The organism is Luteibacter sp. dw_328, from assembly GCF_018449605.1.
Taxonomy (GTDB): domain Bacteria; phylum Pseudomonadota; class Gammaproteobacteria; order Xanthomonadales; family Rhodanobacteraceae; genus Luteibacter.
Genome location: NZ_JAAVUW010000004.1, coordinates 1 through 230,686, shown reverse-complemented (window position 1 = coordinate 230,686; position 230,686 = coordinate 1). Strand labels below are relative to the sequence as shown.

At 64.5% G+C, this 230,686-nt stretch carries 204 protein-coding genes, 1 tRNA gene, 2 pseudogenes and 1 riboswitch; of the genes and pseudogenes, 81 read left to right on the top strand and 126 right to left on the bottom strand.

Annotated features, from left to right (window positions below; all coding sequences use genetic code 11):
- Position 1: 1 nt before the first annotated feature.
- Positions 2-1,015, top strand: coding sequence for a YeiH family protein (locus tag HB634_RS11365; RefSeq protein ID WP_345777487.1), 1,014 nt, complete (start codon positions 2-4; stop codon positions 1,013-1,015).
- A gap of 800 nt (positions 1,016-1,815) precedes the next feature.
- On the opposite strand, the gene HB634_RS11360 is transcribed toward HB634_RS11365, so the two are convergent.
- On the bottom strand, positions 1,816-3,219 hold the full coding sequence (locus HB634_RS11360; protein WP_213948651.1) for an aminotransferase class III-fold pyridoxal phosphate-dependent enzyme: 1,404 nt from the start codon (positions 3,217-3,219) through the stop codon (positions 1,816-1,818).
- Positions 3,216-3,929 carry an MtnX-like HAD-IB family phosphatase gene (locus HB634_RS11355; protein WP_213948825.1) on the bottom strand — a complete coding sequence of 238 codons (714 nt, stop codon included), beginning with the start codon at positions 3,927-3,929 and terminating at the stop codon, positions 3,216-3,218. Before HB634_RS11355 ends, HB634_RS11360 begins: the two co-directional genes overlap by 4 nt.
- Before the next feature lie 135 nt (positions 3,930-4,064).
- On the opposite strand from HB634_RS11355, the gene HB634_RS11350 reads away from it, so the two are divergent.
- The gene (locus tag HB634_RS11350) at positions 4,065-4,829 is read left to right on the top strand and encodes a MipA/OmpV family protein (protein WP_063573391.1); all 765 of its coding nucleotides are present in this window, start codon (positions 4,065-4,067) and stop codon (positions 4,827-4,829) included.
- 9 nt (positions 4,830-4,838) lie between these two features.
- On the opposite strand, the gene HB634_RS11345 is transcribed toward HB634_RS11350, so the two are convergent.
- The 11 genes from HB634_RS11345 to HB634_RS11295 all read right to left on the bottom strand — a co-directional run bounded on the left by HB634_RS11345 (position 4,839) and on the right by HB634_RS11295 (position 13,641).
- Entirely contained in the window at positions 4,839-5,618 is a 780-nt protein-coding gene (locus tag HB634_RS11345) for a type II CAAX endopeptidase family protein (protein ID WP_063573392.1), read from the bottom strand.
- Between the two features lie 89 nt (positions 5,619-5,707).
- Entirely contained in the window at positions 5,708-6,022 is a 315-nt protein-coding gene (locus HB634_RS11340) for a non-heme iron oxygenase ferredoxin subunit (RefSeq protein WP_063573393.1), read from the bottom strand.
- Positions 6,019-6,552, bottom strand: coding sequence for a GNAT family N-acetyltransferase (locus HB634_RS11335; protein ID WP_213948650.1), 534 nt, complete (start codon positions 6,550-6,552; stop codon positions 6,019-6,021). The genes HB634_RS11340 and HB634_RS11335 overlap by 4 nt, the downstream gene beginning before the upstream one ends.
- A 137-nt stretch (positions 6,553-6,689) precedes the next feature.
- Positions 6,690-7,937, bottom strand: coding sequence for a cysteine desulfurase (locus tag HB634_RS11330; RefSeq protein ID WP_213948649.1), 1,248 nt, complete (start codon positions 7,935-7,937; stop codon positions 6,690-6,692).
- Positions 7,938-7,970: 33 nt separating this feature from the next.
- The gene (gene sufD, locus HB634_RS11325; protein WP_213948648.1) at positions 7,971-9,314 is read right to left on the bottom strand and encodes a Fe-S cluster assembly protein SufD; all 1,344 of its coding nucleotides are present in this window, start codon (positions 9,312-9,314) and stop codon (positions 7,971-7,973) included.
- Positions 9,311-10,096 carry a Fe-S cluster assembly ATPase SufC gene (gene sufC / locus HB634_RS11320; RefSeq protein WP_213948824.1) on the bottom strand — a complete coding sequence of 262 codons (786 nt, stop codon included), beginning with the start codon at positions 10,094-10,096 and terminating at the stop codon, positions 9,311-9,313. Before sufC ends, sufD begins: the two co-directional genes overlap by 4 nt.
- 17 nt (positions 10,097-10,113) lie before the next feature.
- Complete coding sequence (locus tag HB634_RS11315) at positions 10,114-10,521, bottom strand: ACT domain-containing protein (protein ID WP_063573851.1); 408 nt, start codon at positions 10,519-10,521, stop codon at positions 10,114-10,116.
- Between the two features lie 2 nt (positions 10,522-10,523).
- Positions 10,524-11,984 carry a Fe-S cluster assembly protein SufB gene (sufB, locus tag HB634_RS11310; protein WP_213948823.1) on the bottom strand — a complete coding sequence of 487 codons (1,461 nt, stop codon included), beginning with the start codon at positions 11,982-11,984 and terminating at the stop codon, positions 10,524-10,526.
- A 14-nt stretch (positions 11,985-11,998) separates the two neighbouring features.
- Positions 11,999-12,451, bottom strand: a complete 453-nt coding sequence (locus HB634_RS11305; protein WP_046965989.1) for an SUF system Fe-S cluster assembly regulator — start codon at positions 12,449-12,451, stop codon at positions 11,999-12,001.
- A gap of 187 nt (positions 12,452-12,638) precedes the next feature.
- A complete protein-coding gene (locus HB634_RS11300; RefSeq protein WP_213948647.1) occupies positions 12,639-12,848 on the bottom strand; it encodes a hypothetical protein in 210 nt (69 codons plus the stop codon).
- Between the two features lie 10 nt (positions 12,849-12,858).
- On the bottom strand, positions 12,859-13,641 hold the full coding sequence (locus HB634_RS11295) for a VacJ family lipoprotein (RefSeq protein WP_213948646.1): 783 nt from the start codon (positions 13,639-13,641) through the stop codon (positions 12,859-12,861).
- A 168-nt stretch (positions 13,642-13,809) separates the two neighbouring features.
- Between HB634_RS11295 and HB634_RS11290 the strand changes: the two genes are divergently transcribed.
- The 4 genes from HB634_RS11290 to HB634_RS11275 all read left to right on the top strand — a co-directional run bounded on the left by HB634_RS11290 (position 13,810) and on the right by HB634_RS11275 (position 17,794).
- A complete protein-coding gene (locus HB634_RS11290; protein ID WP_213948645.1) occupies positions 13,810-14,523 on the top strand; it encodes a response regulator in 714 nt (237 codons plus the stop codon).
- 98 nt (positions 14,524-14,621) lie between these two features.
- Positions 14,622-15,881, top strand: a complete 1,260-nt coding sequence (locus tag HB634_RS11285) for a HAMP domain-containing sensor histidine kinase (protein WP_213948644.1) — start codon at positions 14,622-14,624, stop codon at positions 15,879-15,881.
- A 253-nt stretch (positions 15,882-16,134) separates the two neighbouring features.
- On the top strand, positions 16,135-16,473 hold the full coding sequence (locus HB634_RS11280; protein ID WP_046965993.1) for a P-II family nitrogen regulator: 339 nt from the start codon (positions 16,135-16,137) through the stop codon (positions 16,471-16,473).
- On the top strand, positions 16,463-17,794 hold the full coding sequence (locus tag HB634_RS11275; protein WP_213948643.1) for an ammonium transporter: 1,332 nt from the start codon (positions 16,463-16,465) through the stop codon (positions 17,792-17,794). The genes HB634_RS11280 and HB634_RS11275 overlap by 11 nt, the downstream gene beginning before the upstream one ends.
- A gap of 155 nt (positions 17,795-17,949) precedes the next feature.
- On the opposite strand, the gene HB634_RS11270 is transcribed toward HB634_RS11275, so the two are convergent.
- From HB634_RS11270 to HB634_RS11250, 5 genes are all read right to left on the bottom strand, one after another.
- Entirely contained in the window at positions 17,950-18,162 is a 213-nt protein-coding gene (locus HB634_RS11270) for a hypothetical protein (RefSeq protein ID WP_063572993.1), read from the bottom strand.
- Positions 18,163-18,330: 168 nt separating this feature from the next.
- A complete protein-coding gene (locus HB634_RS11265; RefSeq protein ID WP_063572992.1) occupies positions 18,331-19,608 on the bottom strand; it encodes a nucleotide sugar dehydrogenase in 1,278 nt (425 codons plus the stop codon).
- Between the two features lie 78 nt (positions 19,609-19,686).
- Positions 19,687-20,178 carry a RidA family protein gene (locus HB634_RS11260; protein ID WP_063572991.1) on the bottom strand — a complete coding sequence of 164 codons (492 nt, stop codon included), beginning with the start codon at positions 20,176-20,178 and terminating at the stop codon, positions 19,687-19,689.
- Between the two features lies 1 nt (position 20,179).
- Positions 20,180-20,572, bottom strand: coding sequence for a cytochrome c (locus HB634_RS11255; protein ID WP_231873980.1), 393 nt, complete (start codon positions 20,570-20,572; stop codon positions 20,180-20,182).
- A gap of 14 nt (positions 20,573-20,586) precedes the next feature.
- Entirely contained in the window at positions 20,587-22,188 is a 1,602-nt protein-coding gene (locus HB634_RS11250; RefSeq protein ID WP_213948642.1) for a flavin monoamine oxidase family protein, read from the bottom strand.
- 151 nt (positions 22,189-22,339) lie between these two features.
- On the opposite strand from HB634_RS11250, the gene HB634_RS11245 reads away from it, so the two are divergent.
- Positions 22,340-23,353 (top strand): phosphotransferase, encoded by a 1,014-nt coding sequence (locus HB634_RS11245; RefSeq protein ID WP_213948641.1) that lies wholly within the window; start codon positions 22,340-22,342, stop codon positions 23,351-23,353.
- On the top strand, positions 23,350-24,036 hold the full coding sequence (murU, locus tag HB634_RS11240) for an N-acetylmuramate alpha-1-phosphate uridylyltransferase MurU (protein ID WP_063573360.1): 687 nt from the start codon (positions 23,350-23,352) through the stop codon (positions 24,034-24,036). The genes HB634_RS11245 and murU overlap by 4 nt, the downstream gene beginning before the upstream one ends.
- A 25-nt stretch (positions 24,037-24,061) precedes the next feature.
- On the opposite strand, the gene HB634_RS11235 is transcribed toward murU, so the two are convergent.
- The 5 genes and pseudogenes from HB634_RS11235 to HB634_RS11215 all read right to left on the bottom strand — a co-directional run bounded on the left by HB634_RS11235 (position 24,062) and on the right by HB634_RS11215 (position 29,034).
- Entirely contained in the window at positions 24,062-24,289 is a 228-nt protein-coding gene (locus HB634_RS11235) for a hypothetical protein (protein WP_046966000.1), read from the bottom strand.
- Positions 24,290-24,371: 82 nt separating this feature from the next.
- Positions 24,372-25,678, bottom strand: a pseudogene (locus tag HB634_RS11230) (sorbosone dehydrogenase family protein); the annotation flags it as partial.
- A gap of 73 nt (positions 25,679-25,751) precedes the next feature.
- A complete protein-coding gene (motB, locus tag HB634_RS11225) occupies positions 25,752-26,777 on the bottom strand; it encodes a flagellar motor protein MotB (protein ID WP_063573710.1) in 1,026 nt (341 codons plus the stop codon).
- A gap of 7 nt (positions 26,778-26,784) precedes the next feature.
- Positions 26,785-27,639, bottom strand: a complete 855-nt coding sequence (gene motA, locus HB634_RS11220; RefSeq protein ID WP_063573709.1) for a flagellar motor stator protein MotA — start codon at positions 27,637-27,639, stop codon at positions 26,785-26,787.
- A gap of 81 nt (positions 27,640-27,720) precedes the next feature.
- Positions 27,721-29,034, bottom strand: coding sequence for an ATP-binding protein (locus HB634_RS11215; RefSeq protein ID WP_255548505.1), 1,314 nt, complete (start codon positions 29,032-29,034; stop codon positions 27,721-27,723).
- Between the two features lie 134 nt (positions 29,035-29,168).
- Between HB634_RS11215 and HB634_RS11210 the strand changes: the two genes are divergently transcribed.
- Positions 29,169-29,534, top strand: a complete 366-nt coding sequence (locus tag HB634_RS11210) for a response regulator (RefSeq protein WP_213948639.1) — start codon at positions 29,169-29,171, stop codon at positions 29,532-29,534.
- Positions 29,535-29,540: 6 nt separating this feature from the next.
- On the opposite strand, the gene HB634_RS11205 is transcribed toward HB634_RS11210, so the two are convergent.
- Positions 29,541-29,894, bottom strand: a complete 354-nt coding sequence (locus tag HB634_RS11205; protein ID WP_213948638.1) for a hypothetical protein — start codon at positions 29,892-29,894, stop codon at positions 29,541-29,543.
- 199 nt (positions 29,895-30,093) lie between these two features.
- On the opposite strand from HB634_RS11205, the gene HB634_RS11200 reads away from it, so the two are divergent.
- A complete protein-coding gene (locus tag HB634_RS11200; RefSeq protein WP_063570445.1) occupies positions 30,094-30,333 on the top strand; it encodes a hypothetical protein in 240 nt (79 codons plus the stop codon).
- 110 nt (positions 30,334-30,443) lie between these two features.
- Here the strand turns inward: HB634_RS11200 and secF are convergent, their stop codons facing one another.
- The 4 genes from secF to tgt all read right to left on the bottom strand — a co-directional run bounded on the left by secF (position 30,444) and on the right by tgt (position 34,968).
- Entirely contained in the window at positions 30,444-31,406 is a 963-nt protein-coding gene (secF, locus tag HB634_RS11195) for a protein translocase subunit SecF (RefSeq protein WP_063570444.1), read from the bottom strand.
- A gap of 10 nt (positions 31,407-31,416) precedes the next feature.
- A complete protein-coding gene (gene secD, locus HB634_RS11190; protein ID WP_063570443.1) occupies positions 31,417-33,291 on the bottom strand; it encodes a protein translocase subunit SecD in 1,875 nt (624 codons plus the stop codon).
- A gap of 61 nt (positions 33,292-33,352) precedes the next feature.
- A complete protein-coding gene (gene yajC / locus HB634_RS11185; protein WP_063570442.1) occupies positions 33,353-33,700 on the bottom strand; it encodes a preprotein translocase subunit YajC in 348 nt (115 codons plus the stop codon).
- Between the two features lie 137 nt (positions 33,701-33,837).
- Positions 33,838-34,968, bottom strand: a complete 1,131-nt coding sequence (gene tgt / locus HB634_RS11180) for a tRNA guanosine(34) transglycosylase Tgt (protein ID WP_063570441.1) — start codon at positions 34,966-34,968, stop codon at positions 33,838-33,840.
- A gap of 159 nt (positions 34,969-35,127) precedes the next feature.
- On the opposite strand from tgt, the gene HB634_RS11175 reads away from it, so the two are divergent.
- From HB634_RS11175 to HB634_RS11165, 3 genes are all read left to right on the top strand, one after another.
- On the top strand, positions 35,128-45,465 hold the full coding sequence (locus tag HB634_RS11175) for a neuraminidase-like domain-containing protein (RefSeq protein ID WP_213948637.1): 10,338 nt from the start codon (positions 35,128-35,130) through the stop codon (positions 45,463-45,465).
- 115 nt (positions 45,466-45,580) lie between these two features.
- The gene (locus HB634_RS11170) at positions 45,581-46,762 is read left to right on the top strand and encodes a flagellar hook-length control protein FliK (protein WP_063574152.1); all 1,182 of its coding nucleotides are present in this window, start codon (positions 45,581-45,583) and stop codon (positions 46,760-46,762) included.
- Complete coding sequence (locus HB634_RS11165; RefSeq protein WP_213948636.1) at positions 46,759-47,022, top strand: flagellar biosynthesis protein; 264 nt, start codon at positions 46,759-46,761, stop codon at positions 47,020-47,022. The genes HB634_RS11170 and HB634_RS11165 overlap by 4 nt, the downstream gene beginning before the upstream one ends.
- Before the next feature lie 141 nt (positions 47,023-47,163).
- On the opposite strand, the gene murD is transcribed toward HB634_RS11165, so the two are convergent.
- From murD to HB634_RS11150, 3 genes are read right to left on the bottom strand one after another with little or no spacing between them, the layout of a single operon-like run.
- A complete protein-coding gene (murD, locus tag HB634_RS11160) occupies positions 47,164-48,516 on the bottom strand; it encodes a UDP-N-acetylmuramoyl-L-alanine--D-glutamate ligase (RefSeq protein ID WP_213948635.1) in 1,353 nt (450 codons plus the stop codon).
- On the bottom strand, positions 48,503-49,867 hold the full coding sequence (gene murL, locus HB634_RS11155) for a UDP-N-acetyl-alpha-D-muramoyl-L-alanyl-L-glutamate epimerase (protein WP_345777486.1): 1,365 nt from the start codon (positions 49,865-49,867) through the stop codon (positions 48,503-48,505). Before murL ends, murD begins: the two co-directional genes overlap by 14 nt.
- Positions 49,864-52,476: a bifunctional aspartate kinase/diaminopimelate decarboxylase gene (locus tag HB634_RS11150; protein WP_345777485.1), complete on the bottom strand. Its 2,613-nt coding sequence runs from the start codon at positions 52,474-52,476 to the stop codon at positions 49,864-49,866. The genes murL and HB634_RS11150 overlap by 4 nt, the downstream gene beginning before the upstream one ends.
- Positions 52,477-52,665: 189 nt before the next feature.
- Here HB634_RS11150 and HB634_RS11145 point away from each other — a divergent pair, with 189 nt between their 5' ends.
- The 5 genes from HB634_RS11145 to phaZ all read left to right on the top strand — a co-directional run bounded on the left by HB634_RS11145 (position 52,666) and on the right by phaZ (position 59,004).
- Positions 52,666-53,979, top strand: a complete 1,314-nt coding sequence (locus HB634_RS11145; protein ID WP_213948634.1) for an amino acid permease — start codon at positions 52,666-52,668, stop codon at positions 53,977-53,979.
- Positions 53,980-54,026: 47 nt separating this feature from the next.
- A complete protein-coding gene (locus HB634_RS11140) occupies positions 54,027-54,572 on the top strand; it encodes a (2Fe-2S)-binding protein (protein WP_213948633.1) in 546 nt (181 codons plus the stop codon).
- A complete protein-coding gene (locus HB634_RS11135) occupies positions 54,569-56,845 on the top strand; it encodes a molybdopterin cofactor-binding domain-containing protein (protein ID WP_213948632.1) in 2,277 nt (758 codons plus the stop codon). The genes HB634_RS11140 and HB634_RS11135 overlap by 4 nt, the downstream gene beginning before the upstream one ends.
- Before the next feature lie 30 nt (positions 56,846-56,875).
- Positions 56,876-57,640: a class I SAM-dependent methyltransferase gene (locus tag HB634_RS11130; RefSeq protein WP_063573338.1), complete on the top strand. Its 765-nt coding sequence runs from the start codon at positions 56,876-56,878 to the stop codon at positions 57,638-57,640.
- Between the two features lie 80 nt (positions 57,641-57,720).
- Positions 57,721-59,004 (top strand): polyhydroxyalkanoate depolymerase, encoded by a 1,284-nt coding sequence (gene phaZ / locus HB634_RS11125; protein ID WP_063573337.1) that lies wholly within the window; start codon positions 57,721-57,723, stop codon positions 59,002-59,004.
- Positions 59,005-59,157: 153 nt separating this feature from the next.
- On the opposite strand, the gene HB634_RS11120 is transcribed toward phaZ, so the two are convergent.
- Together HB634_RS11120 and HB634_RS11115 are read right to left on the bottom strand one after the other, a co-directional pair.
- Entirely contained in the window at positions 59,158-60,261 is a 1,104-nt protein-coding gene (locus tag HB634_RS11120) for an SLC13 family permease (RefSeq protein WP_213948631.1), read from the bottom strand.
- Positions 60,262-60,359: 98 nt separating this feature from the next.
- Entirely contained in the window at positions 60,360-61,130 is a 771-nt protein-coding gene (locus HB634_RS11115; protein WP_063574331.1) for a DUF2807 domain-containing protein, read from the bottom strand.
- A gap of 170 nt (positions 61,131-61,300) precedes the next feature.
- Between HB634_RS11115 and HB634_RS11110 the strand changes: the two genes are divergently transcribed.
- Entirely contained in the window at positions 61,301-61,861 is a 561-nt protein-coding gene (locus tag HB634_RS11110; protein ID WP_213948630.1) for a hypothetical protein, read from the top strand.
- A gap of 176 nt (positions 61,862-62,037) precedes the next feature.
- On the opposite strand, the gene mazG is transcribed toward HB634_RS11110, so the two are convergent.
- From mazG to gspN, 5 genes are read right to left on the bottom strand one after another with little or no spacing between them, the layout of a single operon-like run.
- Positions 62,038-62,829 carry a nucleoside triphosphate pyrophosphohydrolase gene (gene mazG / locus HB634_RS11105; RefSeq protein ID WP_213948629.1) on the bottom strand — a complete coding sequence of 264 codons (792 nt, stop codon included), beginning with the start codon at positions 62,827-62,829 and terminating at the stop codon, positions 62,038-62,040.
- Positions 62,826-63,647, bottom strand: coding sequence for a 3'(2'),5'-bisphosphate nucleotidase CysQ (cysQ, locus tag HB634_RS11100; protein WP_213948628.1), 822 nt, complete (start codon positions 63,645-63,647; stop codon positions 62,826-62,828). The genes mazG and cysQ overlap by 4 nt, the downstream gene beginning before the upstream one ends.
- Positions 63,644-64,201: an ADP compounds hydrolase NudE gene (gene nudE, locus HB634_RS11095; RefSeq protein ID WP_213948627.1), complete on the bottom strand. Its 558-nt coding sequence runs from the start codon at positions 64,199-64,201 to the stop codon at positions 63,644-63,646. The genes cysQ and nudE overlap by 4 nt, the downstream gene beginning before the upstream one ends.
- Positions 64,198-64,986, bottom strand: coding sequence for an inositol monophosphatase family protein (locus HB634_RS11090; RefSeq protein ID WP_213948626.1), 789 nt, complete (start codon positions 64,984-64,986; stop codon positions 64,198-64,200). The genes nudE and HB634_RS11090 overlap by 4 nt, the downstream gene beginning before the upstream one ends.
- Complete coding sequence (gene gspN, locus HB634_RS11085) at positions 64,983-65,759, bottom strand: type II secretion system protein N (RefSeq protein WP_213948625.1); 777 nt, start codon at positions 65,757-65,759, stop codon at positions 64,983-64,985. Before gspN ends, HB634_RS11090 begins: the two co-directional genes overlap by 4 nt.
- 56 nt (positions 65,760-65,815) lie before the next feature.
- Between gspN and HB634_RS11080 the strand changes: the two genes are divergently transcribed.
- Positions 65,816-67,159: an adenosylmethionine--8-amino-7-oxononanoate transaminase gene (locus HB634_RS11080; protein WP_213948624.1), complete on the top strand. Its 1,344-nt coding sequence runs from the start codon at positions 65,816-65,818 to the stop codon at positions 67,157-67,159.
- On the opposite strand, the gene HB634_RS11075 is transcribed toward HB634_RS11080, so the two are convergent.
- Entirely contained in the window at positions 67,156-67,782 is a 627-nt protein-coding gene (locus tag HB634_RS11075) for a DsbA family protein (protein WP_213948623.1), read from the bottom strand. The two genes, HB634_RS11080 and HB634_RS11075, sit on opposite strands and share 4 nt — an antisense overlap.
- A gap of 82 nt (positions 67,783-67,864) precedes the next feature.
- Here HB634_RS11075 and HB634_RS11070 point away from each other — a divergent pair, with 82 nt between their 5' ends.
- Positions 67,865-68,599 carry a 16S rRNA (uracil(1498)-N(3))-methyltransferase gene (locus HB634_RS11070; protein ID WP_213948622.1) on the top strand — a complete coding sequence of 245 codons (735 nt, stop codon included), beginning with the start codon at positions 67,865-67,867 and terminating at the stop codon, positions 68,597-68,599.
- A 102-nt stretch (positions 68,600-68,701) separates the two neighbouring features.
- On the opposite strand, the gene HB634_RS11065 is transcribed toward HB634_RS11070, so the two are convergent.
- The 13 genes from HB634_RS11065 to HB634_RS11005 form a co-directional block, all read right to left on the bottom strand.
- A complete protein-coding gene (locus HB634_RS11065; RefSeq protein WP_213948621.1) occupies positions 68,702-69,679 on the bottom strand; it encodes an aldo/keto reductase in 978 nt (325 codons plus the stop codon).
- Between the two features lie 9 nt (positions 69,680-69,688).
- Positions 69,689-70,249: a phosphatidylglycerophosphatase A gene (locus HB634_RS11060; protein WP_063573525.1), complete on the bottom strand. Its 561-nt coding sequence runs from the start codon at positions 70,247-70,249 to the stop codon at positions 69,689-69,691.
- Positions 70,246-71,199, bottom strand: a complete 954-nt coding sequence (thiL, locus tag HB634_RS11055; RefSeq protein ID WP_213948620.1) for a thiamine-phosphate kinase — start codon at positions 71,197-71,199, stop codon at positions 70,246-70,248. Before thiL ends, HB634_RS11060 begins: the two co-directional genes overlap by 4 nt.
- 35 nt (positions 71,200-71,234) lie before the next feature.
- Complete coding sequence (nusB, locus tag HB634_RS11050; RefSeq protein WP_063573523.1) at positions 71,235-71,684, bottom strand: transcription antitermination factor NusB; 450 nt, start codon at positions 71,682-71,684, stop codon at positions 71,235-71,237.
- Entirely contained in the window at positions 71,681-72,148 is a 468-nt protein-coding gene (gene ribE / locus HB634_RS11045; RefSeq protein ID WP_213948619.1) for a 6,7-dimethyl-8-ribityllumazine synthase, read from the bottom strand. Before ribE ends, nusB begins: the two co-directional genes overlap by 4 nt.
- A gap of 41 nt (positions 72,149-72,189) precedes the next feature.
- Positions 72,190-73,122, bottom strand: coding sequence for a muramoyltetrapeptide carboxypeptidase (ldcA, locus tag HB634_RS11040; protein ID WP_213948618.1), 933 nt, complete (start codon positions 73,120-73,122; stop codon positions 72,190-72,192).
- Positions 73,122-74,213, bottom strand: a complete 1,092-nt coding sequence (gene ribB / locus HB634_RS11035; RefSeq protein WP_213948617.1) for a 3,4-dihydroxy-2-butanone-4-phosphate synthase — start codon at positions 74,211-74,213, stop codon at positions 73,122-73,124. The genes ldcA and ribB overlap by 1 nt, the downstream gene beginning before the upstream one ends.
- Before the next feature lie 12 nt (positions 74,214-74,225).
- On the bottom strand, positions 74,226-74,867 hold the full coding sequence (locus HB634_RS11030) for a riboflavin synthase (protein ID WP_063571238.1): 642 nt from the start codon (positions 74,865-74,867) through the stop codon (positions 74,226-74,228).
- 125 nt (positions 74,868-74,992) lie between these two features.
- Positions 74,993-75,143, bottom strand: a riboswitch (FMN riboswitch).
- 239 nt (positions 75,144-75,382) lie between these two features.
- Positions 75,383-76,357, bottom strand: a complete 975-nt coding sequence (locus HB634_RS11025; RefSeq protein WP_213948616.1) for a Gfo/Idh/MocA family oxidoreductase — start codon at positions 76,355-76,357, stop codon at positions 75,383-75,385.
- Between the two features lie 2 nt (positions 76,358-76,359).
- A complete protein-coding gene (gene ribD / locus HB634_RS11020) occupies positions 76,360-77,424 on the bottom strand; it encodes a bifunctional diaminohydroxyphosphoribosylaminopyrimidine deaminase/5-amino-6-(5-phosphoribosylamino)uracil reductase RibD (RefSeq protein ID WP_213948820.1) in 1,065 nt (354 codons plus the stop codon).
- 41 nt (positions 77,425-77,465) lie between these two features.
- A complete protein-coding gene (nrdR, locus tag HB634_RS11015; RefSeq protein ID WP_063571237.1) occupies positions 77,466-77,981 on the bottom strand; it encodes a transcriptional regulator NrdR in 516 nt (171 codons plus the stop codon).
- A gap of 3 nt (positions 77,982-77,984) precedes the next feature.
- The gene (gene glyA / locus HB634_RS11010; protein WP_063571236.1) at positions 77,985-79,241 is read right to left on the bottom strand and encodes a serine hydroxymethyltransferase; all 1,257 of its coding nucleotides are present in this window, start codon (positions 79,239-79,241) and stop codon (positions 77,985-77,987) included.
- 79 nt (positions 79,242-79,320) lie between these two features.
- Complete coding sequence (locus HB634_RS11005; RefSeq protein WP_213948615.1) at positions 79,321-79,935, bottom strand: DUF817 family protein; 615 nt, start codon at positions 79,933-79,935, stop codon at positions 79,321-79,323.
- A 217-nt stretch (positions 79,936-80,152) separates the two neighbouring features.
- Between HB634_RS11005 and HB634_RS11000 the strand changes: the two genes are divergently transcribed.
- Both HB634_RS11000 and HB634_RS10995 read left to right on the top strand, forming a co-directional pair.
- Positions 80,153-81,187: a reprolysin-like metallopeptidase gene (locus tag HB634_RS11000; RefSeq protein WP_213948614.1), complete on the top strand. Its 1,035-nt coding sequence runs from the start codon at positions 80,153-80,155 to the stop codon at positions 81,185-81,187.
- Positions 81,188-81,308: 121 nt separating this feature from the next.
- Positions 81,309-82,625 carry a hypothetical protein gene (locus tag HB634_RS10995; protein ID WP_213948613.1) on the top strand — a complete coding sequence of 439 codons (1,317 nt, stop codon included), beginning with the start codon at positions 81,309-81,311 and terminating at the stop codon, positions 82,623-82,625.
- A 52-nt stretch (positions 82,626-82,677) separates the two neighbouring features.
- Here HB634_RS10995 and HB634_RS10990 read toward each other — a convergent pair whose 3' ends face one another.
- Positions 82,678-83,724, bottom strand: a complete 1,047-nt coding sequence (locus tag HB634_RS10990; RefSeq protein ID WP_213948612.1) for a reprolysin-like metallopeptidase — start codon at positions 83,722-83,724, stop codon at positions 82,678-82,680.
- Positions 83,725-83,960: 236 nt separating this feature from the next.
- Between HB634_RS10990 and ettA the strand changes: the two genes are divergently transcribed.
- The 3 genes from ettA (at position 83,961) to HB634_RS10975 (ending at position 87,082) form a co-directional block, all read left to right on the top strand.
- The gene (gene ettA / locus HB634_RS10985; protein ID WP_213948611.1) at positions 83,961-85,619 is read left to right on the top strand and encodes an energy-dependent translational throttle protein EttA; all 1,659 of its coding nucleotides are present in this window, start codon (positions 83,961-83,963) and stop codon (positions 85,617-85,619) included.
- Positions 85,620-85,762: 143 nt separating this feature from the next.
- Complete coding sequence (pyrF, locus tag HB634_RS10980) at positions 85,763-86,575, top strand: orotidine-5'-phosphate decarboxylase (protein WP_213948610.1); 813 nt, start codon at positions 85,763-85,765, stop codon at positions 86,573-86,575.
- Between the two features lie 123 nt (positions 86,576-86,698).
- On the top strand, positions 86,699-87,082 hold the full coding sequence (locus tag HB634_RS10975; RefSeq protein ID WP_046969476.1) for a hypothetical protein: 384 nt from the start codon (positions 86,699-86,701) through the stop codon (positions 87,080-87,082).
- Positions 87,083-87,125: 43 nt separating this feature from the next.
- Here the strand turns inward: HB634_RS10975 and def are convergent, their stop codons facing one another.
- Positions 87,126-87,662, bottom strand: coding sequence for a peptide deformylase (gene def / locus HB634_RS10970; RefSeq protein ID WP_213948609.1), 537 nt, complete (start codon positions 87,660-87,662; stop codon positions 87,126-87,128).
- 148 nt (positions 87,663-87,810) lie between these two features.
- Between def and HB634_RS10965 the strand changes: the two genes are divergently transcribed.
- Together HB634_RS10965 and HB634_RS10960 are read left to right on the top strand one after the other, a co-directional pair.
- Positions 87,811-89,886 carry a carbon starvation CstA family protein gene (locus HB634_RS10965; RefSeq protein ID WP_213948608.1) on the top strand — a complete coding sequence of 692 codons (2,076 nt, stop codon included), beginning with the start codon at positions 87,811-87,813 and terminating at the stop codon, positions 89,884-89,886.
- Between the two features lie 10 nt (positions 89,887-89,896).
- The gene (locus HB634_RS10960; RefSeq protein ID WP_213948607.1) at positions 89,897-90,106 is read left to right on the top strand and encodes a YbdD/YjiX family protein; all 210 of its coding nucleotides are present in this window, start codon (positions 89,897-89,899) and stop codon (positions 90,104-90,106) included.
- 642 nt (positions 90,107-90,748) lie between these two features.
- Here the strand turns inward: HB634_RS10960 and HB634_RS10955 are convergent.
- Positions 90,749-91,459, bottom strand: a complete 711-nt coding sequence (locus HB634_RS10955; protein ID WP_213948606.1) for a FadR/GntR family transcriptional regulator — start codon at positions 91,457-91,459, stop codon at positions 90,749-90,751.
- A 154-nt stretch (positions 91,460-91,613) separates the two neighbouring features.
- On the opposite strand from HB634_RS10955, the gene HB634_RS10950 reads away from it, so the two are divergent.
- Complete coding sequence (locus HB634_RS10950; RefSeq protein WP_255548503.1) at positions 91,614-92,735, top strand: aldose epimerase family protein; 1,122 nt, start codon at positions 91,614-91,616, stop codon at positions 92,733-92,735.
- A gap of 10 nt (positions 92,736-92,745) precedes the next feature.
- On the opposite strand, the gene HB634_RS10945 is transcribed toward HB634_RS10950, so the two are convergent.
- From HB634_RS10945 to xerD, 5 genes are all read right to left on the bottom strand, one after another.
- Positions 92,746-93,651, bottom strand: a complete 906-nt coding sequence (locus HB634_RS10945) for an EamA family transporter (protein WP_213948604.1) — start codon at positions 93,649-93,651, stop codon at positions 92,746-92,748.
- Positions 93,648-94,508 (bottom strand): glycosyltransferase, encoded by an 861-nt coding sequence (locus HB634_RS10940; RefSeq protein WP_063572364.1) that lies wholly within the window; start codon positions 94,506-94,508, stop codon positions 93,648-93,650. The genes HB634_RS10945 and HB634_RS10940 overlap by 4 nt, the downstream gene beginning before the upstream one ends.
- A 16-nt stretch (positions 94,509-94,524) precedes the next feature.
- The gene (gene purL / locus HB634_RS10935) at positions 94,525-98,388 is read right to left on the bottom strand and encodes a phosphoribosylformylglycinamidine synthase (RefSeq protein WP_213948603.1); all 3,864 of its coding nucleotides are present in this window, start codon (positions 98,386-98,388) and stop codon (positions 94,525-94,527) included.
- A 154-nt stretch (positions 98,389-98,542) separates the two neighbouring features.
- Entirely contained in the window at positions 98,543-99,292 is a 750-nt protein-coding gene (locus HB634_RS10930) for a DsbC family protein (protein WP_213948602.1), read from the bottom strand.
- 90 nt (positions 99,293-99,382) lie between these two features.
- On the bottom strand, positions 99,383-100,291 hold the full coding sequence (gene xerD / locus HB634_RS10925; protein ID WP_213948601.1) for a site-specific tyrosine recombinase XerD: 909 nt from the start codon (positions 100,289-100,291) through the stop codon (positions 99,383-99,385).
- Positions 100,292-100,403: 112 nt separating this feature from the next.
- Between xerD and HB634_RS10920 the strand changes: the two genes are divergently transcribed.
- Positions 100,404-100,892: an RDD family protein gene (locus HB634_RS10920; RefSeq protein WP_213948600.1), complete on the top strand. Its 489-nt coding sequence runs from the start codon at positions 100,404-100,406 to the stop codon at positions 100,890-100,892.
- Here the strand turns inward: HB634_RS10920 and HB634_RS10915 are convergent.
- Complete coding sequence (locus HB634_RS10915) at positions 100,885-102,891, bottom strand: hypothetical protein (RefSeq protein ID WP_213948599.1); 2,007 nt, start codon at positions 102,889-102,891, stop codon at positions 100,885-100,887. The two genes, HB634_RS10920 and HB634_RS10915, sit on opposite strands and share 8 nt — an antisense overlap.
- A 59-nt stretch (positions 102,892-102,950) precedes the next feature.
- Entirely contained in the window at positions 102,951-103,982 is a 1,032-nt protein-coding gene (locus HB634_RS10910) for a hypothetical protein (protein WP_213948598.1), read from the bottom strand.
- A 204-nt stretch (positions 103,983-104,186) separates the two neighbouring features.
- Here HB634_RS10910 and fusA point away from each other — a divergent pair, with 204 nt between their 5' ends.
- Positions 104,187-106,226, top strand: a complete 2,040-nt coding sequence (gene fusA, locus HB634_RS10905) for an elongation factor G (RefSeq protein ID WP_213948597.1) — start codon at positions 104,187-104,189, stop codon at positions 106,224-106,226.
- A 97-nt stretch (positions 106,227-106,323) separates the two neighbouring features.
- On the opposite strand, the gene HB634_RS10900 is transcribed toward fusA, so the two are convergent.
- A complete protein-coding gene (locus tag HB634_RS10900) occupies positions 106,324-106,803 on the bottom strand; it encodes an SET domain-containing protein-lysine N-methyltransferase (RefSeq protein ID WP_213948596.1) in 480 nt (159 codons plus the stop codon).
- Between the two features lie 147 nt (positions 106,804-106,950).
- On the opposite strand from HB634_RS10900, the gene HB634_RS10895 reads away from it, so the two are divergent.
- From HB634_RS10895 to HB634_RS10885, 3 genes are all read left to right on the top strand, one after another.
- The gene (locus HB634_RS10895) at positions 106,951-107,451 is read left to right on the top strand and encodes a hypothetical protein (RefSeq protein ID WP_213948595.1); all 501 of its coding nucleotides are present in this window, start codon (positions 106,951-106,953) and stop codon (positions 107,449-107,451) included.
- A 42-nt stretch (positions 107,452-107,493) separates the two neighbouring features.
- Positions 107,494-109,269: an acyl-CoA dehydrogenase C-terminal domain-containing protein gene (locus HB634_RS10890; protein ID WP_063573116.1), complete on the top strand. Its 1,776-nt coding sequence runs from the start codon at positions 107,494-107,496 to the stop codon at positions 109,267-109,269.
- Positions 109,270-109,457: 188 nt separating this feature from the next.
- Positions 109,458-109,934: a GNAT family N-acetyltransferase gene (locus HB634_RS10885; RefSeq protein WP_213948594.1), complete on the top strand. Its 477-nt coding sequence runs from the start codon at positions 109,458-109,460 to the stop codon at positions 109,932-109,934.
- Positions 109,935-110,226: 292 nt separating this feature from the next.
- On the opposite strand, the gene HB634_RS10880 is transcribed toward HB634_RS10885, so the two are convergent.
- Positions 110,227-110,433, bottom strand: coding sequence for a hypothetical protein (locus tag HB634_RS10880; RefSeq protein ID WP_157503896.1), 207 nt, complete (start codon positions 110,431-110,433; stop codon positions 110,227-110,229).
- Positions 110,434-110,746: 313 nt separating this feature from the next.
- The gene (locus tag HB634_RS10875; protein WP_063571102.1) at positions 110,747-111,502 is read right to left on the bottom strand and encodes a SapC family protein; all 756 of its coding nucleotides are present in this window, start codon (positions 111,500-111,502) and stop codon (positions 110,747-110,749) included.
- 268 nt (positions 111,503-111,770) lie between these two features.
- Between HB634_RS10875 and HB634_RS10870 the strand changes: the two genes are divergently transcribed.
- Both HB634_RS10870 and dxs read left to right on the top strand, forming a co-directional pair.
- Positions 111,771-112,373, top strand: a complete 603-nt coding sequence (locus tag HB634_RS10870) for an HNH endonuclease (RefSeq protein ID WP_157503897.1) — start codon at positions 111,771-111,773, stop codon at positions 112,371-112,373.
- Between the two features lie 75 nt (positions 112,374-112,448).
- On the top strand, positions 112,449-114,344 hold the full coding sequence (gene dxs, locus HB634_RS10865) for a 1-deoxy-D-xylulose-5-phosphate synthase (RefSeq protein WP_063571100.1): 1,896 nt from the start codon (positions 112,449-112,451) through the stop codon (positions 114,342-114,344).
- A gap of 15 nt (positions 114,345-114,359) precedes the next feature.
- Here the strand turns inward: dxs and prmC are convergent, their stop codons facing one another.
- Positions 114,360-115,181 carry a peptide chain release factor N(5)-glutamine methyltransferase gene (gene prmC / locus HB634_RS10860; RefSeq protein WP_063571099.1) on the bottom strand — a complete coding sequence of 274 codons (822 nt, stop codon included), beginning with the start codon at positions 115,179-115,181 and terminating at the stop codon, positions 114,360-114,362.
- A gap of 49 nt (positions 115,182-115,230) precedes the next feature.
- Between prmC and HB634_RS10855 the strand changes: the two genes are divergently transcribed.
- The gene (locus HB634_RS10855; protein WP_063571098.1) at positions 115,231-116,094 is read left to right on the top strand and encodes an alpha/beta hydrolase; all 864 of its coding nucleotides are present in this window, start codon (positions 115,231-115,233) and stop codon (positions 116,092-116,094) included.
- A gap of 50 nt (positions 116,095-116,144) precedes the next feature.
- The gene (locus HB634_RS10850) at positions 116,145-117,002 is read left to right on the top strand and encodes an alpha/beta hydrolase (RefSeq protein WP_063571097.1); all 858 of its coding nucleotides are present in this window, start codon (positions 116,145-116,147) and stop codon (positions 117,000-117,002) included.
- A 97-nt stretch (positions 117,003-117,099) separates the two neighbouring features.
- Here the strand turns inward: HB634_RS10850 and HB634_RS10845 are convergent, their stop codons facing one another.
- Positions 117,100-118,002 (bottom strand): phytanoyl-CoA dioxygenase family protein, encoded by a 903-nt coding sequence (locus tag HB634_RS10845; RefSeq protein WP_213948593.1) that lies wholly within the window; start codon positions 118,000-118,002, stop codon positions 117,100-117,102.
- 144 nt (positions 118,003-118,146) lie between these two features.
- Between HB634_RS10845 and HB634_RS10840 the strand changes: the two genes are divergently transcribed.
- Positions 118,147-119,265 (top strand): Gfo/Idh/MocA family oxidoreductase, encoded by a 1,119-nt coding sequence (locus HB634_RS10840; RefSeq protein WP_063571096.1) that lies wholly within the window; start codon positions 118,147-118,149, stop codon positions 119,263-119,265.
- A gap of 9 nt (positions 119,266-119,274) precedes the next feature.
- Here the strand turns inward: HB634_RS10840 and HB634_RS10835 are convergent, their stop codons facing one another.
- Positions 119,275-120,237: a LacI family DNA-binding transcriptional regulator gene (locus HB634_RS10835; RefSeq protein ID WP_213948592.1), complete on the bottom strand. Its 963-nt coding sequence runs from the start codon at positions 120,235-120,237 to the stop codon at positions 119,275-119,277.
- Positions 120,238-120,495: 258 nt separating this feature from the next.
- Between HB634_RS10835 and HB634_RS10830 the strand changes: the two genes are divergently transcribed.
- Positions 120,496-120,846: a hypothetical protein gene (locus HB634_RS10830; protein ID WP_213948591.1), complete on the top strand. Its 351-nt coding sequence runs from the start codon at positions 120,496-120,498 to the stop codon at positions 120,844-120,846.
- A 56-nt stretch (positions 120,847-120,902) separates the two neighbouring features.
- On the opposite strand, the gene HB634_RS10825 is transcribed toward HB634_RS10830, so the two are convergent.
- Positions 120,903-121,139 (bottom strand): hypothetical protein, encoded by a 237-nt coding sequence (locus HB634_RS10825; protein WP_157503894.1) that lies wholly within the window; start codon positions 121,137-121,139, stop codon positions 120,903-120,905.
- Entirely contained in the window at positions 121,136-121,555 is a 420-nt protein-coding gene (locus HB634_RS10820; protein WP_213948590.1) for a hypothetical protein, read from the bottom strand. Before HB634_RS10820 ends, HB634_RS10825 begins: the two co-directional genes overlap by 4 nt.
- A 248-nt stretch (positions 121,556-121,803) precedes the next feature.
- On the opposite strand from HB634_RS10820, the gene HB634_RS10815 reads away from it, so the two are divergent.
- A complete protein-coding gene (locus HB634_RS10815) occupies positions 121,804-122,235 on the top strand; it encodes a DUF4879 domain-containing protein (RefSeq protein ID WP_082878942.1) in 432 nt (143 codons plus the stop codon).
- 58 nt (positions 122,236-122,293) lie between these two features.
- On the opposite strand, the gene HB634_RS10810 is transcribed toward HB634_RS10815, so the two are convergent.
- From HB634_RS10810 to HB634_RS10795, 4 genes are all read right to left on the bottom strand, one after another.
- Positions 122,294-124,981, bottom strand: a complete 2,688-nt coding sequence (locus tag HB634_RS10810; RefSeq protein WP_213948589.1) for a M1 family metallopeptidase — start codon at positions 124,979-124,981, stop codon at positions 122,294-122,296.
- Between the two features lie 117 nt (positions 124,982-125,098).
- A complete protein-coding gene (locus HB634_RS10805; protein WP_063573277.1) occupies positions 125,099-125,458 on the bottom strand; it encodes a DUF1428 domain-containing protein in 360 nt (119 codons plus the stop codon).
- A 174-nt stretch (positions 125,459-125,632) separates the two neighbouring features.
- Positions 125,633-126,175, bottom strand: a complete 543-nt coding sequence (locus tag HB634_RS10800; RefSeq protein ID WP_063573276.1) for a carboxymuconolactone decarboxylase family protein — start codon at positions 126,173-126,175, stop codon at positions 125,633-125,635.
- Positions 126,176-126,383: 208 nt separating this feature from the next.
- Positions 126,384-126,932, bottom strand: a complete 549-nt coding sequence (locus tag HB634_RS10795; RefSeq protein WP_063573275.1) for a peroxiredoxin — start codon at positions 126,930-126,932, stop codon at positions 126,384-126,386.
- 154 nt (positions 126,933-127,086) lie between these two features.
- Here HB634_RS10795 and oxyR point away from each other — a divergent pair, with 154 nt between their 5' ends.
- Positions 127,087-128,046 carry a DNA-binding transcriptional regulator OxyR gene (oxyR, locus tag HB634_RS10790; protein ID WP_213948588.1) on the top strand — a complete coding sequence of 320 codons (960 nt, stop codon included), beginning with the start codon at positions 127,087-127,089 and terminating at the stop codon, positions 128,044-128,046.
- Between the two features lie 14 nt (positions 128,047-128,060).
- Positions 128,061-128,657 (top strand): hypothetical protein, encoded by a 597-nt coding sequence (locus HB634_RS10785; protein WP_213948587.1) that lies wholly within the window; start codon positions 128,061-128,063, stop codon positions 128,655-128,657.
- 15 nt (positions 128,658-128,672) lie between these two features.
- Here the strand turns inward: HB634_RS10785 and HB634_RS10780 are convergent, their stop codons facing one another.
- The gene (locus HB634_RS10780) at positions 128,673-129,206 is read right to left on the bottom strand and encodes an adenine phosphoribosyltransferase (protein ID WP_213948586.1); all 534 of its coding nucleotides are present in this window, start codon (positions 129,204-129,206) and stop codon (positions 128,673-128,675) included.
- Positions 129,207-129,235: 29 nt separating this feature from the next.
- Entirely contained in the window at positions 129,236-129,508 is a 273-nt protein-coding gene (locus HB634_RS10775; RefSeq protein WP_213948585.1) for a DUF2007 domain-containing protein, read from the bottom strand.
- Between the two features lie 95 nt (positions 129,509-129,603).
- Here HB634_RS10775 and HB634_RS10770 point away from each other — a divergent pair, with 95 nt between their 5' ends.
- The 12 genes from HB634_RS10770 (at position 129,604) to HB634_RS10715 (ending at position 141,521) form a co-directional block, all read left to right on the top strand.
- Positions 129,604-131,331: a glutamine--tRNA ligase/YqeY domain fusion protein gene (locus HB634_RS10770; RefSeq protein WP_213948584.1), complete on the top strand. Its 1,728-nt coding sequence runs from the start codon at positions 129,604-129,606 to the stop codon at positions 131,329-131,331.
- On the top strand, positions 131,331-131,888 hold the full coding sequence (locus HB634_RS10765; RefSeq protein WP_213948583.1) for a nucleoside deaminase: 558 nt from the start codon (positions 131,331-131,333) through the stop codon (positions 131,886-131,888). Before HB634_RS10770 ends, HB634_RS10765 begins: the two co-directional genes overlap by 1 nt.
- A 16-nt stretch (positions 131,889-131,904) precedes the next feature.
- Positions 131,905-132,615 (top strand): VTT domain-containing protein, encoded by a 711-nt coding sequence (locus tag HB634_RS10760; protein WP_063573191.1) that lies wholly within the window; start codon positions 131,905-131,907, stop codon positions 132,613-132,615.
- 70 nt (positions 132,616-132,685) lie between these two features.
- Positions 132,686-134,593: a hybrid sensor histidine kinase/response regulator gene (locus tag HB634_RS10755; protein ID WP_213948582.1), complete on the top strand. Its 1,908-nt coding sequence runs from the start codon at positions 132,686-132,688 to the stop codon at positions 134,591-134,593.
- Positions 134,594-134,680: 87 nt separating this feature from the next.
- Positions 134,681-135,445 (top strand): response regulator transcription factor, encoded by a 765-nt coding sequence (locus HB634_RS10750; protein ID WP_063571775.1) that lies wholly within the window; start codon positions 134,681-134,683, stop codon positions 135,443-135,445.
- A gap of 30 nt (positions 135,446-135,475) precedes the next feature.
- Positions 135,476-136,513 (top strand): phosphate/phosphite/phosphonate ABC transporter substrate-binding protein, encoded by a 1,038-nt coding sequence (gene phnD, locus HB634_RS10745; protein ID WP_213948581.1) that lies wholly within the window; start codon positions 135,476-135,478, stop codon positions 136,511-136,513.
- Positions 136,514-136,606: 93 nt separating this feature from the next.
- A complete protein-coding gene (locus tag HB634_RS10740) occupies positions 136,607-137,995 on the top strand; it encodes a HAMP domain-containing sensor histidine kinase (RefSeq protein WP_063571776.1) in 1,389 nt (462 codons plus the stop codon).
- A gap of 77 nt (positions 137,996-138,072) precedes the next feature.
- The gene (locus tag HB634_RS10735; RefSeq protein ID WP_213948580.1) at positions 138,073-139,017 is read left to right on the top strand and encodes a VTT domain-containing protein; all 945 of its coding nucleotides are present in this window, start codon (positions 138,073-138,075) and stop codon (positions 139,015-139,017) included.
- Between the two features lie 66 nt (positions 139,018-139,083).
- Positions 139,084-139,159: transfer RNA gene (locus HB634_RS10730), tRNA-Lys, on the top strand.
- 367 nt (positions 139,160-139,526) lie between these two features.
- Entirely contained in the window at positions 139,527-140,456 is a 930-nt protein-coding gene (locus HB634_RS10725) for a hypothetical protein (protein ID WP_063571778.1), read from the top strand.
- A 128-nt stretch (positions 140,457-140,584) separates the two neighbouring features.
- Positions 140,585-140,953, top strand: coding sequence for a hypothetical protein (locus HB634_RS10720; RefSeq protein ID WP_213948579.1), 369 nt, complete (start codon positions 140,585-140,587; stop codon positions 140,951-140,953).
- Positions 140,954-141,008: 55 nt separating this feature from the next.
- Positions 141,009-141,521: a hypothetical protein gene (locus HB634_RS10715; RefSeq protein ID WP_213948578.1), complete on the top strand. Its 513-nt coding sequence runs from the start codon at positions 141,009-141,011 to the stop codon at positions 141,519-141,521.
- Positions 141,522-141,525: 4 nt separating this feature from the next.
- Here the strand turns inward: HB634_RS10715 and queC are convergent, their stop codons facing one another.
- The 17 genes from queC to HB634_RS10630 all read right to left on the bottom strand — a co-directional run bounded on the left by queC (position 141,526) and on the right by HB634_RS10630 (position 156,248).
- The gene (queC, locus tag HB634_RS10710; RefSeq protein ID WP_063571781.1) at positions 141,526-142,209 is read right to left on the bottom strand and encodes a 7-cyano-7-deazaguanine synthase QueC; all 684 of its coding nucleotides are present in this window, start codon (positions 142,207-142,209) and stop codon (positions 141,526-141,528) included.
- Positions 142,210-142,227: 18 nt separating this feature from the next.
- Positions 142,228-142,920 (bottom strand): 7-carboxy-7-deazaguanine synthase QueE, encoded by a 693-nt coding sequence (gene queE, locus HB634_RS10705; protein WP_213948577.1) that lies wholly within the window; start codon positions 142,918-142,920, stop codon positions 142,228-142,230.
- A 4-nt stretch (positions 142,921-142,924) separates the two neighbouring features.
- Complete coding sequence (gene ybgF, locus HB634_RS10700; RefSeq protein ID WP_213948576.1) at positions 142,925-143,767, bottom strand: tol-pal system protein YbgF; 843 nt, start codon at positions 143,765-143,767, stop codon at positions 142,925-142,927.
- A gap of 3 nt (positions 143,768-143,770) precedes the next feature.
- On the bottom strand, positions 143,771-144,280 hold the full coding sequence (gene pal, locus HB634_RS10695) for a peptidoglycan-associated lipoprotein Pal (RefSeq protein WP_063571213.1): 510 nt from the start codon (positions 144,278-144,280) through the stop codon (positions 143,771-143,773).
- Positions 144,281-144,527: 247 nt separating this feature from the next.
- The gene (gene tolB, locus HB634_RS10690) at positions 144,528-145,856 is read right to left on the bottom strand and encodes a Tol-Pal system beta propeller repeat protein TolB (protein WP_213948575.1); all 1,329 of its coding nucleotides are present in this window, start codon (positions 145,854-145,856) and stop codon (positions 144,528-144,530) included.
- 112 nt (positions 145,857-145,968) lie between these two features.
- Positions 145,969-146,910, bottom strand: coding sequence for a cell envelope integrity protein TolA (locus tag HB634_RS10685; RefSeq protein WP_213948574.1), 942 nt, complete (start codon positions 146,908-146,910; stop codon positions 145,969-145,971).
- Positions 146,897-147,346, bottom strand: coding sequence for a protein TolR (tolR, locus tag HB634_RS10680; protein ID WP_213948573.1), 450 nt, complete (start codon positions 147,344-147,346; stop codon positions 146,897-146,899). The genes HB634_RS10685 and tolR overlap by 14 nt, the downstream gene beginning before the upstream one ends.
- 9 nt (positions 147,347-147,355) lie before the next feature.
- Positions 147,356-148,039 (bottom strand): protein TolQ, encoded by a 684-nt coding sequence (tolQ, locus tag HB634_RS10675; RefSeq protein WP_213948572.1) that lies wholly within the window; start codon positions 148,037-148,039, stop codon positions 147,356-147,358.
- Between the two features lie 32 nt (positions 148,040-148,071).
- Positions 148,072-148,476, bottom strand: a complete 405-nt coding sequence (gene ybgC, locus HB634_RS10670; protein WP_213948571.1) for a tol-pal system-associated acyl-CoA thioesterase — start codon at positions 148,474-148,476, stop codon at positions 148,072-148,074.
- Positions 148,473-149,513, bottom strand: coding sequence for a Holliday junction branch migration DNA helicase RuvB (gene ruvB / locus HB634_RS10665; RefSeq protein ID WP_063571207.1), 1,041 nt, complete (start codon positions 149,511-149,513; stop codon positions 148,473-148,475). The genes ybgC and ruvB overlap by 4 nt, the downstream gene beginning before the upstream one ends.
- A gap of 36 nt (positions 149,514-149,549) precedes the next feature.
- Positions 149,550-151,451: a potassium transporter Kup gene (locus HB634_RS10660; RefSeq protein WP_213948570.1), complete on the bottom strand. Its 1,902-nt coding sequence runs from the start codon at positions 151,449-151,451 to the stop codon at positions 149,550-149,552.
- Between the two features lie 3 nt (positions 151,452-151,454).
- Positions 151,455-152,051, bottom strand: coding sequence for a Holliday junction branch migration protein RuvA (gene ruvA, locus HB634_RS10655; RefSeq protein WP_213948569.1), 597 nt, complete (start codon positions 152,049-152,051; stop codon positions 151,455-151,457).
- Positions 152,048-152,569, bottom strand: coding sequence for a crossover junction endodeoxyribonuclease RuvC (ruvC, locus tag HB634_RS10650; protein ID WP_063571204.1), 522 nt, complete (start codon positions 152,567-152,569; stop codon positions 152,048-152,050). The genes ruvA and ruvC overlap by 4 nt, the downstream gene beginning before the upstream one ends.
- Before the next feature lie 21 nt (positions 152,570-152,590).
- Positions 152,591-153,340: a YebC/PmpR family DNA-binding transcriptional regulator gene (locus HB634_RS10645; RefSeq protein WP_213948568.1), complete on the bottom strand. Its 750-nt coding sequence runs from the start codon at positions 153,338-153,340 to the stop codon at positions 152,591-152,593.
- A gap of 55 nt (positions 153,341-153,395) precedes the next feature.
- Positions 153,396-154,034, bottom strand: a complete 639-nt coding sequence (locus HB634_RS10640; RefSeq protein WP_213948567.1) for an alpha/beta hydrolase — start codon at positions 154,032-154,034, stop codon at positions 153,396-153,398.
- A gap of 16 nt (positions 154,035-154,050) precedes the next feature.
- Positions 154,051-155,817, bottom strand: a complete 1,767-nt coding sequence (gene aspS, locus HB634_RS10635; protein ID WP_063572715.1) for an aspartate--tRNA ligase — start codon at positions 155,815-155,817, stop codon at positions 154,051-154,053.
- 92 nt (positions 155,818-155,909) lie between these two features.
- Complete coding sequence (locus HB634_RS10630; protein WP_213948566.1) at positions 155,910-156,248, bottom strand: zinc ribbon domain-containing protein; 339 nt, start codon at positions 156,246-156,248, stop codon at positions 155,910-155,912.
- A gap of 343 nt (positions 156,249-156,591) precedes the next feature.
- Here HB634_RS10630 and HB634_RS10625 point away from each other — a divergent pair, with 343 nt between their 5' ends.
- A complete protein-coding gene (locus HB634_RS10625) occupies positions 156,592-159,018 on the top strand; it encodes a TonB-dependent receptor (RefSeq protein WP_213948819.1) in 2,427 nt (808 codons plus the stop codon).
- A 113-nt stretch (positions 159,019-159,131) separates the two neighbouring features.
- On the opposite strand, the gene clpB is transcribed toward HB634_RS10625, so the two are convergent.
- A complete protein-coding gene (gene clpB / locus HB634_RS10620) occupies positions 159,132-161,714 on the bottom strand; it encodes an ATP-dependent chaperone ClpB (protein WP_213948565.1) in 2,583 nt (860 codons plus the stop codon).
- A gap of 180 nt (positions 161,715-161,894) precedes the next feature.
- Here clpB and otsB point away from each other — a divergent pair, with 180 nt between their 5' ends.
- Positions 161,895-162,680, top strand: a complete 786-nt coding sequence (gene otsB / locus HB634_RS10615) for a trehalose-phosphatase (protein ID WP_213948564.1) — start codon at positions 161,895-161,897, stop codon at positions 162,678-162,680.
- Complete coding sequence (gene otsA / locus HB634_RS10610) at positions 162,677-164,092, top strand: alpha,alpha-trehalose-phosphate synthase (UDP-forming) (protein WP_063574085.1); 1,416 nt, start codon at positions 162,677-162,679, stop codon at positions 164,090-164,092. Before otsB ends, otsA begins: the two co-directional genes overlap by 4 nt.
- Here otsA and pgeF read toward each other — a convergent pair.
- Together pgeF and rluD are read right to left on the bottom strand one after the other, a co-directional pair.
- Positions 164,089-164,826 carry a peptidoglycan editing factor PgeF gene (gene pgeF, locus HB634_RS10605; RefSeq protein ID WP_213948563.1) on the bottom strand — a complete coding sequence of 246 codons (738 nt, stop codon included), beginning with the start codon at positions 164,824-164,826 and terminating at the stop codon, positions 164,089-164,091. The genes otsA and pgeF overlap by 4 nt on opposite strands.
- Positions 164,827-164,829: 3 nt before the next feature.
- Positions 164,830-165,804: a 23S rRNA pseudouridine(1911/1915/1917) synthase RluD gene (gene rluD, locus HB634_RS10600; RefSeq protein WP_213948562.1), complete on the bottom strand. Its 975-nt coding sequence runs from the start codon at positions 165,802-165,804 to the stop codon at positions 164,830-164,832.
- Between the two features lie 69 nt (positions 165,805-165,873).
- Between rluD and HB634_RS10595 the strand changes: the two genes are divergently transcribed.
- Positions 165,874-166,701, top strand: coding sequence for an outer membrane protein assembly factor BamD (locus tag HB634_RS10595; RefSeq protein ID WP_213948561.1), 828 nt, complete (start codon positions 165,874-165,876; stop codon positions 166,699-166,701).
- Positions 166,702-167,511: 810 nt separating this feature from the next.
- On the opposite strand, the gene HB634_RS10590 is transcribed toward HB634_RS10595, so the two are convergent.
- A complete protein-coding gene (locus HB634_RS10590) occupies positions 167,512-169,128 on the bottom strand; it encodes an NAD+ synthase (RefSeq protein WP_213948560.1) in 1,617 nt (538 codons plus the stop codon).
- A 71-nt stretch (positions 169,129-169,199) separates the two neighbouring features.
- Positions 169,200-169,910 (bottom strand): M15 family metallopeptidase, encoded by a 711-nt coding sequence (locus HB634_RS10585; protein ID WP_213948559.1) that lies wholly within the window; start codon positions 169,908-169,910, stop codon positions 169,200-169,202.
- 117 nt (positions 169,911-170,027) lie between these two features.
- Here HB634_RS10585 and HB634_RS10580 point away from each other — a divergent pair, with 117 nt between their 5' ends.
- The 4 genes from HB634_RS10580 to HB634_RS10565 are packed head-to-tail and all read left to right on the top strand — an operon-like array spanning position 170,028 to position 174,501.
- Positions 170,028-171,176, top strand: coding sequence for a DUF819 family protein (locus tag HB634_RS10580; RefSeq protein WP_213948558.1), 1,149 nt, complete (start codon positions 170,028-170,030; stop codon positions 171,174-171,176).
- A 14-nt stretch (positions 171,177-171,190) separates the two neighbouring features.
- The gene (locus tag HB634_RS10575; protein WP_345777484.1) at positions 171,191-172,579 is read left to right on the top strand and encodes an SH3 domain-containing protein; all 1,389 of its coding nucleotides are present in this window, start codon (positions 171,191-171,193) and stop codon (positions 172,577-172,579) included.
- 24 nt (positions 172,580-172,603) lie between these two features.
- The gene (locus HB634_RS10570) at positions 172,604-173,695 is read left to right on the top strand and encodes a dipeptide epimerase (RefSeq protein WP_213948557.1); all 1,092 of its coding nucleotides are present in this window, start codon (positions 172,604-172,606) and stop codon (positions 173,693-173,695) included.
- A 44-nt stretch (positions 173,696-173,739) separates the two neighbouring features.
- Positions 173,740-174,501, top strand: a complete 762-nt coding sequence (locus HB634_RS10565) for a L,D-transpeptidase family protein (protein WP_213948556.1) — start codon at positions 173,740-173,742, stop codon at positions 174,499-174,501.
- Positions 174,502-174,595: 94 nt separating this feature from the next.
- Here HB634_RS10565 and HB634_RS10560 read toward each other — a convergent pair whose 3' ends face one another.
- The 3 genes from HB634_RS10560 to sucC all read right to left on the bottom strand — a co-directional run bounded on the left by HB634_RS10560 (position 174,596) and on the right by sucC (position 178,043).
- Positions 174,596-175,765, bottom strand: a complete 1,170-nt coding sequence (locus tag HB634_RS10560; RefSeq protein WP_213948555.1) for a M35 family metallo-endopeptidase — start codon at positions 175,763-175,765, stop codon at positions 174,596-174,598.
- A gap of 231 nt (positions 175,766-175,996) precedes the next feature.
- A complete protein-coding gene (gene sucD / locus HB634_RS10555) occupies positions 175,997-176,869 on the bottom strand; it encodes a succinate--CoA ligase subunit alpha (protein ID WP_036137555.1) in 873 nt (290 codons plus the stop codon).
- A gap of 13 nt (positions 176,870-176,882) precedes the next feature.
- The gene (gene sucC, locus HB634_RS10550; RefSeq protein WP_063572903.1) at positions 176,883-178,043 is read right to left on the bottom strand and encodes an ADP-forming succinate--CoA ligase subunit beta; all 1,161 of its coding nucleotides are present in this window, start codon (positions 178,041-178,043) and stop codon (positions 176,883-176,885) included.
- A gap of 278 nt (positions 178,044-178,321) precedes the next feature.
- Here sucC and HB634_RS10545 point away from each other — a divergent pair.
- Positions 178,322-179,948: pseudogene (locus tag HB634_RS10545) on the top strand (ATP-binding protein).
- A gap of 67 nt (positions 179,949-180,015) precedes the next feature.
- Positions 180,016-181,422 (top strand): sigma-54 dependent transcriptional regulator, encoded by a 1,407-nt coding sequence (locus tag HB634_RS10540; RefSeq protein WP_063571822.1) that lies wholly within the window; start codon positions 180,016-180,018, stop codon positions 181,420-181,422.
- 49 nt (positions 181,423-181,471) lie between these two features.
- On the opposite strand, the gene HB634_RS10535 is transcribed toward HB634_RS10540, so the two are convergent.
- The 6 genes from HB634_RS10535 to HB634_RS10510 all read right to left on the bottom strand — a co-directional run bounded on the left by HB634_RS10535 (position 181,472) and on the right by HB634_RS10510 (position 189,542).
- Positions 181,472-181,873, bottom strand: coding sequence for a hypothetical protein (locus tag HB634_RS10535; protein WP_063571823.1), 402 nt, complete (start codon positions 181,871-181,873; stop codon positions 181,472-181,474).
- Between the two features lie 114 nt (positions 181,874-181,987).
- Positions 181,988-183,073: a M23 family metallopeptidase gene (locus tag HB634_RS23060; RefSeq protein WP_213948554.1), complete on the bottom strand. Its 1,086-nt coding sequence runs from the start codon at positions 183,071-183,073 to the stop codon at positions 181,988-181,990.
- Between the two features lie 62 nt (positions 183,074-183,135).
- Complete coding sequence (locus HB634_RS10525) at positions 183,136-184,692, bottom strand: response regulator (protein ID WP_063571825.1); 1,557 nt, start codon at positions 184,690-184,692, stop codon at positions 183,136-183,138.
- A gap of 30 nt (positions 184,693-184,722) precedes the next feature.
- Positions 184,723-185,169 (bottom strand): response regulator, encoded by a 447-nt coding sequence (locus tag HB634_RS10520; RefSeq protein WP_063571826.1) that lies wholly within the window; start codon positions 185,167-185,169, stop codon positions 184,723-184,725.
- Positions 185,166-186,962: an ATP-binding protein gene (locus HB634_RS10515; protein WP_063571827.1), complete on the bottom strand. Its 1,797-nt coding sequence runs from the start codon at positions 186,960-186,962 to the stop codon at positions 185,166-185,168. The genes HB634_RS10520 and HB634_RS10515 overlap by 4 nt, the downstream gene beginning before the upstream one ends.
- 228 nt (positions 186,963-187,190) lie before the next feature.
- On the bottom strand, positions 187,191-189,542 hold the full coding sequence (locus tag HB634_RS10510) for a GH92 family glycosyl hydrolase (protein ID WP_213948553.1): 2,352 nt from the start codon (positions 189,540-189,542) through the stop codon (positions 187,191-187,193).
- A 169-nt stretch (positions 189,543-189,711) separates the two neighbouring features.
- On the opposite strand from HB634_RS10510, the gene HB634_RS10505 reads away from it, so the two are divergent.
- From HB634_RS10505 to HB634_RS10490, 4 genes are all read left to right on the top strand, one after another.
- Positions 189,712-190,761, top strand: a complete 1,050-nt coding sequence (locus tag HB634_RS10505; protein WP_063571036.1) for a LacI family DNA-binding transcriptional regulator — start codon at positions 189,712-189,714, stop codon at positions 190,759-190,761.
- Between the two features lie 20 nt (positions 190,762-190,781).
- Complete coding sequence (gene fucP, locus HB634_RS10500) at positions 190,782-192,101, top strand: L-fucose:H+ symporter permease (protein WP_213948552.1); 1,320 nt, start codon at positions 190,782-190,784, stop codon at positions 192,099-192,101.
- 71 nt (positions 192,102-192,172) lie between these two features.
- Positions 192,173-193,153, top strand: coding sequence for a carbohydrate kinase (locus HB634_RS10495; RefSeq protein WP_063571034.1), 981 nt, complete (start codon positions 192,173-192,175; stop codon positions 193,151-193,153).
- Positions 193,150-194,370: an AGE family epimerase/isomerase gene (locus HB634_RS10490; RefSeq protein ID WP_213948551.1), complete on the top strand. Its 1,221-nt coding sequence runs from the start codon at positions 193,150-193,152 to the stop codon at positions 194,368-194,370. Before HB634_RS10495 ends, HB634_RS10490 begins: the two co-directional genes overlap by 4 nt.
- Before the next feature lie 51 nt (positions 194,371-194,421).
- On the opposite strand, the gene ligD is transcribed toward HB634_RS10490, so the two are convergent.
- Positions 194,422-195,294, bottom strand: coding sequence for a non-homologous end-joining DNA ligase (gene ligD / locus HB634_RS10485; protein WP_213948550.1), 873 nt, complete (start codon positions 195,292-195,294; stop codon positions 194,422-194,424).
- A gap of 4 nt (positions 195,295-195,298) precedes the next feature.
- Complete coding sequence (locus tag HB634_RS10480) at positions 195,299-196,282, bottom strand: Ku protein (RefSeq protein ID WP_213948549.1); 984 nt, start codon at positions 196,280-196,282, stop codon at positions 195,299-195,301.
- Positions 196,283-196,462: 180 nt separating this feature from the next.
- Here HB634_RS10480 and HB634_RS10475 point away from each other — a divergent pair, with 180 nt between their 5' ends.
- Positions 196,463-198,664, top strand: a complete 2,202-nt coding sequence (locus HB634_RS10475) for a hypothetical protein (protein ID WP_213948548.1) — start codon at positions 196,463-196,465, stop codon at positions 198,662-198,664.
- A 1-nt stretch (position 198,665) separates the two neighbouring features.
- Here HB634_RS10475 and HB634_RS10470 read toward each other — a convergent pair whose 3' ends face one another.
- Positions 198,666-200,573 carry a CocE/NonD family hydrolase gene (locus HB634_RS10470; RefSeq protein ID WP_213948547.1) on the bottom strand — a complete coding sequence of 636 codons (1,908 nt, stop codon included), beginning with the start codon at positions 200,571-200,573 and terminating at the stop codon, positions 198,666-198,668.
- 148 nt (positions 200,574-200,721) lie between these two features.
- A complete protein-coding gene (locus tag HB634_RS10465) occupies positions 200,722-200,961 on the bottom strand; it encodes a hypothetical protein (protein ID WP_082878965.1) in 240 nt (79 codons plus the stop codon).
- A 314-nt stretch (positions 200,962-201,275) separates the two neighbouring features.
- Here HB634_RS10465 and HB634_RS10460 point away from each other — a divergent pair, with 314 nt between their 5' ends.
- A complete protein-coding gene (locus HB634_RS10460; protein ID WP_213948546.1) occupies positions 201,276-204,191 on the top strand; it encodes an autotransporter outer membrane beta-barrel domain-containing protein in 2,916 nt (971 codons plus the stop codon).
- A gap of 73 nt (positions 204,192-204,264) precedes the next feature.
- Here the strand turns inward: HB634_RS10460 and HB634_RS10455 are convergent, their stop codons facing one another.
- The 6 genes from HB634_RS10455 to HB634_RS10430 all read right to left on the bottom strand — a co-directional run bounded on the left by HB634_RS10455 (position 204,265) and on the right by HB634_RS10430 (position 208,138).
- Positions 204,265-204,423, bottom strand: a complete 159-nt coding sequence (locus HB634_RS10455; protein WP_157503918.1) for a hypothetical protein — start codon at positions 204,421-204,423, stop codon at positions 204,265-204,267.
- Between the two features lie 78 nt (positions 204,424-204,501).
- Positions 204,502-204,705, bottom strand: coding sequence for an antitoxin Xre/MbcA/ParS toxin-binding domain-containing protein (locus tag HB634_RS10450; RefSeq protein WP_213948545.1), 204 nt, complete (start codon positions 204,703-204,705; stop codon positions 204,502-204,504).
- Positions 204,705-205,085, bottom strand: coding sequence for a hypothetical protein (locus HB634_RS10445; protein WP_213948544.1), 381 nt, complete (start codon positions 205,083-205,085; stop codon positions 204,705-204,707). Before HB634_RS10445 ends, HB634_RS10450 begins: the two co-directional genes overlap by 1 nt.
- A 785-nt stretch (positions 205,086-205,870) precedes the next feature.
- The gene (locus HB634_RS10440; protein WP_063571246.1) at positions 205,871-206,350 is read right to left on the bottom strand and encodes a hypothetical protein; all 480 of its coding nucleotides are present in this window, start codon (positions 206,348-206,350) and stop codon (positions 205,871-205,873) included.
- 274 nt (positions 206,351-206,624) lie between these two features.
- Positions 206,625-207,089, bottom strand: coding sequence for a hypothetical protein (locus HB634_RS10435; RefSeq protein ID WP_063571245.1), 465 nt, complete (start codon positions 207,087-207,089; stop codon positions 206,625-206,627).
- 170 nt (positions 207,090-207,259) lie between these two features.
- Complete coding sequence (locus HB634_RS10430) at positions 207,260-208,138, bottom strand: EamA family transporter (protein WP_213948543.1); 879 nt, start codon at positions 208,136-208,138, stop codon at positions 207,260-207,262.
- 128 nt (positions 208,139-208,266) lie between these two features.
- Between HB634_RS10430 and HB634_RS10425 the strand changes: the two genes are divergently transcribed.
- A complete protein-coding gene (locus HB634_RS10425; RefSeq protein ID WP_213948542.1) occupies positions 208,267-209,400 on the top strand; it encodes an aminotransferase class I/II-fold pyridoxal phosphate-dependent enzyme in 1,134 nt (377 codons plus the stop codon).
- A gap of 29 nt (positions 209,401-209,429) precedes the next feature.
- On the opposite strand, the gene HB634_RS10420 is transcribed toward HB634_RS10425, so the two are convergent.
- On the bottom strand, positions 209,430-211,145 hold the full coding sequence (locus HB634_RS10420; RefSeq protein WP_213948541.1) for a M1 family metallopeptidase: 1,716 nt from the start codon (positions 211,143-211,145) through the stop codon (positions 209,430-209,432).
- A gap of 205 nt (positions 211,146-211,350) precedes the next feature.
- Here HB634_RS10420 and HB634_RS10415 point away from each other — a divergent pair, with 205 nt between their 5' ends.
- Entirely contained in the window at positions 211,351-212,475 is a 1,125-nt protein-coding gene (locus HB634_RS10415; RefSeq protein WP_213948540.1) for a redoxin domain-containing protein, read from the top strand.
- 490 nt (positions 212,476-212,965) lie between these two features.
- Here HB634_RS10415 and ssb read toward each other — a convergent pair whose 3' ends face one another.
- The 5 genes from ssb to HB634_RS10390 form a co-directional block, all read right to left on the bottom strand.
- Entirely contained in the window at positions 212,966-213,571 is a 606-nt protein-coding gene (gene ssb / locus HB634_RS10410; RefSeq protein ID WP_213948539.1) for a single-stranded DNA-binding protein, read from the bottom strand.
- A 182-nt stretch (positions 213,572-213,753) separates the two neighbouring features.
- The gene (locus HB634_RS10405; RefSeq protein WP_213948538.1) at positions 213,754-214,275 is read right to left on the bottom strand and encodes a fimbrial protein; all 522 of its coding nucleotides are present in this window, start codon (positions 214,273-214,275) and stop codon (positions 213,754-213,756) included.
- On the bottom strand, positions 214,272-216,752 hold the full coding sequence (locus HB634_RS10400) for a fimbria/pilus outer membrane usher protein (protein WP_213948537.1): 2,481 nt from the start codon (positions 216,750-216,752) through the stop codon (positions 214,272-214,274). Before HB634_RS10400 ends, HB634_RS10405 begins: the two co-directional genes overlap by 4 nt.
- Entirely contained in the window at positions 216,745-217,482 is a 738-nt protein-coding gene (locus HB634_RS10395) for a fimbria/pilus periplasmic chaperone (protein ID WP_213948536.1), read from the bottom strand. Before HB634_RS10395 ends, HB634_RS10400 begins: the two co-directional genes overlap by 8 nt.
- Before the next feature lie 20 nt (positions 217,483-217,502).
- Complete coding sequence (locus tag HB634_RS10390; RefSeq protein ID WP_063573009.1) at positions 217,503-218,054, bottom strand: fimbrial protein; 552 nt, start codon at positions 218,052-218,054, stop codon at positions 217,503-217,505.
- A 323-nt stretch (positions 218,055-218,377) separates the two neighbouring features.
- Between HB634_RS10390 and HB634_RS10385 the strand changes: the two genes are divergently transcribed.
- Entirely contained in the window at positions 218,378-219,376 is a 999-nt protein-coding gene (locus HB634_RS10385; RefSeq protein WP_063573008.1) for a polyprenyl synthetase family protein, read from the top strand.
- A gap of 13 nt (positions 219,377-219,389) precedes the next feature.
- On the opposite strand, the gene HB634_RS10380 is transcribed toward HB634_RS10385, so the two are convergent.
- From HB634_RS10380 to ubiH, 3 genes are all read right to left on the bottom strand, one after another.
- Entirely contained in the window at positions 219,390-220,184 is a 795-nt protein-coding gene (locus HB634_RS10380; RefSeq protein ID WP_213948535.1) for a dienelactone hydrolase family protein, read from the bottom strand.
- A gap of 74 nt (positions 220,185-220,258) precedes the next feature.
- On the bottom strand, positions 220,259-221,470 hold the full coding sequence (locus HB634_RS10375) for an FAD-dependent oxidoreductase (protein WP_213948534.1): 1,212 nt from the start codon (positions 221,468-221,470) through the stop codon (positions 220,259-220,261).
- Positions 221,467-222,675, bottom strand: a complete 1,209-nt coding sequence (gene ubiH, locus HB634_RS10370; RefSeq protein WP_213948533.1) for a 2-octaprenyl-6-methoxyphenyl hydroxylase — start codon at positions 222,673-222,675, stop codon at positions 221,467-221,469. The genes HB634_RS10375 and ubiH overlap by 4 nt, the downstream gene beginning before the upstream one ends.
- 35 nt (positions 222,676-222,710) lie before the next feature.
- Between ubiH and HB634_RS10365 the strand changes: the two genes are divergently transcribed.
- The 7 genes from HB634_RS10365 (at position 222,711) to HB634_RS10335 (ending at position 230,465) form a co-directional block, all read left to right on the top strand.
- On the top strand, positions 222,711-223,271 hold the full coding sequence (locus HB634_RS10365; protein WP_213948532.1) for a cob(I)yrinic acid a,c-diamide adenosyltransferase: 561 nt from the start codon (positions 222,711-222,713) through the stop codon (positions 223,269-223,271).
- Between the two features lie 144 nt (positions 223,272-223,415).
- Entirely contained in the window at positions 223,416-225,935 is a 2,520-nt protein-coding gene (gene lptD, locus HB634_RS10360) for an LPS assembly protein LptD (protein WP_345777483.1), read from the top strand.
- A gap of 30 nt (positions 225,936-225,965) precedes the next feature.
- A complete protein-coding gene (locus tag HB634_RS10355; protein ID WP_213948530.1) occupies positions 225,966-227,342 on the top strand; it encodes a peptidylprolyl isomerase in 1,377 nt (458 codons plus the stop codon).
- 6 nt (positions 227,343-227,348) lie between these two features.
- Entirely contained in the window at positions 227,349-228,344 is a 996-nt protein-coding gene (gene pdxA, locus HB634_RS10350) for a 4-hydroxythreonine-4-phosphate dehydrogenase PdxA (RefSeq protein WP_063572684.1), read from the top strand.
- On the top strand, positions 228,341-229,120 hold the full coding sequence (gene rsmA / locus HB634_RS10345; RefSeq protein ID WP_213948529.1) for a 16S rRNA (adenine(1518)-N(6)/adenine(1519)-N(6))-dimethyltransferase RsmA: 780 nt from the start codon (positions 228,341-228,343) through the stop codon (positions 229,118-229,120). The genes pdxA and rsmA overlap by 4 nt, the downstream gene beginning before the upstream one ends.
- Before the next feature lie 53 nt (positions 229,121-229,173).
- Positions 229,174-229,557: a Co2+/Mg2+ efflux protein ApaG gene (gene apaG, locus HB634_RS10340; RefSeq protein ID WP_063574175.1), complete on the top strand. Its 384-nt coding sequence runs from the start codon at positions 229,174-229,176 to the stop codon at positions 229,555-229,557.
- A 56-nt stretch (positions 229,558-229,613) separates the two neighbouring features.
- Positions 229,614-230,465, top strand: coding sequence for a symmetrical bis(5'-nucleosyl)-tetraphosphatase (locus HB634_RS10335; protein ID WP_063574174.1), 852 nt, complete (start codon positions 229,614-229,616; stop codon positions 230,463-230,465).
- The last annotated feature ends 221 nt before the right edge of the window (positions 230,466-230,686 follow it).

The window sequence follows — 230,686 nt, the reverse complement described above, 5'->3', positions numbered from 1 at the left end:
CGTGTCCGCTGTCGCCCTGCCTCCCCAATCCTCACCCCGGCTGCCCGGCATCCTGCTCGCCTTATCGGTGGCAGCCGTGGCCTTCGGTCTCGGCCGGCTCATGCCCCTCATCGGCGGTGCCGTCTGCGGCATCGTGCTGGGCATCCTGGTGCGCCATTTCGCGCCACCGGAAGAACGCTTCCAGCCGGGCATTCGCTTCGCCTCGAAACAGGTGCTGCAGTGGTCCATCATCGCCCTCGGCTTCGGACTCAGCCTGACCCAGGTGGCCCACACAGGCATGGAGTCGCTCTCGGTGACCCTGGCCACGGTGGCTGCCGCCGGCCTGGCCGCGTGGATCCTGGGCCGCGTGCTCGGCGTGCACGACAAGCTGAAGCTGCTGATCGGCGTGGGTACTGCCATCTGCGGCGGCTCGGCTATCGCCGCGATCGTCCCGATCATCAAGCCTGACGAGCACGACACCGCGTTCGCCATCTCGACGATCTTCCTGTTCAATCTCGTCGCGGTGCTGCTCTTCCCGGCCCTTGGCCACTGGATGGGCCTTTCCGACCTCGGCTTCGGTCTCTGGGCGGGCACGGCGATCAACGACACCTCATCGGTGGTCGCGGCCGGTTACAGCTACAGCCACGCCGCCGGGGACTTCGCGACGATCGTGAAGCTGACGCGCGCCACGCTGATCATTCCTATCAGCCTCGGCATCGCCCTCATCGTCGCCTGGCGCGAGAAGCGCAGCGGGGCGACCGACTTCAGCCTGGCGAAGATCTTTCCCTGGTTCATCCTCTGGTTTCTCGTGGCCTCAGGCATCCGCACCGCCGGCCTCGTTCCTGACGTTGCCCTGCCGGTCATCCACTTCATTGCGGAGTGTCTGATCATCGTTGCGCTGACGGCCATTGGCCTGTCGGCCGACTTGAGGCGGATGGCCTCGACGGGACCGCGGCCGATTCTGCTCGGGCTAGGCGTGTGGGCCGCGGTGGCGGTGACGAGTCTGCTTGTGCAGCATATGATCGGGCGCTGGTAGAACGCCGCTTCGCGCCTTCGCCGAAGGCGTCGCCTCTCTCGCTGCTATCAACTCGCGCCGCTGCGGGCGTGGACGTGACGTCGCAGAGCCTTCGGTGCCCACCCTCGCTGCTCAGACACGTCCTCCGCGTTTCGTACCGGAAAGGCCGCTGCGCGGCCGTGTACTTATTTGGCCTACGGCCGCTCCACTTGTGCGGAACTCGCCTCGAGGGTGGGCACCGAAGACTCTTCCCATCCCTGAGGTTCGTGTGGGTCGAGCCGACGAAGCAACGCAGCCTCAGGTGGCCGGCTCGTCGCCATCGCGGAACGGTCAACCGCGTCGCGCCGGTCGCGGTCGTCCTCGCGAGACAGCGCGGTGGCGACGAAGGCGCTCACCGAGCCGGAAATGACATGGCAGCACGACCGCCGTAACGGTCCGCTTGGGCGGCCACACCCACGCCAACGGCTCTCCGTCCAGCTGACCGTATTGTCGTGAGAGACCTTGGTGTCCACCCTCGAGGCGAGTTCCGCACAAGTGGAGCGGCCGTAGGCCAATCAGGTACATGGGCCGCGTGAGCGGCTTTCCTTTTCGAACGCGGAGGACGTGTCTGAGCCGCGAGGGTGGGCACCAAGGTCTCCCCGCGAGACGCCCAAGTGTAGAGAGCGATGGCGCAGCCGAGCCCGCGAGGCGCGAGGTACGAAAGAATGTCCGGCCTGAAAGCCGAGCACCCGGGCCCCGGTAATCCGCGATGAACCGAAAAAAGCCCGGCCGTGCATCCGGACCGGGCAAAGTCACTTATGCCATCGCTAGGCTGTCGGGGATCAGCCCCGCTTGGCCAGCGTCAACAGCTGGTCGAGCAACGCGATGGCCAGGTCGATTTCGTCGTGAGAGATGTCGAGCGACGGGGCGAACGTAATCACGTTCTTGTACCAGCCGCCCACATCGAGCACGAGACCGATCTTCTTGCCGTTGTGGGTGAGACCGCCGGCAAGACCGATGTCGACCATGCGATCGAGCAGCGCCTTGTTCGGTGTAAAGCCGTCGTCCGTGCAGATCTCGGCGCGCAGCGCGAGGCCGAGGCCGTCCACGTCACCGATTTCCTTGTGGCGCTTCTGCAGGTCGCGCAGGCCGTCGAGGAAGTGCTTGCCCTTCTCGGCGACGCGCGTGCCGTAGTCGAGCTCGTAGCCCATCTTGATCACTTCCAGGCCCAGCGCGGTACCGAGCGGGTTGGAATTGAACGTGGAGTGGGTGGAGCCCGGCGGGAAGATCTCCGGATTGATCAGCTCTTCGCGTGCCCAGATACCCGATAGCGGATTGAGACCGTTGGTCAGCGCCTTGCCGAACACCAGCACGTCGGGGCTCACACCGAAATGCTCGATCGACCACAGCTTGCCGGTGCGCCAGAAACCCATCTGGATTTCGTCGACCACCATGAGGATGCCGTACTTGTCGAGCACCTTCTTCAAGTCGATGAAGAAGTTCTTCGGCGGGATCACGTAGCCGCCGGTGCCCTGGATCGGCTCGACGTAGAACGCGGCGTATTCGGCCTCACCGACCTTGGGATCCCACACGCCGTTGTATTCGGTTTCGAACAGGCGCGCGAACTGGGCGACGCAGGCGTCGGAATACTCTTCCGGCGTCATGCCCTTCGGGCGACGGAACGGATACGGGAACGGAATGAACTGCGCGCGCTCACCGAAGTGGCCGAAGCGACGGCGGTAGCGGTAGCTCGACGTGATGGACGAAGCGCCGAGCGTACGACCGTGGTAGCCGCCTTCGAAGGCGAACATCAGGCTCTTGCCGCCGCGCGCGTTGCGCACGATCTTCAGCGAATCTTCCACCGCCTGCGCGCCACCGACATTGAAGTGGCAACGGCCGTCGAGACCGAACTTCTGCTTGGCGTCGACTGCGATGGTCTTGGCGAGCTCGATCTTGCCCTGGTGCAGGTACTGGCTGGCAACCTGCGGCAGCAGGTCGATCTGCGCCTTCAGGGTGTCGTTGAGGCGCTTGTTGCCGTAGCCGAAGTTCACGGCGGAGTACCACATCTGCAGGTCGAGGAAGGGGATGTTCTCGCTGTCGTAGATGTAGCTGCCTTCGGCGTGACGGAAGATCTTCGGCGGATCGACGTAGTGAACGGTGTCGCCGAAGGAACAATACTTCGCCTCGTCGGCGAGCAGGGTCGCGTCGTCGATGACGACCTGGGGGGTCTTGGAGAGGATGGTCATGCGGAGATTTCCTGGACGTTCGTCGCGGTATTGGGCATTACGGTCTGCGGCAGCAGGGTGCCGTCGATCAGGGCGGGAAGCAGTTCGATGGCTTCGTCGAAGCTGGCAATCGGCACGTAGGGGATGCCGGCGGCACGGCAGTGCTCGATGAGGCGGTTCTTGGCGAAAACGAAGTCCACGCGATCGGCGGCGCAGAAGTCGGACGCGCCGTCGCCGATCAGCAGCGTCTTGCCACCGCGTGCCTTGGCCACTTCGGCGCGGGCGCACTTGCAGGTGCCGCTGCGGCAACCGGCCACGCTGTACGGCGAGGTGAGGTTCCACGCGCGCGCATCGGTCTGGTTGAGGTGATTGGCCACGGTCGGCAGGCTGTCGATGCCATGGTGGGCAAGGATGGCGTGGATCGCGTGATCGAGACCGTCGCTGACGATCTCCATGGGGATGCCGTACTCGATCGTCGCCTTCACGAAACCGGCGAAACCGTGATCGATGTGAAGGCTGGCGAGATGACGGTCCAACTCGGCGCGGCTCATGTCGAGCAGGGCGACCTGACCGGCCATGCAAACCGCCGAACCGATGACGCCGGCGCGCCAGTCGCGCTCCAGGATTTCCCATCCCGGACGGCCGAAACGGTCCAGTAATGAGTCGATGACGTCCTCGACGGCAATCGTGCCGTCAAAGTCGCAGAGGATGTTCCAGTCAGGTGAGCTCAGCACAACGTAAGCAGCCGGTTTTCAGGATGCTGCGCAGGCTACGTGGACTGCCTTTCCGATCCCTTTCCCGTGATGAAAGCGTGACATAAGGCGCCTGTGGCATGCTTCTCATTATCCCCATCCCGGCTCTTGCGCATGCGTCGTTCGAGTTTTGCCGCCCTGTCCCTGTTGATAGCCTGCACGATCGCCCATGCCGCAGACGATGACGCGCCCACCTATGCCTTTGGTGCTGGCGTGCAACGCCTTCCCGCGTGGCAGGGTGCGAAGGATCGCCGCAACCAGGGCATTCCCTATGTCGACATCGAAATCCCCGGCGTGGGCGAGCTTTCCACCTCCGATGGCCTCAAGCTCGATCTTATCCACGGCGAGCACTGGCATGGCGGCATTTACGGCAGTTGGCTCTGGGGACGCACGCGCGACGACCTGGGCCAGCTCGGCGGCAAGGTCCCCTCGCTGTCGCCGCGCTTCCAGGGAGGTGGTTACCTCGAATACGCCTTCACGAAGAAGTTCAGCGTCGGTAGCCACATCGCCCACGACACTGATGGCGCTGGCGCATACGCGGCGATCTACGCCGACTACCAACTGCCGGACGTCTGGTACATCCAGCATTCGCTCGAGTTGCAGGTGCAAGGCATGAACGGACCGGCCATGCGCCGCTTCTTCGGCGTGACGCCGAGCGAGGCCGACGACCTCGGTACGCGTGCATGGCAGCCTGGCGCCGGCGGGCAGTCGGCGGATATCGAGTACGACGCCTTCATTCCCACGTCGCAGCAGACCGGCTTCGCGCTGGCCGTGAGCTACGGCAAGCTATTTGGCGATGCCGCCTCCAGTCCGCTCGTCAGTCGCTTCGGTTCGACCCGTCAGGTGACCGAGACCCTGGCATTCGTTTATCACTTCTGAGCCGTCCCTTCAGGCCAGGTCGGCGTCGAGCCCGTCGCGTTCGAGCTGCGTAGGGATAGCGAACAGCACGCCCATGATGACCAGGTGCGCCGCGGCGGAAAGAAAGGGCGCCCACGTTGTCGACACGACATCATGCGGCAGGATGTCCCCCATCAGTACGTTGGCCAGGTTCCAGCCCCAGTGCAGGCCAACAGCCAGCCACAGCGAGCCGGTGCGCACCACCGATGTCGCATACGCGAGACCGAAGCAGAACAGCGTCGCCCACTCCGAGGGCCCCTGCCTCAGCCGGTAGAGGTGGTCGAGGACATAGAGCACGCTGGAGGCGAGGACGAACATCCACGGCTGCCAGCGGATCCGCGCGGCGCGATACAGAAACCCTCGCGTGAGGATGTCCTCGGCCACGGAAGGCACGAGCGTCACCACCAGGACCCACGGAATGGACGACAGAAACGACACTGCCGCGGCGGGCGTCGACTCGGGCGCCCGCGCTGCATAAACGTTCAAGGCCATGCCCACACAGACGGCGACGTACTTCATCAGCAAGGCAAGCGCGAGTCCGCCCACCAGCAAGAGCGGCGCGGCGCGCCGCCACTCGAGTGCGTAAGCCTCGTAGCCGCGGAAACCGAGCCAGCGACCGAGCGGCCATGCACTCAAGAGCATCAGCAGCAGGAAGGTGGCCTGGACGGACACGCTGCCGAACAGGCGAGCACCGATACCTTCGGCGGCCTGATAGAGAACGAACAGGAGCGCGAACGCGAGCGCGGCGCGCCGACGGTCGTTCGAAAGCATGGATTCCCCGGTACAAGTGTCGCTGCGGGCAAGCTTAGGGCGTGAACGCGTTGCGCGCCATAGCCTGAGGGCGAGATCTGCCGCTCAATTCAGCGGTCGTCGCGGGTCCAGATGGCGCCCTCGCGCTCTTCCACCGGGAAGACCGTGACCGGCTCATAGGCGGGCGGACAGGTGACCTCGCCCGTACGCAGGTCGAAGCGCGCGCCATGACGCACGCATTCCACCTCGAAGCCGTCGACCGGGCCACCGGCCAGCTCGCCGCCGTCGTGCGTGCAGACGTCCTCGATGGCATAAAGCGCGCCGTCGATGTTGTAGACGGCGATAGCGGTGTCGCCGTCCCAGACCACCCTGAACTCGCCCGGCAGGAGCTCGCCGCGCGTTCCCACACGAATCCAGCCGCTCATGCGTCCAGGTCCTTCACCAGGTATTCGAAGCGAAGGTCGTCCCGCTGCGGCAGGCCGAAGCGCTCATCGCCGTACGGAAAAGCCTTGGTCCTGCCCGTACGGACATAACCGCGGCGCTCGTACCAGGCGATCAGTTCCTCACGGATGTCGATCACCGTCATCTCGATTCGCTCGCTGCCCCATTCCCTGCGGGCGATACGTTCGACTTCCTCGATGACCAGGCGGCCGATCCCCGCGCCCTGCAGCGGCGGATGGACGGAGAACATGCCGAAGTAGCAGATCGAGCCCTGGCGCTCGATGTAACAGGATGCACCGACGACGCCGTCTTGCTCGAACAGGACGAAGCGACCGTTCTCGCTGGTCAGCAGCTCTTCGATCTCGGTGACATCGGTGCGCCGGCCATGGAGGAAATCGGCCTCGGTGGTCCACCCGGCCCGGCTGGCGTCGCCGCGATAAGCAGACTCGACCAGGACCGTGATGAGCGGGGCATCGGCAAGGGTGGCGCTACGGAAGGTGTGAGTCGGGGTCATGGGCGGGCGGGGCTATGTCTGTAGGAGCCGATTCATCGGCGAACGGGTGCTTGCGATCATGCTGCAAATGCCGCTCCGCAGGAATCGCCGATGAATCGGCTCCTACAAAATGCCGGCAGACAGGGCTTGCCGTTGTCTTAAAGTAACAGCTTGCGCACCTTGCCGATCGCCTCGATGAAACCGTCTACCTCGGCCTTCGTGTTGTAGAAGGCAAGCGACGCACGCAGCGTGGCGGGCACCCCGAAGAAATGCATCAAGGGATGTGCGCAATGGTGGCCCGAGCGCACGGCCACACCCTGGAGGTCCAGCAGCGTCGCCATGTCGTTGGCGTGGGCACCCTCCAGCAGGAACGAGACGACCGGTTCCTTTTCTTTCGCGCGGCCGAAGATCCGCACGCCCGGAAGGCTCTCAATGGCCGTCGTGGCGTATGCCAGGAGCTCCTGTTCGTACGCATTCAGGCGATCGAACCCGATAGCCTCGATGTAGGCGATAGCAGCCGACATACCGGCGAAACCCGCAATGTTCGGCGTGCCCGCCTCGAAACGATGCGGCGGATCGGCAAACACCGTCCCTTCGAAGCGTACCTCGCGGATCATCTCGCCACCGCCGAAGAACGGCGGCATCGACATCAGGTGCTCGCGCTTTGCCCAGAGCGCGCCGGTACCGGTAGGTGCCAGCATCTTATGCCCGGTGATCGCGTAGAAATCGCAGCCAAGGGCCTGGACGTCGATGCGACGATGCGGGGCGGCCTGCGAGCCGTCGACCAGCAGCGGAATGCCGCGCTTGCGGCACTCTCGTGCGATCTCGCGGATAGGATTGACCGTGCCCAGCACGTTGGACACGTGCCCGACGCAAGCGAGCTTCACCTCGGGCGTCAGCATCTCGAAGAATTTCTCGAGAATCAGCTCGCCGTTCGCATCGATCGGCGCCGCCTTGACAGTTGCGCCGGTGCGCTCGGCCACGAGCTGCCAGGGCACGATGTTCGCGTGATGCTCCATCACCGTGGTGAGGATCGCGTCGCCGGACTTCAGGCGTGGGAGCGCGTAACTATAGGCGACCAAGTTGATCGCCTGCGTGGTGCCCGAAGTGAGGATGACTTCGTCACGCGAGGACGCATTGACGAAACGCGCCAGCGCATCGCGCGCGCCCTCGTACGAGGCAGTCGCTTCTTCGCCCAGCGTATGCACGGCACGCGCGACGTTGGCGTTGTGCTGACGGTAGTGACGGTCCACCGCTTCGATCACCGACACGGGCTTCTGACTGGTGTTGGCGTTGTCGAAGTAGATCAGCGGCTTGCCGTGGACCGTACGCGACAGCAACGGGAAATCGGCGCGGATGCGCTCCACATCGAGCGGCAACACCGCTGGCTCGGGCTTGGCGTTCATGGCTTGGCTCCGGTGTTCGGTGTCGGGTCTGATTTATTGGGCGGACGTAACGAGCGCGTCGGACGGCCCCGTCGGCAGGTGTGCGACCAGCAGGTCGCCCAGGTGCTCGCGCAAGGCCTCGTTCGGAAGCGATTCGAGGGCGGCACGGCAGAACGCCAGCGTGAGCAGGCTGCGTGCCTGCGCCAGCGGGATACCGCGCGACCGCAGATAGAACAGCGAACGTTCGTCGAGCTGGCCGATGGTCGCACCGTGCGCGGCCTTGACCTCGTCGGCGTAGATCTCGAGTTCCGGCTTGGTGTCGATCTCGGCCTGGGCTGAAAGCAACAGGTTCTTGTTGCTCAGCGAGGCGTCGCTACCGTCGGCACCTTCCGCGACGACGATGGCGCCACGGAACACACCTCGCGAACGGCCGTCGGCGATGCCGCGCCAGAGCGCGTCCGATGTCGTGTCGCGAGCGTTGTGACGCACCTCGAGCTGTGTATCGACATGCTGGCGGCCGCTCAGCGCGAAGACGCCACGCGAATCGAAACGCGCGCCATCCCCGACCAGTTCGGTCGTGAGTTCGTGGCGGACCAGGGCCCCACCCAGCTCCAGCGCATGCACGGTCGCGGCAGCCTTCGCCTCGACCCGCACATGGTTGCGACGGATCAGGGTGGTCGAGGCCGAGGCATCCTGCAGGATGACCAGCCCGAGCGTAGCGCCCTCGCGCACGACGATGTCGGCGACGACGGTACCCAGCTGGATGGCATCACCCAACGAGACGAAGTGCTCGACCACATCAACGCGAGAACCCTGCCCCACGTCGACCAGCACGCGAACGTGCCACGCGGTATCGGCCTGCGAGCCACTCGACACGTGCACGACATTCACCGGCCTGGCAACGTCGGTACCGTTCGCTATCTGCAGCACCACACCGTCGGTCGCCAACGCCGCATTCAGGTGCGCGAAGGCATCGGCGGCGCCGCGGCGGTAACGGTTTGCCAGCGCAAAGCGCAGCGGTTCCGGCTGCGCTTCCAGCGCTACGCCCAGCGGCGCCAGCGACACGCCTTCACCACCTTCGAGTGAAGACAGGTCGGCGCGGAACACCCCGTCGACGAAGACGATGCGCGAGCCGTCAACGCCCGGCAAGGCGTACGACGCGGGATCCACGGCGAGGCTGTTCGCCACGCCCGTGTCGGCGAGCGAGAAGGCACGCTGCGACAACGCACGGAGCGGTGTGTATTTCCAGGACTCGTTACGGGTTTCGGGCAGGCCGGTTTCGGCGAGCGACTCCAGGTTTTCGCGACGCGCGGCATCGAGCCAGGCGATGCCGCTGGGCGGCACGGCCGTGGCGGCATCCAGCGCCGCCCGCACGAACGGGGACGGCGCCTGGCTCATGCCGGTGCTCCGGCGAGGTCGGCCTTGCGCAGTTCCGGATGGGTATCCGCCAGCCACGCGTAGCCCTGCTCTTCGAGCTTCAAGGCGAGACTCTTGTCGCCGCTCTCGACGATACGACCGCCGGCAAGCACGTGCACGAAGTCCGGCTCGATATAGTCGAGCAGGCGCTGGTAATGGGTGACGATGAGGAAGGAACGGTCCGGCGAGCGCAAGGCATTCACGCCCTCGGCAACCTGCTTCAACGCGTCGATGTCGAGGCCGGAATCGGTCTCGTCGAGGATCGCCAGCTTCGGCTCGAGGACGGCCATCTGGAAAATCTCGTTGCGCTTCTTCTCACCACCGGAGAAACCTTCGTTCACCGCGCGGTGCAGAAGGTCGTCGGAGATCTGCATCACCTTGAGCTTCTCGCGAACCAGCTTGAGGAACCGCATGGAGTCCAGCTCCTCCTCACCACGGAACTTCCGCTGCGCGTTGAGCGCGGCACGCAGGAAGTACGTGTTGTTCACGCCCGGGATTTCCACCGGGTACTGGAAGGCGAGGAACATGCCTACCGCGGCGCGTTCTTCCGGCTCCAGTGCCAGCAGGTCGCGGCCGTCGAAGTTCACCGAACCTTCGGTGACCTCGTAGCCGTCGCGCCCGGAAAGGACATTGGCCAGCGTGGATTTACCCGCGCCGTTCGGCCCCATGATCGCGTGCACTTCACCGGGTTTCACGGTGAGCGAGAGGCCTTTGAGGATCTCCTTGCCTTCGACACGGGCGTGGAGGTTGTCGATCGTAAGCATGTGCATGGTGCTGTCCGTCATGGCGTGAGGTGCGACAGCGCGTCGAGCGCGTCATCGCGGCGTTCCCAGGGCACGAAGAGATGATCGTGCAGGAACGCGGATACGGGATTGCAGGGAATGCCGCGCCTGGCCAGCGCGGCGGATACGGCGGCCATCATGCCGACCGCGGTGAGACTCGACTGCACACGCAGGGTGATACGCGCCCAGAGCATGCGCTCGTTGCCGAGATTGTCTTCATCCACGTCGACGATGAGCGTGGTGCCCTCCGCCTCGCGGAACATCATCAGGGCGTCGGCCACGCGCTCACGCGCCTTCTCATGGGAGGCATGCAGGAAGCGCTTCGGCACGGGATCCAGTTCGGGGTCCAGCGCGGCCAGGAGCGCGCGCAGATCCGTCAGGCCCGGTGCGGAGCCGGCGATGCCCATGCTCAGCCCACCGCGCCTTCGAGTGAGACTTCGAGCAGCTTCTTGGCTTCCACAGCGAACTCCATCGGCAGCTCGCGGAATACCTGCTTGCAGAAACCGTCGACGATCATGGAGACCGCGTCTTCTTCGCCGATACCGCGCGAGAGGCAGTAGAACAGCTGATCGTCGGAGATCTTCGAGGTGGTGGCCTCGTGCTCGACGATGGCGCTGGGATTCTTCACTTCCATGTACGGGAAGGTGTGCGCACCGCATTTCTTGCCGATAAGCAGGGAGTCGCACTGCGTGTAGTTGCGCGCGCCATCGGCACCCTTCTCGATCTTCACCAGGCCGCGATAGCTGTTCGAGCTGCGACCGGCGCTGATGCCCTTGGCGACGATCTTCGACTTGGTGCCTTTGCCGATGTGAATCATCTTGGTGCCGGTGTCGGCCTGCTGGCGGTGATGCGTCAGTGCCACCGAGTAGAACTCACCCACCGAACGATCGCCGCGCAGGACGCAGCTGGGGTACTTCCAGGTGATCGCCGAACCGGTCTCGACCTGGGTCCACGAGATCTTCGAGTCCGCGCCGCGGCAATCGCCGCGCTTGGTCACGAAGTTATAGATGCCACCGACGCCGTTCTCATCGCCCGGGTACCAGTTCTGCACCGTCGAGTATTTGATTTGCGCGCGTTCCAGCGCGATGAGCTCGACGACGGCTGCGTGCAACTGGTTCTCGTCGCGCATGGGCGCCGTGCAGCCTTCGAGATACGACACATAGGCGTCGTCCTCGACGACGATCAGCGTGCGCTCGAACTGCCCGGTGTTGATCGCGTTGATACGGAAGTAAGTCGACAATTCCATGGGGCAACGCACGCCCTTCGGAATGAAGACGAAGCTGCCGTCGGAGAACACCGCCGAGTTGAGCGCCGCGAAATAGTTGTCGCCGGTGGGGACGACACTGCCGAGATACTGGCGCACGAGATCGCCATGTTCGCGGATCGCTTCGGACATCGAGCAGAAGATCACGCCGGCTTCGGCGAGTTCCTTCCGGAACGTCGTGCCGACCGAGACGGAATCGAATACCGCATCGACGGCCACGCCGGCCAGCCGCGCACGCTCGTGCAGCGGCACGCCGAGCTTTTCGTAGGTTTCGAGCAGCTTCGGGTCGACCTCAGCCAGCGACTTGGGGCCGGCCTTCGGCGCCGAGTAATAGCTGACGGACTGGTAGTCGATCGGCGCGATATCCAGCTTGGCCCAATCCGGTTCCGGCATGGTCAGCCAGTGCCGGTAAGCAGCCAGGCGCCATTCGAGCATCCACTCCGGCTCACCCTTGATCGCGGAGAGCTGGCGGACGATGTCCTCGCTCAGGCCGGGCGGAAGGCTGTCGGATTCGATATCGGTGACGAAACCGGCTTCGTAACGGCGGTTGAGCGCCTCTACGACTTCGGCGTTGTCGCGCACCGGGGCTGCCACGTCGCGTGTCATGTTTTCACTCTCGTTCATGCATTCGCCTGCGCGACCTGGGTCGCGTCCTTCGCCGGCGCCGTGGGGCGCCCGGCCAGCATCTGGGCCAGGGTCATGGCGCGCAGCACGCCGCCGATAGCCCCGGAAACCGAGCGCCAGCTGTCGCTGACGCCACATTGGGACTGACGATCGCATTGGCCCTGGGCCACGCTGCATTCCGTCATTCCGATGGGTCCTTCCATCGCCTCGACGATGTCGGCGAGGCTGATCGCCTCGGCCGGACGCGCGAGGCGGTAGCCGCCGTTGACCCCACGAAACGATTCCACCAACCCCGCATGGCCGAGCAGCTTGAGCAGCTTCGACACCGTCGGAAGCTCCAGGCGCGCCTCATCGGCGATCTGGGCAGTGCTCAGAACGTCGGCAGGGTGCGCGGCGATGCAGGTCATCACCACGGTCGCGTAATCGGTCAATCGGCTGACACGGAGCATCGGGGAAGGGGCACAGTCAATACCGGACCAAAATGGTACTGTTTTCGGAGCTTCCCCGCAAGGCGCCGGGATATTCCCCGCTCCTGTAGGAGCCGATTCATCGGCGATCGGGTGCTCGCGGCAGCCCGGCCCGCTGCCGCGGGATCGCCGATGAATCGGCTCCTACCGGGCAGAGGGTCGGTGTGGGTCAGGATCCGCGCTCGTGGGCCCGGATGGCGTCGATCATGGCGATAAGACGCGAGGTCTCCCCCGCCTCCACCACGTCCTCCGCCGTCCGAAAGCCCAACTCGGCAATCGGATCCTCCACATACCAGGCCCGGCGCCGAGCCCGGTTCGGCTCCACGTGGCGCGCCGCCGCCATCACCCGGGCGGTGTCACTCAACAGGCGAACGGACATGGCGGCGGTCTCAGGGGTTGACCGGCAGGCCAGTGGCCGCGCGGCCGTCACTCCTGGGCACCGTGGAGTGGACCGAGCCCTCGCGACCGTCTTCGACCAGCGCGATGCGGCGTGCGGCCGCGGCATCGCGCAACGCGGCGTAGTAATCGGGCGACTGCTCCAGCTTGTCGGTGAACGGCAAGGCGCGGGACCGCCCATCGACAATGCCGACCGCCGTGCCCGCGAGCTGGATATCTCCCACGGTGTCAGAGTTGTCGCCGAGCCCGTTCAGTCCCAGCGTCAGGATGCGCCCGAACGTGTCGCGCACGTTCGATGAGCCGAATACCGGCAGCTCGACGGTATGTCCGGGCCCCATGCCCCAGACCCCGAAGGTCTGGCCCAGGTCGTCGCTGTGGTGAGGCATGCCCCAGTGATTGGCGACATCGAAGATCCCGACCACGCCAACCGTGCTGTTCACGATGAAACGGCCAGCGGTATTGAGCGAACGCAGGAAATTGGCCTGGAGGACGTCATTGGCGAAGACCACCGGCTCCTGCAGGTTCTGCGCGAAGTTGCGCACGCCATTGCGCACCGGCTGACCCAGATGGGAGTAACCCCGCGCGACGGGCCGCAGGATCGCGTGGTCCACACCCTCGTTGAAGGCAAACACCTTGCGGTTGATGGGCTCGTCCCGCGCGGCAGGGGTGCCGCTGTCACCCGGCTCGCCTTTCTTGACGCCATGGGAGCAGGCGGACAGCGCCAGCATCGCGATAATCGCCGTGAATTTCGGGGTCGAACACTGGGTGACGGTCATCTTGCTCTCTCGGTTGGGCGGGCTTCGCCTGAGAGTGACGGCCGTTTACGTATAGTGTTTTTCCACCTGGCGTCTGGCCGGACATAGTGTTTCCAGCTGGAAATAAATGACAAAGCGGTGCCCCGACCCGATATAAATAGCGCCACGCACAACGGAATCGGCCCACGCATGCAACGCCTTCTCATCGTGGACGACGACGAGGAAATCCGCTCGCTACTGCAGCGGTTCTTCCATCGGAACGGCTTCGAGACCGACATGGCGGCCTCGGGCAAGGAAATGGATGCCCGGCTCGCGAAGGCGTCCTACGACCTCGTCCTGCTCGACGTGATGCTGCCCGATGAAGACGGCTTCAGTCTTTGCAAGCGCATTCGGGCGGCCGGTCGCATGGCGATCATCATGGTGACCGGCGTCGTCGAGGCGACCGACCGCATCGTCGGTCTGGAGCTCGGCGCGGATGACTACGTGACCAAACCCTTCGATGCGCGCGAACTGCTCGCTCGCGTGCGCGCCGTGCTTCGTCGCAGCGATGGATCGCCAGTGCAGCCAGCACTTGTCAGTCACTCCCCCAAGTTATGCTTCAGCGGCTGGCGGCTCGACATCGTACGGCGAGAGTTGCGCTCTTCCGACTTCACGCTCACACCGCTCTCGGGTGGCGAGTTCGAGCTACTGGTGGCGTTCGCGCAGCACCCGCAGCGCGTGCTTACACGTGAGCAGCTCATCGATATGTCACGTGGCCCGGCTCATGAAGCGTTCGATCGCAGCATCGACGTGCAGGTAAGTCGGTTGCGCCGTAAGATCGAGGAAGACCCCAGCGACCCGGAGATCATCCGCACGGTTCGCAATGTCGGTTACCTGTTCGCTTCCGCCGTGGAACGACAGTGATTCGCCCGCGTCCCTGGGCATCGGACACCATCAGCCGATGGTTCGCCGTCAATATGATCGTTACGATAGCCATTGCGGCAGCGACGAACGCCGCCTTCATGGCCTTCGCCGGCGTATGGGCCAAGCCCGGCCTCGATGAGGTCGGAATCATCGACCAGGCCGTCGCCGTTACCCGCATCCTGGATGAAGCGCCGCCTGCGTGGCGCCCACGACTCGCCGCATCCGCAAAGAACGATGCCTACGCGCCGAGCTGGGTGCCGAACGACGGTGCGCTTCCTTTTCCCATCGCTACATCCACCTACCATAGCGGCAGCGAAAAGGTCCGGACGCTGCTTCAGCAGCCTGGTACGCGAGTGCTTGCCTACGAACCGGGCGACCTGGATCTCCAGGGGCATCCTGAGAAAAACTACGGGCTCGCGATCAGCCTGTCCGATGGATCCTGGGCAATGTTCGTGGCGCCAGAGCGCAGTTGGGGACTAGGTAGGGGCAAGCGCGCGCTCATTACCGGGGGCGTTCTTATTGCGTGCAGCCTGTGCGTCGCCGCCCTGGCCAGCCGGCGGCTTGCTCGCCCCATGGAACGCTTCGCCAGGCAGGCGCAGCGCTTCGGGACCGACGTCAATGCACCACCGGTGGAAGCCACCGGCCCGCTCGAGATCCGTCTCGCCGGCCAGGCATTCAACGAGATGCAGGCCCGGGTTCAGCGCTACGTCGCCGACCGTACCCACATGCTCGCCGCGATCTCGCACGACTTGCGCGCACCGCTCACACGCATGCGCCTGCGCGGCGAGTTCATCGAAGATGAGGAACAGCAGCGGAAGCTGTTCCGCGATGTGGACGAGATGCAGGCGATGGTGAACGCGTCGTTGAATTTTTTTCGCGACGACAGCGAACAGGAAGCTGCCACACGCTTCAACCTGTCGGAGTTGGTCGATACCGTGCTGGATGACTTCCGGGACGCAGGTGACGATGTCGCTTTCCAAACTGGCGAGGCCATTGCTTATGTCGGCCGCCCACTGACGCTGCGCCGTGCGATCGCCAACCTGGTCGACAATGCCATCAAGTACGGCGTGCGTGCTTCCGTCCGCCTCTCGGCAGGCACCGAGTGGGTCGAGATCGTCGTCGATGACGACGGCAGCGGTATACCGACACATCTGCACGAAGATGTCTTTCGGCCGTTCTATCGGGTGGAGACTTCACGCAACCGGCAGACGGGCGGCGTCGGCCTGGGTCTCGCTGCGGCGCGCTCTGCGGTGCGCGGCCACGGCGGCGATATTTTGCTCGAGAGCAGCGTGTCCGGCGGGCTGCGAGTCCGAGTGCGTCTACCAATGGAAAACGGTACGGCAATCAGCCTCCTGTAGGCGCCAATTCATCGGCGATTCCGCGGCAGCGGGCAGGTCGATGCCAGCACCCATTCGCCGATGAATCGGCCCCTGCAGGGTGTGCGATCGCACCGTTATGGGGCTTTTATATCCCGTTTATGGTGCATACCATTCATCTGATGTCCGTCCCTCGGGCGCCATGTCGCACCGCACAAGGGCTGCCGCATCTTGCAACGCTCTGGCACGCATCCTGCTCTTTCCCCTCTAGCCAACCAAAGGGGAACCGCGGCACATGAAGTGGATCAACGCCATCATCAAGCCGTTCACGCTGGACGACGTCCGTGAAGCCCTCGCCGAGGCCGGGGTACAGGGCATGACCGTGACCGAGGTCAAGGGCTTCGGCCGCCAGCACGGGCATACCGAGCTTTATCGTGGCGCCGAGTACGTCGTCGACTTCCTGCCCAAGCTCAAGATCGAGATCGCCGTCACCGACGAGCAACTCGAACGGGCGGTCGAGGCGATCATGAACGCGGCGAAGACCGGGAAGATCGGCGATGGCAAGATCTTCGTCATCGACCTGGAGCAAGCGATCCGGATCCGCACGCAGGAGGTCGACGCCGATGCGCTCTAAGCTCGTACGCACACTCGCCACAGCATCTGCCGCCGCACTGATTCCCTGTAGCGCCTTCGCCCAGGCAGCCACGCCAGCAAAGCTCGATTCCGGCGATACCGCCTGGATGCTCACCGCGACGATGCTCGTCCTGCTGATGACCATCCCGGGACTGGCCCTGTTCTACGGCGGCATGGTCCGCGCGAAGAACCTGCTCTCGGTTCTCATGCAGTGTTTTGCGATTACCGCCCTGGTCACCATCCTCTGGGTGGTCTACGGCTACTCCCTGGCCTTCGACAACACCGGCATGACCGCCGGCACGACCAATCTGCACTCCTTCATCGGCGGCCTCGGCCACGGCATGCTCGCGGGCCTCACGCCCGGCAGCCTCTACCAGACCGTTCCCGAAGCCGTGTTCGTGATGTTCCAGATGACCTTCGCGATCATCACGCCTGCACTGATCGTCGGCGCGATTGCCGAGCGCATGAAGTTCTCGGCACTGCTCGTCTTCACCGCATTGTGGTTCACCCTGGTCTACCTGCCGATCGCGCACATGGTCTGGGGCGGTCCCGGCTCCTTCCTCGGCGACCTCGGCGTGCTCGACTTCGCCGGCGGTACCGTGGTGCACATCAATGCCGGTATCGCGGGTCTGGTCGGTTGCCTCGTCATCGGAAAGCGCCGTGGCTATCCGAACACCGCGATGCCGCCGCACAACCTCGGCTACACGCTGGTCGGCGCCAGCATGCTGTGGCTCGGCTGGTTCGGCTTTAACGCCGGCTCCGCCGTGGCCGCGAACGGCAGTGCCAGCATGGCCATGCTGGTGACGCAGATCGCTACCGCTGCCGCCGCCATCGGCTGGACCGCGATCGAATGGATCACTCATCGTCGGGCCAGCGTGCTCGGCATCGCGTCGGGAGCCGTGGCCGGACTCGTCGCGATCACGCCAGCGGCCGGCACGTGCGGACCGGGTGGCGCACTTGTGCTCGGCTTCGTCGCAGGCTTCGTCTGTTTCTTCAGCGCGACGAGCCTCAAGCGCAAGTTCGGTTACGACGACTCGCTCGATGTCTTCGGCGTGCATGCCATCGCCGGCATCATCGGCGCCCTGCTTACCGGTCCGCTCGCTGCACCCGTGCTCGGCGGCTTCGGCACGGTCACGGATCTCGGCCTGCAGCTTTGGATCCAGTTCAAGGGCGTGTCGTTCACCGTCGTCTACAGCGCCGTGCTCAGCTACGCCATCTTCAAGGGCATCAAGGTCACGATGGGCCTGCGTGTCGACGAAGAGCAGGAGCAGATCGGTCTGGACCTGGCGTTGCACGAGGAGCGTGGTTACAACCTCTCCTGACCGAGCTCATCTCGTGTAGGAGCCGATTCATCGGCGATCGCGCGGCAGCGGGCAAGGTTGTCGCAAGCACCCTTTCGCCGATGAATCGGCTCCCACAGAAAGTGCGTAAAAAAAAGCCGGCTATATGCCGGCTCTTTTTTCATCCGCTCAGCAGATCAGCGATTCACCCAATGGCACTGGCGGGTGGTGTGATAGTGACCGTGATGGTCGGACACGCGCGCGTTGTGGCAGACCTGGTGACGATGGTGCACCGGCGGATGATGGTCGTCGGCGTTGGCGGCCAGCGGTGCCATGAACGCCGCGCCCATCACGAGTAGTGCGAGAACTCGCGAGCGGTTCTGGGTGTTGCTTCCGGCTTTGATAGTCATGCTGGTCTCCTCTGTGGGGAGCACAACGTCGCTGTTCCTGAGAGGTGAGTCAATACTTACGGAAACGGCGCCATGGCGGCATTCAGAAAGGTGCATGAAAGGCGAAGAAGCGCAAGTTTTTACGGTCCTCCGCGAGCAACCTTCGCCGATGAATCGGCTCCCACATTTTTATAATCGGCCGTCCACGCTGTCCTGGGGGAGGACGGATTTTACGTCGTAGACGACGGCGCCCTTCCTGCCGAACCCGCGAATCTTCTGCGGGCCGAAGGCGCGGAATTCATCGTGCGCCACGGCGACGATCACGGCGTCGTACACGCCCTCTTCGATCGCGTCGATCGTGCGTACGCCGTACTCCCGCGAGCACTCTTCGTTGTCCACCCAAGGGTCGTACACATCGACATTCGCCATCGACTTCTTCAGGTCGCGGACAATATCGATCACGCGCGTGTTGCGTAGGTCCGGGCAGTTTTCCTTGAAGGCGAAACCGAGGACGAGTACGCGCGCATCGACGATGTGCAGGCGACGCTCACTCATCAGGCGAATGACACGGTCCGCCACGTAGGTGCCCATGCGGCTGTTGATGCGACGTGCGGCGAGGATCAGCTCCGGGTGGTAGCCGGTGACTTCCGCCTTGTGCGTGAGGTAGTACGGGTCGACGCCGATGCAATGTCCACCGACCAGGCCGGGCCGGAATGGCAGGAAGTTCCACTTCGTGCCGGCCGCCTCGAGCACTTCGCCGGTGTCGATCCCCAACCGGTTGAAGATCAGGGCGAGCTCGTTGACCAGGGCGATGTTGACGTCTCGCTGCACGTTCTCGATGACCTTTGCCGATTCGGCAATGCGGATCGACGATGTCTTGTGCGTGCCTGCACGGATGATCGTGCGATACAGCGCGTCCACGCGATCGGCCGCTTCGGGGGTGGAACCCGAGGTGAGCTTGCGGATGTCCACGACACGACGCGCATGGTCGCCCGGATTGATGCGCTCGGGACTGTAGCCGCAGTGAAAATCCACGTTGAAGACCAGGCCGGAGCCGGCCTCCAGGAGGGGCACGCAGATCTCTTCGGTCGTGCCCGGATAGACCGTGGATTCGAAAATCACCAGGTCGCCATGGCGAATGACCCCACCGAGCATCCGGCAGGCCTTCTCCAGCGGCTCGAGATCCGGCCGCTGTGCCTCGTCGATCGGCGTGGGCACGGTGACGATGTAGACGTTGCGATCGGCAAGATCGGCGATGTCGCCGCTATAGCGCAACCGGGCGGCGGCCGAGAGCGCGTCGCCGGTGACCTCCATCGTATGGTCGTGCCCGGCGCGGAGCTGCTCGAGCCGGGCCGGGTCGATATCGAAGCCAAGCGTATCGAAGTGCCGGCCGAATTCGACCGCGAGCGGCAGTCCGACGTAACCGAGACCGATGATGCCGATCCGTGGATCAGGGGTAAGAGCCATGGGGCGCCCGGGCGTCCAAAAGAAACGAAGCGTACACGCCGGAGCGGTGGCTTAATACCACCGCCCAGGCAGAAGGCCTCACGGGCGGACGGCGGTCACCTCGATCTCGACCAGGAAGTTGGGGCTCGCGAGCCCCGCCACCTGCATCGCAGAGCGAGACGGCAGGTTCGGCTGGGCCGGGGTGCCAAAGAATTGCGTGTAGCCCGCCATGAAGCCGCCGAAGTCCATCTTGCCGCCCTTAGCCGGGTCCCCCACCAGGAAAACCTGCATCTTCACGACATCGCCCAGGGACAGCCCCATGCCCTTGAGCTGCTTGTCGATCGAAGTCAGGACGCCGATGGTCTGGGTGCGGGTGTCGCCATAGGCTTGCGGCGTGTCCTTAGGCGCGGTGGTGTCCGCGACGGGCGGCACGGCGCCACTGAGGAAGACCAGGGTCTTGCCCGCCGGGACTTCCACCGCGGCCGAGATCGGGAAGGTGCTGTTCGGGATCTTGTGGCGAACCACGTCGGCGGCGAAGGCAGGTGCCACGGCCATGAGCAGCAACGGTACGAGGATGACTCTCTTCAACATGTCACATGCCCTCCGAGGGCGGCTTGGCAGGGTGAAACGGTGTGACGTCTTCGGGCTTGAGGGTGTCGGTATAGGCATTGCCGAAGTGCGTGCGGACGTAGTTCACGACGCCGGCGATCTGCGCGTCGGACAAGCCGTTGCCGAACGACGGCATGGCCCCGCGCCCGTTGATCACCATCACGACGGGATAGGCGGCGGAGGCGAGCTTCGGATTATTCGCAAGCGCCGGGTAGTGACCGGCACCGACCGCCCCCTTGCCGTCGGGCATGTGGCAACCCTGGCAGATGTGTGTGAACAGCTGTTCGCCCGTCGCATGCGGAATGTCCTTGTCGGCGATGAAGGCGGGGTCGCTGTTCTGTGCGTGCACCGCGCTCGCGACGAGCCACGCGGACATTATGATCGCGCGCCTCATGAGCGACCTCCCGCGCCGGCGCGCGCATGCAAGGCATCGATCGCCGAAAGCGACGAGAGGATCGCACCCTCCTGCCAGGCCGGCAGGTAGGACGCGTGCTCACCCGCCAGCACGATGCGTCCATCCATCGAACAGATATCCGCATAGTGCTTCGCACGACTCGCGTCGTTCCATCCACCGAAGCAGCCCAGCGTGAACGGCGAACGATGCCAGGCGACGGCCATGCCGTTCTCGAACGACTTCGTGTATTGGGGGTGGATCATCGCTCCCTGCTCGACGCCCTTGCGCACGCGCTCGGCCGGTGTGAGTGACGTGAACTCGAACGCCTCCGTCGAGAACGTGTAGGAACCCAGCAACACGCCCTTCTTCGTGCCGAACCCGTGACTTGGGTACGAAATCATGCCGATCGGAAGGTCGGTGCTGGTGATGCCACCGTAGATGGCCTCGTCCTCCTCCCAGAAGCGACGATCGAACTGCAGGCCGACCTTCGACGACGCCCAATAGGGAACGGCCGAGATCGCCTCGGCCTTGGCCGCCGATACCTGGATCGGGATCTGACTGAGGATGGACAAGGGAATCGTGCACACGCACCAGTCCGCCTTTGCCTGGCGTGGCTGGCCCGCGGACCTCGCGTCCTCATAGGTCACGGTGACGCCGTGCTCGTCCTGGGCGATCGCGGTGACCTTGGCGTTGTAGGTCACGACATGGCCGATGCGTTCGACGAACGCTTTCGAGATCGCATCCATGCCGCCGATCGGCTGCATCAGCGTGGTCTGGTATTCCTGCTGTTCGTTGGTGCCTAGCGAAGCCCATAGTTTCGCGTGCAATACATCGGACAGGCCATTCGGCCGGGAGAACTCGGGTTTACCGTCGGGACCGCCGCCGGCATGTTTGGCAAAGCCGCGGCGCTCGCTGCTGTCGCGGCCTTCGACATAGCGAAACTGCTTGTCGAGGCCACCCAGTTCTCGCAATGCTTCGAGCAGGACTTCGCGATCCTCCTTGCTCACCAGGTCGTCGAGCCGACCCTTGTCACTCGCCTTTGCAAGCAGCTCCGCAACACCGCCGTTGAGATCGGCTTGCACTTCGCGCAGCCGTTGCGGCTTACCGCCGTACGCGCTGACACTATGCAGGTAGGCATTGTGATTGACCTGCACGAAGGGCTCGAGCGGAATGCCGAACTGGCGGCAGTAATCGAGCACGCCGTGATGGTGGTAAGGAATACGCCATGGCCCTGGGTTGAAGTACAGGCCCTTGTCGAACGCGCACACCTGCTTGTGTCCACCCAGCTCGGTGTACTCATCGCCACCGCGGAGTGTCCAGTTGCGACCACCTGCGCGAGCGTTGTACTCGAGCACCTGGACCTTGTAGCCCGCCTTGCCCAGCTCGTAGGCAGCGACCAGGCCAGCCAGACCGGCACCGAGGATGAGAACCGTGCCGCGCCCCGTGCCCTGCAAAGGACCCGACCGACGGTACGGCGATTCCGCGGCAAAGCCAAGGTTGTTCATCGCCTGGTACATCAAGGCGCCACCGCCTGCGACGCCGATCATGCGCAGTAAATCGCGACGCGTCATGGACGCGGACTTACAGTCGTCTTCCATCCACCCACCCCCGATAGCGGCCCCGTGCAACCAAGATAACCACACGTTGCATTGCACAACAACCGCCCCATCACTACGCACCAAACGGGTGCTATGACAGGCTCACGCAAACGTTCTAAGCTCGCGGATAGCCCCGTTTCGCAGAGCCCGCATGACCACCCTCGAAGACCGCTCAGCCGCCCGCCTCGCGTGGGCGCGCCACGTCACCGGCCAGCACGAACTCCTGCTGGAAAGTGCCTCGGCCGATGCCAGCTTCCGTAGCTACTGGCGCGGCTATGTCGATGGCCAGCCGGTGATCGTCATGGACTCGCCGCCGGACAAGGAAGATCCTGCGCCCTGGGTCGCCATCGGCAAGCGACTGGCGGATGCCGGCCTGCACGTACCGACGGTGATGGTCGCGGACCTGCAGCAAGGGTTCCTGCTCATCGAAGATCTCGGCACGCGTACGTACCTCCCGGAACTGGACGATCACACGGTCGACGCCTTGTACGGCGATGCACTCGACGCCCTGCTCCGCATGCAGATGCACGTAAGCACCGAAGGGCTACCCGCCTTCGATCACGCCTGGCAGACCATGGAAATGGAAATCATGCCGGCATGGTTGCTGGAGAGGCATCTTGGCGTGACGCTGGAATGTGGCGAGTGGGACATCGTCGAGAACGCGTTCACCGCCATCATGCACGCCATCGCCGAGCAGCCACGCGCCTTCATGCATCGCGACTTCCACAGTCGCAACCTGCTGGTGACCACGGAGCGCTCGCCCGGCGTGATCGACTTCCAGGGCGCCATGTCGGGACCGCTCACCTACGACCTCGCCTCGCTGCTTCGCGACGCGTATATCGTCTGGGACAACGAGCGGGTGGAAGGCTGGGTGGAGGCCTACCGCCTGCGCCTGCTCGATGCCCACCTGCTCGAGGAGAAGGTGGATGCCGATCGTTTCCGCCGCTGGTTCGATCTCACCGGCCTGCAGCGCCATATCAAGATCCTGGGGTTGTTCTGCCGGCTGTGCTATCGCGATGGCAAGCCCGGTTACCTCGACGACCTGCCCCGCGTCTTGCGCTACGTGCTGGATACCGCCCGCCGGCATGCCGACGTCGCGCCGTTGGCGGACCTGATCGAAACGAAGATCGGCCAGCGCGACATCCGCGTCCCGGTGAAGGCATGAGGCATGCGCTGATCCTCGCCGCCGGACTCGGCGAGCGCATGCGTCCGCTCACCACGCATACGCCAAAACCGCTTCTCGAGGTGCTTGGCAAGCCACTGATCGTGCATCACATCGAAAAGCTCGCTGCCGCCGACGTGCGTTACATCGTCATCAACACCTCGCACCTCGCGGACCAGTTCCCCAGCGTGCTGGGCGACGGCTCGCGGTGGGGCGTGCGACTCCGGTATTCCTACGAGGGCCCGACCCCGCTGGAAACCGGCGGCGGCATGCACAACGCCCTGCCCCTGCTTGGCCCGGAGCCCTTCATCGTCGTGAGCGCCGATATCTGGAGCGACATCGACTACACCGCGCTACCCCGTGAGCCCGAGGGCGTCGCTCACCTGGTCATGGTCGAGAATCCCGATTTCCACCCGGGCGGCGACTTCGCGCTGAAGGATGGACGGCTATACGAGGGAGACGGGCCGACCGGCGCGGAGCGCCTGACTTTCGGCAACGTTGGCGTTTACCGGCGCGAGATCGTCGAGGACGAAGTCGCGGGGCGCTTCAAGCTGCTGCCGATGTACCAGCGCGCCATCGCGGCGGGCCGGCTTTCCGGTGAAAAGTACAGCGATTTCTGGCGCAACGTCGGGACACCAGCGCAGCTCGACGAACTGCGAGAAAACCTGGACTCCCGACGCGCGTGATCAGACGTGCTTAATCAGATCAGGCTTACTGGATCGTTTCGGTGCTCAGTGCACGCAGGCGCTCATGACCCATGGCGAACGCTTCGTTGAATGCACTGGTGATATCGTCGAAATCGTTGGTACCGGTGTTGGTTTCGATCTCTTCGCCGACGTGATCCAGGATCCGGTAACTCGACCGGTAAACCTGTCCACCGCCGTCGTCGTGATACTTAACCGCCTTGGCCACCACTCTGAACTTACTGTGATTTTCCATTGCGCTTTTCCTTCCCCTGTACCCCGATACTGACCGGGGAAGGTGACGGTTGCAAGTGACCCGCATTTCGGGATGAAACGGGCGGCGCGACACGCCAGATGGCGTTGCCGACGTCGTCCGCGACCAGTAGTGCGCCACGCCCGTCGATGGCTACGCCAACCGGGCGGCCATAGGCTTCTCCCTCGGCGCCGAGGAAGCCGGAGAGGACGTCTTCGGGCATGCCAGATGGACGTCCATCCGTGATGGAACGAAGACGACCTTGTAGCCACTGAAGGGGCGCCGGTTCCATGAACCATGCTGCCCGATAAAGGCGCCGTTGACGTAGTGCGACGGCAATACACCCCCACCGGCGTAGAAGGCCAGGCCCAGCGACGCGGTATGCGCCCCGAGCGCGTAATCGGGAACGATGGCCTTGCCGACCATGTCGGGCCGCGGAGGAACGACCCGCGAATCGACGTGGTTGCCGTACCAGCTATACGGCCAGCCGTAGAACCCCCCTTCCTTCACCGCCGTCATGTAGTCGGGAACGAGGTCGCTGCCCAGTTCATCGCGTTCATTGACAGCGACCCAGAGCGCCTTGCTTTGCGGCTGCCAGCCCATGCCGTTCGGGTTACGCAGTCCCGAGGCGAAGACGCGCGAGGCGCCGGTGGCCGGATCGATTTCGAGGATGCCGGCGCGGCGGTCTTCAGCCGGCATGCCGTTCTCGGCGGCGTTGCTGTTCGATCCGACCGTCACATAGAGCGTCTTGCCGTCCGGGCTCGCAATGACGTTCTTTGTCCAATGGTGATTGATCTGACCCGCAGGGAGATCGGCGATCCTGACGCCCGGCCCCGTGATCGCGGTGGCGCCTTCGCTGTAGTGAAAGCGCAAGAGGGCGTCGCTGTCCGCCACGTAGAAATCGTTGCCAACGAGGACCATGCCGAAGGGCGAGTGCAGGCCGGTAAGGAAGACCGTGCGCGTTTCGGCGACGCCATCGCCGTCGGTGTCGCGCAGCAGCGTGATCCGGTTCGCGCTCGGTGTCACCGACCCGGCACGCTTCATCGCCTTGCCCTGGACCCAACCACGGATGCCCTTGCTGTCGTCCGGCTTGGGCGGCGCATTGGTTTCGGCGACCAGTACGTCACCGTTGGGCAGCACGTAGATCCACCGTGGATGATCCAGGCCACGGGCGAATGCCGTCACGGCAAGCCCACTGGCGGGCGTCGGCGTCGTTCCTGCCGGCCATCCCTTCGCATCGGCAATATGCAGCGTGGGAATCAGTCGCTTGTCCGGCGTTGGCAAGGTCGGTTTCGGACCCATGCCCGCTTCGCCCGGCAGCCTTGCACTCTCTGTACACGCGCCGAGCGCGGTGGTCAGGGCGGCCAAGGTCATCAGGCAGGCACAACGCATCGGAAGGTCCCTCGTCGGTCAAGTGACGAGTGGACGCCTCACCCCGGTTGCTGCACGTGAAGGTCCGTGCCGGTCAGCCGCCTGGCGTGCCTTCCGCGGCCACCGGCATGGCGCTGCCGACCGCCGATGCCGAGGTGCCGGCCGGTGCGTCAGGCGCGCCGCCGCTCACATGCTCGGCTTCCGCCGAATGCAGCGTCGGCACGGCCGGGAGCGTTTTTGCCTCGTCCGCGACTTCCGTCGACAAGGCGGCCCTCGCCGCCTCGTTCGTCATCACCACGATGCTGATGCGGCGATTGATCGCCGAGGACGGATCGGTCTTGTCGAACGGCACCGACGCCGCCAGGCCCACCACGCGGGCGACCTTGTCCGGCTGCATGCCACCCTCGGTGAGCGTACGGCGCGCGGCATTCGCGCGGTCAGCGGAGAGCTCCCAGTTACCGTAGGCGCTGTCTGCGCGAATGTACGGCGCGTTATCCGTATGGCCAGAGATGCTGATCTTGTTCGGCACCTGGTTCACGAAGCCCGCCAGCTCGTGAAGGATCTGCACGGTGTAGGGCTTGAGGGCGCCGCTGCCGGTGTCGAACATCGGACGGTTCTGCTTGTCGACGATCTGGATGCGCAGGCCTTCCGACGTGATGTCGATCAGCAACTGGTCCTTGTACGGCGCCATGGCCTGGCTCTTGGCGATCGCCTCGGTCAGGTCTTTCATCAGCTGCTCGAGACGACGCTTCTCCTTTTCCTTGGCCAGCTTGTCGATGTCCGACCCACTCGGCTTGGCGAAGGCCTGGTTGTCGCCCGGCCCCTTGGGCAGGTCCATTGCACCACCGAGCTTGATCATGCTGGTGCTGGCACCGCCCGGCCCCATCTTGCCCGAGGGCGCCATGGTCGACTGGCCCTGGGTCATGCTCGGGTTCTTGAAGTATTCGGAGATCGCCGCGCGCTGCTGCTTGGTGCCGGCGCCGACCAGCCACATGACCAGGAAGAACGCCATCATGGCCGTGACGAAGTCGGCGTAGGCCACCTTCCAAACGCCGCCGTGGTGCGCGTGAGCACCCCGTTTCTTCTTGCGGACGATGATGACTTGCTTCAGGTCACTCATCGGGGACTTACCGCGCGCTCTTCAGATGCGCTTCGAGGTCCTGGAAACTCGGCCGCGTGGTGGTCTGCAGCGATTTGCGGGCGAATTCGACCGAGACCATCGGGTTGTATCCGCGCAGGTTGGCCAGCAGACCCACCTTCACGCACTCGAAGGCACGGCCATCCGTACTCACACGCGCCTCCATCGCCGCCGACAGCGGACCGACGAAGCCGTAGGAAAGAAGGATGCCGAGGAACGTGCCCACCAGCGCGCCAGCGATGTGCTCGCCGATCACCGCGGCATCGCCATCGATGGATTTCATCGTGATGACGATGCCCAGCACCGCCGCGACGATACCAAAGCCCGGCAGCGCGTCCGCCATCTTCTGCACGGCCAGGGCCGGTGCCATCGCCTCGTGGTGATGCGTTTCCAGCTCGACATCGAGCAGCTGTTCGAGCTCGTGGGGATCCATGCTGCCGCCAACGATGAGGCGCAGACAGTCCGTGACGAAGTCGATGAGGTGGTGCTCCGCGATCAGGCGCGGGTAGGCGGAGAACAGGCTGCTGTTGGCCGGGTCCTCGATGTGGGATTCCATGCCCAGCTGCCCTTCCTTACGCATCTTGGTGAAGATGTCGTACAGCAGGGACAGCAGGTCGATGTAGTCCTGCTTGCGGTAACGCGGGCCCTTGAACAGGCCGATGGCGTCACGGCCAGCACTCTTCACGATGTCGATCGAATTGGCGCTGACGAACGCACCCACGGCGGCGCCGAAGATGATCAGCAGTTCGTACGGCTGCCAGAGGGCGCCGATCGAACCGTGCGAGAGCACATAGCCGCCAAGCACCGAGACCAGGACGACGATAAAACCAATGATGACCAACATGACGTGCTTCCTTCCCAGTCGTCTTTCTTATCGGCCGCCATGGCTAAAAATTGAGGAACTTCGTCACGTTTTCTGAACGATTCACTCCGGCAACTCGAGCGGTTCGGGATAGCGCGGAAACACGAGCCGGATGCGGGTGCCGACGCCGGCCTCGCTCTCGATCTCGATGCCGCCACCGGCCTGCGCCACCGTCCCGTAGACCTGGGCCAGACCCAGGCCCGAGCCGCCTTCCTTGGTCGTGAAGTACGGCTCGAACAAGCGCTGACGGACGTCCTCCGCCATGCCTCCGCCCGTATCCGTCACACTGACGAAAATCTGTCGGGTGGCGGCGCGCTCGCGCATAACCTCGCCCGTGGACCCGCCGCCCATGCGCTCACCGACCTCGATCACTATCTTGCCCATCCCCTCCATGGCATCCCGGGCGTTGAGGCAGACATTCATGAGGGCCTGTTCGAAACCGTGACGGTCGAGCCATACGGGTAGCGGCCCGGGCTGGCGATAGACCTCGATGGCGATACGCCCACTCATTCCATGACGCGCAAAATCCGCGAATCCTTCCACGATGTCGCCCAGATCGAAGGGTTCGGGACGGGCCTGCTGGTTCCGGGCGAAGGCAAGCAACCGCCGGGTCAACGCCGTGGCGTGCCGGGCGCCTTCGACGGCGTAGGTGAGCATGCGCCGGTGCCGCGGTGCGAGTTCGTCCACATCGTCCTGCAGACCCGACAGGCTCACGATCACCGTTTGCAGCATGTTGTTGAAGTCGTGGGCGATACCGCTGACCAGCTGGCCGATCGCCTGCTGCTTCTGGGCCTGACGCGCACTGGCCTCCGCAAGGTCCCGCCCCCGCTGGGCCATCGCCAGTTGCTCGCTGACACCCGCCAGCGAACTTTCCGCTTGCCGCCGGGCGCCGTGTTCGGCTTCCAGCCGCTCGAGCAGGCTGCCGTACTGTGTCGTGGCGCTGGCCGACCGGGCGACCGACTCGTTCAATCGGTCCTGCAGGAGCTCGTTGATCGCCTCGAGCGCCGCCTGCAGGGCGACCCGCTCGGTGACGTCGCGACTGATCACGATGAAGTGATCGAGGGTGTCGTTGCAGACGACGGGGGCCACCATGACTTCCCACCAGCGGGACGTGCCCACCGAGGTGCGCCGGGCGCTGACGAAGTCCACTCGCTCCCCGGCTGCCGCGCGATCGAGCGCCCGCGCAACCATGTCGCGTGCCTCCACGGGCCAGAGATCCAGCCACCGAGTGCCCAGCAAGTGATCGACGCCTTCCGGCGCCAGCGCCGCGCAGCCAAGACCGGCCACGAAGCGGATGACCCCTTCTCGGTCGAGCTCTTTCATGCAATCGGCGGAGGCCTCGACAAACTGCCTGTACCGCCCGTCCCCAGTGCTCATGGCGCGCCCGCCTTCCCCTAGCCGTGTGCCGTGATATGACGCACCGCGGCACGGCTTCGTGTCAAGGCATATCTGTCACGTCGCCCGCACGACAGCAAGCGGAGAGTGCCGGCCATCGCCCCAAGGGATTGCCCATGACCGCCGCCGGACATGTACTTGTCGTGGAAGACGACCCCAACGTACTCGACATCACCAGCTACATGCTGGAGCGGGAGGGGTATGAGGTGCTTACTGCCATGAACGCCAATGCGGCGCTGACTGTCCTCGCCGCGCATCCGGAGGTGGGCCTTGTGCTCACCGACGTGAACATGCCGGGGGAGATGGATGGCATCGATCTTGTGCGGGAACTGCACCGGCGGGGAAACCCGGTGATCTGCGTGGTCGTTTCAGGGGATGCAGCTCAAGCCACGGGCAGGCTGGGCACACTGGCCGCCTTCCTGGCCAAACCCTACGACCGCCGCAGCCTGCTGAAGGCGGTGGGCGACGCCATGCCGCACTGACCGGGGTCAGGCGCCCCTGTGATGGTGGTCGTCTTCGTCTTCGTCTAGGTCTTCGTCGTCCGACTCGTCGCCCAGCGGCTCACCCGGCAACGCACCTTCGAGCTTGTCGTCGTCGAAGCCGGTCTCGTCCTCGGCAAACACCGGCGCGCCCTCATCATCCACTTCCAGCACCAGACCTAGCGCCTTCTCCGCCGCCGCCCGTGCGCTGTCCTCGTCGCGGAAGCTGCGCTGATCGTAGACGGTGAAATAGCTGGGGAAGCCCTTGGCCACCGGATGCGATGACAGCAGCGCCTTGAAGCGGGAGCCGTCCTGGGTGGCGCTGCTGCGCAGGGTGAAGCCTGGAAATTCGCGTTCTGCCATGGGTGAAACCTCATCGGGGGTGGAAATTCTAGCCCAGCCGGGACCTTGGGGGCTTTACCTGAGAAAACGTGACACGGATCACACCCATGGTTCAGCCGATGGGCACTTGCCCCACAAGTTCTTGTAGGGTATTTCCTACATCAAGCGGCCTCACACAGCATTCACGACGACCGCGAAACAGGGGCAACAGGGGCACCACATGAACGTCATCACCACTACGTCGCCTTCCCGGCGTCTGGCGTGGACCGTATCCGCCGTCCTCGCGATTGCCGGCCTCATCGGCCTGGCGCTCGCGCCCAGGGTCGCCGCCGCGATTCCCAGGACAGCGATACAGATGGTCTACGCATGGCTTTGCGCGTCACTCGTAGGCTCCGCCTACGTCGTGCTGACGCTCGCCAACGACACGGAAGGCGCTATCGAGGACAGGGACGAATTCTGATCTCAGGGACGGGGTGTGACAAACAAAGAAGCCCGCCAGAAATGGCGGGCTTCTTTGTTTGACCTTGTGGGGATTGACCCTGTGGGGATTGACCTGTGGGGGCCGCCGACTTACGGACGACGCTCCAGCTCCGGATCTTCCTTGCTGCGCGGCATGAGATCCTTCTTCGACACGCCGAGCCACAGCAGGATCGGGCTGGCGATGAAGATGGAGGACAGCGTGCCGACCAGGATGCCGATGAGCATGGTGATCGCGAAGCCGTGAACCACCGGGCCGCCGATGAAGAACAGCGCCGCCATGGTGATACCGGTGAACAGCGAGGTGATGATCGTTCGCGACAGCGTGCTGTTGATCGAACGGTTGAGCACCTCTTCCGGCGTCGCATTACGGCTGGCGCGGAACAGTTCGCGGACACGGTCGAACACGACCACCTTGTCGTTGATCGAGTAACCGACCACGGCGAGCACCGAGGCAAGCACGGTCAGGTCGAAATCGCGCTGGGTGATCGCGAAGATGCCCAGGGTGACCAGGACGTCATGGATCTCGGTGGCCAGCGCCGCGACGGCAAAACGCCACTCGAAGCGGAGCCACAGGTAACCCATGATGCCGATGATGACGAAGGCCACGGCGACCACGCCGTCGCTGCGCAGCTCTTCACCGACCTGCGGGCCGACGAACGAGCGGCTCTTCTGGATCACGTCGGGACGCGAGACCTTGAGCGCGGCGATGACATCGCCCGCGACCTTGGCGGCGGCTTCGTCGCCGGTCAGGGAGACCGAGTTCTTGTCGTCCTTCGGCTGCATGCGGATGGTGTAGTCACGCGTGCCGCCAACGGCCTGGACCAGCGGATTCTCGAGGCCGGATTTCTCCAGCGCCGAGCGAACGTCCGCCGGATCGATCGGGGCCTGGTATTCCACCTCGACGGCTACGCCGCCGACGAAGTCCTGGCCGTAGTTGAAGCCCTTGGTGAGGATCAGGCTGATCGAGCCGACCATCAGCAGGATGCCGAGGCCGATGCTGAAACGACGCAGGCCGAGGAAGTTGAAGTTCGAATTGTGGTTGAAGATTTCCATGGCTTCCTCCTCAGACCGACAGGGTCTTGAGCTTGCGGCCGCCGTGGATCAGCGCGGTGATGGCGTGCGTGACCGTCACCGACGTGAACATCGACGTGAGGATACCGATGAAAAGCGTGACACCGAAGCCCTTGATCGGACCCGAGCCCATGGTCATCAGGCCGAGCGCGGCGAGCAGGTGGGTCACGTTGGCGTCGAGAATCGTCGCCCAGGCCTTGTCGTAGCCGGTGCGGATCGCAGCCAGCGGCGAGGAGCCGTTACGCAGTTCTTCGCGGATGCGCTCGCAGATCAGCACGTTGGCGTCGATCGCCATACCGAGGGTCAGCACGATACCCGCGATGCCCGGCATGGTCAGGGTGACGTGGATCATCGACATGACCGCGATGAGCAGCACCAGGTTGAAGAACAGCGCGATGTCGGCGACGAGACCGAACAGCTTGTAGTAGATCGCCGCGGCCACCAGCACCAGCCCGAGGCCGAGCATCACCGCCTTGAAGCCCTTGTCGATGTTGTCCGCGCCAAGGCTGGGACCGATCACGCTCTCACCGACGATGTCGATCGGCACCGCGAGCGAACCGCCGCGAAGCAGCAGGGCCAGTTCCGAAGCTTCCGAATCGCTGGGCAGGCCGTTGGTCGAGAACTGCTTGCCGAACGGCGAGCTGATGTTCGCGTAGTTGATCACCTCTTCGGTGATCTTCGGCGTCTTCACTTCCTTGCCGTCGACCATCTTCGTTTCAGTGGTGCGCGTGATGTAGAGCACCGCCATCGGCTTGCCGACATTGCCGTTGGTGAAGTCCTGCATCTTGCGCGCGCCGGAGCTGTTCAGCGAGACGCTTACGTTGGGCGTGCCGTTGGTCTGGTCGCGACCGGAAACGGCCGAGGTGAGCTCGTCGCCCGTAGCGATGATGGTCTTGCTCAGCAGGTACGGACGGCCGTCACGACCGTAGTACAGCTTGGCATCCGGCGGTACGCTACCCGAGCGGGCGGCGTCGGCAGCCTGCGGCGGCGTGTACAGGCCGGCGCGGTACTGCAGCGTGGCCACGGCACCGATGATCTTCTTCGCCTCGGCGGTGTCCTGCACGCCGGCGAGTTCCACCACGATCTGGTTGGCGCCCTGCTGCTGGATCAGCGGCTCGGACACGCCCAGGGCGTTAACGCGCTGGCGCAGCGTGGTGAGGTTCTGCGTGATCATGCTCTGCGACAGCTCGCGCAGCTTGGCCGGCTTGATCACCGCATTGAGGATGAAACGATTGCCCGTGGCCTCACCGTCGGTCGTCGTGAGTTCCGGGTAGTCGGTAGCGATGAGGGCAGCCGCCGCCTGGCGGTCGGCGTCTGTACGCAGCACCACACTGACGCCCTGGCCGCGCGCATTGCGATTGACGGCGTCGTAGGACACCTTCTTCTCGCGCAGCAATGCCCGGATGTCATCGGTGTAGCGCGTTTCCTGCGCATCGATCACCGCGCCCTGATCCACTTCCATCAGGAAGTGCACGCCACCCTGAAGGTCCAGGCCGAGCGGCATCGAGAAGGCATTGATCGACTGCAGCCAGGTCGGCACGGTCGAGGCCTGGTTGAGCGCCACCGTGTAGCTCTCGCCCAGGGTGGTGCGCAGAGCGTCCGCCGCCTTGGTCTGCGCATCCGCCGTGGCGAAGCGTGCCAGCAGGCGGCTGGTTTTCGCATCGACGTCGATCACCGTGGCCGGCGTTTTCGCCGTGGCGAGGATGTCCTCGACCTTGGTTTTCAGTGCCGCATCGACCGTCGCGCCGCGGTTACCCGAGATCTGTACCGCCGGCTGGGCCGGGAAGACGTTCGGCAACGCGTAAACGATGCCGAGCAGCAACACGATCACGACCAGCGCGTACTTCCAGCGTGGAAAATCACTCATGCCTTGCCATTCCATGAAAAGCGGCCACAAGCGGCCGCGGCTGACGCCATTGAGACGAAGCTCAGGACTTTTTGAGGCTGCCCTTCGGCAGGACCTGGGTGATCGAACCCTTCTGCACCTGAACAACGGTGCCCGGGGCGATCTCCACGCGAACGAAGGACTCGCCCACGTCTTCGATGCGGCCGGCAAGACCGCCGCCCATCACCACTTCGTCGCCCTTGGCGAGCGCGGACAGCAGGTTCCGATGCTCTTTCTGGCGCTTCATCTGCGGGCGAATCATCATGAAATAGAAGATGCCGAACAGCACCGCCATCATGATCAGCGGCGAGAGGCCGAGTGCCCCACCCTGGGTGGCCCCGGCAGCGGGAGCGGTGGCCTGTGCAATGGCGGCGAAGGTCGGAAGGCTCATCGTCAATTCTCGCAAGTCATGGAACAGCCACGGAAAAGCGGCTGCTCACGTAAAAAGATCGTGGATTATGCCACGCACCCCGGTGCTTATGTACGGCGCCCCGCCAAGGCTTGGGGGCGCCGGAGAGCACCCGCAAGTCAGCCGTCGACTTCGGCCTTGCGCCGCGCGGCGTAGAAGTCAGCGACGAAGTCGTCCAGCGTGCCAGCCTCGATCGCGCCGCGAAGGCCAGCCATCAGGCGCTGGTAGTGGCGCAGGTTGTGCATCGTAGCCAGCTGGCTGCCGAGGATTTCGTTGCAGCGATCCAGATGGCGCAGATAGGCCCGGCTGAAGCCGTTGGCGCAGGCGTAACAGTCGCAATCTTCCTCGATAACGCGCGTATCCATGGAGAACTTCGCGTTACGTATGCGTAACGTGCCCTCCCGAGTGAACAGGAATCCATTGCGGGCGTTACGCGTCGGCATCACGCAGTCGAACATGTCGACACCGCGGCGCACGGCCTCGACGATGTCCTCCGGACGGCCCACACCCATGAGGTAACGCGGCCGGTCCTTCGGCAGGACGTGCAGCGTGAGGTCGAGGGTGTGGTTGCGCTCTGCCTCCGGCTCACCCACGGCGAGACCACCCACGGCATAGCCGTCGAAGCCGATCTCGATCAGCCGCTCGGCCGACCGGTGGCGCAGGTTTTCATACGTGCTGCCCTGGACGATGCCGAACAGGGCATTCGGATTCTTCAGGTCGTCGAAGGCCTGACGTGATCTTTCGGCCCAGCGCAGGCTGAGCTCCATCGAATCGGAAGCGACCTTCTCGGTGGCCGGGTAAGGCGTGCATTCGTCGAAGATCATGGCCACGTCCGAATCCAGCACCTTCTGGATCCGCATGGACTCCTCGGGCGAAAGGAACACCTTCGAGCCGTCCACGGGAGAGGCGAATGTGACGCCTTCTTCGGTGATCTTGCGCTTATGTGCCAGCGAAAAGACCTGAAAGCCACCGGAATCGGTAAGGATCGGCTTGTCCCAGCCGATGAACTTATGCAGGCCGCCGAATTCGCCGACGATCTCCAGGCCCGGGCGCAGGAACAAGTGGAAGGTGTTGCCGAGGATGATCTCCGCGCCGGTGTCGAGCACGTCGCGGGGGGTCATGGCCTTGACGGAACCGTAGGTGCCCACCGGCATGAACGCCGGGGTTTCCACGGTGCCGCGGCCGAATCGGAGACGGCCACGCCGGGCCGCGCCATCGGTGGCGAGGAGGTCGAAAGGGAGCTGGGTCATCCGCCCATTCTAACGTTCCCGCCGCGCTCCTGCCCGGGCGCCTACAACCAATGGCCTACTCCCCGGGATGCCTGTGGGGGCGTAGGGTCGGGCGTGCATGGAATGCACACGCCGTCGACCATCCGGGCGCGGCGAGGAATCACAGTCAAGGAAGACAACATGTCTGATCAAACGATCATGGCTCCGAAGCCGGAGCGCGAACCGCCGATCAACCTCGGCAACGCGGCCAATTACATGGGCCTGTTCGGCTGGCCCAAGACCGTCCAGCCAGGATCCCTGAACGACAATACGGCGCCGTTCGCCTACGCCAACGACCTCTACGAACTCGCCACGACGCTCGAAGCCGGTGCCGATACGTCCCGCGCCCAGCTGCTCGCCCAGCGTCGTTCGGACATTGGCAGCATGCCGATGGACGAGCGCTCACTGAAAAAGACGTTTCCCGCGCTGCGATTTGCCATCGATCGCCTGGAGGAGACGATCCGCAAGAGCGCGTCGCCACCCCAACCTTCCCTGCGCGAAGCCATTGCGCGCGCAGCGTATCCAGCCTCCCTACCCTTCCATTTTGCCTGGGCGAAGGTCAAGGCCGTTCTCAAACAGCGCAAGCTATCCATCTGGGACGTCGTGCGCAGGTCCGACGCCGATTTCCCCAACTTCACCTTCGGCAACGTCACCTCGACCTCGCTGCGCTGCGCAATGACGTTGAGCAGCGGCTTCTCGCCGGACATGCAAGCCCTGCTCGTAGCGCCCCTCTCGAACAACGACGATGTCACGACGGCGCTTCTTCCGACCTCCCCGTCCTATCCCGACACTCCTGATGAGGAGCCGACGCCCGCCATCGCTCACCTGGGTGTCGCCGACACGTTTCGTCAGAGGTTGGGGCTTAGTCGCAAAGAGCTGCGCCAGTTGCTCGGGGTGTACCAGCCCGGCAAGGCACGCGACGACGGCACCGTGGATCGTCAGGCTGGCGTCAAGCGCAGCAGCTTCGTGACGACCAAGGAGCCTCCCGTCACGGGTACCGATTTCGGGGCGGCTTTCATCAACCATGGTGGCGAAGCACTCTATCTGCGCTACACGGACGATGACGAGAACAAGCCGATCCGCATCGAGGGTCTCGCGAACGAACATGTCGATCGGATCCTGCGCGTGCTTCGTCTGCACCATGCCACGAAGCTCTCGTTCTCGGACATCGATGTCCTGGTGACGACGGCGTCGCGCGCCGAAGTCCGCGCCGAAGGAGACGATAAGCAGCTCAAGCTGACCGCCACCACGCTGCGCGCGTTCGGCCTCTTCCAGCACCTTCGCGAGAAGTACGCAGTCACCGCCGAACAGTTCGCCACGTTCATCGGCAATATGCCGGTGTCAGCATGCGGAAGGGAGCGGCCCTTCTACGACACCCTGTTCAATCCCTCCGACATCGACCCGAGCGACGATTCCGAATCGGTCTTCACGATCGACGACACCCCCTTCGATCCCGCGGGCAAGACCGAGGCCGACGCTCTCGCCGTTCGCCAGCTCAGCCAGGCGCTGAGGGCCGATGAATCCATGGTTCGCTGGGCGCTCGAGCGTGTCGATGAGACACAGAAAAAACCCGGCCTCACACGCAGCCTGCCGGTGGTCTCGGCGTGCTATCGCTTGATCGTACTTCCACGCCTGCTCGGCCTGAAGTCGCAAGAAGCGGTGGTTCTTCTCACGGCATTGAACCGAGAAAATCCCAAGATTTTCGAACAGCTCGCCGGCCAGCCCACACTGGACGCGAACGCGACCCCCGTCGGCGACGCATTATCGGACCTCAGCACGGAGACCTTCATTGCTGACGGTTCGGGCCTGGGTTCCTTTCTCAACGAACTGGAACAAAACGTACGCGAGGACGCTTTTCAGGCGCACGCTGACGCCCTCTATACGCACACGGATGCGCTCGACGTTATCGCCCTCGTCATGAACGCTGCGGAATGGGCGGCGAAGCACCGTCGTAGAGCCGACGTCTTGTGCCTTCCCCTGCTCATCCCTACGCCGACACGACCTGATGCGCGGCGAATCGACGCGATGAGCCGAGCAGCCACCACGCTCGCCGGCCGCAAAGAAAAAGGAAACGACGACGACATTGTCAGCGCGATGATTCAGTACGGCCTCCAACTGAAGGATCCTGCACTTGCACCGCATTTGCTCACGTGGAGCGGCCACACTCTGGAACAGCAGGTCGAAAGACTACGGGCGCTCAGCACGTCGCCGAAGACCATCGCGGCACCGGACGGATCTCTGAACGTCGCCGCATGCCTCGGGCCGGACGACTTCCGCCTGTGGACGGATCTCGAACGGCACGCTGCGGTCGCACAACTCTTCGGCCTCAGTGCCGTGGCGCTCGCCGCCATGATCGACGATCCGGCGATCTTCAACCTCAGTAGCGAAGACGGCGACAGCATTAGGCTGCTCGACTTCACGACCCTCTACCAGATCAGCCGCTACCGCGACTGGCTGGCGAGCTTGCCGGCGGATAGCGGGGAAGACCGCGCCATCGACTATTTCCGTCAGGTGCGCGAGAACCGATCCCTCACCTCGGCACAGACCACGGACATGCTCGCCCGAGTCACCGGGTGGCCAAAGAGCGACATCCAGACGATTGCGCGTCGAATCGAAAGTAAGACCGTACCGAACACACTGGAAGATCTCCGCGACATCGACCTCGCCATGCGTTTGCGTGAGCTGGCACTCACCACCGGTCTATCCATCGATGCCTTGTACGACCTCAACGCCCTGAAGTCATCGACCCAATACGCCGCCTTCGAAACAGCGGCGACGGCGTTCAGCGCGGCATGCTCCGAGGAGGATGCCGCGACCGTGGAAGGCATCCACGGCGAAGGATGGCGAGACGCCCTCGTCGCCTGGATGCTGCATAGCTGGGTTCCGAACCAACCTGGACTAGGTCACATCAACGACGCCGAAGCCCTGTCGGATCACCTCCTGACCGACGTAATGATTGGACCCGAACCGGTCACCTCCTGGGTGGCCTCGACGATGGCCAGCCTGCAGACGTATATCCATCGGATGCTGACGGGGCTGGAACCGGGCCATGATGCCAACGAGGCAATCACCGACGCGCTGCGCGACACATGGAACGAATCGCAAAGCCAGTACGGCCGTTGGCGGCTACTGCGCCAACTGAAGAACTACCCCGAAAACCGCATCGATCCCACGCGTCGACGCCGGGCGACGAAAGCCTTTTCCGATCTCCAGAGCCTCCTCGCCCAGGGTAAATTCAGCGGCGACGACATCGAAGCGGCGATCCTCACCTACATGACCACGGTCGAGGCCAACTGCAACACTCAACCCATCAGCGCCTACCACGATGGCGTCGATCCCTTGAAAGACACCTACCACTTCATCGGCAAGTCCAACGTATCGCCTCCCCAATACTATTGGTGCACACTGGACATGTCGCTGCGCGATGCCAACGACGCCGCGAGCATGCTGGGCTTCACCCCTTGGGAAGAGATTTCCGTTCCCCTGAACGGCGTCATCGCCACCACACCGCTGCCGCCAGCGGCGACCAAGAACGTTCCCGAGGAACTACGCCCAAACGTCGACACCATCCGCCCTGTCGTCATCGACGGCAGGCGATACGTGGTGTGGGTTGAGCGCGATACAACCGGCATACCCATGGGCAAGGACCAGAAAGTCAGCCCGTTCGTTGCGACTCGTGCCTGCTACTGCTACCAGCAACTGGACGGACTGTGGAGCCCGTCCAACGTGCTCATCAATCTGGATGGGCGGGATGAGAACGGTAATTTCAGGGACAACACCCCTGCGCCCGATCAGGAAGCACCCCTGGATCTAGACAAAGCGGCGTTATCGGCCAAGGGCAACGCTTTCCTGAAGACCCAGAAATTTGCGCCCGGCCTGGTCGTCATGGTCAATGCGAAAGGGCATCGCCAGAAAGACCCTTGGCTGACCGTCGTTCTGTTCCAGGCGAACAACTGGTGGAGCTCATCGGTCGCATGGGAACTGAACAAAGGCTACTTCATCGCATCGCGGGACCTGCTCCTTCTCGAAGAAAAGCAGCTGGACAGCAATATTGCCAAGAAGCCTATCGAGACGGCCTTGGTCACCGAATGGCATACGTTGTTCAAAGACCCGCGCGTCGTGCAGCATCAGTACATCGGCAAGCTCATGGTCCTCGACGAGCAACGACCCAAAAAGGCGCTCTATGCGATCAGTAACGCGGAGGCGGCAAGTCGGCAGGGGCTTCGCTGCCACCTCACGCAGGACAAACTGGGGACTGGATTGCTCGAAGCCACGCTACCGGAGGACAAAGACTTCATCGAGCTGACCGCGGGCTTCGATGGCGTATGGCAAGACTATGGCGAGGCTTCGACTAGCGCGGCCTCGACGGGGGGCGAGGAGACGATACTCACTTTCGAAGGGGTCTATCCCAAAGTCGCTCGCAACGACGGCGCGACTTGTCACATCACGGTGAAAGCCGACCTGAGCAACGCCAAGAGCGATAAACAGACGGCGCCCCTCGATATCACCTTCAAGTGGAACACTGCCGATGGCGGCCCTCCTGCTGACATCATAGGCGTCGCAATGAGGCTTAGCCTGAGAACTGGCGAAGGCAATTTCGTCACCAACACTATCCATCCTTCGTCCATTGATAAAATGAGAATTAATAAGGGCGATATCAAAGGTATCGTTGCTATCGCGCTATGTTTCTTAAAAATTTTCTCAGATAATGAAGGCGCACTTCGTTCGAACTTCGACACATTTCTTTTGCGCTCGACCCTTCCTATTTCGCGAAAGCTCACCGCAACACTTGCAGACGAAACGAAGAAAGTGCTCTGCAAATTATCGGCAACGACAACGGTCGCCCGTGAGTCCAAAGATCACGCGTTAACTGCAGTAACTTTTGACATAACCGCCGAGTATCCAGACGAGTCCTGCAAAAAAGAGTGCGGCAGGATGGAATTCGTGTACGTTGTTGACAGTGCGCTTATAAACGACGGTGTACGCGCCAGACCAGCAGAAGAAGTGATCTTCGATTTAAAGACAGACGACGCGTCCATTACACATACCGCATCGATTTCTCCCGATGTGGATCTGAGTACGGCGAAACTAAGCATCCAACGCAATGAAGGCATGTCGATCGATTTTTTCACAGATTGTGATCCACAGACCTCGACTTTCCAGGCCTCAGGGCAGCCAACTTCCGAGGCACTGACTGCGGAAGCAAAGTTCGGCCGGGCACGCCTGGTTTTGCGAGGCGGCATGGACAAGGCGAGCGCGCGAAAGATCAAGTTGTCTGCGGAAGACGAGCGCGTCCTCGCCAGGCATTGCCTCGCAGGGCTGCCCAAATTCGCGGCAGATAGTCCTGAGGACTTCGCGACGTTCCGTTCTCGTATCGCCGTCGATCCATACGTTAGCGATGAGGTGCTTCATCCGCCTCCGGCTGTCAGTCACTACGCTGTGGATCATAGCTATTTTTTTTCCCAGCGCGTTCCTGTCTATTTCAAGGTCGACAATTCGAAGAATGCCGTTGCCAGTCGGCGAATCGTCTACGAGGCGAGGATCTTCCCACGGACCGACCTGACGATACCTGCCGACATCAATGTCGAGCATGTCATCCGACTCAAGCGCGAATTCCCGGATACCTATAACCGATTCATGGCCTCCACCACGCTTGAGGACAACGTCTTGGCGGAGATGGTAGTCACACTTAATGGCGACGATATGTCGCGCGCTGTAAGTGTGCAGTATCCAGTGAACCTGGATGTCACGGAATACACGTTCGAGCTCGATGTCTACGCCGAGGACGATACCGAGGCCCTCGGCACGATTATCCGAACCTTCAAATTGAAGGACAAGGAAGCGGCGCGCCGGGCAAAGAAAGACGGCGAGTCCGATGCGGACAGTGAATCGGATGCGGACGACGCCATTCCAAGCACGAAACTCATTCAGAACATTCACCAGGTCCACTACTTGGACATGTCGGAAGTCAATGCGAAGGCCCGCGTCGGCGCTCGCAAACTTCCCGTCGACGCCATTCGTCTCAATACGCTGCTCGGCATGCGTTTTGCGGCGCTTGCCACCCAGTCGAGCCATCGGCTTATCGACTGGGATACCCAGAACCTCATCGAACCTCGCCTACAACCGGGCGATAAACCCGACCGCCTCGACTTCGGCGGCGCCAACGGCCTGTACTTCTGGGAACTTTTCTTTCATGTCCCCATGCTGGTTGCCTGGCAGCTTCGCAGCACGCGCCATTTTCGTGAAGCGTTCCAATGGTGCACGCGCCACCTGTTCGATCCCTACGACAGCGCGGGGGACCTGACAGCATCACGGCCTCCGTTCTGGCGGGACCGCCCACTGGCAGACCTGCGCCCTGCCCTTGCCGTGAACGAGAAGTTGCTGACGCAGGATGTGGACGAACTGGCCTACGCCGACCCCGAGCGCTACCGCAAGGCCGCCTTCATGTTCCTGATAGATTCCTGGCGGCAGGAGGGCGACGACTTCTACCGGCAACTCACGCGCGACGACGTCAACGAAGCGACCCATTGCTACCGCAAGGCCCTTCGCCTCATCGGTCCCTTGCCCGAGCAGTTGACCGTACCGCCAGCCGCCCTGCCCACGCTTTCGAGCGCCCGCAGGTCGGACTTCCTCCCGCCAGTCAACGTGGCGCTGACGGATGCGCGCGACCTGCTAAAGAACCGGCTGTTCAATTTACGGCACGGGCTGACGATCGACGGCAAACGGATGGACCTTGCTCTCTACGACGAAGCCGACGACTTCGACGCGCTCGGCAACGGGCGCACAGGCATGCTTTCGGGCTCCAGGCGTGAGGCGCCAACCGACGTCCCGCCCTATCGATTCAAGCACGTCCTGCCGATTGCCAAGGAGGCTGTCGCGCAGCTGATCGACATGGGTCGACAGGTATTCCATAACTACGAGGAAGAATACAACGCGGGACTTGGCGTGCTGCAGCAAGCCAATCTGATCAAGCTCTCCGACTTCACACTCAAACTGAATATGGAGGCGCTGGCGGGCGCACGTGCCGAGCGCGAGACGTTGTTAGCCAGCAAGCGTGTGATCGAGCATCGGCGGGCCTACCATGTGGAGCTATACGATACGGGCCGCAACGCGGCTGAAATTTATGCGTCCATCATAGCGGCCACCGTACCCGGGCTAAAGGGCGGCGAGGCCGTCGCGGAGTTAGCCAAAGCTGCGATTAAAGTCATTCCCCGTATATTCGGCACCTCTAACGGCAATGCCGAGCCTTCCGCCTTCGCAGCAAGTGCTGAGAAGGTCCTGGAGTTAGCATCGGACACCATGGCTTTCATCAGCGACGAGCTTCGCTGGCAGGCCGAGTTCGACCGAGAGATGGCCAGCTGGATACACGAAGCTGCTTTGGCCACCGACGAAATCGCCGTCATCGATCGGCAGCTGGCGAAGCAGGATATCGAGATTCGTGCGGCAACCATCACGGTCGCTAACGAGAAAGCCAGGCAGGCGGTCATGCGAGAGGAATACACCTTCATGACTACGGGGTTTGCGATCGGCCCCACCTACATCTGGATGATCGCGCGTCTCTCCGACATCTATGCCGCGGCTTACGACGCGGTCATGTCGCTCTGCCTGGCCGCGCAGGACGGTTGGCAGTATGAAACCGGTCAGTTCTCCCGACGCTTCATCAAACCCGGTGCGTGGATGGACAACTGGAGGGGCATGCTCGCCGGCGACGCCTTGCAGCGTGATCTTCTCGAGATGGAAGCGGCTTACCTGCGCGGGCGGCAGCGGCGCATGCATATCCGCAAATCCGTGTCGCTTGTCGACATCATGAAGATCAAGTCAGCCACGCTGGGTTCGAAAATAGAGCGCGATGGCGAGATTACGTTCCAACTGCCCTCCGCACTCTACGACGCCGATTTCCCCGGCCACTACCTGCGCCAGATCGTCAACGTATCGGTGTCGTTCAAGTTCGCCACCTCCAATGAGGTGCGGAGTATCGCAGCCGTGCTGACACAGACCCGAAACGATCTTCTCTTCGAGCCGGATATCGAAGGAGCAAAGCAGCTTTACGGCGACAGTGAGGCGAAGAGCAACTCGGTCAAGGGCAACCTGCGCCATCAACAGAGGGTCGCCGTATCCACAACCAAGCCGATTGTGGATATCGACGGCTACAGTGGCCTCTTCAGCCTGCTGTTCGGTGATGACCGCTACCTCCCCTTCGAGGGCACGGGCGCCATCTCGAACTGGACCCTCTCCTTCCCGGGTGATCGGGAAGAACTCCTGGGCATTCTGAAGCGTGACGACACCTGGCTATTGGAAGATATCCTTCTTACGGTGGATTACACCGCAGATGATGGCGGCACTGATTTTGCCGACGCGGTGCGAGCGCTTCGGAAGTCGGACGCGGAGCCCCTAGCCGTTCTCGGCCTCGGGAGCGACGAACCACGCCCGCTGACGTTCGCCGCGCCGCGTGTCATCGTCGGTAAGATCGGCATCTACGTCGCCATCGCGCCGCAACCCCGCCTGCCGGGAAACAGCGCTGTGATCGTCAGCTACAAGATGGCCGATGGAAGCATCGTCGATATGCCGGCACAGTCATGGAACGGGAAAGGGGTCAATATTCCCATCGAGCCGGCGATGATCGCCAGTCACGCCGGCGAATCGCTTGAGGTCTCCTACAAGGTCTTCGGCGAGGAACCGACCACATCGCCCTCGACGCCCGTCAAGTTACCGACAGCTGCACAGTTGCTGATATCCAGCTACCCGAGACCCTGCGTAACGCCGGATCTGGTAAAGAACGCCCTGGACCGACGCGATGCTCCGGACGGCGCCATCATTACCGTCAAACCGTGGGCGTATATCCAGAAGGGACAAGCCATCTGGATGCGCTGCCAGGGAACGAAGGCTGATGACAGCCGGGAAGAGCTCACCCTTCGCACGCCGCCCGAGGTCATCACCGAACAAGAGGTCAAGGACGGCGTGCGCGTCACGATACCGCTCAGCGACCTCGACAAACTCGGCGACTTCGCACAGTTACGAATCGTCCTGAAGGTTGGCCTTTCCGGAAGCGACAATGAAGCCGACGCGGAAACCTTCCCTGGGTTGACGTTCGACCTTCCGCGATGCGCCACGCTGCGTGTGCGGATGGAAGAGGTGTCCGAATGGATATCCTATCCCGATCCGTTGTTGTCTTGTGACTACGCCTATGTCGCGACGTCTGCCAAGGAAGGACCCACGTCCCTCTCGTTGAACGGGACCGCGGAATACCTCAACGTCCAGGTCGTGGACGCCAACGGAAAGAAGCAGACCCTCCGTTGTCGCCTAGGTCGCCGTGTGTTTATAGGCAATGGGTTCGGTGAGGATACCGCTTGGGACCGACCCTCGGAGGTGACTGACCGTGACCACCTGAGCTCCACCACACTGCGCGCTGTCGTCAGGGCCGAACACAACCGAAAGCTTCCGTTCGGAACGTATCAAGGACACGCCACCGTCCAGCTGATGGGCTGGCAGGTGCCGAGGGTGCGGGAGTCGATTCGGCTTGAGGTGGATGCTACGCACGCGGCTCCGGACACTCCGCTGGCTCCGACGCCGAAACCCGCACCATCTCCGGTTCCAACCCCAAAACCGGCTGTGGCACCGAAGCCCGCTCCCGTTGCCGACCCAAAGCCACCACCGTCTGGCAGCACCGCAAACATCGCGAACCTTCCTCGCCCGGTGCTTGCCGAGGTCCTCGCGCGCAATGCGCTCGACTGCCGGGACATAAAGAACGGCGGCAAACTTACCGTAGCGGCGTGGCCCACTATCCAGGAAGGTCAGCGCATCTGGTTACGCTGCCAGGGAACGAAGCAGAATGGTTCCAAAAATGACCTGGACCTGTTTCCTTCGCCAAGAACCGTCACGAAGGATGAAGTCAGTGCGGGACTGAGCGTTACGCTTCCTTACGTCTACCTCAACGGACTCGGCACCAAGACCGAATTGCGGATCGTGCTCAAAGTTGCCCTGCATGGCGGCGACGATGAAGCATCTGCCGTGGAGTTCCCAACGCTTTCGCTCGACATCCCACGGATCACGGCTCAATTTGTAGATGGGAAGAAGCCCGTTCTCCATATATCGCCAGCCACACCAGGAATCGGCTCCCGTCCGGGTTACCTCGCGATCTCCAACGATGAAGGTCCAACATCGTTGGCCGCCTCCCCTCCAGCGCCTACCCTGCTCAGCACGACGGTCGTCGATGACAATGGCCGCAAATACTCCCTCAAGCTCAGAGGAACACTGACCTGGGCAGGCGAAGCGGCCTTCGGCATAAACCATTCCGCCGTTACCAAAGGTGGAGCAGCCGACAACTCAGGCGAAAGTGTTCTATGCATTGAATACCTCGCCTTGGACAATCCCGATCTTCCTCAGGGGAGGTACTACACGGGGCACCTGGTCCTCCAGGAAGTAGGACCGACGGAAAAGGTGGTGCAGTCGCTACTCGTCGAGATCGGCATCAAGCAATGACCGGTCCAGCGTGAGGCCATCGGCCGCCCCCTAAAGTTCTTACGGGTGCGGCCGATTCCCTAAGCACAGGAGCGCGCCCAGCCGGACTCGCCCAGGCCCTCGGGAGGACCTGCCCTTGATCATCCAGCCGACCAGTATCGCTGCCCAGCTTTGGGCGGGCGCGGCAGCGGGCACCACCGCTGCGGCGGATACCTGGCGCGTGGGTACCCTGCTTACGGCCCGAATCATGGGCCAGACCGACATCGGCAAGCTCCTCCTCGACATTGGCGGCCTGACGGTCGAGGCCGACGCGGCCGGGACCTCCCTGCCCCAACAATTCCTGGTCAAGGTATTGACCCAGGGCACCCAGCCCCAGCTGGAAGTGCTGCCCGGCAAGGTGGATGAGCAAGTCGCCATGCAGGGCCTGCGCGAGCGGCTGCCCCTGCAGAACGGGTACGCCCAGCTGCTGGGCGTCCTTTCCGCCCTGGCCAGCCGGCCGATCGCCCGGACCCTTCCTGCGCCCCTCCGCGCCGCCCTGGCCACGCTCGAGGCAGCGATCAGCAATCCGGACGACGTCAGCACACCGCTCGGCATGAAGGAAGCCATCGCCAAGAGCGGTGCCTTCCTCGAAGCGCATCTTGCCGAACCGAAAGAAGAGACCCCGGCCGCCGACGACTTCAAGGCCGCCTTGCTCGCCCTTCGTCGCACCCTCGCCGACCTTCCCGCCACGCGCGCCGCTGTCCGTCCCGGCGACGGCTCGGTGCCTGCGCGCCCGCTCAACGACACACCGCCGCCGCTGGCGCAGCGTGCTTTGTTCCCCCAGCCACGCGCCACGGGACTGGCCGAGCTTCAGGTGACCGAAGAGAATGTGGACGAACTGGTCACCCAGTTGCGTGGCGACGTGCGCGCGGCGATCTCCCGCGTCGAGATCGGCCAACTGGAATCCCAGCCGCAGTCGGGCCTTTGGATGATCGAAATTCCGCTGGCGGGTGTACGCGGCTACGACGTGCTGCAACTGCGCATTGAAGAAGGCAAGCCGAGCGTGTCCGAGCCCGACGGCATGTGGACCGTGGGCTTCGCCATCGACCCGCCGACGCTCGGCGCCGTACAGGGTGAAATCCAGCTCCGCGTGCCGCGCGTTTCGGTGCGCCTGTGGGCCCAGCACGGCGAGACCGTGTCGCGCCTGGAAACCGAATTCATGTCGTTGCGCCGGCAGCTGGAAAAGAGCGGCCTGCAGCTCGATCATTTTGCGTGCATGCACGGCCTTCCCGTCCCGACCAGCGCGTACAGCGCGGTCCTGCTCGAAGCACGCGCATGACCCAGTCCCTTCCGTCACCCCGACGCAGCGTGACGCTTCGTCTGGCCTCACCCACCAGCAACGGCAGCAACCAGCGGATCGACGCCGCGGGCGTGAAATCGATGCTGGAGCGCGCGCAGGCCCTTGGCCTGGCACCGCAGCTGGATCCGCAGATTGCGACGTTGCTCGCAGCCGTCCGGTTGCGTGAGGATGTGCCGCCGGAGCTGTATGCGGCGCTGGCGGCTGTGGTGGGAACGTTGTTGAGTGCCACGCGGGACTGATCGTTACGACCTGCTGTTGTCGCTTGGATCTGTCGTGATCGCTGGCACCCATCGCCGATGAATCGGCTCCTACAAAAAACCTGCGGCGATAACAAAGTCTCGCTATGCACCGAGATATATTGGGGCGCGCTCGACAAGCAATCAGCCGGCGCCGAGACCAAGAATATGCGCCGCTTCGGTGTCAAAGCCGGCCAGCTCGGCAAAGCGCTTGCCGCGCTCCGCGTAATCACGAAACTGATCGAAGCTCGGCGCACCGGGCGAGAGCACAACAACACCATCACCGCGTAGAGCATCACGGGCAGCCCCTACGGCAGCGGCGAGATCAAGCGCGCGATAGACGTTGGGCACGCCTGCTGCCTCGAGTGCATCGGCGATACGCGGCCCATTGCGCCCCTGGCAGACGATCGCCTCGGGCGCGTGCACGCGCATCGCTTCGACGAACGGTGTCCAGTCGAGTCCACGGTCGTGACCACCAACGATCAACGCCGCACGCACGGTGCCGACGGTTTCCAACGCAGCGAGGCTCGCAAGTGGCGTCGTACTTATCGAATCGTTGATCCAGTCGAGGCCGTCGCGCTTGCCAAGAGGCTGCAGGCGATGCGGCAGGGGAACAAAACTCGACAAGGCGGGTGCAGCCGCACGAGCGTCCAGCCCCACGATCTCGAGGGCAGCCAGGGCCGCGCAGGCGTTGATCGCATTGTGCAGCCCGGGCGCCGACACGCGATCGGCACGAATGACGTCTTCCGTGCCGCGACGAATCCAGCCGTCGGCAACGTGCCAATGTGCCGTGTCGCCGAAGGTATGCCGTGCAGGATGATCGGCCGCTCGGGCCAGCAACGCAGGCTGCATCGCATTGACCAGCACCGTCGCCGACGAAGCCAGCAGCTTGAGCTTGTCGTCGATATAGCGCTCGCGCGAGCCGTGCCAGTCCAGATGTTCTTCGTACAGGCTGGTCACGACACCGAGGCTCACGCCCGATGCTTCGCCCGTCTGAAAGCTCGACAACTCGATGACCCACAGATCTGCCGTTTCGTCGTCCAGCTCGAGCAAGGGGAGACCGATGTTACCGACGAGCGCCGTACGTACACCAAGGGAGCGAGCGAGATGGGCGATCAACGCCGAGGTCGTGCTCTTGCCCTTGGTGCCCGTGACAGCGATGGTGTTCGCATTGGGGTGCCCGGCGAACCACAGCGCGGTACCGGAAGTGAACCGCGTGCCGCGTGTTTGAGCGTCGAGCAGCTCCGGCTTGTACGCCGAGATTCCCGGCGACTTGATCACGACCTCGTAGCCGGCGAGCGCGTCGGCATCTGGCGCGGCATCGCGAACGACCACCGACGGAAAAGCGCCACGCGCCGCATCGACTTCATCGGCGGCGCAGTACAAATCGACGGACTGACCCGGCAGATGCCGCGCCAGCGCATTCAACGCAGCACGGCCTTCACGGCCAAAACCCCAGACGGCGACGCGTCGTCCGGCGAGATCAGCCCAACGCATCCAGCGCTCCGATCAGACGCTGCGGCACCAGATGCGACGCCCCTGGCTTCAACCACGGCTCGAGCGCGAGCTCCTCGTTGTACAGCTGCGGCAGGATTTCACGGCGGAAACGCGCGACGAGCGCGTCTTCACGCCACTCCGGACGCTCGGCAAGCGAGGCGAGCGCGGCGCGGGCTTCCGCACCCTCGCCCACGCACTCGAAGGGCTTGTGATCCTTGTATTCCAGGAGCGCATCGAACGCGCCGGCGAGCGCGTCGTCATCGAGCAGGTTGCGCCCGAAGATCGAGACAAGCCGCGGCTTGGCCATGAACGGCGCAAGTGCGAGGAAAACGAAATGGCATTTCGGGCACTGCCCACACCAACGATCCGCCGGCTTCGGGCCGAGGATGCGGAAATTGCGATTGCAGCTGGAGAACACGTCGAAGTACGCGCCACCAAGACGGGCGAACGCGCTGGTCACAGCCAGCTCCGACCAGGGGCGCAGCAGCGAGCAATAGTCGAGGTCGGCAGCGACATGCGTATGGATGTAGTCGTGCAGGGTCTTCTCGAAACCGAAGCCCTTGCTCCACTGGTGGTTCACTTCCTGGCCCTCGTATTCGAGGGTCGCCACGGACGCCGAGCGCTCGTTCGCGAACACCACCGAGTCGTAGCCGTAAAGCACCGCGGCGACGGTGAGGATCACCGAGTTGATCGCGGTGACGGGTATGTGGCCATTCCACGCACCGAGGCGATTGAGCTCGAACAGGCCCGGCGCGAGTTCGCGCGAGATGTTCAGCGTCGACAGTCCCGTGCGCGCGGCGCATTCGGCGATGAGCGGCGAGTTGCCCACCCAGGTTGCCGTCGCATCGGCGCCGATGGATTTCACCGCTTCGACGGCGACCACCGAATCCTTGCCGCCGCCGATCGGCAGCAGCGAACGATGCGGCAAGCCAATCGCCGGCGCGCGCACGGTCACCTTGTCCTCGAATGGAAAAGCGATACGCGAGCGCAGGTCGAGCCGATTGCGATAGGCGAACTCGGCGAGGCCGTGAAGGTACAGCGCGTCGAGCATCGAGGCGCTGTCTTCGTCGAGCGATTCGCCTTCGACGACGATCGTGCCTGGAATACCTGCCTTGTAGTAGCTGACACCCGCAACGAGATGGAGCAGGCGAAGAGCCGCGGCGAACGCAGCCTCACGTTCCGCCGGCACCACAGGGGCACCGGGGAAGGTCACACGCTCGATCAGTTCCGGGCCGTCATCGAAGGCATAGACGAGCTCGGCCACACCATCGGAAAACGCGTGGCGAACGAAGCGGAAGCGCTCGCTTTCGCGCGGATCGATGGGCACATCCTTATTGGTCACATCGGTCACGGCAGGAGCACCTCGTCGGCTTCGTCACGCAGGTTGTAGCGGGAGGCCATCGCGGCACCGTAGGCACCGCCCTGCGCCACGAGGATCACATCATCCTCCTTCGACTCGGGCAGACGCCTGTCCGAACCGAGGATATCGCCTGATTCGCAAATGGGTCCGACCACCTGATACATCGTGGTGGCGGCTTCACCGTAGCGGCTCAGGTTGGTGATTTCGTGCCAGGCGTCGTACAGCGCCGGACGGATGAGGCTGTTCATGCCGGTATCCAGGCCGAGGTAGCGCATGCCTGCGCCCTTCTCCTTCTCCTGGGTGACCCTGGCCAGCAACACGCCGGCATCCGCGACGAGGTAGCGACCAGGCTCCATCCACAATTCGAACTGCGGGTAGGCCTGGCGCACCGAAGTCAGGACGCGGTCGAGCGCTGCCATATCGAGCGCCGTCTCGCCGGGGTGCGAGGGCACACCGAGACCGCCGCCGATGTTGAGCACGCGGATGGTCCCGATGCGCTCGGCCAGCGAGGCGAGCTGCGAATAGACCTCGCCCCAGTGAGCGGCGTCGAGGATGCCCGAACCCAGGTGCGCGTGCAGTCCGATCACCCGTGCACCGGCCGCGTCGGCCAGGCGCAGGAAGCGGTCCAGATGCTCGATGGGAACGCCGAACTTGCTGCCGGTGCCGCCGGTTTTCACCTTGTCGTGGTGGCCGAGGCCACGACCCAGATCCACGCGCAGCATGATGTCGCGGCCGGCGAACATCTCGCCCCAGTGCTCGATGGGATGCAGGGCGTCGATCGTGATCGTCGCCCGCGTCTTCAGCGCGACTTCGAAATCACGGCGCGCGGCGAAGTTGGGCGTGAACAGCAGCGGCACGTTATCTGGCACCGCGGCCGACACCGCCGCGAGTTCACCGGGCGACACACATTCGAAGGCGAAGCCTTCCTCGGCCAATACCTTGAGGATGCCCGGGTGCGTGTTCGCCTTCACCGCGTAGTGCGCGCGATCCACGGCGCGGAGCGATTTCACGCGACGCGCTTGCGCACGCACGGTCGGCAGGTGATAGACGTAGCGCGGCGTGCGTTCTTCGGCGAGCTGCACGAGTTTCGTGCGCTCGCCCTGCCACCAGGCAGCGGCCGGGAGCACCGGATCGCCGGCGCCGTAAAGCGTCTGCCAGGACGGACCGAACACCATGCTGTCGTCCGTGCGCAGGGCACCCGCACCGATCAGCAATTCGTGCAACCGCGGCAGCATGTCGTCGACGACGTCTTCGTCGACAACGAAGGTGATGTTGAGGTTGTTCGACGATTGGGAAATCAGGTGGACGCGCAACTGGCCGAACTCGGCGAGCACACCGGACAGCTTGTGCAACATAGAACGCATGCCGCGGCCGACCAGGGTGATCGCCGCACAGGGGGCGATGACCTTCACCCGGCACACGCGCGCCAGGTCCGCCGCCAACGCGGCGATCGCGTCGGAGTCGAGCAGGTTTTCGGTGGGATCCAGCGACACGGTGACGTTGGTCTCGGCCGAACCGATGAGGTCGACCGACAGGCCATGGCGCTTGAACGCGTCGAACACATCGGCGAGGAAGCCGACCTGCTGCCACATGCCGACCGATTCCATCGACACCAGGGTGATGCCCTTGCGCGCGCTGATCGCCTTGATGCTCGGCGCGTGCTCGCGCACCTCGGGACCGATCGACGTGCCTTCGAGTTCGGGCCGGTTGGTGTCCTTGATCAGCAACGGCACGCGGGGTTCGCGCAGCGGCGACAGGCAGCGCGGATGCAGCACCTTCGCGCCCGTGGAGGCGATTTCCTGGGCCTCTTCGTAATCGAGACGCTGGAGCAGCCGGGCTCCGGCCACCTGGCGGGGATTAGCACTGAACATGCCCGCCACGTCGGTCCAGATTTCCACGCGCAAGGCGGCCAGCAGGGCACCGAAGTACGCGGCCGAGGTGTCCGAGCCGCCGCGACCGAGCAGAACGGTGCGGCCAGCGTCATCCCGGGCGATGAAACCCTGGGTGATGAAGACCTCGCCACGCGCCGCCAGGGCAGCGGACAGGACCGGGTCGTGATGGGGTTCGACCATCGCCGAGAGCAGGCGCGTGCGCTCGTTCTGGTTCGGCAGGGCGATCGAGTGCAGGCACTCGCGGGCATCCAGCCAGGCGGTCGGCAAGCCGTTCGCGCTGAGGAAAGCCGCACCCAGCGCACTGGACATCAGCTCGCCATGCGCCTGCACGCGTGCCTGCCAGGCCAGCTCACCCAACTCCGCCGCGCCCGCTTCCGCCAGGCCGGCAAGGTCCGCCAGGCGTGCGCCGAGGGTATCCGGCAGCGCCAGCGACATCTCCGCGAGCAGGTCATGGTGGCGATCGGCCAGGGCGGCGGCCGCGTCCGAGCGGCGTTTCGAATCCGTGTGCGTGCAAAGCTGTTTCAGGCCATCGGTGATACCGGACAGGGCCGAGACCACGATCAGCACGCGCGCACCTTCGGCGCGGCGGCTGGCGGCCAGCTCGAGGATATTGCGCCAGCGTGCGGCGGTGGCCACGGAGGTGCCGCCGAACTTCATGACGATCCAGGGCGCGTTGGCAGGCAACGGCGCGTTTGCGTTTTCGCTCACGGGATTCTTTGCAGTGAAAATCCCCCGAAGTGTTGCGCTGCAACGAAAAAAAGGCAATGTGGGGGGCTGACATGGCATGATTGTGAGAGCCGGCTATGCCGGCGATGGCCTTTGCGGCTAGACCGCTCCGTTGGCTTTTCGCCGCTGAAGCGGCTCCTACATTTCATATACGAAGGCCGCCGCTCCTCTATGGAAAATCCCGGATACGCCCGTCGCCTGACCCTCATGGACGCCGCGCTCATCGTCGTCGGCGGCATCATCGGCGGCGGCATCTTCCTTAATCCGGGCATCGTCGCGCAGCGCACCGCCTCGGGCTGGGTCTTGCTCAGCCTGTGGGTGGCTGGCGGCCTGCTCACCCTGATCGGCTGCCTTTGCTACGCCGAACTCGGGGCGCGTCGCCCCGAAGCGGGTGGCAGCTATGTCTACCTGCGTGAGGCGTTCGGCAGGCTCGCCGGATTCTTGTTCGGCTGGACGATGCTGCTGGTGATCTACAGCGGCAGTGCCGCCGCCGTGGCCACCATCTTCGGTAGCTATGCGACCTCCGTCTTCGGCCTCTCCCCTGGCCTGGTCAAGCCACTCGCGGCAGGCGCCCTGGTCTTCGTCACCGGCATCAACCTGTTCGGCATCCGCTTCGGCGCCCAGGTACAGAACGTCTTCGCAATCCTCAAGCTGGCCGCCATCGCCGTGCTCGTCGTCACCGGGCTGGCCTTCGCCGGAGTCGGCACGACGCAGGCACTGGCCACCAGTCCTACCGCGGTCACCGGCTCGCTGGCCGGCGCCCTGCTGCCCGTGCTGTTCGCCTTCTCCGGCTTCAGCTATCTCAACAACCTCGCTGGCGAAGTGCGCGATCCGCAGCGCACCCTTCCCCGCGCCCTGGTCGTCGGCATGGTCGTGGTGATCGCCGCCTACGTGCTGGTGAATTACGCGTACCTTGCCGTCCTCGGCCACGACGGGCTGGCCAACAGCAACGCGCCCGCCGCCGACGTGATGAGCCGCGTGTTCGGCGCGCCGGGTGCGAAGCTGATCGCCATCGGCATCGCCATTTCCACCCTCGGCTTTTGCAACATCACCCTGGTCGCCGGTGCGCGCGTGCTGCAGGTGATGGGGCAGGACGGGCTGTTCTTCTCCAGCGTGGCACGCCTGCACCCGCGCTACCGCACCCCGAACATCGCGCTCATGATGCTTTCGGCGTGGGCGATCGTGTTGGTCCTGCTGGCCAATTACGGCCAATTGCTGGACTTCGCCACGTTCGGTGACTGGGCGGCGTATGCCGTCACCATTGCCACGCTGTTCTGGTACCGCCGACGCAGCAGCGAACGCCCGGTTTTTGCCACACCTGCCTATCCACTGCTACCCCTTCTGTTCCTCGTCGCGGTCATCGGTGTGGTCGTGGCTTACAGCCTGGACAAGCCGCTCAGCGCGGGTGTGGTCTGTCTCGTCGTCCTCGCCGGCCTGCCCGTATACGCCGTGTGGCGACGTCTGTTCAGTAAAGTGACTCGCTGAACAAGGGCACCGATGCCACAATGGCCCGGTTCAGCTGAGGAAAGCAGATGGCACAGCAAGGCCCGACGTCCCCCGTACCCGTCCCCAACAAGGATGCCAATCAACCGGCACCCAAGCCCGTACGTGAAGGCATCGACCTCATCGTCAACGACAAGCGCTATCGCCACACGGGCGAGGCGGGCATGCCCCTGCTCTGGTACCTGCGCGACGTGCTTCGCCTTACCGGCGCCAAATACGGCTGCGACCAGGGCGACTGCGGTTTCTGCACGGTGATCGTCGACGGCAAGGCCATCGCCGCCTGCCAGACGAAAATGGAAAAAATGAGCGGCAAGCGCGTGACCACGGTCGAAGGCCTGGCCGGCGCTGACGGCAAGCTGCACCCGGTGCAGCAGGCCTGGATCGACGAAGACGCCATCATGTGTGGCTTCTGCCAGCCCGGCCAGATCATGGCCGCGGTGGACCTGCTCTCCCGCCAGAAGAATCCGTCGGACGCGGACATCGACAAGATCGGCAACCTCTGCCGGTGCGGCAGCTATGGCCGGATTCGCAAGGCGATCAAGCGCGCCGCGGGTACGATGAAGGACAAGGCATGAGCGGCGAAGTCCGTCTTTCCCGCCGCCGCTTCCTGAGGTATGCCGCCGGCACCGCGGGTGCGCTGGTCATCGGCATCGGCAGCGCCGAAGCGCTCGATCGCCCCACACCGGTTGCCCTCCTCGGCGATGCCTGGAGCCAGGTCGGCCCGTACCTGCGCGTGGCCGCGGACGGCCGTATCTTCATTGGCGTACGCGACCCGGACAACGGGGAAGGCACGTCGACATCGCTGGCGCGGATCATCGCCGAAGAAATGAGCGCCGACTGGAGCCTCGTCGTCGTCGAGCCGCTCGGGCTCGGGGTAGAACAGGGTAACGGCGAGCCGCGTTTCACCTACGGTCGCCAGCGTAGCGGCGACGCCACCAGTATTCCCGCCGCCTGGGCCGACCTGCGTCAGGCCGGCGCATTGGCACGGTGGCTGTTGCTGCAGGCCGCCGCACGGCGCCTCGGCGTGCCCGCCGACCAACTTCGCGGCGAGAACGGCATGGCCGTTGCTGCGGACGGTCGCACCATTTCCTACGCCGATCTCGCCGCGGCCGCCGCCGGCATCGACGCGCCCACGACCCTGCCGCCGCTCAAACAGCCCGAACGCTACACGCTGATCGGCCAGCCGGCGGGCGACGTAGACGCCAAGGCCGTGGTCACGGGCTCGCTGCGTTACGCGCTGGACGACAGCGTCGGCAATCCCGTGATCGCCGTGATCGCCCGGTGCCCCTACCCCGGTGGCACGCTCGACACGGCGGACCGCGATGCGGCAAAGGCCATCAACGGCGTCTATGCCGTCATCGACATCACGCCCGAACAGGGGCAAACGCAAGGTATGACCGCGCAGGCGCCGGCGCTGGCCGTGCTGGCCCAGGACACCTGGTCGGCACTCGCCGGCCGCGCCGCGCTCAAGGCGACCTGGAAGGCCGGCGACGCCCCGGAACCCTCTGCTTCCGTGCTGGAACAGAAGGCGCTGGATCTCTTCGGCGACGACGCCGGCACGCCCACCATCGTGCGCGAAGACGGCGACATCGCCAGCGCACGCAAGAAAGCGGCGCGGGCTCTCGAGGCGACGTATTTTCAGCCGTGGGTGGCGCATGCGACGGCGGAAACGCCTAACTGTGTCGTTCGCCTCGATCCGGACACCAGCGTGACCGTGATCGCCGCGACCCAGTCGCCGCGCCAGGTTTACACGGTGGTGCAGCGGATGACCGGTTTCCGCCCGGACCAGATCGACATCCAGGTCCCGCGCGGCGGCGGCGGTTTCGGTCGCCGGCTCGAGCAGGATTACATCGCCGAGGCGATGGCCATCGCCCTCGCCAAAAAAGACGATGCGATCCGCAATCGCCCGCTGAAGGTCCTCTGGACCCGCGATGACGACCTCGCTCGCGACTATTACCGGCCGATGGCCGTGCATCGCCTCAATGCCTCGCTCGACAAGGGCAAGAAAGTCATCGGATGGCACCAGCGCATGGCCAGCCCGTCCGCCCTCGTCGGCCGGGCCACGCCCGACAATCGCCTGTGGCAGTCGGAACTGGTCGCCGACGCCCTGCCGGCCGGCCTGGTGCCGAACTTCCGCAGCGACTGGTATCCGCTCGATTCGAAGCTTGCACGAGGCGAATGGCGCGGCTCACCGCACGTGACGCCCACCTTCGCCTCGGAAAGTTTCATCGACGAACTGGCCCACGCGGTCAAGGCCAATCCGCTCGATTTCCGCCTCGCCATGCTCGGCGACGCCCGCCAGTTGCCGTATAGCGGCCGCGGCGGTCCGATCGACACCGCGCGCCTGGCCAACGTGCTCAAGCTGGCGGCCGACAAGATCGACTGGAGCCGCTGGCTGCGCAGCGAAAACGGCCTGGGCATCGCGTGTGCCTACGTTTTCGGCGCCTACGTGGCACACGCGATTGAAGTGGCTCCCACGGCCGACGGCATCGACATCCACCGCGTGGTCTGCGTGGCCGATGTCGGCCGCGCCATCAATCCCCTCGGTCTCGAAGCGCAGTTGCAGGGCGCGACGATGGATGCGCTTTCCACCGCCCTGAACCTCGCCATCACGGTCAAGGACGGTAAGGTGCAGCAGACCGGCTTCCACGACTACCCGATCGCCACCACGCAACCGCTGCCCTACGAGATCGAGACGGTCATCGTGCCGTCAACGGCGGAGCCCACCGGCGCCAGCGTGATCGGCGTACCCTCGGCGGCACCGGCGCTGGCAAATGCGGTGTTTCGAGCCACGGCCGTGCGCGTGCGTCGCCTGCCGCTTCTTCGCGAATTTGCCCGCCTGCGCTGATCCATCGCTTTTCACCGCCCGAGGTACCGCATGACCGCTGCATCCTTTACCTCGGGCCCGCCTGCCCCACGCACCGATGCCGACCTGATCGGCAGCAACAAGCGCTTCTATGACGCGCTCTGGTCGGAAGCGAAGTTGTTCGCACCGGAGCGTTTCAATACCTGGCCGCTGGTGGCGGAACTGACGGCGCAGACCAGCCGGCGGCTCGAAGTCGCACCGGGCCTGCGCCCGCGGCTTCCGCTGGCGGATACCCAGTTCGTCGACCTCAGCCGACCGGCCCTGGCGGAGCTCTCCCGGCATGGCGCGAAGGTCGCCAACGCCATGATCGGCGCGCTGCCTTTCCGGGACGGCAGTTTCGACTTCGTCTGCGCCTTCGACATTCTCGAGCACGTAGTGGACGACGAAGGGGCCCTGGGCGAGCTCGCTCGTGTGGCCGAGCCTGGCGCCCGGCTGCTGCTCTCGGTGCCCCTCCATCCCGAGGCCTGGACCGCCTTCGACGACTTCGTCGGCCATTACCGTCGCTACGAGCCCGAGGCCATCCGGGCCCTGCTGGCGCGGCACGGCTTCACCATCGAACGCAGCGCCGTCTACGGCATGCAGCCCAAATCCTCGAAGCTGCTCGACCTGGGCCAGTGGTACCTGACCAATCAGCGAGCCCGCGCCATGTGGTGGTACAACAAGGTTTTCATGCCCCTTGGCGTGCGTTTCCAGAAGGCCCTGGCCTTCACGCCGGGCTTCGCGCCGGCGCCGGGCGTAGACGAAGTTCTGCTGGTCTGCCGCAAGGCCGGCGTTTAAATCGAGCAAAAACAGGGGCTTTACACATGACGCGGCGCAAGTGGTTATGATGCGCCACCTCCCCGCCCCCCGGACCATGCATGCTCTATCTCATGCACGAATTCCAACGCTCGATGCTCAGCCCCCTGACCTACTGGGCTGAAGCGAGTGCGAAGATGTTTGGCGATGTCGCCAGCCCGTTTGCCCGCATGCCTGGCGCCGACCGCGCCGCTGCCGGGTACGAGCTCATGTTCCGGCTGGGCAAGGCGTACGAAAAGCCCGAGTTCGGCATCCATACGGTCCACGCGCACGGTCACGATGTCGCCATCGTGGAGCAGGTCGCCATGGCCAAGCCGTTCTGTACGCTGAAGCGCTTCAAGCGCTTCTCCGACGATCAGGCCACGGTCGATCGCATGAAGAACGATCCCGCCGTGCTGGTCGTGGCGCCGCTGTCGGGCCACCACTCCACCCTGCTACGCGACACGGTGCGCACGCTGCTGCGCGACCACAAGGTGTACATCACCGACTGGGTCGACGCGCGCATGATTCCCACCGACGAAGGTTCGTTCTCGCTGGCGGACTACGTTTCCTATGTCGAAGAGTTCATCCGCCACGTCGGTGTGCATCGCGCGCACGTGGTTTCGGTGTGCCAGCCCACCGTGCCGGTGCTCGCCGCCGTCTCGCTGATGGCCGCTCGCGGTGAAGATACGCCGCTGACGCTCACCCTCATGGGTGGCCCGATCGACACACGCAAGAGCCCGACCAGCGTGGACAACCTGGCGACGACGCGACCGCTGTCGTGGTTCCGCAACCAGTTGATCCACAAGGTGCCGTATCAGTACCCGGGTGCCGGTCGCGAGGTCTATCCGGGCTTCCTGCAGCATGCGGGCTTCCTGGCGATGAACCCCAGCCGCCACGTCATGTCGCATTGGGACTTCTACGAGAACCTGCGCAAGGGCGACCTCGACGACGCCGAGCAGCATCGCAAGTTCTACGACGAGTACAACGCCGTGCTCGACATGCCGGCCGAGTATTACCTCGACACCATCGAAACCGTATTCCAGGAACATCGCCTGCCGATGGGCACGTGGGACGTGCACGGCGAACGTGTCCTGCCGGCGAAGATCAAGAACACCGCCCTGCTCACCATCGAAGGCGAGCTCGACGATATCTCCGGTCTCGGTCAGACCGAAGCCGCGCACGGCCTGTGCAAGGGCATCCCGAAGAAGCTCAAGAAGCACATCACCGTGGAAGGCGCCGGTCACTACGGCATCTTCAGCGGCCGCCGCTGGCGCGACGTGGTCTACCCCGATGTCCGCGACTTCATCGCGAAGTTCGACAAGGGCAACAGCAACACCGGCGCCCACGGCAACCGTAAAGTTTGACGGGCTGTCGCTCTGTGTAGGAGCCGATTCATCGGCGATCCCGCGGCAGCGGGCAAGGTTGCCGCGAGCACCCAGTCTTCAGCGGCGAATGTCAGCGGCGGCTTCACCGCTCCGTTGGCTTTTCGCCGCTGAAGCGGCTCCCACAGGTACCTATCAGAGCAACGCCCAGCCGATCAACCCGATCACGACGAAAAACGGCAGCGACCACAGATGGAACGTGGCCCACGCCTTGCGCTCACCGAGCAGCCGCAAGGCGATCAGGTTCGCCAGCGAGCCCAGCACGAAACCGAAGCCGCCCGCGTTCACCCCCCAGGCAATCGTGCGCCAGTCCTTTGAATACTCCGCGAGCAGGATCGCTGCCGGCACATTGCTGACGACCTGCGAGGCAAGTGCGCCTGTTGCGTAGAGGTGGGCGGGTTGCTCCAGTGCGAGTCCGCCAAGAAACTGCTTCACCGCATCGAGTCCGGCAAGCATCCGCAGGTCGATGAACATCAGGACAAAGGTCAACAACAGACCCCAGTCGATGCTAGCGACGATGCGACGACGGAAGACGAGAAACACGGCCAGCACACCGAGCAGACCCCACGCCGCATGATGCAGGTCCGCCAGGATCAGGAAAGGCACATAGAGCGCCGCGGCGACGATCAGCATGTGCCGGTCGACGCGCTCTTCGCTTTCTTCGTGCACCTGAAGCGCCTCGCCAGGGAAGGCGAGCGCCGTGACCACCAGTAACAACACAAGCGTGATCGCCACCAGCGGCAGCATCGCCCAGATGAAGGCGCCGAATCCGTTGTTCCACTGCTGCCAGAGGAACAGGTTCTGCGGGTTGCCGATCGGCGTGAGCATGGATCCCGCATTCACCGCGAGCGCCTCGAACACGACAAGGCGGGTCGCGGGCATGCGCGCGATACGGCACATGCTCAGGGTGAGCGGCACCATGACGAACAATGAGACGTCATTGGTGAGGAACATCGACAACAGTGCTGTCGCGGCAACCAGGCCGAGCGCGGCCACGCGACGTGTGGATGTCCGTTCGATCAGCCAGTGGCCTGCGACGTTGAGCGCGCCACTGGATTCAACGGCTTTGGTCAACAGGAGCAGACCGGCCAGCGCGGCGATGGTCGGCCAGTCCACAAGCGACGGCCAATCGGGGATGCGCGACGGCTTGGCGATCACCAGGAGGACCAACACCGCCAGAAGTACGAGAAAGAAGACGTCGCGACGCAGGGCGCGCAACGATTCGGGTAACCACGTCATGAATAGGATCCCGCGAGTCAGGACGGGATCATATCGGGTGTCCGCGTCGCCGGGGCGTGCAGGCCCCAACGATGCGGCGGAACGATGGAACTCGCGCCTCAGCGATCGCGCGGAACGTCGACCTTGCCGGTCACGCCACGCTGGGACACGTCGCCACTGCCCTTCGTGTTGACGGTGAGGTTACCCTTAACGCCGTCGACATCGATCTCGCCGGAGCCGACCGTTCCTACGGAAACGTCACCGGTGATGTCGCGAAGCTTCGCTTCGCCCGAACCCACGGTGGCGACGTGAACCCCGCCGCTGACGCCTGATGCAGTGAACGAGCCGGAGCCGACCGTGCTGACATTGACGGCACCGGTGTTGTCGATCTTCACTTCGCCGGAGCCGACCGTCGCGCTGAAAGCACCCTTGATGTCATGCGCCTCGAGCTCGCCCGAACCCACCGAGCTTTCAAGCGTCGCCAGACCACGCGCCTTCGCCTCACCCGAACCGACATTGATGATGACCGGAATGGACGACGGCACGGCCGCATCGACCTTCAGATCGCTGTAGCTGTGACCGAAGCTCCAGTGACCCTCTCGATTGTCGGTCAACTCGACCAGGAGGGTGTCGCCCTCGCGACGCTGAGTCACCACCAGCGTGTCCAGGACGTCCTGGCTGGACGCGCAGGCCTTGCCACGCACGGTGCCCTTACCTGCGGGCGCGGTCCCTTCCACGCGAAGATCGTACGCGTTAGTGACGAAGGTCACGCTGCGCGCGCCAGAGAGATTCAGGTCGAGGTTGCGGTCAGCGTGAAACTTGCAGTCGCTGCTGTCGGCCATGGCGGCGGCCGGCGCCAACAAAAGGGCGGCGAGGATCAGGTGGCGCATGATTTTGCTCCGGTAGTGATTCGGTGTACCAGTGATGGATGCCGGCCGCCCGAAAAAGGTTGCAACCTTCTCATTTCTTCACACGAAGCTGACCGGGCGGCAACGAACCGGTCAACCGGTGGCGAGGCGGCACGTTTTTCCCCGTGCACCACCTAACCGGGAGACAACCTATGCAACGCAAGACCCTGATCGCCAGTGCCGCTTCCCTGCTCCTCGCCGGCTCCACCGCCTTCGCGTTCGCGCAGGATGCCGCCCCCCAGACCCCGTCGGCTCCGACCGCACGTTCCGCCCAGGCGGGCACCCCTGCTGGACAGGGCCCGAAATGGGGTCATGGCGGCCAGTGGGGCCATGACGGCCAGGACGGTCGTGGTGGTGAGCACGGCCGCGGCGAGTGGGCCAGGCACGGCCACGGCAAGGAGCAGGGCGGCGTCATCGGCGACCTGCACAGCCTCGAGCGCCTCTATGTCCTGACCGGCCGCAGCAAGGAATTGCCGGCGCTGTACAACGAAGTCCTCGCCAAGTCGCAGAACCCGCGCGTGCGCGACTACGCCTACCGCCACCTCGCCCGTGCTCAGATGCAGCCGACGAACGTGGACGCCGCGATCTCGACGCTGCGCAAGAGCCTCGACGAGAACCTCGCGCAGGACCAGAAGCGTCACCAGGACATGGAAGCGTTCAAGGCGCGTATGCAGCAGCGTGCGGCGGCTGCGCCGGCTGCTAGCAGCAAGTAAGTCGTCAGACGGAAACGGGGCCCTCCGGCCCCGTTTTTTCGTGCGTCATTGCTAGCACCCATCGCCGCTGAAGCGGCTCCCACAAGAGCGGCGCGCAGGCTCCCTGTGGGAGCCGCTTCAGCGGCGATGCGTTATGTGGGAGCCGCTTCAGCGGCGATGGGTGCTCGCGCCAGCAATCAAACACCCTCGCGCTTCACCCTCACCCACAACGCCTCCTGCTCGTCCAGCGGATACGACGCAAGCAACCGCCCCTCGCTCGCCGCAATGGCCTCCATCGCGCGAAACCGACGCTCGAACTTGGCGTTCGCCCCGCGCAATGCACGCGACACATCCACCTTCGCATGCCGCGCAAGATTCGCTGCGACGAACAACACGTCGCCGATCTCGTCGGCAAGCCGTTCTTCATCGGCGCCGTTGTCGAACTCGTGCCGTACCTCTTCAATCTCTTCCGCCATCTTGTCCAATACCGGACGATGGTCGGGCCAGTCAAAGCCGACGTTAGCTGCGCGCTTTTGCAATTTCACCGCGCGCTGCCATTCCGGCAGGCCATGCGAAATGCCAGCCAACGCGCTGGTGTCTTCACCGCCCTTGGCCGCGCGCTCTTCGGCCTTCAGCCGGTCCCAGTCGCGAGACTGCGCCGCGAGGCTTTCATGCCTCACGTCTTCGAACACGTGCGGATGGCGGCGGACCATCTTGTCGCAAATTTCCGCGACAACGTCGCCGAAAGCGAAATGCCCTGCTTCCTCGGCCATGCGCGAGTGGAAGACCACCTGCAGCAGCAGATCGCCCAGCTCGTCGCGCAGGTCGGTCATGTCGTTGCGGTCGATCGCATCGGCAACTTCGTACGCTTCCTCGATGGTGTACGGCGCGATGGTTGCGAAGCTCTGCTTCACATCCCACGGGCAGCCGTTCTCAGGATCGCGCAGGCGCGCCATGATGGCGATGAGTTCGTCCACCGGTCGCGTCACGCGGCATCCTCCGGATCGATAAGTCGCCCAGCCCAGTCGATCGACGTGTCGCCGCAGGCAATGAATTCGGGATTGATCAGTGAATCGCGCGTGTTGTATCGGAACGGCCGGCCGGCCAGATCGAGTACCGCACCGCCGGCCTCCTCGAGGACACACTGGGCAGCGGCGGTATCCCATTCCGAAGTCGCGCCCAGGCGCAGATAGATATCCGCGTCGCCGCGCGCAATGACGCAGAACTTCAGCGAGGAACCGAGCGCGAAGGTTTCGTGTTCGCCCAGACGGTCGAGCAACGTGACCGCGCGAACACCCGCATGCGAACGGCTGCCGGTGACGCGGAGCAGGCTACCGGCCTGCCGGGCATGTATCGCGACCCGTTCGGACGTGGGCGTACTTTGACGCCAGGCGCCGCAGCCACTCGCCGCGGCGTACAGATCGCCGGTGACCGGCGCCAGCACCACGCCGAGCACGGGGCGATGATCTTCGATCAGGGCGATGTTCACGCTGAACTCGCCGTTGCGCTTGACGAACTCGCGCGTACCGTCGAGCGGGTCGACCAGCCAGTAGCGGCGCCACGTGCGTCGTTCAGACCAGGGCGCGGCAAGCGCTTCTTCGGAAATCACCGGTATGCCGGGTGCGAGTTCACGCAAGCCTTCTTCGATCACGCGCTGCGCGGCAAGGTCGGCAGCAGTGACCGGCGAGTTGTCGTCCTTGCAGATGACTTCGAAGTCCTGAGCGTAGACGGCCAGGATCGCCTCGGCGGCCCGCTGCGCGATCGCGCAGACAGGATCGAGCCAACGGGCGCAGGGCGCGGCGGTCACGTCGGCTTGTAGCGACCGGCGAGATACTCGCGGGCCATGAAGAGGGCGGCGATCGAACGCCCTTCGGTGACATCGTCACGGGCAAGCAGCTCGTGCAGGTTGTCCATGCGCCAGGGCACGACCTCCAGCTCCTCGGGTTCGTCGCCCTGCAGACGCTCCGGGTAGAGGTCCTCGGCCAGCACCACATAACCCAGGTGCGTCATATACGACGGCGACAGCGACAGCGTGCCGAGGATCTTCAGCTTGCGTGCGCCGAATCCGACTTCTTCCTTCAACTCGCGGTCCGCGCCCTGCTCGGCGGTTTCGTCGCGATCGAGGCGGCCCTTGGGCACGCCGAGTTCGTAGCGGTCCACGCCGACGCCGTACTCGCGTACGAGCAGCACGGTTTCCGGGTCGCGCATGGCAACGATCAGCACGGCACCGAATCCACCGCCCTTGAGGCGCTGGTAAGTGCGGCGCTCGCCGTTCGAGAACTCCAGGTCCACCTCTTCCACGCGGCGGAAATGGCTGTCGGGTGCGTCACGCGTCGCCAGGATTTTCGGACGTTTGTTCATCGGTCGATTGTAGCGCCGGTCAGTCTCGCGAGTGCCGCGGCATGGATGGCGGGTGTGCCGGCAAGCACGCCGCGCGTTTCCAGGCCCAGGGCGGCCCCGTCGATATCGGTGAAAACACCACCCGCCTCGCGCACGATGACGGCCAGTGCGGCGATATCGAGGATGTTCACGTCGGACTCGATCACGAGGTCGAGAGCGCCGCGTGCGAGAAGATGGTAGTGACAGAAGTCACCATAGCCGCGAATGCGATTGCTTTCGCGGATCATGCTGCCCAATGCATTCCAGCGGGCATCGGCGGTCAGCGTCTTCACGTTGCCCGTCGAGATCGACGCCTCCGCCATCGATGCCGTCGCCGCGACGCGCACTGGCTCACCATCGAGCCAGGCACCGCGTCCGCGCACGGCCCACATGCGCTCGCCATAGACGGGCGCCGAGGAGACGCCGAGCACGAGCTCGCCCCGATGCATCAGCGCGATCTGGGTCGAGAAGAACGGCGTGCGGCGAACAAAGCTCTTGGTGCCATCGAGCGGGTCGACCAGCCACAGATAGTCGCGCGACGTATCGTCGGCACCGTACTCCTCGCCGTAAATGCCTGCGTCGGGAAGGGCTTTGGCGAGAATGCCGCGGATGGCCATTTCCGCTTCACGGTCGGCGATGGTCACCGGGGTATCGTCACCCTTGACGATAACGTCGACGCCCGTGCGCCAGTAATGCAGGATGATGTCGGCGGCCGCGCCGGCGGCGTCGCGCGCGGCGGCGAGCGCCTTGTCGAGAGTGTCGGTCATGGCGTGATGATCGAGGGCGCGAGCCCTGCCTTGCGTTGGAGGTTGACGGCACCGTCGCGACCCAGGGGACCGAAACGCGCAATGAGATGGGAAAGTGCGGTGTCCTCGATGCGCGGCACCAGCCGGCCATCGAGTCGCCAGCCAAGTGGCGTCGCGGCGAGCGCGGCATGAACCAACAACGACCCCTGGCCGTCATCGGCAAGCGTCGCGCGCAGGATGCCGCCCTGGCTACCGGCTTTCAACGCGATGGCACCCAGGGCGATGTGGCCTTCGGGCGTTTTCACGGCGGCGGCCTTCCAGAGGATGTCGGCATCCAGCGCGACCGGCCAGTTGCCCTGCAGTTCGGCGCGCGGCACCTTGCCTTCGATCACACCGACCGGAACCAGCTCCGGCGGCAGCGCGGGACCACTCAGGGCCGTGGCGTCCAGGCGGAAGTCGACACCGGTCCAGATCATGTGGTCCGCGTCGGGCCGTTCGAGGTGCCCCTGGAACCGGCCGGCACGTCCATCGAGGTTCATATCCAGATGGGTGCGGCCGAGGATGGCATCACGGCCCAGGTGCCAGGTCAGGGCGCCCAGCTCGCGCCCGTCGATCGTGGTGACCTTGCCAGCCCGGCCGTCCCACACGGTGCCGGAGACATCGTCGAGGACGAACCCGTGTGCCCGGCGGGCGAGAAGCGACGTGGCCACGCCAGCCGGCATGAACCAGTAGAACAGACCGGCAGCGAACGCCAGCAGGACGACAACCAGGCCGATCCGACGAAACCACTTCAAACGATCACCTCACCTCTCGACTTGAGGACAAGGCCGCAGGGGGCGATCATGGGCGGATGACCGATGCCCTTGTCGCGCGCGACCTCTCCGTCCTCTGGCACCCGTGCACCCAGATGCACGACCACGAAACCCTGCCCATGGTACCCGTGGTACGCGGTGAAGGGGCGTGGCTGGTCGGCGCGGACGGCAAACGCTATCTGGACGCCGTCAGCTCCTGGTGGACCAACCTGTTCGGCCACGCGGAGCCGCGGATCGCGGCAGCCCTGAAAGACCAGCTGGATCGCCTCGAGCACGTGATCTTCGCCGGCTTCACGCATGAACCGGCGGTGGAACTGGCCGAGGAACTGGTCCGTATCACACCGAAGGGCCTGGACCGGGTTTTCCTCGCCGACAACGGCTCGGCGGCCGTCGAAGTGGCGCTGAAGATGAGCTTCCACTACTGGCTCAACCAGGGCCACGGCGAGAAGACCCGCTTCATCGCCCTCACCGGCAGCTACCACGGTGAGACGCTGGGTGCGCTCTCGGTCAGCGACGTGGCGCTGTACCGCAAGACCTATGCGCCGTTGCTGTTGACCCCGGAACTGGCGCCCTCCCCCGACACCTACGAAGGCGAGCCGGGCGAAACCCCGAAAGAAATCGCCGCGCGGCGCCTTGGCGAAATGCGCGCCCTGCTCGAACGGCATGCGCACGAAACCTGCGCGGTGATCGTCGAGCCGCTGGTCCAGTGCGCCGGCGGCATGCGCATGTACGACGCCTCCTACCTCACGGGCCTGCGCGCCCTCTGCGATGAGTTCCAGGTGCACTTCATCGCCGACGAAATCGCCGTGGGCTTCGGCCGCACCGGCACGCTGTTCGCCTGCGAGCAGGCCGGTATCTCGCCGGACTTCATGTGCCTGTCCAAGGGCCTGACAGGTGGCTTCATGCCGCTTTCGGCGGTGGTCACAACGAATGACGTCTACCAGGCCTTTTACGCCGAGTACGCGGCGGGCAAGGCCTTCCTGCATTCGCACAGCTATACCGGCAATCCACTGGCCTGTCGCGCTGCCACGGCCACGATGAAGATCTTCCGCGACGACCCCGTGCTCGAGCGTAACCGCGTGCTCGCCGCCCATATGGCAAAGCGGATCGCCCCGCTGGTCGACCATCCCCACGTGGCCGACGTACGCCAGACCGGCATGATCGCCGCGATCGAACTGGTCGCCGACAAGGCGACCCGCACGCCCTTCCCCGCCACCGACCGGCGCGGCCTTCGTGTCTACCGCCATGGTCTGGACCATGGCGCGCTGCTGCGGCCGCTCGGCAACATCGTGTACTTCATGCCGCCCTACGTCATCACCGAAAGCGAGATCGACTTCATGGTCGACACCGCCATCGCCGGCATCGAAAAAGCCGTGCGCTAGATCCGCGAAAGGCCGATCGGGAGATCGCCCAGCCGGGCCATCTCCGCGTCGTCGAACAAGTCGGGATGGGCGAGGAAGTCCATGGCGAAGTCATGGGCATCCGCACCCCAGAACAGCTCGCCGCCGATCGCGAGGGTCGGCACGCCGAACACCCGGTCCTGCATGGCCAGCTCGAAGTTGGCCTGCAAGGCCGCCTTGACCTCGGGCGCCGACAGGGCGGCGCGAAGGTCGGTGATACCCAGCGACGCCGCCAGCGGGGCCAGGGCCTCCGGCGTGTCCGCCGCGCGCCCATGGGCCCATATCCATTCGAAGATCGCACCCACGGCTTCCACGGTGCCACCTGCCGCGATGCATAGGCGCAGGGCCGGCAGCGGATTGAACGGATGGGTCGGCGGGAACTTCAGCGGTACGTCGGCTTGCCGTGCACGCCACAGGGCGTAGCGATAGGTGAACTCACGTTTGCCCTCGATCTCCGCCGGGCCGCGTTGCTCCATCTGCTTGAGGAGGGCCCCGAACAGCATCGGCCGCAGCGAAACCTCGTGTGTCCTGCATAGGTCGCGCACCGCCGGCCACTGAAGCCAGCTGAACATGGAAACGAAATCGAAGTACCAGGCGATCGGCATGCAAGGCTCCGTCGTGAATGAGCCGACGATAGCGAGCCTCGCCGCTCGCTACAATGGACGTTCCGTGACACAAGGCTCATCCATGCGAACCATCCGCATCCACGTCGACGCGCCGCTCGCCACCGGCCGCGACATCACCCTGCCCGCCCAGGCCGGCGAGCATGTCGCCCGGGTGCTGCGCATGGAGGTCGGCGCCCCGGTGGTGCTCTTCGCTGGCGACGATGGCATGGAGTTCGACGCCACCCTCGCCTCGGTCGGCAAGCGCGAAGTGGTCGCTTCGGTAGGCGAAGGGCGCGTGGTCACCAACGAGTCGCCGCTGTCACTCACCCTCGCCCAGGGCGTGGCGCGGGGCGAGAAGATGGACCTGATCGTGCAGAAGGCGACCGAGCTCGGCATCGCGCGCATCGTCCCGATCCTCACCGAGCGCTCTGAAGTGAAGCTGGACGCCGCCCGCAGCGAGAAGCGTCTTGCGCATTGGCGCGCCGTGGCGTCGAGTGCGTGCGAACAGTCGGGACGTGCGCGGGTGCCGGTGATCGAGGCTGCGCAGCCGCTGGCTGCGTGGCTCGCGTCGCTGGGCGAAGGCGGCCCGATGCGCCTCGCCCTGCTGCCCGAAGGAACCAAACGCCCGGGCGAACTCCACCTCAGCGAAGCCGCCATCCTCGCTATCGGGCCCGAAGGTGGCTTCGGTGAACGCGACCGCACGGCGCTCGCCACCGCGGGCTTCACGGGCCTGAAGCTGGGGCCGCGCATCCTCCGCACCGAAACGGCCGGCCTTGCTGCCATCGCGGCGTTACAGGCGCTATACGGCGACATTTAACCTGTAGCTGTAGGAGCCGATTCATCGGCGATCCCGCGGCAGCGGTCCGGGTTTCGGCGAGCACCCTTCGCCGATGAATCGGCTCCTACAGAAAAGCGCGCCCTATGCGGCGGGCTTCAACGCCGCATCGATCTTGCGCATCACGCTATCGTCGAGCAGCTTCACCGCGTCGAGCGCCATGAGGTTCTCCTCGAGCTGCGCTTTCTTGCTCGCCCCGAGGATCACGGTCGAGACGTGCGGGTTCTTCAGGCACCATGCCAGCGCGAATCGCGCCATCGGCAAGCCGAGCTCGGTGGCGATCGGTGCCAGCGCGCGCACTGTCTTCAACTTAGCGCCACCATCTTCCAGAAGGGCGTCACGTAGCCAGCCGTTACCTGCCTGGCCGAGGCGCGAGTCATCAGGAATGCCATCGTTGTACTTGCCCGTGAGCAGGCCGGACGCCAGCGGCGACCAGATGGTGGTGCCCATGCCGTGCTCTTCGTAGAGCGATGCGTATTCCTGCTCGACGCGGTCGCGATGCAACAGGTTGTACTGCGGCTGCTCCATCGACGGTGCAACAAGATGGTTCTCGCGTGCGACGCGATGCGCCTGGGCGATGAGCTCGGCCGGCCACTCGCTCGTACCCCAATAAAGCACCTTGCCCTGGCGAATCAACGCATCCATCGCCCACACGGTTTCCACCACAGGTGTATCCGGATCGGGGCGATGGCAGAAATACAGGTCGAGATAATCGACGCGCAGGCGCTCGAGTGCCTGGTGGCAGGCATCGAAGACGTGCTTGCGCGAGAGGCCGCGCTGCGTCGGTTTCGGGTCGGTCACCGCACCGAAATAGACCTTGCTCGATACGCAATACGCATCGCGCGGCAGGCGCAGGTCGGCGATCACATCGCCCATCAGCCGCTCGGCGTCGCCCGCGTTATACGTCTCGGCGTTATCGAAGAAGTTGACACCGCGATCGTAGGCCAGCGCGATCAGTTCGCGCGCATCGGAGCGCCCGACCTGTCGCCCGAAGGTCACCCATGCGCCATACGACAGCGCGGAAAGTTTCAGGCCGGTCGAACCGAGACGACGGTATTCCATGAGCATGCCCTAAGAGTGGTGGCCGAACATCAAATAGATGAGGTACCCGGCGAACCCGATGATGATGCCCGTGGAGATGATATAGATCAGGTAAAGCACGACGGCAGCGAAGACCCCGGCGACCACGTCATCGATCATGACGCCCAGCCCTCCCTTCACCCGCCTGTCGATCCACCCGATCGGCCAGGGCTTGCGGACGTCGAACGCCCGGAACAGGACGAACGCCGCAGGCACAGCCCACAGCTCGTGAATGAACAGCGCAGGGATCAACGCGATCCACTGGCCAACGAACTCATCCCACACGAGGCTTCGGTGATCGGCGACCCCGATGATCCGACCGGCGACGTCACATGCCCACACACCCAAAGCGAACGACACGGCAATGATCGCCAGCCAGTACTCGATGGACAACGTGCGCAGGAACAACCACGGCAGGATCGCCGCCAGCGAACCGAACGTGCCCTGCGCCTTCGGCGTCAGTCCGGAACCGAAACCGCAGGCTATCCAGCCTGCCGGCGATGCCAGCAGGCGACGGCGATCGGCGGGATCGAGGACGTATTTCGTGCTCATGCGACGAAGTGATTCCAGCCCGTGCGCGATAGCGCGATCTCCGAGCCGTCGAGGTTGAGCACGCGAACGCCCTTGCCTTCGACGATACGACCGATGCGCGTCGCACCACCGCCAAGGCGAGCCATGTTCGCGGACACCTCACCGGCGCGATCGGCCGGCACGGTAAAGCAGAGCTCGTAGTCGTCTCCGCCAGACAGTGCGAAATCGATCGTGTCCGCATCCTCGAAGTGGGTGAGCAGCGCGGACGAGCGAGGCAGCATGGCCGCATCGATTTCGGCGCCGACACCGCTGGCCTTGCAAATATGCCCGAGGTCGGCCACGAGGCCGTCTGAAACATCGATGCATGCCGTCGCGATGCCACGCAGACCGTTACCGGCGGCCACGCGCGGCGTGGGTCGGTTGAGGCGCTCGATGAGCGCCACGTAAGGCGAGGCATCCGCCTCGGCGAGGCAACGAAGACCGGCGGCTGCGTCGCCGAGCGTGCCGGTGACCATCACGACGTCACCCACGCGTGCGCCGGAGCGCAGCAGCGCTTCGCCCGGAGCGGTAAAGCCGTGCACGGCCACCGTGACGGTGAGCGGACCCCGCGTGGTGTCACCGCCGATGAGGGCAAGGCGCAGTGGCGTAGCGAGCTCGGCGAAACCGCGCGCGAGTTCGTCGACAAACGCTTCGTCGCTATCGGGGAGGGTCAGCGCAAGGAGTGCCCACGCCGGCGTGGCACCCATGGCGGCGAGGTCGGAGAGATTCACCGCGAGCGCCTTCCAGCCGATATCGGCGGCGGCGGTCCCCACGGGAAAATGGACACCCTCGACGAGGGTATCCACGGCAATAGCCAGCTCCCGGCCGGCCGGTACGGCGACGACAGCAGCGTCGTCGCCGATGCCGGTCAGCACGTCGTCACGGTGGACGTCGGTATGCCGGCGAATGCGGTCGATCAGGTCGAATTCCATGCAGGTTCCTTAGCCCGCGAGGATTCGCGGCACGATCAGGATCGCTTCTCGGCCGTACGCCAATGTGTGGCGAGTTTGTCGAGCACACCGTTCACATAGCTGTGGCCATGATCCGCGCCGAAGCGCTTGGTGGCTTCGACGGCCTCGTTGATCACGACGCGGTACGGCACGTCAGGGCGGTACTTCAGTTCATAAGCGCCCATGCGCAGGGCCGACAGCTCGATGGGATCGATCTGCGAGACCTCACGGTCGACAAACGGCTTGATGCCGTCGTCGAGTTCCTTCACGTGCTTTTCCACGCCGCGCAGGATGTCCTCGAAGTACTCGAGGTCCGCGACGACCATGTCCTGCTCGTGGCGAAACTGCTCGATGACGTTACCCATCTTGCTGCCACCGACCTGCCAGGCATACAGCGCCTGGAGCGCGCGGCGACGCGCACGCGAGCGCGCAGCGAGGTCGATACCGTGCGGAGGTGTGTTGTTCATTTACCGAGCTTCGCGTAGAGGTTCACCATCTCGATCGCGACCATGGCCGCATCGACACCCTTATTGCCTGCCTTGGTGCCAGCGCGCTCAATGGCCTGCTCGATACTGTCGGTCGTGAGGACGCCGAACGACACCGGCACGCCGGACGCGTACGCGGCCTGGCCGAGGCCCTTGGCGGCTTCGCCGGCGACGTAGTCGAAGTGGGGAGTGGAGCCGCGAATGACCGCGCCCAGACCGAGCACGGCGGCGTACTTGCCCGAACTGGCGATCTTGTAGGCCGCCTGCGGGATTTCGAACGCGCCGGGGACGCGGATCAGGTCGATCGCGTCCTCTTTCACGCCGTGGCGAACCAGCGCGTCGCGCGCGCCCTCGACCAGTGGCTCGACGACGAACGCGTTGAAACGACCGGCAACGATGGCGAAGCGGCCCTTGGGGGTGGCGAAATCGCCTTCGATGATCTTCATGGGTAGTCCTGTGGCGGGCGGGCCGCTGGCGGCCGGTTATTTTACGGGGTTTTCGGCCTGGGGTGGCCGCTGAAGGTGAGCACGGCGGTCCCATCGGCGACGACGAGCCGCCCTGGGGCGCCAAAAGGCAGGGTGAACTTGGCCGCATCGTGGCCGAACGGCAGGCCACGGACGATCGGGATGCCCGCGACGGCGGCAATCCGCTCGAAGGTGGCGTCCAGGTCATAGCCGTTGTCGTATTCGGTGGTCCGGTAGCTGGTGAAGTCGCCGATGACCAGCACCTTCTGCCGCGCCAGCACGCCGGCGTGGAACAGGTGATAGAGCATCCGCTCGACCCGGTAGGCCGGCTCGGCGATGTCCTCGATGAAGAGGATGCCGCCCTCGATCCGGGGGAAGAAGGGCGAGCCGATGAGGCTGGTGAGCATCGCCAGGTTGCCACCCCATACCGTCCCTTCGACATCGAGGGCCTCGGTTTCCGGTGCGTCCCACGTGGCACGGCCTTCGTCGGCCGCCAGCGTGGCCCAGAAGTGCTCCCAGGTCTGCGCATCGAGTTCGGGTGCACCGAAATCCGCGCCCAGCATGGGGCCACCCAGGGTCACCAGCCCACTTCGGGCAAACAGCGCGCACTGCAGGGCGGTGAAATCGCTGTGTCCGACCAGGGCCAACGGGGCGTCCCCGAGACGCTGGCGCAGGCCGTCGTAGTCGAGCAAGGGCAGCAGCGGGTGGGCACCGTAGCCGCCGCGGATCGCCAGGGCGACATCCGGCAAGGGTTTTGACGTGTCCGCCAGCGCGTTGATGTCCGCGGCGCGCTCGGCGTCGCTACCTGCAAAGCGCAGCTCGCGGCGTTCGAGCACGTCCTTGCCCTGCACGTTGTGGCCGGCTTCTTCCAGTCGCGCGATGCCACGAGCCATGGCTTCGGGGTTGTGTGGGTAACCGGACGGCGCGATCAGGCGAATATCGTAACTCGGGGTCATCAGCCAGCTTGCTCCACCACTTCCAGGCCGAAGCCCGCGATGCCGACAAGCTTACGCGGAGTGCCGATGACGCGGAGACGCTTGACGCCAAGATCCGCGAGGATCTGCGCGCCGAGGCCGGTCTGCCGCCATTCCTGGTCGTCTTTCGGGGCCGGCATCGGTGCCGCGTCACGCCTGAGACGCGCCAGCAGTGCGTCGGGTGCATCGGCACCGGAGAGCACCACCAGGACGCCGCGCTGCTCGGCGTCGATCTTGCGCAGCGCTTCGGTGACCGTCTGTCCGAGGTCGTCGCGCTTGAGGTGGAGGACATCCGATAGCGTGTTGCGCACATGCACGCGGGTGAGCACCGGCTCGCCGTCGGTCACGTCGCCCCGGACCAGGGCGAAGTGCAGGCCGTGACGGATGACATCGCGATAGGCGACCAGGCGGAACGGACCGAACTCGGTGTCGACGTCTTCGTCGTGTACCCGCTCGATCGTCTTCTCGGTCTCGAGGCGGTAGCGGATGAGGTCGGCGATCGTGCCGATCTTCAGGCCGTGCTTCGCCGCGAAGATCTCGAGCTCCGGACGCCGTGCCATCGAGCCATCGTCGTGCAGGATCTCGATGAGCACCGACGACGGCTGCATGCCGGCGAGGGTGGCCAGGTCGCAGCCGGCTTCGGTGTGACCGGCACGGCTGAGCACGCCACCCGCCTGCGCGGTGAGGGGAAAGATATGCCCGGGCATGGTGATGTCCGCGGGCTTCGCATCCGCTGCCGCCGCCACCTGGATCGTGCGCGCGCGATCGTGCGCGGAGATGCCCGTCGTCACCCCTTCGGCGGCCTCGATCGAGACCGTGAAGTTGGTGTGGTACGGCGAGTTGTTGTCGCTGACCATCGGCTTGAGGCCGAGCTGGCGCGTGTGCTTCTCGGTGAGCGTGAGGCACAGCAGGCCGCGCGCTTCGCGGACCATGAAGTTGACGTCCTCGGGGCGCACCTTCTCGGCGGCCATGACGATATCGCCTTCGTTTTCGCGGTCCTCGTCATCGAGGATGACGACCATGCGGCCCTGGCGGAGGTCTTCGAGAATCTCGGGAATCGTATTGAATGGCATGGGAGGTCCGGGTCAGACGAAGCCGTGTTGCTTCAGGAAGGCCTCGTCGAGGCGCGGGGTGTCACCACTGGAGAGCAGGCGTTCGATGTAGCGCGCGACCACGTCCACCTCGATGTTCACGCCATCGCCGGGGCGACGCGCGGCGAACGTCGTATGTTCCACCGTATGGGGGATAAGGTTCACTCCGAAGCGATTGCCGTTGACTTCGTTCACCGTGAGGCTGGTCCCGTCGATGCAGACCGAACCCTTGTGCGCGATGTAGCGCGCGATGTCGCTGGGGACTTCGAAGGTCCAGCGCAGCGAGCGGCCGTCCGGAACGACGGAAACGACCTTGCCCGCGCCGTCCACGTGACCGGAGACCAGATGACCGCCGAGGCGGTCGGCCAGGCGCAAGGCCTTCTCCAGGTTCACGGTATCGCCGGCCTTGTGCTTGCCGAGCGTGGTGTGGGCGAGGGTTTCGTTGGAAACGTCGGCGGCGAAGCTCGTCGTGTCGAAGTCGATCACGGTCAGGCAGACGCCGGAAACCGAGATGCTGTCGCCCAGGGCGACATCGGCCATGTCGAGCGCGGCGGTGTCGACGACGAGGCGGACGTCGCCGCCACGGGGTTCCAGCCGCGCAATGCGGCCGACGGCCTGGATGATGCCGGTGAACATGTCAGTAGCCTCCCTGCAGGGAGACGGTGGTGCAGAGTCGAATTTTCATGAAACGTTTCCCGCGGTAATGAGCGAAAAACGCCCCAAGGCGCATGGCGTCGCGCGTCCCCTGGGGAACGTGCGAACGCCGTCTTCTTTCATCCGGACTGTAACCGTCGGCTCCGGCATGGGACCGGATCTGCTGACCTCCCAGCCGAAACCGGGAGCGCTCGCGGGCTCGTTTCCTTGCGGAAACCTACCGCCGGTGGGGAGTCACACCCCGCCCTGAAGACGCTGTGGAGGCCAGTTCCCCCAAGGGAACCGGCCGGCGGAGAATAGCATGGGGTCCGCCAGCCCAATTGCAACACCGAACCTACCCGTTGACCCCGTTACGGCACACCCGCTCCTGTGGGAGCCGATTCATCGGCGATCCCGCGGCAGCGGGCCCGTTCGGGGCGAGCACCCATCGCCGATGAATCGGCTCCCACAGAAGGCAAGAGCATCGCCGATGAATCGGCTCCTACCGGGCGGGGGTTCTAGCCCCGTAGTACCTGATCCATCACCCAGCTGGTCCGCGCCCCTGTCTCGCCGGTGGACGGGCAGGCACCCTTGCCGGTCAGCTCGGCGACGATGGATTCGATCAGTGGCTGCTGTATGTGCTCGGGATGGGCGATAAGGATGTCCTCCACACGACCACCAGCCTCGAGGCGGATGGGCCCTTCGCCGAAGGTGGCGAAGACCAGACGCCCGCGATCCCCCACGATCTCGACGCGATCTTCCCGCCGGTCCGCGCAGAAGTTCCACAGACCCGTACCGAGCACCCCGGACCCGAACGAGAACGCCATGGCCACAGTGTCCTCGGCCGGATAGGCGTCCATCTGATGCGAGACCATACCGCGCACGGTGACGATGGGACCGAGCAGGAAGTCGAGGATGTCCAGCGTGTGGCAGCCGATGTCGACGAAGATGCCGCCTCCCGAGAGCTCCGGGCGCACGGTCCACGGCAGGTTGGCCGGGTCCTGATAACGCGCTTCGAAGGGATGGTGCAGAAGTACGTTGACCAGTCGCGGCGTGCCGATGGAACCTTCGGCCAGCAGCGCCGCGATGCGGCGGAAACGCGGCAGCATGCGGCGGTAATAGGCCACGAAAACCGGCACGCCGGCCGCCCTGCCCGCCTCGACGATCGCCATGCATTCCGCGTGGTCGATCGCCATGGGTTTCTCGACGTACACCGGTTTCCCCGCAGCGATCGCCATCAGCGCGTACTCGCGATGACTGGAGGGCGGTGTGGCGATGTAGACGGCATCGACGTCCGGGTCGGCAATGAGTGCCGCCGCGTCGTCGTACCAGCGCGGCACGCCATGGCGCGCTGCATAGTCACGTGCCTTGTCACCGTCACGGCGCATGACCGCGACGAGCGACGAATCAGGAACTTTGGAGAAGGCCGGGCCACTCTTGACCTCGGTCACCGCACCGCAGCCAACGATGCCCCAACGTACGTGGGACCGCACGGTCACGACGTCGGGCGCAGCTGCAGGCGCATATCGTCGCCGACCTGCCGGCGGTCTACCGTATGCAGTTTCCACCGCGACGCCATGTCATCCAGCGGCGGCAGGTTGAGCATCGGACGACCGGTATGTCCGAGCAGGATCGGTGCGATGTAGACGATCAGTTCGTCGGCCAGACCCGCGGCAAGCAGCGCGCCGCAAAGCACCGGGCCGGCTTCGACATGGACTTCGTTCACGTCGTGGCGCGCCAACCAGTGAAGGACCGCACGCAGATCGAGGCCGCCGCCGTCTTCCTGACGGATGGCGGCGCGAGGGACATCGGAAAGGTGCGCAGGTACCGAGGCATCCTCCGCATGGAAGAGCACCGTGGGCGCAGCGCCATCCAGCACGTTCGCGCCTGCCTGCGTGCGTAGACGGGTGTCGACGATCGCGCGCAACGGCGGCACGAAGGCCTCACCTTCCGGCAACCGCACGGTCAAATGCGGATCGTCGGCGAGCACCGTACCGCTCGCGGAGAGGATCGCGGAAGAACGGGCGCGCCAGCGCTGTACATCGGCACGCGCGGCCTCGCCGGTGATCCACTTCGACGAGCCGTCGGCCAGCGCGGTGCGCCCGTCGAGGCTCATCGCCAGTTTCACGCGTACCCACGGACGTTGCCGCTCGATGCGGCTGAAGAAACCGATATTCAGTTCGCGCGCGGCGTCGCGCATCAGGCCCACCTGCACGCCGATGCCCGCGTCCCGCAGCCTGGCAATGCCGGCACCGTCGACCTTGTCGAACGGGTCTTCGTGCGCGATGACGACGCGCCCGACGCCGGCGGCAATCAGGGCATCGGCGCAAGGCGGCGTGCGGCCATGATGCGCGCAAGGCTCCAGCGTGACGTAAGCCGTGGCACCGCGCGCGGATTCGCCCGCTTCGCGCAATGCGAATACTTCCGCGTGTGGCTGACCGGCGCGTGGGTGCCAGCCCGTACCGAGCACGGTTTCACCACGCGCAATGACGCAACCCACGCGCGGGTTCGGTTGCGTGGTGTGCAGGCCGCGTGCGGCCAGGCGCAAGGCGTGCGCCATGTGTACGTGATCCATGGCGGGAAAGAACGGCCGCGACATGATCAGCTCTTGCGCCCGCGCCTGGCTGCGTCCAGCAGCGGCAGTTGCAGGCCTTCGAGTGACGGCAGGTCGCGTTCGAGCTTCTCGATCTCCTCGCGGAAGGCGTGGACGTCCTCGAACCGGCGATACACGGAGGCGAAGCGAACGTAGGCTACCTGGTCGAGCGCCTTGAGCTCGCGCATCACCAGCTCACCGACCTGTCGCGACGGCACTTCACGCTCGCCACAGCGACGCAGGTCGTTCACCACCGCGCGCACGGCACCATCGACCGCATCGCTGGAAACAGGACGCTTCTGCAGCGCGCGCTCGAAACTCACGCGCAGCTTGTGTTCGTCGAAGGGCTCGCGACGATCGCCGGATTTGACGATCGCCGGAAGCTTGAGCTCTGCCGTTTCGAACGTGTTGAAACGCTCGCTGCATTGCGGACACTCGCGGCGACGCCGCACCGTGCCACCGTCCTCCGTGAGACGGGAGTCGATGACACGTGTGTCTTCATGCTGGCAGAACGGACAATGCATCTATCAGCCGTAAACCGGGAACTTGGCACACTGCGCGGTCACTTTCTCACGCACGGCCGCGATGACCTTCTCGTCGCCAGGGGCATCCAGCACGTCACACATCCACTGGGTGAGCTCGACCGTGGCCGCTTCGTCGTAGCCGCGGGTGGTGATCGCCGGCGTACCGACGCGCAGGCCCGAGGTGACGAACGGCGAGCGTGGGTCGTTCGGCACCGCGTTCTTGTTCACGGTGATATGCGCCTTACCCAGCGCCGCCTCCGCGTCCTTGCCGGTCGCATCGCGGCCGATGAGGTCGATCAGCATGAGATGGTTTTCGGTGCCGCCGGAAACGATCTTGTAGCCGCGCTCGATGAAGGTCTTCGCCATGGCCTTGGCGTTCTTCACCACCTGGGCCTGGTAGGTCTTGAACGAAGGCTCCAGCGCTTCCTTGAAGGCGACTGCCTTGGCCGCGATGACGTGCATCAGCGGACCACCCTGGATGCCCGGGAAGACGATGGACTGCAGCTTCTTTTCCAGCTCCTCACCCAGGCCCTTGGCGACGATGATGCCGCCGCGCGGACCGCGCAGCGTCTTGTGCGTGGTGGAGGTGACCACGTGCGCGTGCTCGATCGGGTTCGGGTACTCACCCGCCGCGACCAGACCGGCGATGTGCGCCATGTCGACGAACAGGTAGGCACCGACTTTGTCGGCAATGGCGCGGAAGCGACCCCAGTCGAGGATCTGCGAGTAGGCTGAGAAGCCGGCCACGATCATCTTCGGCTTGTGCTCGACGGCGAGGCGCTCGACTTCGTTGTAGTCGACCAGACCCGATTCCGGGTCGATGCCGTACTGCACGGCGTTGAAGATCTTGCCGGAGAGGTTGACCTTGGCGCCGTGAGTCAGGTGACCGCCGTGGGCCAGGCTCATGCCCAGGATGGTGTCGCCGGGCTGCAGCAGAGCGAAGTAAACGGCCTGGTTCGCCTGCGAGCCGGAATGCGGCTGCACGTTGGCATAGTCCGCCCCGAACAGCTGCTTCAGACGGTCGATGGCGAGCCTTTCGGCGACGTCCACGTACTCGCAGCCACCGTAGTAGCGTTTGCCCGGGTAACCCTCGGCGTATTTGTTGGTCAGCACCGAACCCTGCGCTTCCATGACGCGCGGGCTGGCGTAGTTCTCGGAGGCGATCAGTTCGACGTGATCTTCCTGGCGACGGGTCTCGTTAGCGATGGCCTTGGCCAGTTCGTCGTCGTAGCCGGCGATCGTTGCATCCTTCGGGAACATCTCGACCTCATGGGGGCAGGTGGGGAAACAAGACCGAAAGTGTAGCGCTCACGGGCGTTTGCGGCCACTGCCACGCGTCTCAGCCACCGCGCGACCCGCTCGGGCGCCATACCCGGGTGCAAGGCCATGCACCGCCGTGGTGGGTGAAGAAGTTCAGGTAGATGGCGCCGGCGAGCACCATCCCGGCCCACAGCGGGGGATGCGCGGTGAAGCGGAAGTCGAACAGCCGCCACGCCCGGGCGATGTAGCTGCCGATCGCCGCATACATGAAACCGGTGAACAGCGGCACGCCACCGATGCGCAGCAGCGATGCTTCGGGGTAGGCCCACGATCCCATGGCGGTCTTGAACACTTCCATGGCCGTGCCGACGAGATGGAAGACGAAGATGACCCACGCCTCGCGGCGCGTCTCCAGCCGAAACACGATCAGGCCGATCTGCATCGCCAGGGCGGCGACGGTCAGCGCATCGTACCGGGCGATCGGGGCGCCTTTCGGCCAGTAAAGGCCCGAAAGCAGCAACAGCGCCACCATGCAACCGCCGAAGAGGCAGGCCCAGGCCTGCTTCATGCCAAAGCAGAGGAACTCGTAGGCGAACACGCCAAGGCTTCCGCGCGCTTTCGCGAGCTCGGCGAGCGTCGTGTCCAGCCTTCCCCAGCCGTGCGCGGTGCGTCGTCCATGGGCACGCCCGTCCATCGCGATGTCCTCTTGCGTGTTGTGCTGCCCGGAGGATGGACGTTCGCAAGGGCATTCCCCTCGCACCTGTGGGGCAAAGCGCGGGCGCTGCGGCCGAAGAGCCAGGTCCCAGGTCTCCGCTGACTTGCAAGCCAGCCGATGCCTACAGCACCCGCCCGCAAGGATGCGTAGGGTTTATTCCGGGCATCACCCACCCTCCTCCCGAATGGAAGCACCCATGACCCACATTTCCAGCAAGCTCGCTCTGGCGATCGGATTGGCATTCGCCGGTTGGCAGACAACCGTCCTCGCCCAGTCATCCTCAGCCACACTCTTCGACGGTTATGTCGCTGCCGGCCTGCCGCAGGCGTTCGCGCTCCCCCGCCCCGCCGATGATGAACGGGGCGAAGGCATCGACCAGGTCGTCATCGAGGAAAAGCTCGATACGGACGTGGTCTTTCCCGATGGCAGCCATGCAATGACCTATGTCGGGACGTCGAATGGTATTGAAGCGACGTTCACGCGCATCGGCGACGACCTGAGCGTGTCGGTGTCCGACGAACGGCTCGAGCCCACGGTATCGACCGGACGGATTCGCCGCAGCGCCGCGCCAGAGATGAACGATGCGATCACCCTCCCACCGTCGGCGAGTAAGCGCGCATTCTCGCTCACGGCAGAGCCACAGACGCAGGCACCGCGGGAACTCCAGTTCTGGATCTTCCTGCATGACCAGTCCGGCGAAACCAACTATGCCAAGTTCCACAACTGGTACATCGCGTGGTGGATCCGCGACATGGAGCACGCGGTGAAACCAGGCATCCCGGTGAAAGTGATCATCAAGGATCACATCCCCGGTGTGACCGATTTCGACTACCACCAGGCCGTGACGTCTGATCGTTCACTGGTGAAGTTCGGGAATATCGCCGACCGCTATCTCGACAGCGCAGGCGCGACGCCGTCACAAATCACCAAGACCATGCTTTTCGTCAACGATGTCGCGGCGAACTGGGGCGACTATACCTATGGCGTAGCCCTTCAGAACAACACCGTAGCGATGGCCAGCGGAACGGGGCCCCGACACATCGTGGCCCACGAGTTCGGCCACACCCTGGGTGCCGCACATCGCTACGCCGAAGATCGCTTCCCCTGCGTAACGAACATGATGGGTTTCATCACTCCCCGCTACAGCTGCCGTATCTACACCGGCGCAAACGATCTGGAGATCCGTCGACACGTAAAAGAAGCGCTGGAGGCGATCGAAAGAGAGCGTTGATCCCGCGCAGGTAGGAACATTCCTGTGTTGCTGGCGAAAGCGCCGCAACGTTCGTAGGTGTCGGTAAAAGAAGGAGACGGTGGCTCTACCCTGCGCCACCGCCCTTCCAACTTCCGGACCTATGAAGCACATCCTTCACCTGAATACACTCGCCATTGTTGCGTTCTGCGCTGCGCCGGCGACCGCTTCGACCTGGGACGCTTCGCCCTCCGTAGCTCAGTTCGACGAGCGCGTTGCTGGCGGCCTTCCACAGGGCATCGTTCCGTTCCATGCGACGGATGAGGCAGGACTAGCCACAACAGCGCGACTCGATGTCACCTCACGACTCAACACCGCCGTCGAACTACCGGACGGAAGCTCCATGCTCACCTACGAGGGCCACTGGAACGGAGCATCCGCGACCATCTCGCGGGGCGACAACCAGCTTCTCATCGAGACCGACGACACCGCCCAGGCGGTGGCCCTGTTCGACGCCGCGATATCGACCGGCCTGCCCAGACACGTCCATCTTGCCGACGCTTCAGTCACGACTACGGTCGCGAACGACCGCGACGACGATCTCGTCGTGCTCGGCGCCCTGGGTGGCGACATCGTGTTCGCCGACGGCAGTCATGGGCAGATGTACGACGCCACGTGGCATGGGGAGTCGGTCGTCGCCACGCGCTCCGGTGACCACCTCGACATCACATCGCTCTCGCCTGCCGGCGTCGACATCACGGGTTTCACATCGGGAAGCGCCGATATCGAACATCAAAGCCTGCCCGTCGAGAACACCACCGGCGCAGCGTCTGCAGCCCCGAACGCCACACCGATAACGCCATCGCGTACGCGAAGGAGTGCGGATGTCGACCTCACGCCGAACCGCCTCACGTTTCACCTGATGCTCCACGACGATATGGGCGACATATCCTCCCAGCACGTCCATGCTGGCTATGTCGCCTGGTGGCTGGCCGATCTGCAGCGCCGCATCGTTCCCGGCAAGAAGGTCGACCTTTTCTACAGCCAGCGAATTCCCGGCGTCACCGACATACGCTACCAATACACCGGATCGCTGCACGACTGGTCGGATGTCATCGAGCACTACGCGCGGGAGCAGCACATCCCGCGCACGTACAAGCACAAGTTCATGCTCATCGTGAAAGGCATGCCCGAGCCCGAGCGCTACGGGCGTTCCTGGCAGAAAGGGTCCGAAGGCATCGCCTCCATCAGCGGCAGGTACCCCGAGATTGCCCACCAGTTGGGGCATCTTCTGGGTGCGAAACACGCTGCCGCCGAGGTGCGTTTCGGTGGATGGTGGTGCGAGACGAACATGTACGCGCCCAGCCTGCTCCTGCGTTCCAACTGCTACGGCTACTCCTCGGCCAACATGCGCCATATCGACGACTACGTCAGGACGGGCGAAGACTTCCTTCCCAACACCCGCTGGTCGGAGGATTGATGAGCATGCGACGAACCCTCGCGATGCTCCGGCAAGTGGCCCCTGAACTGCCTTATTTGGGCGATGGCGCGTCCACCATCTTCCGTGGGGCGAGCGTGTCCGGGCCATGCCTCATATAAGAACGCATGGCGCGCTGGTTGGCCGCGCTGTACTCGAGGCAGTCGCTGCGCACCGTGCTTGAGATCGAAAGCATGTTCGTCTCGCAGCCCCACCAGCCGCGCGTTTCGGCGTTCAGATGCGCGGCGCCGAGCATGTGGCCAATCTCGTGGGCGACGATGCGTGTCCGACCGGCGATGGAAGCGATCGCCTCGTTGCCACCTTCGAACGCCACGCCGCTCGTGCCCGGCATGGGACGCCCGGCCGTGAGCAGCACGAATTTCCTTTTATAGGTTCTGTCCATGTCGAACCCGTAGGTGTGATCCATCGCCTTGAGCGTACGTTCAAAAACATCCAGTGAGTGGGCGTCTCCATACGGCATGGAGGTAAGCCAGCGCACGCGCTCGGCATAGCTGGCCCGGAACCGATCGACGGGCAGCACGTGAGTGGCCATATCCGCCATCCACCATGCCACGTAACGTGCGTGCAGAACCCGGACGTTGCTGTCGACCAGGTCGTCATGCTTGAAGAAGTAAAAGTGGAGGCTGTAGGCGGCCGGATCCTCGAAGTGTCCCGGGCTCACCGATCGACGAACACGCATCGCCTCCGCCCCCGTGCCAGCGGACACAGGGTCGGCCTGCGCGCCACCGTTGCCAGGCTCGTCGAACGACATGACCCTGGTATCGCCGTCGCGCATGACGGTGGCATCAAGGTGATGACCCGATCGCGTAAACACAGCAGCCTCGCCATGGAGAAAACCGCCGTACATCGCGCCGTGGACGTCACCGGGGAAGTCCACCTCGATATTCAGGCGCCGCTCGACGACGACATCGGCTGCGGATCGCCTGGCTCGGGCGGGACCGTCATCCGCTGGCGCGTCCTCGGGGGGCAGGCGCGCCACGGCGGCATCGAAGCGCTCGACCATGCTGGTAGCGGCCGTCGCCGTCGCAGGATGAAAAGGAAGAACCAGGAGTAATACCGCGAGGCGGGAGGTGGCAACCATGGCGGAGATGGCTCGAGGGGGGGCCGCCCAGTCTGGGAGCCACCGCACCGAAGGTCTGCGGGCGGGCGCCCGGAAGGGGCGGGAAACGCACCGATGAGCGGGGCCCGAAACGGCCCACGCGGCGGCGGGGTTCACGGTCCGCGACAGCTCGCCGCCCCCTGAAACCGCTATAATCGGGGTTTGCCCACCCGGCGTGCATCGGCCCCGGGGGCGCGGCCTTGGCCTACGGAGCAACCATGCAGTACATCTACACCATGAACGGGGTGAGCAAGATCGTCCCCCCGAAGCGCCAGATCATCAAGGACATCTCCCTGTCCTTCTTCCCCGGCGCCAAGATCGGCCTGCTGGGCATCAACGGCTCGGGTAAGTCCACGGTGCTGCGGATCATGGCCGGCGTCGACACCGACTTCCAGGGTGAGGCACGCGCCAACCCGGGCACGAAGATCGGCTACCTTGCCCAGGAGCCCGACCTCGATCCGACCAAGACGGTGCGCGAAGTCGTCGAGGAAGGCGTGTCCGAGATTCTCGACGCCCAGAAGCGCCTCGAAGAGGTCTATGCCGCCTATGCGGAAGAAGGCGCCGACTTCGACAAGCTCGCCAAGGAGCAGGAAGCCCTCGAAGGCATCCTTGCCGCCAACGACGCGCATGCCCTCGAGCGCCAGCTCGAAGTGGCCGCCGATGCCCTTCGCCTGCCGCCGTGGGACGCCGTGGTCGGCCCGCTGTCCGGTGGTGAGAAGCGCCGCGTCGCCCTTTGCCGTCTGCTGCTGTCCAAGCCCGACATGCTCCTGCTCGACGAGCCGACCAACCATCTGGACGCGGAGTCGGTCGACTGGCTGGAAACCTTCCTGCACGACTACCCCGGTACGGTCGTGGCGGTCACCCATGACCGCTACTTCCTCGACAACGCCGCCGAGTGGATTCTCGAGCTCGATCGCGGCCGCGGCATTCCCTGGAAGGGCAACTACACCGAGTGGCTGGAGCAGAAGGGCGAACGCCTTCAGCAGGAAGCCAACCAGGAAAAGTCGCGCCAGAAGGCGCTGGCCAAGGAGCTGGAGTGGATTCGCACGGCCGCCAAGGGTCGCCAGTCCAAGGGCAAGGCCCGCATCAACCGCTTCGAGGAACTGAACTCGGTCGAGTACCAGCGCCGTAACGAAACGAATGAAATCTTCATCCCGCCGGGCGAGCGTCTGGGCCAGGAAGTGATCGAGTTCAAGAACGTCACCAAGTCGTTCGGCGACCGCGTGCTCATCGAGGACCTGTCGTTCAAGATTCCGCCTGGCGCCATCGTCGGCATCATCGGCCCGAACGGCGCCGGTAAATCCACGCTCATGAAGATGATCATGAATCTGGAGAAGCCCGACACCGGCGAGGTCAAGCACGGCCATACGGTCAAGCTGGCCTACGTCGACCAGTCGCGCGACGCCCTCGACCCGAAGAACAACGTCTGGCAGGAAGTGTCGGGCGGCTCGGACATCCTGCAGATCGGCAACTTCGAGATCCAGTCGCGCGCCTACATCGGCCGCTTCAACTTCAAGGGTACCGACCAGCAGAAGATCGTCGGCAGCCTGTCCGGTGGTGAGCGTGGCCGCCTGCACATGGCCAAGACCCTGCTGCAGGGCGGCAACGTGCTGCTGCTCGATGAGCCGTCCAACGATCTGGACGTCGAGACGCTGCGCGCCCTGGAAGACGCCCTGCTCGAGTTCCCGGGCTGCGCGGTGGTCATCTCGCATGACCGCTGGTTCCTCGATCGCATCGCCACGCACATCATCGCGTTCGAAGGCGACTCGCACGTCGAGTTCTTCCCGGGCAACTACAACGAGTACGAAGCCGACAAGAAGCGCCGCTTCGGCGACGATGCCGGTCCGAAGCGCGTGAAATACAAGAAACTGGTCTGATAAGGCCCACGCTGTTGTAGGAGCCGAATGCATCGGCGAATGGGTGCTCGCGGCAGCCTTGCCCGCTGCCGCGGGATCGCCGATGAATCGGCTCCTACAGTCAGTAGCCTTGCCTCGAACTTACCCACATAGCGAAGCCGCCCATGAACTTCATGACCGCCCTGAAGGACGCCTGGCGTCGCAATGACTCCCTGGTCTGTGTGGGACTCGATCCTGAGCCGGGCCGTTTGCCCGCGGGTCTCGCCGGCGAGGAAGGCATCTTTACCTTCTGCCGTGACATCGTCGATGCCACGGCAGGCCTGGTGTGCGCCTTCAAGCCGCAGATCGCCCATTTCGCCGCGCAGCGTGCCGAGGGTGTCCTGGAACGGCTGATCGCCCATATCCACGACAAGCACCCGGGCATTCCGGTGATCCTGGACGCCAAGCGCGGCGACATCGGCTCGACGGCCCGGCATTACGCCGCCGAGGCATTCGAGCGCTACGACGCCGACGCGGTCACGCTGAACCCCTATCTGGGCCGGGACTCCATCGAGCCCTTCCTGGAGCGTGCGGACAAAGGCGTGATCCTGCTCTGCCGCACCTCCAATCCCGGTGGGGCGGACTTCCAGGCCCTGGATTGCGGCGGCCAGCCGCTCTACATCCGGGTCGCCGAGACGATCGCCCGCGAATGGAACGAAAACGGCAACTGTGCGCTGGTCACGGGCGCAACCTGGCCGGAAGAGCTTGGCCGGGTTCGCGCGGTGGTCGGCGACATGCCCTTGCTGGTTCCAGGCATCGGTGCCCAGGGAGGTGACATCCAGGCGGTCATGACCCAGGGACGAACCGCCGATGGCACCGGTCTGATGATTTCTTCTTCCCGCGCCATCCTTTACGCTAGCGCCAGCTCAGACTTCGCAGCCGTAGCACATCGGGCGGCTGATGAAATGAGAAAATCGGTCAACTTGTTCCGTCAGTGACGGGCGAAACAAAAAACAGTCGCAAATTGCACGACTTGGCAACTGCAAAAGGCTTACGCTGCCGCTCCGGGCTATCCAACAATACCGGGTCTTGAAGCGCCAAAGCGTTCAACCGGAGTTGTCATGCCACCTATCAACCGAGGTTTTTCCCAACGTCTGCATGTCGCGCTGGACATGGCTGGCGTGAAGAAAGGCCGCGGCCGCATCACCCAGCTGGCTGACCTCTTCGATGTCAGCCGGGAAACCGCCCGAAAATGGCTGAGTGATCTCGGCCTGCCCGAGCTGGAGCGCCAGATCGACATGGCGACACGCTTCGGGGTGAATTTCGAGTGGTTGGCCACGGGTCGCGGCGCCCCCAACGGGGCCACCGGCGTGCGCGAAAGCCCCGCCCTCTACCGCGCCGACTCACGGGAGCAGCTGCGCCTGGTCGGGCTCGTGAGCCGTCTACCCAAGGAACGCCGGAAGGCGCTCCTGGTGATCGTCGAGGCCCTGGCCGAGGCCGAATAGCGTCGGCGCTTTCCGCGCAACCCGGCCCTTTCTACGAAAAGCCTTAATCGTCACCGATATCCATGCCCGGAAAGAGCACCTCGGTGTATCCGAACTTGCCGAAATCAGTGATGCGCGAGGGGTAGAGGCGGCCGATGAGATGGTCGCACTCGTGCTGGACCACGCGGGCGTGGAAGCCTTCGGCCCGACGGTCGATGACCTCCCCTTGCGGTCCGATACCCTGATAGCGGATCAACGAGTAGCGATTCACCGCACCGCGTAGTCCGGGTACGGAGAGGCAGCCTTCCCACCCCTCTTCCATGTCTTGCGACAACGGAGTGATGACCGGATTGAGGAGGATGGTTTCCGGCACCGGCGGTGCATCCGGGTAACGCTCGCTGCTATCGAAACCGAAGATCACCAACTGCAGGTCCACGCCGATCTGGGGCGCCGCCAGGCCCACGCCACCGGCGTGGTGCATCGTGTCGAACATATCGACGATCAGGGCATCCAGCTCGGCACTTCCCACCATGGCGTCGGGGACGGCGGGGGCGACGCGCAGCAGGCGCTCGTCACCCATTTTCAGAATCTCGCGAATCATCGTTACCGCCAGGGGAGTGGGGATGGCTTGAGCATACGACGCCCGCCAACCATTCGACCAATGGCTAATACGGCATACCCCTGCCACGCATTGACCCCCGTGACTGGGGAGACGACCCTTGTGCCATCCGCGAGGGGAGCCAACGACCATGCACAGCGCCATCCCGAAACCCAGCCCCGCAGGGAAGATCCTGTGGGCCGCCATCGCCATCGTCGGCGCCTGGTGCCTCGGTGTCGTCGCCCTGCGACGAGACGAACCCATCAACGCCATCTGGCTGGTGACCGCGTCCATCGCGGTGTTCCTCATCGGCTATCGCTTCTATAGCCGGATGATCGCCACCGGCGTGCTGCAGCTCGACCCCTCGCGCGCCACGCCGGCCGTCCTGCGCAACGACGGCCTGGATTACGTCCCGACCGATCGTTGGGTGGTCTTCGGTCATCACTTCGCGGCCATCGCCGGCGCCGGCCCCCTGGTCGGCCCCGTTCTCGCCGCACAGATGGGTTACCTGCCCGGGACGCTCTGGATCCTGGTCGGCGTCGTCTTTGCCGGCGCGGTCCAGGACGTCATGATCCTTGGCATGTCGCTCCGCCGGGATGGCCGCTCGCTCGGACACATGCTGCGCGAAGAGCTCGGCGAGGTACCCGGTGTGATCGCCATGGTCGGCGTGCTGGTGCTGATGATGATCGTGCTGGCGGTACTGGCACTGGTCGTGGTCAAGGCACTGACGCATAGCCCCTGGGGCACGTTCACGGTCGCCGCCACCATTCCCATCGCGCTCCTGATGGGGGTGTACCTGCGCTATATCCGGCCCGGCCGAATCCTCGAGATCTCGATCATCGGCCTGATCCTGTTGCTCGCGTCGATCTGGTACGGCAAGACCGTCAACGACACGCCGACCATGGCCGCCCTGTTCGATTTCGATGCGAAATCGCTGGCATGGCTGCTGATCGGCTACGGCTTCTTCGCTTCGGTGCTCCCCGTGTGGCTGTTGCTCGCCCCACGCGATTACCTGTCCACCTTCCTGAAGATCGGCACGATCGCCTTGCTTGCCCTGGCCATCTTCCTGGCTGCGCCGACCCTGCAGATGCCCGCAGTGACCAAGTTCATCGACGGCACGGGCCCGGTTTTCTCCGGCAACCTGTTCCCCTTCCTGTTCATCACCATCGCCTGTGGCGCCGTCTCCGGCTGGCACTCGATCATCGCCTCCGGCACGACGCCCAAGCTGCTCGCTAACGAAGGCGAGGCGCGCATGGTCGGCTACGGCGGCATGCTGATGGAAGCCTTCGTTGCCATCATGGCGTTGATTGCCGCATCGTCCCTGCATCCAGGCGTCTACTTCGCGATGAACTCGCCCGGCGCACTCGTCGGGACGACCGTGGAACAGGCCGCACAGACGATCAGCACCTGGGGCTTCATGGTCACGCCGCAAGAGCTCACCGAGACCGCGAAAAACATCGGTGAAGGCACCATCCTAGGACGCGCCGGCGGCGCCCCGACCCTGGCGGTCGGCATGGCACAGCTCCTCCACGGCATCCTTCCGGGCGAAGGCATGATGGCCATGTGGTACCACTACGCGATTCTCTTCGAAGCACTCTTCATCCTGACCACGGTGGACGCCGGGACCCGCGTCGGCCGTTTCATGATCCAGGAACTGGCGGGCATGGCGTATGCCCCGCTGAAGAAGACCGAGTCGTGGGTGAGCAACATCATCGCCACGGTGATCTGCGTCGGCCTATGGGGTTACTTCCTCTACCAGGGCGCGGTCGATCCACTGGGCGGCATCAACACCTTGTGGCCGCTATTCGGCATCGCCAACCAGATGCTCGCCGCCATCGCCCTGATGCTCGCGACCCTGGTCACAGTGAAACTCAAACGCGAGCGCTACGTGCTCGTGCCCGGCGTACCCGCCGCGTGGCTGGTCATCTGCACGCTCACCGCCGCCTGGCAAAAGCTGTTCGACGACAAGATCAGCTTCACCGCCGCCGCGCAGAAATACGCCGACGCCATGGCCTCGGGGAAGATGCTCGCACCCGCCAAGACGGCCGAAGAAATGCAGCGCATCGTCACCAACAATCGCGTCGACATGGCCCTCACTGGCCTGTTCATGCTGCTGGTGCTGACCATGCTGTTCTTTTCGCTCCGCGCGATTGTCCGAGCGTGGCGCGCCAACCATCCGACCGCGCACGAAGAGCCGTACGTCGCGCTGTCGAGTGTCACGCCGTGAGGAGGTCGCCATGAGCGCGACGAATGCACGGACAGGTGCCCGCTCGCTGTGGAAGTGGGCGGTACAAACCGCCCGCCTCTGCTGCGGCGTCCCGGATTACGATGTCTACGTGAAACACCTGCGTGAGCATCATCCCGAGCGGAAGATTCCCAGCTATGGGGAGTTCTTCCGCGAGCGGCAGGAAGCGAGGTATCGCGGGACGGGTGGGCGTTGTTGCTGAACTGAAAGGACAGCCGCTGACGCGACTCGTGTGTTGAGCGGCGTTCGCCGCCTCACGCTCGTGCTTCGTGGGATGCCGCGATCGGGTTGGCCCTTGGGGCCGCGGCGCGGCTCTTCGAGACGGGCCGTAGCTGCTCTGTCGCTCGCACGAGAACAGGGCGGCCCTCAGCTTAGGCGGCCCCAAGGGCCAACCCGACCGCGACACCAGACGTTGAGGTTGCGTGCGGCACAAGCGCCACGCCGCTTCGTCGCCGTGCGCCGCATGACTGCCTCCACGCACTCTTCGCGCTCTCGTAGGAGCCGCTTCAGCGGCGAACCCTCAGGCTGTCGGGTTTGCGAACGAGACGTTGTGGTGATCGGGCGAGCCGTCGAACGCCTGCACGATGCGACGCAAAGCCTCGTTCGTGACATCACCGCTGAGGGTTCGCCGATGAATCGGCTCCTACAAGAGCGGTGCTGCATCGTGCTGGTTGTTGCTCGGCCGCATGCAACCTCAGCGTTCGGTGCCGCGAGGGGCAAGGTCCTTGGGGACGCCTAAGCTGAGGGCCGCTCAGTTCACGGGCGAGCGAGAGCGATGCCTACGGCCCGTCTCGAAGAGCCGCGCCGCGGCCCCAAGGGCCTTGCCCCTCGCGGCTTCCGAACCTCACCCGCGACGCTTGCCCTTGCGCATGTTGGCACGCGAGTCCGCGATCATCGTGCGCATGGCGACAGCGGCTTCGTTGGGTCGGCGGCGACGGATGGCTTCGTACACCGCACGGTGGTGTGGTAGCGAATACTTGAAGTTCTTCGCCGTCCGCGCCGACATCACGAAGTACGTGGCCAGGGCGGTTTCGATTACCGAGAACAGCGAGCTGAGTAGCTCGTTGTTGGTGGCGACCAGCACGGCGTCGTGGAATTGCAGGTCGGCCGCTGCCCACGCATCGAGGTCGGGTGCGTCTTCCATGGCGTCCAGCGCTACGCCGATCGCGTTCAGTTGCTCGGGCGAACGGCGGCGAGCGGCGGCCATGACCGCGGCCGGCTCGATAATCTCGCGCATCTCGACCAGCTTCTCGACGAAGTCTTCGGTTGGCATCGCCGCACAACGCCAGGAAAGCACGTCGGCATCGAGGTGGTTCCAGAAGGTCGGATCGCGCACGCGCATACCGGTCTTCTGCCGGGTCTCGATCAGGCCTTTGGCCGCAAGAACCTTCAGCGCTTCGCGAAGCACTGTGCGACTGACCGACATCTGCTCGGCCAGCTGTGACTCGCCGGGTAACGGCTCACCCGGACGGAGTACGCCACTGACGATGGATTCACCGATCTCTTCGATGACGCGCGCGTGCAGGTTGCGCGTCCCCCCTGCTTTCAAAGCCATGGCGTTCCAACACCTGACGAAACGGAGTGCCCATCGTAGCCGACTTGCGCTCCAGGACGATGACGCACCGCAACTTGTCATTTGTCTGACAAATATGATCTTGTCGGGAGATTCCTGGCAGCCGGAGTGAATGATGAGAAAATTCGGAACGAGTTTGGCCACAGCGGTCCTGCTGGCCACGGCGACGGCCGCTTCGGCCGGTGAGGCTTCAAAGGCGTCGTTCGGCACGACACCGGACGGCAAGGATGTAACGCTCGTCACGTTGACCAACGGTCATGGCGTCACCGCGAAGGTTCTTTCGCTCGGCGCGGCGCTTTATGCACTCGACGTCCCGGACAGAAACGGCAAATCCGGCGACGTTGTGCTCGGCTACCCGGATCTGAAGGGCACCTTCGCCATGCCGCAGTACTTCGGCAACACGGTAGGGCGCTACGCCAACCGCATCGCCAAAGGCAAATTCACTCTCGACGGCAAGCAGTACAACGTGCCGGTCAACAACGGACCCAACTCGCTGCACGGCGGCAAGGTCGGCTTCGACAAGGTGATCTGGAGCGTCGACAAGGTCGAGTCCGGGGCGCGGCCCAGCGTGACCCTTACCTATGTAAGCCCGGATGGTGACCAGGGGTATCCCGGCAAACTCACCGCTACCGCCACCTACTCGCTCGACGACAAGAACGAGTTGACCATCGAGTACACGGCGACGACGGACGCACCGACGATCGTCAACATCACCAACCACACCTACTGGAACCTCGCCGGGGAAGGCTCCGGCAGCGTGATGGACCAACGCCTGATGATCGCCGGCGATGCCTACCTGCCCACGGATGCCACCGCGATTCCCACCGGCGAGGTGCGCAACGTGGCGGGCACCGACTTCGATTTCCGCAAGGCCAAGCCGATCGGCAAGGACGTCCGCGACGCGAAGGAAGAGCAGATCGTCTTCGGACGCGGTTACGACCACAACTGGGTGATCTCCCGGAAGGAAGCGGCGCAGCCGCGTGAGGTGGCCCGGGTCAGCGATCCGAAGTCGGGACGCGTGCTGTCGCTCTGGTCCGCCCAACCCGGCCTGCAGTTCTATTCGGGCAACTTTCTCGACGGCACCACGTCGGGTAAATCGGGAGGTGTCTATCGCCAGGGCGATGCCTTTGCGCTGGAACCGCAGTTGTTTCCCGATACGCCGAATCACCCGGACTTCGGCTCGGCTCGTCTGGAGCCCGGCAAGACCTACCGCAATGTCATGACGTACAAGTTCTCCGTGGACAAGAGCGCGAAGTAACGCTCCCGCGTCAGACCTCGTGATGCAGCGCTTCCGCCGGCTTCTTCCGGCGGAAGCGTGGTGCGAGCTCCACCATGTACATCGCGGCCAGCACGAGCGCCCCGCCACCGACCATGCGCGTCGTGAGTACGTCCACGCCAAGGAGCACGGCAAAGCCCGCGGCGAATACCGGCTCGGTCGTCATCACGATGGCCGCGCGCGTGGCGGGCATGTGGGCCTGCGCCCAGGTCTGCACCAGCATGGCGAACGCACCGGCGACCAGCGCCATGTAAAGCACGGCCACCCAGGCCTTCGTATCCGGCGGCAGCGCCGGGCCGTGATGTGGGATCGTGGCCAACAGACAGACCGCCGCGATGCCAATCATCTGGACGGCGGACATGCCGAACGCTTCGCCAGGCTTCGACCAATGACCGAGGCCGACGATATGCAAGGCGTACAGCGCAGCCGAGGCGAGCGTCAGCAGGACGCCCAGATCGACCTCGAAACCGTTCAACGCCAGCACGCCCAGTCCGACCATGGCCACGCCCACGGCGAGCCACGTGGTGGTCGGCATGCGCTGGCGAAAGATCAGTAACGCGAGGATGGGCGTGATCACGACGTACATGCCGGTGACGAAACCGCTGACGCTCGGCGACGTGAGCGCAAGCCCTTCGGTCTGCAACCACTGCGCGAACCCGTAAAGCACCCCCAGGGCAAGCCCACGCACCCGTTGTGCAGGACTCAGCCGCCAGACCGGCCGCGCAAACAGGACCAACATGGTCACAGCCGCGATAACGAAGCGCACGGCGAGGAAATCGGTGACCGACATTCGGCCGACGACATCCTTGATGAGAACGAACGTGGAGCCCCAGATTGCCGTGACGGCGAGCAGGCCAAGGGTGGCGAGCCCGCTGTCGCGCGACGACTTACCGCTCACCGACGACGACGCCGGGCGAGCTGGCCTGGAATCTTCAGGATGAAATGCGTCCAGATGCCCAACCAGACCACGCTGCGGACCAGCGCGTTACTGGCGGCGGGATCGTGGCGGCGAAACCACAGGTACATGCTGCGATGCTTGTGACGGCTGACGAAGACCGGCCGATGCCGGCTCGAGCCACCCTTGCCATGCAGCACACGCACGTCGCCGGCAAGCACGACGCGATAGCCACCATCACGGGCACGTCGACACAGGTCCATGTCTTCGCAATGGAGAAAGAAGGTTTCGTCGAAGCCACCGAGCCGCTCGAACACCGCGCGCGACATCAACAGGATGGCACCCGAGACGATCTCGACCTCCTCCGCACCGTCCGGCATGGGCCCCTCGATGTCGATGCCATCGACGCCTTTCCTGCCGAGCACGGTATTCAGCGAGCGACGAAGCAGTGGATCACGCCGGCGCGACGCGGCGTCGGGATGGCCGGCACTGTCGCAGACCACGGCGCCGACGATGCCCGTGTGGACGTTCATGTGCGCCGCCATGCGCGCGATCGTATCGGGTTCGACCAGGCAATCGGGATTGAGCACCAGCAGCCGGTCGCCGCGAGCTTGCGCCGCACCGCGATTCACCGCCGGCCCGAAACCGAGGTTGGCCCGGTTGTAGACGAGGCGAACGCGCTCGTCGTCGGCATAGGCCCGATCGAGCGCTTCGGGAATACCGTCGGTCGAACCGTTGTCGACGATGATGATCTCGACGGGCACGTCACTGGCGAGTGCGTGATCCACGCACTCGCGCGTAAACGGCCCGCTGTCGGCGAGCACGATGACGATACTGGTAAGACCTGCGGTAACCGTCACCGAACCGTTACTCCGTTCAGCCCACCCACACGCGCGCATTGCGGAACATGCGCATCCACGGTGAATCCTCGCCCCAGTTCTCCGGATGCCAGCTCATTTGCGCCGTACGGAACACGCGCTCCGGATGCGGCATCATGATCGTGACGCGACCGTCGGCAGCAGTAAACGCGGCTAGGCCACCCGGCGATCCGTTCGGGTTGAGCGGGTAGCTCTCCGTCGGCTTGCCACGGTTGTCGACGAAACGTGCCGAGCCATGGCTCTTCGACGGGCTGCAGACGTTCGGGAAGTACACCCGACCCTCACCGTGTGCCACGGCGACGGGAATACGCGAACCGGTCATGCCGCGGAAGAACACGCTGGAGGAATCCAGGATCTCGAGCGTCGCAAGGCGTGCCTCGTACTGCTCGGACTGATTACGCAGGAACTGCGGCCAGTGCTTCGCGTCCGGGATGATGTCCTTCAGCTGCGACATCATCTGGCAGCCGTTGCAAACCCCGAGGGCGAACTTGGTGCCGTCCTCGAAGAAGCGCGCGAACTGCTCGCGTAGCGCATCGTTGTAGAGGATGGACGTGGCCCAGCCACGACCCGCGCCGAGCACGTCACCGTAGGAGAAGCCACCGCAGGCGGCGAAGCCGCGGAAATCCTTCAGGTGGTGACGACCGCTGGCGAGATCGGACATGTGGACATCCACCGCATCGAAGCCGGCGCGGCTGAACGCCGCCGCCATCTCGACCTGCCCGTTCACGCCCTGCTCGCGCAGGATCGCGACGCGCGGACGCACGCCGGTGTTGATGTACGGCGCCGCGATATCTTCGGCCGGGTCGAAGGTGAGCTTCGGCGAGATGCCCGGGTCGGCATCGTCGAGGCGCCAGTGGTTCTCCTGGTCAGCGCTCTGCGGGTTATCGCGCAGGCCCTGCATGGCGTAACTGGTTTCGTTCCAGGCACGGAACAGCTCGGTGAAGTTCCACTTGAACGCCGTCTCGCCGTTGAGGTGGAGCTTGATGCCGAGCTTTTCCTTGGGACGACCCACGTGGTGCGTCATGCCAGCAAGGTTGTACTTCACGAGCAACTGCTCGAAAGCCTCGCGGTTGGCGGCAGCGATCTGCACGACAGCGCCCAGCTCTTCGTTGAACAGCGAACGCAGCGTCGCTTCGGCCCAGCCGTCCAGACGCAGCTCAAGGCCGCAGCGGCCGGCAAACGCCATTTCCAGCAGGGCGACGATCGCGCCACCGTCGGAGCGGTCGTGATAAGCCAGCAACAAGCCCGCCTTGTTCGCTTCCTGGATCAGTTCGAACATCGCACGCAGGCGCTTCGGATCGTCCAGGTCCGGCGGCACGCCGCCGGCGCGGTTGAACACCTGGGTGAGCGCCGAACCGCCGAGGCGATCGCGGCCCGCGCCAAGATCGATCAGCCAGAGCTCGCTGTCGCCGCGATCGAGCTTGATCTGCGGCGTGAGCGTGCGGCGGACGTCGTCCACGCGGGCGAAGCCGGTGATCACGAGGGATACCGGTGATACGGTTTTCTGGGCTTTGCCCGTCTCGTCCGTCCACACGGTCTGCATGGACAGGGAGTCCTTGCCGACGGGGATCGAGATATCGAGGGTGGGACAAAGCTCCATGCCGACGGCCTTGACCGCGTCGAACAGCGCGGCGTCTTCGCCGGCGTGGTTCACGGCGGCCATCCAGTTCGCGGACAGGCGCACTTCGTCGAGCTTGAGCGAAGCGGCAGCCATGTTGGTGATGGCTTCACCCACCGCCATGCGCGCGGCATCGGCGCTGTTGAGCAGGGCGATCGGTGCACGCTCGGCCATGGCCATCGCTTCGCCGGTATAGCCGTCGAAGTCGGTCATGGTCACGGCCACGTCCGCCACCGGCACCTGCCACGGCCCGACCATGGGGTCGCGCGCGTTGAGCCCGCCAACGGTGCGGTCGCCGATGGTGATGAGGAAGTTCTTGCTACCCACGGCCGGCAGACGAAGGACGCGCATCAGTGCCTCGTCCATGCCAATACCGGTGAGGTCGGCGACGAGATCGACGCGGGGCTTCACGCGCACGGCATCGCGGTGCATCCGCGGCGGCTTGCCGAACAGCACGTCCATACCGAGGTCGATCACGGTGAGGTCGCGGCGCGGATCCTTGACGATGAGTCGCGGTTCCGCCGTGGCGTCACCGACGACGGCGTACGGGCAACGCTCGCGTGCGCAGAAGCCTTCGAACAGCGGGAGGTCTTCCGCGCCGATCGCCAACACGTAGCGCTCCTGCGACTCGTTGCTCCAGACCTGCATCGGCGACAACGTCGGGTCGTCGCACGGCAGCGCGGAGAGATCGATGATGCCGCCGACGCCAGCGTCGTTGAGGATCTCGGGAATCGCGTTGGAGACACCACCCGCACCCACGTCGTGAATGCTGACGATGGGATTTTCGTCGCCACGCGCCCAGCAGCTGTCGATGACCTGCTGGCAGCGGCGCTCCATCTCAGCGTTGTCGCGCTGCACCGAGGCGAAATCGAGTTCCGCACTCGAGGTACCGGAAGCGACCGACGAAGCGGCACCGCCGCCCAGGCCGATCAGCATGGCCGGACCACCGAGCACGATGACCTTGTCGCCCGGACGCACTTTGCGCTTCTGCACGTGATCGGGTCGGATCGCGGCGAGACCGCCGGCAATCATGATCGGTTTGTCGTAACCGCGACGGACACCCTTGTCGCCGGTTTCCTGTTCGAACGTGCGGAAGTAACCGCCGAGCGCGGGACGACCGAACTCGTTGTTGAACGCGGCGGCGCCCAGCGGGCCGTCACGCATGATTTCAAAGGCCGACGCCATGCGCGGCGGCAGCGGACGATCCTTTTCCCAGGGACGCGGCAGGCCGGGAATACGCAGGTGCGATACCGAGAAGCCGGTCAGTCCCGCTTTCGGCTTGCCACCGCGACCGGTGGCACCCTCGTCGCGGATCTCGCCGCCGGCACCGGTCGCAGCGCCCGGCCACGGCGCGATCGCCGTCGGATGGTTGTGCGTCTCGACCTTGATCGCGAACGGGGCGGATTCCGCCACCGTGCGGAACACGCCGTCCTTCGGATCGACGAAGAGCCGGTTGCCCTCGTAACCTTCGATCACCGCCGCGTTGTCGTGATACGCGGACAAGGTGTGCGCCGGCGATTTCTGGTGCGTGTTCTTGATCATGCCGAACAGCGAGTTTTCCTGCGTCTGGCCGTCGAGCGTCCAGGTGGCATTGAACACCTTGTGACGGCAGTGCTCGGAGTTCGCCTGCGCGAACATCATCAGCTCGGCATCGGTCGGCGCCCGGCCCATCTCGGCGTAGCGCTCGGCGAGGTAGTCGATTTCGTCGTCGGCCAGGGCAAGACCCAGCTGTTGGTTGGCCGCGGAAAGCGCCCCGCGCGGATCGAGACCGAGCTCCACGTGCCCCAGGGGTCCCGGTTCACCGGCGAGGAACAGGCCCGATGCGTCGGCCAGCGACGCCAGGGGCGACTGCACCATGGGATCGCAGAACGCGCCCATGATGGCGGCGTAACCGGGATCGCTGGGGCCGGGCATACCGCTTACGCGCCAGGCGGTACCGCGCTCGACCCTGCGCACGTCGAAACCGGCGCCGTGGAGGATATCGGTCGCTTTGCTGGACCAGGGTGAGATGGTGCCCAGGCGCGGCACGACCCAGAAGGTGGCTTCCTCGGGACTGCCCGGCTTCGCTTCAAGCACAGACAACAGGCGCGCGCGCGCCTCGCCTTCCGGTGCGACAGCGACGTCGACGAAGTAGGTGAACCAGGCGGCCTGCACGCGCGTACCGTGATGCAGGGCATCCAGGTGGGCGTTCAGTCGTTCGAGGCGAAACGGTGAGAGGGCGCTCTGCCCGTCGAGTGCGATCATGCGGGGGAAAAGGCGCTGCAGGAAAACGCCTATTCTACATGATGTTGCGCGGCAGCATCTTGCGTAGGGAATCGCCGCTGAAGGGGCTCCCACAGGAAGCCCGCCCTTGTGGGAGCCGCTTCAGCGGCGATGCTCACCCTCACAGCCGCCCGGCTCAGCCGCTCCGGGCGGTGCCTGCCGGAGCGCTCAGCGCCTTGAGCATCTGCTCAGGGGTGAGGTAGCCACCGATGACATCGCCGTTCTCGTCGACGATGGTCGGGGTGCCGTTCACACCGAGACGCTCGCCGAGCTCGAACTCGTCCTTGACCGGGTTGGTGCAGCTGGCGGTCTTGACCGCCGCCCCCGACATGGCCGAATCGAAGGCGCTCTTGCGGTCCGCGGCACACCAGACCGACACGGCCTTGGTGTAAGACGGCGTGTCGTTACCGGAGGTGGTCTTCACGCCTTCGCGCGGCCAGAACACGTACTCGACGGCGATGCCCTGCTTGTTGTACTCGCCGATGTGCGCATGCAACTGGCGGCAGAACCCGCAGTCCACGTCGGTGAAGACGGTGATCTTGTGCTTCGGATTGGCGGGCGAGTAGATCAGCCGCTGGGACTCGGGAACCTTCGCCAGCTCGGCCTTGCGCATGCCGGACCATGCCGCCGCGCTGAGATCGGACTTCTTCTGGAGGTCGATCAGGTTGCCGTTGATCATGTAATGCCCATCGGCACTCACATACACCATGCGACCCGACGCGATCACCTGGTAATAACCGGGAATCGGCGCGGGGGCGATGCTCTGCACCTCGATACCGGGGCCGATCCCTTCGACGGCGGCGCGCACGGCGGCCTGGTCGTCGGCAGCGGCAGCCGTCATGGCGAACGCGCCAGCCAGGATCGCCGGAAGGATTTTCTTGAACATAGCGGACTCCAATCTGCTACCGGGGGAAGTGCGGGGCAGGTGTTGGAACACGCGCCTCGCCATCGGTTCCCCCGATTGTGCCACGGGCGCTCAGCCGCGCGGGTGATGCTGGGCATGCAGCCGCTTGAGCCCTTCTTTCGCCACCAGCGTGTAGATCTGGGTGGTACTGAGCGAACTGTGGCCCAGCAGCATCTGCAGGGCCCGGAGGTCCGCACCGTGATTGAGCAGGTGGGTGGCGAACGAATGCCGAAGGACGTGCGGGGAGACGCGTTTCGCCGGAATGCCTACCTGCAGGGCGTAGCGCTTCACGAGGGTCCAGAACATCTGCCGCGTCATGCCGTCGCCGCGACGGGACAGAAACAGCGCCATCGGCTGGCCGTGGCCTCTGGCCAGCTGTGGCCGGGCCTCGCGCAGGTAGGTCTCGACATGATTCAGGGCTTCCTCGCCCACCGGCACAAGCCGATCCTTGCCGCCCTTGCCTGTGACGCGAAGGACACCCTGCCGCGTATTCAGGCCCGTCAGCGGCAACTCCACCAGTTCCGATACCCGAAGGCCCGACGAGTACATCAATTCAAGCATCGCCCGGTCACGCTGACCCAGCGGATGGGTCAGGTCGGGCGCGACGATCAGCGCCTCGATCTCGCGCTCCGCCAACGCTTTCGGCAGGCTGCGCGGCATCCGCGGACGCTGCATGAGCAGGGTCGGATCCTCGCGTGCACCATCGTCACGCGCGAGCTGGGCGAAGAAGCGGCGAAATGCCGACTGGCGCCGCGCCATACTGCGCACCGCCACCGGCTGGCTGCCGTGATACGCGGAAATATCCTCGCGGCCCGCCGTCGCCAGCGAACGTCCGCGCGTACCGAGCCAGCGCGCCAGTCCTTGGAGATCCTGCCGGTAAGCCTCAAGCGTACGGTCGGCAAGCCCGTCCTCCGCCCACACGCGCTCGATGAAGCGTTCGATCAGGCGAGCATCGTCAGCGGCAAGTTCAGCGGAAGGCATAGCGGTATCGACGGACATGAATTCGGGCGTGGCAAGCGATGCCCGAATACTCTCATGCCGGGGCGCCATCGGCCCCGTCTACAATGCCGCGTCGCCAACGCCACGGAATCGCATGATCCCCACCTCACCCGCTCCCGCCTGGCGCCGTTTTGCGGCGATCGTCTATGACGTCCTCGCGGTGGTCGCCATCGTCATGGTCGTGGGGCTGCTCTCGCAGATGGTCACAGGGGGTCACCTGTTCGACGACCACGGGCGGATGCTCACCTGGTGGTACCAGCCACTCCAGGGACTCGTGGTGGGCGCCTATTTCCTGGCGTCCTGGATGCGTGGTGGCCAGACACTCGGCATGCGTCCGTGGCGTATCCGGGTCACGGATGCGAGCGGCGCGCCCGTCAACGGCAAGCGCGGCCTGGTAAGGCTCATCGTCGCCGCCCTGCCCCTCGCCCTGGTTCTCATCTACCCGTTCACGTCGATGAAGGCTGCGCTATGGGCACCGGTGATCGGCTGGCTCGTGCTCTTGCTTCCCGCCTGGTTCGACCGCCGTCACCGGGCGATCCATGACATGGTCGCCGGTACCGAGATCCGGCGCCTGCCTACTTGAACTGATCGCTGGCGGGGACCCACGAACCGCTCGCCGCGTTCGGCGCGGGGACGTTGATCTTGATCGAGGCCTCGCAACCCGGTGGCAACGGGCCGCCGGCAATCCTTGCCGCCGTGCAGTACGCCGTGTTGTCGAGGGCCACGGGGGCCGCGGCCACCGTCGCCGAATTCGCGGGCGGAAGGTTCTCGGCCAGCGGTTTCGCCGGAGCCATGGTTTGATTCTTTGCGGTGGCGTCCGGGTTTGCCGGCTTCGGTGGGCCATCGCCAACGCCACAGCCCAGACTGAAGATCGAAATCGCATTCATCGTGGCGCTCGCATCCTTGGCGCCTGCCGTGCCGGGGCCGGCCGTACAGTTGAGACGGATGCCGCGCGGAAGCGACACGACGGCGTGTGTCGTCGTGGCTTCCACACCGTGACGGACCGCGGTATCTACGCTCGACTCCCCCTTCGGCGTCCACGCGCCGTCGAACCGTGTCGGCTTGTAGTCGACGTGGAAGTGCGGGCCGTTCTGCACGGTGACGTTGCCGCGTGGCTTCAGTTCCGTGTACGCGCCAACCTGACCGGTCTTGTCACCCTGTCCGCCGACCACGCCGTCGCTGCGGTTCGACGTGCCGTTCGCCCCGGTGAGCCGCTCGCCTTCGTCTACGCCCTTCACGGCGCCAGGTTTGCCGGATTCTTTGTCCGCGCCGGGCGTATTCGAGCCGGAGACGTCGGCCTCGCCAGGCGAGGCTTTGCCTGCCGACTGCCCCTTGACCGCCTCGGCCACATGATCCTCGCCTTGCTTGCCCTGGGTCGCGACGGCCTGCGCCGCGGACTCGCCTGCGGCGATGTCGCCGGGAGCCTGGCCCGGCGCGGACGGGGCCGTATCGATGCCGGCGACCGGTCGCTGCATCTCGCCGGGTGACACGGCAGGCGCCTGCACCGCGGGCCGATCCACTGTCGCGACAGGCGCTGAGACGGACGGCTTCGCCACCGCGTCGGGCAAGGGGACGGCCTCGAGTTCCGCTTCGGCTTCGACCGGCGGCGCGGGGATGCCCTGCACTGAGATCTTCGGCGGCACGGGACGCGTGTCGACGGTCAGGTCCGGCGTCGGCGCGACAGGCTCGGGCGCGACCTGCGGCAACGGCGCGTCCTGCGGTGTCGGTGGCGCCGAACTTTCCTCGACCTCCGGGCGCGGCACCGTCGCCAGTGTCATGGCCTGGGTCGGCACCGGCGTCGTGCGCTCCGCGGTGATCGTCGGCGGCGCAGGCGTCACGGTCATCTGCGATGCCGGCGTCGGCGGCAGGGACAGCGACGCCGGCGGCGGCATGGCCTCCGAGCCCTCTTCCTGCGGACGGCGCACCGGCTCGGGCTGGAAGGTCGGCGGCACGACCTGCGGCTTCGGTGTGTCGACCGCCAGATCGGGCGGTGCCGGGGTCGGCAAGGGCACTTTTTCGAGATCGCGCTGCGGTGGCGGGGCCTTGGGCTGAACGACCGGACGGTCGACCACCGCCGCGACGCTCGGCGGCGGCGCGGCAGGTTTCGGCGCCGCCTTGACCTTCGGCGGCTGGGCCGCGGGCGCAGCGACGGCCGGACGCGTCGGCGTCTTCGCCGCTGCCACGGCGGCGGCATGCGACCCACGCGCGGCGCGACTGGCTGCGGTGTCCCAGGTCGTCGTGTGCTTCACCCTGGCCACCGGCGCCGTCGATGGCGTGCCGCGCACGGGCGGCAGTGGCGGTGGTGGCTTGTCGAGGAGGCGAACCTGCAGCGCGTCGGGATGGTCCGGCTCCGGCGGCGAAGGCAGCACGTTGTAAGCCGGGCCCAGGATCATCCCGAACAGGAAGACCAGGTGGATGAGAATCGTGCCGACCCAGCCGACGATCCTCCGCACGCTTTCGCGCGGTTTCTCCCGCAGGAGGCGCCGATAGACGAGCGCACGCATGGCCGCCTCGCGGGGCGAGACGGGCAGCGAATTCGCGGCGATCAGGGGATCGCTGTCCGGCGGGCCAGGGGTATGCATGGACGGCTAGTGTCCATGCTGCGGGCGCCGCAGACAATCGCCGCGTACGCCCGCGAGAGCTACTTGCCGGTACGGCGTTCGCGCTCCGCGTTTTCCTGGTCCATCGCCTTCAGCGGAATGTCCGACGCGCAGCCCTGTGGCAGGGGCTTGTCGGCGCGGAACGCCGCGATGCACTGGGCTTCGGTGGGCGGCGGCGTCTGGTCGGGAAGGTCCTTCACCAACGGATTCGCAGGGGCCATGTTGAGGCGGACGTCGCCATCCTTCTTCGAGGCCTTCGAGGGGTCTTCCCCGCTGCAGCCCGCCGGCAGGACGAACAACACGGTCGCGCAGTTCACGCGGGTGCCGTGACCCAGGTCGACCGTCTGCTTCACCGTGGTCTTCTCGATCACCTGGCGCACGCCCTTGCTCAGCGCGTTCTCGTCGCGCGGCGCCCAGTCCTTTTCAAAGCGGGTCTGCGTGTAGGTCACCGTCGTCTTGTGCGACATGATGCCGGTGTTGTCGGTGGGCTTTTGCGGGACGAAGTCGGGCTTCGACCCGGGGCCCGTCGTTGGCATCGCGACGGAACCGTCGTTGCCGAAGAGCGTGGGTTGTGGCGCCTGTGGCGCCGCGGTCGCGGCGGGCGTCGTCGTGTCCACCGGCGTCTCGTCCTCGGGTTTCTTCTTCGGTCGCGGCGGCTCGGGCCGTGTCGCCTCGGGCGAGCGCACCTTGGGCGGTGGCTCGGAAACGGGCGGCGGGGGTGGCGCATCGGCGACCGGAGGCGGCGAACGCGTCGGCTCGATGAAACGCACCTCGAGCACATCGGGGTGATCGTCGGGCGTGGCGAAGGCCACCTGCACACGCGGCTGCATTTCGTAGCGCACGAGGAAGATCAGCACGATGTGCAGGATCAGGGCGGCGGCGAGCGCCAGCGTGAAGCGCACCCGGTCGCGCGGCGGCGGGCGGCGACCGATGGCGCGCAGGGCCATCAGCGTCGCCGCATCGATAGGGGCCAGCCCGTGCGCACGCGACGACCCCTCCGGTTCCAGCCGGTGGGATTCGACGAAGGACGGTGGCGCCTTACCGGGATATTGCACGCGAGCGGGAGTCCCCATGGGGCCTTCGGAAGTGGGACAGGATAGTGGCGTGCCGCTGAGCACAGCGTAAGCCCTGGCTTACAGACCGCTCGTGGGGACGAAGATTCCCCTTGCGTCCGGCCCGGGTTCGGAGAAGCCTTGGGACTGGCGTTGGCGCGCCTGAACCACCGCCGCCCTGAGCGTCCGGATTGCCCGGACGACCTTGAGAAGGAGGGTCGCATCGTGTCGCCATCCACGGAACGCATCCGCAGCCTCGCCCTTGCCGGCCATGCCGGCGCCGGCAAGACCACCCTGTTCGAAGCCATGCTCCACGCCGGGGGCGCACTGACTGCCCCCGGTAGCATCGAGCGTGGTAGCACCGTCTCCGACACCGACCCCATGGAGAAATCGCGGGGTCACTCGATTGACGCGTCCATCGCCTCGATCGAGCGCAACGGCTATCGCATCCACCTCGTCGACACGCCGGGATACGCCGATTTTCGCGGACCCGCCCTCGCCGCCCTCGCCGCCGCAGACACCGTGGCCATCGTGGTGAACGGCGCGAACGGTATCGAGCACGGCACGCGAACGATGATGGCGCATGCGAAGGAGCGAGGCATGGCACGCATCCTCGTGGTCAACCGTATCGATGCCGAGGGCCTGGACCTGGCGGCGCTGGTCGATGCCTTACGAGAGGAATTCGGCAACGAGTGCCTGCCGTTGAACCTTCCCTCGTCGAAGGGACATTCCGTGCGCGACGCTTTTTTCCAGACGACCGGCGACACCGACTTTTCTTCACCGGGGGAGGCGCACCAGCGAATCATCGACCAGGTGGTGGAGATCGACGACGAGGTGATGGAGCACTACCTCGAAGCCGGTGAGTCCGCGCTATCTGCCACGGAGATTCGCGGCGCATTGGAGCACTGCCTCCGCGATGGGCATCTCGTCCCGATCGTTTTCACCGGCGCGCGCGATGGCATCGGCGTCAGCGAGCTTCTCGAACTGGTCGAGCGCATCCTGCCCTGCCCTACCGAAACCAATCCGCCCCTGTTCCGTGACCATGCGGGTTCGCCGTTCGATGTCGCCGCCGATGCGTCCCGCCACGTCGTTGCCGACGTGTTCAAGATCGTCAACGATCCCTTTGTCGGCAAGCTCGGCGTATTCCGCGTATGGCAGGGCACCGTGCGCAAGGACGCCCAGCTCCTCGTCGACGATGGGCGCAAGCCGTTCAAGGTGGCCCATCTGTTCCGCCTGCAGGGCCGCGAGCACATCGAAGTGGATGAGGCCTTGCCCGGCGACATCGCCGCGGTGGCGAAGATCGAAGACATCCATTTCGACGCCGTGCTGCACGATGCCGCCGACGAATCGCGCATCCACCTCGAACCTTCCGCCTTCCCGGCACCCATGTTCGGTCTTGCCGTGGAACCGGCGCACAAAGGCCAGGAGCAGAAATTGTCGCAGGCGCTGTCAAAGCTCGCCGAGGAAGATCCGTGCTTCCGTGTCGAGCACCACAAGGAACTCAACGAGACCGTGATTCGCGGGCTGTCCGACCTGCACCTTAAGCTCATGCTCGAACGGATGAAGGCGCGCTACGACGTCGACGTGATCACACACCCGCCCCGCATCGCCTACCGGGAAACCATCGGCGCCGGCGCCGAAGGCCACCACCGGCACAAGAAGCAGACGGGAGGCGCCGGTCAGTTCGGCGAGGTATTCCTGCGAGTGGAACCGCTGGAGCGCGGCAAGGGTTTCGTCTTCGACGATGAAACCAAGGGCGGCGTCATCCCGGGCCAGTTCATGCCGGCCATCGAGAAAGGCGTACGCCAGGCGCTGGACGGCGGAGCGATTGCGGGGTATCCGATCCAGGACGTACGCGTCGTGGTGTATGACGGCAAACACCATCCGGTCGACTCGAAGGAAGTGGCCTTTATCAGTGCTGGGCGCAAGGCGTTCCTCGACGCGGTGTCGCGCGCTCACCCGCAGGTACTCGAGCCGGTGGTCGACCTCGAGGTCTCGATTCCGGAGCGCTACGTGGGCGACGTCACCGGGGGACTGGCCTCCAAGCGAGCGCACATCATGGGCACCGATTCGCTACGCGGCGGCGAGACGCTGATCAAGGCGCGCGTGCCACTGGCGGAGCTCACCGATTATCCCACCCAACTTAAAGCGATGACCGGTGGGCAAGGGCGTTATGCGATGGAATTCAGCCATTACGACGCGGTGCCCGCCGGCGTGCAGCGAAAGTTGATGGAGCAGTGGAAGCCGCGGGTCGAGGAGGACTGAGGCTGTGACTCCTGTGGGAGCCGCTTCAGCGGCGATAGCCGTGCGGCGACCTGGCTATCGCCGCTGAAGCGGCTCCCACACCACGGGAGGCTTAGCCTCAGGCGGCTTTGCGCTTCGGCTTGAGCATGGTCCCGATGCATTTCGGCGAGCCACACAGGCATGACCACACCTTCTTCAGGCGAGCCGTATGCGGCATGTCCAGCGTGATGCCGTAGTCGTAGGTCAGCTCTTCGCCGGGGGCGATGTCGCGGATGGCTTCGATCAGCACACGGTCCTTCTTCGACGGCTTGCCTTCCACCGCCTCCTCGATCACCGCCTGGCAGTTCGGGTCGCAGCCGTGGTTGATCCAGCGAGCCGTATTGCCGTTGCTGTTGCCGTCGACGATGAAGCGATCGTTGAGGGTGAACAGGAAGGTATGGCCGGTCTCGCCACCGTCGCCGTACTTCTTGTCGGCCTGGGCGTGGGTGATGCGATCGCCCTGGTATTCGATGATTTCGTCACCGGCCTTGATGGCGGCGGTGGCGAAAACGCCGTTTCCGTGGATGGGAGAGCGTCGGGCGGCGATGCGTCGGGTCATGGGAGGGCACGTAGAAAGGTCAGAACGGATGATGCCTGCTAGTGCGGCGCTTGGGAACCGCGTTTCAAACGCACGTCTCGCGCGTATGGCCCGGCCAGCGCTACCATCGAACAACTGTTCGACGCCCATACGCCGGAATCCCAGGGAATGACCTCGATCCTCCGCACCACTGTTTTCCGCGCGGCGCTGCTTGCCGTGACCGCACTTCTGGCGGCCTGTGGGCCCGAGAAGAAAAGCGTGTATCCGCCGGCCGTGACCTTGCAGCAGGTCGCCGCCAAGCCCGGCGGCACGTGGCATGTGACGCTCCGCCTGCGCAACAACAGCTACGGTGGCATGTCATTCGACCGCTTCCAGGGCACGCTGCGCGTGGGCGATCTGGGCGGCGTTCTGCTCGACGCGAAGATCGACCAGGACATTCCCTCTTTCGCTGCGGACGTGACCGTGATCGACATCCTGCCCACGGCTGAGATGTCCAAAGCGCTGGCTGACCTTGCCGCCAAGGGCAGCAGCGGCTCGCTGCCCTATGCCATCGACGGCCGCATCTCGGCCACGCCGGAGAAAGAGGATAAGTCGCGCACGTTCGACGTGCACGGCAAGAACTGGCTCTCGCCCGTGCCCGGCATACCCGACACCTACCGCTCTCCCTGATTACTCCATAGCCGCGCTTGCCGCGCCTCGCCAGGATTCACCATGACGATCTACAAAGCCCCCCTCAACGACATGCGCTTCGCCCTCTACGACGTGCTCGGCGCCGATGCCGTGCTCGGTCGTCTGGAGGGTGGGGAGGCGCATACGCGCGATCTGCTCGACGCCGTCCTGGAGGAAGCCGCGCGCTTCAATGAGCAGGTGCTCGCACCGCTGAATGCCTCGGGTGACCAGGAAGGCTGTCACTACGACAAGGCCACCGCCACGGTGACCACGCCGAAGGGCTTCAAGGAAGCCTATCGCCAGTACGCCGAAGGCGGCTGGGCTGGCCTGACGGCACACGAGAAGTTCGGCGGCCAGGGCCTGCCCGCCGTGCTCGGCGCGATGACCAAGGAAATGATCGACTCGGCCAACCTGGCCTGGGGCATCTATCCGCTGCTTTCGCACGGTGCCACTGACGCGCTCGACCACCATGGCGACGCCTGGCAGCAGGAAACGTTCCTCAAGCCGCTGGTCGAAGGCCGCTGGACGGGCTCCATGTGCCTGACCGAGCCGCAGGCGGGCTCGGATCTGGGCCTGCTCAAGACACGCGCCGAGCCCAACGCCGATGGCAGCTATCGCGTCACCGGCACCAAGATCTTCATCAGCGCGGGCGAGCACGACTTCGCGGAGAACATCGTCCACCTCGTACTGGCTCGTCTGCCCGATGCCCCGGCGGGTAGCCGCGGCATCTCGATGATCATCGTGCCCAAGTTCAAGGTGAACAAGGACGGCTCGCTTGGCGAGCGCAACGCCGTCGCCGCTGGCGCCATCGAACACAAGATGGGCATCAGGGGCTCGGCGACCTGCGTCATGAACTTCGATGGCGCCGAAGGCTGGCTGATCGGGCCTGCGCACAAGGGCCTCATGGCGATGTTCACCATGATGAATGCGGCTCGGCTCGCCGTCGGCATCCAGGGTCTGGCCCTGTCCGAGCGGGCCCTGCAGAACAGCCTCAACTACGCCCGCGAGCGCCTGCAGATGCGCGCGCTGACCGGTCCGGCATTCCCGGACAAGCCGGCCGATCCGCTCACCGTGCATCCGGACGTCCGCCGCATGTTGCTCACCCAGCGCGCCTTCGTCGAAGGTGGCCGCGTGCTGGCGGCATACGCCGCGCTGCAAAGCGACATCGAATCCCGTGATGCGGATCCCCAGGCACGCAAGAACGCCGGCGAGCTGCTCTCCTTCCTGATTCCGATCGCCAAGGGTCTCCTTACCGAGGCTGCGCAGGAGTGCACCAAGGAAGCCCTGCAGATCTTCGGTGGGCACGGCTACATTGCCGAGCACGGCATGGAACAGTTCGTCCGTGACGCGCGCATCATCACGCTGTACGAAGGCACGACCGGCATCCAGGCGCTCGACCTGCTCGGCCGCAAGATCATGCAGTTGCAGGGCGCCGGCCTGAAGCATTTCCTCAACGAAATCTCCGCCTTCTGCCAGGCCAACGCAGAGAACGATGCCGTGAAGGCCTTCATCGGCCCGCTCGCCGTGGCGACCAAGACCTGGGGCGACGTGACCCAGGCCATCGCGCAGCGTGCGCAGGCCAACCCGGAAGAGCTCGGCGCCGCGGCTGTGGATTACCTGTATTTCTCGGGCTACGTGACCCTGGCCTATTTCTGGGCCCGCAGCGTGCTGGCCGCCGGCGGCTCCGCCCTCTCGGCCAACGACAAACAGGCCAAGCGCGACACCGCCACCTTCTACTTCACCCGCATCCTGCCGCGCATCCACGTGCATAAGGCGGCGATCGAAGCCGGCGTGGCGACGTTGCCCGAGCTCCTCTAATCCGACCTCCGTCGGAGCCGATTCATCGGCGATCCCGCGGCAGCGGGCAGGGTTGCCGCAAGCACCCATCGCCGATGAATCGGCTCCCACATAAAAGAAGCCCCGCCCCGGGGCTTCCGTCGGCCCGCGTGAAGGTGTAGAAAACAGACTCTTTCCGGAATCCTTCAGCTGCGACGGTGCCCGATACGATGAGCGACTCCCCGTTCCTGATCCGTCTCGCCGAGAGCGACGACGATGAGTTCATCCTCGATCTGGTTCCCCGTTTCATCAGCTTCCCGCTGCCCAACGGCCGCACGCGCACCGATTGCCTGAAGGGCATCGAAGCCGACCTCGTTCACCACCTGGACGACCAGCCGCCCAACAGCTACATCTTCGTCGTCGAAAATGAGGACGGCGAGGCGGTAGGCTTCCTGCAGCTGCAAAAGACCAAGGACTTCTTCACCCATCGCGATAACTGCCATATCGCCAACATCGCAGTCGCCCAGAAATACGAGGGCGTGGGCGCGGGCAAGTTCATGCTCGAGTACGCCGACACCTGGGCCAAGGAGCATCACTGCCAGTTCGTCACCCTGGCCGTGCTCCCGGGCAACGAGAAGGCCAGGGATCTTTATGTGACCCATGGCTTCGACACCGATCTGATGCGACTGGCGAAGCCAGTGCGCTGAGCGGCTCACGCCGCCGCTTGCGTGAGGGGTGAGGCGCAGAGCCTTCGGTGCTCGGACGTAGCGGCACAGAGCCTTCGGTGTCAGACGTAGCGGCACAGAGCCTTCGGTGCCCACCCTCGCTGCTCAGACACGTCCTCCGCGTTTCGTAGCGGAAAGGCCGCTGCGCGGCCGTGTACTTATTTGGCCTACGGCCGCTCCACTTGTGCGGAACTCGCCTCGAGGGTGGGCACCGAAGGCTCTTCCCATCCCTGAGGTTCGTGTGGGTCGAGCCGACAGAGCAGCGCCGCTCCGGCTACTGGCTCGTCGGCATTGCCATCACTAAACGTTCGACCCCAGCGCGCCCGTCGAGATCGTCCGCGCGAGGCAGCGCACCGGCGTCACCGAGCTGGAATGGTCTTACCAGCAGGACGGCCGTCACGGCGAGCTTCGGCGGCAACACCCACGCCCAACGGCTCTCCGTCCAGCTGACCGTCTTGTCGTGAGAGACCTTGGTGTCCACCCTCGAGGCGAGTTCCGCACAAGTGGAGCGGCCGTAGGCCAAATAAGTACACGGCCGCGCAGCGGCCTTTCCGCTACGAAACGCGGAGGACGTGTCTGAGCAGCGAGGGTGGACACCAAGGTCTCCCCGCGAGACGCCCAAGTGTACAGAGCGACGGCAAAGCCGAGCCCCGCGAAGCCGAAGGCGAGCCATGCGCGAGGTACTAAAGAATGCCCCGCCCGAAATCCGAGCAGCCAGGCCCCGGTAATCCGCGAAGAACCAAGAAAAAGGCCACCCGAGGGTGGCCTTTTCATTCGCACGCGGCGGGGATCGATCAGACCGTAGCCGGCTCGCCCTTGGCTTCACGCGCATCCAGACGCGCGGCCATGCGGTCGATATTGGCCAGCGAGATCAGGTGAGCGTAGATCCAGCCGAAGGCGCCTTCGCGCAGGAACTCGTAGGCGACCTTCTCATCCAGCGTGCGCAGCTTCTCTTCGTTGATCACGAACAGGCCGTTGAGGTTGATGCCCTTGCCTTCCTTCTGCAGGGTGATGGTGCGCTCCTCGAGCAGGTTGTGCTCGCGCAGCTTGCCCATGAACCACTGCGTGCGGGCGACATGGTCCTGGAACTCGCCGAGGAACTTCACGGCGTTGGTCAGGGCCGGAGCATCGGTGCCGTCCTCGTTGAACAGGCGCTCACCTTCGGTTTCGTTGAAGCCTTCGTAGGCCTCGTCGAGAAACACGGTGAAGTCGTCGCCCTCGGCGCCGACCGGCTTTTCAGCCAGCACGAACGGGTAGCGGCGGACGAAAGCCGGAATGTACAGGCCCGACTCCCAAAAACCGTTCTCGCCGACGAGCAGGTTCTCGCCCTGGCGCAGGCCAAGCAGGGCCATCGGGCCGGCTTCTTCGATGGTGTTGCCAGCGAACAGGATCGGGAAGTCACGCGCGGCTGGCGCAAACTCGACGCCGGTCAACGGCACGGAGTGCGCGCCGGCGGCGAAACGGATGTTGTTGACCGCCTTGATGCGGAGGTCGCGGTGGGCGGTGCGGTTCAGCGGAACCGGACGCTCGTAGAAAAGCACTTCTGCCACAGTGAAACCCTCTATACCCGCCGGACCTGGGAAGCCACCCCGGCCCCCCTTCCAAACCCGTCGGGACTCTATCGAACGCTCACTATATCAGCGCTTCGCGGCCCGGACAGCCCCGCAAGAAGCGGGCCGCAGCGGTGCTTTTCTGTAGCAATAATGGGCTATGCTCGGGTCAACGCCCCTTGTGGGGTCGGATCAAACCATCGATCCGCACGGAGTTCGGCTTGCTGGAACGCTCTTTCGCTTACGTGAAGGACGAGACACGATGACGATGGAAGTGCTTCAGGACGACCTGCCGAGGGTGACCGCGCTCAATACGACGCGGGTACTTTCCCTCGATGCTGCAGGCCGCATCCTGGACTGGATCAGCTGGCAGGATGCCGTCTGCCTGTACGTTCGTGGCGTCGTCGCCTGGACGCTGGGCGACCCCTGTCTGACCGTCCACGGCGGCCTCAGCCGCGCCAGTGGACTCCAGAGCAGTCTCCAGCTCCACCCGATCGTCGCCAGCACCGGCCATTGCCGCGAACACGCCATCGACCCGGCACCGGCCCTCACCAATACCGCCCTGTTCGCCCGCGACCGGCACATCTGCCTGTATTGCGGCCATCACTACACCCGCCATGAGCTCACCCGCGACCACGTCCTCCCTCTTTCGAAGAAGGGCGCGGATGAGTGGGAAAACGTCGTAAGCGCCTGTCTGGCCTGCAATCTGCGCAAGAGCAACCGCACCCCGCAGCAGGCCAACATGCCCCTCTTGGCGGTGCCTTACCGGCCCAGCTGGGTCGAGCACCTGATCCTCTCCAACCGCAATATCCTGGCCGACCAGATGGAATTCCTGGTCGGTCACCTGCCGCGGGACCGCCGTCCGGCCTGAATCCGCCCCGGACTGCCCGCAAACATTCACGCCTCGTCCCTTGCCCCGGCTCGTCCGTAGGCGAACAATAGGCGTATGAACGACCTCTCCCGCTACCCATATCTGGCGCAGATCGAATCGCCGGAGGATCTCCGACGCTTTCCGGACGACCAACTGCCGGCGATCGCCGACGAGCTGCGCCGCTATCTGATCGAGGCCGTCGCCTCGTCGGGCGGGCATTTCGGCGCGGGCCTGGGCGTGGTCGAACTGACGGTCGCCCTGCACCACGTCTTCGACACGCCGCGCGATCGCCTCGTCTGGGACGTCGGCCACCAGTGCTATCCGCACAAGATCCTCACCGGTCGTCGCGACCGGATCACGACGATCAAGAAGAAGGACGGGCTCGCCCCTTTCCCGCGCCGCGAAGAGAGTGAGTACGACACCTTCGGCGTCGGCCACTCCTCGACCTCGATCTCGGCCGCCCTCGGCATGGCCATCGCGCTGCAGCGCCGGGGTGACAACCGCAAGGTCGTCGCCGTTATCGGCGATGGTGCCATGACCGCCGGCATGGCCTTCGAGGCCCTGAACCATGGCGGCGACATCGAGCCGAACATGCTGGTGATCCTCAACGACAACGGCATGTCGATCAGCGAAAACGTCGGCGCGATGACCAAGATGATGGCCCGCGCCATGTCCAGCCGCACGCTCAATGCCTGGCGCGAGCGGGCAAAGAAAGCCATGCCGCGCGAGTCCTTCTTCGGCCGCTTCTTCAAGCGCTGGGAAGAACATGCCAAGGGCATGTTCGTGCCCTCCACGCTGTTCGAAGAGCTCGGCTTCCATTACACCGGCCCGATCGACGGCCATAACATGGCCCAGCTGGTGACGGCGCTCCAGACGGTCAAGGACCTCCCCGGGCCGCAGCTCATCCATGTGATGACGACCAAGGGCAAGGGCTACGAGCCCGCCGAGAAAGGTCCGATCGAATATCACGCCGTCGGTCCGTTCGACCCTGTTGCCGGCGTCGTCAAGAAAGGTGCGCCGGCAAAGCCGACGTACACCGATATCTTCAGCGACTGGCTGTGCGACATGGCCGCGACCGACGAACGTCTTCTCGGCATTACGCCGGCGATGCGCGAAGGTTCGGGTCTCGTCCACTTCTCGAAGAAATACCCTCAGCGTTATTTCGACGCGGGTATTGCCGAGCAGCACGCGGTCACGCTGGCTGCCGGCATGGCGGTGGAAGGCGCGAAGCCGGTGGTGGCGATCTATTCCACCTTCCTGCAGCGCGCCTACGACCAGGCCATCCACGATGTCGCCCTGCAGAACCTCGACGTGACCTTCGCCATCGACCGCGCTGGTGTGGTCGGCCCGGATGGCGCCACGCATTCAGGGAGCTTCGATCTGTCCTTCATGCGTTGCCTGCCGAACATGGTGATCATGGCGCCGGCCGACGAGCACGAATGCCGGACGATGTTGAGCACCGGCTTCCACTACAACGGCCCGGCCGCCATCCGTTACCCGCGCGGTACCGGTCCGGGCGCGAAGATGGTCGAGGCGCTGGAAACCTTCCCGATCGGCAAGGCCGAAGTGCGTCGCCGCGGTCATCACGGCCTGGCCATCCTCTCCTTCGGCACCATGCTCGCGCCAGCCGCAGTGATCGCTGCCGAGGTGGATGCCACGCTGATCAACATGCGCTTCGTGAAGCCGCTGGACGAGGAACTGATCCTCGAGATGGCGCGCACGCACAAGGCCTTCGTCACCATCGAGGACAACGCCATCGCCGGCGGTGCCGGTGCCGGTGTCGCCGAGTTGCTCGCGGCTAACGGTGTCACCCTGCCGATGTTCCACCTGGGCCTTCCGGATGCCTATCTCGAACACGGTAGTCGCGAGGAAGTACTGACGATGGCCGGCCTCGACCTGCCGCAGATCCGACATGCGATCGTGACGCGGTTTCCGCAGTACGTCGCAAGCGCGGTAGCCAGCGCGGGTTGATCCCGCGCCGAGCTCTCAGGAAAGCGTGCGACTGCCGCTGACGCGGTCACGCTGTTCCAGATCCTGGGCGGTGAATACTTTAAGGAAACCGGCGTCCTCAAGGACGCCGCGTACTGCCTGGCCCTGATTCCAGCCATGTTCAAGCAACAGCCATCCGCCCGGTGCAAGCAGGGGCAGCGAGGCGGCTGAAATGCGACGGATATCGTCCAGGCCGTCCACCCCCGAAGCCAGCGCGGAGAGCGGTTCGAAGCGCAGGTCGCCTTCGCGCAGATGATGGTCGTCGGATTCGATATACGGTGGATTGCTGACGATCAGGTCGAAGTGCTCGCCAACCAGCGGCGCCAGCCAGTCGCCTTGGGCGAACGTCACGCGTTCGAGCCCCAGGCGCTGTGCGTTCCGGCGCGCCACGGCAAGCGCATCCGCGCTCGCATCCACGGCGAACACGGTCGCATCCGGACGCTCCTTCGCAATCGCCAGCGCAATGGCGCCGCTACCGGTGCCGAGGTCGACGAGCCGACCCCCTTGCGGTAGGCGCTCGAGCGCGAGCTCCACCAGCAACTCGGTTTCCGGGCGCGGGATAAGCGTGGCCGGCGTCACTTCCAGCGTGAGAGACCAGAAATCCCGTGTGCCCGTGATGTAGGCGACAGGCTCGCCATCGACACGACGCCGCACGAGCGACTCGAAACGCTCAACCGCCGTCGCATCTGCCGGGTCGCTCGCGTGGGCGAAAAACCATGCCCGGTTCACACCCAGCGTATGCGCCAGCAGCAGCTCGGCTTCTAGTCGATCGCCGAGTGCTTCGGCAGCCTGGCGCAGGATCGTGCGAATGTCGGTCATGCGGCCATTCTAACGTCGATGCGATCCACTCCTCGCCTAGACTAGACGGATGATCGGTCGCGCCTTACTTCTCTCTTTCGTGCTGCTGCTCGGCGGATGCCGCGCCGCGTTCTTCGGCACGATGAACCTGCGCCAGCCTTCCGACCATGTCCTGGCGCACCGGAACATCACTTACGACACGGCGCTCGCCCTGGCCGTGGATGTCTACTCGCCGCCGCACGCGGACCATGCCCCGGTTGTCGTCTACTTCTACGGTGGCAGCTGGATGACTGGCAAGCGGTCGTGGTTCCGCTGGATGGGGGAAGCACTGGCGGCCCAGGGCGTGGTGACCATCGTGGCCGATGTCCGCCTGTGGCCACGGGCGCGACTGGACGGGTTCCTGCACGATGGCGCCGAAGCCGTTCGCTGGGCACATGACCACGCGACCGAGTTTGGTGGGGATCCCTCCCACCTCTTCGTCATGGGCCATTCGTCGGGTGGGCAGATTGCCGCCATGCTGGCGATGGACAAGCAATGGCTGGCCGCCGTCGGCATGCAGCCACGCGACCTCGCTGGCTTCATCGGCGTCGCAGGCACTTACGACTTCATTCCCTTCGATGAGCCCGAGTTTTACGACATGTTCGGGCAGACGCCCGTGGAAGAGGCGCGCTCACAACCGATCAACTTCGTCGACGGCGACGAGCCGCCGGCCCTGCTGCTGCAGGGAGAAAAGGACACGATCGTCTACCCGTCGGAGGCTCTCGCGCTCGAGGGGCGCTACGTCGAGCAGGGCGAACCGGTGGAACTGAAGCTTTACCCGAACCTGGGACATGAGAAGCTCCTTCTCGCGTTCGGTCCGTTGAAGAGCAGGGCCCCGGTACTGGCCGACACCATGGCCTTCATCCATCGCTATTCGGGCGGCCCTTCACACTGATACCGGCCCCACCTGCATCCGCCTTCACGCCGGTTCCGTAAGGTATCGGCATGACCCGACTCTTCCTCGTTACCCTCGGCACCCTTCTCCTCAGCGGCTGCCAGTCCGCCCTGTTCAGCGTGGTCAATGCGCGCCAACCCCAAGCGGGAACGGTCGCGCACCAGAACATCACGTTCGATGCCTCCCATGGGCTCTCGTTGGACGTGTACTCGCCGCCCGACGCCCGTAACGCACCGGTGGTCGTCTTCTTCTACGGCGGCAGCTGGAAGAGCGGCAAACGCCAGTGGTACCGATGGGTGGGTGAGGCGCTGGCCGCGCGAGGTATCGTCACCGTGGTGCCGGACTATCGGCAATGGCCGAAGGTGCGCCTGGATGGCTTCATGCATGACGGCGCAGAGGCCGTGCGTTGGACGCACGATCACGCCAGTGAGTTCGGCGGCGACGCATCGCATCTCTACGTGATGGGGCATTCGGCGGGTGGACACATCGCGGCACTGCTGGCGACCGATGCACACTGGCTCGGTGCAGTCGGCATGAAGCCGCGCGACCTTTCCGGCTTCATCGGGCTGGCGGGGCCGTATGATTTCCTGCCTCTGACCAGCGATGACTTCATCGACATGTTCGGACACACACCGGAAGAGCAGGCACGTTCACAACCGGTCAACTTCGTCGATGGCGACGAACCGCCCGCCCTGTTGTTGCAAGGCGAGACCGACGGCACCGTGAGGCCATCCAACGCGCTCTCGCTGCAAAGGCACTACGAAGCACGCGGCGAACAGGTCGACGTAAAGCTCTATCCGGACACCGGCCACATGGGCGTATTGTTCGGCCTCGGCACAGGCAAACACAAAGCGCCGGTACTGGACGATGTGGTGGCCTTCATCCGCAAGCACTCCCAGGTGAAATGACGCGCTCTTGTAGGAGCCGATTCATCGGCGATGGCCAGGTTGCCGCGAGCACGCTATCGCCGATGAATCGGCTCCTACAGAAACATCGCCACACGATCTACCTTGCTTTCATCGCATCGCGGCCCTCGGCATTGCCACCGCGCGACGCGTCGAGGATTTCCGGATACGGGTAATTGAGACCCAGCAACTGACGTATATCCGCACTCGCATTCTTCACGAACTCGGCCGGCAACGCCGCAGGCATGTCTTCCATCGGTTTGACGAACTTCGGCAGGTACTGCGTGATGATCGCCGAGCGATCGATGCTGCTGCGATTGGGCATGGCGCAATGCCAGACGGCCCCGAAAAAGATGACCGTGTCGCCAGGCTCGCCGAGCATCCGTTCGCAGCGGTCGAAGAACCGGTCGCTCTCATCGGGATAATGCAACTCGCGCTGCGTGCCCGGTACGAAAGCCGTCGCGCCCGTTTCTTCCGTGAACGGATCGAGCATGATCGTCGCCTGCGCGTTCAGCGGGAACGTTGCGTTGATCCGTGCCGGGTGGGTTTCCGGCGAATGGAAATCCCAGTAGGGATAGTCGATATGCGGCTCCTGCCCGGGACCACCGGGAAGGATGCGGTTCGCCGCGATCGAACCCATGATGAACTCGCTGCCGATGAAGGCGCGCATCACCTTCATGATCGCCGGATGCGCGGCCATCCGCGAGAAGATCTCGCCCTTGGCCAGAAGGTTCCAGACGCGACGTTGCAGATTGATCCGCCCCGCCTTCTCCGCATCGCCCTGGAAGTGCGTGACCTTACGGCCACGCTCGTCGGCGTCGGATTCGCGCATGACGATGTCCCGCGCTTGGGCAATCTCCGCCGGCGTGAATAAACCACGCAACGTGACCGCGCCAACGCCGTCGAGCAGTTCGCTCACGACGGCGTCGGTGTCCAGGGTGTCCTCGGTGAACACACGAATGCGGGTGGGTGAAGGGGGAAACGAATGTGCGGAGGCATGCATGGCTGGCTCCTGCCGCGACGGCGGCGTGGTTAGGCGGGGAAAGCGCCGGTTCGGGAACTACGCTATGCCGTTTTGCAAGCGCTTGCAAATTGCACTGCAACATCCCTAGAGTCGGGTGTATTCACATGCCAGGACGAGCCAGCGATGAGCGAACTACGGATCGGCCTGATCGGCGCCGGATACATGGGCAAAGCACACACCGTGGGCTTCCAGGGCGTCGGCGCCATCTTCGAGACAGCCCTGCGGCCGGTTTGCGAGATGATCGCGACATCGACCGCCGAGGGCGCCGCGGAGCACGCGCGGCGCTGGGGCTGGCTTCGGTCGACCGGCGACTGGCGGGAACTGGTCGCCGACCCCCGCGTCGATGCCGTGGTGATCGCCACGCCTCCACGGACCCATCTGCACATGGTCATGGCCTGTATCGCCGCCGGGAAGCCGGTGTTCTGCGAGAAGCCGCTAGGGGCCAGCGCCGACGAATCGCTACGCATGACCGAGGCGGTCGAGCGCGCCGGACTGGTCAACATGATCGGGTTCAACTACATCCGTACGCCGGCCAGCCAGCTCGCCCGGCAGATCATCGCCTCGGACGAGATCGGCGACGTGATCCAGGTGACCGCCGAACACGTCGAGGATTACCTGCACGACCCCGCCCTGCCCGCTTCATGGCGCACACGCCTAGCCACGGGCACGGAAGCCGGCGCGCTGGGTGATGTCGCGCCGCACATCGTGAATGCCTGCCTGCGGCTGGTCGGGCCCATTGCCAGTCTGGTCGCCGACACGAACATCGTGCATTCGCGACGGGATGGGCCGAACGGATGGGAGGCCGTCGAGAACGACGACCAGGGACAGATGCTGCTGCGCTTCGCCAACGGCGCCACGGGAAGCATCAGCTTCAGCCGCATGGCGGCCGGACGAAAGATGGGCTACACGTATCGCATCACTGGCACCCGTGGCGCCCTAGCATTCGATCAGGAAGATCAGAACGCCCTCTGGCTCTACGACGCCGCCCGAGAGCCGGCGCGACGAGGCTTCCAGAAGCTGCTCATGGGCCCCGCTCATCCCGACTACCTCGCCTTCAATCAGGGCGTCGGTCACGGTACCGGCTACAACGACCAGATCGTCATCGAAGCACGGGATTTCCTGCAGGCCGTGGCCACCGGCGAAGCCATCTGGCCGACCTTCCGCGATGGCTACGAGGTCGACCGCGTGATTGAGGCGGCCCTGCTATCGAACCGCGAACGCCGCTGGATCAGTATCGATTAGCAGCCACCCCTAGCGCAGACTCCCCCGAACCACCAACTCACAACCAAACAACTTACTCCGCGGCACCGCCTCAGGGTCCTCCATCCAGGCAACAATCCGCTCGATCGCATGCAACACCATGTCGCGAATCGGCTGCCTCACCGTTGTCAGCGAATAGGAAGCCCAGGCCGCCAGCGGCATATCATCGAACCCGACGATACTGACGTCACCGGGCACATCGACACCACGCTCGCGACAGGCGTCGATCGCACCGAGCGCCAGCACGTCATCACCGCAGAAGACGCCGTCAAGCCGGTCATGTCGGTCGAGCAACGCATGCATGGCCACGCGGCCGTGCTCATGCGTGTAATTGCCTGCGTGCAGCGTCTGCCGCAATGACGACCCCGCCACTTCGGCGAAGCCTTTGCACCGATCGACCGTCGAAGCATCGTGCGCCGAACCGCCGAGGAAGGCCAGACGACGCAGGCCGCGCGAGCGCATGGCTTGCGCTACCAGACGTCCGCCCTCGACATTGTCGACGGTAGCCACGGGGACGGGTGACGACCGCCCCGCTCGGCCGAAGACGTGAAGCACCGGCAGTCCCGCCGCGCGGCATGACGCGGCGAAACCTGCAGGCGGGGCCGAGGTGGCGATCAGCACAGCGTCGACGTTGTACTGCTGCAGCATGTCGAGCGCCGCCTTGCCATCCTCGTCTTCACCAAGGTTTGCCAGCAAAGGCCTCAGACCTCTCGCCTGAAGTTCGCGGGTAAAGAGGTCGAACACTTCCATGAACGTCGGATTGGCGAAATGGTTGGAGACGAGCCCAATCAGCTCCGTCCGCCCGGTCATGAGGCTGCGCGCGAGTCGGTTCGGCTTATAGCCGAGGCGTTCGGCGGTCTCGGTAACGAGCTCGCGCGTCTTCGCTGACACGCTGGCGCCGGGCGTGAATGTCCGCGAGACCGCCGAGATCGAAACGCCCGCCGCCTCCGCCACATCGCGTGCGGTAGCGGGAGAGGGTCGACTCGGCAAAGGTGTGCGAGGGGGCATGTGGCAAGGTTAGCGCATCCGCCGCAGCGAGCGGAACGACGGCAGCCAGCCAAACAATCGATCCGCTGAAACGGCACCGGAGACTCAAGTTACGGCTTTGTCTCGCAAAACAGGATATGCGGTGCAACGACCGCGTGCGCTCTTCTCATCGCCACCAAGGTATGGTTTCCGTGTCGTTGTCCAACACAGGAGCGTGCAATGAGAATGACGAATGTTCGCGGCTACTCGTTCGCCATGATGGCGATGCTGGCCGTATGTGGGCAAGCCGCTGCCGCAGGCGTTACATGTCCTGCCGCCAGCAACATCAAGGACCTGGGCATTTCGAACGCCGGGACGGATGAGGAGGGAACGGACTACATCGCGACAGAGGGCGGGAAGACGTGGAAAGGCTCTGTCTCCGCATTCGACAATCATAAGGCCGATCTGAAAACCCTTAGCGCTGGGAGCGGATCCGTCAGCGGCACAGGCCTCGTTGTATGTGACTACTCAAATAAAGGCGCCGTCACTCTTCGACTGACGATGGATGCCTCGAACACCGTCGCTCCGAGCAAGTAGCCGGAGGGAGAAAGCCGGGCAATCACTCGCCCGGCTTTCGCTGCTGGCAGCTTGCATCAGGCGACGACCGAGATGGGGAGGTGTAGTGCCCCCATCTGCTTCATGCGGTCGGTCAGGCCGACGTAGAACGCCGTCAGGGGCTTCGATCCATAGACGCGACCGGACGCCACGTCGATGGCTTTCGAAAACGGTGTCCCTGCTACGTGGACTGACGGACGCGCCGTGATCGGCGTTCGCAAGGTTGTGCTTGTGACGGCATAGGCACCCGGCCCCAGCACCGGCCTGAGCATCACGCGATCACCGAGATATGGGCGGGCTGGACCTCCATCATCTTCATCCAGTCCATCAGGCCGTCGTACAGGTTCACGAGCTTTGAGAACCCATTGTCGTGGGCAAAGGCGGCCATGCTGTCGATCGTCTTTGTCAGGTCCATGGGTACGTCTGGTCGCTCGGCGTACCACTCGGCGGGTATCGAATCAAAAAGGGTCGTGCAATACAGTCCGTCGGGGCCATCGACCGCTCCGCTCATGAGCCGTTCGTCTACATACTCATGCAGTTTCCGCGGCGTGATATTCGAGAAGTCGATCGCTTCCGAAGCACCGACACTTCCGTGTGCCTTGGCCTCAAGAGATACATTGGATGGCTTCTTAATCATTGACGTCGGCATCGCGTACGCCCGGGTAGTCAGTGCTGAACTCGTAACCTTCATGTGCGTTACTCCTGATCGGTGACGATCAAGAGAGCAGAGAATGGTTGACGACAAAAGATGCTCGAGCAAGGTCGCGACAAAGGACGTCACGACTCATCGGCCTCCCCCTACGCCTGCGACCACCAAGAGAAGAAATCACACCCAGGTGAGGCGCAAACCTCCACAGAATTCATCCTCGCGCCATCGATCCGCTTGGAGCGATAGGCAGATCATGCCCTCGGTCCATTCGACCTGAGGAGAATAATTTCATGAAGCGTTTCGCCCTTACTGCGTGCACATTAAGTCTGATGCTTGGCATCGGCGTCGCTCACGCCGGCAACAGTCTTTCCCGGGTCTACGTACACTCCGTAAAGTCGACGAAGGGAGGGGCCGAAGTCATACCGCAGGGCGGATCATGGACAGCGAGAGATCACGGTGGTCCGGTCCTTCAAATCATCACCGACGAAATCGGCTACGGACACGGCGCACAAGCACGACTGCTCGGAACGCCTCTTCGCGAGGTCAAGTACGAATCGCTCTGCAACGTCCGCGGCCGCCTGGGACCGTGCCCACGCGGCGCAACGATCATCGGCCATCGCAGCACTTGGGACGCCAGTGGCCGCGAAGGGGGAAACTTCGAGGTCGTGGTGTTGCCGAACGGCTTCGGCAGCCCGCAGCGAGCCACACTGCAAATCCGCTGATCAAAAAAAAGGCCGGGCGATCTCTCGCCCGGCCTTCGGTGTTACACGTCGACGACGATTACCGCGTGATCGCCTTCGGGTCCTGCTTCGCCTTGAGTGCTGCGCACAGCAGGGTCGACTCACTGGTCTGGGCCAGATCGCGTTCCGCACCGCTCACCTGTGCAAGCTTCGGCTTGAAGAACTCGTTCATGCGATCGGCTTCGGCCTTGGAGCAGCTGCCACCGGCGGCCATCGTGACGAGCTTGCCACCCGCGAAGCTGCCAGTACGCGCCACGATCTTGTCGTAGTTCGTGGTGTACCAGGTCCACAGCTCGCTGCGGCCGGCTTCGGAGTCACGGTTGCCACGCAGCAGCGCGGCCATCTCGCCCACCTTCACGTCCTTGCTCAGCGAGAAGTCACGCACCTTGTTCGACTGCGTCACGTCCTTGGTGCTGGCCAGGCCCGAGAGCATCGCGTTGCGCTTGGCCGGATCGGAGGTCTTCGGGATCTCGGCAATCAATGCATCGATGGCGGGCGCGCCACGTTCCTGCACGGCCACACCGAGCGAGTCGGCGAGCAGGTCGGGATCGGCGGCATCGAGGTCGAGATGACCGTCCTTCACCTTCAGTGCGGCGTCGCCCTGCTTGAGCAGTTCGGCACGGACTTCCGGCGCAGCGATGTCGTCGTCCCCGAGGAAGCCCGCGAGCGTCGTGCGGGTGATCGTGTCGTTGTCCGCCTCACCCGCCTTCTTGCGGTAGCCCAGTTCCTTGAGCTTCGGCAGGTACGCAGCGACGGCCCACTTGCGCAGGTGGTCACGCTGGGCGTCGGTGGTGGCTTCGTTGTTGAAGATCCAGCTGAACGTGGCCATCGGTGCGGTGAAGACCTCGCGGGTCTTCGAAGCCGTGACGGGCTTCAGCGCAGCGAGGACGTCGCCGGCATCGAGGTCGCCGTGAAGGAAGGCGGCGCGCACGGCATCCGTATAGGCCAGCTGCTCGGCGTCGCTCAACGTACCGACCACCTTGGTCAGTGCGGCGAGGTCGGTCTTGCTCTGTGCGAAACGGTAATAGCCGCGACCGTTCGCATTCGGCAGCACCCACGTGCCCTTGGCGGCATCGTCGAGCACCATGGTGCCGGTCGCCTGGTCGAACAGCTCGCACTTGACCTTGTTCGCACCGCCGGCGGTGCCGTAGCGCACGCACATCGGCACGCCCCAGACGCGGCTGGCGTCGCCCGTGCTGCCCAGCGGCAGGTAACGGCTCTGGGTCAGATGCAGGACGGTCTTGCCGCCTTCGACCTTCACCTCGGTGGTGACGTAAGGCACGCCCGACTGGTTGAGGAAGCTACGGAACGCGTTCTTGAACGCATCGCCCTGTCCGGCCGCCTCGGCGATCGAATCGATCAGGTCGTCAGCCGTCGCGTTGGCGAACTTGTGCTTCTGGATATAGGCACGCATGCCCTTCTGGAAGACCGGATCAGTCACGTAGCCTTCGAACATGCCGAGAACGGCGGCGCCCTTCTGGTAGGTGATGCCATCGAACGCGGTTTCGATGTCGCCATTGCCGGTGATCGGCTGGCGAATCTTGCGCGCGCTGACGAGGCTGTCGTTGTTCATCGCACCCTGTGCGCCGCGAACGCGATCGAGATCGGCGCGGTACTCCGGGTGAACCTTGGTGGTGACCTTCTGCTGCATCCAGGTGGCGAAGGCTTCGTTGAGCCAGAGATCGTCCCACCACGCCATGGTCACGGTGTCGCCGGTCCACTGGTGGGCCAGTTCGTGCGCGTTGACGTTGAACGAGCCGCGGACGTACTTCGCCTCCGAATCCGGGTCGATCAGAAGGAGCCAGTCACGGAAGGTGACCAGACCCGCGTTCTCCATGGCACCGGCACTGAAGTCAGGCGCGGCGAGCAGGTCGAGCTTGTCGTACGGGTAACCAAAACCGTAGTAGTCCTCGAGCGTATGGATGATCGAGTTGGTCTCGCCCAGCACATGCTGCATGCGATGGCCTTCGCCCTTCGCAGCGATACCGCGTAGCGGCGTGGCGGTCGTACGGAATTCGGTTGGCGAAATATCCGGACCCTTGACCACGTCCCACGGGCCGACAGCGAACGCGACGAGATAGGTCGGCAGCGGCTTGGTCGTGGAGAACGTGAGCGTCTTCCAGCCCGCGCCTGCTTTTTCTTCCTTGACCTGCGCGGTGTTGGCCACGCCCTGGTCGTCGGCCGGAATGGTCAGGCTGAGATCGAACGGCACCTTGAACGACGGCTCGTCGAAGCCCGGGAATGCGTAACGCGCGGAGACCGGCTCCATCTGCGTCATCGCGTAAGGCACGCCTTCGTGCGAGACCTTGTAGAGGCCCTGCAACTGCTTGTTCAGCGGCGCAGTGAATTCGATCGCGAGGGTGATCTCCTGCGGATCGAGCTTCGCACCGAGGTCGATGCGTGCGACGCCTTCCTTCTCGGCGGCGACGCTGTACTTACCGACATGCTTCTTGCCGGCGGCATCGGTGACGGTGACCTTGGATACCGTCAGGTCCTTACCGTGCAGCCAGATGAAGTCGGAGGCCTGGCTCAGCTTGATCTTGATCGTGGTCGAGCCGGAGTAGTTTTCCTGCTTCGGATCGACCTTGAAGGCCAGTTTGTAGTTTTCGGGCTGGGCCCAGGTCGGCAGGTGGCCGAGGGGCGCGGCGGCGTCCGTGCCGGCGGCGAACGCGGCGCCACAGCAGGTGGCGAGCGCGGTAAGGATGAGAGGACGGACGAAACGACGCATGGCGGGTGGGACTCCCCTGTGGGTAATCGCCCATCCTGCGAACAGGGATGACCTTCGACACAGTGCCAGAAGGCACCCCTGTCCTCGCTGCGCCGCGTCATTCCGGACGCCGCAGCATCAAAGCTCGACGATGGGCTTGAATCCGCCGAAGAACATTCGCTTGCCGTCGAACGGTAGCTTCTTGGGGTCCATGAACTCGGCAAGTCGCGGATCTTCCATCACTTTCTTCATGACGCGGTCGCGTGCGCGCTTGTTCTCGTAGACCACCCAGGAGAAGACCACGGTCTCGCCGGGCTTCAGCTTTACGGACTGCGGAAACGACGTGGATTTGCCGGGTTTGACGTCATCGGCGATGCATTCGTTGTAGGCCAGGGCGCCGTACTCCATCCAGATCTTGCCCGCCTTGCGGGCCATCTTCTTGTACTCGTCCATGCGGTCCAGTGGTACGGGTAAGACGAAACCGTCGACGTAGCTCATGGCGCAACCCTCCCGGTGATGGTTCGGGAAGCGTCTCCCAGAACGAAGAAAGGCCGCGTTAAACGCGGCCTTTCGTAGGAGCCAATTCATTGGCGATGGGTGCTTGCAACAAATCGGCCCGCTGCCGCGGGATCGCCGATGAATCGGCTCCTACAGGCACAGGTGTCGCTGCAATCAGCCGGCGGCGTCGGCCTGCTCAAGGACCACGGCGACGCCGTGGATCACCGAAGCGATGCGCACCGCGCTCTGAATCGCCTGCACCGAGATGCCACCGTCACGGAGCACCTTGTCGTGCGAGTCGATGCACATGCCGCAGCCGTTGACGGCCGAGACCGCCAGCGAGACGAGTTCGAAGTCGTTCTTGGCGTCACCTTTGTAGGCACCGATCACGTTCATGCGCAGCTTCGCCGGAATGGTCGCGTATTCCGGGTGGCTGACCAGGTGCTGGAAGCGGTAATAGATGTTGTTCATGCCCATGATCGCGGCCGAACCCTTGGCGGCGGTCAGCTGTTCGGCCGTGGCGTGCTCGGCAGCGAACGCGGCGATGGCTTCGGTCAGCGGCTTGTAGCGAGCCGAGAACGCGGCGCCGAGGGCGACCATGGAAATCTGGGCAAGGTTGAGGCCCGGGGCTCCCGCTTCGCTCAACACGGAGTCGAGGTTGAGCTTGAGGTCCTTGGCGTATTCGGGAAGCTTGCTACGAAGATCGGCGACGCTCATGGGATGCACCTTGTCTTGGAATAGGGAATGAGGCGCGGAATGGCTCGGCACACGCGGTGCCGGTTCACGCGGGACACGTGAGGGCGTGTCGGTGATGCGGTAAGGGGCTTAGAAAAGAGGCGGTGAAGCGAACTTCACCGCCTCTCGGGTAGCCCGCGCCACGCGGGGGAGGGAGCGTTGTGGCGCGGGACTTACGACCGGTGCTGCCTTAGGCGACCTTCAGGGTCTCGTCGCCGGACTTCCAGTTGCAGGCGCACAGCTCGTCGGTCTGCAGCGCGTCGAGAACGCGCAGCACTTCGTCCGGGTTGCGGCCGACGGAACCGGCAGTCACGTAGGCGAACTGGATCTCGCCGTTCGGATCGACCAGGAAGGTCGCGCGCTGGGCAACGCCTTCGTCGGTCAGGATGCCGAGGGCCGAGGTCAGGTCCTTCTTGATGTCCGCAACCATCGGGAACAGCAGGTCCTTCAGGTCGGCGTGGTCCATGCGCCAGGCGCGGTGGACGAACTCGGAGTCGGTCGACACGGCCAGCACCTGGCAGTCACGGTCGGCAAACTTCTCGTTCAGATCGCTGAAACCCTTGATCTCGGTCGGGCAGACGAAGGTGAAGTCCTTCGGGTAGAAGAAAACGAGCTTCCACTTGCCCTCGTACGACTTGTCGGAGACGTCGATGAACGCGTCTTCGATCTTGTTCGCGAGCGGGCCGCCGTTGACAGCCTTGAGGTTGAACTGGGGGAACTTATCGCCAATGCTCAGCACGTTTGACTCTCCGTTGAGGGTGGAATGAACTCTGCGCGCGCTCATGTCGCCGCGACTGAAAGGCAAGATTAGCGCGCTGCAACATATATCTCAAATCGATTGTAGACATCATTGTGATAGGCTGGACCTATCGTTCCGAGTCGAGCCCGTCGCCATGAACCTGCGTGACTTGTCCTACCTCGTTGCCCTGGCCGAGCACCGCCATTTCGGGCGTGCGGCCGAGGCCAGCTTCGTCAGCCAGCCGACCCTTTCGACCCAGATCCGCAAGCTGGAGGACGAACTGGGCGTGGCCCTGGTCGAGCGAACGCCGCGCAAGGTGCTGCTGACCGAGACCGGTCGCGAGATCGCCCGGCGCGCCCGGGGGGTCCTTTCGCAGGTCGACGAGATCAAGTCGATCGCCCAGCGCACCCGTGATCCGGAGTCCGGAACGATCCGGCTGGGCATTTTCCCGACCCTGGGTCCCTACCTGTTACCTCACGTCATTCCGCACCTGCGCCAGCGCTTTCCTCGCCTGGAGCTGCTCCTGCGCGAAGAGAAAACCGAGCAGATCCTCGGCATGCTGCGCGAGGGCACGCTGGACGCCGGCATCCTCGCCCTGCCGATGCACGACGATTCCCTGCACGTCGAGTTCCTGTTCGAAGAACCGTTCGTGCTGGCCGTGCCGGACAACCACCCCCTCGCGGGGCGGCAATCCCTGAAGATGGAAGACCTCGCCGACCAGAACCTGCTTCTGCTCGAAGACGGCCACTGCCTGCGCGACCAGGCCCTCGAGGTCTGCCACCTGGCGGGTGCGGGCGAGAAGACCGGCTTCCGCGCCACCAGCCTGGAGACGCTACGCCAGATGGTTTCCGCCAACGTCGGCATCACGCTGATGCCGATCCTCGCCGTGAAGCCGCCCGTGGCGCAGTCGGGCAATGTGCGACTGATCGAGTTCGAAAGCCCGGCGCCAAGCCGTCGCATTGCGATGGTCTGGCGCAAGAGCTCGGCCATGACGCCGTTCTTCACCGCCCTCGCGGAGGTGATCCGCGACGTTCCGGCCGAACTGTTCAACGCCCGGGAATGCGCCACACGTCAACCGGAAGGCGCGCCAACCGTTGCCCTTCCATCCTCCTGACGGTTTCCTGATACATGCGCGTCTGGCTAATCGTCCTGCTCCTGCTCTGCGGACTGGGCGCGTACACGTGGTGGCATAAGCGGCCCATGCATGCGGCGGCGGGTATCGTCGCGGGCACGGTACCCAGCCAGCAGGATCTGGGCGCCGGGCCACAGCTGGCGCGCGGCCGCTTCTCGCTGGAACCTCGCGCGAAGTTCGCCATGACGGGCCGCGTGCTCTCGCGCGAGGACTACCAGCTGGACGATCTGGCGCCGATCGCTCCCACCGACCTGGCCCTGGGCTGGGGCCGGATGTCGGATACCGCGGTGCTCGACAAGATCAGGATTTCGCAGTCCAACCGCTTCTACTTCTGGTACACGGATACCTTTCCGATCCCGCGGCACGAGATCGAGGACTCCAGTGCCAACATGCACATGATCCCGGCCAACGACACGGTGGCCCGGGAGCTTGGCAATGTGCGCCCGGGGGAAGTGATCCACTTCGAGGGTTTCCTCGTCGACGTCAAACGCGACGACGGCTGGCACTGGGACACCTCGCTCACCCGCGAAGACACCGGCGCAGGCGGCTGCGAGATCGTCCTCGTCGAAGACATCCACGAAGCCGGCCACTGAGGCCAGCCACCGATCTCAGCCGCCGATCAGGGCGTGGAGAGGGGCCGGACCGGACCACTTCGAGCGGCCGTGGAGGCCGGCGAGTTCGATGACGACGCTGGCGCCGACCACTTCGGCGCCCAGCCTCTCGACCAGGCGACGACCCGCCTCGAGTGTTCCGCCCGTTGCCAGCACGTCATCGACCACGATGACCCGTTCGCCGGGCAACAGGGCCTGGGTGCCGATCTCCAGACGGTCGTGGCCGTACTCCAGCCCATAATCGACGCCCACGACCGGCGGCGGCAGCTTGCCGGCCTTGCGCAGCGGAACGAAGCCGGCGTTGAGCGCGCGCGCCATGGCCGCGCCGAAAATGAAGCCGCGCGACTCGATACCGCAGACGGCGCCGATCCCTAGCCCGTGCCATGGGGCGCACAGCGCATCGATGCAGGCGCTGAACGCCGCGGCGTCGGCGAGCATGGGGGTGATGTCCTTGAACATGATGCCCGGACGCGGGAAGTCGGGCACGTCGCGGACAAGGTCGGTGATGGCCTTGGAAACATGGGCCTGCATGGCATTGATCCTGGAAAGTGTCGCGGCGCTCAGGCCGGAAAGGTGGCGGCGCCGAAATCGTCGTCGGAGGCCGCGGCGATTCGCGCCTCGGCAAGTTGACCGTCGATGACGCGGACGATCGCCTCGGCCGCTTCCGCGGCCGCCTCGGGCACCATGACGGCGAGGAAGTCCCGCGCAGGAAGCTGCCCGACCGCACCGGTCAGAAATTCACCCGCGATGAAGGCGGGAATCTCCGCCTGCTCGAGTGCATTCTTAACCAGATGGGCGTCAATCAGGGATTCGGCGTGATAGGCGATACGCATGGTAGGAAGCTACCCGCGCGGCCGCCCGGCGGCAAGCGCTACGCGCCTAAGGTAAACTCGGATGTTTGCCGTGCCCATCCTCCGAGTCCTTTGCGATGTCGACCGAAACGCCCGTCCTGCAGCAGCACTTCATCGGCCAGATCGTCCGCGAGGACCTGGCTTCCGGCAAGCACACGGTGATCCACACCCGCTTCCCGCCTGAGCCCAACGGCTATCTGCACCTGGGTCACGCCAAGTCCATCTGCCTGAACTACGGACTCGCGACCGAGTTCGCCGGCACCTGCAACCTTCGCTTCGACGACACCAACCCGTCGAAGGAAGACGTCGAGTACGTCGATGCCATCCAGCGCGATGTGAAATGGCTCGGCTTCGAGTGGGCCGAGCTGCGCCACGCCTCGGACTACTTCGAAGTGTTCTATCGTTCGGCGCTCAAGCTGATCCGCCTGGGCGTAGCCTATGTGGACGATCTCTCGGCCGAGGAAGTGCGCGAGTACCGCGGCACCCTGACCGAGCCGGGCCGGAATTCGCCCTACCGCGATCGCAGCGTCGAGGAGAACCTCGACCTGTTCCAGCGCATGCGTGCGGGTGAGTTCGCCGACGGCAGCAAGACGCTCCGCGCGAAGATCGACATGACCGCGGGCAACATCAACCTGCGCGATCCGGCGCTGTACCGCGTGCGCAAGGTGCATCACCAGAACACCGGCGACGCATGGCCCATCTATCCGATGTACGACTTCGCGCATTCGCTCTCGGACGCGCTCGAAGGCATCACCCATTCGCTCTGCACGCTGGAATTCGAAGACCATCGCCCCTTGTACGACTGGTGCGTGGATAAGGTCGACCTCGCGCACGATCCGGAACTGTGGCAGCCCCTGGTCGACGCCGGCCTGCCGACCTCGCCCAGCAAACCCCGCCAGATCGAGTTCTCGCGCGGCAACCTCAACTACACGGTGATGAGCAAGCGCAAGCTGATCACCCTGGTGTCCGAAAACCTCGTCGACGGCTGGGACGACCCGCGCATGCCGACGATCGCCGGCGTGCGCCGGCGGGGCTTCACCGCCGCCGGCATCCGCCTCTTCTGGGAACGCGTCGGTGTCAGCAAGCAGAACAGCACGATCGACATGAGTGTCCTCGAAGGCGCCGTGCGTGAGGATCTCGACGCCGTCGCGCCGCGCCGCCTTGCCGTGATCGACCCGGTGAAGCTCGTCATCACCAACCTCGACGCGACCCACCACGAGCAGCTCACCTTCCCGAACCATCCGAAGGACGAGAGCTTCGGCACACGCAGCGTTCCGTTCTCGCCCGAGCTGTGGATCGAACGCGAGGACTTCGCGGAAGTGCCGCCGAAGGGCTTTCATCGCCTCAAGCCGGAGGGGGAAGTGCGCCTGCGCGGTGTCGGGATCGTCAAGTGCGACGAGGTCGTCAAGGACGCGAACGGCGAGATCACCGAGCTGCGCTGCACCCTCGACCTCGAAAGCCGGACCGGCATGCCGGGTGCCGATCGCAAGATCAAGGGCACCATTCACTGGGTCAGTGCGCGTGACGCCGTGCCCGCCATCGTGCGCCTGTACGACCGCCTGTTCGACGCCGCGGACCCGGACGACGACAGCGACGGCAAGACCTACAAGGACCACATCAACCCGCATTCGCGCCGCGTCGTCCACGGTTACGTGGAGCCGGCCGCCGCGGGCGCCGCGCGCGAGGACCGGCTTCAGTTCGAACGTCTCGGCTACTTCGTCGCCGACATGCACGACCACACGGCCGGCACGCCCGTGTTCAACCGCGTCGTGACGCTGCGCGACTCCTGGGCGAAGCAGGCCTGATGCTGTACGCACAGGTCCATCTCACCCTGCCCGCCTGGGTCCATGAAGCCGTGGACACCTCGGCCACGTATGCGGGTGACGAGGCCAAGGTCGGCCTGGCCATCGAGCTATCCGGACGCAACATCGACCTCGCGACGGGCGGTCCCTTCGGCGCCGTGGTGTTCGACGGCAACGACCGGATCGTCGCCGTGGGGGTGAATCGCGTGGTGCCTCATGCCTGTTCGGTGGCCCACGCGGAAATGATGGCGTACATGACCGCGCAGCAACGCCTGCAGCGCTTCCGCCTCAATGAAGACGGCAGCCGGTTCGTCCTCGCCACCAGTTCGCAGCCTTGCTGCCAGTGCTACGGCGCCACGGTGTGGGCGGGCGTGGACGAGCTGCTTATCGGCGCACGCTCGGAAGATGTCGAGGAGCTCACGCCGTTCGACGAAGGCCCCCTGCCCGCCGACTGGATCGGCGAGCTCGAGCGTCGCGGCATTGCCGTGCGCCGCGACATCTGCCGGGACGAGGCACGGGACGTGCTCCGCCGCTACGGCGAATCGGGCGCCAGCTATTGAAGCCGGTCCTTCCCGGATGAGTCGCTGGCGTGCCGCGCTGCCGCTTTTGCTGCTGCTGGTCGCTGGCGCGGTGATGCTCGGTAGCGGCGCGCTCGACCGCTTCCACCCGACCCGGCTACTCGCCGAAGAGGGTGCCTTGCGCGGCGCGATCGCCGAGCATCCCGTCATGTCGCGGCTGGCCTATACGGGTCTGCTTACCCTGGCCATTTCCACGGGCGTGCCAGGAACGATCGTCATCATCCTCGCAGGTGGCTTGCTGTTCGGCATCGTCGAAGGCACGGCCCTGTCGTCCGTCGCCCTCGTGCTCGGCTCACTCCTTCTCTTCCTTGCCAGTCGCTATGCGTTTGGCGCGGGTGGCCGCCAGCCACCGGAACTTGCGACGCGCATGCGTACCGGGTTCTCCGCGCATCCGGTCAGTTACACCCTCGCCCTGCGCTTCATTCCCGTCGTGCCGCTGGGCGCCATGACGGTGGCTCTGGCCTGGTTGCGCTGCCCGCTATGGCTGTTCCTGGGCGCCACCTGGCTGGGCGGGACAGTGTCCCTCGTGGCCGAAACCGCGGTCGGGGCCGGTCTCGGCGACACGTTCGGCGGCAGCGCACCATTCACCCTGGCGCGACTTCTCGACGGCAGGATCCTGTTCCCGCTGGCCGCGTTCGCTGCCCTGAGCGTGCTTCCGCTGGCGATAAAGAGGCTTCGCGACCGGCGTCGGCGCCGTCCCCACCGCTGACGCCAGCCGCGTTGAACTGCGTTAGGCTGTAGCCTCGCGTCGCCCGGGAGGGGCACGCAAGGGGAGACAGATGCGCGACGTATCGGTTACGTGGCTGGAACGGGTCTGGCGCCGCACTTCACTTGTGCAGCGGCTGACGTGTGTCGCGCTCGTACCCACCGCCATCAGTGCGGTCCTGCTGGTTACCCTGCTCACCCGCCATCAGATGGATACCCTCCACGAGATGGGCCGCTCCACGGCCGACGCCATTGCCCAACAGGCCGCCAGTGTCTCCGGCGAAGCCCTGCGCAACGGCGAGCGGCGCGAGATTTCGCATATTTCCCAATCGATCGTCCAGCTGCCCCAGGTAGCACGGGTTCGCATCAGCGACCGCGATGGCGAGATCATTGCGGACCGTGTGAACGGAACCATCGACGACGATGACAATCTCACCGTGTCGCGCGAGGTGCTGGACCCGACAAGTCATCGCGTCGTCGGCTCGGTCACGGTCGATGTCAGCGTCGAGGACGCTATCGCCGCGCAACGAACCAGCGTAAACAACGCCCTCCTCTGGCTGGCGCTCAGCCTGTTCATCGCGGTGATGATCGGTTGGTCCACGGCGCGCTGGCTGAGTGCACCGCTGCGCAATCTCGCCATTGCGGTTCGCCAACTCGGCCTGGGCGACCGCACCGTGGTGGTCCCGGTCACCGACGATACCGAGATCGGTGACCTCCAGCGAGGCTTCAACGGCGCTGCCTCGCAGCTGCTGCATGCGCAGATCGGGATGGAACGCGAGATCGCCATGGCCACGGAAGAACTCGCCCGGAAGAACGCCGCACTCGAGGCCGCCAGCGTGGCGAAGGCGCGCTTTCTTGCCGCCGCATCGCATGACCTGCGCCAGCCACTCTACGCGCTCACCCTGTTTTCCTCCGGCCTCGCCGTGGACGAGTACGACCCGGTACGGCTCAATCGTATCGCCCACATCCAGGAGTGCGTGGAAGCGCTGGACCACCTGTTCAGCGAGCTGCTCGACCTCTCTCGCCTGGAGACCGGTGCCATGCCGGCCGTGCTCCGCGATGTTCCGCTGGACGAGGTCTTTGAAGAGGTCAGCGTGAATTTCCGCATGGTGGCCGAACAGCACGAACTGCGTCTGGTCGTGCGGACCACCGGTCTCTGGGTACGCTGTGACCGCACCATGGTCGCGCGCATCCTCAACAACCTGGTCAGCAATGCGCTGCGTTATACCCGCTGCGGTGGTGTGTTGGTGGGTGCACGCCGGCGTCCCGATGGCACGGTCCGCGTAGACGTGTGGGATACGGGCCTGGGTATCGGCCCGGAGCATCTCCAGCACATTTTCGACGAGTTCTACCGGGTCGAGAGCGGCCCGGAAGCCGGACGTCCCGAGAGCACGCGGCGCGGACTGGGGCTGGGCCTGTCCACGGTGCAGCGCCTGGCGGGCCTGCTTGGCACGCGCGCCATGGTGCGCTCGCAGCCGGGCAAGGGCAGCGTGTTCTCGATCACGCTGCCGGAGGTCCAGCCAGGGAAGATCGAGGCACCGGTCGCGGCGACGCCGGGCAGGCCCGCGCCGCGGGATGTCGTCGGCATGCGCGTCCTGGTGATCGACGACGAGCCGAGCATCCTTGCAGGGATCAGTTTTCTGCTGGGCAGCTGGGGCTGCGAGGTGATGACTGCCGAAGATGCGCAGCAGGCCATGGAGGCGGTGCACCAGTGGATACAGCCGCCGGATATCGTGATTTCCGACCTGCGGCTCCGCGAGGGCACCGGCCTGGACGTCATCGACCTGCTCGATCGCTATTATCGCCGCCGGCCCGGCGACCCACCACCGTTTGCCCGCGTGCTGATCACCGGCGAAACCCGCGGGGACTTCCTGCGCAACGTCGACCAGACCACCACGCAGGTTCTCTACAAGCCCGTTTCGCCCGAACGCCTGCACGATGTCATGGTTTCGGCCTGGACCGTCCATCATGCACCCGTCTGAGCCAGATGGCTGGCTTGCCGCGAGGCGCCCGGAGGGCTATGTTTCCAAGAACGGGGATGCTCGCGGTAGTGCGGGCGGAGGAAAGGCATGCGTGTTCTGATCGCGGACGATCACCGGTTCATCATCGACGGCGTCAAGCTCAAGTTGAGGGAATTGGGTGAGGACGTCGAGTTTGTCGAGGCCCAGACGGTCGCTGATCTCTATGCGCAACTCGATCGCCTGCCCCTCCCCGATGTCGCCCTGATCGACATAGGCATGCCGGACGCCAACGGCGTCGAACATATTCAAAGGGCGTTGGAGAAACTCGCCGACGCCAACGACAAGGTCACCAGCCAGGACAGCGAAAGCCCGGATCTGACCGATGACGAACGCCGCCTCGCCGCCGACTTGATCGGGACCCGTACTGCGCGCAAGCGTGCTGTCCTTGTCTTGTCCGGAAACAGCGACCCCGCTGCGATTCGCCATATGCTCGAACTTGGCGTGCAGGGTTACATCGTGAAGACCTCGAGTCCGGACGTCGTCCTGAACGCCGTGCGTCTGGCTGTCTCCGGCGGTATCTACGTACCACCGGAAGCTATGGATGCCGCCGTATCGAGCATTCCCGTTCCGTTCTTTTCCAAGGCCAACGGCAGCGATGGACTGACGACCAAGGAGCGCCTGGCCACGGTCCTCACCGAACGCCAGATCGACGTACTCAAGCTATTGGCCAAGGGCCGGCCGAACAAGCTGATCGCCCGCGAGTTGGGCATCAGCGAAGGCACCGTCAAGATTCACCTTGCCGCGATCTTCCGTGCGCTACATGTGCGGAACCGATTGGAGGCACTGGTTGCCGCACAGCACCTGGGCGACTAGCTAAAACACCATCCACGCGAGGCAGGCGCGATGCGGGCAGGCGTGAAGAGCGCGGCGAGAGGCTGGGTGCGCGCGTGGTTCTGCGCATGGCTGGCGTGCGTCCTTTGCTCGGGTCCCGCCGTGGCGGCCGGTCCCGCGCAGGGTGATGTCGATCCGAATGCCCCGCTCACCTTCGGCATTCTTCCCATCGGGGGTCCCGCCGAGTCGCTGGAGGCGTGGCGCCCCATGCTCGACGACTTGAGCAAGGCGCTCGCCCGCCCCGTCCGCGCGGTCTCCGTCACGACCTACGAAGGCATCGCTCAGGCCATCAGCGAGCAGAGGGTGGATATCGCCTTCCTCTCCGGGCGGCTCGCCCTGGACGCCGTCACCGGGCAAAACATGCAGGTGATCGGGCAGCTGACCCGCGGCGATGGCTCGAAAGGCTATTACGCCGTGGTGCTCGTGGCAGCGGACTCGCGGCTACGGACGGTCGACCAGCTGTTCGCCAAGCCGGGTAAATGGCGCTTCGCCCGCGGCGAAGCGCTTTCGGTGTCCGGCTATCTCGTTCCGGAAACCCAGTTGTTCGCGGCACGGAACGTGGACTCCGACACCTTCTTCGCCAGCGTGCACATCGACAACCACCAGAACAATGCGTTGGCCGTTGCCAACGGCGAAGTGGACGTCGCCACCAACAACACGGCTGACCTGGAACGCTTCAAGCAACATTTTCCCGACCAGTACGCGCGCCTGCGCGTGCTTTGGAAGTCCTCGCTTATTCCCCATGCGGTGATCGTGATCCGTAACGACCTTCCGCTTGCGTTACGCGAGCGCGTGGCCACCTTCATTACCAGCTACGGCAAGGGCAAGGAGGGTTCGCGCGAAGAAGCGAACCTGAAGCTCATCCACGACATCAGCGGATTCGCGCGGGCTGATAACGCCGTGCTCGTGCCCTTCGTCGATATCGAATATTCGCTGGAGAAGCGCCGCGCCACCAGTGCGCAGTGGGTCAGCGAAGCCGCGCGTGAGGCGCGCTTCCAGAAGATCAAGGTCGACCACGATGCGGTCGTGAAGCAACTCGACGGCAAATAGCCGTCCAACGGGCTTAGGCCATAAGGTATAGACGGGCAGCCTAGGTCCCCTTGTCTATCGCGCATCGAACGCGCGTTTCATAGATTCGTTGTCATGAACGCGTCGCCGCATCCGCCCGCAAGGCCCGCGCCCCTGCATCGACAGCTGATCCTTCGCGGATTGCTGCCGATGACGCTGGTTGCGCTCGCGTTGGCCGGATCGCTTGGCGTACTGCACATGCGGGCGCTCTCCGGCGAAGCGCGAACGGTCGCACGCATCCAGGCCATCCGGCTGGGCGCATCCATGGACGCCGCGACGAACGACGAAGCCGTTCGCTATGCACTGACGCGCGCGCTTTCACGCAGCGCGCCTACCGAAAGCCTCACGCTTCGCCGTGACGACGCGCCGGACCTGGTCATCGACAGCGGACGACACGTACCTTCCGGACGTGCGTTGCGCGTCCGCCTCAATACGCCACTAGGTGAACTCGAAACGGTTTCCGATGCGACCTCCCTGCACGAGCGGCGCGCCGCCGCTGCTTTCATGACGTTGTTGCTGTGCTGTGGGGTGCTTGCGGTGTTCCTGTTCACGCGGCGGGCGCTGGAACGCGATGTCATCGAACCCATCGAAGGCATGCGCGATCGTATCGACGCCTTCCTCCATCCGCGCCAGGCGAAGCCAATGGCAGGCGGCGTTGGCGAACTTGCCGCCATCGACGCACTGCTCGACGAATTGGTCGACCTGCGGCGACGCCACGACATGGCCATGTCCGACGCGCTGCGCCAGCGGTTGCAGGATATCGCGCGACACACGCGCTTCATCGAGCAGGTCGGCGACCACTTCCGCCAGCCGCTACAGGCACTCGCCTTGTTCGTCGCTGGTATGCAGCCGGGCGAGGATCTGCGGCAGCGCGCGGTGCTCGGCCAGATGCGCACAAGCCTTACGCGGCTCAACGAACTTCTCGACGGCTTGCTTGCCATGGCACGCTTCGATGCGGGCGCCGTGGAGCCCCACGCCATCGACCTCATTGCATCGGATCTTTTCGTGCGAGAGCGGGCAGCCATCGACGAAGACGCCAGCCGCCTCGGTGTCGACGTGCATTGGCGTGGGGGCCGCCTGCCCCTCCACGGCGATCCGGCTCTGCTGGGTGAACTGCTTCATCGCCTGGTGGCGAATGCCGTCATCAGCACGCCGAACGGCCGCGTACTGGTTGCCGCGCGACGCCGTGGCGATGCCGTACGACTGGAGGTCCGGGATAACGGCATGGGCCTGGAACCCATCCAGCAGGAGCGCGTGTTCGAAGAGTTCACCCGACTTCCCGGCCACGCCGGCTACGGCATCGCGCTGGCCGTGGCCAGGCGCATCGTCGACACCCTCGGAGGCAGCATCGGGGTCCGCTCCCGCCCCGGGCGGGGAACGCTTTTCTGGGTACAGCTCGAGGGCGCTTCTGTCGGCGTTCCCTCGCGAACAGCTCCCACACTGAGCCGCCATCCGGCCCTTTGATCGACAGCCATCTGTCGGCGGCGACCCGACCGGCGTATCGTTACGGAAGTACACAGACCTTTCCGAGGATCACTGTCGTGTCGAGCGTCAATTGGTCTGATACGGCGCCGGTGGTGGCGTTCATCGGTGTGTTCGCGGGGGCGATCGGCCTTCCCGTGCCGGCGATGCCTACCCTGATCGTGGTGGGCAGTACACTGGTCGCCGCACGCGACCCCGTCCTTATCCTGGCGACGTTCCTCGGTGCCCTTGCAGGCGCCTTCGCCGGCGACGCAGCGTGGTTCCTGACCGGGCGTCGGTTCGGCTACCGCGTACTCGATGGCTTGTGCCGTATTTCGCTTTCCCCCGACACCTGCGTACGCCGCGCCAGCGGTTTTTTCGAGAAGCGCGGGGTCAAGCTGCTGCTGGTGTCGCGGTTCATTCCCGGGCTCTCCCTCGTCGCCATTCCGATCGCCGGCGCCGGCGATACCCGATTCTCCCGCTTCACCCTCTATGACCTGCTTGGCGCGGCGTTGTGGATTTCCGTCGGCTTATCGATCGGCATGCTGTTTTACCGCCAGATCGACGCCGTGCTGGCCACCCTAAAGCAATTCGGTCTCGGTATGGCGGCGCTCGCCCTGATCGGACTGTTGCTATGGATCGGCTTTCGCTACAGCCGTCGTGCCCTGCTCATCGCACAGTTGCGCAAAAGCCGAATTTCCGTCGACGAACTCTCCGTCCTGCTCGCCAACGAGCCCGGCGCCCTGATTGTCGATGTGCGCTCGACCCTCAGCCGCCGCGACGATCCGTTCGTCATCCCAGGCTCGCGCCTGTTCGACCTGGCCACGGCGGATGCCGCACTGGCGACCCTGCCCCGGCACACCTCGGTGGTGATTTACTGCTCCTGCCCGAACGAAGTCTCGGCGGCCAAGGTGGCGGAGCGCCTGAGCAAGCTGGGTTTTTCCAACGTCCGTCCGCTTACCGGGGGCATCGGCGCCTGGCGTCAGGCGGGACGTGACGTCGAGGCCATTGTCGCCACGACCTGAACCGCCACGCCGCTCGGGTTGTGCCGCCCCCCATGCGGCCACTAAACTAGCCGGCTTCCCGCGCATGGGTCGTTAGCTCAGTTGGTAGAGCAGCGGACTTTTAATCCGTAGGTCGCCGGTTCGAATCCGGCACGACCCACCATTCGCGCCAGTGAGTCACGTTCAGGCAGGGCATATACCTGACGCTCCAACGAGAAGAAGCCTGAGCTGGCCCGTCCCGCCGATGAAGGAACATGGGCTAATATTTGGCCTGACAGGGAAAGGCGGAGGTACGTCAATGTCTACGAAGCCAATTTCGAAACGCGATAGCTCTGGTCCTTTTGCGACCTTCAGAACTGCGAAGGACGGAGGCATGGCTGTCGATAGGGAAAAACTCCACCAATCCGCTGGATACAGACGACAGGTCGATGCTCTTGTTGAGCTTTCGCGCCAGCTTCATTCCAGGAAGAAGCCTGCATAACGGAATAAGGAAGGGGTACTGGCCCCTTCTTTGTGTTTGAGGATCAAGGATGAATAACGCCGCGTTCGCGTTGCTCGTACTCGCTGCTGGGTACATCGCCGCACGGCGAAGCCTAATCTGGCGGCCGCACGTATTTCGAAGCGACGGGCACGCTCTGTATTTCCTTGTGGTTGTCACCGCGCTTGCCGTTGCCGCATTTAGCGGCCTCGCGCTTCATGAGATCGAGCAGCTACCCCGTGTCGGGACATTTGCTCGCGACTGCCTGGCAAGATTGCTGAAGGCGTTCGGTGCTGAGCCGGCCGCGCAGTCGCTTGGCTCCATAGCACTGGTCTCCGTCCCGACAGCATTCTTGCTGGCGTGGATGCTCAATATTCCGCTGGTGGCGTGCCGTACGTTGCGGGCTGCGCTCCTCATGCGACTGAGCTGCCTTAGCGAACTTGAGGAATTCCTCTGGGCGACCACGTCGAAGCAACTTCCCGTGATGCTCACAATGGCCTCCTCGAAGGTGTACGTCGGATTCGCGATCGACACCTCAACCACGCGTGGCGAGAGGGAATGGGTACGAATCGAGCCTTTCCTCTCCGGCTACCGGGACGATAAGCAAAGCTTTGAACCCGTGACGGATTACACGTGGCTTCATACTGGCTCGGCCGACCCGGCCCAACGATCGATCGAGGAATTCGACATCCTCCTGCCGGCTGACGAGATCAGATCGGTGCACGCGTTTGACCTACCGACTTATCTCACCAAATTCAAACAGGCTGAACCATTCGAAGGACCACTTCAGCAAACCCGACCGCCCCGCGAAGTCGCCACAAGCGTCAGCAAGGCAGAGCGCTTCTACATGTTCTATGTTGGAGGCATATTTTCGATGCCCGTGGCCTCTTTCTTCTTCGGTGCGATAGGGCTAGCCACAGGCTTTCTTCTCACTTCTCTGTGCGGGCGAGCGTCCATGCTGGAAGAGACTGACAACCCGTAATCGCAACGGGATATGCGACGTCTGACGCGCAACGCGTTCTTCTCTGACGAAAAACTGGTCAGGATTCTCATGTTTTCGCCGCCTGCCGGGCGGTACCGTTGACTCCTCTTCACTAAGCGGGAGTCGACATGCGCCCCTACACCACGAAACACGACGACGATCTCCGGCTCGGGGCTCCGTCGAGCCTCCCCTCAGAGGATGCCTCGAACGCAGGGTCGCTTCGCGAGTGGCTTGCCGTGTCGAACGAGCGCCTGAGCCACTTATCGACCACCGTCCGCGATCTGACAGGGAGGGTGGGCTTCGTCGACGACCAAGTCACTGAGGTCCGTCGCCGCCTCGCCGTTGTCGAAGAACGTCTCAGTCACACCGCCACAAAGTCATGGGTCCTCGGATGCGCCGTCGGGGTTTTGGCGGCCGGCCTGGCGGGCACACTGGGCGGCTTCTGGTGGATCGTTCAGCAAACCATCGGGCCCTTGCTGCGCGCTTCGGCCGGCTGAGTTATTCGAGCTAGAATCGTCCCGGCCACGGAGGGTGGCAATCAGGGGGATCGGGATGAAGGGTTATCTGCTTGGCGCCGCCTTGCTGGCCGCGTGCGCGTGGGGCTATCTACAGACGAAGAAGCTGTCGGGCAGCGGCATCGAAGCGTTCTACCAGACGGATGCGGAAACGACAGGGCACCACTATACAGACGCATCCTGTGCGCTTCTGGCCGACGAATTCCGCGGCTCGTCGTCAGGAGTGATCAATGGCATGGCCGTCCCACAAAGGACGATCGGAAAGTCCGAATTCTGCGACAACATGAAGAAGTTCTCCGACATGCTCGAGAACGTCGAGAAGCGTCTGGGTCGGAAGGCCGACATCGCTTACAGCACGAACCTCACCGACCCGACCTATGCCGCCGACCATCGCAGCGCAACCGTTCACGTGACCTACCAGTACAGCCTGCTTGGCGGTCGCCTGATGAACGTCCACGGCACGCGTGTGGATACCCTGGTCAAGCGCGACGGCAAGGTGCTCCTGCTCGCCACCGAAGACCATACCAACGGGACGATCGGCCCGCAATAACGGCTCAGGCGTAGTGCGTTGGGTCCGGTACGCCAGCCTTGGCGAAGCCCTCCGCGCGGAGGCGGCAGGCATCGCAATGACCGCAGGCGCGGCCCTGGGCATCGGCCTGATAGCAGCTCACTGTGGCGGCGAAATCGACTCCCAGGCGCATGCCCTCGCGGACGATATCGCCCTTGCCCATCTCCATCAGTGGCGCATGGATACGGATGCCGGCGCCTTCGACGCCAGCCTTGGTGGCGACGTTGGCCAACGACTGGAAGGATTCGATGAAGGCAGGACGGCAATCCGGGTAGCCGGAATAGTCGACGGCGTTGACGCCGCAAAAAATATCGCTCGATCCCAGCACTTCGGCCCAACCCAGCGCGATGGACAGCATGATGGTGTTGCGCGCCGGTACGTAGGTCACGGGGATGCCCGTCCCGCCGTCTTCCGGCACGTCGATGTCGGCGGTGAGCGCCGAGCCGCCGATGCTGCGCAGGTCCACGTGCACGGTCTTGTGCGTGACCGCGCCAAGCATCGTGGCGACGCGCTCCGACGCCTCGAGCTCCGAGCTGTGGCGCTGGCCATAGGCCACGCTCAGTGCGTACACCTCGAAGCCCTGCTCGCGTGCCATGGCGATCGTGACGGCGGAATCCATGCCACCCGACACGAGGATGACGGCCTTGCGGGAGGGGTTCGAAGCGTTCATGGCACTACCTTGATGTTGTCAGTGGCCAGCCGCGTCGTTCCATAGCAGCTTGTGCAACTGCAACTGGAATCGTACCGGCAGGCGTTCGGCGAGGATCCACTCGGCCAGCTCACGAGGCTGAACCTTCGACCACACCGGTGAAAAGAGCGGCATCACGCGTTGGTCCAGTGCGTGCTCGCGGACGACGTCTCGCGACCATTCGAAGTCGCCGCGGCTGGCGATGACGAACTTGACCTGGTCGTGCGGCAGCAGGTGGTCGAGGTTGGACCACAGGTTACGTGCACACTCGCCGGAGTCCGGCGCCTTGAGATCCATCACCTTGCGGACGCGCGGATCGACGCCGGAGACATCCAGCGCGCCCGAGGTCTCGAGCGACACCTCGTGACCGGCGTCGCACAGCTTACGCAGCAGGATCAGGCAGCGCTTCTGCGCCAGCGGCTCACCGCCGGTGACGCAGACGTGTTTAGCGCCAAAGCTGGCGACATGCTCGACGATGGCGTCGATGTCATGCCACTGGCCGCCGTGGAACGAATATTCGGTGTCGCACCAGACACAGCGCAGCGGGCAGCCGGTGAGGCGCACGAAGACGGTCGGCCAGCCGATCGCATCGGCCTCGCCCTGCACGGAGTGGAAGATCTCGGTGATCCGCAGTCGTTCCGCGACGGGCGCGCCCGGCGGGAAGTCCGCCAGAGTTGCGGTGTTACCGTTCATGGGATCAGTTGGCCGTCTGGCGCTGCAGACGACGCAGGCGTTCCTGTGCGAGGCCAGCGGCCTTGGAACCCGGATACTTGGCCGAGACCTGTTTCAGGGTCGCGATGGCTGCGTCCTGCTGCTTCAGCTCGATCTGGCAATAGCCGACCTTGAGCAGGCCATCGGAGACTTTGTCGCTCTGCGGATACTGCTTGACCAGTCGCTGGAAGGCTTCGATCGCCACCGGATAGTTCATGGTCACGTAGTACGACTCGCCCAGCCAGTAATAAGCGTTGGGCGCGAGCGGGCTGTCCGGATACTTGGTCAGGAAGTCGCGAAACCCGCGCGAAGCGGTGACGTAGTCACCCGCACGTAGCGACTTGAACGCAGCGTCGTACGCAGCCTGTTCGGTGGCGCTGGCCGCGGCCGTCGGCGCGGTCGCGGGCGCTGCCTGCTGGCCTGCCGCCGGAGCGACTGCCGTAGGCGTGGGCGCGGGAGCCTGGGGTGCATTGGGGGACGCGGCGGGCGACGGGGCCTGCGCTGCTCCACCCTTTTCAAGACGACCCAGCCGCGAATCGACATCCGCGTACTGCGCCTTCTGGGAATCCTGGAGTTGCTGGTTCTGGTGCTGCAGCTCTTCGATCTGACCCTGCAACTGCGAAAGCTGCTGCTGGAGATCGTTGACCTGATTGACCAGCGGGGTCGTACCGGCGTCCTTCTGGGACTGCTGCTCGAGGCGCGACACACGGTCGGCGAGACTCAAGCGGGAGTCCTGCGCGTGGACGGGCAGACCAAAAAGCGTGGCGGACGCAATTGCGCCCGCCACGCCAAGCCTGGCCATAAAACGGTTAGCCAGAAGCTTCTTCATTACTTACTTCGCGGTGTAGACGATCTCAACGCGACGGTTCTTGGACCAGCAATCATCGTTGTGCTCACGGCAGGTCGGCTTTTCCTTACCGTAGCTCGTGACGTTGACCTGGCCAGCCGAACCACCAGCAGCCTGGAGGGCGCTGGAAACGGCATTGCCGCGACGCTCGCCGAGGCCGAGGTTGTACTCACGCGTACCGCGCTCGTCGGTGTTGCCCTCGAGGGTCATAGCCGACTGCGGACGGTCCTGCAGGTACTTGGCGTGGCAAGCGATGATCTGCTGGAATTCCGGCTTCACATCGTTCTTGTCGAAATCGAAGTACACAACGCGCTGACGGAGGCAGGCATCGGTATCGAGATCCGACGGCTGGTACTTGCCGTCGTTGGTGGGGGCCGTGGTCTGTGCAACCGGCTCAGCCGGGGGCGGCGTCACAGGCTTCACAGTCTTCTTGTTACAGGCGACCGCGCCCACGCAAAGCAGGGCGGCCAGGGTGACGCTAACGGTCTTATTCATGGGACGTTCCTTCAACAGTTGAGTTCCGACAGTCGATATACGGTTTCGGGACAGGCACCGCCGGTTGTCCGGCTGTTTTTCTACTTACATCTACGCCGACGGGGTGCTGTCCCGCACCCTGCGTCTTCGTTCCGGCGACTGCCTTTAAAGCAACTGCCGGTTAACCTTGCGTCCGCAGAAAAGGCGCGGAACACCCGCGCCCCTTCCCTGGACTTTGCCGATGTCGCGGCCCGAAACGGGCGCGCCATCAACGCTGTCTATAGGGTCCCCAGGACGGCTCGCGCACGTCACCGTCCGCAAGGACGAGACGCTGGCGTACCAGGCCGTCTGCCGAAACCGCATACAGGACACCTCGCGTACCCTGCGATGCCGCATAAAGCAGCATGCTGGCATTTGGCGCGAAGCTGGGCGAATCGTCCACGTTACCCGGGGAAACGAAGCGCACCTGCCCGCCCAGACTGCGGTCCATGATAGCGATACGATACACGTTCCCGTTGCCCTGCACCATCGCAATCTGCTTGCCGTCGAAGCTCACCGAGGCGCTGGCGTTGAAGCCGCCCTGGAAGGTGACGCGCGTGGCCGCACCACCCGATGCTGACATCTGGTAGATCTGCGGCTTGCCCGAGCGATCCGACGTAAACAGGATGCTCTGGCCGTCCGGCGTGAACGTCGGCTCGGTGTCGATCGAGAAGTTGTTGGTCAGGCGCGTCTCGGCGTGGCTGGCCACGTCGATCACGAAGATCTCGGGGTTACCCACGTAGGAGAGGCTCACGGCAAGCTTGCTGCCATCCGGCGACCAGGCCGGTGCGCTGTTGATGCCGCGCGGATGGGCGGCGATCAGGCTGCGCGAACCGGTGGAGATGTTCTGTACGTATACGGCCGAGTTGCCGCTTTCGAACGAGACGTAGGCAATCTTGTTGCCGTCCGGCGACCAGGACGGTGACAGGAGCGACTCGCGCGAACGGGCCACGGTCTGCGGGTTGAAGCCGTCCGAGTCCGCGACGATCAGCGAATAGGTCGCGTTGTTACCGGTACCCACCGCCGTGATGTAGGCGATGCGGGTCCAGAAGGCGCCACGGACGCCGGTGATCTTCTCGTAGATCTGGTCAGCGATCTGGTGGGCAACGCCACGCAGGTCACCCGCCGGGGCGGTGAACGACTGGGCAAGCAGGCTCTGCTGCTTGTTCACGTCCCACAGCTCGTACTCGACCTTGAGCATGCCGCCGCCCGCATCGTTGATGCGACCGATGGTCAGGAAGTCCTGCTTGAGCAGGCGCCAGGTCGGGAACTTGATGTCCGATCCCTGCGACGGCGTCTCGACGATGTCGGCCTTGTCGAGCGAACGGAACTTGCCCGAACGATTGAAATCCGCGCGAATGACGTCTGCGACGTCGGTCGGCAGCGGCGCACCGCCGGCCTGGGCGAAAGGCACCACGGCGATAGGCGTTGCGGTCTTGAGGCCACCGACAATGTCGACGTTGAGCGACTGGGCAGCGGCAGGGCCGGCCACGAAGGCGGTCAGCACGACCAGGAGGAGAGCGAGGCGGGAAAGCGTTCTGCGCATGGGCGGATTCATTGCGACCTGGAAGTGTGAGACGGCGACGGCATGGTAACGCGATGGGGCCGGACAGCATGACCCGAATCTGAACCGCCCCGCCCGGGCATCGACCGGATCGGGGCGGGCACCATCATTGCGGTCGGAACGTGAAGGTGAGGTTTCTCTGGAACACGTCCTCGAAGCCCGCATAGGGCAGCGGCTGGGCGCGAAGCACGGCATTCTCGATCGAGGCCTTGCCGGAAGCATCATAAGGACAGCTGGCGTCGGCCTTTGCGCTCAGCACCTGACCACCCGGGATCTGGGTGATGTGCACCATGCAGGGGGCGTTCGGCATGTTGTCCGGACGCAGCCAGTTCGGCGTCACCGCGTTCTGGATCGCTGCGATGTACAAAGCCTGCTTGCTGTTGTCCTTGCCGTTCTGACCCGTCTGGAGCTTGTCGGCGGCCGGGACGTCATCGCGACCGTCGTCCTTGGCGTTCTCGAGGTCCTTCAACTGCTGGTCGGCCTGCTTCTTCTTGCTGTCGGCCTGCTTGGTCTGCGACTTGGCGGCGTCGAGCTGTTTGAAGATCTCGTCGATCTCCTTCTGTTTCTGCTTCTTCTTCTCGTCCTGCTGAGCGTCCAGCTCGGCCTGGCGCTGGCGCTGCTGCTCTTCCTGCAACTGCTTGGCGTTCTCGGCCTTCTGCACGGCGTCATCGACCACCTTCTCCTGGTCCTTCAGGGCGGGTGTCTTCGGCGGAGGCGGCAAGGTCTCGACTTTCGGCTTCTCGGGCTCAGGGGGCGTCGGCGTCGGCTGCGCCGGCGGAGGCGGCACCGTATTCGGCACCGGCTTGGTCGCGTGCTTCGGCGGCGGCGCACCGGTGGGCCCGATCAGGGTCGCTTCGATGATCTGACCCGGAAGCTGGATCGGCGCCGGACACTTCAGCGGATTCCACTCCGCGGGCACGCCCAACGCTTCGGCCCACTTTTCGTAGTCCGTGCAGGGAATGATCGCGAAGCCCAGGAAGGCCACGATGCCCAGATGGAGAAGCGCGGCGAGGACGACCGCGCGGGGCGTGCCGTTACGGTTTTCCATTCTGCGCCGACTGCGGCTGGCTCATCAGGCCGATCTTGGAGACACCGGCCTCCTGAAGGATCGGGAGGATCGAATAGACCTTGCCATAGCCGACGCGCTCGTCGCCGGCGACCAGAACCTGGAGCTCAGGGTTGGCGTCGTGGAAGGCGGTGATCTTGGCCTTGAACTCGTCCGCGCTCACCGGCTCGCGCTTGGCGCCGTTGGCGGTGAGGTAGATGGTACCGGCCTCGTCGACGGAGACGACGACAGGGTCCTTCTTATCCTGCAGGGACTTGGCATTGGTCTGCGGAAGCTGGATATCGACACCGAGGTTCATCATCGGCGTGGTGACCATGAAGATGATCAGCAGCACAAGCATGACGTCGATATACGGCACGACGTTGATCTCGGACTTCAGTTTCCGCTTCTGGCGGCGATGAACGTTACGCGTGGCCATGGCGCGGGCTCAGGCCACGTCGTCGGCGTGGATCTGGCGCTGCAGCACCGAGGAGAACTCTTCCTGGAAGACCTCGTAGCGCGACGCGATCCGCTCGACCTTGGTGGCGAAGCGGTTGTACGCCCAGACGGCCGGGATCGCGGCGAACAGGCCCATGGCCGTGGCGATCAGCGCTTCGGAGATGTGCGGGGCGACCACGGAGATCGTCACGTCCTTCATCTCGCCGAGGCCCTGGAAGGCGCCCATGATGCCCCACACCGTGCCGAACAGGCCGATATACGGGCTGATCGAGCCGACGTTGGCGAGGAATTCGAGGTTCTGCTCGAGCTTGCCGATCTCGCGGGTGCCGGCAACGCGCATGGCACGCTCGGAACCTTCCATGATGCGGTCAGCGTCGGACACCCGGCGCTGGCGCTGGCGGGCGAATTCGCGGAAGCCGGCTTCGAAGACGTTCTCGATGCCGTGCTTACCCTCGCGGTTACCCACCTCACGAAACAGGGCGGCAAGATCCGCACCCGACCAGAAACGGTCTTCGAAGGTCTCGGCGTTGTCGTGGGCGGTCTTCAGCTGGCTGTACTTGCGGATGATGATCACCCACGACAGGAACGAGAACGCCAGCAGCAGGAGCATGACCAGTTGTACGGGCAGGCTCGCTTCCGCGACCAGCTTGAAAATGTTCAATCCACCGTTCATCGCTTGAAGACTCTCCGCCGGTATCTATGGCTTTAGTAAATGGGGAATTCGTTGGGGAACAGGTCCGCCGGAATCTGGGCCGGGCGCATCGTGTCGAGGTTCACGCAAGCCGCGCGCACCGTAGCGCGCACCAGCGTCGTGCCCCCACACACAATCTCCTGATCGAACAGCATACTGGCTGAACGACGTTCTTTGACGCCCACGCTGACCAGGAGTTCATCATTCAGACGGGCCGGGCGGAGGAAATCGAGCTGCATGTCCCGGACCACGAAGCCCAGGCTCGTCGCCTCACGCAGCGCCACCTGGTCGATGCCCTGAGCGCGGAGCCACTCCGTGCGGGCTCGTTCCATGAAGCGAAGGTAGTTGGAATGGTAGACGACACCACCGGCATCGGTGTCTTCCCAGTAAATCCTTACGGGCCAGCTGAAGGCGCTCATGCGTCGTCCGAAAAGAGGTCCGGGGCCACCGTCTGGCGCGGTGGCGGGGTCAGACCCAAGTGGCGCCAGGCCTTGGCCGAAGCCATGCGGCCACGAGCGCTGCGGATCAGGTAACCCTGCTGGATCAGGTAAGGCTCGACCACGTCTTCCAGGGTGCCACGATCCTCGCTGAGGGCGGCGGCGAGCGACTCCACGCCTACCGGGCCGCCATCGAAGTTCTCGATGATGGTCTTCAGCAGGCGGCGATCGAGGTCATCGAAGCCCAGGGCATCGACCCGCAACATATCCGTGGCGGCTCGTGCCAGGTCGTGGGTGATCTTGCCGTCGCCGCGGACCTCCGCGAAGTCGCGCACACGGCGCAGCAGCCGGTTGGCGATACGGGGCGTGCCCCGCGAGCGCCGGGCGATCTCCACGGCCCCTTCCATGTCGCACTCGATGTTGAAGATGCGGGCCGCACGACGGACGATGGCCGTCAGCTCGTCCACGCTGTAGAACTCCAGCCGCTGGATGATGCCGAAACGGTCGCGCAAGGGGCCGGTGAGCAGGCCCGCGCGGGTCGTCGCGCCAATCAGGGTGAACGGTGGCAAATCGAGCTTGATCGACCGGGCTGCGGGGCCCTCGCCGATCATGATGTCGATCTGGAAGTCCTCCATGGCCGGATAGAGAACTTCCTCGACCACGGGCGACAGGCGGTGGATCTCGTCGACGAAAAGGACGTCATTTGCCTCGAGATTGGTCAGAAGCGCCGCGAGATCCCCCGCGCGCTCGAGCACCGGACCCGAGGTGGAACGGACATTCACGCCCAGCTCGTTGGCAATCACGTGGGACAGCGTGGTCTTGCCCAGGCCCGGGGGCCCGAAGATCAGCACGTGGTCCAGCGCGCCCTGCCGGCGCCGCGCCGCCTCGATATAGATGGCCATCTGCTCGCGCACCGTCTCCTGACCGAGGTACTCGGAAAGCCGTTTCGGACGAATGCTGGCTTCCAGCGCATCGTCGTCCATGGCGGCGGTGGCGGAAATGATGCGGTGCTCGGACATGGCCGCATTATGGCAGGTCTGCGAGCACCCTATTCCTCAGATCTCGACCTGCGCACCCAACTCGATCAACCGGTTGCCCGGGATCTGGAAGAAGGCCGTTGCCGGCATGGCGTTACGCGCCAGGAAAGCAAACAGCTTGTCGCGCCAGAGGGCCATGCCGGGACGACGCGCATCGGCGACGATGTTTTCACGGGACAGGAAGAACGTGGTGTCCATCATGTCGAAGTCGAGACCCTTGGGTCCCGCACGACCGAGCGACGCCGGAATGTTCGGATCCTCGGCAAAACCGTAGCGCAGCTGCAGGCCGTAGAAACCGCCGCCGTACTCGATGACGTCCATCCGCTCGTCGTAATCCGCCACGGGCGTCTCCAGCATCTCCACGGTGAGCAGCACGTTGCGCTCGTGCAGCACCTTGTTGTGCTTGAGGTTGTGCAGCATCGCGTGCGGTACGGAGTTCTGGTTGGCGGTGAGGAACACGGCCGTACCCGGTACGCGCAGCGGTGGGTGGTCCGAGATATTGGCAACGAAGGGCTCGAGCGCGAGACCGGACTGCTTGATCTCGCGAACCACGAGGTCCCTGCCCCGGCGCCAGGTGGTCATGATGGTGAAGATCACCACGCCGAGCACCAGCGGGAACCAGCCGCCGTGCGCGATCTTCAGCGCGTTGGCGCCGAAGAAGGCGAGGTCGACAATGAGGAAGACCACGCCCACGGTGATGACCGCGGACCAGTGCCAATGCCAGCGATAACGTGCGACGACGAGCGCCAGCAACGTGGTCATCGTCATCGTGCCGGTCACGGCGATACCGTAGGCCGCGCCGAGGTTGTTCGACGAACGGAAGCCGATCACCGCCAGGACCACGAGAACCAGCAGCAGGCGGTTGACCCAGGGCACGAAGATCTGCCCGGACATCTCGTGGGAGGTGTGCACCACGGCCATGCGCGGCGAGTAACCCAGGGACATCGCTTCGCGCGTCATCGAGAAGGCGCCCGAAATCACGGCCTGCGATGCGATCACTGCCGAGGCCGTGGCCAGCGCGATCATCGGGTAGAGCAGGTTTTCCGGCACCATCTTGTAGAACGGATTCTCGATCGCGCTCGGATCGTGCAGCAGCAGCGCGCCCTGCCCGAAATAGTTGATCAGCAGGGCCGGCAGGACAAAGAAGAACCAGGCCAGGCGGATCGGCTTCTTGCCGAAGTGACCCATGTCCGCGTAGAGCGCTTCGCCGCCGGTAAGGGCCAGCACCACGCCTCCCAGGGCGATGAAAGCCTGCTTACCGTGCTCCATGAAGAAGCGAACGGCGTAGACGGGATTGAGCGCGTACAGCACCTGCGGATGATCGACGAGCTGACGCAGGCCGAGCCATGCAAGAACGAAGAACCAGACGATCATGACCGGCGCGAACGCCTTGCCGACGATCTCGGTGCCGTGACGCTGGATGGCGAAGAGCGCCACCAGGATGACCAGGCAGATCGGCAACACGTAGGTCTCGAGGGAGGGCGCAGCGACCTCCAGGCCCTCCACCGCCGAAAGTACCGACATGGCGGGCGTGATCACGCCATCGCCGTAGAACAGGGACGCACCGAAGATACCGATGGCCGCAAGCACCCAGCGGGCGCGGGGCGAGCCGCTGACACTGCGCTGGGCCAGGGCCATCAGCGCCATGATGCCACCCTCGCCCTTGTTGTCGGCGCGCATGACGAAGGTGACGTACTTGAGCGAGATCACCATCAACAGCGACCAGAAGATCAGCGACAACACGCCGAGCACGGCCATTGGTTGCGGCGTCATGCCGTGAGTGCCGAGCGTTTCCTTCATCGTGTACAGGGGACTCGTACCGATGTCACCGAAGACGATGCCGATGGCACCGAGCGCAAGCGCGGCCAGTTTCTTGCCGTGCGCGTTGCGCAGCTCTTCAGCGTGATTATGCTGACCCATGGTTCAACTTCCCAGCGCGGCGCGTAGCGCCTTGCGAATGATGGCTTCGGCGGTGTCGCCATCGGCGGCGACTTTCTGCACAAGGCGCGAAGCTTCCACGGGCTTGTAACCGAGTTGTTGGAGGGCAACGGTGGCCTCGGCCACCGGATCGGCGGATACGACTTCACCGGCAACGGTCGAAGGCAGGCGCACGCCCACGGCGTCGACGCGGTCGCGCAACTCGACCACCATGCGCTCGGCGGTCTTCTTGCCGATGCCTGGAATCTTGGTCAGTGCGACCACGTCACCGGCATGAACCAACCGGGACAGATCGTCGGTGGACACACCCGAAAGGACGGCCAGCGCGATCTTCGCGCCGATGCCGCTGACCTTGAGCAGGTGACGGAACATGGCCCGGTCAGGCTCCCGGAGGAACCCGTAAAGCGAAACGCCATCCTCTCTTACCGCGTAATGGATAAGCAGGGTGACTTCCTTGCCGGTGGCCGGGAGATCGTAAATCGTGGACATCGGGGCGTCGACGTCGTAGCCGACACCGCCTACCTCGATAAGCAACGACGGAGGCTGCTTGCTGATGAGAGTCCCGCGCAGTCGACCGATCATCGGCGACGCCTCCATGCCGTGCGCGGGATGCCCACGCGTTCGATACTGGTCCGGGTGTGCGCATGGGCGACAGCGATCGCCAGCGCATCGGCGGCGTCCGCCTGGAGCGGACCCTTGATGCCGAGAATCAACCCGATCATGTGCTGGACCTGGGTCTTGTCGGCGCGGCCTGTTCCGACCACTGCCTGCTTGACCTCGGTCGCCGCGTATTCATGCACGATCACTCCCTTACTGACCATGGCGACAATCGCCGCGCCACGCGCCTGGCCCAGTTTGAGCGCCGAGTCGGGGTTGCGCGCCATGAAAACACGCTCGATCGCGGCTTCGACCGGACCATGCTCGCCGATGATGGCGCAGAGTTCGTCAAAGATGCGTTTGAGGCGCAGCGGGAAGGTCGCCTCCCCGCCAATGACGAGCGCACCGTGCCAGACGTGAGTCAACGTGCCGTTGTCGGCCACGTCGATCACGCCCACACCCGTGCGCTGGCTGCCCGGATCGATACCGAGAATGCGGGTCATGACAGCGAGGGGTTCACGAGCTCACGCGTCTTCCGCATCCTGGCTGGGCAGGATGGCGTTGTGGTAGACCTCGTCCACGTCGTCGAGGTCGTTCAGGCGGGTCAGCAGCTTCTCGAAATGCTCGAGGGCTTCGCCGGAAGGCGTCACCAGCGGGCCATTCGGGCGCATGACCACGTCGGAACCGTCGATGTCGAAGCCAGCAGCGACCAGCGCCTTACGCATGGCTTCGACGGCGATCGGATCGGGAGCGAGCAACACGCTGCCGATACCGTTCTCGATGACGATGTCCTCCGCGTTGTTCTCGATGGCGGCTTCTTCCAGCTTCGCCTCGACATCGGCGTCGCCGCCGGTGTGGACGACCACCTGGCCGACGCGGGTGAACTGGAAGGCCACCGAGTTCGTCGTGCCGAGGTTGCCGCCGAGCTTGGTCAGCGCAGCGCGGACGTCGGCGACCGTGCGGGTCTGGTTGTCGGTGACGCAGTCGATGATCAGCGCGGTACCCGCCGGACCGTAGCCCTCATAGCGGATCTCGTGCATGTCGGCGCCGCCTTCGGCACCCGAGCCGCGCTTGATCGCGCGGTCGATCGTGTCCCGGGTCATATTGGCGCCCAGGGCCTTGTCCACGGCTGCCCGCAGGCGCGGGTTGCCATTGGGATCGGGCACGCCGCCACGGGTGGCAATGGTGATTTCGCGGATCAGCTTGGTGAACACCTTGGCGCGCTTGGCGTCTTCGGCGTTCTTGCGACCTTCGATGGACGGGCCTCTACCCATGTGCGTTTCCTGGCTCTACCGGACTGACGAGGGCGCGATTCTAGCCGCAATCACGTTAAGGGGCTAAGGGGGTGTCAAACCGACCGTCCCGAAGAAAAACAGCAACCTGCTTCGCCACATCGGCGGACATCAGCATCCCGGTGTGGCTGGTCTCCAAGACGCAGTGGCCGGCCAGGCCGGGCAAACGGGTTTCTTCGACGCCGACGGAGCCATCGTGCTCGTCACCCAGCGCGCCGACGAAGGCGCCCAGTCCGACGGGCATGCGACCAGCGATCATGCCGACCTCGCGAGCGCCATCCCAACGGTCCAGGCCGTGCTCGAGGAGCTCGCGCGAGCGGCCGAGCAGCATATCCCCGCCCCAGCGATGGGTGAGGCCGCGGGCCGCCCCGCTACCATTGAGCGGTGAACCGAGGCAGACGATCCGCCCCTGCGGCAAATCGTCATCCCTGCAGGCAAGCAGGGCGAGAATCCCGCCGAGGCTGTGTCCGACGACATGCACCGGGCCCGGGCCCAGGCTGCGGATCCGCTTGCGCAGGCGAGTGATCGCCTGCTCCGGCGGCGCGGCCACACTCATGTATTCGAACTGGTGAACGCTGAAACCTTCTTCGCGAAGGCGCCGATGCAGCATGGCCATGGCGAATCCCCGCATCCACAGACCGTGGAGAAGCAGGACTTCGGGCAGGTTGTCGGTCATCGGTATGCGACGCCGGTCAGGCCTTCGGCTCCACGGCGACGCGAACGTGGAGTTCCTTCAGCTGCGGCTCGGAAACCGGCGACGGCGCGTCGGTCATGAGGTCCTGCGCGCTGGTCGTCTTCGGGAAGGCGATGACATCGCGGATGGACTCGGTGCCGGCCATCAGGGCGGCGATGCGATCGATACCGAAGGCCAGGCCGCCGTGGGGCGGCGCGCCCATGCGCAGCGCCTTGAGCAGGAAGCCGAACTTGGCGTCGGCCTCCTCCGCGCCGATGCCGAGCAGCTCGAACACGGCGCTCTGCATGTCCGGGCGATGGATGCGGATGGAACCGCCGCCGATCTCGTTGCCGTTGAGGACCATGTCATAGCCGCGACTCACCGAGTTGGCGGCGTTCGCGCGAAGGTCGGCGATATCGTCGACCTTGGGCGCGGTAAACGGATGATGGAGCGCCACATAGCGCTGCTCGTCCGCGTCGTATTCGAACATCGGGAAATCGGTGACCCAGAGCGGCTTCCACGCGTTCTCGACCATGCCGCGATCGCGACCCAGCTTGATGCGGAGTGCCCCCATGAAATCGGTGACCGTCTTCCAGCTGCCTGCGCCAAAGAACACGATGTCGCCGGAGGCGGCGCCGGTAAGCGTCAGCACCTGCTCGAGGGCGGCATCGTCGAGGAACTTGGCGACGGGTGAGTTGATCCCCTCACGCCCCTTGGCGAGGTCGTCCACCTTCAGCCAAGCCAGGCCCTTCGCACCGTACTTGCCGGCGTATTCGGTCAGGCCATCGATGTCCTTGCGGGACAAGTCGGCGGCACCCGGCACGCGCAGGGCGGCCACGCGGCCGGCCGGATCGTTGGCCGGACCGGAAAACACCTTGAACTCGACGTGCTTCACCGCGTCGGCGATATCGGTCAGTTCCAGGGGGATACGCAGGTCGGGCTTGTCCGATCCGAAACGGCGCATGGCCTCTTCGTAGGTCATGCGCGGGAAGCTGGCAGCGAGCTCGACCTGGCGCACTTCACGGAACACATGGCGAATCAGGTTCTCGACGAAATCCTGCACGTCGCGCTCTTCAACGAAAGCGAACTCAAGGTCGAGCTGGGTGAATTCCGGCTGGCGGTCGGCGCGAAGGTCCTCGTCGCGGAAGCAACGGGCGATCTGGTAGTAGCGGTCGAAGCCAGCCATCATCAGGAGCTGCTTGAACAGCTGGGGCGACTGCGGCAGCGCGTAGAACTGACCCGGATGCACGCGGCTCGGCACGAGGTAGTCACGCGCACCTTCTGGCGTGGCCTTGGTCAGGATCGGGGTTTCGATGTCCTGGAAACCCGCGTTGTCCAGATACCGACGCAGCTCGCGAACCAGCCGGGTGCGGGTGCGCATCATCTGCTGCATTTCCGGACGGCGCAGATCGAGGTGGCGGTAGGTCATCCGCATGTCTTCGTTCGGCGTTTCGTGCAGCGCGAAGGGGAGATCACGGGCGGCGTTGAGGATCTCGACCTTGTCGGCGATGAGTTCCACGGTGCCGGTCTTCAGCTTGTCGTTGGCGGCGAGGCGCTTGCGAACCTGGCCGGTGACCTTGATGCAGTATTCGTAACCCAGCTCGCCGGCGACGGCGAAAGCATCGGCGTTCTCGCGCTCGATCACTACCTGGGCGATGCCCTCGTGATCACGCAGGTCGACAAAGGCCACATGGCTTTGCAGGCGCAGGGTATTGACCCATCCGCAAAGGGTGACGTTCTGGTCGATCAGCGACTCGTCGATGAGTCCGCAAAAATGGCTGCGCATGCGCTTGAAGCTTCGTGGGAAAAGACCCCGGATCGTACCACGCCCCAGGGTCCCGCCTCCTGTTCCGGGGCTCGGCGACCGCCCCCACCAGATCAGCTGTTGCCCGATCCGGACGAGGAGGAACCGCCCTTGGTGGCGGGTGCGGGCGAGGCCGCGGGGGCAGGCGCCGGGGCGGCCGCGGGCGTCGCGGCGGGAGCCGGTGCAGGTGCGCCGGAGGAGCCTTCCGCAAGATTCTTCTTCTTGTCCCCGTCTTTCTTGAAGTCCGTTTCATACCAGCCGCCGCCCGCCAGGCGGAACTGGGGCGCGCTCAGCATGCGGCCCACCTGCGATTCGCCGCAGTTCGGGCAGACGGTGGGATCGGCGTCGGACATCTTTTGCAGCCGCTCGAAGCGGTGCCCGCAGGCTTTGCACTGGAACTCATAGATGGGCATGTGGCGGTTCTCTGTACGTCAGCCCGCGATTATCTGCCCGTAAGCTTCACGCCGGAATACTTTTGCGTTGCACCAATAGGGAGAAAAAAGCCAGTTTCGTGCCAAGCCCTTGAAAATAGGCGTATCGAAGCCTTTGTTTCCCCATGATGGCGCACGCGTGACGAATCTGTTGACGCGCCGCAGCGAGAATGCCTAGCGTCGATCCCAGCGCGGCTTTCCAACCGCGTCCGCGGGGCACTCCCGCCCTGCGTGCGTAGCTCGCCTAGGGGACCCATCGATGACGACAGGCAAGACCTCTCGACGCAAGCCGGCGGCCAGCTTCTGGCTCCCTGCCCTCGGACTCATGATCGTGACGCCCGGTTACGCCCAGGACAGCACGCCACCCCCGGACGCCAAGCAAGCCCGCCAGCTCGACCAGGTCGTGGTGACCGGTACGCGCAGCACCAACCGGACCGAAGCGGAATCATTGTCGCCGATCGACGTGCTTTCGCCCAAGGACCTCACCTCCAGCGGCGCAACAGACCTCGCCACGGCCCTGGGGCGACTCCTGCCCTCCCTGGACTTCCCACGCCCGGCGATCAACGACGGTAACGATGCCGTCCGGCCCGCGAGCCTGCGCGGTCTCTCACCGGACGACACGCTCGTGCTCGTCGACGGCAAGCGCTACCACACGTCCGCGCTGGTCAACTACAACAACTCCGTCGGCCGCGGGGCCGCACCCGCCGATCTCAATTCCATTCCGATCTCCGCGATCGATCACATCGAAGTGTTGCGCGACGGCGCCGCCGCGCAGTACGGCTCCGATGCCATCGCTGGCGTCATCAACATCGTGCTCAAGCATGGCGCTGGCGAAGGCAAGAACAGCATCAATGCCAACGGCGGCATCATGAGCCAACGCGACGGTGCCACCAACGGCATCGACGGTTCCATGGGCGTCGACCTGGGCGGCAAGGGTGCGGATGCGAAGGGCTGGCTGCGCGTCGCCTGGAATTACCAGGACGCCATGAACACCAACCGGCGCTCGCCACTGTCGCTGTATTCACCGGAGGACGCTGCCGACGGCAACGTGGCCCACCAGCGCTACGGCGACCCGGCGGTGAAGACCTACCAGGCGCTGACCAACTTCCAGTACGAAGTCGCGCACAACGTCGATGTCTACGGCTTTCTCACCATGAGCCGCCGCGACGTCACCTCGAACGGTTATTACCGCGCCGCCGCCAATGCGCGCAATGTGCCCGCGATCTACCCGGACGGCTTTCTTCCGCAGATCGTCAACCACGTGAACGACACCACCGCGGTGCTCGGCGTGAAAGGCGTCACCGATGGCGGATGGCGATGGGATGCGTCCGGCAACTACGGCATCAACAATCTCGATTTCGACATCCAGAACAGCGTCAACACCAACCTGTACTACACGACAGGCTCGTCGCCCACGTATTTCAACGCGGGCACCTTCAAGAATTCGCAGGCACTGGCCAACATCGACATTGGCAAGGATTTCGCCGTCGACTGGCTGAAGAATCCGCTGACGCTTGCCTTCGGCGCCGAGTACCGGAAGGAAAAATACGAAATCGACGCCGGCGACCCGACCTCGTATTTCTTCGACCCGAACACGTTCATTCCCGGCACGACCACGCCGTACGCCGGTGGCTCGCAGGTGTTCCCAGGGCTGTCACCGGATGCAGCCGGCAGCTTTACCCGGCACAGCGAAGCGCTCTACGTCGATCTGGAAAACGACATCACGGACAAGTTCTCCGCAGGTGTCGCCGGCCGTTACGAGCACTATAGCGACGCCGGTTCCACACGCTCGGGCAAGATTTCCGGTCGCTACCAGTTCACGCCGGAGTTCGCCCTTCGCGGCACGATCTCCAACGGCTTCCGTGCACCCTCGCTGGCCCAGCAGAACTATCAGTCGGTGGTTACCATCATCGATCCCACGACTGGCCAGCTGGCACAGACGGGTACGTACCGGACGTCGGATCCCGCAGCAATCGCACTCGGCGCCAAGGCACTGAAGCCGGAGAAGTCCGCGAACTACAGTCTTGGCGCCGTATGGCAGCCCCTGGCGGATTTCAGCGCCACACTCGACGTCTACCAGATCCGCATCTGGCATCAGATCCTGTACTCGGACACGATCAGCCTGACCGACCCGCTCCTCGCCGCGTACTTCAACAGCATCGTGCCAGGCCAGCAGGTCACTGCGATCCAGTACTTCGCCAACGCGGCAGCCACACGCACGCGCGGTGCGGACCTGGTGCTCAACTACCGAATCCCGACGACATCGTGGGGTGAGGTGAACCTGCTCGCCAGCGGCAACTACAACCAGGTGAAGGTGCTCTCGGTGAGTGCCACACCGGCGGTGCTCCAGGCCAACTCGACCGATCCCATCGAACTGTTCGGACGTTCGAGCCAGGGCATCCTGACCAAGGCCACGCCACGCACGAAGTTCCTGTTCGGCGCGGACTGGGCCCTCGCCGGCTTCACCGTCCACGGGGACCTGACCCGTTACGGCTCGGTCACGCGGGTGAATACCGATCCGACCACGGACCAGGTGTTCTCGGCGCGCTGGCTGTTGAACACCTCGCTGGGCTACGCCATCGACGCGTGGAACTTCACCGTGGGTGTCGACAACGTGACCAATCAGTACCCGAACCGGGTAAAGGCGAACAATACCGGCGAAGACTTCGCCAGCGGCCTGCAGTACTCGGCGCTGTCGCCGTTCGGTTTCAACGGACGGTACATGTACGCGAAGGTGGGCTTTCGGTTCTGAGGGCGAGCCGCGCAGCGTCCGCTGCTCGTGTAGGAGCCGATTCATCGGCGAAGGGTGCTCGCGAGAGCATCGCCGATGAATCGGCTCCTACCGGGCAGGGGGCATCGCTGCGTTTACACCGCCTCGAAGTTGAGGTGGTTGCCGTCGGAATCCACACGCACGGTCTGGCCGGGCGTGAACACGCCCTGCAGGATTCGCTGCGCCAGCGGATTCTCCAGCTGCTGCTGGATGGCGCGCTTCAGGGGTCGCGCGCCGTAGACCGGATCGAAGCCTGCCGAGCCCAGCAGATCCAGCGCCCGATCGGTCACGTCGAGCCCGAGCTGGCGTTCGGCCAGTCGCTTACCGAGGTAGGCGAGCTGGATACGCGCGATGGACCGAATCTGCTTCTTGTCGAGTGGACGGAACACCACCAGGTCGTCGAGGCGATTGATGAACTCGGGACGGAAGTGCCCTTGCACGACGCCGAGCACCGAGGCCTTCATCTGCATGTAATCGGCTTCGCTGTCGCCGGCCTGCTCCTGGATCAAGTTCGACCCCAGGTTCGAGGTCATCACGATGACCGTGTTACGGAAGTCGACCGTGCGGCCCTGGCCGTCCGTGAGGCGGCCATCGTCGAGCACCTGCAGCAGGATGTTGAACACATCTGGATGCGCCTTTTCCACTTCGTCGAGCAGGATGACGCTGTACGGACGACGCCGGACGGCTTCGGTGAGGTAACCACCCTCTTCATAACCGACATAGCCAGGGGGCGCGCCCACCAGACGGCTCACCGAGTGTTTCTCCATGAACTCGCTCATGTCGATGCGAATCATGGCGTCCTGCGTGTCGAAGAGGAAATCGGCCAGCGCCTTGCACAGCTCCGTCTTGCCGACGCCCGTCGGGCCAAGGAAAAGGAACGAGCCGTACGGGCGGTTCGGATCGGACAAGCCCGCACGCGCACGGCGGATCGCATCCGATACGGCTTTCACTGCCTCTTCCTGGCCGACCACGCGCGAATGCAGCGCGCTCTCCATCTGCAACAGCTTCTCGCGCTCGCCTTCGAGCATTTTCGCCACGGGAATCCCGGTCCAGCGAGCGACCACCTCGGCGATTTCCTCGGCGGTCACGCGGTCCTGCAGCAGCGTGAAGTCCTGCTTTTCGGCTTGCTGGGCCGCGGCGAGCTGGGCCTCCAGCGCTGGCAGGCGTCCGTACTGGATTTCGCTCATGGCCGCATAGTCCTGGCGACGCTGGGCGGCTTCCAACTCAACGCGCGCGGCCTCGATCTGTTCCTTGACCTTGGTCGTGCCCTGGAGCATCGCCTTCTCCGACTTCCACACCTCGTTGAGATCGGAGAACTCGCGGTCGAGTTTCTCGATATCGGATTCGAGGGTGGCAAGGCGCTGCTTCGACTCGTCGTCCTGCTCCTTCTTGAGCATCTCGCGCTGGATCTTGAGCTGGACGAGGCGGCGCTCGAGGCGATCGAGTTCTTCCGGCTTGGAATCGATTTCCATGCGGATTCGCGAAGCGGCCTCGTCCATCAGGTCGATGGCCTTGTCCGGCAGCTGGCGGTCGGGAATGTAGCGCGCGGAAAGCGTCGCTGCGGCAACGATCGCCGGATCGGTAATCTCCACACCATGGTGGACGGCGTAGCGCTCTTTCAGGCCGCGCAGGATCGCGATGGTGTCCTCGACGCTCGGCTCACCGACAAGGATCTTCTGGAATCGGCGCTCGAGCGCGGCGTCCTTCTCGACATACTTACGATACTCGTCCAGCGTCGTTGCGCCGATGCAATGCAACTCGCCGCGTGCGAGGGCGGGCTTCAGCATATTGCCCGCATCCATCGCACCATCTGCCTTGCCGGCGCCGACCATCGTGTGCAATTCGTCGATGAAGAGGATCACCCGACCTTCCTGTTTCGAGAGGTCGCTGAGCACGTTTTTCAGGCGCTCTTCGAACTCACCGCGGAATTTCGCACCGGCAATGAGCGCGCCCATGTCGAGCGAGAGCACGCGCTTGTCGCGCAGGCCTTCGGGCACTTCGCCGTTGACGATGCGCTGGGCAAGACCTTCGACGATGGCCGTCTTGCCCACGCCCGGCTCACCGATAAGCACGGGATTGTTCTTGGTGCGGCGCTGCAGGACCTGGATGGTCCGGCGGATTTCCTCGTCGCGGCCGATCACCGGATCGAGCTTACCGGCCTCGGCGCGCTCGGTCAGGTCGATCGTGTACTTCTCCAGCGCCTGGCGCTGCTCTTCGGCGTTCTCCGACTGCACTTTTTCACCGCCGCGCAGCTTGTCGATCGCCGCCTCGAGTCGCTCCTTCGTGGCGCCGGCCGCCTTCAGCGCACCACCGACCTCGCCGCGATCCTCCAGCAGGGCAAGCACGAACAGCTCGCTGGCGATGAACTGGTCGCCGCGCTGCTGGGCAAGCTTGTCGGTGAGGTTGAGCAGGCGATTGAGGTCGTTGCCGAGGTTGATATTGCCTTCCTCGCCCGCGACACGCGGCAGCCGGTCGAGGATCTCGCCCACGCGCTGGCGCAGGGACGGTACGTTGACCCCGGCCTGAGTCAGCAACGGCCCGGTCGAGCCGCCTTGCTGGTCGAGCAGCGCGGCCAGCACGTGTGCCGGCTCGAGCATATTGTTGTCGCGGCCGACGGCCAGCGACTGGGCGTCGGCCAGCGCTTGCTGGAATCGCGACGTAAGTTTGTCCATACGCATCGACGGTTTCTCCCAAAGGTTCTGGCGCGCCCCGGGCCCTCCCCGCGACCGCCTCTGGCCAAACAGATGCGGGTGGGAGCGTGCTCCTTCAACGGTGAAGAGCAGGCGCAACAAGGCTTCCTCCGCTTTTTTCACACTACACCCTGCATCCTCGGGGAATAGCAGCCCCATGGAGCCAACGTGACAGCCAGCCGCGACACTCTGCCCCGCCCTGTTCCGGGCCTGATCGACGCCGAAACCGCCCTGTTCCTGGACGCGGACGGCACGCTGCTCGCCTTCGCCGATGATCCCGAAGGGGTTGCCCTGGCCGACGGCCTGCTGGACACCCTCGATGCGATCCACGCGGCACTGGGAGGTGCGATGGCGCTGGTCAGTGGACGGGCGATCAGCGGGCTGGACCAGATCTTCAACCGGCCGCGCTGGGCGGCCGCCGGTCAGCACGGTATGGAACGGCGCGACGCGACGGGCCGGGTGAACACGGTCCCTGTGGATCCGGCGGAACTGGCCCGACTACGCGAGACGGTCCACGCGGTCGCCACCGAAATGCCTGGCGTGCGGGTCGAGGACAAGAGCTGGTCGGTTGCCCTGCATTGCCGCGAACGCCCCGAGTACGAACCGGCACTGGCTCGCCGCGCGCCGATGATCGCCAAGCGCTTCCCCGGCTTCGAGCTACAACCTGGCAGCTATGTCTTCGAGTTCAAGCCGCGCGGCATGGACAAGGGCGTGGCAGTGGCCTCGTTTCTCGACGAAGCGCCGTTCCACGGTCGCCGCCCGGTCTATCTCGGTGACGACCTGACCGACGAGCACGCTTTTATCTTCGTCAACGCCCACGGCGGCGCATCCGTTCGCATAGGCGCAAGAACACCGTCACAAGCGACGTTCACATTGTCTAGCCCGGCTGACGTTCATGCTTGGCTGGATTCCGTGAAAGCCAGGCTGTCGCAAGGAGCCACAAGCGCAACATGAGCCGACTAGTCGTCATTTCCAATCGCGTCGCGTTACCCAAGCAGACGCAGACCGGCGGACTGGCGTCCGCAATGAACGCGGCGCTGCAGGAAATGGGCGGCCTATGGTTCGGCTGGAGCGGCAACATCGCCGCCGAGACCGGCAAGGAACTGCATGAAGTGGCCGATGGCCATATCAGCTACGCCACCATCGACATGTCCAAGCAGGATCACGACGACTATTACAGTGGCTTCGCCAACCGCGCTCTCTGGCCACTCTTCCACTACCGCGCCGACCTTGTCGACTACCGTCGCGACCATCTTGAAGGCTATCTCCGGGTCAACCGGATCTTCGCCAAGCGCGTGGCGAAGCTGCTCAGGAAGGACGACATCATCTGGGTCCACGACTACCACCTGATTCCGCTGGCGGCGATGCTGCGCGAGCTCGGTGTCGAGAACCGGATCGGCTTCTTCCTGCATACCCCCCTGCCGGCGGCGGGCTTGCTGATCACCCTGCCAAGGCATCGCGAGCTGCTCGAGCCGCTGGCCTCGTACGATCTCGTCGGCCTGCACACCCAGCGCGATGTGCGCGCCCTCGAGGACTACTTCCTGCACGAACTGGGGGCGGCCATGCGCACGGGCGGCCGGATCCGCGCGGCCAACGGGCGCATCTTCCGCGCCGGCGTGTTCCCCATCAGCATCGACACGGCCGAGGCCGTCGAACTGGCCCACCGCGCGGAAGACAGTGGCGCGGTCGCCAAACTCAGGGCCAGCGTGGACGATCGCTCGCTGATCATCGGTGTGGACCGCCTGGATTATTCGAAAGGCCTGCCCGAACGATTCGAAGGCTTCGCACGCCTGCTTCGCGACCATAAGGAGATGCGCGGCCGCGTCTCGCTGCTGCAGATCGCCCCGCCGTCCCGCTCCGACGTACCCGAGTACCGCTCGTTGCGCCGCGAGCTGGAGCGCAGCGCCGGTCACATCAACGGGCAGTACGCCGAGCCGGACTGGGTACCGATCCGCTACGTGAACAAGTCATTTGCCCACAAAGTGCTGGCAGGCTACTTCCGCGTCGCCAAGGTCGGCCTGGTGACGCCCCTGCGTGACGGCATGAATCTGGTCGCCAAGGAATATGTGGCCTGCCAGGACCCGCAGGACCCCGGCGTACTGGTGCTGTCGCGTTTCGCCGGGGCGGCCCAGGAGCTCGATGCGGCCCTTCTGGTCAACCCTTCGGACCTCGATGAAGTCTCCGAAGCCCTGAAGCGGGCGCTGGAAATGCCACTCAAGGAACGCCGCATGCGCTGGCAGTCGATGATGGACGTGCTCGAACGCAACGACATCACCACCTGGCGCAACGCCTTCCTGCAGGCGCTCACCGAGCCGCCGAAAGTGAAGCCGGAGATCTACGTGCAGACGCCGATGACGGCGCCCTAGGCGCCGGTCCAGATCAGCGAGGCGAAGCGACCGCTGTTGGCACCATCGCGGCGGTAGGAGTAGAGCCGCTGGTCCGTGAGCGTATCGAAGCCACCCCCCGCTACCTGCGACACGCCGATCGAAGCCAGCCGGCGCTTCGCGAGCGCGTACAGATCGCAATGCCAGTGTCCCGGCCGGGTGGCGGCGAAGGCCAGGGCCGCCCCGGCATCCCCGTCGACGAAAGCCGCACGCACTTCGTCACCCACCTCGTACGACGAAGCGCCGATGGCCGGGCCAAGCCAGGCCTGGACGCCATGGGCCGCCATCGCCTCCACCGTGCGCTCCAGCACTCCCGCCGCCAGCCCACGCCAGCCCGCATGGGCCGCGCCGATCGTCTGGCCGTCGGCGGAGACGAACAGCACGGGCAGGCAATCCGCCGTCAGGATGGCCAGCACCTGACCCGGACCGCGCGCCACGGAGGCATCCGCCACCGGCTCATCGTCGCCTGTGAGTGGGGATTCGCTTACGGCGATGCCGTGCACCTGGCGCAGCCAAAGCGGCGGCGCAGGCAGCTCCAGGGCTTCGGCCAACGCCCGCCGGTTGACCTCGACGGCGGCGACATCATCGCCAGAGCGCAGTCCCAGGTTCAGCCGGTCATACGGCGCCTCGGACACGCCTGGGCCGCGCCGCGTGGAAACCGCCGCGCCGACCCCCGCCGGTGCCTTCCAGTCCGGAACGATCCAGTCGGCGTCCACCCATCAATCCTCGATCGGATGGAGAACGGTGTCGGCCCGCAGCGCCTCGATCAGGGCATCCTGGTCGGCCGGCCGCGGCGAGTCGAATTCCAGGTACTCACCCGTGATCGGGTGATCGAACCCCAGTTTCTCCGCATGCAGGGCCTGGCGACGGAAACCGCGCAAGGCATCGATCAATTCCTGGCTGGCTCCGCGCGGAAGACGCAGGCCGTTGCCATAGAGCTGGTCGCCCACCAGAGGGTGGCCGACATGGGCCATGTGCACGCGAATCTGATGCGTACGCCCGGTCTCCAGGTTGCACTGGATCAGGCTGTGGGCGCGGAAGCGCTCGCGGACGCGGTAATGGGTCACCGACTCCTTGCCCCCGTCGATCACGTCGCGAACGCCCTGCTTGAGCCGGTCGTGCTGGTGGCGCCCGATCGGCTCGTCCACCGTGCCCCCGGCCACCATCGTGCCCAGGACGACGGCCTCGTACTGGCGGCGCACCTCGTGGAGGGACAGCATCTCGACCAGGCGCGTGTGGGCCGCAAGGGTCTTGGCAACCACCATCAACCCCGCGGTGTCCTTGTCCAGGCGGTGCACGATGCCGCCACGCGGCAGCTCCGCCAGCGCCGGATTGTGGTGCAACAAGGCGTTGAGCATCGTCCCGGTGGGATTACCCGCGCCAGGGTGGACCACCAGCCCCATCGGCTTGTCGACCACCATCAGGTCGTCGTCCTCGAAGCGGATGTCGAGGGCGATATCCTCCGCCTCGGCGTGGACCTCGTTCTCCAGCTCAGCCTCGAGCTCCACCTTCTCGCCACCCCGGACCAGCTGCCGCGGCGCCGCGCGGGCCCCGTCCAGCAACACTTTGCCGTCCTTGATCCACGCGGTGAGGCGGGATCGGGAATAATCGGGGAACATCTCGGCCACGGTCTGGTCGAAACGCCGTCCAGCGGCCGTTACCGGCACAATGGCTTCATGTCGTAACGTCGTCATACCGCCCCGCCCGGCCCATGGCCGGTTTCGGCTATCATGCCTTTTCGCTCAAGCATCCGAACTCTCTCAATGCGTGCAACTAAGATCACCATTCTGCTCGTCCTCGCCCTGTCGATGAGCGCCTGCTCGATGTTCCGCAGCAAAAAGGAGACGATTGACACAATGCCGGAAGACCGGCTTTTTGCCACGGCTCACAATTCGCTGGAGTATTCGGACTATTCAGCCGCCGAGAAGGGCTATCAGCGCCTGATTGCGCGCTTCCCGTCCGGTGACGTCAATGAGCAGGCCCAGATCGAACTGGCCTACGCGCAGTACAAAGACAACAAGCCGGATGACGCGTACTCGACGATTAATCGCTTCATCAAGACGTTCCCGACCCACAAGCATGCAGATTATGCCTATTACCTGCGCGGCATGATCAATTTCGATCGTACCGGCGGCGTGATCGAGCGCTACCTGCAGCGTGGAAACACGGCGTCGACCCGTCGCGACCAGGGTTTCAACCTGACCTCGTTCGACGACTTCAGCCAGCTTACCCGCCGCTACCCGAACAGCGCCTATGCCACGGACGCCCGTCAGCGCATGATTTTCCTGCGCAACCAGCTGGCCCAGTTCGAGATCAACGTGGCCGAGTACTACCTGCGTACGAAGTCGTACATCGCCTCGTCGGACCGCGCCCAGTACGTGATCGAGCATTACCAGCAGTCGCCGGAAACGGCCGACGCCCTGGCGATCCTCACCCGTAGCTACCTGGCGCTCGATCGCAAGCCGCTGGCGGAGCAGTCCCGCAAGGTCCTGGCCCTGAACTACCCGAACCACCCTTACCTGACCGACGACAGCTGGCCGCACAGCCCGTCGATCTGGCGCAAGGCGATTCCGTTCTCGGGTCACCATTGACCTGACCTGATCGAGTCGAAGAGAAAAGCCGGCGAAAGCCGGCTTTTTTTTGCTTCATCTCGCACGTCCGCATGGCTCGCCTTCGGCCTCGCGGGGGCGGCTCGGCTTTGCCGTCGCTCTCTACACTTGGGCGTCTCGCCGGGAGACCTTGGTGCCCACCCTCGCTGCTCAGACACGTCCTCCGCGTTCGAAAAGGAAAGCCGCTCACGCGGCCCATGTATCTATTTGGCCTACGGCCGCTCCACTTGTGCGGAACTCGCCTCGAGGGTGGGCACCAAGGTCTCTCACGACGATACGGTCAGCTGGACGGAGAGCCGTTGGGGATGGAAGTTGCCGCCGAAGCCGGCCGGTACGGCGGACGTGCAGATATGTCATTCCCGGCGTGGCGAGCGTTGTCCTCGCCATTGCGCTGCCTTGCGCGGACGATCTCGACGGGAGCTCTGGGGTCGAACGTTTAGCGATGGCGATGGCGACGAGCCAGCAGCCGAAGCGGCGTTGCTTCGTCGGCTCGACCCGCACGAACCTCAGGGATGGGAAGAGCCTTCGGTGTCCACCCTCGAGGCGAGTTCCGCACAAGTGGAGCGGCCGTAGGCCAGTTAGATACATGGGCCGCGTGAGCGGCCTTCCCTTTCGAACGCGGAGGACGTGTCTGAGCAGCGAGGGTGGGCACCGAAGGCTCTGCGCCGCCACGTCCGCGCCCGCCGAGGCGTGCGCTGGTAGCAGCGAGTCAGGGTGACGCGAGCACCCGTTCGCCGATGAATCGGCTCCTACAGGCACGAAAAGGGCCAGCGTGAGCCGCTTAAAATAGCGTTATCGCCACCCCGAGGTGATCGGATACCGCCGTTCACGGCCAAAGGCCTTGGTTGTGACACGAGGCCCCGGCGCGGCCTGGCGGCGTTTGAACTCGTTGATGAAGACCATGCGGATCACCCGGCGTACGGTGGCGTCGTCGTGGCCGGCGGCGATGATGTCCTCGGCTGAGGCCTCGCCTTCGATGAACTGCTCGAGGATGGCGTCCAGCTCGTCGTAGGGCGGGAGTGAGTCCTGGTCGGTCTGCTCGTGCCGCAGTTCGGCTGACGGCGGCCTGTCGATCACGGCCATCGGAATGGCGCCGTCTATTGCTGCGCGCCAATGCGACAAGGCGTAGACGGTGGTCTTGTAGACATCCTTCAGCGGCGCGTACGCGCCGCACATGTCGCCGTAGAGCGTGGCGTAACCCACCGCCATCTCACTCTTGTTGCCGGTGGAAAGCAGCAACTTGCCGGTCTTGTTGGACATGGCCATGAGCAGTACGCCGCGGGCCCGCGACTGCAGGTTCTCTTCGGTGATGTCCGGCTCGCGACCGGCGAATACGGGCGCCAGCGCGCCGGTAAAGGCCTCGTAGATGCCTTCGATAGGCAGGACGTGGTATTCGACGCCGAGGTGTTCGGCCTGGGCCTTGGCCTCGCGCAACGAAAGATCCGACGTGTATACCGTGGGCATCATCACCGCGGTGACCTTGTCCTTGCCCAGCGCGTCGACGGCGAGGGCGAGGGTCAGCGCCGAGTCGATACCGCCAGAGAGGCCCAGCAGCACGCCGGAGAAGTGGTTCTTGCCGATGTAGTCGCGAATGCCGCGGACGATGCCCGCGTACATGATCGCCTCGGGCGAGCGCGTGTCGGCGGCCGGCCAGTCGATGGCAGCAAGACGCCTGGTGACGGTGTCGAATTCGACCGTGAGCAGCATCTCCTCAAACGATGGCGCGCGGGCGAGGACCTCACCGTCCGCCTGGACCAGCAGCGAATGACCGTCGAAAAGCAGGTCGTCCTGGCCGCCGACGAGATTCACGTAGGCGATCGGCAGGCCGGTTTCGCGGGCACGCTGCTTGAGCAGGGCCTCGCGGGTGGCGGCCTGGCGGCGGTCCCAGGGCGATGCGTTGATGACCAGGATCAGCTCGGCGCCGGCCTGCGCGACGTGGGCGGCCGGCTCGGCCTCCCAGATGTCCTCGCAGATCAGCATGCCGACGTTCACGCCTTCGATCGTGAACACACGGGTGGCTTCACCGTGCTGGAAGTAGCGCTTCTCGTCGAACACCGTGTAATTGGGCAATTCCTGCTTGTGGTACGTCCACTCCAGCTTGCCCTCGCGGATGAGGGAAGCGGCGTTGAACACCTCGCCCTGCGAATCCGGGTAGCCCACGATGGCGGAAATGCCCTGGATGGTCGGTGCAAGGGCATGGAGTTCGCGATGGCAGGCATCGAGGAAGCTCGGCCGCTGGAGCAGGTCTTCGGGCGGGTAGCCGGAGAGCGTCAGTTCGGGAAAGGCGACCAACGAGGCACCCAGGCGGTCGCGCGCCTCGTCGGACAGCGCCTTGACCCGTCGCGCGTTATCGGCGGTGGCGCCTACCGGGAAATCGAACTGGGCCAGGGCGAAGCGAAAGGTGGACATGGGGGATCCGTGCGGTCGCGGGGACTTCAAATGATAAGGCATGAGCGGGCAGCCTTCCGGCTGCCCGGGGCCTAGCGTACCGGCACGTCGTAGATGAGGTCGGTCGGTGCCGCCGAGGGCAGCGAGTAGTGCCACCACTCCTGCGCGTAGTTGACGAAGCCTTCGGCCGCCATCGCCTTGAGCAGACGCTGGCGATTCGCCTGCTGTGCGGCCGTGATGCGCGGATCCTCGGTATGGGCGAGCGGATCGAAGAAGTCGAAATCGGTGCCCATGTCGAGCGGGGTGCAACGGGTGCCTTCGCAGTGCATCAGGGTCAGGTCGACCGTGGCACCGCGGCTGTGGCCCGAGACCGGCGCGATGTACTCACCGAGCAGCTGGTCCTTGCCCAGATTCGGATAGTGAGCCGCCTTGGTACGCACGTCGGACAGATCGCCGGCCCAGCGAACGAAGGCGGCGACGGCACGCGCCGGTCGGTAGCAGTCCCACAACCGGAGGCGATAGCCCTGCTTACGCAGGGTTGCCTCGACGCGCGCCAGGGCCTGTGCCGCCGCCGTACGCAGGTAGCACGCGGGCGCTTCGTAACCGTCGACGACAGCTCCGGTGAAGTTGTCGGCGCTCGCGTAGTGGATGACCTCGTCGATATCGGGAACAAGTGCACGGATGTTCGTCATGCCCGCTGCGGCGGCGGTGGTAGCCGGCGACAGTCGCGGAGGCTCGACGGCATGAACGACCGAGCAAGCGAGTATCGCAACCACGAGCGAAATAACAGCAGCCATCCGCATCGCACTACCTCCATCGCGTCGCCCCTCGCGACCGACAGGCAGGTTAGCCCATTCCCGCCGACCTTCGCCGGGCAGGTACCATGGCCCGACGATCGTTTTTACCCGGGGAGGGTTGGCGTGATCGAATCGGTCTGGCCGTACCTGGCTGTCATGCTGCTCGTTGCCGGCTTCTGGCCGGCGATCGAACGACGCTTCCGTTGGAAAGTGTTCGAGGTGCTGCCGCCCATCGTGCTCACCTACCTCAGCGTCACCGCGCTGTCGGTGGCCGGATTCTGGACCGCCAGCCCCGAGATCCATGCCGCCCAGGGCGTGCTGGTGTCCCGGCTCGTACCCGCCCTGCTCTTCCTGCTGATGATCAACTGCGACCTGCGCGCGATCCTCGCCCTTGGGCCGCGCGTGCTCGGCGTGTTCGTCTGCACGTCGATCAGCCTGTTCGCCGCCTTCGTGCTGGCCTACCTGATCTTTCGACACTGGATACCGGGTGACGGCTGGATGCCGCTGGCATCGCTATCCGGCAGCTGGGTGGGCGGCACGGCCAACATGATCGCCGTGAAGCAGGCGATCGGCATGTCGGACACCGCGCTCGCCACCACCCTGCTGACCGATGCGCTCTGCTACTCGATGTGGGTGGTGGTGCTGTTCGCCGTGGCTCGCCTGGCACCGGCATTCAATCGGTGGACCCGCGCGGTCTCCAGTGCGGACATGATCGTGGCCGATACCGCGCCACGCGCGCCGGCGACCGTCGACAGCGTGCTGCTGTGGCTCGGCCTCGCCCTCCTCACGGCGGCGCTCGCTGCGGTGGGAGGACGTTACATGCCGGTGGGCAGCATGGTGTCGCCGACCACCTGGACCATTCTGATCGCCACGGTCGCGGGACTGGTCGTCGCCCATACACCGCTTGCCCGGTTGCCGGGTGCGCCATCGGTATCGAGTGCGATGTTGATTTCCGTCGTCGCTGTCCTCGCCTCACAGAGCAGTTTCGCCGGCATCGCCGCAGCACCCATTTACCTTCTGTGCGGGGTGACCGTCATCGCCCTGCACGCCATCCTGCTCTGCCTCTTCGCTCGCGTGTTTCACTTCGACCTGTATCTATGCGGCATCTCGTCGCTCGCGCATATCGGTGGCGTCGCAGCGACGCCGGTGCTCGCAGCGACCTATTCCCGCTCGCTGGTGCCGGTCGGCATCCTGCTTGCGCTGCTCGGCTATATCCTCGGCACAGGCTACGGGCTGGTCGTCGCGGCCGTGTTGTCGAGGCTGGCTTCATGATGAGGTTTCAAAACGTGAACAGGTTTCGTTACTCGTTCCTGGCGTTGGCCCTGGTCACCGCCGCCATCGCACCGGCGGGCTTTGCGCAGGACATCGCCGCGACAGGCATTCCCGGCATCGCCGAGGCCGATCTTTCGGCGACGACGTGGGTCGCTCGCCTGCCCGATCCGGACACCGTCCTGCTGGATTCCACGGCCATCGGAGCGTTGAACGCGCGCATCGCGCAACGCGATCCGTCCATGCATGACATCCGGCATCTGCCTGCGACTCTCGCTCATGAACAGGTGAAAGCGTGGATTTCGCAGCGATCCGCCCGCCCGTCGCGGCCTCTCGTCGATGCCGAAGGCCACGCCATCGACACGGGAAGGCTCGATGCGATCGTGTCCAACGTCGCCATCGACACGGTTCCCCTGCAGGTGACTCCGCGGTACGGGATGGTGCTCCGTCGCACCGCCCTGCGGAGCTTTCCGACCGACCTTCGCGTCTTCAGCCATGCTGGCGATACGGATATCGACCGCTTCCAGGAAAGCACTCTTTTTCCGGGCGATCCGCTCGTCGTCGTCCATACCAGCAAGGATGCGCAGTGGGTGTTCGTCGTCAGTCCGAACTACGCCGCCTGGGTGCATGCTGAGGACGTTGCGCTGGGCGAGGCGAACCAGATCTTCGCGCACGTGGACGCCACGCCCTATCGGGTAATCACCGGGGCCAAGCCGCTCACGGTGTATTCGCCCGAAGCGCCCGCGCTCTCAGAACTCCAGCTGGACATGGGCACGCGCGTGCCGCTCGACGCACCGCTTCCGCCCGACCAACCGATCAATGGTCAGAGTGCTTACACCTCGTGGATACTGAGTTTGCCCGTGCGAGACGCCAAGGGCATGCTCGCGTTCCGGCCTGCCCTGTTCCAGCGCAACCAGGACTCCTCGCCCGGCTATCTCCCGTTGACCCGCGCCAACATCATCCGCCAGGCCTTCAAGTTCCTCGGTGAGCGCTACGGATGGGGGCACGCTTATAACGGGCGCGATTGCAGCGGCTTCGTTTCGGACGTGTACCGCAGCATGGGCGTGCAGATGCCACGCAACACGGGCGACCAGGCGATGAGCCCGGGCCTGGCGCACACGCTCTATACGGAAAAGGATAGCCACGATGCGCGGGTCAAGGCGGCGATGGCGCTCGACGTCGGCGACCTCGTCTACATCCCGGGTCATGTGTTGATGGTGATCGGTAAGGTGAATGGCAAGCCTTACGTGATCCACGACGTGAGCGGCATCAGCTATCGGCAGCCTGACGGCAGCATGCGACGGGTCAAACTCAACGAAGTATCGGTGACGCCGCTCCTGCCCCTGATGTTCAGCGATGACGCCAGCTTCGTCGACCGCATGACCAGCATCGTCCGTATTCGTTGAGCGATCATCCATGAAGATCCGTCCATGAAGATCACTGACATAACGCTCGGAATGTTGCGCGTACCCTTGAAGACGCCCTTCAAGACGGCACTGCGCACGGTGGAGAGCGTGGAAGACATCGTCGTGATGCTGCATACCGACGACGGCCACATCGGCTACGGCGAGGCGCCACCCACGGCCGCCATCACGGGTGAGACGCATGGATCGATCGTCCACGCGATCCGCCACCACATCGCACCACGCCTCGTGGGCGAAGACGTTGCGGATCTCAACCGGATGGTCGGTCTGATTCAGGGAGCGATGGCGAACAACAGCAGCGCGAAAGCAGCCGTTGAAATTGCGGTGTACGACTTGTGGGGGCAGCTACACCGCTCGCCGGTTTACGCGTTGCTGGGTGGCGGCGTACCGACGCTCACCACCGACATAACGATCAGCGTCAACGATGTAGCCACGATGGTCACCGACGCGCTCGCCGCGCTCGACGAGGGATATACGGCACTCAAGATCAAGGTCGGCAAGGACACCGCCACCGACGTCACCCGTGTGCGCACGATCCATGACGCCGTGGCGGGACGTGCGACGTTGCGGCTCGATGCGAACCAGGGGTGGACGGCGAAGGAAGCCGTTCGTGTCCTGAAGGAACTCGAACAGGCGGGGGTTGCTCTTGATCTCATCGAGCAGCCTGTACCTGCGCACGATCTTGAAGGCATGCGTTACATCACCGAACGCGTGAATACACCCGTCATGGCCGACGAGAGCGTGTTCGCCCCAAGCGACGTGACCGAGATCATCCGCCTGCGCGCGGCCGACATCATCAATATCAAGCTGATGAAAGCCGGCGGCATCACGAATGCACTGCGTATCGCCGACATCGCCGCGGCCCATGGCATGCCATGCATGATGGGCTGCATGTTGGAATCCAGCATCAGCGTGGCCGCTGCCGTGCATGTCGCCATCGCGCGTTCCGAGGTCATTACGCGGATCGACCTCGATGGACCTTCGTTGTGTGCATTCGATCCTGTCGATGGAGGCGTGCACTTCGACGGACCGCATATCGCCGTCGGCGATGCTCCGGGATTCGGCATCCGGAACCTTCGCGGCCTCGAGGCACTCTGACAACGGTCCCTCGCCACCTTTCCCGACGCCCCCGGATCCCTGCCATGTCGTTACGTCGATGCGCTCCCTACCTGCTTGGCCTTGTCGCACTGAGCCTTACCGCGATAGCTGCCGCCTTCGAAGCCCCCGCCGCGTGGTCGGTGTCGCGTCAGATGATCGTCGTCACGACGGATGGCTGGGATATCGACCACGGCAGCCTTCGCACCTACGAGCGCGAAGGCACGACGTGGGTACTGGTGGGTGCACCCGCGGAAGTCACCCTCGGCAAGCACGGCAGCGCATGGGGCATCGGCCTCCATCCTGTACAACGCGATGGGCCGACCAAGGTGGAAGGTGATGGCCGCAGCCCGGCCGGCATCTTCCGTGTTGGCGAGGCCTTCGGCTATGCGGACACGAACGGCACCTCCCTGCCCTACCGCGGGCTGACTGCATCGGACTACTGCGTCGACGTGACCAGTTCGCCTTACTACAACCAGTTGGTCGATGCGAAACAGGTGGGTGACAAAGCCGTCGACGGTGCCACCGAACCGATGCGCCGCGACCTCCATTTCAACGGCGACCATGCTTACCGTATCGGCTTCGTCATCGAGCACAACCCCGAAGGTCGTCGCGGCGCGGGGAGCTGCATCTTTGCGCATCTCTGGCGCTCACCCACATCGCCGACAGCTGGCTGTACGGCGATGACCGACGAGACCATGGAGAAGTTGCTCGCATGGCTTGACCCGAAGAAGAAGCCGGTCTTCGTGTTGTTGCCGAAGGCAGAGTACGCAAGGTTGCGCGATGCTTGGAACCTGCCTGGACTATGACCGATATCGCCGGAGCGCCTCGGTCCCGATCAGCCATTCCAACAACGTCAAGCATTCCCAAGAAGGTAGGGCTAGAGGGCCTGGGGTTACCCGGTCAGTCTTCGTAGGGTGTCGTGTCAGTGATGAAGAATTCAAAGTTGTCTGCATTTCGAACGGCCTTTGCTCGATCTTCCCTGGCGAACTTCTCGGCCAATTGCCTTCCGTACCCGTAGTCTGCCGTACCCGGATAAAGGGCATCGAAGTGCGTATATTCGTGCGCCAAGGTACCGATCTGGGAACCGAAGGCATCGAATTGCGGCAACTTGAAGAACTTCTCGCAGAAGTATGTCGTGTACTTGGACTCAGTTTCGACGTGGGCCGGCGTGTCAGGACCGAAACCCGGACATCCGCACTTGAAGTTCTGTTCGGCGCTGAGAGCGCGCTTGACCGTAGCCGCAATTGTCTCGAATACGCGCGCGTTGTTATTTAGGCCCCAGCCGTCGCTGTAGATCTCCGGTTCCGAGTCGTCATGCGTGCCGAACCATCTCGCGTACCGCTGGTGCGGCTTGAAGATGTAATGAACCTCGCCATCTTCCAACGTGCCCACGTAACGTGCTCGCATGAAAGATTCCGCCGCCGTCAACCGGTATGACATCGCCAGTCTTGCACGCGCGATCGTGTCCTTTTGCTGCGCGTCGCACATCAGTTCATCGTCAGCCATCGACTTCTGTGCAGATCCCACGAAGTCTGCGAAGGCGATAGATACGATGCCTGAAGAGGCGCTCGCCTGAACGGGCTGGATGAACGGTGCACGCTCAGCGGCCGACACGACATCTGGGTCTGGCTCCCTGTCGAGGGGGAGCACATATTTTATCTTGTAAGTTGCGTTTGCTTGAAAGCGGTATTCGAGTGCCAGGTCGACGTTCTTGTCCAGCACTTCCCCCGGATAGATGGTCTTGAAAGAGCCCATCGTGAGGCGACCCAGGTTCACCCACGTACCGCGATATGGCACCTCGCTTCCCGCTTCGTCCGTTACCTCAAACATCGATCTCGGGAGTCGACCGCCAGATTCAACGAAAGGGGTATCCCATTTCATGATCGAAACTGGCTCATCGCCTATATTCTCGATCCGAACAACCACTATGGCCGGATGTAAGGCATCACGAACAGCAGGCGTGCTCAGGCGCACCTCGATATGCCCTTCGGCGAAGGCAGTGTCTTGGGCCGCAAGCGTTAATGCCGCCAGGCACAGTCCTGCGACAAGTGTGCGATTTCGATTCAACACGGCTGTCTCCTTCTTGTTTGAGGTGTTCAACAAGTTAGGGATGAGCGGCGCGGTTGAATACGCGATTATTCTGAAAAGTGCCGCGGATGTTAGGTGCCCTGAAAGGCGGGCCCGCTGCCGCGGGATCGCCGATGAATCGGCTCCTACAAGGGTACCGAACCCGTTCGCGGGGCATAAAAAAACCGCGGCCCGGGGGCCGCGGTTTTTATCACTCGCCGAGGCGGGTGGGTATTACTTCATCAGACCGGCGAGGGTCTTGCCGAGGTCGGCGGGCGACTTGACCGTGGTCACGCCTGCCTTCTCGAGCGCGGCGAACTTGGCTTCCGCCGTGCCCTTGCCGCCGGAGATGATCGCACCGGCGTGGCCCATGCGCTTGCCCGGAGGAGCCGAGGCGCCAGCGATGAACGAGACGACCGGCTTCTTGACGTACTGGCTGATGAACTCAGCGGCGTCTTCTTCAGCGCTGCCACCGATTTCGCCGACCATGATGATGCCTTCGGTCTGCGGATCGTCCTGGAACAGCTTCAGGCAGTCGATGAAGTTCAGACCGTTGATCGGGTCGCCACCGATGCCGATGCAGGTGGACTGGCCGAGGCCTTCGTTCGTGGTCTGGAAAACCGCTTCGTACGTCAGGGTGCCCGAACGCGAAACGATACCGACCTTGCCCGGCTTGTGGATGTGGCCCGGCATGATGCCGATCTTGCACTCACCCGGGGTGATGACGCCCGGGCAGTTCGGACCGACGAGCACGACGTCCGGGTGCGACTTGAGCACGTTCTTCACGCGCATCATGTCGAGCACCGGAATGCCTTCGGTGATCGTGACGATGATCTTGATGCCACCAGCGATGGCTTCGAGGATCGAGTCGGCCGCGAACGGGGGCGGCACGAAGATCACGGACGCATCGGCGCCGGTCTGGTCGACCGCGTCACGCACCGTGTTGAAGACCGGCAGGTTGATGTGCTCGGAACCACCCTTGCCCGGCGTGACACCGCCGACGACCTTGGTTCCGTAGGCAATCGCCTGTTCGGCGTGGAAGGTACCCTGCTGTCCGGTGAAACCCTGGACGAGGACCTTGGTGTTCTTGTTGATCAGGACGCTCATTTAAATATGCTCCTCAGGCCGCTGCGGCCACGGCCTTTTGGGCCGCATCGTTAAGATCGTCGGCCGGCGTGATCGCCAGACCCGAGTTGGCCAGGAGCTTGCGACCTTCGTCGACGTTCGTGCCCTGCAGGCGCACGATCACCGGGATCTGCAGACCCACTTCCTTCACCGCGGCGATGATGCCTTCGGCGATCAGGTCGCAGCGCACGATACCGCCGAAGATGTTGACCAGAATGGCCTTCACCTTGTCCGACGAGAGGATCAGCTTGAACGCCTCGGAGACGCGCTCCTTGGTGGCACCGCCGCCGACGTCGAGGAAGTTGGCCGGCTCACCGCCTGCCAGCTTGATCACGTCCATCGTGGCCATCGCCAGACCGGCGCCGTTGACCATGCAGCCAATCGTGCCGTCCATCGTGACGTAGTTGAGGTTGTGCTGGACGGCAGCCGCTTCGGCCGCGTCTTCCTGCGTGAGATCGCGCATCGCCGCAAGGTCGGCGTGACGGAACTCGGCGTTGTCGTCGGAGTTGACCTTGCCGTCGAGGGCGGCGAGGTTGCCGTCTTCGAGAACGGCGAGCGGGTTCAGCTCGACCAGGGCGAGGTCTTTCTCGTTGAACAGCTTGTACAGGCCAAGCATGATCTTGACGAGCTGGCCGACCTGCTTCGGATTCAGGTCCATCTTGAACCCGAGCTCACGGCACTGGTACGGCTGCAGGCCTTCGACGAAATCCACCTGGAAGGTGTGGATGTCTTCCGGCGTTTCAGCGGCAACCTGTTCGATGTCGACGCCGCCGTGCTTGGAGGCGATGAACGAGATCGACTTGGTGTCACGATCGGTGAGGATCGAGAGGTACAGTTCCTTCGCGATGTCGGTCGCGTCGGTGACCAGCACCAGGTTCACCGGCAGCGCACGGCCGGCGGACTGGTAGGTTTCCATGTTCGTGCCGAGCATGCCCTTGGCGGCATCGCGAACGGCATCGAGGCTGCGGCAGAACTTGACGCCACCGGCCTTGCCGCGACCGCCGGCATGGATCTGGGCCTTGACCATCCACTGCGAACCACCAAGGTGCTTGGCGGCGTCGACAGCGGCATCGGGAGAGTTGGCAACCTTGCCCGGCGGTACGGCAATGCCGTACTTGGCGAACAGTTCTTTAGCCTGGTACTCGTGGAAATTCATTCGATACCTCGAGCGAACGGGAGAAACATGTGGACGCGTGCAGGCCGTGAACGGCTCGCACGGGGATGGGGGATGGATCGATTGCGCGAGTTTCACGCAATACGGCCGCGTATTTTCCCGGAAGGCGCCCCGGATGGAAAGGGGCGGCGCCGCATTGGCCGTGCAGCGCGGCCCGCGGGCCGGCTGGAAGCTGTCGGTGGCGTGAGTTGCCGCGACCGCCCCGACACCTATACTGGGCGTCATCCAGGCCCCGGGGGGCCCGGCGGAGAAGTACCCACGTGTCCACGCCCGCGTCGACAATAGCCGCCAGGTCTACGGCGAATCAGAGCACCGCCCGCCACGAACTGTTCTTTTTCAATTACTTCCGTCTCGGGCAGGCGGCGGTTTACACCGCGCTGGCGTTCCATCCCGAGCACCTGAACTGGCCGAACCTGCCCGAACCCCTCTTCGCCCGCCTTTTCGCCCTGGCCTACCTGCTGGCGGCCCTGGTCATGGTGGCGCGCACCCGGCAGTCACTGAATCGCCCGGTCCTGATCGTCTCGGTCGGGCTCTCACTGGACATCGCGGCGGCCCTGCTCGCCCTCATGCTCATGCACGACGTCCGTATGGGCGTAGCCATGATGCTGGCGGTGAACCTGGCCACAGGCGCCCTGCTGCTGCCGTTCCGGCTGTCGATGTTCTTCGCCGCCATGGCCACCCTGGGGATGCTGGGTCATTCGTTCTTCGACCTGGCCGAAGCGAGCTCGTCGGATCGTGAGCTGGCCGAGTACGGGCTGTTCGGCGCGGCTTACTTCGCCTGTACGTCACTGTGCTATGTGCTCGGCCGGAACATCCGCGCCTCCGAGGCGCTGGCCGAGCAGCGCGGTATCGATCTTGCCAACCTGTCGCAGGTCAACGAGCTGATCATCCGCCGCATGAAGACCGGCGTGCTGCTGGTCGACGAAGGCAACCGCATCCACCAGCTCAACGAGTCGGCCTGGATGCTGATGGGCAATCCCTCGGCGGACCAGCGCGACCTGGGCACCCTGGCTCCCGAGCTGTCGCGGCGCCTTTACCACTGGCGCACCTCAGGCAAGCTGGACGAGAGCGCGACCATGCTGGCCGACGGCACCCCCGAGGTGATCCCGCGATTCTCGCGGCTGGCACCGAACGACGACTCACACGTGCTGATCTTCCTTGACGACACGTCGCTGGTCTCGCGTCGCGCCGAGGAGCTCACCCTCAGCTCACTGGGCCGTTTGTCGGCGTCGATCGCCCACGAGATCCGCAATCCGCTGGCGGCGATCCACTACTCGGCCCAGTTGCTCGCCGAATCCACCGACATGAACGATACCGACCTGCGCATGGTCGAGATCATCAACAACCACTGCTCGCGCCTCAACGAGATCATCGAGAACATCCTGCAGCTGTCGCGCCGCGAGCGCTCGCGGCCGGAAACCCTCGACCTGAGCCAGTGGGTGCACCACTTCGTCACCGAGTACCGCCAGGGCAACGACCTGGGCTCGGACATCCTGCGAGCCGGTGGCCGCGGTGGCCGACCCCCAACACCTCCAGCAGGTGATCTGGAACCTCGTGCAGAACGCCCTCCGCTATGGTCGCCTGCCCGGCGAGCCGGCCCGCGTGATGCTGGTGGCACGCCATTCCGAGGTAGGGATTCCGATCCTCGAGGTGATCGATCGCGGCCCGGGCATCCCGCCCAAGGTGGCCGCACAGATCTTCGAGCCGTTCTTCACGACGCACGAATACGGCACGGGACTGGGCCTTTACCTGGCCCGGCAGATGACCGAAGCCAACCAGGCAGCCCTCGAATACGTACGCGTGGCGGGCGGCGGCAGTTGCTTCCGGATCAGTCTCACGCCACCTGCACGCAGTACCTCGGCAGCCCCCGTGGCAGCCCGCGCGTGAACAGCGCCCTTTGCTCCCGCCGCTCAGGCGGTTACATTGGGAACATTCACCGAAGCCTTCGGACCCAATGAGCAAGCAGACCGTTCTGGTCATCGACGACGAGCGGGACATCCGCGAGTTGCTGACCATCACCCTCGGTCGAATGGAACTCGACGTCGACGCTGTGGGGAGCGTCAACGAAGCGCGGAGCGCACTCGCCAATCGCCGTTACGACCTGTGTTTCACCGACATGCGGCTGCCCGACGGCAGCGGCCAGGAAATCATCGAGCTGATCGCGGCCAACCACCCGGACATGCCGGTGGCGATGATTACTGCCTATGGCAACGTGGATGCGGCCGTGAACGCCCTGAAGGCAGGCGCCTTCGACTTCGTGTCCAAGCCGGTGGACATCCACCTGCTGCGCCGTCTGGTTCGGACCGCCCTCAAGCTCTCGGAAGAACGTAAGGCCGAAGCGGGCAATAAGGGTGTCCCGGGCGCGGACCGCCTGATCGGCGACTCACCGGCCATGGCTGAAGTGCGCTCGAAGATCGCCAAGCTCGCCCGTAACCAGGCCCCGGTGTACATCGGTGGCGAATCGGGCGTCGGCAAGGAGCTGGTCGCCCGCCTCATCCACGAGCTGGGACCGCGCGCGCCGGGTGCTTTCGTGCCCGTGAACTGCGGCGCGATTCCCTCCGAGCTGATGGAGAGTGAATTCTTCGGTCACCGCAAGGGTAGCTTCACCGGTGCCCATGCGGACAAGGAAGGCCTGTTCCAGGCTGCCCAGGGCGGCACGCTGTTCCTCGATGAAGTGGCCGAGCTGCCGCTGCACATGCAGGTGAAGCTGCTGCGCGCGATCCAGGAAAAGGCTGTGCGCCCGATCGGCGGACGCGATGAGATCCCCGTGGATGTGCGCATCCTCTCGGCCACACACAAGAATCTCGCCGCGCTGGTCGAGGAAGGGCTGTTCCGACAGGATCTGTTCTACCGCATCAACGTGATCGAACTGCGCGTACCGCCGCTGCGCGAACGCCGCGGTGACGTGCCTGCGCTCGCCGAGTTCATCCTGCGCCAGCTCGCTACGGAATCCGGCGGCGCGCCGGGTCGTTTGCGGGCCGATGCGCTCGCCGCGCTCGAGGCCTATCAGTTCCCCGGCAATGTGCGTGAACTGGAGAACATTCTCGAACGCGCCATGGCCATGTGCGAAGGCGACACGATCGAAGCCGAGGACCTGATGCTGCCGCAACGCAGCGCGTCGGCTGTGCTGGCGGCGGCCTTGCCGGGCGTGCCAGACGCGGTCCCCGCGAACGCTGGCGCACCGGCGCCTCGCGATGCTGCGACCGATGGCTCGCTGGAAGACTACATCTCCAACATCGAGCGCGACACGATCATCAAGGCGCTGGAAGAATCGCGGTACAACAAGACCGCAACGGCAAAGAAGCTCGGGATTACCTTCCGGGCGTTGCGCTATAAGTTGAAGAAGCTCGGGATCGATTGATCCCCCTCGTATGCCAGGGCGCGCCATGCGTCCTGGCTGCCGACCGCCCTCACCGCGCGCGCTGAGCGGCTACCAGCTTCTCCCACTGGCGAGCCCTCCAGTAGCGGTAAACGCGATGTCCGACGGTCGCCAGGCCCCAGTAAAGGGCGACGGCTGTGACGGCGTTCACGACAAGAAGAACGGACAGCATCGGATCCGGAACGTAGTCGAGATCGGGCGACGGAAGCCCGAGCCACGGCGTAACGAACAACGGTACATGCATCACCCCACGGAAGACCTCGAAGGCGATGCCGTCGACGCACCTCGGATAGGCACACGAGGTTTGAAACGCCAGCAACATCGTCGACGCCACAAAGTGCAATAGCGAGGCGCCGACGAAACAGGCGATTCGCGTATTGCGCAGCAGGCGGCGCCGGCTATTGTTTACTTTTTCTTCATAGTCCGAGTACATCGCGTTCCCCACGTCTTGATGGGTGTTCCGCGGCGGCGCCGGAAACACGTCTCGGTTGACGTTACGAGCAGAACGCACGAATCGATATGGAAGGATTCTGAAAAAGTCGACGACCTAAGGAAAGGCAACCACCGTGTCATTCAGCGGCAACACATCGACCCCATGCCGCACCGTTGCCGCCTTCCATCGCTCCCCCATGCCAAACACCTGCCCTTCGCTTTCCGGCCCGAAGCTGTCGACCTTGTCGAAGACATAAGGCACGCCCTCGGAACCTTCGAAGGTCGCCGCATCGGTTACCTGGAAATGAAGATGGGGTGCCGCAGAATTACCTGATTGCCCGAGTGCGCCGACCACCTGTCCGCGCGTCACGCCCTGGCCAACCTTCACCGCAACGCTTCCCCGTTTCAGGTGCGCATAGCCGGCGAAGTTGCCGCCACCCAGGTCGATGACGACGTAGTTGCCGAACAGACCATCGAGCGACAACGAGTCGGGTTCGGCCTGCGCTTCCAGCGGCTTGTGCTCATCCTGTCCGTCGCGCATGGCGACAACAGTACCGTTGCCGACCGCGAGCACCTGCGCCCCATAGCCGAACCAGTCGGCATACGTCGTGGCGTGGATATCCTTCACCGGCTTGAACGCGCGCCCTTGCTTGTCGATGCCGACGAAGTCGATCGCGAAGCGCTGCGGAATCGTCAGCGTGCCGTTCACCGCGACGAGGCTGCCCCAGTGATGGGAATGCGCATTACCCGGACCTTCGTGCGCCAGCCAGCGGCCACCTTTCAAGGGCGCACCGAGGTGGAGTGGCGTGCGATCCGACACGACCACGGGGATGCCGTCGACATGGCTGGTCCGCCCCTTCTCATCAGTGAAGACGAGGGCATGATGCAGGGTGTGCGGTAGCTGCCCCGCTGGCAGGGTGATCCACACGAACAGCGTGCCGCGCTTACCTGCAACGATGCCGGCTGGTTTGCCCTCATCCGGTACAGGCCGGATTGCGGCGTCCACGCCGGCTTCGTCCAGATGCTGCAGCACGCGATCCTGCTCATCGAGAACATCGAGCGACCGCGGCCGCAGGGTCCCGGTGTCGCCATAGACGTTGGTGACCTGCAACTCGTAAGCGAGATGCGTGGCGCCATCGCTGCCGGCAAAAGGCGTTGGCGCGAACGGTACACGCGCTTCGACGGGCGCTGGCGACGACACCCGGGCGTCAGCGGCGAAGGCGGATGCACTAGCCCATGCAAGGCCGGCGAGCAGAATGGTCTTCAGACAACGTTCCCCTCACTCGCCTCGAGCGCCTCGCGCACCTTCCGCAACAACGCCCGCGACTGGATCGGCTTCTCCAGCACGTACAGATGATCCAGCTGCGGCAGCTCGTCGAGATTCAGCGGCTTGTCCGGACGGGCGAGAAGCAGCACCGCGCCGGTGTAACCGTGATCCAGCAGCGCGGCGAGCGTACGCACGCCGGTAAACAGATTCATGTCGGCGTCCATGACCACGAGGTCGGGGACGCCGTGGGCTTCGATCCACTGCAGGGCCGCCGTACCGCTCTGGCTGGCACCTGCCTGGTAGCCGTAAGCGTCCAGCGTATCGGCCAGCAGCGAGAGCTGGACGGCCTCCTCGACGACGACGAGCACGCGCTCGGCTTCGCCCTGCAGGCTCGACTCCATCACCAACGGCTCGGTGTCGGCGCCGTCTTCCGGATTGAGCGGCAGGTAGAGATGGAACTGCGTGCCTTCGCCGAGCTTGCTGCGTACGCGCATCAGGCCGCCGTGACTGGCGACGATGCGCTTGCACGAGAGTAGCCCCAGACCGGTACCCAACTCCTTCGTTGTGAAGAAGGGTTCGAAAAGCCGCTGCAGCACTTCTGGCGTCATGCCCGCGCCGGTGTCGATCACCGACAGACGGAGATAACGTCCCGGCGCGGGCTGCTCGCCTTCAACGAAAAAGTCCTCGGGCAGGTTCGCCTGCGCCGTCTCCACCTTCAGGTGGCCGCCGTCGGGCATGGCCTGGATGGCATTGAGGCAAAGGTTGAGCAGGCACTGCTGCAGCTCGGTGTGATTGCCTTCGAAGGCGACATCGGCGTCGAAGATATCGACGTTCATTTCAATCGAACGCGGCACGCTGCCCTGCATCAGCAACTTCAGCGCTTCGAGCAAGGCACCAAGGCGCACCTGCTCGGCACGACGCGCGCCACGCGCGAACGACAGCATCGAGGACACCATCTCCAGGCCGCGACGGCCGCAGTCACGCACCAGTGCACCCAGGCGCGCCAGCCGCGGATCGTCCGCGTAGTCTTCCAGTGTGTCGCCGGCAAGCAGCAAGGGCTGAAGCAGGTTGCGCAGATCGTGGCTAAGGCCGCCGGCGAGGAGCGCCAGGCTCTCGAAGCGCTGCGCACGGATCAGCTCGAGTTCCGCACGGGCACGCGCCCGCTGCTCTTCCGCTTCACGCAGGGCACGGCGCACGGCGGAGGCCAGGCGTGCCGTGTTCTGCTTGAGGATGTAGTCGGTGGCACCGTTGCGCAGGGCGACGATGGCCGCTTCTTCACCCAGCGTCGCCGAGATGAAGATGAAGGGTATCTCGGCGCTGCGCTCTCGAAGTATCTGCAACGCACGCTCACCACTGAACGAGGGCATGCTCAGGTCGGACAACACAATGGTCGGCTCGAAGCTGTCCAGCGCCGCGGTGAACGCCGGCTCGTCATCGACCAGCATCACCTCGTACTCGAGTCCGTCCTGGTCGAGTTCGGTCAATACGAGCTCGGCGTCGAGGGCATTGTCCTCGACCTGAAGGATCCTGATTTTCTTGTCGTACCCGCCCATGGTTATGCCCGTGCGCCCTCTGTTAGTCGATTACTCGCCGTCCGGGCGCTGGTTGAGCACGGCCCAGAAATGGCCGAGCGTCTGTACGGCGGTGAAGAACTGTTGCACGTCCACGGGCTTTAGCACATAGGCATTCACACCGAGGTCCCAGCTGCGGGCCAGGTCGCTCTCTTCCCGCGAGGACGAAAGGATGACCACCGGCAGGCGCTTCCACTTCTCTTCCGCACGCAGCTGGTTGAGCACTTCCAGGCCGTCCATGCGCGGCATCTTGATGTCGAGCAGGATCACCGAGGGATCGCCTTCGGGACGATCGGCGTACTGGCCACGGCGGTGCAACCAGTCGAGGCAGTCCACACCGTCCTCGACATGAACCACGGGATTGGCGAGCTTGGCCTCACGAAGCGCGTCGATGGCCATCTCGGCATCGGCCATCGAGTCTTCGACGAGGAGGATGGTGCGCAGGTCGCGGTTGTTCATGTGTCACCCATTCTGGACCCCGGAACATCCGAGGCCGGCAAGGAAAAGTGGAAGGTAGCGCCGTTATCGGGCTCGCCCTCGGCCCAGGTACGGCCGCCATGACGCGCAATGATGCGCCGTACGTTGGCAAGGCCTATGCCGTTACCGGGAAATTCGGAAGCGCGATGGAGGCGCTGGAACACGCCGAACAGTTTGCCGGCGTACTGCATGTCGAATCCGGCCCCATTGTCGCGCACGGCGAATTCGTAGTCGCCGGCCGGGGTGCGGTCGAGTGTCACCTCGATCTGCGCACGCTCGCGGTTACCGGTGTACTTCACCGCATTGCCCAGCAGGTTCTGCCAGACGGTACGCAGCATGTTTTCGTCGCCGATGACGATCGGCAGCGGCGTGACCTTCCAGTCGATACGGCGGTCGCGCGCCTCGGTCTCGACCAGCGCGCGCGCTTCTTCAACCAGCGACTGCATATCCACCGGCTGCAGGCGCAACGCGCCGCGCCCCAGGCGCGAGAACACCAGAAGGTCGTCGATCAGCTGAGCCATGCGCCGCGAGGAGCTGCTGATCACGTCGATATAGTGGCGTGCGCGCTCGTCGGCCTTGTCGCCAAGCTGGGTCTCCAGCTTGCCGGCGAAGCCGGAGATGTGGCGCAGTGGCGCGCGCAGGTCGTGCGACACCGAATAGCTGAAGGCTTCGAGTTCGCGATTGACGTCCGATATCTGCTCCACCTTGCCCTCGAGCTGGCGATTGAGCTCGCTGACCTTCTGCTCGACCAGCGCGCGCGCGGTGATGTCGCTGACTGTAAGCAATAGCGCAGGCGCGGTGCTTTCGGGCTGTTCGATGCGGCGGGCATTGATCACCACGAAGCGGTCGATGCCGTCGACGGTACGTTGGGTTAGCTCGTAGTCCCAGAGTTCGCGATCGCGCGAGAGCACGTCGGAAAGGCGCTGCAACAGGGCGGTGTCCTTCCAGGCACCCTGGCCGATGGCTTCCAGCGGCGAGTTATGGTCTTTCTCGGCGTCATAACCGTAGACCTCGGCGAACGCGGCGTTGACCAGCAGCGTCCGCAGGTTGCCGTCGAGCATGGCGATCGGTTCGCGCACGGCCTGCACGATGAGCTGGGAGCGCTGCACGGCCTGGGCCACGCGCGATTCCGCGGCAAGGCGAATGGCAATCTGCCGTTCGGAGACGAATACCACGATGCCGAGCAGGGCGATCTGCGCCAGCGCGGCGACAAAAAGTACGATGCGATTGTTCGACGCGAGGTCCTGGGCGGTCTGACGACGTATGTCGAGCAGCTTCGACTCTTCGTCGAGGATTTCCCTGACCTGGTCGCGGAAGGGGAAGAGGCGGCGGGAGTCCTCCATCGTGGCGAACGCGCCCGTGCGGTCGCCTGCCTGCAGCTGCTGAATGGCCTTATCGAACATGCCGATACGGCCGTTGGCGATCGACTCCAGCCCGCCCAGGCGAGTGAGCTGCTGCGCGTTGTCGCGCATCATCTCCCGGAGGTTGGCGACGAGGCCGGGAAGCAGCTTGCGGGGGGCCTCGATGCGGACGGCGAGATCCGGCGTGTCAGGCGCACCCGCCACGCGCGTGTATATCGCCGCCTCGCTGCTGCGCAGGATGGCGTCGAACCGGTACACGGTGGCCTTGATGTCCGCCGTGTGGGTGACCCAGTCGCGGGAGTTCAGGGCATCCTCGGAACTCGAGCGAGTCACCGCATAGGGCAAGGCTACGATGACGAGCACAGCCACGAGCAGGCCTGCGAGCCGCCAACGCCATCCGGTACGGAAGATCATGCTGTCGTCATCCCGAGACGATTCCTGCCCTTGAAGGGCCCTCATTGTAGACGCCGGGCGCCTCGCTTCGGTGATTCGCCATGACACGACCTCGGACACGATAACGGGTGCGCCGTTCCGCCCCGTGCGCCACCCCGGGGGGCAGCGAATACGGATAGGGAAAGGCGCACCCGTCCAGATGGAGTCGTGCTTAATGCCCAAGGACCCGTGAAGGCCCTGTGACGGTCGTTACGGTGCGGAAGGCGTCATCGAGTACGGCAGCGATGCCGGTGTCTGACCCCAATCCTTCGCCGGAGTGGCCTGCATGGTGAAGTGCAGTTCGCCGCCGGCGACGATTTCCTCATGACGAACAAAGGTGCGATCCAGCGGCTGCCCGTTGAGCGTCACCTTGCCGACGTAAGGATGCTTTGCATCGAGATGATCGGCCGAGACGATGAAGTGCTTGCCGCCCGGCAGGTTGAGCGTGGCCTTCTCGATGAAGGGGCGGCCGATCACGTACTGGTTGCTACCCGGCGCCACCGGATAAAAGCCCAGCGCGGTAAAGATGTACCAGGCCGACATCTGGCCCAGGTCGTCGTTGCCGACAAGACCCGTGGGGGTGGGTGCGTACTGGGTCTTCATGATCTGGACCAGGCGCTCCTGGGTCTTCCAGGGCTGGCCGGCGTAGTCGTACAGGTAGGCCACCTGGTGGCTCGGCTCGTTGCCATGGGCGTACCAGCCGATCAGGCCGGTGATGTCCTCGACATGGGCGAAGGACTTCGGATCGACCTTGGCATCGAATACGGAGTCCAGCTTCGTGACGAAGGCTTCCTTGCCACCAAGCGCCGCGATCAGGCCGGCGACGTCCTGGGGCACATACCACGAGTACTGCCACGCGTTGCCTTCGGTGTAGTCGCTGCCGTAGGCGGCCGATGAAGGATCGAACGGCTCACGGTAGTCACCATCGCTCTTGCGGGCGCGGAGGAATCCGGTCTTGGTGTCGAAACTGTTCTTCCAGTTGCCCGCCCGCTTGGTGAACGTGGCGGCGACATCGTCCTTGCCCATGGCCTTGGCCATCTGCGCCAGCGACCAGTCGTCGAAGGCGTATTCGACGGTCTTGGAGGCCGCTTCCGGCTGGTGGTCGATGGGCACGTAACCGAGCTTCATGTAGTCGTCGAGGCCGCCGTACGGACCGTAGGTCGCACTGGCCACCATGGCCTCGAGCGCCTTGTTCGGGTCGTAGCCGCGAATCCCCTTCATATAGGCATCGGCGATCACCGGCACCGCGTGGTAGCCGACCATGCACCACGTCTCCATGCCCTGATAGGCCCAGATCGGAAGGATCCCGAAGGGACTCGCCTCGCGCGCCGCGATCAGCGAGCTGACGAACTGGGTGCTCATGTCCGGGCGCAACAAGGTGACCAGCGGCTGCTGGGCGCGGTAGACATCCCACAGGGACCACGTGGAATAGAAATCGAAGCCCTTGGCGGTGTGCACCTGGTTGTCCGGCCCACGGTATTCGCCATTGACGTCCATGGACAGGCTGGGCGAGATCATCGCGTGGTAAAGCGAGGTGTAGAAATTCTTGCGCGTGTCCGCCGGCGCTACCAGATCGACGGTGGACAAGGCCTTCTCCCAGCTCTGCCGGGCTTCGGCACGGCGAGCGTCGAAGTCGAAGCCTTCACCGTCCTTGTCGAGGTTGGCGACGGCGTTGTCCTCGCTCACCGAGGAAACGGCCACCTTGACGATGAGCGGCTTCGACAGGTCGCCGAAGTCGAACACGCCCTCGATCGCGCGACCGCTCATCGCGTCGACGTCCTCGGCGCGATTACCCGGACCGCTGAAGCCTTTGTACGGCACACCGGTCTCGCGGTTCTTCAGGCTGCGCGAGGCCATGGGCTGGTTGAAACGCATGGCGAAATACAGCTGGCGACCCGGCGCCCAGCCGCGCGTGGTACGGCCGCCGGTCACCGTGTCGTCAGCGCGTACGCGCAGGCTCGACCAGAGCACCTTGCCTTCGTAGTCGTAGATGCTCGGACGCAGGTCGAGCAGCAGGTGCGCCGGCTTGCCCTTGGGGAAGGTATAGCGGTGCCAGCCCACGCGCTGGCCGGCGGTGAGCTCGGCGCGGACATCGTAGTCGGCCAGCGTGACGGCGTAGTACCCTGCTTCCGCTTTCTCGCTCTTGTGGTCGAACCGCGAGCGATAGCCGCTACCGGGCTGGTCGGGGGAGCCAGGGTCCAGCTTCACGTCGCCGGCGATGGGCATGACGAGTACGTCGCCCAGGTCGGAATGGCCGCTGCCGGAGAAGTGCGTATGGGAAAAACCGAGAATGCTCGAGTCGCCGTACTGATACCCGGCGGCCCACTTGTACGCGTGCTTGACGTCCGGCATCGCGGTATCCGGCGACAGCTGGATCATGCCAAACGGCACGGTGGCGCCCGGGAAGGTGTGGCCATCCCCACCCGTGCCGATCATCGGATCGACGGCGGCATAAGCGGACGAGCCGCCCTTGTCGCTGGCGGCCGCGGCGGCAAGCGCAGGCAGGGCAAGGCACAGGGCGGCGGCCAGCAGGCCATGGCGCAAACGGATGGTTCTCGACATCGGTGGTTCCCCTCGGGTGGACGCGTTTCGAGTGGTCACGAACATTTGGATCGTGACAAACAGACCGAAAGTAGCAAAGATGCCGCAGCCTCGCATGTTGCAGTGCGTGATGCATCCCTTTCGTCGGCGAGCGATGATCGCCCGGTTTAGATCGTTTGAAGGAGCTGAGATGCCGAGGATCACCCCGCAACGCCGCAAGGTCACGCTCGCCGATATCGCCCTGGGTTGCGATGTCTCGCGGGCGACCGTATCGCTCGTGTTGCGCGGCAGCCCGCTGGTCAACTCGGTGACCCGGGGACGGGTCGAGGCCGAGCTGAAGCGCCAGGGCTATGTGTACAACCGTGCCGCCGCCAACCTGCGCCGGCGCACCTCCTCGAGCATCGGCCTGGTCGTCAACGACCTGGGCAACCCCTTCTTCGCCGAATTCGCCGCCGGGGCCGACGAGGCCCTGGCCAGCGCGGGTTACGTCACCCTGCTGGGCAATACCGGCGAATCGCCGGAGCGACAGCAGGCGGTACTCAACTCCCTGGTCGAGCACGGCCCGGCGGGCATCATCCTTTCGCCAGCCGAAGGCAGCGAGGGCGAACGCGTCCTGGCGGCCGTCGGCATGCACACGCCCCTGCTTGTATTCAACCGCGAACTGCCCGACGACGAGGGCACCCATCGCTGGGACACGCTCGAGATGGACAACGAGCACGGCGCCCGCCTGGCCACCGAACACCTTATCGCGCTCGGTCACCAGCGCATCGCCTTCTTCGGCGGCCACCGCGAGTCGAGTTCGGTGGAGCAGCGTCGACGCGGCTACGCCAGCGCCATGAGCGCGGCGGGCCTGAAGGTGGATCCCGCATGGATGATCGAAAGCGCACCGACCCGCCTCGAAGCCGCACGCCAGACCGGCGCGCTGTTCGCGCGCGATCCCGCACCCACGGCGGCGGTTTGCTACAACGACGCCGTCGCGCTGGGCCTTATGCTTGGCCTGACCAAACGCGGCCGTCGCCCGGGCGAAGATTTCGCCCTGACCGGCTTCGATGATGTCGCCGAGGCCTCGGTATGCGTACCGCCCCTGACCACCGTTGCGGTCGATCCGCGCGGCCTGGGCCGGCGCAGTGCCGAGCTCATCCTGGAAAGACTTCGTAATCCTGAGACGGACACGGCTTCCACTATCGCGCCCGTCCGGCTGGTCGTTCGCGAAAGCAGCTGCCCGCCGTCTTCCCCCTGAAACCACCACTGGAGCGCCCCATGGCTACCGCTTCCACGCCATTGCCCAACTCGTCGAATTCGACGGGCGCCGGCGACACCCGTTACACCTATTTCCCGCTCGCGCTTGGCGTGATGACCACGATCTTCTTCATGTGGGGGTTCCTGACCTGCCTGAATGACATCCTGATCCCGCACCTGAAAGCCGTGTTCGAGCTGAACTACTTCAAGGCGATGCTGATCCAGTTCACCTTCTTCGGCGCGTACTTCATCATGGGCGTCCCGGCCGGTCGGCTGGTTGCCCGTCTCGGCTACAAGAAGGGCATCGTCGCCGGCCTGATCATCGCCGGTATCGGTGCGGCGCTGTTCTGGCCTGCCGCCGGCATGCGCGTCTACATCCTCTTCCTCGGCGCGCTGTTCATCCTGGCCACCGGCATCACGGTGCTGCAGGTCGCGGCGAACCCGTACGTCGCCCTGCTCGGTCCCGAGAGGACCAGCTCAAGCCGCCTCACCCTGGCCCAGGCGCTCAATTCGTTCGGCACCTTCCTGGCCCCGTTCTTCGGTGCGGTCCTGATCCTGTCCAACCAGGTCAAGAGCGCCGACGACATCGCCAAGCTCAGCACCGCCGAGCAGATCAGCTACCGCGCCACCGAAGCCAGTGCCGTGCAGGTGCCATACATCGGCCTGGCCGTGGTGCTGGTCGTCATCGCGATCCTGGTTTACCTCTTCAACCTGCCCAAGCTCGAGGAAACCACCGAGCAGGCCGACGAGGGACATCACACGCTGATGGACGCCCTGAAGACGCCGCACGTGTTCTTCGGCGTGCTCGGCATCTTCTTCTACGTCGGCGGCGAAGTGTCGATCGGCAGCTTCATGATCAACTACCTGCAGTTGCCGGAGATCGGCAACATGACCGGTGAAGCCGCCGCGTCGCACGTGGCGTTCTACTGGGGTGGCGCCATGGTCGGCCGGTTCATCGGCTCAGCGCTGCTGGCCAGGTTCTCGCCGCGCATGTTGCTGGCGATCTTTGCCATCATCAACGGCCTGCTCGTCATTACCACCATGTCGACCACCGGTATGGTCGCGGTGTACAGCATCGTCGTCATCGGCCTGTTCAACTCCATCATGTTCCCGACGATCTTCTCGCTGGGTATCGAGGGTATGGGTCCGCTGACCGGCAAGGCGTCAAGCCTGCTCATCATGGCCATCGTGGGTGGCGCGCTGATCCCGATCATCCAGGGCGCCATTGCCGATCACATCGGCCTCCAGCACGCGTTCTTCGTCCCGCTCATCTGCTACGCCTACATCGTGTTCTACGGCCTCAGTGGTTCCAAGGTCCGTTCGGTGCCTGTCGCGCGTTAAGCCCCATGGCGACGGCCGGCCTCGTGCCGGCCGTCGTGTAGTACTTTCTTGCCCCAAGGACAGGCCGCAGCATGTCTTCCATCCTCTGCTTCGGCGAGGCGCTGATCGATTTCCACGCACAGCCCCAGGGCGGCGCCGGTCAGCCTCCCGCTTTCGTTCCCTTTGCCGGCGGCGCGCCGGCCAATGTCGCGGTCGCCGCGGCACGCCTCGGCGCCCACGCCCGCTTTGCCGGCATGCTCGCACGCGACATGTTCGGTGATTTCCTGCTCAAGAGCCTTACCGACCTTGGTGTCGGTACGGACGACATTGCGCGTACCGATGAGGCACGCACCGCCCTGGCTTTCGTCGCCCATGACGACAAGGGCGATCGCAGCTTCAGTTTCTATCGTCCGCCCGCCGCGGACCTGCTGTTCCGTCCCGAGCACTTCCGTAAGGAAGCGTTCGAGGATCTGTCGATCTTCCACGTCTGCTCCAATTCGCTCACCGAAGCGGCGATCGCCGCGACGACGGTCGAAGGCATGCGCCGTGCGCGTGCCGCCGGTGCACTGGTCAGCTTCGACATGAATCTGCGCCCGGCCCTGTGGCCGGCCAGCGAAGCACCGCTGCCACGTCTGTGGGAAGCGCTGTCCGAAGCCGACGTGATCAAGCTCAGCGCGGAAGAGTTCGCCTTCATCCATGCGGGTGCGGGTTCCGACGACGCCGTGCTCGAGCGTCTCTGGCGCGGCAAGGCCGGCCTGTTGCTGGTCACCGACGGTGCCGAACCGATGCGCTGGTTCTCCCGTTCCGCACGTGGCACGGTGCAGGGCTACGCCGTCGAAGCGGTGGACACCACCGCCGCCGGTGATGCTTTCGTGGGTGGCCTGCTCGCCCGGCTGGCCGCGGAAAACGTCACGCCCGCGACCTTCGACGCACTGGTTGCCGACACGTCCCGCCTCGACGAGCTGATTCGATTCGCCGCAGCCTGTGGCGCAATCACCGCCACCCGCAAGGGCTCGTTTACTGCCATTCCCGACCAGGCCGAAGTCAGGGCCTTCATGGAGAAGCACGCATGACGAACTACCCCCTCCCCGATTTCCATAACGTGGATGTACTGCGCGACCACGTCGCCAAGACCATGGCTTTCTACAAGCCGAACGAGGTCGACACCGCCGGCGGATTCTTCCAGTACTTCAAGGACGACGGTTCGGTCTACGACCGCAGCCACCGCCACCTCGTGTCGAGCACGCGCTTCGTGTTCAACCACGCCATGGCTTACCTTGAATTCAAGAAGCCGGAAGACAAAGACCTTGCCATGCATGGTCTGAAGTACCTGCGCGAAGTGCACCTGAATCCCGAGACCGGCGGTTACGCCTGGACCATCGCCGACGGCAAGCGCGACGACCAGATGAACCACTGCTACGGTCTGGCGTTCATGTTGCTGGCTTATTCGTGCGGCGTGAAAGTAGGCTTCGATGAAGCAAAGGCCTGGCAGGGCGAGATCTGGGACCTGCTCGAGAAGCGTTACTGGGAGCCGACCTACGGCCTGTACCGCGACGAGGCTGACAAGGACTGGAACTTCACCGGTTACCGCGGCCAGAACGCGAACATGCACATGACCGAGGCGATGATCGCCGCGTGGGAAGCCACGAAGGACGATCGCTACCTCGACCGCGCGCTGTTGCTCGCCGAGAACATGACCCAGCGTCAGGCCGGCCTGACCCCGCAGAAGCTGGTGTGGGAGCACTACCACCAGGACTGGACGATCGACTGGGAATACAACCTCGACAATCCCAAGCACCTGTTCCGTCCGTGGGGCTTCCAGCCCGGTCACCAGACCGAATGGGCGAAGCTGCTGATGATGCTCGAGCGCTACACCAAGGGCACGCCGAAGCATAAGGACTGGCTGGTATCGACCGCGAAGCACCTGTTCGACGAGGCGCTCGACAAGGCCTGGGACAAGGAATACGGCGGCATCGCCTACGGCTTCTCTCCCGAAGGCGACGTCTGCGACGACGACAAGTACTTCTGGGTGCAGGCCGAATCGCTCGGTGCCGCGCAGTTGCTGTTCGAGACTACGGGTGAAGCGAAGTACGACGAAGCCTACGAAAAGATCTGGGCCTACAGCTGGGAACATTTCGTCGACCACACGTACGGTGCGTGGTATCGCATCCTCAATCGCAAGAACGAGAAGTACGACGACGAGAAGAGTCCCGCCGGCAAGACCGACTATCACACGATGGGCGCTTGCTATGAAGTGATGGCCTCGCTCCGCCGTATGCAGTCGAAATAACGAAGCAAGACATCGGTGCGGGCTGTTGGCTACCGCACCGATGTTTCATTCTTACGGCAACGCCTGCTTCAACGAAGCGATCCCGTCCCAGGGATCCGCTTCCAACGCCTTCGCCCGCTTCAGTGCCTTGGCGAAGTCGAACGCCCCGCCCGTCTTCAGCCGGGCGATTTCGTCCCAGCGCACTGGCATCGCCACCGGCGCACCGGCGCGAGCGCGCAGCGACCATCCCGTGACACTTGTCGCCCCGCGCGTATTGCGCAGCCAGTCGATGAAGATAAGACCCTCACGTTTTGCCTTGCTCGCTTCGGCGATGTAACGCTGCGGACTGTCGGCGACCATCGCATCGGCGATGCCTTCGCAGAAGGCCTTTACCTTCTCCCAGGCCGGGCCTCGCCGAAAGGGCGCCACGACATGCAGGCCCTTGCCGCCCGACGTGCGAACGAAGCTTTCGAGTCCTTCGCCCAGGAGTCGCTCACGGATCTCGCGCGCGCAGGCCACGATGGTCTTCCAGTCGACGCCTTGCGAGGGATCGATGTCGAAGATAAGCCGGTCGGGCTGGTCGGGGTTGTCGACGCGGGCGCCCCAGGGATGGAACTCGAGGGTGTTCATCTGGACCAGTTCGAGCACCCCTTCCACATCGTCGACATAGAGATATTCCGCGTCGCCGCCATCCTTTTCCTTCAGCGCGACGCCCTTGACGTGCTTGCCCAGCGCGTCGGCATGGTGTTTCTGGAAGAAACAGGCGCCGCTGGTGCCCCGCGGACAACGCACGACCGATAGCGGCCGGCCACGAAGCTCCGGCAGCATGTGCGCAGCCACCGCTTCGTAATAGGTCGCCACATCGCCCTTGGTCGGACCACCCTCGCCGAACACTTCCCGGTCGGGATGGGTGATGGCGACACCGTCGACAATCAGCGGGTCCATCGCGTCAACCCGCCTTGCGGCGCGTGGCCGGCGCTTTGCGTGACGCCGTCTTCGCGGGAGTGCCTTTCTTGCTTGCCGTGCTCTTGGTCGGTGCCTTCTTGGCTGCCGCTTTCTTGACCGTCGCCTTCTTTGCTGGCGCTGGCTTTGCGGCCTTCTTCGTCGCTTCTATTGTCTTTCTCGCCGGTGTGCGTGTCTTCGCGCCGAGGCTCTTTTTCAGCAGGGCCATGAAGTCCACGACGTTGGTCGTCGCGTTCTCCGGCGTGCGATCGTCGTCTTCGATGGTGGCGGTCACGCCCTTGCTCTTCAGCCGTTTCTCGATGACCGCGCGCAGCTTTTCGCGGAAATCGTCACGATAGTCGCCGGGCTTCCAGTCGCTCGACATCGACGCGATAAGGTCTTTGGCCATGTCGATCTCACGCGGGGAGATGCGATAGTCAGCCGTGGACTTGCCCGGCAGCTCGAAGTCGTCCGCGTCGACGATCTCCGATTCGTAGCGGAGGATGTTGAGGACCAGGGCATCACCCTGCGGAAGCACGGCGGCCAGGTACTCCTTGGTGCGGATGACCACGCGGGCGATGCCGACCTTGCCGGTCTTCTTCAAGGTTTCGCGCAGCAGCACGTAACCTTTTTCGGCCTTCTTCGCCGGAAGCAGGATGTACGGCTTCTCGAAGTAAGCGGGAGCAATCTGGCCCGCATCGACGAAGGTATCGATCTCCACGGTCTCGTGAACATCGCTGGCGGCGTTCTTGATGTCTTCCTCTTCGAGGACGACATAACTGCCCTTCTGGTACTCGAAGGCCTTGACGATGTCCTTCCAGGGCACTTCTTCGCCGGTATCGGCGTTGACCCGCTCGTAGCGCACGGGCGTGTTGCTGCGCTGGTCGAGCATGCGGAAATGAATGTCGCTTCGGCGCTCGCCGGACATCAGCCGGATCGGCACGTTGAGCAGGCCAAACGACAGGGTACCGGTCCAGATGGGACGGGCCATGGGGCGATCCTCGAACCTCGGGGAGGTCGAGGATCGCGCCGGCGGCGTGCAGGCGACGCCAAGGCGGCGCCCGCGTTCCGCCATGGACAGGGCCGGTGACGGCCACCCAGGCTTCGCCGGGGCGCGGTAGGATGCGCACGCCGCGGCGAGGGATCGCGAGCCGCCTTGGGGGTCAGGGTCATGCGCAAACTACGCCGCGTCATAGGTGCTGCCATGCTCTTCGCCAGCGGCGGGGCCGTATTGGTTGCGGGCGCGCCTGTGCACGCCAGCGCCGTCGACACGGGGCGCCGCATCGATGCGGACACGCCGCTCGATCCCGCGGCGCTATCTGTCGCTGAGGTCGACGCGATCGTCGCTGAAGCCACCGAGGCTCGGAAGGCGTCGGATGCCACGCCTCCCGCTGATCCACGCTGGGGTCCCTCGATCCGCCTCCCGGCACACTGGAAGACCCTGACCCGGGAAAAGCTGACGGCGCTCCTGACCATGCCGGGCTTTTCGGCCATCCCGCAAGGCCCGCGCTCGATGCTCGTCGACCAGGCCGCGACCTGGGATCTGCTTACCTTCACCCGCGCTTCGGACAGTGCGCGCCTGTGGGCCCGACTTTGGCCATCTCCCACACAGATGACGTACGACCCCGATCCGACATGGGGCCCGGAAGCCGTCGCCACGCAAGCCATCATCCAATGCTTTCCCCGCCCGGCGTGGACAGCGAAGGACACGCCAATCGTTGATGTGCTTCGCAATAGCACCGGATGGCAGTGGGGCAACGTCAGTGGCCCGGACGGGTTTCGTGCATGCATCGCCGAGAGAGGCCAGATGTGGCGCACGCCCCAACGGGTGCTGAGTGACGCCTCCCGCCTCCTGGTCCAACGCATAGGTGACCAGTTGTCGATGGATGGATGCAACGGACAGAGGGCGGACGATTGCCTGGTGCTTTACCAGGCATTCCAGTCCCTGGCACCCCGCAGCGAACGGCGTGTCGCCTTGCTCCAACGCATGGCGCCGTCATTTTCCCCTGGCCAGCCGATCGCGCTTCCTCCACCCGGAACGGCGCTCGACGATGCCGGGTTCGCCAACCGTGCCCATGAGGCCATCGAACGCCAGGCGTTTCTCACCCTGAAGCTACCCGTTGTGCTGACGCTTCCCGCTGCATGGCCGGCCGGCGAACGAGCGCGCACTCTCATGGAGGTCATGAACACGACCTACGTGCTCGACCGCCTGAGGGCTATGCGTCCTCAAGACATTCGCGACGAGACGTTGATCGATCCGTGGCAGTGGCTGTTGGGATCTCACGCTCCACTGGCCGACCAAGAGTGGCGAGACCTGGGCAGCACCGCGGGCCGGACCTACGACTGCGCCTTCCGGGCCACCTCGTTGACGCGGCAGCCGGCGACCTACTTACCGAAGGTATTCTGGCGGGAGTTTTCGCTGGGCACCCTGTCGCGAGGGTTGGGCAGCTGCGAGCATCTCAGCGAGGCAGGCCTAGACGACCTGATCGCTGCGAAGGGGGCCGAGAGGGAGCGGCTGATGACGATCTTCAAGCCATTCGCCAGCCGTTTCGAGGTCGGCGGCGCCGAGCGTTCGGAAGCCGTATCCGCCGCCGGGGACGCTTGCCGGAAGTACCCAGGACAAAGCGTGTTCGGGCTGTGCCCCGCTGCGGCGAAGGACGAGGCCGATATCCAGGCGAAGCGGGAAGAAGACGTTGTCACGGCATGCGCCGACATGAGGGAGGCGACCGCCCGGAAGCTTGGTATCGCTGGATATGGCGCCGAGGGCGATGCGAAAGGCGACTGCGCCTCGCTGCCCGGCGACGACGGGAAGATGATCGTCGTCCTGGCGCACGCGCCCTCCGGGCCGGCAAGCAGCGACCACGCACTGATCCTCGACCTCGCGATGCTCGACGTCGAATCAGGCGACGTACTGGCCCACCTCCGTGACGACGACGCCGTTCCCAGCGACGAGCCGGCGGTCGATACGATCACGCTGGATACGGAGCGATACCTGTTGGCGCCTGGCAAACGCGCCTTCGGCGTACGTCTGCACAAAGTCTATTACCGCCTCGAAGGACCGGACGAGGATATCGCCCTGTACCTCCTTTCGGATGGGCAGTTACGCAGGGTGCTGCGACCGACGACGCTCGCCACCAGTGTGCGGCCGGAAGATCCCGAATGCCCGTCCCGTTCGACGGCTACGGACACGAAGCTGATCATCGACCAGGGTAAGAGCCGTGGCATGGCGAACATCGTCCTGCGAACGAAGACGACGTTCGAGATCGCCGGCGACGAGAACCCGGGCCCGGCGTGCAAGGCGCCCGCACCTTCGGTGAAGGAGCGGACGCTGCGCTTCGACGGACGGGAGTATCAGGAGCCGAAAGCCCCCTGACTCACTTCCCGCCTTCCACCACCGGCAGCTCGATAGCGCTGGCGGTTCCCGGTGCGTGCCAGACCTGCTGCGTCGCCTTCTGGTAGTCGGAAGGTTTGGCGAAGAAGATGTTCGGCACGTAGGTCTGCGGGTTGCGGTCGTAGAGCGGGAACCACGAGGACTGCACCTGCACCATCACCCGGTGACCCGGCAGGAAGGTGTGGTCCACGGTCGGCAGGCCGAAGGTGTATTCCAGGGGGGTGTTCGGCGTGATCGCCTTCGGGTCCGAGAAGATCTCGCGATAGCGGCCGCGGAAGATGTCCATCGAGAGGGATAGCTCATAGCCGCCCATGGCCGGCGAGGTGGTATTCGCCTGCGGATAGACGTCGATCAGCTTGACCACCCAGTCACTGTCCGTGCCGCTGGTCGAAGCGTAGAGGTTCACCTGGGGCGCGCCAGCCACACGCAACGGTGCCGTGAGCGGCTCGGTCACGTAAGTGAGGACGTCCGGACGGCCATCCACGAAGCGCTGGTCCTGCACCAGCCACGTGGTCCAGGACGTGCGATCGGTGAAGCGCACGGGGCGAGGCACGTACGGCACCGGCTTGGCGGGGTCGGAGACATACTCGTCGTACTTCGCTGCCGAAGCATCCGGCGCGGTGAACGACAGCCCACCGTTGGCGACCAGGTAGAGGGGCTTGGTTCCCTTGGCCTGGGGCCACGCCTTGAAGCGATCCCAGTGGTTTTCGCCGGTGTTGTAGATCAGGACCGGCGGCGTGTTCGCCTTCGGCGCGCCATCGACCAGGTACTGGTTAAAGAACGGCAGGAGCACGTCGCGACGGAACTGGAGCGCCGTGTCGCCGTCCCAGTTCAGTGCGCCGAGCGAGGACGCGCTGTAGTTGACCTGGCTATGCCGCCAGGGGCCCATCACGAGGTAATTCTTGTCGTTGCCCTTGTCCTTGGGCTCCATGGCTTCGTAGCTATGGATCGCTCCCCACATGTCTTCCTGGTCCCAGAGGCCCTGCAGCCACATGGTCGGGACCTTCAGCGGCTGCTTCGCCATTTCCTTGTCGAGCGCCTGGCCCTGCCAGTAGGCGTCATAGGAGGGATGCTCGCTGAGCTTGCGCCAGTAGGGCAGCTGGTCGAGGCCAGCCGCTTTGGCGTAGTCGCCCGCCGAACCGGCGGCGAGGAAATTGGTGTAGTCGTCGTAGCCGGCGCGGGTGATTTCCTCACCCTTGCCGCGCTTGGCGTTCTGGCCAGTGATGTAGTCGAAGTTGGTCTGACGGAAGGCGCCGTAGTGGAACCAGTCGTCGCCCATCCACCCGTCCACCATCGGGCTCTCCGGCGCCGCCACCTTCAGGGCGGGGTGCGGGTTGATCAGGGCCATCACCACGGTGAAGCCCTCATACGACGAGCCGATCATGCCGACCTTGCCGTTGGACTCGGGCAGGTTCTTGGTCAGCCAGTCGATCGTGTCGTAGGCGTCGGTGGAATGATCGACCTCGGACGAGTTGAGCGGACCGCGCAGCGGGCGGGTCATCACGTAGTCGCCTTCCGAACCGTACTTGCCGCGGATGTCCTGGAAAACACGGATATAGCCCGCGTCGACGAACACCTCGTCGCCCTGGGGCAGCAGGTTGCGCATGGTCGTCGCACCGCCGCGCTCGGCGCGCCCATCGGCGTCGTAGGGCGTGCGGGTCAGCAGGATCGGCGCGTGCTTCGCGTTCTTCGGAATCACGATGACCGTGTGCAGCTTGACCCCGTCGCGCATCGGGATCTCCACCACGCGCTTGATGTAGTCGTTGGCAGCGGTGGGCGCTTCGAACTTCGTCGGGATATCCGGCGTCATCGGCGCGGTCTGCGCTGCGGCAAGGCCGGAAGCGACGGCCAGTGACAGGGCGAGCATGGGAAGCAACGAGCGAGGCGACATGGGCATTCCTGTGGCGTTGGGACGAAACCCTTCTAGCGTGCCGTATCGCGGGCCCGGAGGCCATGGTCCCGACCAGGATGCCCCGGATCGCGGGCAATAAAAAACCCGCCGCTCCCAAAGGAGCGGCGGGTTCGGTGGTGCGTACTACTTACTGACCAGCAGCGGTCGAAGCAGCGGCCGGAGCGGCCGTGCCGGCAGCAGCCGGAGCGGTCGTGGCAGCAGCCGGAGCGGCGTCAGCCGGAGCAGCAGCCGGAGCGGTTGCAGCAGCGGCCGGAGCCGTGGCAGCAGCAGCCGGGGCAGCAGCCGGGGTAGCGTCTTCGCTCTTGTTGCAAGCGGAGAGCATGGCGGCAGCGACGAAAGCGAGTGCAGTGATCGAAGCAATCTTCATAGGTTTGGCTCCTCAGTTGTTATGTATAGGCGCAAGCGCGACGGCGGATACCCACTGGTTGGCGGGCCCTCCACGGCTTTCGCCGCGCGTGCAGATGATAAATGGTTTCATCCCTGGCGTGCCCGTGCGAAGACAGACGCGACAAGATTGCAACGATCATGATGAAGCGTAGATGTCTGGTGACGCAAGCGTGACGTAATCGCACGCTTTTTTCAGAATAATCGCGTTACGCCTCCGGAAGCCAGTCCTTAGTCTTGTCAGTCAGAAATTGCGATTCGGACGCTTGGTCCGTTCGCCTGACAAGGAGAGAACGCGTGCTTACCGAAAAAACGTTTAAAACCCGATACCTGTCGGCAATGATAGCCGCTTTTGCGCAGCCCGCCATGGGCATGGAAGGACCACCCTGGGTTGTCGATGGGACGGAATTCGATCTTCCCGCAGGATCCTGGGAGACGACGGATCCGTCCGAGGCGGCGCTTCTTATCAAGGATGGCGGCATCGTCACCGGCACCGCCGTCGGAATCAAAACGTCGGGCCAGGGCGCTTCAGCCATCAAGACCGAGGGGTCGGGGGGTGAGCTCACCCTGACAGCAGGGAAACTTCATACGGCCGGTGGAAGCGCCCATGGCCTTCTGCACACGGGAACCGGTCGCGTGAAGCTCACTGACGTGGACATCGTCACTGAGGGTGGCCTGGCGAATGGGGCGCGGTTCGAGGGCAAGGATGTCGAAGGCTTGCTCGTCGGCGGTAGCGTCGCCACCACCGGCTACGCTGCGGTCGGCTTGCTTGCCGTCGATGGTGCCCAGCTCGCGACCGAGTCGACCCAGGTGTCCACGACCAACACGGCGGCCCATGGGTTGGCGGCGGAAGGCGCCTCGTCCGGGTTGCGGGCGACGAAAGCGTCCATCAAAACCCTCGGTGAGGAGGCGATGGGAGTGCGGATATCGTCCACTGGAACGGCTGTCGTGACCGACACATCCGTCACGACCGCCGGGACTGGTGCGCATGCACTGCACTCCGACGAGAACGCCGCCTTTGTCACCGTCTCGGGTGGCCTATGGAAGACCACGGGTGATCGCGCGAATGGTTTTGACGGCGCCAATAAAGCGCTGGCCAGCATCAGTGGCACCCATATCGAGACGTCGGGCTTCAACTCAGCCGGCGTCGATCTACGCGCAGGGTCACTCAAACTGAGCGACACCGACATCCTTACCCACGGAAACCAAGCGTTCGGCATCGTGGCGATGGGTGGGGATTTCCCTGGACGCGTCCCTTCCGTCGACGCCACACGCACGCACATCGTGACCGAGGGACGGGCGGCGAATGGTGCTGACGCCCGGGACGGGGGGCGCATAAGCCTCAATGAAACGGACATCCTCACCTCGGGGCAGTTCGCCAACGGCCTGAGCGCGGGGAATGCGTCGATCGTCGCCAACGGCACCACCGTCAAGACCACCGGCGTTGCCGCCTACGGTGCGGACGTGGGCGAGGGGGGTTCACTGACCCTCCAGGGTGGCTCGATCGAGAGCGAACAAGCCGCCGCGCTGCGCCTGTACAACCCGACCAAGGTACGCATCAGCGGGGGCGCCGTTCTGGCTGGTGCCGCTTTCATCGACGTCTACCCCACGTCCACCACGCCTGTCACCGTCACACTCGAAAACAAGAGCGTGGCCATCGGTGACATCCGCCTCGCCGAAGTCAGTGGTGCGCCGCCGCCGGATGCCACGAAGACATCCCTGACCTTACGCAACGAAGCCCTATGGCATGGCGGTACCGACATCGTTCGCGATCTCACGCTGGAAGACAAAGGCCAGTGGTCGGTGGCGCGCGACAGCCATATCGGCAGCTTCAACAGCGACCACGGCATCGTGACGTTCGCTTCTGCGGCAGGCACCTTCGCCACATTGACCATCGCTGGCGACTACGACGGCAACCAGGGCTTGTTCCGCATGCGCAGCCGGCTCGGTGACGACACCTCAGCGTCCGACTTGCTCCACATCATGGGCAGCACGACCGGCAGCAGCTTCATCTCAGTCGATACACTCGACGGTGCGGGCGACTACACCAACGACGGCATCCGTCTGGTGCAGGTCGACGGCAGCTCGCACGGTCGATTCGAACTCGCTGGCCGCGTGGTTGCGGGTGCCCACGAATACTTCCTCTACCAGGGGGCACTCAGCGCGGCGAACGACGGCGACTGGTACCTGCGCTCGTCACTGGAACCCGAAACGGTAGATCCCGCCATCATCGACCCGCCTGTGACGGAGACGCCCGACCCGGGTATCGATCCGCTGGTGCCGGTGGTACGCCCGCGCCTGCTGCGACCTGAGGTCGGCGCTTATCGGGCAAACCAGACCGCTGCGCTCGAGATGTTCCAGGGTGGTCCCGGAGCCGGCGAAGATGACGAACGCGACGGTGCACGCCATGACATCTGGGCGCGCTTCGATCGCCGCCATACCTCGTTCGATATCGGCAACCAGCTGACCACCACGTCGTCGGCCAGCGAGCTTGCGCTCGGTGCCGACCTGCTCCGTGATCCGGATACCGAAGCTCACCTGGGTGTCATGGCGGCCGTCGGTCGCGCCGACACACGGGGCACGTCGCTGCTGACGCATTACGCAGCCAGAGGCCGCGTGCGTGGTGCCGCTGCAGGTTTGTACGGCGGCTTTCGAAGTGACACCGGCACGTACATACGCGGCTGGACACAGTACGCGCACGTCAACCAGCGCGTGGAGGGTGATGGTCTCGCCGCCGAGCGCTATGGCAGCGGCATGCTGACAACCAGCCTGGAAGCAGGGCACCGCTGGCGCCACGCGCTCAGCCGCCAGACCGACGCGTACATCGAGCCGCAGGCGCAGGTCCTCAGCACCCGGCTACGGGGAGGCACGCATCATGAGACCAACGGCACACGCGTCGGTCCGCTCCATGGGACAGGCACCACCGCGCGTCTCGGCGTGCGCACGGCCGCCCGCTGGAATACGCCGAACGGCCACGTCGCCTCGCCCTACTTCGCCGCGAACTGGATTCGTCGCCTCGGCCGCCTCGATGCCACGGCGTTCAACGCCGAGTCGTTCGATGCTGGCGTGCCGCGCAACAGCTACGGACTGAAGCTTGGCGTCGCGCTCATGCGCAGTAACGGGTGGCGGCTCTGGACGGATGTGGAAACACGCTTCGGTGCCCATCGGTATCGCCGCGTGACCGGGTCGATCGGTATCCGCAAGGCCTGGTGAAGATCAACCGGACTTGGGGTGTCGCCCCCCCGGACGCCCCCGCCTTGAGTGACGGTTCGATTTGAGTCCGGGATTAATGTAACTGTTTCGCGTAAGCCGCGGGAGTCAGCCCATCGAGTGCCTTCTTCGGTCGCTCTTCCTCTTGCCTGATCGCGACCATCACCCGAGCCCGGCATTCGGCCAGGATCTCGCGGGCACTCACCCATTCAGCGTCGTCAGTGGCGAAGCTCATCGACCTCTCTCCAAGTGCGTGACATCGGTAGCGGATCATCGCGCTACCGATGTCACGTGGTCGTCGTGGATCACTTATTCAACCGACGAAGCCGGATTCAATCGAGGCCAGATAACCCGGCACGGCATCGGTACGACCTTCGGCGATCGGTTCCAGCGCTGTTTTACCGCCAAACGTAGCGAGCGGTTCCTGCAGCCAGGCGACGACTCGATCGTCGTCGCCCGATATCGCTTCGATGCCAAGAAGGACACGCTCCACGTGAGGATTATCGGCAAAGGCCATCAAACTCCCTTGAGGCCCGAGATTGCGTCGGCCGATATGATGAGCTGCGCTATATATCCAGGATTGACAGCTACGCCATAGCCTGGCGGAAGACGACGAAAAAAGTCCCGACCCTTAATTTGAAGGACGTACTCAGCCATCTTCCTGTGCAAGCCAGGGCGCGACAAGGAAGAAAATGCAGCCACCAATGGGCTTCCTGGCTCGCCTACCAGTAATGGATCAAAGCCACTGCCATCCTGCTTCACCTCTTCCCTGCTAGAAACATAGACCTGAGATTCGGCGATCCTTTTAAGCAGATCTTCAACCGAAAGCTTCCCCTCTTTTGCTCTTGCAATGTCACGCTCAAGCTCGTTTTCCGGATCAAAACCTAATAGCTCCATGCAGCACCTCTACAGCTAAATTTCGGGATACAACCTGAGAGCCTCAGAGCGCTCCACTCGTCTCGCTGAGTGGAGCGTCTCGTACCAAAGGGTCCTACAAATGTTGCACCTCATCAAAAATGCTGGACCATCCGGCGTAACCGCAATTTTCTCGAAACGCTCAAAGGGCGCGTGATACCCATCCTTGCAAAAATCGCACGTTGCTTCTGATGACTCTTCCATGTCTTACCAACTCCGAATCGGTACGCGCGAACCATCCGGAGCGATCGTGAACAGAAATTATCCAGAAGGCATGTTTTGCCCACCAGGGACTAAGAACTCGCGAGATTGGTTTATCAAGTAGCCGCCGTTGTTCAGCAACTTCAGCGCCGTATTACCGTCTTCAAGAAAGTGCTCAAGGGTCGTGTCGGCTGCCGTTGGCAACCTTAGGCGACATACCATCGAGCGGAGATTCAACGCCGTACACGTCACCACCAGTCAGATACGCCTACCTTACGCGCTCGTTAAATGCAGGCCTCTGAACACCCCGATGTCGAGAGGTCATGCCCTGCAAAGAACAAGTTCACCGCAACAGAAGCAGCCGTGCCTTGTAGACGAAGTCGATGTCGCACTTACCGCCGCATGCATCTTAGCTAACGCACGCCCGATTCCGTCGAGCCCCGCTTCGGCCCGAATACCCTCCATGGTTCTAGTATCGCATCCGCCAGCAATGGGCATTCGGCTCGCAGCCTTCTGAAGGATCATCGCGATCTAGTGTACTTATGCTCGACGTTCGCATTTGAATCTCAGTAGACCACGAGCTTGCCATTCGGAAACCGGCCAGTCCAACCGCATGGGAAATGGCCGTTCAAATACCAGTAAGACTGGCTCGCGAAGAAGCCAGGCTGAAACACGTCCGCATACTCTGCCTCCATGCATACGTGCAAGATATCCCACTGGACGACGTCCACGAAATGCTTTGGCAAGCGATTCGCTTCAACCACCGATCGTGTCTTTCTGTTTACAAGTGGAATCGTGACAGTCTTTAGCTCCCTGACGTGTTCATTCCATTGACGGAAACGTTCTACGTCTCCCTCAGCGAGCCTGCTCCTGTACTGACTTGCAGCTTCTTGCAACAGGTCGAGCCAGTCGTCACCCTCGCAACTGGCAATCGCCTCGCTCCAATCGTGCAGGAGGGAAACACGATTTGACTCACGCTTTCCGACATTGATAAACCATTCCGATGTATCCAGTTCCGCGAGCGTTAGTGCTGTTCTTTGATGCATGGTCACTTTCCGCCAGATTGATAGGACCATTAGTAAGACCTCGCCGAAGGAATCTCCGCCAACGCTGCATTCATCCCAGAACCCTTCAAGTGAGCTGTTGCATTGCTCACTCCGCTGATTGACGAAGTGGCGGACACAGTGCTCCCGAGTACAATCCCTCGTTCTCAGCAATGTAAATCGGCAACTTGCTCATGGCTTTGAGCGACACCGTTTGAGGGAGATTTGTCGGCACAATCTGAACTTCGCCGGGCGTCTTATTTCATCACAGACGTCTTTAGAGCAATATGTCCTGCGTCCCTGCACCCTCAAAGCGCGTGCGGGAGAACGCGACCGCAGCGCCGAGTTCTTCCTCCCAGCTGCATCGAAACAGGAATCCGAATACGCCGCCGGGCGAGACGTTTTCGTACTGGAAGAGTACCGCTTGAGGGAAAGCGATGCGCGACATGCCCTCCGAGTTATCGATAACAGGCGCATGCTGACCAACTGCGTCCCCATAACGTGCCTCGAATTCATCACGCTCGCCCGAGTAGAAGGCGAAGAGCTCATTCTCAACCCGTTCTTCTAGTTCCCGCTGGCGAAGCAGGAAGTCACTCAGCGCCGACTGTTGACCACCGTTAATCTCGTCGCCATAGAACCGTAGATCAACCTCATAAGTGCGCCCCCAAAGCTGGATCTCGAAGGGACCCGACCAAATCCCGTTCCATGCTACAGAACTCAGTACCTCACTTACGGATTTCACAGGCCGTACTCCCTGAGACGAGCGTTACCTTCGTCCGCGCTTCCACTATGGCTGTAAACACCACTCAGCTTCGCCGGGACCAAGTGCATGGTCATTGTGTCCTCAACCAAGTCGCTCTGCAGCAGTCCAGGTCCCGTCTGACGCCTGAGTCCATCCAAGGCGTCATGGGGTCAACCAGCCAGCTCGACCGCAGCCGGCCGTGCCCTGCGCGCCGTCACCGTACTGCCGATAGAAGCCAGCACGATAAACCCGATAGCCAGCCACTGGCCGGCGGCGAGATGCTCACCCAGCAGCAACATCGCCAGGAACGAAGCAACGGCCGGCTCGAGGCTCACCATGATGCCGAAGGTTTCGCTGGGCAGGCGTTTGAGCGCCATCATCTCCAGCGACATGGGGATGGCGCTCGAGACGATCGCCACGCCGAGACCCGCCAGCAGGATCATCGGATCGAGCAGGCTCGCACCCGCGTGCGCCACGCCGTAAGGCACGACGACGAGGCTCGCTGCCACCAGGCCGAGCGATACCGACTGCCCGGCATGCAGGTGTCCAGCCTGTTTGCCGAAGAGGATGTACAACGCCCAACAGACGGCGGCACCGAGGGCGAGCATCACACCCGTCGTGTCGAGCGTGCTGTTATGGCCGAGCGGCAACAGCATCACCAAGCCCGTGATCGCACTGGCGAGCCAGACAAAGTCGACCGGACGCCGCGAAGCGATCATCGCCACCGCGAGCGGCCCGCTGAATTCGATAGCCACGGCAATGCCAAACGGAATGGTCCGCAGCGCCAGGTAGAACAGCAGATTCATCACGCCGAGCGTCAAGCCATAGCGGATGACGAAACCTGCGTCGCGACGGCTCAGTGGCCAGCGCCAGGGACGCCAAAAAAGGATGAGCACCAGGGCGGAAAACCCCACACGCAGGGCCGACGTGCCTTCCGCGCCAATCAGCGGGAAGAGTTTTTTCGCGAACGACGTGCCGATGCACAGCGAGGTCACCGAGCCGAGCACGGCCAGTGCCGGCAGCCAAAGGGATGAGCGGGGGGAAGTCATGAAAGCACTTTAACGGCTGCCGCGAACGGCGCCCATGGGCTCCGACGTGACTGCTGACAGGAAAGATAGACTTTTTGTTTATGGTGGACATATAGTCCATTCATCATCCCGCCTGCCGATGGCCGCTCATGACCGCCCTGCCCGACTTCCGTCTCGAAACCTACTTCTCGCGCTGGGAGTTCGCGGCGCGCTTCCACCTGACGGCCTCGGATGCCCAGAGCATGCGGGTGGACGAACTCCTTGCCCTGGCCGAGCCGGAGGACCGTGCCGCCTTTGAGTCCCTGCATCTGGGCTATACGCAAACCTATGGTGCGCCAGCGCTACGTGAGGCCATCGCCGGCACCTACGACAGATGCCAGGCAGACGATGTGCTCTGCTTCGCCGGTGCGGAGGAAGGCATCTACATTGCCATGCGTGTGTTACTCGGCACGGACGAACACGCCATCGTGGTAACCCCGAACTACCAGTCGGCGGAAACCGTGCCGCTGTCGATATGCGACGTCACCGGCGTCCCTCTCGATCCCGACGATCACTGGTCCCTGGACATCGACCGTGTCGCCGCCGCCATTCGGCCGAACACGCGGGTAATCTCGATCAACTTCCCGCATAACCCGACGGGCAAGATACTCGAGCGCGATCGCTACGACGCGCTGGTGATGTTGTGCCGCCGCCACGGCATCTGGCTGTTCAGCGACGAGGTCTACCGTCCGCTCGGGCCGCCGGGCACGGCATACCTTCCGCAAGCGGCCGACGTGTACGAACGCGGCATCTCGCTTGGCGTGATGTCGAAAGCTTACGGCCTGCCCGGCCTTCGCATTGGCTGGATTGCCTGCACCGACCGCACGTTTCTGCAGAAGATGGAGCGATACAAGCATTACCTGTCGATCTGCAACTCGGGGCCTTCGGAACAGTTGGCACTCATCGCCCTCAAGGCGCGGGAGACGATCCTCGAAAGGAATCGCCAAATCGTCGGCGACAACCTGACGCTACTCGACACCTTCTTTGCCGAATGGCCCGAACACTTCGACTGGTACCGACCCGATGGCGGCTGCGTGGCCTACCCGCGCTACCTCGGTGCCGGTAGCGTTGAAGCATTCGCGGCAGACCTTGTCGAGCAGGCTGGTGTGCTCCTGCTGCCCGCCGAGCACTACCGATCCGAACTGGGTCCGACACCGAGCGACCGTTTTCGCATTGGCTTCGGTCGTGCCGATTGCCCAGAAGCACTCGCTGCCCTGGGCGACTATCTGCGACGCGGCCCCTGACCACCGAGTGATTGCGAGTAGCAGGTCGCTCAGCGGTCTTTCGCCTTGTGCTTTTTCACGTACGCCTGATACGCCTCGATACCTGCATCGCGCCGAAGCAGCTTCGAATCCGGGTCGAGCGTATAAGTCGCGCGCTCCGGCAGGGTTAGCTCGCCTTGGCCATCCGCCATGGGCAAGGTGACCACGTGGTCGCCGACACGCACGTCGACCGGCATCGGGAAGGCGCCATTGCCAGGCACCGACCATGTCAGGTGCAGCTGTTGGCCGTCACGGGTGATCTGCAGGTCGGGCAGCGCAGCCTGGTAAAGATAGACGTTGAAGAACCAGTGCAGGTCCTTGCCCGTGACCTTGTCGACGATGTCGATGTAGTCGCGCGTGGTGGCATATCGCGGCGCGAAGTTGCCCGGCACGGGGTGCTCGGTCCCGTACACCAGCAAACGCACCGAGCGGTAGAAGGCGTCGTCGCCGATGAGGTTTCGCAGGGTGTGCAGTACGAGCGCACCCTTGCTGTAGATGTCCTGCCCCGGACCACCCCGTGCGTCCTCGTAAACATCTTCCTCCCGTCGTGGCTGCCCCGACACGATCGGATGGTGATTGGCTAGCTTGCTACGAAGCTGCATGAGATTGGCGAAGTAAGCCTGCTTTCCACCGATCGACTCGGCGTAGAGCGGCTGCATGTAGGTCGCGAATGCCTCGTGTAGCCACATGTCATCCCAGTTGGCGTTGGTCACCTGGTTGCCGAACCACTCATGCGATAGCTCGTGCTGAAGCAGGTCGTCGTAACCATAGGCTGTCTTCGCGTACTCATTACCGTACGCATTGACTGTCTGGTGTTCCATGCCCTTGAACGGCGTTTCCACGACGCCCATTTTCTCCGCGCCAAACGGGTACGGGCCGACGGTACTTTCGAGAAAGTCGAGCATAGGCGGGAACTCGGCAAAGAGTGCACGCGCCTGCTTTTCATCGTCCACATACCAATAGTGTGTGGGGATGACGTTACCGAAACGACTGGTATAAGGCGCGGACAGCTCCCGATAGGGTGCAATATTCAGCGCGACGCCGTACGTGCTGACATCGTGGCTGCGCCAGTGATACGTGCGCATGCCGTTCGCCTCGTCCATGCCGGCGGCAACACCGTTGCCGACAGCAACCAGAGGGGCTGGCACGGTCACGTGCTCGTCGACGAGTTTCGGTCGGCCCATCGGATGATCGATACACGGCCAGAACAAATCGCAGCCCTCGCCTTCCACGGCGGTGGCGATCCAGGGTTGACCCTTCGGTGTTCTGGCCCACACAAAGCCACCATCCCACGGCGCATGTACGGCGGCATGGGGGCTGCCGTGGTACGTGACTCGCACCGTCGTATGGGCTCCCGCGTCGAGCGGATGCGGAAGATCAACCTCGAGGCGACCCTCCGGATTCCGATAGGCGGTGCGCGGCAATGCCTTGCCGTCGACTTCGACCGCATCGATGGGCAGGTTGCGGTCGAGATCCAGCACCACGCGACGCAGCGGCGACATAACGGCGAAGGTCAACCTCGCGTCACCCTCGATCCAGTGCCGTGCAGGGTCGACACGGAAGCTTAGATCGGCATGTTCGAAGGTCACGGCCAGCTGTTCCGGTGCACGCGGGGCGCCGGAATTGAGGGTGAGGTCAGTCAAGGCGGGAAGTCCCGGCGGCGCCGAGGGCGTGCAGGCGACCGTACCAAGTGCCAGGCCGATGCCGAGCAGGAGCGTGTTTCGCATGATCGATGAGCCGTCCGGGGAGAGGGGAAGCGAGGGAACCATACTGACCCGCGGGTGCTTCGTCATCGGTCTTTAGATGGGTATCGCGCGGAGGACGGTGGCATGTAAAAGCTGGTCCCCGGGACCATCGGTGCTTCGTGCAATCCATGGCGGTGCCGATGGTTGATCGTATGAGGGGCGATACAGCCAGCACATCGAGGCCCCCGTGAAACCACTCAAACTGATATCCGTTCTCGTGGTCGGCGCTCTTGGTCTGGGCGTTGGCGTTGGCGTTGGCGTTGGCAGTGCCCGGGCCAGCGCTGTTGCGGGCGAGACGCCTCCCGCTATCCCTGCGGCTTCCAATTCGGCCGCCAACCCGGCGCTTCCGGTGGAAGGTCGGTTTCCCGCGCTCAGTGGCGCCACGACATGGCTCAACGGGCCGGCCCTGACCCCTTCCGGCCTGCACGGCAAGGTGGTTCTGGTCGACTTCTGGACATTCTCGTGCATCAACTCGCTTCGACCGCTTCCTTATCTCCGCGCGTGGGCAGCGAAATACCAGGCGCAGGAGCTCGTCGTGATCGGCGTGCAGTCGCCGGAGTTTGCTTTCGAACAACGGCTCGACAATGTGCGCGACGCGCTGGCAAGTCACGCGATCAGCTTTCCGGTCGCGGTCGACAATGGACACCGGATCTGGAACGCCTTCCAGAACGAGTACTGGCCCGCGATCTACCTTATCGATGCCGAGGGGCGCATCCGCTATCACCGCTTCGGTGAAGGCGATTACGACCAGACCGAACGCGCGATACAAGCGCTGCTGGTCGAAGCAGGCGCGTCAGGCGTCGAACAGAACCTCGTCAGCGTGCACGGCACGGGGGCCGAGGCAGCGCCTGACTGGGACAACGTGAAATCACCCGAGACCTATCTGGGTTATGCACGGACAGAGCGATTCGCGTCGCCAGGCGGCGCCGTACAGGATACGCGGCACACCTACACCGCACCGACACCGCTCGACCTCAACGACTGGGCGCTCTCCGGCGAGTGGACCATGGGGGCCGAAGCGACCACGGTACGCAAGGCTCACGGACGACTTCTTTTCCGGTTCCACGCGCGTGACCTGCACCTGGTGGCGGGCCCATCCACACACGGTTCGACGCTGCACTTCCGGGTCCTGATCGATGGCAAGCCGCCAGGCAGCAGCCACGGCGCGGATACCGACGAACAGGGCAATGGGACGATCGACGGCCAGCGCCTTTATCAACTCATCAGGCAGAAAGCACCCATCGACGACCGGACGTTCGAGTTCGAGTTCCTGGATCCCGGGGTGGACGTGTTTGCTTTCACATTCGGCTGACCGGCACAAAAAGAGGCTTCATCGCGGAATCCCGGGGACGCTGGAGGATCGGTTCACTCGCTTTGCGAGTGCGTGTTTTAGCGGCTCGCGCCGCCGCTTGCGTGAGGGGTGAGGCGCAGAGCCTTCGGTGCCCACCCTCGCGGCTCAGACACGTCCTCCGCGTTTCGTACCGGAAAGTCCGCTGCGCGGACCATGTTCTCATTGGCCGCGTTAGCGGCCTTTCCTTGTCGAACGCGGAGGACGTGTCTGAGCCGCGAGGGTGGGCACCGAGGTCTCCCCGCGAGACGCCCAAGTGTAGAGAGCGATGGCAAAGCCGAGCCCGCGAGGCCGAAGGCGAGCCATGCGCGAGGTGCGAGGTGCAAGGTGCAAGGTGAGAAAGCATGCCCGGCCTGAAAGCCGAGCGCCCGGGCCCCGGTAATCCGCGAAGAACCACAAAAAAAGGCAGGGCGCATGCCCTGCCTTTTTTTTGTGGACGAATGACGTTCTTCGATCAGAACGGAATATCGTCGTCGTCGAAGCCTTCGTTGACCGGCGGCGCAGAGCGCTGCGGGGGCGCATTGCCACCGCGAGGCTGGCCGTAGTCATCGCCACCGCGTGAACCGCCGCCGTAATTACCGCCACCACGCTGCTGGCCACCCGCAGCGGCGCCACCGCCACCACCGCCGTAATTACCGCCGCCACCGGCTGCGCGTGCCTGCTGCGGACGAGCGCCACCGCCCTGGCCGCCACCGAAGCCGCCGCCGCCACCTTCACCGCCGGCATTGCCACCGAGCATCTGCATCTCGTTGCCGATGATGTCGGTCGAATAGCGTTCGACGCCATCCTTGTCGGTGTACTTGTCGGTACGCAGGGAACCTTCGATGTAGACCTGGCGGCCCTTCTTCAGGTACTCACCGGCAATCTCGGCCAGCTTGCCGAACAGCTTCACGCGGTGCCACTCGGTGCGCTCCTGCTTCTCGCCGGAGGCCTTGTCGGTCCAGGCTTCGGACGTGGCAATGCGCAGGCTGGTGATCGCCGTGCCGCTGCCGGTGTAACGGGTCTCGGGATCCGCGCCGAGGTTGCCGACAATAATGACCTTGTTGATACCGCGTGCCATGGATTTCCCTCGTATACGTGTCTTCGGACGCCGGCCCGGACCGGGCGGGCGTTCCCGCCCATCATAGCCAGCCTGCGCAATGTGCGGGCCGACGGGGTCGGACCGGGTAGTTTGGGCGATGGCTGCCCTCACCGCAAACCTTTCGACGTGGGCGGGAGTCCCGCCACGTCAGGACGCCAGTCTCATTCCCATGTGATCTGCACGAGCGCCGCTCCCAGGGCATCGCCGGGGCGGAGTGGGCCGACCCGGACATAGTGGGCCTCAAAGCGGAGCTCGGGCGCCGTGCCCGCGAGATCGAAGCGCACGGGGGTGGTCCCATCGGGCAGGACTGGCTGGCCGGAGCCCGTACGCAACTCGATAGCGACACCTCGAGCGCCCCCTGTCGTAGCCAGATAGCGAGGATCCGAAGGCGCGGCCGTCGCGTGCACGGTCACAAGGGCACGGGTGGCACCGACGCAATCCGCGCCAATGAAGGCTGCGCCTGCCCACCGGCTCCCGTCCCCCACCGAGGGAAGCTCGGAGACGGCAACGTTTCCCAAATCGACGCGAATCCGGTTTGCGACCAGTGCGCACGATGGCGTGATCGTGCCGGTGACATCGAACACCAGGGTGTCGCTGCGCCCCTTCCCGGCGTTGCCGGAAGGTGAGGCAAGAGAGATAGCGAGGAAAGCCGCCGCTACCGGTGCGATATGTCGGCGGTTCATTGGCACACCCCCGTCAGGCGTACGAGGCCGCGTGCAGCTTCGCCATCGGTCGTTGTCCGCACGACACAGCGATCCTCCGCGCGCTGGCCCCAACGGATCGTCAGCGGTGCGCCTGCCACGACGTTGCGGACAAAGATGTGCCCCGCCTGCCCGACCACCCCGACGGAGCGCCCCTGCCCGTCCAGCACGTCGGCACCGAAAGCGGGTGGCGAGCCGTCCGTCTGCCGCGCAACCAGCAACGACGTGCGACCGACGTCCGTGTCGAACGGGACCAGCACGAGCGCCCCTGCCGTGGGCGCGATGCTTCGGCGCGTCGAAGACAGGCTTACGTCCAGCGACAGGCCGGCCGGATCGATCTCGACCGGGTTCCACCGGAAGGGCGCAAGGTAAGGCACCACCCCGTAGCCACGCCGGTCGAGCCGAACCCCGCTGGCGGACGGCAATCGCGCACCCGCCGCGCCGGGTGCATGCACCAGGGCCATCGCGTCGCCCAGCCGTTGCGCCCGCGTGATACCGCGGCGGTGGAATACGAGTGCCCCTGATGTCGAGAACGACTCGACGTGCGCGCCACGACTCCGATCGATGGCGACGCTCGACTCGCCCGCACCGGACAGATGCGACGCGGAAAGGCCGAGCCGGCGATCACGCTGGCTTCCCTGCCCCAGCATGGCGCCGTATCCCACGTTGCCTTCCGTTCCCGCGGTGCCTGCCACGCCAACCTGCATGTGATGCACATCGCGGCCTCCGCCATGACCGGCGAGGGTGAGTGACGGCGCCGATGTGGCGGCCCCCAGCGGGATCGAGACGCCGAGACGTGCCGTCGCATCGTCAGCGGCGCGATGGAAAGAAATATCCAGCGTGGCCCGACGCCATCCGCGCGTCCATGCGAGAGCGTATGACCGCACCGTTCCCGGCCTTCGTGAACCGGTGTGCCGCTTGATCCGATGCAGGCTGCCAGTCGCTGTGAGGACACCACGGTCCGAAACCAATTCACGTTGCAGCACGACGTCCATTCGCTCGCTACCCCTCCCCTCTTCCTTCGCCGGCGGCCGACGACTAGCCAAGTCCGGCAGTGCACGCCCGCGCTCGCGTACGAGGCTGACCCACATGCTTGTCCCATCGTGCCAACGCCGGCCGTGCCGGACCCGCCATGCCCTGGCGCGACCTGGCCGTGAAGCGGATGCACTAGCCGCGATGCGGGACCCCATGAAGTCGATAGCGAAGGCACCGACCAACGTGTCGATGGCTCCTCCCAGCAGGGCCGAATCACTGCTTCCCCAACGGCGCCAGCCGCCATAAAAGGTAGTGTCCCGCGCGAGCCCCTGTCGCCATGTCGCCTGTATCAGCTCGACGCCATGATCGTGTGTCGTCAACGCATGCCCGGCATTCATCGCGATCACGGCGTGACCTTCACCAAGCAGTTCAGGCATGGCGAAGAACGGCACGCGAAACGCTGAGTGGCCGCCGTCTTCCTCGTCGATGGTGACATCCAGGTGACCGCCACGACCGAGTCCCTGAAGATCGTCGATGACGAACGGGCCCGGTGGCACTGAAAGCTCTCGCAGCAGAACGCCACCCTGCGTCACGCGCACGAGGGCATGCGTTCGCGCGAGCCCGCGCACCGTCGGTTTATAGCCGAGACTCGTGTCGTCGTTCATGCGTGCATCGCTCGCCAGTGCCATGCCGCGCATGCGTACAGGCGCGAAGCTACCGTCGGCTATCAGGAGCTCGCCGACGCGCCACTGCGATCGCCACGCCTCGATCTGTCGCTCGACGTACAGATGACGCCGCTTGTAGCGTGACGCGCTCCACGATCCCGCACCGCGCACGCGCCAGTGTCCCGCGTTGATGCCCGACTCGTGAGCGAGGAAGCGCGCCGTTCGAGATTGCCTCGCCACGGTGCTGCGATGCAGGTTCACGCGCCAGCCAAGCTGCCCGGAGGCCATGCCCGCGTCACGTTGCGCTGGCGGCACGAGCCCGGACCGCTTGCGTTTCAGCCGTGCCTGCGGCACTTCGATATCCAGCCGCTGCTCGCTCACGTCGAACCGCGTCGTTGCACCGGATACATCGTCGGAAAGCGGACGGCAGACTTCATCGCCGGGGGCAACGCCTTCCGAGTGCACGACGCCCAGCGACGCGAGGGTCATGGGCGACAGGCAGGGTATGGCGTCGGAACCGAGGCCCTCGGTGGCGAAACGCACACCGCGACGCATCTGCCATTCGCCGTTCAACCAGATGTCGGCGTCATAGGTACCGGGCATGACCGGATTACCTCGGGAGTAGCGGGAAAGATCAATCTTCATCGCGTGGTCACCTGGAAGAAATGCGGAATTGAATTCGACGACCTTGCCGACCGGCGGTGGGACATCCTCAGTGCCGGCGCGCGCCACGCCGACGATCAACGTGGCCGCAACCAGCCATGCGCAAGGCGGCCAGCGATGAGGCGCTGCCAGACGGAACACACCCGCTTCAGTCATCAGCCACGGTGGCAGCCGCGACGTTTGCCGTGCCCGGGACGGTTGCGCCGTAGTCGTTGATGGAGGCGAACTTCACGACGGCCCCCACTGGTGCGACCTTGCCTTTCGGCAACGGCCACGTGGTCTGGCCGGTCGCGACGACCATTCCGCCGCCCAGCGGCATCGTCTGGCCCGGTGCGCCGTTCGCCACGATGGCGACCTCGTTGAAGGACACCACATAGGGCGAGGGATTGCGGACGCGAAGCCGGGAAAGTCCGCCCTCGCGCTCGATCGACCACGTCAGGAGCCCCGGAGCACCGGCAGGCTCGACAGCGAGACCTGACGGCCGATGCAAGAGTTTGAGCCTGTGCCGGAACGCAAACTGCAGCGTGTTCACCGCCTTCCCGCCCTCCGGACTCGGAGGGATCTCCAGGACGTTGAGCCAATACAAGGCCTCCCGGTCCGACGGTGGATGGCCACCCACGTGGACGATGCGAAGCGCGTGCCCGCGACCGGGATCGATGCGGAAGACCGGTGGCGTGATGGCGAACGGCGCATGCGCGGTCTCCGGCGTGGATCGCGCGTCACCATCGTCGATCCACGCCTGGATGAGAGCCGGTTCCTCTCCCTTGTTCTCGACGCGAACAGCGATGTCACGACTCGCACCCGGGAATACCACGCGCGTGCCGCCGATGACGACGCCGGCATTAGCGTCGACGGCTGCGCAGGCGGCCGCCAGGGCAAGAAGCATGATCGCCCGGGCGCGAACCCTCACTGGTAGACGACCTGAAAGCCGACGCGCGAGTTAGCCGTGCCTTTCTCTGCCTTACCCGTACTGTAATAACGCGCGATCAGTGGAATCACCGCGCTGTTGCCAGCGATCGTCACTCCCTGGGAATCTTCCGTGTACATGTTGATCGGCGTGCCATCCTGGTTGGCAATCTGGATCTGCACGTTTTTCGCGGCCTCGGAACCGGCGTCGATGTTGAGGCGACCGGTGGCACGGTCGAGCGCGGGGCTGGCCGGATCGAAGCGGATCTTCGCGAGGTCGCCATCGAGGCATTCCGCGTTGCCGCCGATCTGGATCTGGAAACCGCGATCGCCGGACGTCTGGCCCTCGACGGCGAGGTTGGCGGCACTGATGTCGCCAAAATCGACCGTCTTCGTGGCAGCTCCCGAGCCGGGCGGCTTGCCTTCCACCAGGCACGTCGTGGCGGTGATCCGACCGGTAATTTCAATGGTCCCGTCGTTGGCGGCGAGCACGGGCGAAACGGGGATGGCGACGAGGGCGAGGACGAGTGACGAGGTAACGAACACGTTCATGGCAGCAACCTTCTCGGTGGAGGAAGGTCAGTGTCCGCGCATGACCCGGCGCCATCGATACGCGCGGGCTGAAACGCACGCCATCGCACCGCTCGCTTGCAAGCGCGTGGACGGCCACACCCGTGTGAGCGCAGCGGTGGCGCGGAGGGCCGCGGCCAGCGCGGCACGCCGCTCCGGGGCCGTCTCAGACCGCAAGAAAGTCCCGGCCGTGGCGCGGGAGGCCGGTACAGACCCCGATTTTGCGGATCGCACGGGCGTAGACGGCCAATCCACCTATGCAGACCCTATACTGGGGGCCGATTTGTCGCACACGAACCTGGTCCATGGATTCCATCGCCGATCGCACCACCTCCCTCGACTTTGCCGGCGTTCGCGCCCTGGCAGCCGACGACATGAAGGAGGTCGACGCGCTGATCCGGCACCGACTGTCTTCCGACGTCGTCCTGATCAATGCCATCGCGGACCACATCATCGCCGGAGGCGGCAAACGGCTGCGTCCGATGCTGCATGTGCTCGCCGCCCGGGCCGCAGGCTACGGTGGGCAGGAACACGCGAAGCTGGCCGCGATCATCGAGTTCATCCATACGTCCACCCTGCTCCACGACGACGTGGTCGACGAGTCGGACATGCGGCGCGGCCGCAAGACCGCGAACGCACTATGGGGCAATGCAGCCAGCGTGCTGGTCGGCGATTTCCTCTATTCGCGTTCGTTCCAGCTGATGGTGGAGCTGGACGACATGCGCATCATGCGGATTCTCGCCGATACCACGAACACCATTGCCGAAGGCGAGGTGCTGCAGTTACTCAACATCGGCAACGCCGACGTGGACGAAGCGGCCTATCTGGCCGTGATCGAAAGAAAGACCGCCGTCCTATTCGCCGCCGCCACCGAACTCGGCGGCGTGTTGGGTGGCTTGCCAGAGAACCAGGTCGCCGCGCTCCGTCGCTACGGCATGGAGCTTGGCTATGCCTTCCAGATCGCCGACGACCTGCTCGACTACGTTTCGGATGCGGAGACCCTCGGCAAGAACATCGGTGACGATCTCGCCGAAGGCAAGCCGACCCTCCCGCTCATCTATGCGATGCAGTCAGCCGACCCGGAGCAGCTGAAGTCCCTGCGCCACGCCATCGAGCATGGCGGCCTGGATTCGCTGGACCGCATCGTCGCGGCGATCCGCGATTCGGGCGCTCTGGAGCGCACCCACGATCGCGCGGTTTCCCATGCCAACGCCGCACGGTCGGCGTTGGATGAGATCGCCGCATCGCCTTTCCGCGACGCCCTCGCCGCCCTGGCCGATTACTCGGTCGAGCGGCGCTTCTGACCGATCGCGTCGATCACTTCTTAGCGAATGCTTCCGTCAGCCATGCACGCATGGCGGCGTAAGCGCGGTTCGCTACCTTCGCGTCGTAACGGCAATTGCCCGTCGTCGTCGTAGCTTCTTTTTCCGTGAAGCAATGCACCGCACCGCCGAAATCGGTCGATGCCCAATCCACTTTCGCGTCGCGCATTTCCGCCTCGAAGGCCGCGCGCTGCTCGGGGGGCACGTTGGTGTCGTCGGCACCGTTCAACGCCAGCACCTTGCCGTGGATGTTCGAAGCGAGTTTCGGGTCATCGGTGGCCAGCAACCCATGGAAGCTGACCACGGCAGCGACATCGGCACCCGCGCGTGCGAGGTCGAGCACGGCGGAGCCGCCAAAGCAGAAACCGATGGCTGCCAGGCGAGTCGGATCGATCGGCGCATCCTTCTCCTGCGCCTTGAGTTCGGCGAAAGCTCGCGACACACGCTCGCGCATGATCTTGCGATCCGCATAGAGGGGCTTCACAGCCGCACCAGCCTCAGCTTCCGACGTTGGCCGCGTCCCGGCGCCGTACATGTCGGTCAGAAGGATGACGTAGTCCTTGCCGGCGATGTCCTTGGCCTTGGCCAGTGCCATGTCGTTGATGCCATACCAGTTGGGCACCATGACGAGGCCCGGACGCTTCGTGGTCACGGCGTCGTCGTAAACCAGGAAGCTCTTATAGGTGACGCCCGCGTCCGTCCATTGCACCGGCTTGGCGACCATCGCGGCAGATGCCGCGCCGACGTGACCGAGGACGAGCAAAGACAAGACAAGCAACGAACGGCGCATCGGCATGACTCCCTGGTTGAATGCGGCAAGCATAGGCCTGGCCGCATCGCCTGGGTAGCTACCGCTTCGCGTCGTCAGAGACCCGCAGCGTGCCGCGCCAGCCGGCTCTTGAGTGGCCCGATGCGGTCGAGCAGCCGTACACCCAGGCCACGAGCGGCGACCAGCGGCGGCGCCTTCCAGGCATAAATCCGGGCCAGGGCATCGAACGACCGGGCATCGAGACTATCGGCGCTCCGGCGCCGGCGCGCATAGCGCCGGAGCACATGCGTCGCAGCAAAGTCCCTACCCGCCTCACGCGCTTCGACCAGGGTGTCACGCAATTCGGCGACATCGCGCAAGCCCAGGTTGACGCCCTGGCCGGCGAGAGGATGCACCGCATGCGCGGCGTCGCCGAGGAGGACGACGCGCCCGACTTCGTACCGTTCGGCCAGTTTCAAGCGAAGGGGAAACGCGGCACGCCGGGAGACGGCGCGGATCGGACCGAGCCGGAAGTCGCTGGCGACGCCCAGCGCCTGCCGGAACGCCTCGTCGTCGAGCGCCAGGACGCGATGCGCCTCGGCGTCGGGCAGCGACCAGACGATCGAACTGCGTCCGTCGGCGAGCGGCAGGAAAGCCAGTGGCCCGCTGGGAAGGAATCGCTGCCAGGCCGTGCGCTGATGCGACTGTGTCGTCTCGACATGGGCGACGACGGCACGCTGCGCGTAGTCGCGGCCCTGCGTGCCAATGCCGACCATCGCGCGCAAGGGAGATTCGGCGCCGTCGGCGGCGACGACGAGTCGCGCGGCGACGACCTGGCCGTCGGCCAGATCGAGCTGTGCCCGATCCTCACGCATGGCATAGGCGACCACTTCGGCCGGGACGATACGGCGCACGCCGGCGTCATCCAGTGCGTGCCAGAGAGTGGCCTGGACGAGGTTATTCTCGACGATGTAGCCGAGCACGTCGCGTCCTTCGTCCGCGGCGTCGAACTGGATAGCGGCGCCATTCTCCGCGTCCCAGACATGCATGCGCTCGTACGCCGACGCACGCGCGTCGCGAATGCGCGACCACGCGCCGAGCTGATCGAGCAGCGCCACCGAGGAGGGCGCCAGGCCGACCACGCGGAGGTCGACTTCATCCGCCGCCGCCCAGGCGGCCGGCTCGCGGGCATCGATCAGGGCGACGGAGAAGCCGGCACGTGCCAGCGCCAGCGCGGCGGCGGCGCCGACCATGCCTCCGCCCACCACCGCCACGTCGAGCAAGCTACCGCGACGGCGGGAGGGGTCGTTCTGCCGGAGGTCGTTCACGGGGTTTTCTCCCGTACCGCCAGGGGCGCGTGCAACCGAAAACCCATGCCACGCCGACTCAAGGCGTGTCGCAAGGGCGGCACGCGATCGAGAGCGAGCATCGCCAGCGAGCGCAGGGGCCCCAGCAAAGGCTGCTTGAGGCAGGCCAGGCGGACCAGGCCGTGGCTCATGGCCATGGTCCCTTCGCGGTCGGCCGCGCGCCGCGTGGCGTACTCCGCCAGCAGAGCCGGGGTGCCGGGATCGGCCGCCACGGTCACGAGTTCGGCCAGGGTCAGGGCGTCGCGCAGGCCGAGATTGAAGCCTTGCGCACCAATGGGGTGGACGGTCTGCGCGGCATTGCCCACCAGGACGGCGCGAGGGGCGATAAGACTGTCGGCTGCCACGCGTCGAATCGGATAGGGCGAACGCTTGCCCGGCCGAGACAAGCGGCCGAGCCGCCAGCCGAAACGCTCCTGGGCGAAGGCGGCGAAGGTCACATCGTCCATGGCCGCCACGGTGTCGGCCTCAGCGGCGGCGACGGTCAGTACGACGCCGACCCGCCGATCGGCCAGAGGCAGCACGGCTACCGGACCCTCGTCCGTAAAGCGCTCGAAGGCGCGGCCGCGGGGGTCACGCTCGGGAATCATCGTGCTGACGAAGAGTGCCTGCTCATAGTCGTGTTCCCGTGTGCCGATACCCAGCTGGCTTCGTATCCCCGACTGGGTCCCGTCGGCGCCGACCAGGAGCGGGGTGGAGATAAGCCGGGTATCGCCGTCGGACGACACTGTTACCGACCAGCCGCCATCCACGGCTTCGATGCGCTCGACCCGAGCCGGCGCCAGGCGCGTGAGGAGGCGACAGCGATCGAGGCGGCGCAGCAACGCGGCGCCCAGTTCGCGCGCAGGCAGGGTCCAGCCCAGGGCATCCACGCCCTCCGCCGCAGCATCCATGCGCACGCTCCCGAAATCGCCGGCGCGGCTCGTATGAATGTGTTTGATCGGCGTGGCGTTGGCCTCCGCGAACTCCCACACGCCGATCGCCGCCAGGCCATTCACGGTCGCGCGGGCCAGGGCCAGGTTGCGCTCGTCATAGCTGGGCTGGTCGTCGACGCGCGGCGCGGCGGCTTCGACGAGGATGGCCGGCAATCCTGCATGGTCCAGGGCGATGGCGAGGCTGGCGCCGACCAGGCCGCCGCCAACGATAACGATGGGTTGGGTAGAGGTCATGGGCGGATGATAACCCGCACCGATAGAATGCCCCGATGGGAAATCGACTTTCGAAAATCTACACACGCACCGGCGACGATGGCACGACTGGCCTTGGCGATGGCAGCCGGACCGGCAAGGACTCCCTGCGGGTCACCGCCTACGGCACCGTGGACGAGCTCAACAGCGCCATCGGCATGACCATGGCCGCGCAGGAGGCGGACGACGACATCCGCGACGCGCTGGCGCAGATCCAGCACGAGCTGTTCGATCTTGGCGGCGAGTTGTGCATCCCCGGCATGGCCATGGTCCAGGCGCAGGACATCGACCGCCTCGAGACGGTGCTCGACGCCTTCAATGCGGACCTGCCCGCCCTGAAGGATTTCATCCTGCCCGGCGGCGGCATGGCGGCGGCATCCTGCCACCTAGCGCGGACCATATGCCGGCGCGCCGAGCGCGATGTCGTCGCCCTCGGCCGGGTGGAGGAGGTCCGCCCCGAGGCACAGCGTTACCTGAACCGCCTGTCCGACCTGCTCTTTGTCATCGCACGTGTTCTTGCGCGCCGGAGCGGCCACGGCGAAGTGATCTGGCAGCATGAGCGCCGCCCGCGAGGCTGAGCCGGCGGTGTAAGCTCGATCGGCAGGCGTGTCGATCGACGACGCGCTCCCTGGGGATCCGGAGCTATGGGTGACTTGCCTTCGTGCGGTGTGGCTGGCGATTCTGCTAAGTTGGCCGCCTTTCGAACGAATAAGACCGAGCCTGTGACGTCACGCAACAGCATCCTGCCTAAACGCCGCCTGCTGGCGACAGCCGTCGCCTTCATCGTCTCGAGTGCCGCCCAGGCGGCCCAGGTGGCGCCCGCGACGGTCGCACCGACGCAGGGCACGACCACCCAGGCGACGCCCGTGGCAACCTGCACACTGGGCTCGTTCTTCTGTCCGAGCCGGCCGCTGAACTACAACCTGTGCCGTCCGAATGCCATGCTGGCCTTCTACGAGCCGGAAATCACCAAGGACACCTCGCTGCGCGAGACCGCCGTGACCGACGTGCACTCGGGGCTCGATGACGGCACCAGCGGCGTCAAGGTGGAGAGTCCCGAGCCGGATGTGTATCACCTGACCGGCGGCGTCCGCCTCGAGCGCGCCGACCAGGTCATGCGCGCCGACGACGTGACGTACAACTCGGACTCGACGGCCTACGACGCCAAAGGCAACGTGCGGTACCAGGAGGCGGGCATGCTCGTTTCCGCCGAGCGCATGACCGGCACGACCACGCCCAACCAGGCCGACGCCGACCACGTCGCCTACCAGCTGCTGGATACGCGCGGCAACGGCGTGGCCGACCACGCCAAGGTGATGGACCCGCAGCATGGCCGCTTCTCCATGGCCACGTATTCGACCTGCGATGTCGGTAACCACCAGTGGGAATTCCGCGCGAAGACGCTAAACCTGAACAAGGATACCGGCGTCGGCGTGGCGCGCAGCGCGACGCTCCGGTACAAGAACGTGCCGATCCTCTATGCGCCCGTCTTCTCCTTCCCGCTGGACGACCGTCGCAAGAGCGGCTTCCTTTATCCGACCTTCGGCTCGAACAGTTACTCGGGCGTCTACCTCACGCTGCCGTATTACTTCAACCTCGCGCCGAACTACGACGCCACGGTCGAACCGGGTTTCTACACGGATCGCGGGCTGATGCTCGGTGGCGAGTTCCGCTACAAGCTGCCGACGTCCAACGGCAGCTTCGACCTGCATTACATGGCCCACGACAAGGGCGAGGATCAGGACGTCAGCGGAACGAGCGACCGCGACGGATCAAAGCAACGCTGGCTGGTGCAGATCGCCAACTCCACCGCCCTCGGCGACGGCTTCAACTTCGGCGCGAACATCAATCGCGCGTCGGACAACCAGTACTTCCGTGACTTCGGCAACGATATCTACACCTCCGGCGTCTCATTGCTGTCGTCCAGCGCGTATGTGAGCAAGGGCGGCAAGTACTGGTCAGCCACCCTCGGTGCGGATGACTATCAGAACGTCGACGCAGGCCTGCCGAACTACGTGGCGCCGTATCGGCGCTGGCCTCGTGGCACCTTCAATTTCAACGCGCCGGTGCTGAGCTGGCTCGACGGCGGTATCGACAGCGAAATCGTGAACTTCCGCAAGGAAGATCCCGCGCCGGTCTCTCCCGGGTATCCGGGTCAGGTGGACGGCACCCGCCTGGACCTCGCGCCGTTTCTCGCGGCCGACTTCCAGGGTGCCTCGTGGTTCGTCCGTCCTCGCCTCGAGTACCGCTACACCGACTATCGCCTCAACACCGACTACCGGCAGTTCAACTACACGCAGCGCGATCCGTCCCGCTCCCTGCCGATTGCCAACGTGGACGCCGGCCTGATCTTCGACAAGCAGACGAACCTGTTCGGCACCAGCTATACGCAGACCCTCGAGCCGCGCCTGTACTACCTGTACGTGCCGTATCGCAACCAGAACAATCTGCCGCTCTTCGACACCAGCGAAATGTCGTTCGACTTCTGGCAGCTGTTCAGCAACAACCGCTTCTCCGGCGCCGATCGCCAGATGGACGCGAACAACCTGACTGCCGCCCTGACGACGCGCCTGCTCGATGACCACGGTGTGGAACGGCTATCGGCCAGCGTCGGCCAGATCCGTTACTTCAGCGACCAGAAGGTGCAGTCGCCGGGCGTGGCACCGACCAATTTCGCCGGTTCCGACTACATCGCGCAGTTGAGCATGCAGTTCAACGACAACTGGCGGATGAACAGTTCGTACCAGTGGAACCCGAACAACAAACAGAGCCCCTACCTGAATACGGATGGGCAGCTATTCGTCCAGGGCCATGAGACCGATCTGGCCACGGTCCAGGTCCAGCGCCGCATCAAGGGCGACGGCATCATCAACTTCTCGTACCGGTATCGCCGCAACGTGATGGAACAATTCGACACGTCCGTTGTCTTTCCTGTGTCCGAGCGCTGGCGCGCACTGGCGCGATGGGTTTTCGCCCGCCGCGACGTCCTGCCTGTCTACGCGCCGGGCGGAACCGCGCCCTTCAATACCTTCACGTTCTCGCACCGCACCCTGGATGCTGCCGTGGGCGTCGAGTACGACAGCTGCTGCGTCGCCTTCCGCGTACTCGGCCGCCACTACGTACGCGACTACACCCGGCAGACGGCAAACGAGATCATGTTCGAGATGGAATTCAAGGGCCTGGGCTCCTTCAACCCGGAGACAGGCAGCTATCTGCGGCGTGCTATCCTTGGCTATCAATAAGAGGGGCAAGTGCCCCAGGCTCCCTATTCGATGAAGCAGATTCTTGCGTATTCCCTGCTCGCCGCCGCTCTTGCGTCGGTCGTTCCCACCGCCCATGCCCAGCTGATGCCTTCGGCCCAGCCGGCACAGGGCGGAAGCGCTTCCGGCAACGGTTCGCTCGACCGTATCGTGGCGGTCGTCGAGGACGACATCATCCTGCAGAGTGAGCTCGACGAAGCGATCAATGCCATCGTCAAGCAGTACGCCGCGAATCCTGCCCAGCTGCCGCCGCACGACGTGCTGGCGCGGCAGGTACTCGATCGCCTCATCCTGATGAAGATCCAGGTCCAGCAGGCATCCAACCAGAACATCAAGGTCTCCGACCAGGATGTGGACCAGGCGGCCGCGAACGTCGCCCAGCAGAACAAGATGAGCCTGGAGCAGCTGAAAGCCGCGGTCGAACAGGACGGCTACAGCTACGCCGGCTTCCGCCAGCAGCTGTCCGACCAGATCACCGCGCAGAAGCTGCACGAGAGCGTCGTTCGCGACCAGGTCAACGTGACCGATACCGAGGTCAACAACATGCTCGCCAGCCCGACCTACAAGGGCGGTGAAGTCCACCTGGCACACATCCAGATCAGCACCCCGGCCAACGGCAGCGCGAGCGATATCGCCGCCGCCCAGGCCAAGGCCGAGGAGACGCTCAAGGCAATCAAGGGCGGCATGGACTTCAACGCCGCTGCCATTCGCTACTCCGACGCACCCGACGCCCTCGATGGCGGCGACCTCGGCTGGCGCCGGCTCGATGAAGTGCCGCCGGCCTTCGCCGACGCAGTCACCGGCCTGAAGCCGGGTGACAACACCGCAGCCTTGCGTGGCCCGACCGGCTTTCACATCCTGAAGCTGGTCGAGACCCGCCAGGCCGGTCGTCAGATCGTCACCGAGTACCACGCCCGTCAGATCCTGATCAAGCCGTCGGAAATCGTCACGCCCGAGCAGGCGGAGAAGAAGGCGCAGGACATCTACACCCGCGTGGTCGACAAGAAGGAAGACTTCGCCAAAATCGCGAAGGACGACTCCAAGGACAACACCACCGCGAACAACGGCGGTGACATGGGCTGGTTCGCGGCGGATGCCTGGGGCCAGGCCATTGCCGGCCAGATCACCACGCTGAAGGACAACGAGGTGTCGCACCCGATCCAGACCGAAGCCGGCTGGATTGTGCTCCAGCGCCTGGGCACGCGTCAGAGCGATCTGACCGACCAGCTGCAGCGTGACCAGGCTCGCCAGGCCATTGGCAATCGCAAAGCCGACGCGGCTTACGAAAGCTATCTCCGTGAGCAGCGCTCCTCGGCCTACGTGAACATCCTCGTGCCGGAACTCAAGGATCCGGACGACAAGCAGGCTTCGGCCACGCCCGTCCAGTAATCCGTCATGACCGCGACCACCCTGCCACGGCTCGCCGTTACTGCCGGTGAGCCTGCCGGGGTAGGTCCGGAGCTGGTCGCCCGCCTCGCCGCGAGCGATCTTCCCGCCGACCTCATCGTGATCACCGATCGCGATCTGCTTCGCCGGGCCGCCGCCATCTGCGGCATCGACCTCACCATCAGCGACGACGATGGCTCCCGCCTTACGGCGAGGGCCGCCGGACACGTGCGCGTGCGCCATGTGCCCCTGGGCGAGAAGGAAACGCCGGGGCGGCCGGACCCCGCCAATGCGCGGCACGTGCTCGACATGCTGGCCGTGGCAGCCGACGGTTGCCTCAGTGGCGAGTTCGATGCCGTCGTCACGGGCCCCGTGCAGAAATCCAGCATCAACGAAGCCGGCATCCGCTTCAGCGGACACACCGAGTTCTTCGCCGAGCGCGCGGCCAGCGATGTCGTGATGATGCTGGCGAGCCCGGACCTGCGCGTCACCCTGGCGACGACCCACCTACCGCTGTCTGCGGTGCCATCCGCCATTACACCGGCGCTGCTGGAGCGCACGCTGCGCATTGTCAGCGGCTCGCTGACCTCGCTTTATGGCTTCATTCGCCCACGCATCGCCGTGCTTGGCCTCAACCCGCATGCGGGCGAGGACGGTCACATGGGACGGGAAGAGATCGACACCATCATCCCGCTGCTCGAGCGGCTGCGTGGCGAAGGCATGGACCTCCTCGGGCCACTGCCTGCCGACACCGCCTTCGTACCCGTCCTGCGCCATCGCTACGACGCGGTGCTGGCGATGTACCACGACCAGGCGCTGCCCGTTCTCAAGAGCGAGGCGTTCGACAGCACGGTCAACGTGACCCTCGGCCTGCCCTTCATCCGCACGTCCGTCGATCACGGCACCGCACTGGACCTTGCCGGCACCGGCCGCGCGGATCCGGCCAGCCTGTTTGCCGCGGCGCGACTTGCGATCGATTTCGCCAACCATCGGGCCGCCGTATGAACGCACGCCCCAAAAAAAGCTTCGGGCAGCACTTCCTGCACGACAAGCGCTACATCGACCGCATCGTTTCCTCCATCGCGCCGAAGGACGGTGACACCGTCGTCGAGATCGGCCCCGGGGAAGGGGCGATGACGATGCCGCTGCTGGCCGTCGCCAGGCGGATGACGGCGATCGAGCTGGACACGGACCTCATCCCCGGCCTGCAGGATCGCGCCGCCTCCATCGGCGAGCTGCGCATCGTGCATTCGGACGTCCTCAAGGTGGACTTCACGGCGCTCGCTCGTGAACTGGGTGCCGAACGCCTGCGTATTGCAGGCAACCTGCCTTACTACATTTCCAGTCCGATCCTGTTCCACTGCGTCGAGCACGCCGCGGCGATCCAGGACATGCACTTCATGCTGCAGAAGGAAGTCGTCGAGCGCATGGCGGCCGATCCCGGCAGCAAGGTTTATGGCCGGTTGAGTGTCATGCTGCAGCTCGCCTGCAAGGTCACCCCCCTGTTCACGGTGCCGCCGGGCGCCTTTCGGCCGCCGCCCAAGGTGGACTCGGCCGTGGTCCGGCTGGTCCCACTGCCGCCCGAGCAGCTCCCACAGGGCGACACGGCGAAGATCTACCAGGTCGTGAAGGCCGCCTTCGCCATGCGCCGCAAGACCCTCTCCAACACGCTGAAGGGTCTCGTGGACGAAGCGACCATCCGGGATCTGGGCATCGACCCGCGTGCCCGCGCGGAAACCCTGCCCCCCGGCGACTTCGTCAAGCTAGCCAACGCGATGTGAAGGTCCTTGCGGGCATACTTGCCCGCCCTGTCCCCGTCCCCGACAATCGGACCATGAATTCCAAAACACCCTACACGATCGACGTGGAGGTCGAATCCCGCTTCGTCCCCGACCAGTCGCAACCCACCGACAATCGCTACGTCTTCGCCTACACCATCACCCTGCGCAACGCCGGCGAGACGGGCGCGCAACTGATGACCCGCCACTGGGTCATCAAGGATGCGAACGGCAAGGTAGAGGAAGTGCGCGGTGACGGCGTGGTCGGCGAGCAGCCGTGGATGCGACCCGGCGAGTCGTTCGAGTACACCTCCGGTGCCGTCCTCGAGACGGCGGTGGGCACCATGGAAGGCAGCTACAGCATGATTGCCGACGACGGCACTCAGTTCGATGCCCCGATTCCGACTTTCGTGCTTTCGATACCGCGCACGCTCCACTAGGATCGACTCATGGATAGCGTGCACGCCGTTAACGGCGCCATGGAGCAGCAGGACTGATGGCCGTTTACGCAATCGGCGACGTCCAGGGCTGCTACCCCGAACTCCAGCGCTTGCTGGAAAAGATTCGCTTCGACCCGGCGAACGATCGCCTGTGGTTCTGCGGCGACCTGGTCAACCGTGGCGGCGAGTCGCTCGCCACCCTGCGCCTGATTCATTCGCTGCGCGAGCAGAGCATCATCACGCTCGGCAATCACGACCTCTCGTTGCTGGCCATCGGCCAGCGCCGCGAAGACGCTCAGCAGCGGGTCAATCCGGAACTGCGCGAGGTCTTGTTTGCTGACGATGCGCCGGTCCTCATGGAGTGGATGCGCACGCAAAAGCTGCTGCACCACGACGAGGCCCTGGGCTGGACGATGATCCACGCCGGCCTCGCGCCAAGCTGGACACTGCGTCAGGCACAGCGTGCCGCACTGGAAGTCGAACGCGAGCTTGGCGGCCCACGTCACCAGCGCTTGCTCAAGAACCTGTTCGGCAACCGACCGCCAGGCTGGAATAACCGCCTGCAGGGTGTCGAGCGACATCGCGCCACGATCAATACCCTGACACGCATGCGCTATTGCGATGTCAGCGGTCGCATCGACTTCGAAGGCAAGGGCACACCCGGCACGCAGAAGCCGGGCATGTATCCCTGGTTCGAGGTGCCGGGCATGCGTCGCCGTGAAACGAAGATCGTGTGCGGGCACTGGTCCGCGCTCGGCCGTTTCGCCGGCCTGGGCATCTACGCGATCGACACCGGTTGCGTCTGGGGCGGCCAACTCACGGCGCTTCGCCTGGACACACCGGAGCCCGAGTACATCACGGTAGAGGCCGAGCCCTATCGTCAGAAGCCCAAGGGCGGCGGCGACTAGGTAGACGCACACCGTTCTGTGTAGGAGCCGATTCATCGGCGATCCCGCGGTAGCGAGCAAGGTTTCGGTTCACTCGCTTCGCGAGTGCATGTTTTTAGCGGCTCGCGCCGCCGCTTGCGTGAGGGGTGAGGCGCAGAGCCTTCGGTGCTCGGACGTAGCGGCACAGAGCCTTCGGTGCCCACCCTCGCTGCTCAGACACGTCCTCCGCGTTTCGTACCGGA

What these genes read in the sequence shown, in the direction of transcription:
- HB634_RS11120 (WP_213948631.1), bottom strand. Translation starts at nt 60,261, where the DNA reads ATGACGTGGTTACCCGAATCGTTGCGCGCCCTGCGTCGCGACGTCTTC.
- HB634_RS10965 (WP_213948608.1), top strand. Translation starts at nt 87,811, where the DNA reads ATGCACAGCGCCATCCCGAAACCCAGCCCCGCAGGGAAGATCCTGTGG.
- HB634_RS10425 (WP_213948542.1), top strand. Translation starts at nt 208,267, where the DNA reads ATGACCGCCCTGCCCGACTTCCGTCTCGAAACCTACTTCTCGCGCTGG.
- ribD (WP_213948820.1), bottom strand. Translation starts at nt 77,424, where the DNA reads ATGGCGCACGCCTTGCGCCTGGCCGCACGCGGCCTGCACACCACGCAA.
- ligD (WP_213948550.1), bottom strand. Translation starts at nt 195,294, where the DNA reads ATGGACCCGCTGATTGTCGACGGTGTCGCCATCACCCATCCCGACCGG.
- HB634_RS10475 (WP_213948548.1), top strand. Translation starts at nt 196,463, where the DNA reads ATGCGCAAACTACGCCGCGTCATAGGTGCTGCCATGCTCTTCGCCAGC.
- purL (WP_213948603.1), bottom strand. Translation starts at nt 98,388, where the DNA reads ATGATCGCACTCGACGGGCAGAGCGCCCTCTCACCGTTTCGCCTCGAA.
- HB634_RS10625 (WP_213948819.1), top strand. Translation starts at nt 156,592, where the DNA reads ATGATCGTGACGCCCGGTTACGCCCAGGACAGCACGCCACCCCCGGAC.
- HB634_RS10480 (WP_213948549.1), bottom strand. Translation starts at nt 196,282, where the DNA reads ATGGCCCGTCCCATCTGGACCGGTACCCTGTCGTTTGGCCTGCTCAAC.
- HB634_RS11005 (WP_213948615.1), bottom strand. Translation starts at nt 79,935, where the DNA reads ATGGACGGGCGTGCCCATGGACGACGCACCGCGCACGGCTGGGGAAGG.
- HB634_RS10465 (WP_082878965.1), bottom strand. Translation starts at nt 200,961, where the DNA reads ATGAAGATTGCTTCGATCACTGCACTCGCTTTCGTCGCTGCCGCCATG.
- ldcA (WP_213948618.1), bottom strand. Translation starts at nt 73,122, where the DNA reads ATGACCCCGAGTTACGATATTCGCCTGATCGCGCCGTCCGGTTACCCA.
- murD (WP_213948635.1), bottom strand. Translation starts at nt 48,516, where the DNA reads ATGCGTTGGGCTGATCTCGCCGGACGACGCGTCGCCGTCTGGGGTTTT.
- tolR (WP_213948573.1), bottom strand. Translation starts at nt 147,346, where the DNA reads ATGGCCACGCGTAACGTTCATCGCCGCCAGAAGCGGAAACTGAAGTCC.
- HB634_RS10830 (WP_213948591.1), top strand. Translation starts at nt 120,496, where the DNA reads ATGACGAATGTTCGCGGCTACTCGTTCGCCATGATGGCGATGCTGGCC.
- HB634_RS10815 (WP_082878942.1), top strand. Translation starts at nt 121,804, where the DNA reads ATGAAGCGTTTCGCCCTTACTGCGTGCACATTAAGTCTGATGCTTGGC.
- HB634_RS10850 (WP_063571097.1), top strand. Translation starts at nt 116,145, where the DNA reads ATGACCCGACTCTTCCTCGTTACCCTCGGCACCCTTCTCCTCAGCGGC.
- HB634_RS10775 (WP_213948585.1), bottom strand. Translation starts at nt 129,508, where the DNA reads ATGCGTATCGCCTATCACGCCGAATCCCTGATTGACGCCCATCTGGTT.
- nusB (WP_063573523.1), bottom strand. Translation starts at nt 71,684, where the DNA reads ATGAACAACACACCTCCGCACGGTATCGACCTCGCTGCGCGCTCGCGT.
- HB634_RS10785 (WP_213948587.1), top strand. Translation starts at nt 128,061, where the DNA reads ATGCGCGTCTGGCTAATCGTCCTGCTCCTGCTCTGCGGACTGGGCGCG.
- HB634_RS11000 (WP_213948614.1), top strand. Translation starts at nt 80,153, where the DNA reads ATGACCCACATTTCCAGCAAGCTCGCTCTGGCGATCGGATTGGCATTC.
- HB634_RS10910 (WP_213948598.1), bottom strand. Translation starts at nt 103,982, where the DNA reads ATGGGGACTCCCGCTCGCGTGCAATATCCCGGTAAGGCGCCACCGTCC.
- HB634_RS11285 (WP_213948644.1), top strand. Translation starts at nt 14,622, where the DNA reads ATGGCCTTCGCCGGCGTATGGGCCAAGCCCGGCCTCGATGAGGTCGGA.
- apaG (WP_063574175.1), top strand. Translation starts at nt 229,174, where the DNA reads ATGAATTCCAAAACACCCTACACGATCGACGTGGAGGTCGAATCCCGC.
- HB634_RS10405 (WP_213948538.1), bottom strand. Translation starts at nt 214,275, where the DNA reads ATGAACCGCCGACATATCGCACCGGTAGCGGCGGCTTTCCTCGCTATC.
- HB634_RS10895 (WP_213948595.1), top strand. Translation starts at nt 106,951, where the DNA reads ATGACCTCGATCCTCCGCACCACTGTTTTCCGCGCGGCGCTGCTTGCC.
- def (WP_213948609.1), bottom strand. Translation starts at nt 87,662, where the DNA reads ATGATTCGCGAGATTCTGAAAATGGGTGACGAGCGCCTGCTGCGCGTC.
- sufB (WP_213948823.1), bottom strand. Translation starts at nt 11,984, where the DNA reads ATGACACGCGACGTGGCAGCCCCGGTGCGCGACAACGCCGAAGTCGTA.
- secD (WP_063570443.1), bottom strand. Translation starts at nt 33,291, where the DNA reads ATGAGTGATTTTCCACGCTGGAAGTACGCGCTGGTCGTGATCGTGTTG.
- ybgF (WP_213948576.1), bottom strand. Translation starts at nt 143,767, where the DNA reads ATGAAGAAGCTTCTGGCTAACCGTTTTATGGCCAGGCTTGGCGTGGCG.
- HB634_RS11335 (WP_213948650.1), bottom strand. Translation starts at nt 6,552, where the DNA reads ATGACCCCGACTCACACCTTCCGTAGCGCCACCCTTGCCGATGCCCCG.
- HB634_RS10805 (WP_063573277.1), bottom strand. Translation starts at nt 125,458, where the DNA reads ATGAGCTACGTCGACGGTTTCGTCTTACCCGTACCACTGGACCGCATG.
- HB634_RS10870 (WP_157503897.1), top strand. Translation starts at nt 111,771, where the DNA reads ATGGAAGTGCTTCAGGACGACCTGCCGAGGGTGACCGCGCTCAATACG.
- HB634_RS10885 (WP_213948594.1), top strand. Translation starts at nt 109,458, where the DNA reads ATGAGCGACTCCCCGTTCCTGATCCGTCTCGCCGAGAGCGACGACGAT.
- HB634_RS10890 (WP_063573116.1), top strand. Translation starts at nt 107,494, where the DNA reads ATGACGATCTACAAAGCCCCCCTCAACGACATGCGCTTCGCCCTCTAC.
- HB634_RS10750 (WP_063571775.1), top strand. Translation starts at nt 134,681, where the DNA reads ATGCGTGTTCTGATCGCGGACGATCACCGGTTCATCATCGACGGCGTC.
- HB634_RS11165 (WP_213948636.1), top strand. Translation starts at nt 46,759, where the DNA reads ATGACCCAGTCCCTTCCGTCACCCCGACGCAGCGTGACGCTTCGTCTG.
- xerD (WP_213948601.1), bottom strand. Translation starts at nt 100,291, where the DNA reads ATGCCTTCCGCTGAACTTGCCGCTGACGATGCTCGCCTGATCGAACGC.
- ubiH (WP_213948533.1), bottom strand. Translation starts at nt 222,675, where the DNA reads ATGACCTCTACCCAACCCATCGTTATCGTTGGCGGCGGCCTGGTCGGC.
- yajC (WP_063570442.1), bottom strand. Translation starts at nt 33,700, where the DNA reads ATGAGCCTTCCGACCTTCGCCGCCATTGCACAGGCCACCGCTCCCGCT.
- HB634_RS11070 (WP_213948622.1), top strand. Translation starts at nt 67,865, where the DNA reads ATGCGAACCATCCGCATCCACGTCGACGCGCCGCTCGCCACCGGCCGC.
- HB634_RS10490 (WP_213948551.1), top strand. Translation starts at nt 193,150, where the DNA reads ATGACGAACTACCCCCTCCCCGATTTCCATAACGTGGATGTACTGCGC.
- HB634_RS11305 (WP_046965989.1), bottom strand. Translation starts at nt 12,451, where the DNA reads ATGCTCCGTGTCAGCCGATTGACCGATTACGCGACCGTGGTGATGACC.
- HB634_RS11030 (WP_063571238.1), bottom strand. Translation starts at nt 74,867, where the DNA reads ATGTTCACCGGCATCATCCAGGCCGTCGGCCGCATTGCGCGGCTGGAA.
- nudE (WP_213948627.1), bottom strand. Translation starts at nt 64,201, where the DNA reads ATGAACAAACGTCCGAAAATCCTGGCGACGCGTGACGCACCCGACAGC.
- HB634_RS10520 (WP_063571826.1), bottom strand. Translation starts at nt 185,169, where the DNA reads ATGAACAACCGCGACCTGCGCACCATCCTCCTCGTCGAAGACTCGATG.
- otsA (WP_063574085.1), top strand. Translation starts at nt 162,677, where the DNA reads ATGAGCCGACTAGTCGTCATTTCCAATCGCGTCGCGTTACCCAAGCAG.
- ybgC (WP_213948571.1), bottom strand. Translation starts at nt 148,476, where the DNA reads ATGAGCGCCTTCAGCTGGCCCGTAAGGATTTACTGGGAAGACACCGAT.
- HB634_RS10510 (WP_213948553.1), bottom strand. Translation starts at nt 189,542, where the DNA reads ATGTCGAGAACCATCCGTTTGCGCCATGGCCTGCTGGCCGCCGCCCTG.
- HB634_RS10400 (WP_213948537.1), bottom strand. Translation starts at nt 216,752, where the DNA reads ATGACTGAAGCGGGTGTGTTCCGTCTGGCAGCGCCTCATCGCTGGCCG.
- HB634_RS10445 (WP_213948544.1), bottom strand. Translation starts at nt 205,085, where the DNA reads ATGGAGCTATTAGGTTTTGATCCGGAAAACGAGCTTGAGCGTGACATT.
- HB634_RS11090 (WP_213948626.1), bottom strand. Translation starts at nt 64,986, where the DNA reads ATGACCGACACTCTCGACAAGGCGCTCGCCGCCGCGCGCGACGCCGCC.
- HB634_RS10385 (WP_063573008.1), top strand. Translation starts at nt 218,378, where the DNA reads ATGGATTCCATCGCCGATCGCACCACCTCCCTCGACTTTGCCGGCGTT.
- tolQ (WP_213948572.1), bottom strand. Translation starts at nt 148,039, where the DNA reads ATGAACGGTGGATTGAACATTTTCAAGCTGGTCGCGGAAGCGAGCCTG.
- HB634_RS10900 (WP_213948596.1), bottom strand. Translation starts at nt 106,803, where the DNA reads ATGACCCGACGCATCGCCGCCCGACGCTCTCCCATCCACGGAAACGGC.
- glyA (WP_063571236.1), bottom strand. Translation starts at nt 79,241, where the DNA reads ATGTTCCCGAAGGATGCAACGATCGCCGGCTACGACGACGAACTGGCC.
- HB634_RS10955 (WP_213948606.1), bottom strand. Translation starts at nt 91,459, where the DNA reads ATGGCTTTGAAAGCAGGGGGGACGCGCAACCTGCACGCGCGCGTCATC.
- aspS (WP_063572715.1), bottom strand. Translation starts at nt 155,817, where the DNA reads ATGCGCAGCCATTTTTGCGGACTCATCGACGAGTCGCTGATCGACCAG.
- HB634_RS11300 (WP_213948647.1), bottom strand. Translation starts at nt 12,848, where the DNA reads ATGTCCGTTCGCCTGTTGAGTGACACCGCCCGGGTGATGGCGGCGGCG.
- HB634_RS11260 (WP_063572991.1), bottom strand. Translation starts at nt 20,178, where the DNA reads ATGTTGAAGAGAGTCATCCTCGTACCGTTGCTGCTCATGGCCGTGGCA.
- HB634_RS10770 (WP_213948584.1), top strand. Translation starts at nt 129,604, where the DNA reads ATGTCGACCGAAACGCCCGTCCTGCAGCAGCACTTCATCGGCCAGATC.
- clpB (WP_213948565.1), bottom strand. Translation starts at nt 161,714, where the DNA reads ATGCGTATGGACAAACTTACGTCGCGATTCCAGCAAGCGCTGGCCGAC.
- HB634_RS11065 (WP_213948621.1), bottom strand. Translation starts at nt 69,679, where the DNA reads ATGGAATACCGTCGTCTCGGTTCGACCGGCCTGAAACTTTCCGCGCTG.
- HB634_RS10365 (WP_213948532.1), top strand. Translation starts at nt 222,711, where the DNA reads ATGGGAAATCGACTTTCGAAAATCTACACACGCACCGGCGACGATGGC.
- ruvA (WP_213948569.1), bottom strand. Translation starts at nt 152,051, where the DNA reads ATGATCGGTCGACTGCGCGGGACTCTCATCAGCAAGCAGCCTCCGTCG.
- fucP (WP_213948552.1), top strand. Translation starts at nt 190,782, where the DNA reads ATGGCTACCGCTTCCACGCCATTGCCCAACTCGTCGAATTCGACGGGC.
- HB634_RS10840 (WP_063571096.1), top strand. Translation starts at nt 118,147, where the DNA reads ATGAGCGAACTACGGATCGGCCTGATCGGCGCCGGATACATGGGCAAA.
- HB634_RS10715 (WP_213948578.1), top strand. Translation starts at nt 141,009, where the DNA reads ATGAAGGGTTATCTGCTTGGCGCCGCCTTGCTGGCCGCGTGCGCGTGG.
- HB634_RS11075 (WP_213948623.1), bottom strand. Translation starts at nt 67,782, where the DNA reads ATGCCGATCGCCTGGTACTTCGATTTCGTTTCCATGTTCAGCTGGCTT.
- prmC (WP_063571099.1), bottom strand. Translation starts at nt 115,181, where the DNA reads ATGACCGACATTCGCACGATCCTGCGCCAGGCTGCCGAAGCACTCGGC.
- HB634_RS10585 (WP_213948559.1), bottom strand. Translation starts at nt 169,910, where the DNA reads ATGCGGATGGCTGCTGTTATTTCGCTCGTGGTTGCGATACTCGCTTGC.
- HB634_RS10720 (WP_213948579.1), top strand. Translation starts at nt 140,585, where the DNA reads ATGCGCCCCTACACCACGAAACACGACGACGATCTCCGGCTCGGGGCT.
- HB634_RS10760 (WP_063573191.1), top strand. Translation starts at nt 131,905, where the DNA reads ATGAGTCGCTGGCGTGCCGCGCTGCCGCTTTTGCTGCTGCTGGTCGCT.
- HB634_RS10335 (WP_063574174.1), top strand. Translation starts at nt 229,614, where the DNA reads ATGGCCGTTTACGCAATCGGCGACGTCCAGGGCTGCTACCCCGAACTC.
- ettA (WP_213948611.1), top strand. Translation starts at nt 83,961, where the DNA reads ATGCAGTACATCTACACCATGAACGGGGTGAGCAAGATCGTCCCCCCG.
- HB634_RS10975 (WP_046969476.1), top strand. Translation starts at nt 86,699, where the DNA reads ATGCCACCTATCAACCGAGGTTTTTCCCAACGTCTGCATGTCGCGCTG.
- HB634_RS11215 (WP_255548505.1), bottom strand. Translation starts at nt 29,034, where the DNA reads ATGAGCACTGGGGACGGGCGGTACAGGCAGTTTGTCGAGGCCTCCGCC.
- HB634_RS10355 (WP_213948530.1), top strand. Translation starts at nt 225,966, where the DNA reads ATGAAGCAGATTCTTGCGTATTCCCTGCTCGCCGCCGCTCTTGCGTCG.
- motB (WP_063573710.1), bottom strand. Translation starts at nt 26,777, where the DNA reads ATGAGTGACCTGAAGCAAGTCATCATCGTCCGCAAGAAGAAACGGGGT.
- tgt (WP_063570441.1), bottom strand. Translation starts at nt 34,968, where the DNA reads ATGACCCAGCTCCCTTTCGACCTCCTCGCCACCGATGGCGCGGCCCGG.
- HB634_RS10740 (WP_063571776.1), top strand. Translation starts at nt 136,607, where the DNA reads ATGAACGCGTCGCCGCATCCGCCCGCAAGGCCCGCGCCCCTGCATCGA.
- sucC (WP_063572903.1), bottom strand. Translation starts at nt 178,043, where the DNA reads ATGAATTTCCACGAGTACCAGGCTAAAGAACTGTTCGCCAAGTACGGC.
- ruvC (WP_063571204.1), bottom strand. Translation starts at nt 152,569, where the DNA reads ATGACCCGCATTCTCGGTATCGATCCGGGCAGCCAGCGCACGGGTGTG.
- secF (WP_063570444.1), bottom strand. Translation starts at nt 31,406, where the DNA reads ATGGAAATCTTCAACCACAATTCGAACTTCAACTTCCTCGGCCTGCGT.
- ribB (WP_213948617.1), bottom strand. Translation starts at nt 74,213, where the DNA reads ATGCCATTCAATACGATTCCCGAGATTCTCGAAGACCTCCGCCAGGGC.
- HB634_RS11345 (WP_063573392.1), bottom strand. Translation starts at nt 5,618, where the DNA reads ATGCTTTCGAACGACCGTCGGCGCGCCGCGCTCGCGTTCGCGCTCCTG.
- motA (WP_063573709.1), bottom strand. Translation starts at nt 27,639, where the DNA reads ATGTTGGTCATCATTGGTTTTATCGTCGTCCTGGTCTCGGTGCTTGGC.
- HB634_RS10685 (WP_213948574.1), bottom strand. Translation starts at nt 146,910, where the DNA reads ATGGAAAACCGTAACGGCACGCCCCGCGCGGTCGTCCTCGCCGCGCTT.
- HB634_RS10565 (WP_213948556.1), top strand. Translation starts at nt 173,740, where the DNA reads ATGTCGTTACGTCGATGCGCTCCCTACCTGCTTGGCCTTGTCGCACTG.
- HB634_RS10780 (WP_213948586.1), bottom strand. Translation starts at nt 129,206, where the DNA reads ATGCAGGCCCATGTTTCCAAGGCCATCACCGACCTTGTCCGCGACGTG.
- HB634_RS10395 (WP_213948536.1), bottom strand. Translation starts at nt 217,482, where the DNA reads ATGCTTCTTGCCCTGGCGGCCGCCTGCGCAGCCGTCGACGCTAATGCC.
- HB634_RS10590 (WP_213948560.1), bottom strand. Translation starts at nt 169,128, where the DNA reads ATGTCCACCTTTCGCTTCGCCCTGGCCCAGTTCGATTTCCCGGTAGGC.
- queC (WP_063571781.1), bottom strand. Translation starts at nt 142,209, where the DNA reads ATGAACGCTTCGAACCCCTCCCGCAAGGCCGTCATCCTCGTGTCGGGT.
- HB634_RS11290 (WP_213948645.1), top strand. Translation starts at nt 13,810, where the DNA reads ATGCAACGCCTTCTCATCGTGGACGACGACGAGGAAATCCGCTCGCTA.
- ribE (WP_213948619.1), bottom strand. Translation starts at nt 72,148, where the DNA reads ATGAAGATCATCGAAGGCGATTTCGCCACCCCCAAGGGCCGCTTCGCC.
- HB634_RS10440 (WP_063571246.1), bottom strand. Translation starts at nt 206,350, where the DNA reads ATGCATCAAAGAACAGCACTAACGCTCGCGGAACTGGATACATCGGAA.
- HB634_RS10765 (WP_213948583.1), top strand. Translation starts at nt 131,331, where the DNA reads ATGCTGTACGCACAGGTCCATCTCACCCTGCCCGCCTGGGTCCATGAA.
- thiL (WP_213948620.1), bottom strand. Translation starts at nt 71,199, where the DNA reads ATGGAATTCGACCTGATCGACCGCATTCGCCGGCATACCGACGTCCAC.
- HB634_RS11265 (WP_063572992.1), bottom strand. Translation starts at nt 19,608, where the DNA reads ATGGCTCTTACCCCTGATCCACGGATCGGCATCATCGGTCTCGGTTAC.
- HB634_RS10630 (WP_213948566.1), bottom strand. Translation starts at nt 156,248, where the DNA reads ATGCCCATCTATGAGTTCCAGTGCAAAGCCTGCGGGCACCGCTTCGAG.
- HB634_RS10505 (WP_063571036.1), top strand. Translation starts at nt 189,712, where the DNA reads ATGCCGAGGATCACCCCGCAACGCCGCAAGGTCACGCTCGCCGATATC.
- nrdR (WP_063571237.1), bottom strand. Translation starts at nt 77,981, where the DNA reads ATGCATTGTCCGTTCTGCCAGCATGAAGACACACGTGTCATCGACTCC.
- HB634_RS11275 (WP_213948643.1), top strand. Translation starts at nt 16,463, where the DNA reads ATGCGCTCTAAGCTCGTACGCACACTCGCCACAGCATCTGCCGCCGCA.
- sufD (WP_213948648.1), bottom strand. Translation starts at nt 9,314, where the DNA reads ATGAGCCAGGCGCCGTCCCCGTTCGTGCGGGCGGCGCTGGATGCCGCC.
- HB634_RS11350 (WP_063573391.1), top strand. Translation starts at nt 4,065, where the DNA reads ATGCGTCGTTCGAGTTTTGCCGCCCTGTCCCTGTTGATAGCCTGCACG.
- HB634_RS11130 (WP_063573338.1), top strand. Translation starts at nt 56,876, where the DNA reads ATGACCGCTGCATCCTTTACCTCGGGCCCGCCTGCCCCACGCACCGAT.
- HB634_RS11340 (WP_063573393.1), bottom strand. Translation starts at nt 6,022, where the DNA reads ATGAGCGGCTGGATTCGTGTGGGAACGCGCGGCGAGCTCCTGCCGGGC.
- HB634_RS11205 (WP_213948638.1), bottom strand. Translation starts at nt 29,894, where the DNA reads ATGGCAGAACGCGAATTTCCAGGCTTCACCCTGCGCAGCAGCGCCACC.
- HB634_RS10450 (WP_213948545.1), bottom strand. Translation starts at nt 204,705, where the DNA reads ATGGCCTTTGCCGATAATCCTCACGTGGAGCGTGTCCTTCTTGGCATC.
- HB634_RS10800 (WP_063573276.1), bottom strand. Translation starts at nt 126,175, where the DNA reads ATGAGCGTCGCCGATCTTCGTAGCAAGCTTCCCGAATACGCCAAGGAC.
- pdxA (WP_063572684.1), top strand. Translation starts at nt 227,349, where the DNA reads ATGACCGCGACCACCCTGCCACGGCTCGCCGTTACTGCCGGTGAGCCT.
- murU (WP_063573360.1), top strand. Translation starts at nt 23,350, where the DNA reads ATGAGGCATGCGCTGATCCTCGCCGCCGGACTCGGCGAGCGCATGCGT.
- rluD (WP_213948562.1), bottom strand. Translation starts at nt 165,804, where the DNA reads ATGACGACGTTACGACATGAAGCCATTGTGCCGGTAACGGCCGCTGGA.
- HB634_RS10960 (WP_213948607.1), top strand. Translation starts at nt 89,897, where the DNA reads ATGAGCGCGACGAATGCACGGACAGGTGCCCGCTCGCTGTGGAAGTGG.
- HB634_RS10390 (WP_063573009.1), bottom strand. Translation starts at nt 218,054, where the DNA reads ATGAACGTGTTCGTTACCTCGTCACTCGTCCTCGCCCTCGTCGCCATC.
- HB634_RS10845 (WP_213948593.1), bottom strand. Translation starts at nt 118,002, where the DNA reads ATGCATGCCTCCGCACATTCGTTTCCCCCTTCACCCACCCGCATTCGT.
- ruvB (WP_063571207.1), bottom strand. Translation starts at nt 149,513, where the DNA reads ATGTCCGAGCACCGCATCATTTCCGCCACCGCCGCCATGGACGACGAT.
- HB634_RS11235 (WP_046966000.1), bottom strand. Translation starts at nt 24,289, where the DNA reads ATGGAAAATCACAGTAAGTTCAGAGTGGTGGCCAAGGCGGTTAAGTAT.
- HB634_RS10525 (WP_063571825.1), bottom strand. Translation starts at nt 184,692, where the DNA reads ATGGGCGGGTACGACAAGAAAATCAGGATCCTTCAGGTCGAGGACAAT.
- HB634_RS10595 (WP_213948561.1), top strand. Translation starts at nt 165,874, where the DNA reads ATGCGTGCAACTAAGATCACCATTCTGCTCGTCCTCGCCCTGTCGATG.
- HB634_RS10820 (WP_213948590.1), bottom strand. Translation starts at nt 121,555, where the DNA reads ATGAAGGTTACGAGTTCAGCACTGACTACCCGGGCGTACGCGATGCCG.
- rsmA (WP_213948529.1), top strand. Translation starts at nt 228,341, where the DNA reads ATGAACGCACGCCCCAAAAAAAGCTTCGGGCAGCACTTCCTGCACGAC.
- HB634_RS11295 (WP_213948646.1), bottom strand. Translation starts at nt 13,641, where the DNA reads ATGACCGTCACCCAGTGTTCGACCCCGAAATTCACGGCGATTATCGCG.
- HB634_RS11315 (WP_063573851.1), bottom strand. Translation starts at nt 10,521, where the DNA reads ATGGGCATCGCCGGCTCCGCACCGGGCCTGACGGATCTGCGCGCGCTC.
- queE (WP_213948577.1), bottom strand. Translation starts at nt 142,920, where the DNA reads ATGAACGGTAACACCGCAACTCTGGCGGACTTCCCGCCGGGCGCGCCC.
- pal (WP_063571213.1), bottom strand. Translation starts at nt 144,280, where the DNA reads ATGAATAAGACCGTTAGCGTCACCCTGGCCGCCCTGCTTTGCGTGGGC.
- HB634_RS10990 (WP_213948612.1), bottom strand. Translation starts at nt 83,724, where the DNA reads ATGGTTGCCACCTCCCGCCTCGCGGTATTACTCCTGGTTCTTCCTTTT.
- tolB (WP_213948575.1), bottom strand. Translation starts at nt 145,856, where the DNA reads ATGAATCCGCCCATGCGCAGAACGCTTTCCCGCCTCGCTCTCCTCCTG.
- phnD (WP_213948581.1), top strand. Translation starts at nt 135,476, where the DNA reads ATGCGGGCAGGCGTGAAGAGCGCGGCGAGAGGCTGGGTGCGCGCGTGG.
- ssb (WP_213948539.1), bottom strand. Translation starts at nt 213,571, where the DNA reads ATGGCACGCGGTATCAACAAGGTCATTATTGTCGGCAACCTCGGCGCG.
- HB634_RS11270 (WP_063572993.1), bottom strand. Translation starts at nt 18,162, where the DNA reads ATGACTATCAAAGCCGGAAGCAACACCCAGAACCGCTCGCGAGTTCTC.
- HB634_RS11255 (WP_231873980.1), bottom strand. Translation starts at nt 20,572, where the DNA reads ATGTCCGCGTGGCTCGTCGCGAGCGCGGTGCACGCACAGAACAGCGAC.
- HB634_RS11245 (WP_213948641.1), top strand. Translation starts at nt 22,340, where the DNA reads ATGACCACCCTCGAAGACCGCTCAGCCGCCCGCCTCGCGTGGGCGCGC.
- HB634_RS10930 (WP_213948602.1), bottom strand. Translation starts at nt 99,292, where the DNA reads ATGTTCAAGAAAATCCTTCCGGCGATCCTGGCTGGCGCGTTCGCCATG.
- HB634_RS10540 (WP_063571822.1), top strand. Translation starts at nt 180,016, where the DNA reads ATGAGCAAGCAGACCGTTCTGGTCATCGACGACGAGCGGGACATCCGC.
- HB634_RS10640 (WP_213948567.1), bottom strand. Translation starts at nt 154,034, where the DNA reads ATGACCGACAACCTGCCCGAAGTCCTGCTTCTCCACGGTCTGTGGATG.
- HB634_RS11200 (WP_063570445.1), top strand. Translation starts at nt 30,094, where the DNA reads ATGAACGTCATCACCACTACGTCGCCTTCCCGGCGTCTGGCGTGGACC.
- HB634_RS11145 (WP_213948634.1), top strand. Translation starts at nt 52,666, where the DNA reads ATGGAAAATCCCGGATACGCCCGTCGCCTGACCCTCATGGACGCCGCG.
- HB634_RS10420 (WP_213948541.1), bottom strand. Translation starts at nt 211,145, where the DNA reads ATGCGAAACACGCTCCTGCTCGGCATCGGCCTGGCACTTGGTACGGTC.
- HB634_RS11250 (WP_213948642.1), bottom strand. Translation starts at nt 22,188, where the DNA reads ATGGAAGACGACTGTAAGTCCGCGTCCATGACGCGTCGCGATTTACTG.
- HB634_RS10855 (WP_063571098.1), top strand. Translation starts at nt 115,231, where the DNA reads ATGATCGGTCGCGCCTTACTTCTCTCTTTCGTGCTGCTGCTCGGCGGA.
- HB634_RS10470 (WP_213948547.1), bottom strand. Translation starts at nt 200,573, where the DNA reads ATGTCGCCTCGCTCGTTGCTTCCCATGCTCGCCCTGTCACTGGCCGTC.
- HB634_RS10915 (WP_213948599.1), bottom strand. Translation starts at nt 102,891, where the DNA reads ATGCATACCCCTGGCCCGCCGGACAGCGATCCCCTGATCGCCGCGAAT.
- HB634_RS10755 (WP_213948582.1), top strand. Translation starts at nt 132,686, where the DNA reads ATGCGCGACGTATCGGTTACGTGGCTGGAACGGGTCTGGCGCCGCACT.
- sucD (WP_036137555.1), bottom strand. Translation starts at nt 176,869, where the DNA reads ATGAGCGTCCTGATCAACAAGAACACCAAGGTCCTCGTCCAGGGTTTC.
- HB634_RS10535 (WP_063571823.1), bottom strand. Translation starts at nt 181,873, where the DNA reads ATGTACTCGGACTATGAAGAAAAAGTAAACAATAGCCGGCGCCGCCTG.
- sufC (WP_213948824.1), bottom strand. Translation starts at nt 10,096, where the DNA reads ATGCTTACGATCGACAACCTCCACGCCCGTGTCGAAGGCAAGGAGATC.
- HB634_RS10430 (WP_213948543.1), bottom strand. Translation starts at nt 208,138, where the DNA reads ATGACTTCCCCCCGCTCATCCCTTTGGCTGCCGGCACTGGCCGTGCTC.
- HB634_RS10380 (WP_213948535.1), bottom strand. Translation starts at nt 220,184, where the DNA reads ATGCGCCGTTCGTTGCTTGTCTTGTCTTTGCTCGTCCTCGGTCACGTC.
- oxyR (WP_213948588.1), top strand. Translation starts at nt 127,087, where the DNA reads ATGAACCTGCGTGACTTGTCCTACCTCGTTGCCCTGGCCGAGCACCGC.
- HB634_RS11360 (WP_213948651.1), bottom strand. Translation starts at nt 3,219, where the DNA reads ATGACCATCCTCTCCAAGACCCCCCAGGTCGTCATCGACGACGCGACC.
- HB634_RS11060 (WP_063573525.1), bottom strand. Translation starts at nt 70,249, where the DNA reads ATGAGCACGAAATACGTCCTCGATCCCGCCGATCGCCGTCGCCTGCTG.
- HB634_RS11080 (WP_213948624.1), top strand. Translation starts at nt 65,816, where the DNA reads ATGACCGATGCCCTTGTCGCGCGCGACCTCTCCGTCCTCTGGCACCCG.
- phaZ (WP_063573337.1), top strand. Translation starts at nt 57,721, where the DNA reads ATGCTCTATCTCATGCACGAATTCCAACGCTCGATGCTCAGCCCCCTG.
- HB634_RS10725 (WP_063571778.1), top strand. Translation starts at nt 139,527, where the DNA reads ATGAATAACGCCGCGTTCGCGTTGCTCGTACTCGCTGCTGGGTACATC.
- HB634_RS10495 (WP_063571034.1), top strand. Translation starts at nt 192,173, where the DNA reads ATGTCTTCCATCCTCTGCTTCGGCGAGGCGCTGATCGATTTCCACGCA.
- HB634_RS10810 (WP_213948589.1), bottom strand. Translation starts at nt 124,981, where the DNA reads ATGCGTCGTTTCGTCCGTCCTCTCATCCTTACCGCGCTCGCCACCTGC.
- HB634_RS11280 (WP_046965993.1), top strand. Translation starts at nt 16,135, where the DNA reads ATGAAGTGGATCAACGCCATCATCAAGCCGTTCACGCTGGACGACGTC.
- HB634_RS11140 (WP_213948633.1), top strand. Translation starts at nt 54,027, where the DNA reads ATGGCACAGCAAGGCCCGACGTCCCCCGTACCCGTCCCCAACAAGGAT.
- HB634_RS10645 (WP_213948568.1), bottom strand. Translation starts at nt 153,340, where the DNA reads ATGGGTAGAGGCCCGTCCATCGAAGGTCGCAAGAACGCCGAAGACGCC.
- HB634_RS10660 (WP_213948570.1), bottom strand. Translation starts at nt 151,451, where the DNA reads ATGGGTCAGCATAATCACGCTGAAGAGCTGCGCAACGCGCACGGCAAG.
- HB634_RS11210 (WP_213948639.1), top strand. Translation starts at nt 29,169, where the DNA reads ATGACCGCCGCCGGACATGTACTTGTCGTGGAAGACGACCCCAACGTA.
- HB634_RS10920 (WP_213948600.1), top strand. Translation starts at nt 100,404, where the DNA reads ATGATCCCCACCTCACCCGCTCCCGCCTGGCGCCGTTTTGCGGCGATC.
- pyrF (WP_213948610.1), top strand. Translation starts at nt 85,763, where the DNA reads ATGAACTTCATGACCGCCCTGAAGGACGCCTGGCGTCGCAATGACTCC.
- HB634_RS11135 (WP_213948632.1), top strand. Translation starts at nt 54,569, where the DNA reads ATGAGCGGCGAAGTCCGTCTTTCCCGCCGCCGCTTCCTGAGGTATGCC.
- HB634_RS10455 (WP_157503918.1), bottom strand. Translation starts at nt 204,423, where the DNA reads ATGAGCTTCGCCACTGACGACGCTGAATGGGTGAGTGCCCGCGAGATC.
- HB634_RS11110 (WP_213948630.1), top strand. Translation starts at nt 61,301, where the DNA reads ATGCAACGCAAGACCCTGATCGCCAGTGCCGCTTCCCTGCTCCTCGCC.
- HB634_RS11330 (WP_213948649.1), bottom strand. Translation starts at nt 7,937, where the DNA reads ATGAACGCCAAGCCCGAGCCAGCGGTGTTGCCGCTCGATGTGGAGCGC.
- HB634_RS11115 (WP_063574331.1), bottom strand. Translation starts at nt 61,130, where the DNA reads ATGCGCCACCTGATCCTCGCCGCCCTTTTGTTGGCGCCGGCCGCCGCC.
- HB634_RS10570 (WP_213948557.1), top strand. Translation starts at nt 172,604, where the DNA reads ATGAAGATCACTGACATAACGCTCGGAATGTTGCGCGTACCCTTGAAG.
- HB634_RS11175 (WP_213948637.1), top strand. Translation starts at nt 35,128, where the DNA reads ATGTCTGATCAAACGATCATGGCTCCGAAGCCGGAGCGCGAACCGCCG.
- HB634_RS10515 (WP_063571827.1), bottom strand. Translation starts at nt 186,962, where the DNA reads ATGATCTTCCGTACCGGATGGCGTTGGCGGCTCGCAGGCCTGCTCGTG.
- dxs (WP_063571100.1), top strand. Translation starts at nt 112,449, where the DNA reads ATGAACGACCTCTCCCGCTACCCATATCTGGCGCAGATCGAATCGCCG.
- HB634_RS10995 (WP_213948613.1), top strand. Translation starts at nt 81,309, where the DNA reads ATGAAGCACATCCTTCACCTGAATACACTCGCCATTGTTGCGTTCTGC.